The sequence below is a fragment of the Leucobacter sp. WKLB1 genome (assembly GCF_059696215.1).
This window is the reverse complement of record NZ_AP046115.1, coordinates 907337-1136883: the sequence shown is the minus strand read 5'-3', so window position 1 is coordinate 1136883 and position 229547 is coordinate 907337. Positions and strand designations below refer to the sequence as shown.

At 66.7% G+C, this 229547-nt stretch carries 200 protein-coding genes, 2 tRNA genes and 1 pseudogene (2 of these 203 running past the window's edge); 98 read left to right on the top strand and 105 right to left on the bottom strand.

Annotated features, from left to right (window positions below; genetic code table 11):
- From ACZF5Y_RS05240 to ACZF5Y_RS05230, 3 genes are all read left to right on the top strand, one after another.
- A protein-coding gene (locus ACZF5Y_RS05240) for an AAA family ATPase (RefSeq protein ID WP_497534770.1) crosses the window boundary here: on the top strand, window positions 1-80 show its 3' end. 910 nt of this gene lie to the left of the window's left edge; 80 of the gene's 990 nt are visible here — the last part of the coding sequence; the start codon falls outside the window, past its left edge; its stop codon occupies window positions 78-80.
- Between the two features lie 104 nt (window positions 81-184).
- Window positions 185-1333, top strand: a complete 1149-nt coding sequence (locus ACZF5Y_RS05235; protein WP_497534769.1) for a DUF58 domain-containing protein — start codon at window positions 185-187, stop codon at window positions 1331-1333.
- Window positions 1330-3726, top strand: a complete 2397-nt coding sequence (locus tag ACZF5Y_RS05230; protein ID WP_497534768.1) for a transglutaminase TgpA family protein — start codon at window positions 1330-1332, stop codon at window positions 3724-3726. Before ACZF5Y_RS05235 ends, ACZF5Y_RS05230 begins: the two co-directional genes overlap by 4 nt.
- Window positions 3727-3772: 46 nt before the next feature.
- Here the strand turns inward: ACZF5Y_RS05230 and ACZF5Y_RS05225 are convergent, their stop codons facing one another.
- The 14 genes from ACZF5Y_RS05225 to ACZF5Y_RS05160 all read right to left on the bottom strand — a co-directional run bounded on the left by ACZF5Y_RS05225 (window position 3773) and on the right by ACZF5Y_RS05160 (window position 21422).
- The gene (locus tag ACZF5Y_RS05225) at window positions 3773-4117 is read right to left on the bottom strand and encodes a TraR/DksA family transcriptional regulator (RefSeq protein ID WP_497534767.1); all 345 of its coding nucleotides are present in this window, start codon (window positions 4115-4117) and stop codon (window positions 3773-3775) included.
- A 148-nt stretch (window positions 4118-4265) separates the two neighbouring features.
- Window positions 4266-4339: transfer RNA gene (locus ACZF5Y_RS05220), tRNA-Pro, on the bottom strand.
- A gap of 116 nt (window positions 4340-4455) precedes the next feature.
- Entirely contained in the window at window positions 4456-5091 is a 636-nt protein-coding gene (locus ACZF5Y_RS05215) for a CG0192-related protein (protein ID WP_497534766.1), read from the bottom strand.
- A gap of 132 nt (window positions 5092-5223) precedes the next feature.
- Window positions 5224-7128, bottom strand: a complete 1905-nt coding sequence (gene typA / locus ACZF5Y_RS05210; RefSeq protein WP_497534765.1) for a translational GTPase TypA — start codon at window positions 7126-7128, stop codon at window positions 5224-5226.
- 196 nt (window positions 7129-7324) lie between these two features.
- A complete protein-coding gene (locus ACZF5Y_RS05205; RefSeq protein ID WP_497534764.1) occupies window positions 7325-9019 on the bottom strand; it encodes a dipeptide ABC transporter ATP-binding protein in 1695 nt (564 codons plus the stop codon).
- Window positions 9016-10002 (bottom strand): ABC transporter permease, encoded by a 987-nt coding sequence (locus ACZF5Y_RS05200; protein ID WP_497534763.1) that lies wholly within the window; start codon window positions 10000-10002, stop codon window positions 9016-9018. The genes ACZF5Y_RS05205 and ACZF5Y_RS05200 overlap by 4 nt, the downstream gene beginning before the upstream one ends.
- A gap of 2 nt (window positions 10003-10004) precedes the next feature.
- Window positions 10005-11072 carry an ABC transporter permease gene (locus ACZF5Y_RS05195; protein WP_497534762.1) on the bottom strand — a complete coding sequence of 356 codons (1068 nt, stop codon included), beginning with the start codon at window positions 11070-11072 and terminating at the stop codon, window positions 10005-10007.
- 73 nt (window positions 11073-11145) lie between these two features.
- Window positions 11146-12750: an ABC transporter substrate-binding protein gene (locus tag ACZF5Y_RS05190; RefSeq protein WP_497534761.1), complete on the bottom strand. Its 1605-nt coding sequence runs from the start codon at window positions 12748-12750 to the stop codon at window positions 11146-11148.
- A 192-nt stretch (window positions 12751-12942) separates the two neighbouring features.
- Entirely contained in the window at window positions 12943-14178 is a 1236-nt protein-coding gene (gene hutI, locus ACZF5Y_RS05185; RefSeq protein WP_497534760.1) for an imidazolonepropionase, read from the bottom strand.
- A 4-nt stretch (window positions 14179-14182) separates the two neighbouring features.
- The gene (hutU, locus tag ACZF5Y_RS05180; RefSeq protein ID WP_497534759.1) at window positions 14183-15910 is read right to left on the bottom strand and encodes a urocanate hydratase; all 1728 of its coding nucleotides are present in this window, start codon (window positions 15908-15910) and stop codon (window positions 14183-14185) included.
- Window positions 15911-16047: 137 nt separating this feature from the next.
- Window positions 16048-17748, bottom strand: coding sequence for a dipeptide ABC transporter ATP-binding protein (locus tag ACZF5Y_RS05175; protein ID WP_497534758.1), 1701 nt, complete (start codon window positions 17746-17748; stop codon window positions 16048-16050).
- Entirely contained in the window at window positions 17745-18698 is a 954-nt protein-coding gene (locus ACZF5Y_RS05170) for an ABC transporter permease (RefSeq protein WP_497534757.1), read from the bottom strand. Before ACZF5Y_RS05170 ends, ACZF5Y_RS05175 begins: the two co-directional genes overlap by 4 nt.
- Entirely contained in the window at window positions 18691-19617 is a 927-nt protein-coding gene (locus ACZF5Y_RS05165) for an ABC transporter permease (RefSeq protein ID WP_053351869.1), read from the bottom strand. The genes ACZF5Y_RS05170 and ACZF5Y_RS05165 overlap by 8 nt, the downstream gene beginning before the upstream one ends.
- Window positions 19618-19802: 185 nt before the next feature.
- Complete coding sequence (locus ACZF5Y_RS05160) at window positions 19803-21422, bottom strand: peptide ABC transporter substrate-binding protein (RefSeq protein ID WP_497534756.1); 1620 nt, start codon at window positions 21420-21422, stop codon at window positions 19803-19805.
- Between the two features lie 239 nt (window positions 21423-21661).
- Between ACZF5Y_RS05160 and ACZF5Y_RS05155 the strand changes: the two genes are divergently transcribed.
- Window positions 21662-22456, top strand: a complete 795-nt coding sequence (locus ACZF5Y_RS05155; RefSeq protein ID WP_497534755.1) for a CPBP family intramembrane glutamic endopeptidase — start codon at window positions 21662-21664, stop codon at window positions 22454-22456.
- 16 nt (window positions 22457-22472) lie between these two features.
- On the opposite strand, the gene ACZF5Y_RS05150 is transcribed toward ACZF5Y_RS05155, so the two are convergent.
- The 4 genes from ACZF5Y_RS05150 to ACZF5Y_RS05135 all read right to left on the bottom strand — a co-directional run bounded on the left by ACZF5Y_RS05150 (window position 22473) and on the right by ACZF5Y_RS05135 (window position 25455).
- Entirely contained in the window at window positions 22473-23195 is a 723-nt protein-coding gene (locus ACZF5Y_RS05150) for a hypothetical protein (RefSeq protein WP_497534754.1), read from the bottom strand.
- A gap of 37 nt (window positions 23196-23232) precedes the next feature.
- A complete protein-coding gene (locus ACZF5Y_RS05145) occupies window positions 23233-24135 on the bottom strand; it encodes a homocysteine S-methyltransferase family protein (RefSeq protein ID WP_497534753.1) in 903 nt (300 codons plus the stop codon).
- Window positions 24132-24920, bottom strand: coding sequence for a phosphotransferase (locus ACZF5Y_RS05140; protein ID WP_497534752.1), 789 nt, complete (start codon window positions 24918-24920; stop codon window positions 24132-24134). Before ACZF5Y_RS05140 ends, ACZF5Y_RS05145 begins: the two co-directional genes overlap by 4 nt.
- 82 nt (window positions 24921-25002) lie before the next feature.
- Window positions 25003-25455, bottom strand: coding sequence for a MarR family winged helix-turn-helix transcriptional regulator (locus ACZF5Y_RS05135; RefSeq protein WP_497534751.1), 453 nt, complete (start codon window positions 25453-25455; stop codon window positions 25003-25005).
- Between the two features lie 48 nt (window positions 25456-25503).
- Between ACZF5Y_RS05135 and ACZF5Y_RS05130 the strand changes: the two genes are divergently transcribed.
- The gene (locus ACZF5Y_RS05130; protein WP_497534750.1) at window positions 25504-26742 is read left to right on the top strand and encodes a multidrug effflux MFS transporter; all 1239 of its coding nucleotides are present in this window, start codon (window positions 25504-25506) and stop codon (window positions 26740-26742) included.
- Between the two features lie 36 nt (window positions 26743-26778).
- On the opposite strand, the gene ACZF5Y_RS05125 is transcribed toward ACZF5Y_RS05130, so the two are convergent.
- The 3 genes from ACZF5Y_RS05125 to ACZF5Y_RS05115 all read right to left on the bottom strand — a co-directional run bounded on the left by ACZF5Y_RS05125 (window position 26779) and on the right by ACZF5Y_RS05115 (window position 28508).
- Window positions 26779-27531, bottom strand: a complete 753-nt coding sequence (locus ACZF5Y_RS05125) for a GTP pyrophosphokinase (protein ID WP_497534749.1) — start codon at window positions 27529-27531, stop codon at window positions 26779-26781.
- A 104-nt stretch (window positions 27532-27635) separates the two neighbouring features.
- Window positions 27636-28292, bottom strand: a complete 657-nt coding sequence (locus ACZF5Y_RS05120) for a DUF1345 domain-containing protein (protein WP_497534748.1) — start codon at window positions 28290-28292, stop codon at window positions 27636-27638.
- 6 nt (window positions 28293-28298) lie between these two features.
- Complete coding sequence (locus ACZF5Y_RS05115; RefSeq protein ID WP_053351859.1) at window positions 28299-28508, bottom strand: DUF4287 domain-containing protein; 210 nt, start codon at window positions 28506-28508, stop codon at window positions 28299-28301.
- Window positions 28509-28675: 167 nt separating this feature from the next.
- On the opposite strand from ACZF5Y_RS05115, the gene ACZF5Y_RS05110 reads away from it, so the two are divergent.
- The gene (locus tag ACZF5Y_RS05110) at window positions 28676-30184 is read left to right on the top strand and encodes a peptide MFS transporter (protein ID WP_497534747.1); all 1509 of its coding nucleotides are present in this window, start codon (window positions 28676-28678) and stop codon (window positions 30182-30184) included.
- Window positions 30185-30222: 38 nt separating this feature from the next.
- On the opposite strand, the gene ACZF5Y_RS05105 is transcribed toward ACZF5Y_RS05110, so the two are convergent.
- Complete coding sequence (locus tag ACZF5Y_RS05105; RefSeq protein ID WP_497534746.1) at window positions 30223-30987, bottom strand: SDR family NAD(P)-dependent oxidoreductase; 765 nt, start codon at window positions 30985-30987, stop codon at window positions 30223-30225.
- A 42-nt stretch (window positions 30988-31029) separates the two neighbouring features.
- On the opposite strand from ACZF5Y_RS05105, the gene ACZF5Y_RS05100 reads away from it, so the two are divergent.
- Entirely contained in the window at window positions 31030-31647 is a 618-nt protein-coding gene (locus tag ACZF5Y_RS05100) for a GNAT family N-acetyltransferase (RefSeq protein ID WP_497534745.1), read from the top strand.
- Here the strand turns inward: ACZF5Y_RS05100 and ACZF5Y_RS05095 are convergent.
- Window positions 31557-32210, bottom strand: coding sequence for a DinB family protein (locus ACZF5Y_RS05095; protein ID WP_497534744.1), 654 nt, complete (start codon window positions 32208-32210; stop codon window positions 31557-31559). The genes ACZF5Y_RS05100 and ACZF5Y_RS05095 overlap by 91 nt on opposite strands.
- Before the next feature lie 108 nt (window positions 32211-32318).
- Here ACZF5Y_RS05095 and ACZF5Y_RS05090 point away from each other — a divergent pair, with 108 nt between their 5' ends.
- Complete coding sequence (locus tag ACZF5Y_RS05090) at window positions 32319-33629, top strand: hypothetical protein (protein WP_497534743.1); 1311 nt, start codon at window positions 32319-32321, stop codon at window positions 33627-33629.
- A 12-nt stretch (window positions 33630-33641) separates the two neighbouring features.
- On the opposite strand, the gene ychF is transcribed toward ACZF5Y_RS05090, so the two are convergent.
- The 3 genes from ychF to ACZF5Y_RS05075 form a co-directional block, all read right to left on the bottom strand.
- A complete protein-coding gene (gene ychF / locus ACZF5Y_RS05085) occupies window positions 33642-34715 on the bottom strand; it encodes a redox-regulated ATPase YchF (RefSeq protein WP_497534742.1) in 1074 nt (357 codons plus the stop codon).
- Window positions 34716-34780: 65 nt separating this feature from the next.
- Window positions 34781-35209 carry a DUF1761 domain-containing protein gene (locus ACZF5Y_RS05080; RefSeq protein ID WP_497534741.1) on the bottom strand — a complete coding sequence of 143 codons (429 nt, stop codon included), beginning with the start codon at window positions 35207-35209 and terminating at the stop codon, window positions 34781-34783.
- On the bottom strand, window positions 35206-35565 hold the full coding sequence (locus ACZF5Y_RS05075) for a DUF2200 domain-containing protein (RefSeq protein ID WP_497534740.1): 360 nt from the start codon (window positions 35563-35565) through the stop codon (window positions 35206-35208). Before ACZF5Y_RS05075 ends, ACZF5Y_RS05080 begins: the two co-directional genes overlap by 4 nt.
- 115 nt (window positions 35566-35680) lie before the next feature.
- On the opposite strand from ACZF5Y_RS05075, the gene ACZF5Y_RS05070 reads away from it, so the two are divergent.
- The 4 genes from ACZF5Y_RS05070 (at window position 35681) to ACZF5Y_RS05055 (ending at window position 39203) form a co-directional block, all read left to right on the top strand.
- Window positions 35681-36265 (top strand): exonuclease domain-containing protein, encoded by a 585-nt coding sequence (locus tag ACZF5Y_RS05070; RefSeq protein ID WP_497534739.1) that lies wholly within the window; start codon window positions 35681-35683, stop codon window positions 36263-36265.
- A gap of 88 nt (window positions 36266-36353) precedes the next feature.
- Window positions 36354-37844: a DNA recombination protein RmuC gene (locus ACZF5Y_RS05065; protein ID WP_497534738.1), complete on the top strand. Its 1491-nt coding sequence runs from the start codon at window positions 36354-36356 to the stop codon at window positions 37842-37844.
- A 52-nt stretch (window positions 37845-37896) separates the two neighbouring features.
- Window positions 37897-38367, top strand: a complete 471-nt coding sequence (locus ACZF5Y_RS05060; protein ID WP_497534737.1) for a heme-binding protein — start codon at window positions 37897-37899, stop codon at window positions 38365-38367.
- Window positions 38364-39203, top strand: a complete 840-nt coding sequence (locus tag ACZF5Y_RS05055) for an HAD hydrolase family protein (RefSeq protein WP_497534736.1) — start codon at window positions 38364-38366, stop codon at window positions 39201-39203. Before ACZF5Y_RS05060 ends, ACZF5Y_RS05055 begins: the two co-directional genes overlap by 4 nt.
- Window positions 39204-39314: 111 nt before the next feature.
- Here the strand turns inward: ACZF5Y_RS05055 and glpX are convergent, their stop codons facing one another.
- Complete coding sequence (glpX, locus tag ACZF5Y_RS05050) at window positions 39315-40298, bottom strand: class II fructose-bisphosphatase (RefSeq protein ID WP_497534735.1); 984 nt, start codon at window positions 40296-40298, stop codon at window positions 39315-39317.
- A 63-nt stretch (window positions 40299-40361) separates the two neighbouring features.
- Here glpX and fbaA point away from each other — a divergent pair, with 63 nt between their 5' ends.
- Together fbaA and ACZF5Y_RS05040 are read left to right on the top strand one after the other, a co-directional pair.
- Entirely contained in the window at window positions 40362-41390 is a 1029-nt protein-coding gene (gene fbaA / locus ACZF5Y_RS05045; RefSeq protein ID WP_497534734.1) for a class II fructose-bisphosphate aldolase, read from the top strand.
- Window positions 41390-42148 carry a DUF6264 family protein gene (locus ACZF5Y_RS05040; protein ID WP_497534733.1) on the top strand — a complete coding sequence of 253 codons (759 nt, stop codon included), beginning with the start codon at window positions 41390-41392 and terminating at the stop codon, window positions 42146-42148. Before fbaA ends, ACZF5Y_RS05040 begins: the two co-directional genes overlap by 1 nt.
- A 110-nt stretch (window positions 42149-42258) precedes the next feature.
- Here ACZF5Y_RS05040 and ACZF5Y_RS05035 read toward each other — a convergent pair whose 3' ends face one another.
- Window positions 42259-43290: a 4-hydroxy-3-methylbut-2-enyl diphosphate reductase gene (locus ACZF5Y_RS05035; protein ID WP_497535300.1), complete on the bottom strand. Its 1032-nt coding sequence runs from the start codon at window positions 43288-43290 to the stop codon at window positions 42259-42261.
- A gap of 167 nt (window positions 43291-43457) precedes the next feature.
- Between ACZF5Y_RS05035 and xseA the strand changes: the two genes are divergently transcribed.
- Together xseA and ACZF5Y_RS05025 are read left to right on the top strand one after the other, a co-directional pair.
- Window positions 43458-44693, top strand: a complete 1236-nt coding sequence (gene xseA / locus ACZF5Y_RS05030; protein ID WP_497534732.1) for an exodeoxyribonuclease VII large subunit — start codon at window positions 43458-43460, stop codon at window positions 44691-44693.
- Between the two features lie 98 nt (window positions 44694-44791).
- On the top strand, window positions 44792-45313 hold the full coding sequence (locus tag ACZF5Y_RS05025) for an Lrp/AsnC family transcriptional regulator (protein WP_497534731.1): 522 nt from the start codon (window positions 44792-44794) through the stop codon (window positions 45311-45313).
- Between the two features lie 41 nt (window positions 45314-45354).
- On the opposite strand, the gene ACZF5Y_RS05020 is transcribed toward ACZF5Y_RS05025, so the two are convergent.
- Entirely contained in the window at window positions 45355-46611 is a 1257-nt protein-coding gene (locus tag ACZF5Y_RS05020; protein WP_497534730.1) for a class II histone deacetylase, read from the bottom strand.
- A 114-nt stretch (window positions 46612-46725) separates the two neighbouring features.
- Here ACZF5Y_RS05020 and ACZF5Y_RS05015 point away from each other — a divergent pair, with 114 nt between their 5' ends.
- Genes ACZF5Y_RS05015 through ACZF5Y_RS05005 form a run of 3 tightly spaced genes read left to right on the top strand, consistent with a single transcriptional unit; the run spans window position 46726 to window position 50364 of the window.
- A complete protein-coding gene (locus ACZF5Y_RS05015; RefSeq protein WP_497534729.1) occupies window positions 46726-47721 on the top strand; it encodes a sugar ABC transporter substrate-binding protein in 996 nt (331 codons plus the stop codon).
- An 8-nt stretch (window positions 47722-47729) separates the two neighbouring features.
- Window positions 47730-49280 (top strand): ATP-binding cassette domain-containing protein, encoded by a 1551-nt coding sequence (locus ACZF5Y_RS05010; protein ID WP_497534728.1) that lies wholly within the window; start codon window positions 47730-47732, stop codon window positions 49278-49280.
- A 13-nt stretch (window positions 49281-49293) separates the two neighbouring features.
- A complete protein-coding gene (locus ACZF5Y_RS05005) occupies window positions 49294-50364 on the top strand; it encodes an ABC transporter permease (RefSeq protein WP_497534727.1) in 1071 nt (356 codons plus the stop codon).
- On the opposite strand, the gene ACZF5Y_RS05000 is transcribed toward ACZF5Y_RS05005, so the two are convergent.
- A complete protein-coding gene (locus ACZF5Y_RS05000; RefSeq protein WP_497534726.1) occupies window positions 50301-51470 on the bottom strand; it encodes a hypothetical protein in 1170 nt (389 codons plus the stop codon). The genes ACZF5Y_RS05005 and ACZF5Y_RS05000 overlap by 64 nt on opposite strands.
- Window positions 51471-51577: 107 nt before the next feature.
- Between ACZF5Y_RS05000 and ACZF5Y_RS04995 the strand changes: the two genes are divergently transcribed.
- The 4 genes from ACZF5Y_RS04995 to ACZF5Y_RS04980 are packed head-to-tail and all read left to right on the top strand — an operon-like array spanning window position 51578 to window position 54675.
- Window positions 51578-51823, top strand: a complete 246-nt coding sequence (locus ACZF5Y_RS04995) for an exodeoxyribonuclease VII small subunit (protein WP_497534725.1) — start codon at window positions 51578-51580, stop codon at window positions 51821-51823.
- A gap of 3 nt (window positions 51824-51826) precedes the next feature.
- Complete coding sequence (locus ACZF5Y_RS04990; RefSeq protein WP_497534724.1) at window positions 51827-52513, top strand: DUF4245 family protein; 687 nt, start codon at window positions 51827-51829, stop codon at window positions 52511-52513.
- The gene (locus tag ACZF5Y_RS04985) at window positions 52510-53190 is read left to right on the top strand and encodes a carbonic anhydrase (protein ID WP_497534723.1); all 681 of its coding nucleotides are present in this window, start codon (window positions 52510-52512) and stop codon (window positions 53188-53190) included. Before ACZF5Y_RS04990 ends, ACZF5Y_RS04985 begins: the two co-directional genes overlap by 4 nt.
- A gap of 57 nt (window positions 53191-53247) precedes the next feature.
- A complete protein-coding gene (locus ACZF5Y_RS04980; protein ID WP_275575610.1) occupies window positions 53248-54675 on the top strand; it encodes a class II fumarate hydratase in 1428 nt (475 codons plus the stop codon).
- Window positions 54676-54777: 102 nt separating this feature from the next.
- Here the strand turns inward: ACZF5Y_RS04980 and ACZF5Y_RS04975 are convergent, their stop codons facing one another.
- Both ACZF5Y_RS04975 and ACZF5Y_RS04970 read right to left on the bottom strand, forming a co-directional pair.
- On the bottom strand, window positions 54778-55737 hold the full coding sequence (locus tag ACZF5Y_RS04975) for an epimerase (RefSeq protein WP_497534722.1): 960 nt from the start codon (window positions 55735-55737) through the stop codon (window positions 54778-54780).
- Window positions 55737-56420, bottom strand: coding sequence for a DUF4166 domain-containing protein (locus ACZF5Y_RS04970; protein ID WP_497534721.1), 684 nt, complete (start codon window positions 56418-56420; stop codon window positions 55737-55739). Before ACZF5Y_RS04970 ends, ACZF5Y_RS04975 begins: the two co-directional genes overlap by 1 nt.
- A gap of 52 nt (window positions 56421-56472) precedes the next feature.
- Here ACZF5Y_RS04970 and ACZF5Y_RS04965 point away from each other — a divergent pair, with 52 nt between their 5' ends.
- Complete coding sequence (locus tag ACZF5Y_RS04965; RefSeq protein WP_497534720.1) at window positions 56473-56967, top strand: tetratricopeptide repeat protein; 495 nt, start codon at window positions 56473-56475, stop codon at window positions 56965-56967.
- Between the two features lie 57 nt (window positions 56968-57024).
- Here the strand turns inward: ACZF5Y_RS04965 and phoH2 are convergent, their stop codons facing one another.
- Window positions 57025-58353: an RNA 5'-3' helicase PhoH2 gene (phoH2, locus tag ACZF5Y_RS04960; RefSeq protein ID WP_497535298.1), complete on the bottom strand. Its 1329-nt coding sequence runs from the start codon at window positions 58351-58353 to the stop codon at window positions 57025-57027.
- A 420-nt stretch (window positions 58354-58773) separates the two neighbouring features.
- Between phoH2 and mtnA the strand changes: the two genes are divergently transcribed.
- From mtnA to ACZF5Y_RS04930, 6 genes are all read left to right on the top strand, one after another.
- The gene (mtnA, locus tag ACZF5Y_RS04955) at window positions 58774-59817 is read left to right on the top strand and encodes an S-methyl-5-thioribose-1-phosphate isomerase (RefSeq protein WP_497534719.1); all 1044 of its coding nucleotides are present in this window, start codon (window positions 58774-58776) and stop codon (window positions 59815-59817) included.
- Between the two features lie 38 nt (window positions 59818-59855).
- Window positions 59856-60911 (top strand): BMP family ABC transporter substrate-binding protein, encoded by a 1056-nt coding sequence (locus ACZF5Y_RS04950; RefSeq protein WP_053351837.1) that lies wholly within the window; start codon window positions 59856-59858, stop codon window positions 60909-60911.
- Between the two features lie 123 nt (window positions 60912-61034).
- Window positions 61035-62636 carry an ABC transporter ATP-binding protein gene (locus ACZF5Y_RS04945; protein ID WP_497534718.1) on the top strand — a complete coding sequence of 534 codons (1602 nt, stop codon included), beginning with the start codon at window positions 61035-61037 and terminating at the stop codon, window positions 62634-62636.
- Window positions 62633-63898 carry an ABC transporter permease gene (locus ACZF5Y_RS04940; protein ID WP_497534717.1) on the top strand — a complete coding sequence of 422 codons (1266 nt, stop codon included), beginning with the start codon at window positions 62633-62635 and terminating at the stop codon, window positions 63896-63898. The genes ACZF5Y_RS04945 and ACZF5Y_RS04940 overlap by 4 nt, the downstream gene beginning before the upstream one ends.
- Entirely contained in the window at window positions 63895-64809 is a 915-nt protein-coding gene (locus tag ACZF5Y_RS04935; protein ID WP_053351835.1) for an ABC transporter permease, read from the top strand. Before ACZF5Y_RS04940 ends, ACZF5Y_RS04935 begins: the two co-directional genes overlap by 4 nt.
- A complete protein-coding gene (locus tag ACZF5Y_RS04930) occupies window positions 64809-65276 on the top strand; it encodes a cupin domain-containing protein (RefSeq protein WP_497534716.1) in 468 nt (155 codons plus the stop codon). Before ACZF5Y_RS04935 ends, ACZF5Y_RS04930 begins: the two co-directional genes overlap by 1 nt.
- Here ACZF5Y_RS04930 and ACZF5Y_RS04925 read toward each other — a convergent pair.
- From ACZF5Y_RS04925 to ACZF5Y_RS04915, 3 genes are all read right to left on the bottom strand, one after another.
- Window positions 65254-66345: a CPBP family glutamic-type intramembrane protease gene (locus ACZF5Y_RS04925; protein WP_497534715.1), complete on the bottom strand. Its 1092-nt coding sequence runs from the start codon at window positions 66343-66345 to the stop codon at window positions 65254-65256. The genes ACZF5Y_RS04930 and ACZF5Y_RS04925 overlap by 23 nt on opposite strands.
- A gap of 252 nt (window positions 66346-66597) precedes the next feature.
- Entirely contained in the window at window positions 66598-67761 is a 1164-nt protein-coding gene (locus ACZF5Y_RS04920; protein WP_497534714.1) for an acyl-CoA dehydrogenase family protein, read from the bottom strand.
- 72 nt (window positions 67762-67833) lie between these two features.
- A complete protein-coding gene (locus ACZF5Y_RS04915) occupies window positions 67834-69066 on the bottom strand; it encodes a CaiB/BaiF CoA transferase family protein (protein ID WP_497534713.1) in 1233 nt (410 codons plus the stop codon).
- 139 nt (window positions 69067-69205) lie between these two features.
- On the opposite strand from ACZF5Y_RS04915, the gene ACZF5Y_RS04910 reads away from it, so the two are divergent.
- Entirely contained in the window at window positions 69206-70819 is a 1614-nt protein-coding gene (locus ACZF5Y_RS04910) for a PucR family transcriptional regulator ligand-binding domain-containing protein (RefSeq protein WP_497534712.1), read from the top strand.
- A gap of 36 nt (window positions 70820-70855) precedes the next feature.
- Here the strand turns inward: ACZF5Y_RS04910 and ACZF5Y_RS04905 are convergent, their stop codons facing one another.
- The 4 genes from ACZF5Y_RS04905 to ACZF5Y_RS04890 all read right to left on the bottom strand — a co-directional run bounded on the left by ACZF5Y_RS04905 (window position 70856) and on the right by ACZF5Y_RS04890 (window position 74933).
- Window positions 70856-71038 (bottom strand): hypothetical protein, encoded by a 183-nt coding sequence (locus tag ACZF5Y_RS04905; protein ID WP_156316552.1) that lies wholly within the window; start codon window positions 71036-71038, stop codon window positions 70856-70858.
- An 86-nt stretch (window positions 71039-71124) separates the two neighbouring features.
- Window positions 71125-71763 (bottom strand): hypothetical protein, encoded by a 639-nt coding sequence (locus ACZF5Y_RS04900; RefSeq protein ID WP_497534711.1) that lies wholly within the window; start codon window positions 71761-71763, stop codon window positions 71125-71127.
- Window positions 71764-71789: 26 nt separating this feature from the next.
- The gene (locus tag ACZF5Y_RS04895; protein ID WP_497534710.1) at window positions 71790-72308 is read right to left on the bottom strand and encodes an amino-acid N-acetyltransferase; all 519 of its coding nucleotides are present in this window, start codon (window positions 72306-72308) and stop codon (window positions 71790-71792) included.
- A gap of 99 nt (window positions 72309-72407) precedes the next feature.
- On the bottom strand, window positions 72408-74933 hold the full coding sequence (locus ACZF5Y_RS04890) for an ATP-dependent Clp protease ATP-binding subunit (RefSeq protein WP_497534709.1): 2526 nt from the start codon (window positions 74931-74933) through the stop codon (window positions 72408-72410).
- Window positions 74934-75143: 210 nt separating this feature from the next.
- Between ACZF5Y_RS04890 and ACZF5Y_RS04885 the strand changes: the two genes are divergently transcribed.
- The 7 genes from ACZF5Y_RS04885 to ACZF5Y_RS04855 all read left to right on the top strand — a co-directional run bounded on the left by ACZF5Y_RS04885 (window position 75144) and on the right by ACZF5Y_RS04855 (window position 82181).
- The gene (locus ACZF5Y_RS04885) at window positions 75144-76028 is read left to right on the top strand and encodes a MurR/RpiR family transcriptional regulator (protein WP_497534708.1); all 885 of its coding nucleotides are present in this window, start codon (window positions 75144-75146) and stop codon (window positions 76026-76028) included.
- A gap of 155 nt (window positions 76029-76183) precedes the next feature.
- Complete coding sequence (locus ACZF5Y_RS04880; protein ID WP_497534707.1) at window positions 76184-76903, top strand: tyrosine-protein phosphatase; 720 nt, start codon at window positions 76184-76186, stop codon at window positions 76901-76903.
- Window positions 76900-77715 (top strand): metallophosphoesterase family protein, encoded by an 816-nt coding sequence (locus ACZF5Y_RS04875; RefSeq protein ID WP_497534706.1) that lies wholly within the window; start codon window positions 76900-76902, stop codon window positions 77713-77715. Before ACZF5Y_RS04880 ends, ACZF5Y_RS04875 begins: the two co-directional genes overlap by 4 nt.
- On the top strand, window positions 77705-78733 hold the full coding sequence (locus tag ACZF5Y_RS04870; RefSeq protein ID WP_497534705.1) for an ABC transporter substrate-binding protein: 1029 nt from the start codon (window positions 77705-77707) through the stop codon (window positions 78731-78733). Before ACZF5Y_RS04875 ends, ACZF5Y_RS04870 begins: the two co-directional genes overlap by 11 nt.
- Window positions 78717-80408 (top strand): ABC transporter permease, encoded by a 1692-nt coding sequence (locus ACZF5Y_RS04865; protein ID WP_497534704.1) that lies wholly within the window; start codon window positions 78717-78719, stop codon window positions 80406-80408. Before ACZF5Y_RS04870 ends, ACZF5Y_RS04865 begins: the two co-directional genes overlap by 17 nt.
- A gap of 7 nt (window positions 80409-80415) precedes the next feature.
- Entirely contained in the window at window positions 80416-81579 is a 1164-nt protein-coding gene (locus ACZF5Y_RS04860; protein WP_497534703.1) for an ABC transporter ATP-binding protein, read from the top strand.
- On the top strand, window positions 81576-82181 hold the full coding sequence (locus ACZF5Y_RS04855; RefSeq protein ID WP_497534702.1) for a histidine phosphatase family protein: 606 nt from the start codon (window positions 81576-81578) through the stop codon (window positions 82179-82181). The genes ACZF5Y_RS04860 and ACZF5Y_RS04855 overlap by 4 nt, the downstream gene beginning before the upstream one ends.
- 18 nt (window positions 82182-82199) lie before the next feature.
- Here the strand turns inward: ACZF5Y_RS04855 and ACZF5Y_RS04850 are convergent, their stop codons facing one another.
- The 13 genes from ACZF5Y_RS04850 to tilS all read right to left on the bottom strand — a co-directional run bounded on the left by ACZF5Y_RS04850 (window position 82200) and on the right by tilS (window position 96088).
- Entirely contained in the window at window positions 82200-82550 is a 351-nt protein-coding gene (locus ACZF5Y_RS04850) for a YbjQ family protein (RefSeq protein WP_497534701.1), read from the bottom strand.
- Window positions 82551-82636: 86 nt separating this feature from the next.
- Window positions 82637-84118, bottom strand: a complete 1482-nt coding sequence (gene cls, locus ACZF5Y_RS04845) for a cardiolipin synthase (protein ID WP_497534700.1) — start codon at window positions 84116-84118, stop codon at window positions 82637-82639.
- 66 nt (window positions 84119-84184) lie between these two features.
- Window positions 84185-84364, bottom strand: coding sequence for a hypothetical protein (locus tag ACZF5Y_RS04840; protein WP_053351821.1), 180 nt, complete (start codon window positions 84362-84364; stop codon window positions 84185-84187).
- Window positions 84365-84420: 56 nt separating this feature from the next.
- Entirely contained in the window at window positions 84421-85968 is a 1548-nt protein-coding gene (lysS, locus tag ACZF5Y_RS04835) for a lysine--tRNA ligase (RefSeq protein WP_497534699.1), read from the bottom strand.
- 55 nt (window positions 85969-86023) lie between these two features.
- Window positions 86024-86728 carry a Rossmann-like and DUF2520 domain-containing protein gene (locus ACZF5Y_RS04830; protein ID WP_497534698.1) on the bottom strand — a complete coding sequence of 235 codons (705 nt, stop codon included), beginning with the start codon at window positions 86726-86728 and terminating at the stop codon, window positions 86024-86026.
- Complete coding sequence (locus ACZF5Y_RS04825) at window positions 86725-88479, bottom strand: PH domain-containing protein (protein ID WP_497534697.1); 1755 nt, start codon at window positions 88477-88479, stop codon at window positions 86725-86727. Before ACZF5Y_RS04825 ends, ACZF5Y_RS04830 begins: the two co-directional genes overlap by 4 nt.
- Window positions 88476-89000, bottom strand: a complete 525-nt coding sequence (locus ACZF5Y_RS04820) for a PH domain-containing protein (protein WP_497534696.1) — start codon at window positions 88998-89000, stop codon at window positions 88476-88478. The genes ACZF5Y_RS04825 and ACZF5Y_RS04820 overlap by 4 nt, the downstream gene beginning before the upstream one ends.
- A gap of 112 nt (window positions 89001-89112) precedes the next feature.
- Window positions 89113-90186, bottom strand: a complete 1074-nt coding sequence (gene folK / locus ACZF5Y_RS04815; RefSeq protein ID WP_497534695.1) for a 2-amino-4-hydroxy-6-hydroxymethyldihydropteridine diphosphokinase — start codon at window positions 90184-90186, stop codon at window positions 89113-89115.
- Window positions 90183-91493, bottom strand: a complete 1311-nt coding sequence (folP, locus tag ACZF5Y_RS04810) for a dihydropteroate synthase (RefSeq protein WP_497534694.1) — start codon at window positions 91491-91493, stop codon at window positions 90183-90185. The genes folK and folP overlap by 4 nt, the downstream gene beginning before the upstream one ends.
- On the bottom strand, window positions 91490-92077 hold the full coding sequence (gene folE, locus ACZF5Y_RS04805; protein ID WP_497534693.1) for a GTP cyclohydrolase I: 588 nt from the start codon (window positions 92075-92077) through the stop codon (window positions 91490-91492). Before folE ends, folP begins: the two co-directional genes overlap by 4 nt.
- 5 nt (window positions 92078-92082) lie before the next feature.
- Window positions 92083-94281, bottom strand: coding sequence for an ATP-dependent zinc metalloprotease FtsH (gene ftsH / locus ACZF5Y_RS04800; RefSeq protein WP_497534692.1), 2199 nt, complete (start codon window positions 94279-94281; stop codon window positions 92083-92085).
- A 159-nt stretch (window positions 94282-94440) separates the two neighbouring features.
- Window positions 94441-94998 carry a hypoxanthine phosphoribosyltransferase gene (gene hpt, locus ACZF5Y_RS04795; RefSeq protein WP_497534690.1) on the bottom strand — a complete coding sequence of 186 codons (558 nt, stop codon included), beginning with the start codon at window positions 94996-94998 and terminating at the stop codon, window positions 94441-94443.
- 4 nt (window positions 94999-95002) lie between these two features.
- Window positions 95003-96088, bottom strand: coding sequence for a tRNA lysidine(34) synthetase TilS (gene tilS / locus ACZF5Y_RS04790; RefSeq protein ID WP_497534689.1), 1086 nt, complete (start codon window positions 96086-96088; stop codon window positions 95003-95005).
- A gap of 122 nt (window positions 96089-96210) precedes the next feature.
- Here tilS and ppa point away from each other — a divergent pair, with 122 nt between their 5' ends.
- Window positions 96211-96705 (top strand): inorganic diphosphatase, encoded by a 495-nt coding sequence (gene ppa, locus ACZF5Y_RS04785; RefSeq protein ID WP_053386605.1) that lies wholly within the window; start codon window positions 96211-96213, stop codon window positions 96703-96705.
- Between the two features lie 97 nt (window positions 96706-96802).
- Here the strand turns inward: ppa and ACZF5Y_RS04780 are convergent, their stop codons facing one another.
- The gene (locus ACZF5Y_RS04780) at window positions 96803-98182 is read right to left on the bottom strand and encodes a peptidoglycan DD-metalloendopeptidase family protein (RefSeq protein WP_497534688.1); all 1380 of its coding nucleotides are present in this window, start codon (window positions 98180-98182) and stop codon (window positions 96803-96805) included.
- Between the two features lie 263 nt (window positions 98183-98445).
- On the opposite strand from ACZF5Y_RS04780, the gene ACZF5Y_RS04775 reads away from it, so the two are divergent.
- Entirely contained in the window at window positions 98446-98946 is a 501-nt protein-coding gene (locus ACZF5Y_RS04775) for a GNAT family N-acetyltransferase (RefSeq protein WP_497534687.1), read from the top strand.
- A gap of 45 nt (window positions 98947-98991) precedes the next feature.
- On the opposite strand, the gene ACZF5Y_RS04770 is transcribed toward ACZF5Y_RS04775, so the two are convergent.
- Together ACZF5Y_RS04770 and ACZF5Y_RS04765 are read right to left on the bottom strand one after the other, a co-directional pair.
- A complete protein-coding gene (locus ACZF5Y_RS04770) occupies window positions 98992-100167 on the bottom strand; it encodes an acyl-CoA dehydrogenase family protein (RefSeq protein WP_497534685.1) in 1176 nt (391 codons plus the stop codon).
- A 22-nt stretch (window positions 100168-100189) separates the two neighbouring features.
- Entirely contained in the window at window positions 100190-100654 is a 465-nt protein-coding gene (locus tag ACZF5Y_RS04765) for an Lrp/AsnC family transcriptional regulator (protein ID WP_497534684.1), read from the bottom strand.
- A 204-nt stretch (window positions 100655-100858) separates the two neighbouring features.
- Here ACZF5Y_RS04765 and ACZF5Y_RS04760 point away from each other — a divergent pair, with 204 nt between their 5' ends.
- Window positions 100859-102151, top strand: a complete 1293-nt coding sequence (locus ACZF5Y_RS04760; RefSeq protein WP_497534682.1) for an MFS transporter — start codon at window positions 100859-100861, stop codon at window positions 102149-102151.
- 41 nt (window positions 102152-102192) lie between these two features.
- Here the strand turns inward: ACZF5Y_RS04760 and ACZF5Y_RS04755 are convergent, their stop codons facing one another.
- Window positions 102193-102951: a FadR/GntR family transcriptional regulator gene (locus ACZF5Y_RS04755; protein ID WP_497534681.1), complete on the bottom strand. Its 759-nt coding sequence runs from the start codon at window positions 102949-102951 to the stop codon at window positions 102193-102195.
- A gap of 331 nt (window positions 102952-103282) precedes the next feature.
- On the opposite strand from ACZF5Y_RS04755, the gene ACZF5Y_RS04750 reads away from it, so the two are divergent.
- The 5 genes from ACZF5Y_RS04750 to ACZF5Y_RS04730 all read left to right on the top strand — a co-directional run bounded on the left by ACZF5Y_RS04750 (window position 103283) and on the right by ACZF5Y_RS04730 (window position 110130).
- Entirely contained in the window at window positions 103283-104803 is a 1521-nt protein-coding gene (locus ACZF5Y_RS04750; protein ID WP_497534679.1) for an ABC transporter substrate-binding protein, read from the top strand.
- A 130-nt stretch (window positions 104804-104933) separates the two neighbouring features.
- Window positions 104934-105881: an ABC transporter permease gene (locus ACZF5Y_RS04745; protein ID WP_497534678.1), complete on the top strand. Its 948-nt coding sequence runs from the start codon at window positions 104934-104936 to the stop codon at window positions 105879-105881.
- 2 nt (window positions 105882-105883) lie between these two features.
- Entirely contained in the window at window positions 105884-106804 is a 921-nt protein-coding gene (locus ACZF5Y_RS04740; protein WP_497534675.1) for an ABC transporter permease, read from the top strand.
- Complete coding sequence (locus tag ACZF5Y_RS04735; RefSeq protein ID WP_497534674.1) at window positions 106804-108660, top strand: dipeptide ABC transporter ATP-binding protein; 1857 nt, start codon at window positions 106804-106806, stop codon at window positions 108658-108660. The genes ACZF5Y_RS04740 and ACZF5Y_RS04735 overlap by 1 nt, the downstream gene beginning before the upstream one ends.
- A 69-nt stretch (window positions 108661-108729) precedes the next feature.
- Window positions 108730-110130, top strand: a complete 1401-nt coding sequence (locus tag ACZF5Y_RS04730) for an amidase (protein WP_497534673.1) — start codon at window positions 108730-108732, stop codon at window positions 110128-110130.
- A 54-nt stretch (window positions 110131-110184) separates the two neighbouring features.
- On the opposite strand, the gene ACZF5Y_RS04725 is transcribed toward ACZF5Y_RS04730, so the two are convergent.
- Together ACZF5Y_RS04725 and ACZF5Y_RS04720 are read right to left on the bottom strand one after the other, a co-directional pair.
- A complete protein-coding gene (locus tag ACZF5Y_RS04725) occupies window positions 110185-110982 on the bottom strand; it encodes an SDR family NAD(P)-dependent oxidoreductase (protein WP_497534672.1) in 798 nt (265 codons plus the stop codon).
- 96 nt (window positions 110983-111078) lie between these two features.
- Window positions 111079-112563, bottom strand: a complete 1485-nt coding sequence (locus ACZF5Y_RS04720) for an aldehyde dehydrogenase family protein (protein ID WP_497534671.1) — start codon at window positions 112561-112563, stop codon at window positions 111079-111081.
- 146 nt (window positions 112564-112709) lie between these two features.
- On the opposite strand from ACZF5Y_RS04720, the gene ACZF5Y_RS04715 reads away from it, so the two are divergent.
- The 3 genes from ACZF5Y_RS04715 to ACZF5Y_RS04705 are packed head-to-tail and all read left to right on the top strand — an operon-like array spanning window position 112710 to window position 115824.
- Window positions 112710-113846: a 3-isopropylmalate dehydrogenase gene (locus ACZF5Y_RS04715; protein WP_497534670.1), complete on the top strand. Its 1137-nt coding sequence runs from the start codon at window positions 112710-112712 to the stop codon at window positions 113844-113846.
- A gap of 56 nt (window positions 113847-113902) precedes the next feature.
- Entirely contained in the window at window positions 113903-114352 is a 450-nt protein-coding gene (locus tag ACZF5Y_RS04710; protein WP_497534668.1) for a VOC family protein, read from the top strand.
- A gap of 38 nt (window positions 114353-114390) precedes the next feature.
- Window positions 114391-115824: an MFS transporter gene (locus ACZF5Y_RS04705; protein ID WP_497534667.1), complete on the top strand. Its 1434-nt coding sequence runs from the start codon at window positions 114391-114393 to the stop codon at window positions 115822-115824.
- A gap of 219 nt (window positions 115825-116043) precedes the next feature.
- On the opposite strand, the gene poxB is transcribed toward ACZF5Y_RS04705, so the two are convergent.
- The 3 genes from poxB to ACZF5Y_RS04690 form a co-directional block, all read right to left on the bottom strand.
- A complete protein-coding gene (gene poxB / locus ACZF5Y_RS04700; RefSeq protein WP_497534666.1) occupies window positions 116044-117768 on the bottom strand; it encodes a ubiquinone-dependent pyruvate dehydrogenase in 1725 nt (574 codons plus the stop codon).
- Window positions 117769-117913: 145 nt separating this feature from the next.
- The gene (locus ACZF5Y_RS04695; RefSeq protein ID WP_497534665.1) at window positions 117914-118990 is read right to left on the bottom strand and encodes a 2,3-butanediol dehydrogenase; all 1077 of its coding nucleotides are present in this window, start codon (window positions 118988-118990) and stop codon (window positions 117914-117916) included.
- Between the two features lie 178 nt (window positions 118991-119168).
- Window positions 119169-119504 carry a winged helix-turn-helix transcriptional regulator gene (locus ACZF5Y_RS04690; protein ID WP_497534664.1) on the bottom strand — a complete coding sequence of 112 codons (336 nt, stop codon included), beginning with the start codon at window positions 119502-119504 and terminating at the stop codon, window positions 119169-119171.
- A 79-nt stretch (window positions 119505-119583) separates the two neighbouring features.
- On the opposite strand from ACZF5Y_RS04690, the gene ACZF5Y_RS04685 reads away from it, so the two are divergent.
- Window positions 119584-120237 carry an FMN-dependent NADH-azoreductase gene (locus ACZF5Y_RS04685; protein WP_497535297.1) on the top strand — a complete coding sequence of 218 codons (654 nt, stop codon included), beginning with the start codon at window positions 119584-119586 and terminating at the stop codon, window positions 120235-120237.
- Window positions 120238-120313: 76 nt separating this feature from the next.
- On the opposite strand, the gene ACZF5Y_RS04680 is transcribed toward ACZF5Y_RS04685, so the two are convergent.
- Window positions 120314-121345 (bottom strand): NAD(P)-dependent alcohol dehydrogenase, encoded by a 1032-nt coding sequence (locus ACZF5Y_RS04680; protein ID WP_053386620.1) that lies wholly within the window; start codon window positions 121343-121345, stop codon window positions 120314-120316.
- Between the two features lie 170 nt (window positions 121346-121515).
- On the opposite strand from ACZF5Y_RS04680, the gene ACZF5Y_RS04675 reads away from it, so the two are divergent.
- Together ACZF5Y_RS04675 and ACZF5Y_RS04670 are read left to right on the top strand one after the other, a co-directional pair.
- Window positions 121516-122130: a magnetosome magnetite crystal formation protein family gene (locus tag ACZF5Y_RS04675; RefSeq protein ID WP_497534663.1), complete on the top strand. Its 615-nt coding sequence runs from the start codon at window positions 121516-121518 to the stop codon at window positions 122128-122130.
- A gap of 43 nt (window positions 122131-122173) precedes the next feature.
- The gene (locus ACZF5Y_RS04670) at window positions 122174-123334 is read left to right on the top strand and encodes an NAD(P)-binding domain-containing protein (protein WP_497534661.1); all 1161 of its coding nucleotides are present in this window, start codon (window positions 122174-122176) and stop codon (window positions 123332-123334) included.
- Window positions 123335-123394: 60 nt separating this feature from the next.
- Here the strand turns inward: ACZF5Y_RS04670 and ACZF5Y_RS04665 are convergent, their stop codons facing one another.
- From ACZF5Y_RS04665 to ACZF5Y_RS04655, 3 genes are all read right to left on the bottom strand, one after another.
- On the bottom strand, window positions 123395-123694 hold the full coding sequence (locus tag ACZF5Y_RS04665) for a hypothetical protein (RefSeq protein ID WP_497534660.1): 300 nt from the start codon (window positions 123692-123694) through the stop codon (window positions 123395-123397).
- 406 nt (window positions 123695-124100) lie between these two features.
- Window positions 124101-125213 (bottom strand): NYN domain-containing protein, encoded by a 1113-nt coding sequence (locus ACZF5Y_RS04660; protein WP_497534659.1) that lies wholly within the window; start codon window positions 125211-125213, stop codon window positions 124101-124103.
- A 93-nt stretch (window positions 125214-125306) separates the two neighbouring features.
- Complete coding sequence (locus ACZF5Y_RS04655; RefSeq protein WP_497534658.1) at window positions 125307-126788, bottom strand: amino acid permease; 1482 nt, start codon at window positions 126786-126788, stop codon at window positions 125307-125309.
- A 239-nt stretch (window positions 126789-127027) separates the two neighbouring features.
- On the opposite strand from ACZF5Y_RS04655, the gene ACZF5Y_RS04650 reads away from it, so the two are divergent.
- On the top strand, window positions 127028-128425 hold the full coding sequence (locus tag ACZF5Y_RS04650) for an MFS transporter (RefSeq protein WP_497534657.1): 1398 nt from the start codon (window positions 127028-127030) through the stop codon (window positions 128423-128425).
- A 255-nt stretch (window positions 128426-128680) separates the two neighbouring features.
- On the opposite strand, the gene ACZF5Y_RS04645 is transcribed toward ACZF5Y_RS04650, so the two are convergent.
- The 9 genes from ACZF5Y_RS04645 to ACZF5Y_RS04605 form a co-directional block, all read right to left on the bottom strand.
- On the bottom strand, window positions 128681-129439 hold the full coding sequence (locus tag ACZF5Y_RS04645) for an ABC transporter permease (RefSeq protein WP_497534655.1): 759 nt from the start codon (window positions 129437-129439) through the stop codon (window positions 128681-128683).
- Entirely contained in the window at window positions 129436-130263 is an 828-nt protein-coding gene (locus ACZF5Y_RS04640; protein ID WP_497534654.1) for an ABC transporter ATP-binding protein, read from the bottom strand. The genes ACZF5Y_RS04645 and ACZF5Y_RS04640 overlap by 4 nt, the downstream gene beginning before the upstream one ends.
- The gene (locus ACZF5Y_RS04635; RefSeq protein ID WP_497534653.1) at window positions 130260-130658 is read right to left on the bottom strand and encodes a DUF1048 domain-containing protein; all 399 of its coding nucleotides are present in this window, start codon (window positions 130656-130658) and stop codon (window positions 130260-130262) included. The genes ACZF5Y_RS04640 and ACZF5Y_RS04635 overlap by 4 nt, the downstream gene beginning before the upstream one ends.
- Entirely contained in the window at window positions 130655-131029 is a 375-nt protein-coding gene (locus ACZF5Y_RS04630; RefSeq protein WP_497534652.1) for a PadR family transcriptional regulator, read from the bottom strand. The genes ACZF5Y_RS04635 and ACZF5Y_RS04630 overlap by 4 nt, the downstream gene beginning before the upstream one ends.
- Before the next feature lie 341 nt (window positions 131030-131370).
- Complete coding sequence (locus ACZF5Y_RS04625) at window positions 131371-132063, bottom strand: response regulator (protein WP_497534651.1); 693 nt, start codon at window positions 132061-132063, stop codon at window positions 131371-131373.
- Window positions 132060-134693, bottom strand: a complete 2634-nt coding sequence (locus ACZF5Y_RS04620) for a DUF4118 domain-containing protein (RefSeq protein ID WP_497534650.1) — start codon at window positions 134691-134693, stop codon at window positions 132060-132062. Before ACZF5Y_RS04620 ends, ACZF5Y_RS04625 begins: the two co-directional genes overlap by 4 nt.
- A 77-nt stretch (window positions 134694-134770) precedes the next feature.
- Window positions 134771-135028, bottom strand: a complete 258-nt coding sequence (locus ACZF5Y_RS04615; protein WP_497534649.1) for a hypothetical protein — start codon at window positions 135026-135028, stop codon at window positions 134771-134773.
- A gap of 127 nt (window positions 135029-135155) precedes the next feature.
- Window positions 135156-137222 carry an MSCRAMM family protein gene (locus ACZF5Y_RS04610; RefSeq protein ID WP_497534648.1) on the bottom strand — a complete coding sequence of 689 codons (2067 nt, stop codon included), beginning with the start codon at window positions 137220-137222 and terminating at the stop codon, window positions 135156-135158.
- Between the two features lie 93 nt (window positions 137223-137315).
- Window positions 137316-137921 carry a TetR/AcrR family transcriptional regulator gene (locus ACZF5Y_RS04605; protein WP_497534647.1) on the bottom strand — a complete coding sequence of 202 codons (606 nt, stop codon included), beginning with the start codon at window positions 137919-137921 and terminating at the stop codon, window positions 137316-137318.
- A 107-nt stretch (window positions 137922-138028) separates the two neighbouring features.
- On the opposite strand from ACZF5Y_RS04605, the gene ACZF5Y_RS04600 reads away from it, so the two are divergent.
- The gene (locus tag ACZF5Y_RS04600) at window positions 138029-139030 is read left to right on the top strand and encodes an SDR family NAD(P)-dependent oxidoreductase (protein WP_497534646.1); all 1002 of its coding nucleotides are present in this window, start codon (window positions 138029-138031) and stop codon (window positions 139028-139030) included.
- A 20-nt stretch (window positions 139031-139050) separates the two neighbouring features.
- Here the strand turns inward: ACZF5Y_RS04600 and ACZF5Y_RS04595 are convergent, their stop codons facing one another.
- The 3 genes from ACZF5Y_RS04595 to ACZF5Y_RS04585 are packed head-to-tail and all read right to left on the bottom strand — an operon-like array spanning window position 139051 to window position 141133.
- Window positions 139051-139644, bottom strand: coding sequence for a YdeI/OmpD-associated family protein (locus ACZF5Y_RS04595; protein ID WP_497534645.1), 594 nt, complete (start codon window positions 139642-139644; stop codon window positions 139051-139053).
- Window positions 139631-140605 carry an NAD(P)H-quinone oxidoreductase gene (locus ACZF5Y_RS04590; RefSeq protein ID WP_497534644.1) on the bottom strand — a complete coding sequence of 325 codons (975 nt, stop codon included), beginning with the start codon at window positions 140603-140605 and terminating at the stop codon, window positions 139631-139633. Before ACZF5Y_RS04590 ends, ACZF5Y_RS04595 begins: the two co-directional genes overlap by 14 nt.
- Window positions 140606-140638: 33 nt before the next feature.
- A complete protein-coding gene (locus tag ACZF5Y_RS04585) occupies window positions 140639-141133 on the bottom strand; it encodes an FBP domain-containing protein (RefSeq protein WP_497534643.1) in 495 nt (164 codons plus the stop codon).
- A 224-nt stretch (window positions 141134-141357) separates the two neighbouring features.
- Between ACZF5Y_RS04585 and ACZF5Y_RS04580 the strand changes: the two genes are divergently transcribed.
- From ACZF5Y_RS04580 to ACZF5Y_RS04570, 3 genes are all read left to right on the top strand, one after another.
- Entirely contained in the window at window positions 141358-141939 is a 582-nt protein-coding gene (locus ACZF5Y_RS04580; protein ID WP_497534642.1) for a TetR/AcrR family transcriptional regulator, read from the top strand.
- Between the two features lie 75 nt (window positions 141940-142014).
- Window positions 142015-142815 (top strand): SDR family NAD(P)-dependent oxidoreductase, encoded by an 801-nt coding sequence (locus tag ACZF5Y_RS04575; protein WP_497534641.1) that lies wholly within the window; start codon window positions 142015-142017, stop codon window positions 142813-142815.
- A 139-nt stretch (window positions 142816-142954) separates the two neighbouring features.
- Window positions 142955-144415, top strand: a complete 1461-nt coding sequence (locus tag ACZF5Y_RS04570) for a dihydrolipoyl dehydrogenase family protein (RefSeq protein WP_497534640.1) — start codon at window positions 142955-142957, stop codon at window positions 144413-144415.
- Window positions 144416-144484: 69 nt separating this feature from the next.
- Here ACZF5Y_RS04570 and ACZF5Y_RS04565 read toward each other — a convergent pair whose 3' ends face one another.
- Window positions 144485-145666: an AI-2E family transporter gene (locus ACZF5Y_RS04565; RefSeq protein WP_497534639.1), complete on the bottom strand. Its 1182-nt coding sequence runs from the start codon at window positions 145664-145666 to the stop codon at window positions 144485-144487.
- 445 nt (window positions 145667-146111) lie between these two features.
- On the opposite strand from ACZF5Y_RS04565, the gene ACZF5Y_RS04560 reads away from it, so the two are divergent.
- Complete coding sequence (locus tag ACZF5Y_RS04560; protein ID WP_497534638.1) at window positions 146112-149435, top strand: beta strand repeat-containing protein; 3324 nt, start codon at window positions 146112-146114, stop codon at window positions 149433-149435.
- Between the two features lie 132 nt (window positions 149436-149567).
- Here the strand turns inward: ACZF5Y_RS04560 and ACZF5Y_RS04555 are convergent, their stop codons facing one another.
- The 6 genes from ACZF5Y_RS04555 to ACZF5Y_RS04530 form a co-directional block, all read right to left on the bottom strand.
- Window positions 149568-149960 (bottom strand): VOC family protein, encoded by a 393-nt coding sequence (locus ACZF5Y_RS04555; RefSeq protein WP_497534637.1) that lies wholly within the window; start codon window positions 149958-149960, stop codon window positions 149568-149570.
- Between the two features lie 3 nt (window positions 149961-149963).
- The gene (locus tag ACZF5Y_RS04550; protein ID WP_497534636.1) at window positions 149964-150368 is read right to left on the bottom strand and encodes a gamma-glutamylcyclotransferase family protein; all 405 of its coding nucleotides are present in this window, start codon (window positions 150366-150368) and stop codon (window positions 149964-149966) included.
- 122 nt (window positions 150369-150490) lie between these two features.
- Window positions 150491-150766, bottom strand: a complete 276-nt coding sequence (locus ACZF5Y_RS04545; protein ID WP_497535296.1) for a DUF4386 family protein — start codon at window positions 150764-150766, stop codon at window positions 150491-150493.
- Between the two features lie 79 nt (window positions 150767-150845).
- A complete protein-coding gene (locus ACZF5Y_RS04540; RefSeq protein WP_497534635.1) occupies window positions 150846-150965 on the bottom strand; it encodes a methionine/alanine import family NSS transporter small subunit in 120 nt (39 codons plus the stop codon).
- Window positions 150962-152590 (bottom strand): sodium-dependent transporter, encoded by a 1629-nt coding sequence (locus ACZF5Y_RS04535; RefSeq protein WP_497534634.1) that lies wholly within the window; start codon window positions 152588-152590, stop codon window positions 150962-150964. The genes ACZF5Y_RS04540 and ACZF5Y_RS04535 overlap by 4 nt, the downstream gene beginning before the upstream one ends.
- Window positions 152591-152772: 182 nt before the next feature.
- Window positions 152773-155853, bottom strand: a complete 3081-nt coding sequence (locus ACZF5Y_RS04530; protein ID WP_497534633.1) for a hypothetical protein — start codon at window positions 155851-155853, stop codon at window positions 152773-152775.
- A 243-nt stretch (window positions 155854-156096) separates the two neighbouring features.
- Here ACZF5Y_RS04530 and ACZF5Y_RS04525 point away from each other — a divergent pair, with 243 nt between their 5' ends.
- The 6 genes from ACZF5Y_RS04525 (at window position 156097) to ACZF5Y_RS04500 (ending at window position 161299) form a co-directional block, all read left to right on the top strand.
- Window positions 156097-156249 (top strand): hypothetical protein, encoded by a 153-nt coding sequence (locus ACZF5Y_RS04525; protein ID WP_497534632.1) that lies wholly within the window; start codon window positions 156097-156099, stop codon window positions 156247-156249.
- A gap of 12 nt (window positions 156250-156261) precedes the next feature.
- On the top strand, window positions 156262-157572 hold the full coding sequence (locus ACZF5Y_RS04520; protein ID WP_497534631.1) for an APC family permease: 1311 nt from the start codon (window positions 156262-156264) through the stop codon (window positions 157570-157572).
- Between the two features lie 2 nt (window positions 157573-157574).
- Window positions 157575-158243, top strand: coding sequence for a TetR/AcrR family transcriptional regulator (locus ACZF5Y_RS04515; RefSeq protein ID WP_497534630.1), 669 nt, complete (start codon window positions 157575-157577; stop codon window positions 158241-158243).
- A gap of 10 nt (window positions 158244-158253) precedes the next feature.
- Entirely contained in the window at window positions 158254-159450 is a 1197-nt protein-coding gene (locus tag ACZF5Y_RS04510; RefSeq protein ID WP_497535295.1) for a DmpA family aminopeptidase, read from the top strand.
- Window positions 159451-159668: 218 nt separating this feature from the next.
- Window positions 159669-160022: a hypothetical protein gene (locus ACZF5Y_RS04505; protein ID WP_497534629.1), complete on the top strand. Its 354-nt coding sequence runs from the start codon at window positions 159669-159671 to the stop codon at window positions 160020-160022.
- Between the two features lie 62 nt (window positions 160023-160084).
- Entirely contained in the window at window positions 160085-161299 is a 1215-nt protein-coding gene (locus ACZF5Y_RS04500) for a heparan-alpha-glucosaminide N-acetyltransferase domain-containing protein (protein ID WP_497534628.1), read from the top strand.
- 36 nt (window positions 161300-161335) lie between these two features.
- Here the strand turns inward: ACZF5Y_RS04500 and ACZF5Y_RS04495 are convergent, their stop codons facing one another.
- Complete coding sequence (locus ACZF5Y_RS04495; protein ID WP_497534627.1) at window positions 161336-161944, bottom strand: tyrosine-type recombinase/integrase; 609 nt, start codon at window positions 161942-161944, stop codon at window positions 161336-161338.
- Window positions 161945-162302: 358 nt separating this feature from the next.
- On the opposite strand from ACZF5Y_RS04495, the gene ACZF5Y_RS04490 reads away from it, so the two are divergent.
- Complete coding sequence (locus tag ACZF5Y_RS04490; protein WP_497534626.1) at window positions 162303-162653, top strand: helix-turn-helix domain-containing protein; 351 nt, start codon at window positions 162303-162305, stop codon at window positions 162651-162653.
- Here ACZF5Y_RS04490 and ACZF5Y_RS04485 read toward each other — a convergent pair.
- The 8 genes from ACZF5Y_RS04485 to ACZF5Y_RS04450 all read right to left on the bottom strand — a co-directional run bounded on the left by ACZF5Y_RS04485 (window position 162650) and on the right by ACZF5Y_RS04450 (window position 185114).
- Window positions 162650-164935 carry an AAA family ATPase gene (locus tag ACZF5Y_RS04485; RefSeq protein WP_497534625.1) on the bottom strand — a complete coding sequence of 762 codons (2286 nt, stop codon included), beginning with the start codon at window positions 164933-164935 and terminating at the stop codon, window positions 162650-162652. The genes ACZF5Y_RS04490 and ACZF5Y_RS04485 overlap by 4 nt on opposite strands.
- Window positions 164936-165097: 162 nt before the next feature.
- Window positions 165098-165505, bottom strand: a complete 408-nt coding sequence (locus tag ACZF5Y_RS04480; protein WP_497534624.1) for a hypothetical protein — start codon at window positions 165503-165505, stop codon at window positions 165098-165100.
- A gap of 202 nt (window positions 165506-165707) precedes the next feature.
- The gene (mobF, locus tag ACZF5Y_RS04475) at window positions 165708-169199 is read right to left on the bottom strand and encodes a MobF family relaxase (protein WP_497534623.1); all 3492 of its coding nucleotides are present in this window, start codon (window positions 169197-169199) and stop codon (window positions 165708-165710) included.
- 335 nt (window positions 169200-169534) lie between these two features.
- The gene (locus tag ACZF5Y_RS04470) at window positions 169535-173770 is read right to left on the bottom strand and encodes a DUF7927 domain-containing protein (RefSeq protein ID WP_497534622.1); all 4236 of its coding nucleotides are present in this window, start codon (window positions 173768-173770) and stop codon (window positions 169535-169537) included.
- A 1285-nt stretch (window positions 173771-175055) separates the two neighbouring features.
- Window positions 175056-178853 (bottom strand): DUF7927 domain-containing protein, encoded by a 3798-nt coding sequence (locus ACZF5Y_RS04465; protein WP_497534621.1) that lies wholly within the window; start codon window positions 178851-178853, stop codon window positions 175056-175058.
- A gap of 444 nt (window positions 178854-179297) precedes the next feature.
- The gene (locus ACZF5Y_RS04460; RefSeq protein WP_497534620.1) at window positions 179298-181541 is read right to left on the bottom strand and encodes a sensor histidine kinase; all 2244 of its coding nucleotides are present in this window, start codon (window positions 181539-181541) and stop codon (window positions 179298-179300) included.
- A 574-nt stretch (window positions 181542-182115) separates the two neighbouring features.
- On the bottom strand, window positions 182116-182790 hold the full coding sequence (locus ACZF5Y_RS04455) for a hypothetical protein (protein WP_497534619.1): 675 nt from the start codon (window positions 182788-182790) through the stop codon (window positions 182116-182118).
- Entirely contained in the window at window positions 182787-185114 is a 2328-nt protein-coding gene (locus tag ACZF5Y_RS04450; protein ID WP_497534618.1) for a sensor histidine kinase, read from the bottom strand. The genes ACZF5Y_RS04455 and ACZF5Y_RS04450 overlap by 4 nt, the downstream gene beginning before the upstream one ends.
- A gap of 832 nt (window positions 185115-185946) precedes the next feature.
- On the opposite strand from ACZF5Y_RS04450, the gene ACZF5Y_RS04445 reads away from it, so the two are divergent.
- From ACZF5Y_RS04445 to ACZF5Y_RS04320, 26 genes are all read left to right on the top strand, one after another.
- Window positions 185947-187839 carry a CLIPPER-2 domain-containing protein gene (locus ACZF5Y_RS04445; RefSeq protein ID WP_497534617.1) on the top strand — a complete coding sequence of 631 codons (1893 nt, stop codon included), beginning with the start codon at window positions 185947-185949 and terminating at the stop codon, window positions 187837-187839.
- Window positions 187840-188073: 234 nt separating this feature from the next.
- Entirely contained in the window at window positions 188074-189000 is a 927-nt protein-coding gene (locus ACZF5Y_RS04440; RefSeq protein ID WP_497534616.1) for a helix-turn-helix domain-containing protein, read from the top strand.
- A 154-nt stretch (window positions 189001-189154) separates the two neighbouring features.
- Window positions 189155-190291, top strand: coding sequence for a DNA-methyltransferase (locus ACZF5Y_RS04435; RefSeq protein ID WP_497534615.1), 1137 nt, complete (start codon window positions 189155-189157; stop codon window positions 190289-190291).
- Window positions 190292-190365: 74 nt separating this feature from the next.
- The gene (locus ACZF5Y_RS04430) at window positions 190366-190824 is read left to right on the top strand and encodes a hypothetical protein (RefSeq protein WP_497534614.1); all 459 of its coding nucleotides are present in this window, start codon (window positions 190366-190368) and stop codon (window positions 190822-190824) included.
- 184 nt (window positions 190825-191008) lie between these two features.
- The gene (locus ACZF5Y_RS04425) at window positions 191009-192199 is read left to right on the top strand and encodes a hypothetical protein (RefSeq protein WP_497534613.1); all 1191 of its coding nucleotides are present in this window, start codon (window positions 191009-191011) and stop codon (window positions 192197-192199) included.
- 268 nt (window positions 192200-192467) lie between these two features.
- Window positions 192468-193349 (top strand): bifunctional DNA primase/polymerase, encoded by an 882-nt coding sequence (locus ACZF5Y_RS04420; RefSeq protein ID WP_497534612.1) that lies wholly within the window; start codon window positions 192468-192470, stop codon window positions 193347-193349.
- 2 nt (window positions 193350-193351) lie between these two features.
- On the top strand, window positions 193352-194110 hold the full coding sequence (locus ACZF5Y_RS04415; protein WP_497534611.1) for a DUF2637 domain-containing protein: 759 nt from the start codon (window positions 193352-193354) through the stop codon (window positions 194108-194110).
- Window positions 194103-194540: a hypothetical protein gene (locus tag ACZF5Y_RS04410; protein ID WP_497534610.1), complete on the top strand. Its 438-nt coding sequence runs from the start codon at window positions 194103-194105 to the stop codon at window positions 194538-194540. Before ACZF5Y_RS04415 ends, ACZF5Y_RS04410 begins: the two co-directional genes overlap by 8 nt.
- A 247-nt stretch (window positions 194541-194787) precedes the next feature.
- Window positions 194788-195633, top strand: a complete 846-nt coding sequence (locus ACZF5Y_RS04405; RefSeq protein WP_497534609.1) for a hypothetical protein — start codon at window positions 194788-194790, stop codon at window positions 195631-195633.
- On the top strand, window positions 195630-196775 hold the full coding sequence (locus tag ACZF5Y_RS04400) for a ParB N-terminal domain-containing protein (RefSeq protein WP_497534608.1): 1146 nt from the start codon (window positions 195630-195632) through the stop codon (window positions 196773-196775). The genes ACZF5Y_RS04405 and ACZF5Y_RS04400 overlap by 4 nt, the downstream gene beginning before the upstream one ends.
- 81 nt (window positions 196776-196856) lie before the next feature.
- On the top strand, window positions 196857-197546 hold the full coding sequence (locus tag ACZF5Y_RS04395) for a hypothetical protein (RefSeq protein ID WP_497534607.1): 690 nt from the start codon (window positions 196857-196859) through the stop codon (window positions 197544-197546).
- A gap of 14 nt (window positions 197547-197560) precedes the next feature.
- A complete protein-coding gene (locus tag ACZF5Y_RS04390; RefSeq protein ID WP_497534606.1) occupies window positions 197561-198730 on the top strand; it encodes a M23 family metallopeptidase in 1170 nt (389 codons plus the stop codon).
- 82 nt (window positions 198731-198812) lie between these two features.
- Complete coding sequence (locus ACZF5Y_RS04385; RefSeq protein ID WP_497534605.1) at window positions 198813-199118, top strand: DUF6112 family protein; 306 nt, start codon at window positions 198813-198815, stop codon at window positions 199116-199118.
- Between the two features lie 105 nt (window positions 199119-199223).
- Window positions 199224-199547 (top strand): DUF6112 family protein, encoded by a 324-nt coding sequence (locus ACZF5Y_RS04380; protein ID WP_497534604.1) that lies wholly within the window; start codon window positions 199224-199226, stop codon window positions 199545-199547.
- A 37-nt stretch (window positions 199548-199584) separates the two neighbouring features.
- Entirely contained in the window at window positions 199585-201033 is a 1449-nt protein-coding gene (locus tag ACZF5Y_RS04375; RefSeq protein ID WP_497534603.1) for a conjugal transfer protein TrbL, read from the top strand.
- A 135-nt stretch (window positions 201034-201168) separates the two neighbouring features.
- On the top strand, window positions 201169-202629 hold the full coding sequence (locus ACZF5Y_RS04370) for an SCO6880 family protein (protein WP_497534602.1): 1461 nt from the start codon (window positions 201169-201171) through the stop codon (window positions 202627-202629).
- Between the two features lie 57 nt (window positions 202630-202686).
- Window positions 202687-204204 carry a putative type IV secretion/conjugal transfer ATPase gene (locus ACZF5Y_RS04365; RefSeq protein ID WP_497534601.1) on the top strand — a complete coding sequence of 506 codons (1518 nt, stop codon included), beginning with the start codon at window positions 202687-202689 and terminating at the stop codon, window positions 204202-204204.
- 2 nt (window positions 204205-204206) lie between these two features.
- A complete protein-coding gene (locus ACZF5Y_RS04360; RefSeq protein ID WP_497534600.1) occupies window positions 204207-204728 on the top strand; it encodes a hypothetical protein in 522 nt (173 codons plus the stop codon).
- A 77-nt stretch (window positions 204729-204805) separates the two neighbouring features.
- Window positions 204806-205273, top strand: coding sequence for a hypothetical protein (locus tag ACZF5Y_RS04355; RefSeq protein ID WP_497534599.1), 468 nt, complete (start codon window positions 204806-204808; stop codon window positions 205271-205273).
- 672 nt (window positions 205274-205945) lie between these two features.
- Complete coding sequence (locus tag ACZF5Y_RS04350; protein WP_497534598.1) at window positions 205946-206449, top strand: ClbS/DfsB family four-helix bundle protein; 504 nt, start codon at window positions 205946-205948, stop codon at window positions 206447-206449.
- Window positions 206450-206478: 29 nt separating this feature from the next.
- Window positions 206479-207141, top strand: a complete 663-nt coding sequence (locus ACZF5Y_RS04345; RefSeq protein ID WP_497534597.1) for a CPBP family intramembrane glutamic endopeptidase — start codon at window positions 206479-206481, stop codon at window positions 207139-207141.
- 217 nt (window positions 207142-207358) lie between these two features.
- A complete protein-coding gene (locus ACZF5Y_RS04340; RefSeq protein ID WP_497535294.1) occupies window positions 207359-209128 on the top strand; it encodes a type IV secretory system conjugative DNA transfer family protein in 1770 nt (589 codons plus the stop codon).
- A gap of 77 nt (window positions 209129-209205) precedes the next feature.
- Entirely contained in the window at window positions 209206-209697 is a 492-nt protein-coding gene (locus ACZF5Y_RS04335) for a single-stranded DNA-binding protein (RefSeq protein ID WP_497534596.1), read from the top strand.
- 121 nt (window positions 209698-209818) lie between these two features.
- Window positions 209819-210466 (top strand): hypothetical protein, encoded by a 648-nt coding sequence (locus tag ACZF5Y_RS04330; RefSeq protein ID WP_497534595.1) that lies wholly within the window; start codon window positions 209819-209821, stop codon window positions 210464-210466.
- A complete protein-coding gene (locus tag ACZF5Y_RS04325; RefSeq protein WP_497534594.1) occupies window positions 210463-210672 on the top strand; it encodes a helix-turn-helix transcriptional regulator in 210 nt (69 codons plus the stop codon). The genes ACZF5Y_RS04330 and ACZF5Y_RS04325 overlap by 4 nt, the downstream gene beginning before the upstream one ends.
- Entirely contained in the window at window positions 210659-211882 is a 1224-nt protein-coding gene (locus tag ACZF5Y_RS04320; RefSeq protein WP_497534593.1) for a tyrosine-type recombinase/integrase, read from the top strand. The genes ACZF5Y_RS04325 and ACZF5Y_RS04320 overlap by 14 nt, the downstream gene beginning before the upstream one ends.
- A 292-nt stretch (window positions 211883-212174) precedes the next feature.
- Here ACZF5Y_RS04320 and ACZF5Y_RS04315 read toward each other — a convergent pair whose 3' ends face one another.
- The 4 genes from ACZF5Y_RS04315 to ACZF5Y_RS04300 all read right to left on the bottom strand — a co-directional run bounded on the left by ACZF5Y_RS04315 (window position 212175) and on the right by ACZF5Y_RS04300 (window position 214178).
- Entirely contained in the window at window positions 212175-212861 is a 687-nt protein-coding gene (locus ACZF5Y_RS04315; RefSeq protein ID WP_497534592.1) for a hypothetical protein, read from the bottom strand.
- A 545-nt stretch (window positions 212862-213406) separates the two neighbouring features.
- Window positions 213407-213480 (bottom strand) — tRNA-Pro (locus ACZF5Y_RS04310).
- A gap of 236 nt (window positions 213481-213716) precedes the next feature.
- Window positions 213717-214034, bottom strand: a complete 318-nt coding sequence (locus tag ACZF5Y_RS04305; RefSeq protein ID WP_497534591.1) for an aminoacyl-tRNA deacylase — start codon at window positions 214032-214034, stop codon at window positions 213717-213719.
- 9 nt (window positions 214035-214043) lie between these two features.
- Entirely contained in the window at window positions 214044-214178 is a 135-nt protein-coding gene (locus tag ACZF5Y_RS04300) for a hypothetical protein (RefSeq protein WP_497534590.1), read from the bottom strand.
- 180 nt (window positions 214179-214358) lie between these two features.
- Between ACZF5Y_RS04300 and ACZF5Y_RS04295 the strand changes: the two genes are divergently transcribed.
- The 4 genes from ACZF5Y_RS04295 (at window position 214359) to ACZF5Y_RS04280 (ending at window position 218507) form a co-directional block, all read left to right on the top strand.
- Window positions 214359-215291, top strand: a complete 933-nt coding sequence (locus ACZF5Y_RS04295) for an NUDIX hydrolase (protein ID WP_497534589.1) — start codon at window positions 214359-214361, stop codon at window positions 215289-215291.
- 70 nt (window positions 215292-215361) lie between these two features.
- A complete protein-coding gene (locus tag ACZF5Y_RS04290; RefSeq protein ID WP_497534588.1) occupies window positions 215362-216315 on the top strand; it encodes a LysR family transcriptional regulator in 954 nt (317 codons plus the stop codon).
- Window positions 216316-216386: 71 nt separating this feature from the next.
- The gene (locus ACZF5Y_RS04285; RefSeq protein ID WP_497534587.1) at window positions 216387-217403 is read left to right on the top strand and encodes a putative oxygenase MesX; all 1017 of its coding nucleotides are present in this window, start codon (window positions 216387-216389) and stop codon (window positions 217401-217403) included.
- A 78-nt stretch (window positions 217404-217481) separates the two neighbouring features.
- Window positions 217482-218507 carry a methionine synthase gene (locus tag ACZF5Y_RS04280; RefSeq protein ID WP_497534586.1) on the top strand — a complete coding sequence of 342 codons (1026 nt, stop codon included), beginning with the start codon at window positions 217482-217484 and terminating at the stop codon, window positions 218505-218507.
- Window positions 218508-218887: 380 nt separating this feature from the next.
- On the opposite strand, the gene ACZF5Y_RS04275 is transcribed toward ACZF5Y_RS04280, so the two are convergent.
- Together ACZF5Y_RS04275 and rraA are read right to left on the bottom strand one after the other, a co-directional pair.
- Window positions 218888-219640 carry a lysoplasmalogenase family protein gene (locus ACZF5Y_RS04275; protein WP_497534585.1) on the bottom strand — a complete coding sequence of 251 codons (753 nt, stop codon included), beginning with the start codon at window positions 219638-219640 and terminating at the stop codon, window positions 218888-218890.
- An 82-nt stretch (window positions 219641-219722) separates the two neighbouring features.
- Complete coding sequence (rraA, locus tag ACZF5Y_RS04270; RefSeq protein WP_497534584.1) at window positions 219723-220193, bottom strand: ribonuclease E activity regulator RraA; 471 nt, start codon at window positions 220191-220193, stop codon at window positions 219723-219725.
- A gap of 321 nt (window positions 220194-220514) precedes the next feature.
- On the opposite strand from rraA, the gene ACZF5Y_RS04265 reads away from it, so the two are divergent.
- The 3 genes from ACZF5Y_RS04265 to ACZF5Y_RS04255 all read left to right on the top strand — a co-directional run bounded on the left by ACZF5Y_RS04265 (window position 220515) and on the right by ACZF5Y_RS04255 (window position 223684).
- Window positions 220515-221102: a TetR/AcrR family transcriptional regulator gene (locus tag ACZF5Y_RS04265; RefSeq protein WP_497534583.1), complete on the top strand. Its 588-nt coding sequence runs from the start codon at window positions 220515-220517 to the stop codon at window positions 221100-221102.
- Window positions 221103-221230: 128 nt separating this feature from the next.
- Window positions 221231-222835 (top strand): MFS transporter, encoded by a 1605-nt coding sequence (locus ACZF5Y_RS04260; protein WP_497534582.1) that lies wholly within the window; start codon window positions 221231-221233, stop codon window positions 222833-222835.
- A gap of 447 nt (window positions 222836-223282) precedes the next feature.
- The gene (locus ACZF5Y_RS04255; RefSeq protein ID WP_497534581.1) at window positions 223283-223684 is read left to right on the top strand and encodes a DUF4190 domain-containing protein; all 402 of its coding nucleotides are present in this window, start codon (window positions 223283-223285) and stop codon (window positions 223682-223684) included.
- A gap of 19 nt (window positions 223685-223703) precedes the next feature.
- Here ACZF5Y_RS04255 and ACZF5Y_RS04250 read toward each other — a convergent pair whose 3' ends face one another.
- The 5 genes and pseudogenes from ACZF5Y_RS04250 to ACZF5Y_RS04230 all read right to left on the bottom strand — a co-directional run.
- Window positions 223704-224666 (bottom strand): DUF817 domain-containing protein, encoded by a 963-nt coding sequence (locus ACZF5Y_RS04250; RefSeq protein WP_497534580.1) that lies wholly within the window; start codon window positions 224664-224666, stop codon window positions 223704-223706.
- 330 nt (window positions 224667-224996) lie between these two features.
- Window positions 224997-226574 (bottom strand): ribosome biogenesis GTPase Der, encoded by a 1578-nt coding sequence (gene der / locus ACZF5Y_RS04245; RefSeq protein ID WP_497535293.1) that lies wholly within the window; start codon window positions 226572-226574, stop codon window positions 224997-224999.
- A gap of 110 nt (window positions 226575-226684) precedes the next feature.
- Complete coding sequence (cmk, locus tag ACZF5Y_RS04240; RefSeq protein WP_497534579.1) at window positions 226685-227455, bottom strand: (d)CMP kinase; 771 nt, start codon at window positions 227453-227455, stop codon at window positions 226685-226687.
- Window positions 227452-228687, bottom strand: a complete 1236-nt coding sequence (locus tag ACZF5Y_RS04235) for a prephenate dehydrogenase (protein WP_497534578.1) — start codon at window positions 228685-228687, stop codon at window positions 227452-227454. The genes cmk and ACZF5Y_RS04235 overlap by 4 nt, the downstream gene beginning before the upstream one ends.
- A gap of 437 nt (window positions 228688-229124) precedes the next feature.
- A pseudogene (locus ACZF5Y_RS04230) lies at window positions 229125-229547 on the bottom strand (pseudouridine synthase); its annotated part runs 279 nt beyond the window's last position; the annotation flags it as partial.

The following is a 229547-nucleotide window of genomic DNA, read 5'->3' as shown; positions in this document are numbered from 1 at the left end:
GCTTCGCACGAGCAGACGAGGCGGCCCGGGCTTCGACCGACGTCGTCGCCGAGATTCTCGCCGGTCTCCCCGTGCGCTGATGCCCCGAACTGCGCGACTGCGAGCCGCACGATCCCGAGACGCTCGACCCCCGGCCATGCACCCCCGCTGGGCGCGTGCCCGCGCCGTCTGGCGAACTGTGCCCGTGACCTTGACCGCGCGCGGATGGGGATGCCTTGCCGCCGCCGCCATGCTCGCGGCGGCCTGGTTCGCGATCGGCCTGCGCGACGTGTGGCAGTTCGCGGCGGCCTTCGCCGCGCTCGTCGTCGTGGCGATCGCCGCGAGCTGCGTGATCGGTGTGCTGGCGCGAGCCCAGGCTGCACTCCGCATGACCGACCGCAACCCCGCAGTCGGCTCGGCACTCGAACTCTCCGCGGTGATCTCGCACCGCATCCGGGTACCCGTCATCGCGACTGCGGAGTGGTCGCTTGACGGTATTCGTCGGTTAAGCCCGCTCGAGCTGCACCCCGGCAGTGACGCTCGGGCCGCAACGTCATGGATCGCCGACCGCCGCGGCGAGGCGCGACTCGAGGTCGCGGCGGTCCGGTATTCCGACCCATTTGGGCTCGCCGCAGTGCGCGTGCCCTGCGCGGCGCACACCGTGGTGCGCGTGCTCCCCGCACCGCTTCCTGCGCTCCGCCGACGGCTCGAGGCCGATCCCTCTCACGTGTCTGCTCCGGGCGACCTCGACGCTGCTGCGGTCGGGCGCACCGGTGAGGGCGCCGAGGGCGGCGGCGCGCTGCGCGAGTATCGCACGGGCGATGCAACTCGGCAGATCAACTGGAAGAAGAGCGCGCGCCAGGGCGAACTGCTGGTCAATCTCCCCGAGCCGGCAGCTCTTCCGGCTCGCTCCGTGCGCCTGGACGTCGACCCGGCAGGGTACGCGAGCGACGCCGAGTTCGAGCGCGCAGTCTCGGTAACGGCGACGGTGGTGGCCCTCTGGGCCGAGCAGGGCGTCGCGGTGCATCTCGAGCTGGGCGATCATCTGCTCGACACTCCCGATGGTGGGCAGATCGACCATCAGGGCAGCATCGACGCCCCGCTCCGCGAGCTCGCCGTCGTGGCGCGCGCCGCGGTCGATGCGCCCGCCCCTGGGACGCGATCGTCTCGGTCGCCCGCGTCAGCGGACCTCCCGGCGATCGTCGTCACCGGAGCCCCGCACCGGCGGCTGCTCGAAGCTCTGCCGCACTCGCCTGGCGGCACGATGATCGTGATGCGTGACGGGTTGTCATCGACGGGGGCGCTGCCGCTGCCGCCCGAGTGGCGCATCCTGCTCGTCCCGGAGCCCGCGTGACCGCCGCGACCTCGCTACTGCGCTCAGCATCGCGGCCGCAGCCCGAGCACCGACCTGCAGACCCCGAACGCCGTCGCCGCTCCCGACTCTGGTCGAGCGGCCTCCTCCTCGTCCTGTGGGGCGTCGTGCTCACAGCGCTGACGACGGTGCTCGACTGGGGCGCCTGGTGGTTCGCCTCGATGGGCGTGATCATTGGCACCGTTGTCGTCTCCGCCGTCGTGCGCGCGCGTCACCGGCGTCCCGTGTACGCCGCGCTGGCCGGCATATTCGCGGGTGCACTGGGTGTTGCCGTGTGGGTGTGGGGTGGTGGTCGCGCGGCGCTCTGGTGGAGCGATGCTGCAGCACTGCTCGAGCAAGCGCAGTTGCAGATCGTCACCGGCTCCGCCCCGCTGACCGTCAACGGCCCCCTCTCCGACCTCGTACTCGCGGTCGTGCTGCTCATGGCCGCAGCGACGGTCTTCCTCGCCGACGCCGCAGATACCCCTCTGATCGCCGGCGGTGTCGTCGGGCTGGTGTTGCTCGTGCCCTCGGCAGTGACGGGGGTCAGTGCGGGATCACCGGCGCTCATCTCAACAACGTTGCTCCTGGCACTGCTCGCGGCCGTATCCGCCCCACGGGTGACCTGGCAGGGCGGTGTCGCGGCGCTCGTCGTGACCGGCCTCGCCGCGGGTGTCGTCGCGGTGCTTCCCGCTTCGCGGGATCGACTCTGGAACGACTCACTGCTGGCGGCCCCCGTCTCGCAGTCGGTGCCAGACGTGACGCTCGCGCTTGCCGAGGATCTCCGCGCGCGGAGCAGTTCCCCCGTGTTCACCTACCGCAGCTCGGTGCCGGGCCCGCTTCGCTTCACCCTTGCGACCCTGGCAGATTTCGAGGGCGGTGTCTGGCAACCCGAAACCACACTGACCGACCAAAGCCTCACGAGTCGACCGGCACGCGCGGCTGATACGGTGCCGGCTTCCGACGCTGCCGAGCCGGGCGCCTCCACTGCAGCGCAGTCGCACCTGCGCACCCGTACCGTGCAGGTGACCGTCGAAGGCCTCCTCAGTTCCTGGCTCCCGCTGCCGCAATCGACCGAGCGCGTTGCGGCTCCCGGCGACGCGGGGACCTTCCGCCCCGATCGCTGGAACTGGGCCGAGCAGTCGAACACGGTGCGCTCCGAGCGCGACATCACCCGTCGCGACTCCCGATACACCGCAACCGCGACGCCGCTCGACGCCGATCGGTTGCCGGGCGAGGCTGTCGCGTCGCTCACGTCCACCGCCCTCTCGAGGCTTGACCCGGCGAGCGTCGACGACGACTCGGCTCTCGCGCCATACCTGGCGCTCCCCGACGGCATGCCGGCAGAGCTCTCGAGTGCCGCAGCGGAGGTCGCCGGGTCGGCCCCCGATCGACTCGCCGTGGGCCACGCGCTCCAAGACTGGTTCCGCAGCGGCAGCTTCGCCTACTCGGAATCAGCGCCCTACGAACCGGACGCCGACCCCGACGACCCCTATGCCGTGATGACCGAGTTTCTCACGACCCGAAGCGGATTCTGCGTGCACTACGCTGCCACGTTCGCGGTGATGGCGCGCGAACTCGGGGTGCCGACCCGCGTGGCGGTCGGATACGCGAGCCGCGCCGAACGCGACGACGCGACGCGCGTGCTCGGGCGGCAGCTGCATGCGTGGCCCGAGATCTATGTCGATGACCTGGGCTGGGTGTCATTCGAACCTACGCCAGGGGGCGCCGGAGCCACCGCCGACGGCACCTCCGACACGACCACCGCCAACGCTGACGCGGCCACTCCGGTTGACGACACCGGCCCAACGCCGACGTCTGCGCCGCAGCCCAGCGAACAGCCCACGCTCGATCCGACGGTTCCAGTGCCCACGGCAACGGACTCGCCGACCGTCGCGAGCCCACTGGCGCCCGTTGCACTCCTCTTGGCCGCCTGCGCGCTACTCGTGATCATCGCGGTGCCATCCGTATGGCGGGGCGTTCGACGATCGCGCCGAATGCGGCACATCGCACGCGGCGACCGACCGGGCAGCAACGCCTGGGATGAACTGCGCGACACCGCCCGTGACCTGGGATGGCTGAGCGAGGCCGCCGGCGATCCACCGCGCGCACGCACCTCGACCGCCTGGATCGACGCCTGGGAGCATCGTGGGGCTCTGACCGCAAGCGCAACGGCGAGCGCTCGGAGCATCGCGCAGGCGATGGAGCGCGAGCGTTACGGACCGAGCGTGCGAGCGGCGGGTGGCGCGGGCGAGCCGGGGCAGGATCACCGCACCCCGCCCGATGCACTCGCCGCAGAGTTGCAGCTCGCCCGGCAGTCGCTGCGCGCGTCGGCCGGTCGCGCTGCTCGCCTCCGGGCCGCGGTGCTGCCGCGTTCACTCGGCCGGTCCGGCTGACATCGTCCCCGTCGACGTCAACGTCAACTTCGCCGGAGCACGCACGCTACGGGGTGCAGGCGACGCAGCGCTCTCGAAACGGCCGTACCTCGAGCTGACCCTGCGGAATTCGCTCTCCGCACCGTGCGCAGACTCCGAAGGTTCCGGCATCGTGTCGGCGCAGCGCCGCCTCGATCTGGCGAGCATCGTCGTGCGCCGATTCGAGCAGGCCGGCGAGCAACGACCACCGCGCTGAGAGCGGCTCTCCATCGGGATCGTGCTCGTCATCGTCGACAGACCCGCGGCGAGCTCGAGTCAATGCCGCGATTTCGGCGTCCAGCTTCTCGACGCGCTCGGCCGTTCGCGCCTGCTCGATGAGGAGCAGCGCGCGGATATCGACGGACTCGACCATGGTGCTTCGACTGTACGCCCACCGGCACCGGGGCGCGACCCCGGAACCGCTCCGCCCGAGAGACCTCACGCTCGCACACCGCGCGGAAGCGAAAACGACAAAGGCCCGGAACCTCGCCGATTTCTCAGCGGAATTCCGGGCCATTTCGTCGGGATGACAGGATTTGAACCTGCGACCCCGTCGTCCCGAACGACGTGCGCTACCAAGCTGCGCCACATCCCGATTGCGTTTTTCACGCAAGGAATACTCTAGCGGCTCCGTCGGCAAACACGAAAACGAGGCGGTTCGGTCGTGTCGCGCGGGCGAGCCGCGAGTGGCCACCGAGCCGCGTGCGGCGCCTACACGCGCAGCGAGGCGAGCAACGCGTCGACCGCCCCAGCCCACTCGCCGCGCAGCGTCAACGTACCTGCCGGGTCTCCCCCGGCTTCGAGTGCGACAACGTGGTGCACCGCGAGGGTCGCGAATTCGGTCTCAGCGATGCTCGCCGCCCCCTCCGTCGCCAACCGCACGGCGGCAAGCTCAGGGCCCGCACCGTCGTCGTTTCCCGTACCGCGCACGCGCAGAGTGGGCTCGCGCTCTGCGGTCGCGCCTTCGGCATCTTGCGTGTACTCCCGGCTCCCCGTTTCACCGCGCACGATCGCTGCACCGAGCACCGCCCGAAACACCGGGTCACCGATTGCCGCGTACACCCACCGGGTGCCGAGCACCCCGTGCTCCGTGGTGCCGACGAGAAACTCCTCAGCGTCGTCGAGCGGTGCGCCACGGTAGCTCAGCGCCAAGTGGTACGCCGTCTCGTCGCCTGCGGTGAACACGTGCCCCTCGAGACCGACCTCGCCCTCGGGGTCGTCGAATCGGTACGCGCCGACCGGCTCCAGCTGTGCAGCATCGCCGGCGAACCACGGCTGCGACGGCAGCCAGGCCGCAAGCAGTTCGTACTTCGACGGGTTCAACGTGGTGCGGTGAATGATCGACATGGCCCGATCCTACGCCCGCACACGTGGCCGTCTCGAGCCAGGCAGCGTCACTCACTCCGCTCGCTCCCAGAAACACCGCAGGCCCCGAGCCGCGCACTGCGCGATCCGGGGCCTGCGAGGAACGGAAGACCGTTACTTCTGGTTCTTCTGACGCGATGCCGAGCGGGCGCGGAGGTTCGCGGCGAGCTCGACCTTGCGAATGCGCACGACCTCGGGGGTGACCTCGACGCACTCGTCCTCGCGGGCGAACTCGAGGCACTCTTCGAGCGTGAGCTTGCGCGGGGGCGTCATCGACTCGAAGGAGTCAGCCGATGCCGAACGCATGTTCGTCAGCTTCTTCTCCTTGGTGATGTTCACGTCCATGTCTTCGGAGCGCGAGTTCTCGCCGATGACCATGCCCTCGTAGACCTCTTCGGTCGGAGCGACGAAAAAGCTCATGCGCTCCTGCAGGTTGATCATCGCGAACGGCGTGACGACACCCGAGCGGTCGGAGACGATCGAACCGTTGTTGCGAGTCGTGATGACGCCCGCCCACTCGTCGTAACCGTGCGAGATCGCGTTCGCGATGCCGGTGCCGCGGGTGATGGTCATGAACTCCGAACGGAAGCCGATGAGGCCGCGCGACGGCACGATGAACTCCATGCGCACCCAGCCGGTGCCGTTGTTCACCATGTTCTCCATGCGGCCCTTGCGCGCCGCAAGCAGCTGCGTGATCGCACCGAGGTGCTCCTCGGGGGTATCGATGGTGAGGTGCTCGTACGGCTCGTGCTTCTTGCCGTCGACCTCCTTGGTGACCACCTGGGGCTTGCCGACGGTGAGCTCGAAACCCTCGCGGCGCATGTTCTCGACGAGGATGGCAAGAGCCAGCTCGCCGCGGCCCTGCACCTCCCACGCGTCGGGACGGCCCACGTCGAGCACGCGCAGCGACACGTTACCGATGAGCTCGCGGTCGAGACGGTCCTTGATCATGCGGGCGGTGAGCTTGTGGCCCTTCACCTTGCCGACGAGCGGCGAGGTGTTCGCACCGATGGTCATCGAGATTGCGGGATCATCAACCGTGATGGTCGGCAGCGGCCGCACATCTTCGGCGTCGGCGATCGTCTCACCGATGGTGATGTTCTCGATGCCGGCGATGGCGACAATGTCGCCGGGGCCCGCCTTCTCGGCCGGGTAGCGGGTGAGCGCCTTAGTGAGCATGAGCTCGGTGACGCGCACGTTCTGCACGGTGCCGTCATGCTGCACCCAGGCGACGGTCTCGCCCTTCTTGATCCAGCCGTGGTGCACGCGCAGCAGCGCGATACGGCCGAGGAACGGCGACGAGTCGAGGTTCGTCACGTGCGCCTGCAGCGGGAAGTCGGTGTCGTACGTCGGCGCGGGCACGCGCTCGAGGATGGTCTGGAAGAGGGGCTCCAGATCCGGGTTGTTCGGCAGCTCGCCGTCGACGGGGCGATCGTGCGATGCAGCGCCGGCGCGACCCGAGAGGTACACGGTCGGCACATTGAGTACGGCGTCGACGTCGATGTCGGGGTGATCCTCCGACAGATCCGAGGCGAGGCCGAGCAGCAGATCCTGCGCCTCCCCCTCGACCTCTTCGATGCGCGAATCGGGGCGGTCGGTCTTGTTGACCGCGAGAATCACGGGGAGCTTCGACTCGAGCGCCTTGCGCAGCACGAAGCGGGTCTGGGGCAGCGGGCCCTCAGAAGCGTCGACGAGCAGCACGACGCCGTCGACCATCGACAGTGCGCGCTCGACCTCGCCGCCGAAGTCGGCGTGACCCGGCGTATCGACCACGTTGATGACGATGGGGGTGCCGTTGGCGTGCGCACCCTCGTAGGTGATGGCCGTGTTCTTGGCCAGAATGGTGATGCCCTTTTCGCGCTCGAGGTCATTCGAGTCCATGACTCGATCGTCGACGTCGGCGTGCGCATCGAAGGAGTTGGTCTGACGCAGCATGGCATCGACGAGCGTGGTCTTGCCGTGGTCGACGTGTGCGACGATGGCAACGTTGCGGAGGTCTTCGCGAGTGGCGAGAGCCATAAAGGTGGAGTCCTAACGAGACGAGGTTGTGTCGGCACGGCGGGATGCCGGCCACGGAGCGGGTTCGCCCCGCGGTGGCACCGAAAAACGCCGACGCACTATTTTAGCGGATCAACCGGCGTGTTCACGCCGAATCGCGCACGGGGTGGGAGGAGCGCTCCTAAACCCCGCGCGCGACGGCGGTGCGCGCCCCTCCTCAGCCGGCGCGCAGCGCCCGCGAGGCCTCTCGTCGCTTCGCCTGCTCGGCCGGATCCGGTACCGGAATCGCGGCGAGCAGTTCGCGGGTGTACGCGTTGGTGGGGCTGCCCAGCACCTGCGCGGTGCTGCCCTGCTCCATGATGCGTCCCTGCTGCAGCACGATGATGCGGTCGGACACCGCATCGATGACCGCGAGGTCGTGGCTGATGAACAGCGATGCGAACCCCAGCTCCGCCTGCAGCTGCACGAAGAGTTCGAGCACCGTCGCCTGCACCGAGACGTCGAGTGCGCTCGTCGGCTCGTCGGCGATGAGCAGCTTCGGGTCGAGCGCGAGCGCACGCGCCAGTGAGGCGCGCTGGCGCTGGCCGCCCGACAGCTCGTGCGGAAAGCGGTCACCGAACACCGCAGGCAGACGCACCGCATCGAGCAGCTCATTCACCCGCCCGCGGGCCGCCGCCGGGCTGCTCGCGCGGCCGTGCACGATGAGGGGCTCGGCGATGCACTCCGCGATCGACAGCAGCGGGTTGAAGCTGGTCGCCGGGTCCTGGAACACGAAGCCGATGTCGGGCCTCAGCGGGGCGAGCGAGCGCGGCTTCGCGTCGCGCATCTCGTGCCCGAGCACGCGCAGCGACCCGTCGACGACCTTGGTCAGGCCCACGACGGCACGGCCGATCGTGGTTTTGCCCGAGCCCGACTCGCCCACGAGCCCCACGACCTCGCCCGGAGCGACTGAGAAGTCGACCCCGTGCACCGCGACGGTCGCGCCGCGGCCGAAGCGCGACGGGTACCCGATCTGCGCGCCCTCGGCGACGATGACGTGGTCGGTCGTATCCCGCGGCGCATCGGCGTCGACGACGTCGGCTCCGACACGGGGCTGCGTGCGCGACTTGCCATGGCCGACGTGCGGCACCGCGGCCAGCAGATCGCGGGTGTATTGCTCGCGCGGCGACGCGAACAGTTCGGCGACCGGCGCCTCCTCGACGATGTCGCCCTGGTACATGACCACCACGCGATCGGCGAGGTCGGCGACGACACCCATGTTGTGGGTGATGAGCACGATCGTCGCCCCGAACTCGTCGCGGCAGACGCGCAGCAGGTCGAGGATCTCGGCCTGCACCGTCACGTCGAGTGCGGTCGTCGGCTCGTCGGCGACGATGAGCCCCGCATTCAGCACCAGGGCCATCGCAATGACGATGCGCTGCTTTTGACCGCCCGAGAACTGGTGCGGATACTCGTCGACGCGGCGTTCGGGGTCGGGGATGCCGACGCGCCGCAGAATGTCGATCGCCTCGGCCCGCGCCTCTTTCTTGCCGATCTGGCGGTGCGCACGGAGGCCCTCGGCGATCTGCCACCCGACGGGGTACACCGGGTTCAGCGCCGTCGACGGCTCCTGGAACACCATCGCCGCATCGTCGCCGCGCATCGCGCGCAGCTCCGCGTGACTCGCGCGCACGACGTCGATCTCGGCACCGCTGCGTGAGCGCACAATCAGCGCCCCCTCAAGCGTCGCCGTCTCGGGGAGCAGGCCGAGCAGCGCGTTCGCGGTCACGGTCTTGCCCGATCCCGATTCGCCCACGATCGCGAGCACTTCGCCCGCGTTCGCAGCGATCGAAATGCCCTTCACGGCCTCGACCGGAGCGCCATCCGTGGCGAACGTGACCCGCAGGTCGGTGATTTCTGCGATGCGGTTCATCGTGCCACCCGCTTCAGTCGGCGCCGCTGTCGGAGGCGCGGATCGGATAGATCGTTGAGGCTCTCACCGACGAGTGTGATGCCGAGCACCACGAGCACGATGGCGAGGCCTGGGAAGACACTCGTCCACCAGATGCCGCTCGTCACGTCGGCGACTGAACGGTTGAGGTCATACCCCCACTCGGCCGCCGAGGTGGCCTCGATGCCGAAGCCGAGGAACCCGAGACCCGCGAGGGTCAGCAGCGCCTCCGACGCGTTGAGCGTGACGACAACCGGCAGCGAGCGCACCGAGTTGCGCAGCACGTGGCGCACGAGAATGCGCCCGGTCGGCACGCCGATGACCCGTGCGGCCTCGACGAACGGCTCGGAGCGCACCCGCACCACTTCGGCGCGAATCACGCGGAAGTACTGCGGCACGAACACCACCGTGATCGAAATCGCGGTCGCCGCGATGCCGCCGAACAGCGTCGACTGGCCCCGGCTGATCACGATCGACATCACGATCGCGAGCAGCAGCGACGGGAAGGCGTAGATCGCGTCGGAGAGCACGACGAGCAGGCGATCGAGCCAGCCTCCGAAGTAGCCGGAGACGAGGCCGAGCGCGATACCGATGAAAATCGAGCACAGGATCGCGGCGGCAATGACGAAGAGCGCCGTCTGGGCACCCCAGATGACTCGAGACAGCACGTCGAAGCCGGACACCGTGGTGCCGAGCAGGTTCGTCGCATTCGGGGCTTGCTGAGTACCGAAGGCGACGCCGTCGACCGATTGCTGCGCCCAGCCGTAGGGCGCGATCAGCGGCGCCAGCAGCGCAAGCAGCACGAAGACCGCCGTGAGCGCGAGCCCCGTGATCAGCATGCCGCGCTGCAGCCCGACGCTCTGCCGAAGGTGTGAGACGACGGGGAGACGTTCGCGCAGGCGCCGCCTCGGCACCGGCACCGACAGCGCCTCGGTCGTGAGGGTCGGAAGATCTCGCATGGACATGATCAGTACCTCACCCTCGGGTCGACGGCCGCGGCGACGAGGTCCACGATGAAGTTCGTGACCGCAACGATGACGGCGATCATCACGACGATGCCCTGCACCGCGACGAAGTCACGGGCCTTCAGATACTCGGCGAGCATGAAGCCGAGCCCCTTCCACTCGAACGTCGTCTCGGTCAGCACGGCACCGGCGAGCAGCATCGCGACCTGCATGCCCATGACGGTGATGATCGGAATGAGCGCGGGTCGGAACGCGTGCTTGGTGAGTAGACGGCACTCGCTCACGCCGCGCGACCGGCCGCTGGTGACGTACTGCTGCCCGAAGGTGCCGATCACGTTCGTGCGGATGAGTCGCAGGAAGACCCCGGCCGTCAGCAGACCAAGCGCGATGGCGGGCAGAATCGCGTGCTGCAGCACATCACCAATGAGTGCCGGATCGCCCAAACGAATCGCATCGAGCAGATAGATGCCCGTCGGCGAATCGACCCCGCCCATGACGAGCTCGGTTCGGGTGCCCGCGCGCCCGGCCACGGGCAGCACCCCGAGCCACACCGAGAAGACGAGTTTCAAAAGCAGCCCGACGAAGAAGATCGGGGTTGCATAGGCCAGAATCGCCATGATGCGCAGCACCGCGTCTTGCCAGCGGTCGCGGCGGTAGGCAGCGATGAGGCCGAGCGGAATGCTGATCACGAACGCGACGATGAGCGCGTAGAAGGCGAGCTCGAGCGTGGCCGAGCCGTACTGCAGCAAAATCTCGATCACGGGGCGGTGGTCGGTGATCGTGGTGCCGAAATCACCGCGGAAGATTCCCCCCAAGTAGTCGAGGTACTGCACGATCAGCGGCCGGTCGTACCCGGCCTCGTGCACGCGGGCCGCGAGCTGGTCGGCGGGCAGCCGGCCGCCGAGCGCGGCCGTGATCGGGTCGCCGGTGAGGCGCATGAGAAAGAAGACGACGGTGACGAGAATGAACACCGTCGGGATGATGAGGAGGAGCCGGATGAGCACGTAGCGCCCGAGCCCTCCCCCGGTCGGAGCGCGTCGCGCCGCGACGACAGATGCGGGAGCAGTCATGAGTGAAGCCTGTTCGCGTCGATCACGGCAACGGGCCCCGACCCGAGGGTGGAGCCCGCTGCCCTGACGATCGCTACTTGGTGATGGGGGCGTACCGGAACTTGAACGACGCGTCGAGGGTGGTGCCCTCGACCGAGGTGCCCGTGTAGGCCACCTGCTTGCCTTGGAGCAGCGGCAACGTCGACAGATCGTTCGCGACGAGCTCCTGGATCTTGCCCAGATCGTCAAGACGCTTCGCCTGGTCGGTCTCGGTCTGCTGCTCGACGATCAGGTCGTTGACCTCGGGGTTGTCGTAATGGTTGCCGAGGAAGTTCTCCTTGAGGAAGAACGGCGACAGGTAGTTGTCGGCGTCCGAGTAATCGGGGAACCAGCCGAGCTGGTACGCCGGGTACACGTCTGCGGTGCGGTCCTTGCTGTACTGCACCCACTCCGTCTGCTGCAGGTTGACCGCGAAGAGGCCGTCCTGCTCCAGCTGCGATTTCACCTGCGCGTACTCGTCACCCGATGACGGGCCGTAGTGATCGCCGTTGTACTGCAGGCTGAGCTGCACCGGCGTCTCGACACCCGCATCGGCGAGCGTCTTCTTCGCCTTCTCGACGTCGGGGCCTCCGTCGCCGTCGCCGTAGAGCTCCTTCAGCGGCTCGGTCGCACCTGGCAGGCCCTCGGGCACGAACGAGTACAGCGGGCTGTAGGTGTCCTTGTAGACGTCCTTCGCGATCGCCGCGCGATCGACGAGGTCGGCAGCGGCCTGGCGCACGGCCTGGGCCTTCGTCGGGTCGGCGTCGGCCGTGGTCGCGCCGTACGGCATCGTGTTGAAGTTGAAGACGATGTAGCGGGTCTCGCCGCCGGGGCCCTCGACGAGCTTCACCTTGTCGTTCTTCGCGAGTTCGTCGTTGTCGGTGGCCGACAGCGAACGGAAGGCCACGTCGATCGCGCCTCCCGCGATGTCGAGCTTCAAGTTCGACGCGTCGGCGTAGTACTTCACGTTCACGCCGTCGTTTTCGGCTGCACCGAGATTGCCCTGATAGCCGTCGTAGGGCGCGTAGGCGATGAGCTCGTTGAGCTTGTACGAGGTGATCTCGTACTGGCCGGCGAACGCTTTGCCCTTCACGATGTCGTCGTCGCTCGTGACCGAGTCGGCTGAGAACACGTCCTCGTCGACGATCGGGGCTGCGGGGCTCGAGAGAATCAGCGGCCACACCTGGTCGTCACCGTTCTTCAGCGTGAACACCACGGTCGTGTCATCGGGCGCCTCGACCTTGTCGAGGTTGCCGAGCAGCGATGCGGGGCCATTCGGGTCGTTGATCGCGACCTGGCGGTCGAACGAGAACTTGACGTCGCTCGAAGTGAGGTCGTTGCCGTTGGCGAACTTCAGCCCCGACTTGAGCTTCACCGTGTATTCGGTGGGCGAGGTGAACTCAGCCGATTCGGCGATATCGGGAGTGACCTCAGCGGTGCCGTACACACTGTTGAGCAGGAACGGGTAGACCTGGTTCATGACAGCGAACGAGCCGTTGTCGTAGGAGCCCGCCGGGTCGAGCGAGGTGACCTTATCGGTCGTACCGACGGTGATCTCGCCACCGCCCCCGCCGCCGTCTCCACCGGAACCGCCGCTTGTGCTGCTCGTCGCGCAGCCGGTGAACAGCAGTGCTGCGCCCATCAGAGCGGCCGCAGACATCATCGTCTTCTTCAATGCTTTCCCTCTCACTCACCGGACAGTGCGCATCACGTCGGTGTGGATGCTCCCGGTTTCGTACTCCGCAGCCTAGTGACGCGTCATCACGAAGCAGTAACGGAACGGTAAATCTGTCTGGCAGGTCGTGCTGGACCCCTCAATACCCTGTCTTGAGGGGTCCACAAGGCGCGGCCGTTACCCGATGCGCGTTCCGGCCCGCCACACGGCGTCGACAAGCGGCATTCCCGGCCGGTACGCGAGGTGCGTCACCGAGGGCGCGGCGAGCATCTGCAGGTCGGCACGCGCGCCGGGTCGCACGATGCCGACGGCACCCTGAGCCACGCCGGCAGGGTCGCGCCACCCATCACGCTCCATTCCCAGCGCCAGCGCACCGCCGAGTGTCGCCGCCCGCACGGCCTCCTGGATCGTCAGACGCATCTGCAGCACCGCGGTCGCGACGCAGAACACCATCGAGCTCGTATACGACGTCCCGGGATTCGCATTCGAGGCGATCGCGACCACCGCACCGGCATCGAGCAGTTCACGCGCGGGAGCCAGCGGCATGCGCGTCGAAAGGTCGCAGGCGGGCAGCACCGTCGCGACCGTGCCGCGCCGACCGGCGCCACCGCGCCAGTCGCTCCACGTCCCGGCCAGGGCCGCGACATCGCCCTCGCTCAGAAAGCCGAGGTGATCGACGCTCAGCGATCCCGCACCGACTGCGACGCGCACCCCCGGGCCGTGTCCCAGCTGATTGCCATGCACGCGCGTCGCGAGGCCGGCTCGGCCGGCGGCCTCGAGTACGCGACGACTCCCCGTTTCATCGAAGGCGCCCGTCTCGCAGAATACGTCGACGGCGCTCACGTGCGGGGCCACGGCATCGAGCATCGGCCCCGTTACGAGATCGAGGTACGATTCGGGGTCGGACCCGGCGGGAACCACGTGCGCCCCCAGGAACGTGACCGCGTCGACGTGGCGCCCGGCGATCTGCGCCGAGCGCACCTCGTCGGCGACGGTCAGGCCGTATCCGGTCTTCGTCTCCATGGTCGTCGTGCCGCCCCGCCGCGCCTCCGCGACGAGCCGTTCGAGATTCGCTTCGAGCTCGGCGTCCGACGCCGCACGCGTTGCCGATACCGTCACGTTGATACCGCCGGCCGCGTACGACTCCCCTGCCATGCGGGCCTCGAATTCGGCGGTCCGGTCACCGGCGAACACGAGGTGCGTGTGCGAGTCCACCCACCCCGGCAATACCGCGCGACCAGCGGCGTCGAGGCGCTCGTCGGCTGACGGCGCCTGCGACGACGGCCCGACCCACGCGACGCGATCCTGCTCGATCACCACCGCCGCATCGCGCATGCGACCGCCGTGGGCATCGTCGTTCGTCGTGAGTTCGCCGATGTTGTCGATGAGCAGGCTGCGCGTCGCGTGAGTCATCGGATCACCAGGCCGTGTCGGTGTTACGGATCACGGGTGCCACCGGAACACGGACCCCGCGCTCCTGCGCCACATCCACCGCGCGCTGATAGCCGGCGTCGACATGACGGATCACGCCCATGCCCGGGTCGTTCGTGAGCAGACGCTGCAGCTTCTCGGCTGCTAGCGGGGTACCGTCGGCAACCGATACCTGCCCCGAGTGCTGCGAGCGGCCGATGCCGACCCCGCCGCCGTGATGCAGCGACACCCACGTCGCACCCGACGACGCCGCGGTCAGCGCGTTCAGCAACGGCCAGTCGGAGATCGCGTCAGAGCCGTCAGCCATCGCCTCGGTCTCACGGTACGGCGACGCCACCGACCCCGAGTCGAGGTGGTCACGACCGATGACGATCGGGGCCGACAGCTTGCCCTCAGCGACCAGCTCATTGAAGCGCACCGCCGCGCGAGCGCGCTCACCGTACCCGAGCCAGCAGATGCGCGCCGGCAGACCCTCGAACTCGACCCGCTCGGCCGCAGCATCGAGCCAGTTGTGCAGGTGCGTGTTCTCAGGGAACAGCTCCTTGAGTGCCGCATCGGTGACGCGGATGTCTTCGGAATCGCCCGACAGTGCAGCCCAGCGGAACGGCCCGAGCCCCTCGCAGAACAGCGGACGGATGTAGGCCGGCACGAATCCCGGGAACTCGAACGCACGGTCGTAGCCGCCCTTGCGAGCCTCATCGCGGATGGAATTGCCGTAATCGAAGACCTCGGCGCCCGCATCCTGGAACTCGACCATGGCCCGCACGTGCTGGGCCATCGCCGCCTGGGCGTCCGTCGTGAACTGCTCCGGGTCGGCCTCGGCGCGCGCGAGCCGCTCCTCGACGCGGTAGCCGATCGGCAGATACGAGAGCGGATCGTGCGCCGACGTCTGGTCAGTCACGAGATCGATCACGACCTCACCGGCCCGATGCCGGCGCAGAATCTCCGGGAACACCTCGGCGGCATTGCCGACCAGCCCCACCGACCAGCCGCGCTGCTCCACCTTCGCCTGCTGCACCTTCGCCAGCGCCTCATCGAGATCATCGACCACTTCGTCGAGGTAGCGCTTGCCAACCCGGCGCTCCAGGCGGGTGCGGTCAACGTCGACGATGAGGCACGCACCGTCGTTCAGGGTCACGGCGAGCGGCTGCGCGCCGCCCATGCCGCCGCAGCCGCCCGTCAGCGTGATCGTGCCCGCGAGCGGCCCCTTGCCCGCAGCCGCAGCGATCCGCCCCTGCCCCTGCAGCTTGCGCCCGGCCGCCGCGAAGGTCTCGTACGTGCCCTGCAAAATGCCCTGGGTACCGATGTAGATCCACGACCCCGCGGTCATCTGGCCATACATCATGAGGCCCTCGGCTTCGAGCTTGCGGAACTCTGGCCACGTCGCCCAATCGCCCACGAGGTTCGAGTTGGCGATCAGCACGCGGGGCGCCCAGACGCTGGTGCGGAAGACGCCGACCGGCTTGCCCGACTGCACGAGCAGGGTCTCGTCTTCTTCGAGATCGCGCAGCGTGTCTACGATGGCATCGAACGCCTCCCAGCTGCGCGCCGCACGACCGGTGCCGCCGTAGACGACCAGATCATCGGGGCGCTCCGCGACCTCGGGATCGAGATTGTTCATGAGCATGCGCAGCGGAGCCTCCGTCTGCCAGCTCTTCGCCGAGAGTTCGGTGCCGCGGGGCGATCGGACGGGGCGTGCGCCGGGAAGTGCCATCATTGGACCTTTCGTGTGCAGTCTGCGGGGAAATCCGCGTGCCTCTATCCCATCGTGACCGAGAGGCTCCGACAACGCAGCGACGCCCCCGACTGTCCGGAATGCCGGACAGTCGGGGGCGTCTGTGTGCGTGGGTGCTACGCCTCGAGACCGAGCTCGATATGCGCGCCCGGGATGGCCGCGAGCAGGTTCTTCGTGTACTCCTCGCGAGGGTTTTCGAAGACCTCATCGGTGGTGGCCTGCTCCACGATGCGCCCCTGCTGCATCACGCAGACGCGATCCGCGATGAGGCGCACGACCGCGAGATCGTGCGTGATGAACAGGTATGTCAGCCCGAGGTCGCGCTGCAGTTCGGCGAGCAGATCGAGAATCTGCGCCTGCACCAGCACGTCGAGCGCCGAGACGGCTTCATCGAGCACGAGGATGTCGGGCTTGAGCGCCAGACCACGAGCCACGGCGACGCGCTGTCGCTGACCACCCGAGAGCTCGTTCGGGTACCGCGTCGCCAGCTCGCGCGGCAGCGCGACCTGATCGAGCAGCTCCAGCACGCGCGCCTTGCGACTCGCCGCATCGCCCACGTTGTGAATCTTGAGCGGCTCCATGATCGTGTTGCCGATGTTGTGCAGCGGATCGAGCGACCCGTACGGATCCTGGAACACGGGCTGCAGCGTGCGTCGCAGGCCGAAGAGCTCGCGCGACGACATGCCCCGGGTCTCCTTGCCCGCGATCTTCACCGAGCCCGACGACGGCTGCTCGAGCTGCAGCACCATCTTCGCGATCGTGGACTTGCCCGAGCCGGATTCGCCCACCAGCGCCATGGTCTCGCCGCGGTTGACCGTAAAGGTCGCCCCCGAGACGGCGTGGAAGTCTTCCGACCCGAAGTTGCCCTTGCGCAGCTTGTACACCTTGCCGAGATCACTGATCTCGATCATGGGTTCGCCGTGCTTGACCGTCGGTTTCGACTCCTCCGCGAGTGCGGCGAGGTCGAACGTCGCGGTCGGCGCCGTCGGGAGCGTCGCATCATCGCCGATACGGCGGGATGCGAGGCTCGGAGCCGCCGACACGAGACGCTTCGTGTACGGGTGCTGCGGGCGTTCGAGAATTTCGCGGCTCGGCCCCGACTCGACGATGTTGCCCTGATACATGACGATGAGCTTCTCCGCACGCTCGGCCGCGAGGCCCAGATCGTGCGTGATGAAGACCACGGCCGTGCCGAGCTCGTTCGTCAGCTTCTGCAGGTGGTCGAGCACGACCCGCTGCACGGTCACGTCGAGCGCCGAGGTCGGCTCATCGGCGATCAGCAGCTGCGGGTTCGCCGCAAGTCCGATGCCGATCAGCGCGCGCTGCTTCATACCGCCCGAGAACTGGTGGGGGTACTGCTTCATGCGCTGCTCGGCGTTCTGCAGACCGGCCTGCTCGAGCACCTCGACGGCGCGCGCGCGAACTTCCTTCTTGCCCGAGGCGAGTCCGTTGGCACGGATCGCCTCTTCGACCTGGAAGCCGATCGACCACACCGGGTTCAGGTTCGACATCGGATCCTGCGGCACGAGACCGATCTCGCGACCGCGAATCGATTCCATATCGCGACGGCCGATGCCGACCAGCTCGCGGCCCTGCCAAGTGACGGAACCGCCCGAGACCTGACCGGTGCCCGGAAGCAGATTGATGACGGCGTGCATCGTCGTCGACTTGCCCGAACCGGATTCGCCGACGATTGCGACGGTCTCGCCCGGGTAGACATCGAACCCGATGCCGTGGAGCACCTCGCGGCGCTCCTTTTTCGAGCCGAACTCGACTTTCAGGTCGCGGACGCTCAGGAGTGGCTGCTGGTCGCTCATCGCTGGGCCCTCGCCTTCGGATCGAGCGCATCGCGAACGACCTCGCCCAGCAGCACGAAGCCGAGCACGGTAGTCGCGAGCGCGAGTGACGGCCAGAGCAGGAGCTGCGGATCATTCCGCAGATCTCGCTGTGCCGCGGAGATATCGTTGCCCCAGCTGATGTACTCGGCCGGCGGCAGACCGACGCCCAAGAACGACAGAACGGCCTCCGCGACGATCGCTGCGGAGAGCGACAGCGTCGTGACGACGAGCAGCGGAGCAATCGAGTTCGGCAACACGTGACGAATCAGCGTCTTGAACTTCGAGAGCCCGAGCGCCGTCGACGCCATCACGAAGTCGGCATTGCGCACTCGCAGAATCTCCGAGCGAAGAATACGCGCGGACACTGGCCACGAGAAGCCGCCGATCGCGAACGCGATCACCAGCGGGTTGCGATACTCCTGGAACACGGTCATCACGATGACCGCCGCAAGGATGTAGGGAATCGAGAAGAAGATGTCGCCGAGACGCGACAGCACCGTGTCGACCCAGCCCCCGAAGAAGCCTGCCAGCGAGCCGGCGACGATGCCGACCACGAACGTGATCAGCACCACAAGGATGCCGACGGACACCGAGGTGGAGGTGCCGTAGATGATGCGGGCGAACACATCTTGACCCTGTGCAGTGAAGCCGAGCAGATGCCCGGCGGTCGGGCCCTCCTTCGACATCGCGAGATCGGCGGTTCGAGGGTCCACCTGCGTGAACCACTGCGGGAACAGTGCGACGGCGAGCACGACGACGATGATAACGGCGGAGATCCAGAACATCGGGCGGCCGCGCATATCGCGCCAGGCATCGAGCCACAGGTTCGATTTCTTCTCGTCGATCTTCACCGCATCGACGGCGGCGACCGGCGTCTCTTCGAACGGAGCGACGAAATGCTCCACGTTCGGCTTCTTCGGATCAGGCATAACGAATCCTCGGGTCGAGTACGGCGTACATCAGGTCGACGACCAGATTGACGCCGAGGTAGATGAGCACCATGAACGTGACGAAGGAGACGACCAGCGGGTTGTCACCCTTCAGGATCGCACCGAAGAGTGCGTTGCCGACACCGGGCACGTTGAAGATGCCCTCGGTGACGGTGGCGCCCACCATGAGCACACCGAAGTCGGTGGCCGTGTTGGTGATGGTCGGAATCAGCGAGTTGCGCAGCACGTGCACCGGAATGACGCGCCCGCGGCTCAGGCCCTTGGCGTACGCGGTGCGTACGAAGTCTTGGTTCATGGTGTCGATCACCGAGGCTCGCGTGAGTCGCATGCTCGTCGCATAGAGCGAGAAGCCCAGCACGATCGCGGGAAGCAGCAGATCTTGCACCGGTGCCCCGGTGCCGACGGTCGTGCGGAACCAGCCGAGCTTGATGCCGAGGCCCCACTGCGCGATAAAGGCGATCACGAAGATCGGCACGCTCATGAAGAGCAGACCGATGATCAGGTTGACGTTGTCGAACAGCTTGCCCTTGCGCAGACCCGAGATGAGGCCGACGGTGATCGCGATCGCGAGCTCGATGACGATGGCCATCGCTGCAAGCTTGATCGTCACCGGGAAGGTGCGCTCCAAAATGCTGGAGACCGACTGGCCCGACAGGCTGGTACCGAAGTCGCCGATCAGCACGCCCTTGAGATAGAGCAGATACTGCACGATGAAGGGCTGATCGAGGTTGTACTGCTCGCGGAGACGCTCGACCACCGCGGGGTCGGGCGTCTTGTCGCCGAACATGGCGAGGATGGGGTCGCCGGGCATGGCGAAGACCATGAAGTAGATGAGGAAGGTCGTACCCAGCAGCACTGGGATGACCTGGAGCAGTCGGAAGAGGACATATCTCAGCATGTGCCGTTCCTCCGAATCTGATTGTTGAACATGTCGCGTATTCTCTCGCAGTTGTGTTGCGATGCAAACTCAGGGAACGTCGATGTTTCCGGTTTACAGGTCTGGGTCCGGGCGGCGCGCGGGTAGCGCTCCGCCCAGCGCGGAGGCCCCGGGCAGTGCGCCCGGGGCCTCCGACTTCGGGGTGGTTAGTTCTTGGTGATCTCGTAGTAGAGCGGCACCGAGTTCCAACCGAACTCGACGTTCTGAACGTTCTCGCCGTAGCCGCCGTTCACGTTCGAGTACCAGAGCGGGAACGCCGGCAGGTCTTCGAGGAGGATCTCCTGAGCCTGCTGGTACTTCTCGTTCGCCGAGGCGATGTCGGTGTCGACCGAGCCCTCCTGCAGCAGCTTGTCGAACTCGGGGTTCGAGTAGTCACCGTCGTTCGAGGAGGCGTTCGTTGCGTACAACGGCCCGAGGAAGTTGAACAGACCCGGGTAGTCCGCCTGCCAACCGGTGCGGAAGGCGGTCTGGATCGTGCGGTTCGTCACCTCTTCGCGCAGCACGTCGAACTTCGGGTAGGCCTTGCCTGCCGCGTCGATGCCGAGCGTCGATGCGATGCTGTTCGTCGTCGCGTCGACCCAGGCCTGGTGGCCGCCGTCCGAGTTGTAGGCGATTTCGAAGGTGCCCGACCACGGCGAGATCGCGTCGGCTTCAGCCCACAGCTTCTTCGCCTCATCGGGGTTGTAGGCCAGCACGTCTGCGCCCTTGAGCGAGTCGCTCCAGCCGTCGATGACGGGCGACGTGAAGTCGCTTGCCGGCGTACGGGTGCCCTCGAAGATCTTGTCCGTGATCTGCTCGCGGTTGATCGACATCGAGATGGCCTGGCGGCGCAGCTTGCCCTCATCGCCCGAGAAGTGCTCGAGGCGCTCCGGGATGGTGAAGGACTGGAAAATCGCTGCCGGCTGGTTGACCGAGCGGCCGTCGAGGTCAGACTCGAAGTTGGCGAGCTGGGTCTCGGGGATCTGGTCGACGACGTCGACGTTGCCACCGAGGAGGTCGGAGTACGACGCATCCTGCGTGGCGTAGAACTTGATGGTCACGCCACCGTTCTGCGGTACGCGGGGTCCGTTGTAGTCCTCGTTCACGACGAGCTCGATCTGCTCGTCGTGCTGCCACGCGTCATCGCCGGCCAGCTTGTAGGGCCCGTTGACGACGGGGTTCTCGCCCTGTGCGTCCATGTCGTCGAACGCTGAGTCGGGAAGCGGGTAGAACGCCGAGTAGCCCAAGCGCAGCGGGAAGTCCGATGCGGCCTTGTTGAGCTTCACCGTGAAGGTGGTGTCATCGACGACCTTGAGGCCCGAGAGTTCAGCGACGTTCTCTTCGTAGCTGAAGCCCTCGATGTCCTCGAAGAAGTAGCTGTTGAGCTGCGTGTTCTCGGCATTGGCGCCGTAGTTCCACGCCTTGACGAAGTTCTCCGCCTTGACCGGCGTACCATCGGTGAAGGTCGCGTCGTCGCGAATCTTGATGGTGTAGTTCGTCGCGTCATCGCTTTCGATGGACTCGGCGATGTCGTTGTGCGCAGCGCCCTCTGCGTCGTAGTAGACCAGGCCAGCGAAGATCAGGTCGAGGATCTTGCCACCGCCGACCTCGTTGGTGTTGGTGGCGATCAACGGGTTCTGCGGCTCCGAGCCGTTCGTCGTGATGATGGCCGAGCTGTCTGCTTCGCCGCCGCCGCCGCTTCCGCCGCTCGACGAGCAGCCGGACAGCGCCAGGGCGCCTGCGGCGGCCAGGGCGATGAGCCCGTAACCGATCCGTGATCGCTTCACTGGTTTCCTCCTTGAAAGTGTCTGCCGAATGGCCGCGAATGTCTCCATTCCCGGACGCCCAACAGAATCGATGGTCGTTGACAGCCTAGCGACCTGTCAGACCGGATGCGCACAAATCGACAGAGCGTAACGCCTTCGTAACCGATTTCTGTAGAAGTTCGCTTACCGATTTCCATTCGAAAGTCTTCGAACTGTGCGCTCCCAACATTCGTCGCGCGACCTCGCAGTACGCTGTGGCCATGCCAGCTTCTGCATCTCGCACCCGGTTGCGCTGGGAGATCGCCATTGTGCTCGCTCTCTCGTTCGGTGCGTCCGCGGTCTACGCGATTGTCTCCATCACCGAGCGGCTCACCCGAGACACGGCACTGTCTACGCAGACGGCGACGATCAATCGATCGCTGTCGGATCGCCCGGTCTTCGATCTCGTCTACCAGTTGCTGCAGTTCGCGTTCGGGCTCGCCCCGATCGCGCTCGTCGTGTTCCTGCTGTGGTCGTATCGCACCCCGCACCTGTCACGCCTCGGGTTCGGACGCGTTCCCGGCGATGCCCGAGGGTGGTGGGCGCGGGAGGTGGGCGGCGGGTTCGGTCTGGCGGCACTCATCGGGATTCCGGGGATCGCGTTCTACCTCTTCGCGAAGCAGATCGGCATCAACGCGACCGTCGTTCCCACCGCACTCGACGCCGCGTGGTGGACCGTTCCGGTGCTCGTGCTGCAAGCGCTCCGCGCCGCACTCGGCGAAGAACTCATCGTCGTCGCCTACCTCTTCGATCGACTGCGGCGATTGGGGTGGGGCCCCTGGGCGACGATCATCGCCAGCGCACTACTCCGCGGCAGCTATCACCTCTACCAGGGCTTCGGCGGCTTCATCGGCAACGTCGTCATGGGGGTGGTCTTCGGCTGGGCTTACCAGCGCTGGGGTCGATCACTCCCACTGATCGTCGCCCACTGGATTCTCGATATCGTCAGTTTCGCGGGATATCCGCTCGCCGTGCTGCTCGCGCCGGGCCTGTTCGCCGCGCCAGCAGGAGGCTGACGCGACGACTGCGGCGCTACTCGGTGACCTTAATGGTCTTCACGAAAGCGTCGGTCAGCCCCCAGATCTCGTCATAAACTTCGGGTGCCGCAGCGCACTTCTCGGCCGGCTTCATCAGCGTGAACGTGCCATCGGCTCCGCGGGTAGCGCCCCACTGCGTGCGCATCGCGGCGCACGACTCTGGCAGTGACGCGATAAGGGGGCTTTCAAGCAGCTGCAGGTTCTCGCCCTCGATGTAGTACTGGGTGCGGCCGAACTTCTGACTCAGATCTGAAGTTGCGCTCCACTGCGTGATCAGGAGTTGAGATGTCGGCCCGACCTCGACATCGGGAACCGCGTTCGGGTCATCCGCGTCGTCGCCGTCGGCGTCGGCCTGCGCATCGGCCGAATCGTCATCGTCTGTCGCAGACGGAGTCGGGGTGGCGCTCGGCGTCGGCGACGGTGAACTGCTCGGCTTCGGGGATTCGGAGGCCTCCCCTCCGCGCGCGATATTGACGAGCACGATGCAGACGACGATCGCGACAATGGCGACAACACCGACGACAATCCAGGGCAGCGCTCGCGGAGCTTCACCGCTCTGCGCGCGCGCGGTGCGTGGTTCAGTGGACAATTGCGCCGTGCGCACGCGTTCCGCCTGCTCGTACGAGAGGCGCTGGCGCGCGGGAACCGGCTGCGGCTCCGTCGGCGGCTCTGCAGAGTCCGCCGGGCCGAAGAGTTCCTCGAATGGGTCTTTACTCACGCCGACAGCCTAACCACGTCCGACGGAAAGATCGGTGTCAACCCGCGGCGGGCCGCTCCCGCATCGCTGCCGCGAGCGCTGCGATGTGATCGACGTCGGTGCCGCAGCAGCCGCCAAACACGTGTGCCGACGGGGCGGAGTTGCGGAGTGCGAACTCGGCTGCGGCGAAGTCTGCTGCGGAATCGGCGGAGTCAGTTCCCGAGCGAGCGGCATTCAACCGAAAGCCGATCAATCGATCGAGTTCCGGCGCACCGTGCGCGCGCTCGAGCGCTCGTGCGGCCTCCGCGGGGTGCGCGCAATTCACCAGGAAGCCGACGGCACCGCCCTCGGTCGCCGCGTCGACCGCGGCGATTGCCGCATCGAGCGCGCTTCCGTCGGCGAGCAACCCCTCGGCGTCGACAATGAATGACACCGCACCCGGCACACGCGCCGCGAGTGCGGCACGCACGACCCCAATACCTTCCGCCGCATCGAGAGTGGTCACCGAGGTCACACGGTCGGCTCCGGCCTCCGCGAGTGCGCGCACCTGTGGAGCGTGATACTCCTCCGACTCTCCGGCCGTCATGCGCTGCGCAGCCTCGAATTCATCGGTTCGCGGCCCGACACAGCCGTTGACAAGGATTTCGGGTGACCCGAGCGGCGATTCCTCGTCGAGTTCACGTACAAACGCGACAGCGTCCGCATTGATCCGCGCGAGCGCATCAGCGCCGTAGCCGAGCCGTTCACCCCAGTCGGCGTTCGCGCGCCAGGTCGGAGTATCGAGCACGAGTGGCAAGGCGTGCCGCCTCGCCACTGCGATGAAGGGCGCGTAGTACTCGGTGAGGGCGATCCTGCCCGCCGCCGTATCGAGCAACTCGAACGCCGCGAACTCTCGGAGGTGCTGACCGAGACGATCGGTGAGCGCGGTCTCGATACCACCATCGGCGATGGACATGGTCATGGTGTCTCCTTGGTGCTCGGCGGCGCAGTGCGGATTTCACGACGAATCAGCTCGCTGCGTTCGCGGAATGCGGAGACGCGAGCCTCATGGCGACCCATGATGCCGGCGTCGCGCAGCGCGATGGTCCCGGGATCCTCACGGTCAAGACCGGCTTTCCAGCGCTCCGAGATCAGCGCCATGCGCGCATCGACGGCATCGAGCAGCTCGGGGACGTCGACACCTCCGTAGGCCTCGGCCGCAATGCCGAGTCGGCGTGCCGCGTCATGCGGCGGAATCTCGCGCAGTAGCGGGACCCCAGACCAGCACAGAAAAGCGAGGTCGTCGATCGGTCGACCCGGGCCAGCTCGATCCCAATCGATCATGCCTGCGAATGCGCCGCCGATCACCACCCAGTTGTAGAGCCCCGGATCGTTGTGGCAGATGACCTGATCGTCGCGCAGCGGCTGCAGCCCCTGACGCCACTCGAGCGCCCCCGGCCTGAAGCCTTGCACCGCGTCGTGGTAGCGCCGCAACCACGCCGCAGCTGCGGCGAGCGCGTCGTCGGACACGGATTCGCGTTCGGGGTCGAGCGTGTCGCCTGGCAAATAGTCGAGCACTTCGCGCCCGTTCGCATCCAACCCGTGCACACGAGGCACGCCGTCGAGGCCCTCAGCACTCAAGTATTCGAGAAGCGCATGCACCGCCGGGGTCCACGGGCCGGTCGGCCGGTGCACCCGAGTCTCTTGCCCGGGCTCTGATACGCGCCACACGCCGCCTGACCCTCCCGGCAGATGCTCGCTCACCATACCCGCGACGCTACCGGGTTTCGTCGATGCGCGCGCGGGCGCACGCCGTTGATCTCGTACGACGTCGTTGCAGGCACTCGTGTCACTCTCCGGTGCGTCGTCGCTCGACGAAGGCATCGGCCATCCCCCGCAACAGGCGCGCGATTTCCGGGGCCTCGATGTCTTCGGGGGCGACCGACGCAATGACCTGCGACCAGCGTTCGCGCAGTCGTGCAAGATTGGCGGCGGCAAGCGGTGTCGAACTCACGAGCACTCCTCGACCGTCCGGGTCCGAACGGCGTCGACCGACGAGACCTTTCGATTCCAGGCCACGAAGTGCGGTGCTCAGGTTCGAGCGCTGCACACCGAGCCGCTCGGCCAGTGCGCTCGGTGCGGTCTCTCCGTGCCGATCCAAGGTCCCCAGCACGAGGCGTTCGGTCTGCGTCAGCGGAATGTAGGCGTCATGAGCGTGACGGAACTCGATCTCGCGTGCGAGAGAGAGCACGGCACTGGCGATATCTGCGAGCGCTTCGGCGTCGGTGTGCGGTGCGGTCATGCTCACATGGTACGACGAGCCAAAGTAATTATGATAAGATAACTACTCGTGTCTACCGCTTCAGCTCCCCCGCTCCACGTCCTTTCCGATGCACCCGACCAGCGCCCGCCTACTCTTTCGGGCGGCCTCCTGTTCATCTTGGCGCTTCTCTCTGCCGTCGCCCCGTTCGCGACCGACCTCTATCTCCCATCATTCCCCACGATCGGCAACGAGTTCGGCGCCAGCGCGACGGGCGTGCAACTGACACTCACCGCATTCCTGCTCGGTATCGCCGCAGGGCAACTCGTGTTCGGGCCGCTCTCAGATCGCTTCGGCCGCCGCCCACTGCTGCTCATCGGCGCGGTGGTGCTGGTGCTCTCGAGCCTCGGCGCCGTATTCGCCCCATCGCTGGGAGCACTCATCGTCGCGCGGCTGCTCCAGGGCATGTCGGGGGCTGCCGGCATGGTGCTCAGCCGTGCGGTCATCTCCGACCTCGCTCGCGGGCCGGCTGTCGCGCGCGCGATGAGCCTCATGATGATCGTCACCGGCGTCGCCCCGGTGGTCGCTCCGCTCATCGGCGGCCTGTTCGCGGATGCCCTCGGATGGCGCGGCGTGCTTGCTATCGTGCTCGGCATCGCGGTGATCATGCTGCTCGCGGCAGTCTTCGGCGCTCGCGAATCCCTGCCCGCTGTCCGCCGCGTCGAGCTCGCACAAGCGCGCCAATCGCTTGGCTCCCCGCTGCGCGGGCTGCTGTCTCGCCAGTATCTCGGCTACACGATCGGCTTTGCCAGCGCATTCACCGCGATGATGGCCTATATCTCGGCGTCGCCGTTCCTCTATCAGTCGCTGATCGGGGTCACCGAGCTGCAATACGGCCTGCTTTTCGGATTGAATGCGCTCGGCCTCATGGGCACGAGCGCGGTCTCCGCGCGATTGGTGGGGCGCATCTCGCCACGCCGTTTGATCGCGATCGGCCTCTGCGGCCTTGGTCTCGGTTCAGTAGCCGTAGTGGCCTGCGCCCTCGCGCCGGTGTCGCCGTGGAGCATCGCCGTCGCAGTGTTCGTGGTCGTCGCATCGCTCGGATTCGTGCTCGGCAATTCGACCGCACTCGCGCTCAGTGCAGTGCCTCGCGCGGCGGGTTCGGCGTCTGCCGTTCTCGGTGCCCTGCAATTCGGTCTGGCCGCCCTCGCATCGCCGCTCGTGAGCATCGCCGGCGAACACACCGCAGTACCGCTCGGAATCGTCATGACCTGCGCGGCAACGATCTCGGTTGTCGCGTTCCTGGTGGCGCGACCGCGCAACTCCTGAACTCGCCCTGACTGAAACGCAGAAAGGGCGTCGCGGTTAGGCGCGGTGGATCTGCTCGGCGACTCGGTGGAGTTCGAGCGGCGTCGACTGAGACGGCGGTTCACCGTGCATTTGCACGTGCAACCGCTCCATGCGTGTATCGAGTTCTGCGGCGGTCTCAGCGGCATGCTTGAGTTCGCGAATGAGGGTGTCGGGCACCTGGCGGGCGTACTTGTAGTAGATCTTGTGCTCGAGACTGGCCCAGAAGTCCATGGCGATCGTGCGAAACTGCACCTCCACGGGCACATCCACGCGGCCGGTCGAGAGGTAGACCGGCACCGAGAGGATCGTATGCAGGCTCTTGTAACCGTTAGGCTTCGGCGTCTCGATATAGTCTTCAACCTCGAGCACGGTGATGTCGTCTTGCTGCGTCAGGAGATCAAAGAGCTGGTAGACATCGCGGATGAATGCGCAGGTGACACGCACTCCCGCAATGTCGTAGATCTCAGTGCGGATGATGTCGAAGTCGGTGCCGATGCCGCGTCGCTCGAGTTTTGCGACGAGACTGTCGACCGATTTCACGCGGCTCGATACGTGTTCGATGGGGTTGTACTCGTGCATGTGCAGAAACTCTTCGCGCAGAATCGCGAGTTTCGTCTCGACCTCTTGCATCGCGAATCGGTACTCGAGGAGGAAGCGCTGCATCTGATCTCCCAGCGATCGCAACGCGCTCGCCGAGATCGTGATCTCATCGTCTTCGGGTTCCTCGCCGGGGTTCGCTTCGAACCCCGGCACTGCCGGAATACTCATGGCCTCAGGTTACCTCTCGCTCGCGTGCATCGTCTGTGATTGCGCCCCGCATCGCCGGCATCGCAGCCCTGCGACCGACGTGCGCAGTCCTCTCGCCGCACCGCTCATCCGAGCCCCGCGACCAGGTTGATCACGGTCGCCAGAATGCCCGCTCCGAAGAGGTAGGCGAGCAGGGTTTGCGCGATCACGAGGCGCCGAATCTCGGTGCGCTGCACGTCGGTGTCTGACACCTGGTAGGTCATGCCGAGGCCGACCGAGAAATAGGCGAAATCGACGTAGCAGGGGTCGGTTTCTTGATTGAAATCGATTCCCCGTTTCACGCTACCGTCTGCCTCGGTGTCGTAATACTCACGCGCGTAGCGCAGCAAGTAGTCGACGTGAATGAGCGTCCATGACGCCACGATGCTGAGGAGCGCGAGCGCCGCGAGTACCGGCCCGAGCGCCCCTTCGACGTGCCTCGCCTGCACGATCACCACCGCGACCGCCCCCAGGCTCACGATACTGCCGATGGTGGCGACGAGGCGCGCGACCCGGCGCCCCGGGTCTTCCGCAGTCGCATGACTGCGGGTCTCCGCCGGCGACATGCGCCAGACCTGCAGGAGCACGGTGACCGCGCTCACGCCGGCAATCGCACTCCAACCCGCGAGCACACCGGCCGGGACTCCGAGCACCGGCACCGAGGCGGCAGCGACGGCGCCGCCCACGACGACCGCAATCGCCCAGCGCAAACGCACCTGCGCGCGCACCGGCAGGCGGGCCATGGCTTTTCAGGCTCCGTCGTGCTCGGCCCGGAAGACATGCACGAGCGCATTGGCATGGCCATGCCCCATGCCCTGCTCCTTTAGAAATGCCACCTGTTCCATGTGCTTCTGACCCGCAAATGGTCGCAAGCGTTCCATCCATTCATCGATCGAGTGGCCATACTTTGCTTCGATCGATGGGAAGTACGATTTGGGGCCTTTGACTGGCTCGGTCATGCCTGCCTCCTGATTCACCGTCGCAATTGCACCGTGGTGCGCTCAAGCTAACACGAAGGGCCGACATTCGACGGGCGCTCGACACCGCAGCCTGCGCAGCGCCGACGGCCCCGAGTAGGATCGAGCACGGCCGCAACCACCGAGTCCCGTCAGCTCTTGGCGGGAGGATGCAGAGGACACCCGTGACCGAACAGACCAGCACGGCGCACGACGCAGGCGCACCGCGACCGGACTCGCGCGGCGAGCGGGGCTTCTTCGGGCACCCGTGGGGTCTTGCGAACCTCGCCGGCGTCGAGATGTGGGAGCGCTTCAGCTTTTACGGCATGCAGGGCCTCCTCGCCTTCTACATCTACTACTCGGTTTCCGAGGGCGGTCTCGGCATGTCGCAGGCTGCCGCCACATCGATCGTCGGCGCCTATGGCGGGCTCGTCTATCTCTCCTCGGTGATCGGCGGGTGGGTCGCCGATCGTGTGCTGGGCGCGGAGAAGACGCTGCTCGCTGCCGCGATCATCATCATGTTCGGGCACGTCGCGCTCGCCGTGTTCCCCGGGGGCATCGGCCTCGCCATCGGTCTCGTGAGCGTCGCGCTCGGTTCGGGATCGCTGAAGACGACGACCTCGACCGTACTGGGCGATCTCTACGACCCGAAAGATCTGCGGCGCGACGCGGCGTTCTCGATCTACTACATGGGCGTAAACATCGGCGGCTTCGTGGGCCCGCTGCTGACCAGCCTGGTCTGGGGCTGGCAGGGCTTCCATTGGGGCTTCGGCCTCGCGGCCATCGGCATGGCGCTCGGGCTCGTGCAGTACCTGCTGCTGCGCCGGCACACGATCACCGCGTCGAGTGCCCGACCGACGAACCCGCTGACCCGCCCCGAACGCACGCGTTGGTCGATCACTCTGCTCGCGGCGATCATCGTCATCGTTGGCGCAGCCCTGCTGGGTGCGCTGCGCCCCGAGAACCTCTCGGTCATCGTCGTCGGGCTCACGGTCGTCACGGCGATCGCCCTGTTCACCGTCATCGGGTCGAGTCGCCGCGTCACCACTGAGGAGCGCAGCCGCGTCTTTGCGTTCATCCCGCTCTTCATCGCCTCCGCAGTCTTCTGGACGCTGTTCCAGCAGCAGTTCACGGTGTTGGCGATCTATGCCGATCAGCGTCTCGATCGCCATGTTTTCGGCTTCGAGCTGCCGCCGAGCGTGGTGACCTCGATCAATCCCGTGTTCATCATCATCTTCGCGGGCGTCTTCGCGGCGATGTGGACCAAGCTCGGTGAGCGCCAGCCCGGTACACCGATCAAGTTCGCGCTCGGCACGATGGTCATGGGCCTCGCCTTCCTCGCGTTCCTCCCCTTCTCGGGTGGCGCGAACGGCTCGGTGCCGTTCCTCGCGATCGTGCTGATTCTCTTCCTCTTCACGCTCGCGGAACTCTGCATCTCTCCGGTCGGCCAGTCGCTCGCCACGAAGCTCTCACCGCACGCGTTCCACTCACAGATGGTGGCGCTGTACTTCCTGTCGATCGCCCTCGGCTCGGCGGCAGCGGGCGCGCTCTCAAGCTTCTACTCCACTGACACCGAGGTGCCCTACTTCCTGACGATCGGCTTGGCATCGATTGCGGTCGGCATCGTGTTGATCATCGTTCGGAAGCCGATCCTGCACCTCATGCGCGGGGTGCGCTGACGATTCGAGTGGCCGTGTCGGTGCCGACCTCCGGACCCTCAGTGCACGGAAAAGCCGCCGTCGACGGGAATCGTCTGCCCGGTGACGTAGCTCGAGCCCGCGCCGGCGAGAAACACCGCCGGCGCCGCGAAGTCGTCGGGCACTCCATTCCGCCCGATGAGTGTGCGGGATGCGAGTGCGCGCACCGTCTCGGGGTCAGCGGAGAGCCGGGTGTTCAGTGCGGTCTGCACGAATCCGGGTACGAGCACGTTGGCGGTGACGCCGTGCGCCGACCACGCTTCGGCCTGGCTCCGCGCGAGCGCCTCAAGCGCTGCCTTCGAGACGCCGTACGCACCGCTCGCCGCAAAGGGCCGCTGTGCCTGCTGCGAGCTGATGTGGATGAGGCGACCGTAGCCACGCTGCGCCATTCCCGGCGCCAGCGCCTGGCCCAAGATGAAGGGGGCATCGAGGTTGACGCGCATCGTCGCGTCCCATTCCGCTTCACCGAGCTCCGGAAATGGAGGCCGCAGGTTGATGCCGGCGCTATTCACCAGAATATCGACGTCGCCGACGTCCTGCGCGAGCGCGTGCGCTCCGGATCGCTCGGACAGGTCGGCTACCGCGCCGACCGCGGATCCGCCTCGCTCGACAATCTGCATCACCGTGTCGTCGATCGCGGATTCGGTGCGCGCCGCGATGACGACCTGCGCGCCGGCGTCTGCGAGTGCGACGGCGATCGCTCGGCCGATGCCTGAGCTGCCGCCGGTGACCAGCGCCCGGCGGCCGTCGAGCGCAAAGAGATCGTGAAGTGCGGCGTGCGTCATCGTTCCACCCTAACGAGCGCGAGACCCGAGAATGGAAGGGTGATGCTGCACACCGAACGACTGAGCTTGCGCGAGATCCAGCCGACCGACCGCGCGGCGCTTTCGCGCATGTTGCAAGACGATGAAGCGATGCACGCCTATGAGGGCGCGTTCGATGATGCCGGGGTTGATGCCTGGCTGACGAGAATGCGGGATCGCTATCGCACCGACGGGTTCGGTTTGTGGGCGGTTGATCTGCAGGAGACCGGTGAGATGATCGGTCAGTGCGGAATCACGTGGCAGCAGATCGACGGCGTCCGCGTGCATGAAGTCGGGTACCTCTTCGAACGCTCGCACTGGCATCGCGGCTATGCGACGGAGGCGGCGGCCGCCTGCCGAGACTTCGCATTCTCTGAGCTCGACTCGGAGCGCGTCTACGCACAAGTGCGTGACACGAATCTCGCGTCGATGAACGTGGCGATCCGACTGGGAATGACGGTGCGGTCGCGGTTCGTGAAGCACTACCGCGGGGTTGATATGCCGCACTTCGCATTCGCGGTCGACCGAAACACTGCGTTGCCGCAGCCCCGTCAACCGGTGTATTCGGCAAGGGGTTGCCCGACGGTCTCCCCCGCGGCCTCTGCCGCAGCGCGCGCCGCCGAATCGACGCTTCGCGAGTAGTCGCGCCACCACTCGGCGTCTCCCTCCGGCAGATTCGTGGCCGCCGCGCGCATGCCTGCGGCACCGTCAATCTGTTCGCGCAGAATATCGGCATGGCCTGCATGACGGTGCGTCTCGGCGATCATATGGATGAGCAGTCGCCGCACGGTCACACTGGATTCGCTCCACCACGGCACGTTGCCGACTGCGTCGAGGCCAAGCTCACGCACCACTGCGTCGTCACTCGCCCAGGCGCGACGGTACAGCGCAACAATGTCGGCGCGGCTCTCGGCAGCGGTCGCCCACATGTCAGCATTCGCGGGAGCATCCTCGGCCATCCAGGGAGTCGCAATACCCCCGTCTCGGCCCAGGCATTCGGTGAGGTAGCCGTACTCCGTACTGGCAACGTGCTTGACGATGCCGAGCAGATTCGATCCGGTCGCGGTGAGCGGCCGCCGAACGTCGTACTCACCGACGCCCTCAAGTTTCCAGAGCAGGGCGTCTCGGGCGAGCTGCAGGTATCGCAGCAGAAGTTCGAGCTCTTCATCACCTGCGGAGCGTGTGGCATTCGGTGCTGAGTTCATGACGTCAGCGTAATCGGCACGACCGACATTCACGCCGACGTTCACACCGGCAATCGCGGTTGCGATCAACACGGTCGCGGTTGCGGGCTTCGTCGCTACGCTGAGTGCATGGTGAGCGCGTCACGATCGGCCCTGCAGCGGAGACGCCGCGGCTTCGTCGGCACCCTGCTCGGTGCGCTGCTCGGCGCTTCGGCGCTGCTCCTCGCCGCCTGCAGCGGCGATTCGGTGCGCGGGGATTTCGCGCGAACATTCGGTGACGATCCCGCCGTCGCCGGCTTCGAGCTCTCGACCGCCGACAACCAGCCCTTCACGGGCGGGCTGAGCGCCGACGTCAGAGTCGAACCGAGCGCTTCCGACGATGCGCTCCGCGGTCTGGTCGATCGGCTGAGTGGGTTCGATGCATCGCGACCAGGCACAGAGGTGCACATCACCGTGCGAACACCGACGCTCACCGTGCCGATCTTCGCAGAGGCAACGACCAGCGCAGCGACGATCGAAGCAGCACTCGACCTGGCAGCAGTCGCCGATGTGGGCTCTGTCGAGTTCACCGCAGCTGACGCCGATGAGCGAATTTCGGCGGTGACGCTGCAGCTCGAAGCATCTGCACCGCCTGAGTACTCGACGGCATTCGCGCTCGCGCGAGACATTCCGGATCGCCTGGCCGAAATCGCCATTGCGTCGGGGCCGCACATCACACTGCGCGATCCCGCAGCGCACTTCACCGTGCAGGGCCCTCCGGGAACCTGGTGGTCAGACGCGGAGGCAACACTGCTCAGCCTCACGGACCCCGCCCCAGCGGTCCCCGTGGCGGGAGTGCGAGCCTCCCCTGACGGCATCGTCATCACTGTCGGCGACGAGTCCGAGGTGCCCGCGGCGACGGCACGTCTCACCGAGCACGCACTGACGAGTGATTACCTCGTGGCTTTCGCGAGCCCGCAGGTGTCGCTCGGCACTGATGCGACCGGTGCACCCGCCCGTGCGTTGCTCGATGGGCTCGGCGACACCGAACGCGCAACGGTCGAGTCGCTGTGGACCGATGACGCACGCGCAACGTTTACCGCCGCATCACCAGACGACGCGGAAGCCCTCGCGTCGGCGCTCTCGGCGCGGCCGGAAGCCGCAGCCTTCGAGCTGCTCACGGTCATCGTTGGAGCACCCGACGACCCCAAATTCAGCGTCACCTCGGAGCCCTCACAACTCGGGGCACTCACCGCCCGGGCGAGCGCCGTGCTCGACGGCCCCGGCATCACCGCAATCACTGTGTCGCCGAGAAAGGTCACCGTCACCGTTCCGCAGAGTTCGGGCAGGGAAGCGCTGCAGGCGCGATTGGTCACGCTCGAACGGCTCGCGCAACCGGGAGCAAGGCTCTGCGCCGAGCGACCGGACGGCACCGCAGAGTGCGTGGACGCACCGCGCTAGCGACTCATCAGCTCAGACGTTGAAGCGCCACTCGCAGACGTCGCCGTCTTGCATGACGTATTCCTTGCCCTCCATGCGAGCCTTGCCCTTGGCGCGAGCCTCGGCGACCGAACCGGCCTCAACGAGGTCTTCGAACGAGATGATCTCGCCCTTGATGAAGCCCTTTTCGAAGTCGGTGTGGATCGCGCCGGCCGCCTGCGGCGCCGTGGCGCCCTGCTTGATGGTCCAGGCGCGCGCCTCCTTGGGGCCCGCGGTCAGGTAAGTCTGCAATCCGAGCGTTTCGAAGCCGATGCGCGCGAGCTGGTCAAGCCCGCTCTCTTCCTGGCCGATCGATGCGAGCAGTTCCGCGGCATCTTCCGCGTCGAGTTCGATGAGCTCGCTCTCGATCTTCGCGTCCAAGAAGATCGCCTGGGCCGGCGCCACCAGAGCGGCGAGCTCGTCGAGCTTGGCGCGATCCTGCAGCACCGTCTCGTCGACGTTGAAGACGTACAGGAACGGCTTCGCCGTCAGCAGGCCGAGTTCCTTGATCGGCTCGAGATCGATCTTCGACTGCGAGAGCACCTGACCGTCGTTCAGCGCGGCCTGCGCGGCCTTCGCCGCATCAACGACAGAGGCGTCGATCTTCTTGTTCTTGAGCTCTTTCTCGTAGCGCAAGAGCGCCTTATCGATCGTCTGCAAGTCGGCAATGATCAGCTCGGTGTTGATCGTCTCCATGTCGCTCGCCGGGTTGACGGCACCGTCGACGTGGATGACGTCGGGGTCTGAGAATCCGCGCACGACCTGTGCGATCGCGTCGGCCTCGCGGATGTTCGCGAGGAACTGGTTGCCGAGCCCTTCACCCTCGCTGGCACCGCGCACGATGCCGGCGATATCGACGAAGCTGACCGGTGCGGGCAGAATGCGCTCCGAACCGAAGATCTCCGCGAGCGCATCGAGTCGCGGGTCGGGCAGGTTCACCACACCGACGTTCGGCTCGATCGTCGCGAACGGATAGTTCGCCGCGAGCGCGTCGTTCTGGGTGAGCGCGTTGAACAGGGTCGACTTGCCCACGTTGGGGAGTCCTACGATGCCGATAGTCAGAGCCACGAGGCATCAGTCTACGCGGGGATGAGGCCGAGCATGACCGCTCGCCGCCGCGAGGCGATCCGACGCTACCCGATCGCGGGTGGCCACACCCCGATGATGATCGCCATGACGATGACGGTGACGAGTTCGTGCGCGATGTTCAACACGGTCAGACCTGCGGGGCGCCCCTCGAACGCGTCGTGCGTGATGAAACGCGATGCGGTGAAGCCCGCCCACAGCAGCAGCCCTGTCACGAGCGTCGCCGCCACAAACGAGCCGCCGTAAAACGCGAAGGCGATCCAGCTCGCCCCGGCGAACACCCACGCCGTAATGAAACTGACGACCAGCGTGACCAAGATCGGGCCGACCGCGGCTTTCGCGTCGCCGCTCGGGTTCACCTTTGCGAGTCGCATCCACCGGGTGCCGAACACCTTCGGCGTGTACCACACCGACCCCACGACCATCGTGGAGAGCGTGGCGACGATCACCGCCCAGTAGTTGATCTCGGGAATCATGCGGAACCTCCGCGCAGAATCGACGTCATCTTCTTGCCCCGCGCGACCTCGTCAACGAGTTTGTCCATGTACCGGATCTGCTGCATCAGCGGATCCTCGATCTCTTCCACCCGTATTCCGCAGATGAGGCCCGTGATCAGGGTCGCATTGGGGTGCATGCGAGGCGCCTCTGCGAAGAACGTGCGCAGGTCGGTCTCGTCGTCGAGCACGCGCTGCAGGCCGGCGTCGTCGTAGCCCGTGAGCCAGGTGATGACCTGGTGAATCTCTTCTCTCGTGTGCCCCTTGCGTTCCGCCTTGGCGATGTAATGCGGGTAGATGCTCGCAAAGCTCATGCCGTAGATGCGATGCTCGGCCATGGTCGTCCCTCTCGACGGGTGGATCGTGAACTCCATTGTCGCCCCTCGCGCACGCATGCACACCCCGGCGCCCCGCGGATGCATCAATGTCAGGGGGGTGTGTCAGAGTGGACACGTGCCCGTCGACTTCACTGCGATCGATTTCGAGACCGCGAACAGCCATCCGTCTTCGGCATGCTCGGTCGGCATGGTCCGCGTGCGTGCCGGGGTGGTGGTGGATCGCGTGCACTGGTTGATCCGCCCTCCCGCCGCACACGCCGCGTTTCTACCGTTCAACATCAAGATCCATGGCATTACGGCGGCGATGGTCGCCGAGGCCCGATCGTGGAGTGAGCAGCTCGGCGAGCTCCGAGAGTTCATCGGCGCCGACGTCGCCGTTGCGCATAACGCCAGCTTCGACATGGGCGTGATTCGCGCGGCGTGCGCCGAGTCGGTGGCGCCAACACCCCGCCTGAAGTACCTCTGCAGCGTGCAGGTCTCGCGCAAGACATACGAGATTCCATCGCATCGCTTGCCGCTGTCGGCAGCTGCGGCGGGCTACGGCGAATTCGCGCACCACGATGCCCTCGCCGACGCCGAAGCCTGCGCCGCCATCATTTCGGATGCCGCTCAGCGCCACGGGGTCGACTCGGTGACGGCACTCGCGAAGCACACTGGGCTGCGCATTCAGCAGTTGAAGGCCATTCCGCTGAAGCTCTGATGCGACACCTGGGCCACCGCACCATGAATGTCGGTGGCCCATGAGAACGTGGATGCGAACCTTCCACTGATCGAAAGCACGGTGCATCATGGCGATTGCCACCCTCATCCTGCTCGGAGCGAATCTGCTCCTGCTCGTCGCGCTGCTGGTCGTCGTGTTCCTGCGTACCGGCTCGCGAACCGGGGCTCCGGCGTCGTCATTCGACGGGCGCGGTCTCGCCGCTGAGATCCGCGGCGACCTCTCCGCACAGCGCGGCGAAATCGGGCAATCGCTCACCGGCATCAGCGACCGGGTGCACGCCGGCGCGCAAGCGACGCTGACCGCACAGAACTCGTTGCGCGCCAGCGTTGAAGCACGGTTCGAAGACCTGCGCGAGGCCAACGATGCGAAGCTCGAACAGGTGCGGCTGGCCGTCGGCGAGCAGTTGCAGCATCGGTTGAAGGCCTCGCTCGACGAGAACTCCGGCAGAGTGCAGGCGCTCGCCGATACGCACGTCGCTAAGCAAGCTGAGCTGCAGCGGGTGCTGCGCGATGAGCTCGAGAAGCTTCGTGAGGGCAATGAAGCCAAGCTCGAGAAGATGCGTGAGACCGTCGACGAGAAGCTGCAGGGCACGCTCGAACGGCGACTCGGCGAGTCGTTCCGTCTCGTGAGCGATCGCCTGGAGCAGGTGCAGAAGGGTCTGGGAGAAATGCAAACCCTCGCCAGCGACGTCGGCGGCTTGAAGCGCGTGCTCACGAACGTGAAGAACCGCGGCAGTTGGGGCGAGGTGCAGCTCGCGCGCCAGCTCGAAGACATGCTGACCCCCGAGCAGTATGCAGAGAACGTCGCCGTGCGGCCGAGCTCCGCGGAGCGGGTCGAGTTCGCAGTCAAACTTCCGGGTCGCGGTGATCTCGGTGACACGGTGTGGCTGCCGATCGATTCGAAGTTTCCTCAGGAAGACTACGAACGCCTCCTCGAAGCTCAGGAGCGCGGGGAGCGCGCGGAAATCGAGTCCGCGAGCAAGACCGTGGAACGAGTCATTCTGACGCAGGCGAAACTCATCCGCGACAAGTACCTCGAGCCGCCGTACACGACCGATTTCGGCATCATGTACCTGCCGACCGAAGGGCTCTTTGCCGAGGTCATCCGTCGCCCGGGCTTGACGAGCAAGTTGCAGACCGAGTACCACGTCACCGTCGCCGGCCCCACCGTGCTCATGTCGCTCCTCAATAGCCTCCAGCTCGGGTTCCGCACGCTCGCCATCGAGCAGCGCAGCTCCGAGGTCTGGCAGGTGTTGAGCGCAGCGAAGGTCGAGTTCCAAAAGTATGGCCAGGTCTGGGAAAAACTCGGCAAGCAGCTTGCCACGGCACAGAACACCGTGAGCGAGGCCGGCCGACGCACGCGTGCGGTCGAGAAGCGCCTCAGAGCCGTCGAGACGTTCGACACCGCCGGCGAACGCAGCGCGCACGCGCTCGAAGAGTACGTCACCGAACCCGCGCCCGAACATGATGCGCTCGCAGCCGCTCGGGCACGAGTCGGTGCTGACGAAGTCACCGCAGCCGAGACGGACGCGCACACCGGGCTCTGGGAAGACCGATGAACGTGCACCTCGTTTGTCCTGTCATGAGACGAGGCTGCGCTAGCGTATGACCATGGCCACAGATGCGTTCCCCCTTATCGCTGACCCCGAGATCATTGCCGCCGGTTTCTCCGAAGCAGCATTGCACTCATACACGCACGCCGACGCGATCGAGATCGGCGAGGAGATTGTGCGACGCGGGCGAGAACGCGGGCTCGTGTTCACGGTGTCGGTAAAACTCGGTGACCACGAGGTGTACCGTCTGGCGTTCCCCGGCACGAGTACGGTCAACGATGAATGGATTCGACGCAAGCGCAATGTCGCCGAGGCTACGGGTCTGCCGAGCTTCCTCGTCGGGCAGCGACTCGCCGCACAAGGGCTGGGGCCGGTCACCGACGAGCTGCCGGAGGCCGACTTCGCTCCCCACGGTGGATCAGTGCCCATCGTCATCGACGGCTCAGTACAGGGGTCGGTCACGGTCAGTGGCCTCCCCCAGCAAGACGACCATGCGCTCATCATCGAGGTGCTGGGCGCTCGCCGATGAGCGCAGAGCGTGCACGCACAGACCTGCGTCTCGTCGCCATCGATATCGATGGCACCCTGATCAACAGCGCGAAGCAGATCATGGCGTTCACCCGAGCTGAAGTCGCACGGGTCGCCGAGGCCGGGGCGACCGTCTCGATCGTGACCGCGCGCAGCATCGCGGCATCGCGCATCATCGAGCACAAACTCGGCACCGCGACGTCGCACATCGCCTTCGGCGGCGCTCTCGTGCGCGCCCGCAGCACCGACGAATTCGAGACCATTCTTGATCGCCCCTTCACCTCGGCACCGGTGGGCACCATGCTCAGCATCGCGGCGGGGCGTCCGGTGCACGTGGGCGTCTACACCGAATCAGAGTGGCACGTGAGCGACATGGGCATCTGGGGCTTGCGCGAAGCACGGAACACCTCGATCTGGCCGAACCGCATCGACCCAGACGTCGCCGCACGCACCCCCGAGCACCCCGTCTACAAAGTCATGTTCCGCGGGGAGCCCGAGCACCTCGCACCGATCAAGGCCGGCATCGACGCATCGCTGCCCGAGGTTTTCGCCCATTTCTCTGGCCGCGTGCTCGAAATCACCACGACGCGCAAACACGTCGCGCTCGCAGCTCTCGCCGAGCATCTGAAGGTTCCGCTCGACGCGTGCATCGCGTTCGGCGATACCGAAGCCGACATTCCCATGCTCGAACAGGTCGGCGTAGGCGTACTGATGGGCAACGCTGACCCCGCATTGTCCGTCGCCGAACACGTCGTGCGCACACTCTCGAACGACGAAGACGGCGTCGGCCTCAGTCTTCGGGCGCATTTTCCGACCGACGCACCCTTCGACATCTGAGAACGACCGCACATACGAACGCGTACCTGCAGCAATGCGCCGTTCGCACGCGCGCGAAACACAGCGGAGGCCCGGGCACTCAGTGCCCGGGCCTCCGCTGTCACACCTGAATCACACCCAGCGGTTCGGATCCATATCGCTGATGACGTGGCGGATGGTGCCCGAGTGCGCGCGCATGACGATGCTCTCCGCACGAACGAACGGACCATTCCGCTTCACACCGTCGACGAACTCGGCGTCGGTGATGCCGGTCGCCACGAAGTAGCAGTTGTCGCTCGCCACGAGGTCGTTGGCCTCGAGCACGCGGTCGAGGTCGTGTCCGGCGTCAATAGCGCGCTGACGCTCGTCGTCGTCGCGGGGCCACAGCTTGCCCTGGATCACACCACCGAGCGCCTTTACGGCGCACGCGGTGATGATGCCCTCCGGAGTGCCGCCGATGCCCACGCACAGGTCAATGTTTGAGTCCCAGCGCGCCGCGTTCACGCCGCCGGCAACGTCGCCGTCCATGAGCAGTCGCGTGCCCGCACCGGCCTCGCGGATCTCGGCGATGAGCTGCTCGTGGCGGGGCCGATCCAGCACGGCAACACGGATGTCGGTGACATCGACCTTCTTCGCGCGCGCAAGCGCCCGAATGTTCTCGCCGATCGGACGCCGAATATCAACGACGCCGACGCCTGCGGGGCCGCAGACCAGCTTGTCCATGTAGAAGACCGCTGAGGGGTCGTACATGCTGCCCCGGTCGGCTACGGCGATCACCGACAGCGCACCTGGGCGCCCCTCGGCCGTCAACCGAGTGCCATCGATGGGGTCGACGGCGACGTCGCACTCGGCGCCCTCGCCGTTGCCCACAACCTCGCCGTTGTACAGCCAGGGGGCGTCGTCTTTCTCGCCCTCGCCAATCACCACCGTGCCACGCATGTTCACCGTGGAGAGGAATCGACGCATGGCATCGACTGCAGCGCCATCGGCGGCATTTTTATCGCCACGCCCGATCCACGGAGTCGCGCGCATCGCGGCGGCCTCCGTTGCGCGGACGAGTTCCATGGCGAGGTTGCGATCGGGCTGCCACTCGCCCAGCGAAACAGGTTCAGTCATGGCCCCAACCCTACCGCGTAGACTGGGCCGTCGAAGCTGACCCAACGAAGTCAAGGAGCGCGCATGCCCGTCGCAAGCCCGGAACAGTACGCAGCCATGATCGACGCAGCGAAGACGGGGGCGTTCGCCTTCCCCGCCGTCAACGTGTCGAGCTCGCAAACTCTGAACGCCGCCCTTGAGGGCTTCGCAGAGGCCGGATCCGACGGCATCATTCAGGTCACGACGGGCGGCGCCGACTACTTCGCCGGGCACACGGTCAAGAACCGCGCGGGCGGCGCCATCGCCTTCGCGAAGTTCGCGGAAGAAGTCGCGAAGTCGCACGACGTCACGGTCGCACTCCACACCGACCACTGCCCGAAGAACGCGCTCGACGATTTCCTCCTGCCGCTCGTGGCGGCCAGCGAGGAGCGCGTGAAGAACGGCGGGCTCCCCTACTTCCAGTCGCATATGTGGGACGGTTCGGCAGTGCCGCTCGAAGAGAACCTGCAGATCGCTCAGGAGCTCCTCCCTCGTCTCGCGGCAATCAACGTCATTCTTGAGGTCGAGATCGGTGTTGTCGGCGGCGAAGAAGACGGCGTGAGCCACGAGATCAACGATCAGCTGTACACCACGCTCGACGACGCCGTTGCGACAGTTGAGGCGCTGGGCCTCGGCGAGCAGGGCCGCTACCTCACCGCACTCACGTTCGGTAACGTGCACGGCGTCTACAAGCCGGGCGGCGTCTCGCTGCGCCCCGAATTGCTCGCGGAGATCCAGCAGGGTCTGCAGTCGAAGTACGGCGTCGGCGAGAAGCCGCTCGACCTCGTCTTCCACGGCGGCTCGGGCTCCACGCCTGAAGAGATCGCCGAGGCGGTGCGCAACGGCGTGATCAAGATGAACATCGATACCGACACGCAGTACGCGTTTACGCGCTCGCTCGCCGACTACATCCTCAAGAATTACGACGGCGTGCTGAAGATCGACGGCGAGGTCGGCAACAAGAAGGTGTACGACCCCCGCGCCTGGGGCAAGGTCACGGAGTCGGCGATGGCCGAGCGCGTCGCACTGGCCGCGCAGCAGCTCGGCTCGGCCGGGAAGTCGGTGAGCGCGTAGTGACAACTCCGCACGACGAATCCGCTCGCCCCGCGGAGCGCCCGCTTCCGGCCTACGGAGAGCTCGCGCCCGAGGGTTGGGAGTGGAAGCCGGAGACCGCCGAGGGCACCTCACTGCCGCAAGCAGCGGCGCCGCAAGGCGGGGCGACCCCCGGCCCGGGAGTGCCGCACAATCTCGGTGTGCGCGGCGATCAGTCAGCATCCGAACCGAAGGCCGCAGCTACCCCGAAGTCCGCGACCTCTGGCCGGGCGAGCGATCCTGAACCGTATCGCGCCGCTGCGCCGCAGCAAACGCAGACAGCACAGCCCGTGCAACAGGTTGCACCGTCGACGCCTGGCGCACCGAAATCACGCACGGTGGATCTCGTGTTCACGATCATCTTGCTCGTTCTCGGGGCGTTCGGCGCACTGCAGATCGCGGGCTCGCTGATGAACATCTCGGCGAGCTTCTCGCTCGTCGGCTCCGCGCTCGAGCTCGAAGATTTCTCGGTACCTGGTTGGATCGGCTCAGTCGGCACGATCTCGGCGATCGTCGTGATTGCACTGTATGCCGTCTCGCTCATCTTCTCGATCCAGCGCATGCGCGCCGGAAAGATCGCATTCTGGGTCCCGTTGACCGCGGGCGCTATCGCTGTGATCGGCACGATCGTGCTCACGACGGTGATGATGTTCAATGTGCCCGAACTGGTGAACGCGGCGTCAGACCCGAGCTCGACCGGCAAGATTCTCGACTACTTCGAGAACATGTCGCAGCCGTAACCAGCGCTGCTCTCCGCTGTGCCCTCGATGCCGTCGCGTCGGGGGCACAGCCTGTTTCACGCGTAGTGCGTGTCTCACCGTTCGCCGTGGGTGCAGCGATTTCAGACGAGTCAGCGCACGCGGCCGCCGAGCGCCCGGGCGTCGCGGTTGCCTGCGGCATCTTGCCGCAGTTCTTTCGGCAGCGAGAAGACGAGGTCTTCCTCTGCAGTCACCGCGGCCTCGACATCGGCGTAGCCCGCGTCGGCAAGATCGTCGAGCAGCTCTTGCACGAGCACTTCGGGCACCGATGCGCCGCTCGTCACGCCGACGGTGCGCACCCCATCGAGCCATTCCTGACGCACCTCGCTCGCGAAGTCCACGCGGTAGGCCGCCCGCGCACCGTACTCGAGCGCGACCTCTTTCAAGCGCACCGAGTTCGAGGAGTTGGCGGATCCGACGACGATCACCAGGTCGGCCTGCGGGGCGATCTGCTTGATCGCGACTTGGCGGTTCTGCGTGGCGTAGCAAATATCGTCGCTCGGTGGATCTTGCAGATTGGGAAAGCGCTCGCGCAAGCGGCGCACGGTCTCCATCGTCTCATCGACCGACAGCGTGGTCTGCGAGAGCCACACGAGACGATCCGGGTCGGCCACCTCGAGGGCGTCGACGTCATCGGGCGAATTCACGATCGTGATGCGCTCAGGCGCCTCTCCCGCTGTACCCTCGACCTCTTCGTGACCTTCGTGCCCGATCAGCAGGATCTCGAGATCCTGCTTCGCAAACCGCACCGCCTCGCGATGCACCTTGGTCACGAGCGGGCAGGTCGCATCGATTGCGTGGAGCCCGCGATCCGCGGCCTCGTGCACCACGGCCGGCGACACCCCGTGCGCTGAGAAGACGACGTGCGCGCCCTCGGGCACTTCATCGACTTCTTCGACGAAGATCGCGCCCATCTTCTCGAGCGTGCGCACGACGTGCACGTTATGCACGATCTGTTTGCGCACGTAGACGGGAGCACCGTAACGCACGAGGGCCTTCTCGACGGCGACGACCGCACGATCGACTCCCGCGCAGTATCCGCGGGGAGCGGCGAGCAGCACCTTCTTCATGCCGTCGACGGGGCGGTCACGCAATCGCCCGGCCTCACGGCGCAGGCGCGGCATCGCCAGGGTCACGACAGGCGCACCGATGGTGCGCTGATGCTGCACCCGCGTGTCGTTCATGGCTGAGATTCTACCGCCGCTCCCTGCACACTTCCGCCGCGGCTCACGCCGGCCCAGCGCACCGACGGCTCCCCCGATTGTCGGTACCGACGGATAGGCTGACTCGCATGACAGAGGCACCTGCTCAGGCTCCGGCCACGCGTGATGCGCCGTGGCCGGTCGCCCAGATGAGCGAGAAAATCGCGGCCTGGATTGATCGACTCGGGCAGGTGTGGATCGAGGGTGAGATCACGCAGTGGCAGTTGCGGGGCGGCCACGTCTACGGCAAGCTCCGCGACCTGCAGCAAGACGCGACGGTGAGTTTCACGGTCTGGCGTTCGGTCGCCCAGCGACTCACGAGCGACTTCGCGCAGGGCGACCGCGTGGTCGCCCTGGTGAAGCCGAACTTCTGGGTCAAGGGCGGCTCGCTCACCGTGCAGGTTTTCGACCTGTCCCACGTCGGCATCGGCGAGCTGCTCGAGCGGCTCGAACGGCTGCGTCGTCAATTGCAGTCGGAAGGGTTGTTCGCGGTCGAGCGCAAGCAGCGTCTTCCATTTCTGCCAAACCTCATCGGTCTGATCACGGGCAAAGATTCTGACGCTGAAAAAGACGTCATCCGTAATGCGACGCTGCGGTGGCCCGGAGTGAAGTTCAAGCTGCACTACGCTGCCGTGCAAGGCGACCGTGCAGCCGGCGAAGTGACCTCGGGTATCGAGGCGCTGGATCGCGATCCCGAAGTCGACATCATCGTGGTGGCTCGCGGCGGCGGCGATTTCCAGAATCTGCTGCCGTTCAGCGACGAGCGCGTCGTGCGGGCGGCCAGCGCCGCGACGACCCCAATCGTCAGTGCGATCGGCCATGAGGCAGACCGGCCGTTACTCGACGAGGTCGCCGATCTGCGCGCATCGACGCCCACCGACGCCGCGAAACGCATCGTGCCCGACGTCGGCGAGGAACTCGCGGGGCTCGATCAGGCGCGTGCCCGACTCAGCACGCGAGTCAGCCAACTGCTCGCGCACGAAACCGATCGCATCGCCCAGCTCAGAGGCCGACCGGTGCTCGCCGCCCCCGACCGGCTGGTCGATGAGCGAGCTGAAGAACTGGTGCGGTGGATCGCGCGGGGCGCGGAGCTGGCTGATCGCGCAGTGGAAGACCGATCCCGCGCGCTGGCCGAGACGCGCGCTCGACTGACCGCGCTCTCACCGCAGGCCACACTGGAGCGCGGCTACGCGATCGCTCAAGTGGTCACCGAAGCAGGCGACGCCGGCGACGTACTTCGTGATCCTGACGCTGCACCGACGGGCACTGTGCTGAGAATTTCGCTCGCGGGCGGGCGAATTGCGGCGGTGTCTCGCGGAACCTGATGTGGAGCGCCGTTCGCTCAATAACGTCCGAGACGACGCCCGACGCGCTCAGGCGAATCACGCCCCGCGCGGGTACTCAGCGTGCCATACTGCACAGCATGGCGAAAGTGCGGAAGTACGACCCCGAGTCCGACTCACCTCAGGTCGAGACTTCGGAGTCATTCGGAGCCCTCGATGAACTCGACGAGCAGCTCATCCTGTTGCTCGAGCGCGACGGTCGCATGAGTTACGCGGACCTCGGCGCCGAAGTGGGCCTGACGCCGGGCGGAGCGCGTGCCCGCGTCAAGCGGCTGCAAGAACGCGGGGTCGTCCGTGTCATCGGCGTGACGAGCCCCAATGCGGTCGGTCTCCGCAGCATCGCCAGCTTGCAGATCGAAGTGTCCGGCGACATTGACGCGGTCGCCGATCGCATCGCGGCATTCGACGGCGTTCGCTACGTCGTGCTCGGATCCGGCCGCTTCAGCATTCTCGTCGAAGTGTACGCGACGACGCCGGGTGAACTATTCACACTCATCAACCGGCAAATTCGCGAGATTCCGGGCGTCTCACACATCGAGACATTCCTCTACGACTCCGTGCACACGCATCGGCCGATCTTTCCGCTGACCAGCGGCCGGTAACTCGGTCGGCCCCAAGTTCCGTTCGGGGCCGACCGCATATTTCATTCGATAACGAGGCCGAGCGCCCGCGCGAGCTGGGCCGAACGTTGGATCACCTCGGTCTGCCAATCCGTGAGTTCGCGGGCCGGGGATTGACCGACCGAAAGGTCGAACGGATCCTCAACTCCGGTGCGCACCCCGCTTAAGGCTTCCAGCACCGCCACCCCGCAGAAGGGCACGTGCACCGGCGAATAGCCGCCCTCATGCGAGAATACGATCCGCCCGCCACATGCCTCGTCCGCGATCGCCAGCAATCGCTCGGCGATCCCACGGAATCCCCCCGACGTGACACTCATCCGCCCCAGCGGGTCGAGCGCCGATGGATCGAACCCGCTCGAAACGAAGATCAGATCCGGCGCGAACGCACGGATCGCGGGACCGGCCACTTCTTCGACCACTGACCAATAGGCTCCATCGCCTGAGCCGGCAGGAAGCGGGACGTTGATGTTCGATCCAGCCCCGGTACCCGTTCCCTGCTCATCGACCAACCCGCTGTCGACGGGGAAGAGGCGATCCTGATGCACCGAGATCGTGAGCACGTCGGGGTCGTCCCAGTAGATCTTCTGCGCGCCGTTGCCGTGGTGCACGTCGTAGTCGAAGATCGCCACCCGGCGCAGACGCCCGGCTGCCCGAAGAGCCTCGATCGCAACGGGCACGTTCGCAAAGAGGCAGTACCCACGACCTTGATCGGGCTCGGCGTGATGGCCCGGGGGCCGCACAAGGGCGTAGGCATTGTCGACTGCTCCGTCGAGAACGGCCTCTGCGGCGGCGAGCGTGCCTCCGGCGGCGAGCCGGGCGAGATCGTATCCTCCTCGCCCGAACGGGGAGAATCCGTCTCCCGCGTCTCCTCCCCCGGCATCCGACTGCTCGCGAATGCGTTCGACATGGCCCGCGGTGTGCACGCGCAGCAGATCCTCGGCCTCGACAGAACGAGCCGGGATGCGCACGAGAGATTCGAGCAGGCCTGAAACCTCGACGAGGCCCGCGAATCGAGCCTTCGATTCTGGGCTCTCAAAGTTCTGGTAAGGCTGCACGAATCGTCCCGAGGGATAGATACCTGCGTGCGTTCCTGTGTCATGCCACGCGTACTGCTCGTGCCACACATATCCGGTTCTGCGCTCCATTGCGTGTCCTTCCGATATCCGTTCGCCGAGCGGACCGGTGATCGTCGTCCACTCCGACGGCCATAACCATATCCTCGATAATTCAAAAATCACAACCAGAATCCCAATATGAATGTCGAAACGTAAATGAAACATTTAAATTGTTGACTGTTAAGCGCAATGCGTGTTGTCATAGTGACGCTGCGATCCAGGGTCGGCTCGCAGCGGACGGCATCGAAGCCGCCCGAGCACCGACGAAGGAGTCACCTCATGAAACGCACCCGTGGAATTCTCGGCGGCATCGCCCTCGCTGCGGCCGCGGCGCTCGCACTGACCGGCTGCACATCCGACAGTTCGGGGAGCTCAGCCGATGGCGGAACCTCGGGCGATGGCTCGAAGGGCGCGGTGGCCATGAGCTTCGCGGGCCTCGACATTCAGATCTGGAATGACATGCTCCCGTTCATGGAAGACATCGTGACCGATGCCGGCTACGAGTTCGTCACGGACGATCCGAAGTGGAACGCGCAAACGCAGGTGCAGGACTGGGAGTCCTGGCTCGTTCGAGGCGACATCAAAGCAGTGATGGGATATCCGGTGCAATCCGATGCGATGGTCGCCGTGACCTCGCAGGCGGCGGATGCCGGGATCCCGGTGCTGGGATACGGCAGCAGTTGGGACGGCGTCACGGCCGCCGTGACGCTCGACCACGAGGCCGATGGCCGGAAGGCCGGTGAAAAGGCAGCCGAGTGGATCAAGGAGAAGTACGGCTCGGAGCAAGTCGACGTCGCATTCCTCGGCTGGCCCGACACTGACCTCGGGCGATTGCGCGGAGCCGGCATGCAGGAGGCACTCGATGATGCGGACTTGAATCTCAACATCACGGAGCACAAGGTGCTGAGTCTTGATGACGGGTACGCCGCCGTGCAGAATCAGCTGAACACCGCACCGAAGACGAAGGTGTGGCTGGCGATCGCCAATGATCCCGCTCTCGGCGCGTATCAGGCGCTCACCGATTCGGGTGTCTCGCCGACCGACGACAGCATGCTGCTGCTCAACCTCGATGCGACTGACGCCGAACTTGAGGTCTTCCAGGAGCCGAACTCGTTCTGGCGCTACGCGTACATCGCTCCGGCACGCCAGCTTGCAGAGGCGAACGCACGCATGCTCGTGGATGCTGCCGAGGGCAAGCCGGTCGAAAACCAGACTGTGCCGGTGACCGAGGTCACCAGCGAGAATGCCGAAGACTTCCTCCTCGCGAACCAGTGACGGAGCGGGTGACGGCCGCGTTCGGCCGTCACCTCACCCATCTCCGTGCGTCTCAAGCGCACCCCACCACTGCGAGAGGATGCACCATTACCACAGGCGACGACCGCCTGATTTACGACGGAGTCACCGTCGATTTCGGCGCCACCCGCGCGCTCGAAGACATCAGCTTCGCCGTGCGCCCGGGAGAGATCGTCGGGCTGCTCGGGCATAACGGAGCGGGCAAAAGCACGCTCTTCAATGTGACGACCGGAGTCATCGGAGCGACCGCCGGTGCTTTCAGTATCGACGGTACCCGAATCGATGGGCAACTCACGCCCCGCGAGGCTGCGCAGCGAGGAGTGACGGTGATCCATCAGGAGCCCACTCTCGCACCGAACATGAGCGTGCTCGAAAACCTGTTTCTTGCGCGACCACGACGTCGCGCGTCCGAGCGGCGCGCGATCGCCCGCGATGCGCTGTTGTCGGTCGGAGCGGATCTGCCGCTCGACATGCCCGTCGAGGCGCTGGGTCTGGGCGAACGTCAACTGGTCGATCTCGCGCGCGGTGTACTTTCGGGCGAGATGAAGGTGCTGCTGCTCGACGAGCCGACCGCGGCCCTCGGCCGTGCCGAGACGGATGCCCTCCACGCGCTCATCCGCAGCTTCGCGGATCGTGGCGTCGCGGTACTGTACGTCTCCCACCGCCTCCCCGACATCATGGAGGTCTGTACCCGCATCATCGTGCTCCGCGGCGGTCGCATCGTCGTGGACGGCCCCAGCGACGAGTTCACTCCGACCAAGCTCGCCGAAGCTTTGGTGCCAGATCTGCGCACCCTCGACTTCACGCACACCGAACCCGGCGACGAGGTTCTCTCGATCGAGACCCCGGGCGGTGAGATCTCCGCGCGCGCGGGCGAGGTTGTCGGAGTTTTCGGCATGGCCGGTGGAGAGCAATTCGCCCTGGCTACCCAGCTCTCGGGGGCCGCCTCGGATCCCATACCGTATCGCCTCGCCGGGCGAACGGTACGCTTCACCTCGCCCGCGCGGGCGATTCATCACGGCGTCTTCTCCGTGCCTCCAGATCGCGACACCGAGGGCCTCATCGCGTCCGAGACAGCACTCGATAACGTCATGCTTCCCTGGTACTCCTCAAGCCGGTCACGCGGGTGGTGGGTGTCGGGGAGCTCCGGCGCCGAGATCTATGCCCGCGCTCGCACAGCGCTCGATATCCGAGGCCCCTCCGCCAACGCCGAGGTGTCCCAGTTCTCGGGCGGCAACCGGCAGAAACACCTGTTGGCCAGATGGCTGTACCCTGCCCAGCCCACTCTGCTCGTGCTCGCTCAACCGACGCAGGGTGTCGATGTGGGCGCCAAACTCGACATCGTGGAAGCGGCTCGCGACGCCGCTGCGCAGGGTGCGGCCGTGATCGTCGCCTCGAGCGAGTCCGACGAGATCGCCAGCATGTGCGACCGCGCCTACACCATTCTCGGCGACCAACTCACCCAGGTCTCCCGCTCCGACACTTTTAACGCCGATTTGCTCACTTCACTGCTCGCCATAGCCGAGCCCGCGCGCGCCTGAACGGAATCCTCACATGAATACAGAACGCGTCAAAATCTTCGCCGCAAAGAACGGTATCTTCCTCGCCCTCGTCGTCCTCATCGCTGTCTTCTCGATCCTCCGCCCGAACTTCTTCACTCTGGCGAACGGGCAGAGCATCCTGCTCCAGGCCGCCGAACTCGGCCTGATCGCGATTCCCGCTACGTTCCTGATCATGTCGGGCACGATCGATCTCTCGGTCGGGTCCGTCGCCTCGGTGTCCGCGATCACCGGTGGACTCACGATGAGCGCCACCGGGTCCACGATCGTCGGATTCGCTGCGGCACTCGGCACGGGCGTTCTCGCTGGTGCGATCACAGGCTTCCTGGTGTCGTACTTGCGCCTCAACTCGTTCGTGGTGACGCTCGGCGCACTGAGTGTCTGGGGAGGGCTCGCACTGCTCCTCTCTGATGGTCGCACGATCCCGCGTGCAGAACTCCCAGAGTCTTTCCGAGCGATCGGCACGATGAAAGTGGGGCCCGTGCCCATTCAAATCGTGGCATTGATCGTCGTGATCGCCCTTGGCTGGTATGTACTCAACCACACGACGTTCGGCAAATCAGTCAAGGCCATCGGGGGCGGCGAGCGCGCAGCACGACTCATGGGAGTGAACGTGCAGCGCTCACGCTTCCTGCTCTTCGTCGCAACCGGGGCATTCTCGGCCCTCGCCGGATTGTTCCTCTCCGCGAAGGTGCAGTCGGCAAACCCGAACATCGGTTCGGGACTCGAGCTCGAAGTTCTGACCGTGGTGCTGCTCGGAGGCGTCGCTTTCGAGGGCGGTGTGGGGTGTATCAGCGGAGTGGTTGCCGGGCTCCTCTTCTTCCGCGTGCTGCGAGCCGGGCTCGTATTCATGCAGGCCTCGCCGTTTCTCCAAACCATCCTGGTCGGAGCGACGTTGATCGTCGCGGTCGCGCTCGACAGCTCGATTCAGCGCATGATCAGAACGTCATGGGCGAAACTCGGCAAACGCGCAGTGGCATCCGCACTCGGCGACGGTTCCGCTCAGCCGCCGAGCGCCTCGAACCCGGAGCCGTCGGCGTTCATGCGAAATGATTCGGAACGGTAATCGTCGGACACGCTGAAGTTGATCACAACCGGACCGACCTGTTTCGCGAATGTCTCTGACGACACGTCGGAGTCCGTCGAACGCCCGATCGAGAAGCTCACATCATCGGTGTTCTCAATTCCAGCTTCGATGCTCGCCCGTTCGGCGGCGGGAGCGAGCCGGTTCCAGTCGACATCGTCAATCGAGAAGGCCTCGAGTGGAGTATCGGGCTGAATCGTCGCGGCGCCGTCATGCGTCACCGCTCCCCCTCGATACATCCATCGGTCTGTGGCGTTCTCACCGGGCACAAGCGGCGCCTCGACGATCAGGTACTCGTCGGAAACGACCGCACTGATGAGCTGATCGTGACCAATGGCGGCTTCCAGCGCGGCGAGTGCCTGACCGAGGGGCTCCGCTTCGCGGTAGTCGGGACGCAACTGGCCGTGCTGCAGCGCAGCGACCGTCTGCGCAGCTGCGACCCGGTAGGGCAGCACCACGGCAACGGCAGCAACCAGTGCGGCGGCGACGAAGAGCACGATGCGCAGCGGGCGCCCGCGTCTGCCCACGCTGATGATGGGGCCGCGGCGAGAACCGTCAGCGCGAATGACGCCGCCGTCACCGACGCGCACCGGGCCGGCGGTCGACGCATCGGGAATCACGATGCCGCGCCACGGATCTGCTTCGACGTCATCGGGAAGGAAAGCGACCTCCGGCCCCTCTTCGGTCAGAATCGCGACCACTCGACGCGCCCCCGGCTGCACGGCCGGAATGTGCGTGATCGGTACGATCTCCCGCATCGAGGTGCGAAACGCAGCTCCGGATCGCGGCTGCACCGTGAGCTCGATCTCGCAGAGCGGTTGATCGTTGATCTGCGTTCCCGTCTGACGAAGCGCGTCGACGCGTGCGACTCCGAGCCGCCCAGCCTCGCGGGCGGCCGCAATGACGTCGTCGCCCGGCATCTGCACCCCGCGCACCGACTTGCCGATGAGCACGAACGTGCCGCAGCCGATGATGAGCGTCATGCCCACGGGCAGGGCCCAGACCCCTGCCCCGGGCGGCCCGACCACCATGACGACAATGCCTCCGACGACCAATCCGACACCGACGAAGAACAGCAGCCTGAACATGCGTCCAGCCTACGGGCGTCTGCACGGTCACACCCGAATTCTGTTGCGGTCGCGCAGCGGATCCGCTCCGGGCGTTCGTGTCGGTGGCGGCGGGTAGACTGAAGCTCATGGCAGATACGGTGCTTCCGGATCCCGCCGCCCTCGGTTACGAGGAAGCGCGCGACGAACTCATTCAGGTGGTCGGCCGCCTCGAGCAGGGCGGTGCGACCCTTGAGGAGTCGCTGCAGCTCTGGGAGCGTGGTGAAGCGCTCGCTGCACGGTGCGAAGAGTGGTTGCTCGGGGCCCGAAAGCGCCTTGAAGCTGCGCGCACCTCTGCGGGCGAAGCCGGCGCTTCAACGGAGCACGACGCGTAACCGATGGCCAAAAAGCAGAAACCCCCGGTAGTCGTCGCCGAGCTCGGGCGCCCGGAAACCGCAGCGGAGACCTCGGCGCGCAAGTCGCGCGACAGCCGGCTCTACCGCGAGCGCAAGACGGTGAACAACCTGGTGCTCTCGCTACTCGTCAGTCTCGGCCTCGTGCTCGTGATCTTCCTGGCCGTGCCTCGCGGCGGCGCGAATACCTTCGCGGAGCAGAGCATCAATGTGCAGACCGCGGCGGTCGAAGCATCCCCCAGCGCGGGTCGCGACCTCGCCGCCCCTGAAGTTCCGGCGGCGTGGAAGGCGAAAGAGGCCGGGCTGCGCCGCAGCGGTGACGTGACCTCCTGGCAGATCAACTACACCACGGTCGACGAGGCGACGCGCATCGAATCGTACGCCGCCGTCGTGCAGGGCTTCACCGCTGACGGGAGCCCGGTCGACGACGTCTGGGTGTCGCAGCAGCTCGAACAGCAGTCTCCCACCGGCACTGAGACCCTCGGCGGCCTCGACTGGGTGACCTACGATCACTCCGATCGCAACCCCGACGAGTCGAACATGCTCTTCGGCCTGCAGACCACGTGGAACGGCGACACGATCCTCGTCTACGGCACCGACTCCTCAGCCACTCTCCGCGAACTCGCGATCCAGGTCGCCGAGTCGCTCGACACCCCGAAGGGAACCGCATGACCGCCCCCAGAGTCACGCCGCAGCAGGCGTGGAACGCCCTCGTCGACGGCAATCAGCGCTTCATCGCAGGCGGGCCGCAGCACCCCCGTCAAGATGTCGAGCGACGTCACGAGTTGGCCAAGGGGCAAGATCCTGACGCTGCTCTCTTCGGCTGCTCGGACTCGCGACTCTCGGCAGAGATCATCTTCGATGCCGGCCTCGGCGACCTGTTCATCGCCCGAAATATGGGCCATGTCGTCGCCGAGTCGATCACGGCGTCGATGGAATACGCCGTCGCCAACCTCGGCGTCGCGGTGATCGTCGTCCTCGCGCACGATTCCTGCGGCGCGGTCGCGGCCGCGATCGGGCAGATGGAGCAGAATCCGGCCGCCGTGCCGACGGCCGTCGAGAACACGCTTGCACCGATCCTGCCGTCGGTGCAGGAGCTCTGGCTCCGCGAGCACCGCGATACGCCCTACGTCGACGCATCGACGATCGACGCCGACGCCGTCGGCCGCGTGCACCTCGCTGCGACCGTGAATCAGCTGCTGCGCAGCTCTCGCATCATCAGCGACGCCGTCGCCGCCGGCACGCTCGGCATCGTCGGCTGCCAGTACCGTCTGGCCGAGGGCCAAGCCGTCGCGGTGAGCGCGGTCGGGCACCTCGACATCGCCGCAGGTACCCCCATCGCCGGCTGAGCCGCACCCCACGACTTTCTCCGACCCCGAGCAGTATCCACGAAACGAAGGATGATTGTGACCGAAGATCGCAGCGCCGCCGGCGCCGAGACCGAGTACCGCATCGAGCACGACACCATGGGCGAGGTGCGCGTTCCCAAGAATGCGCTCTACGCAGCGCAGACCCAGCGCGCCGTCGAGAACTTCCCCATCTCGGGCAAGGGGCTCGAGCCTGCGCAGATCGTGGCGCTTGCGCGCATCAAGCGCGCCGCCGCCATCGCCAATGGCGAGCTCGGCATTCTCGAGGCACCGATCGCGCAGGCGATCGTCGCGGCAGCCGACGAGATCATCGCCGGCGAGCACCACGACCAGTTCCCGGTCGACACCTACCAGACCGGTTCGGGCACCTCGTCGAACATGAACACCAATGAGGTGCTCGCCACGCTCGCGTCGCGCCACCTCGGTGCACCCGTGCACCCGAACGATCACGTGAACGCATCGCAGTCGTCGAACGACGTCTTTCCGACGTCGGTGCACATCGCCGTGACCGGGGCGCTCATCGAGCAGCTGAAGCCGGCCCTCGCGCACCTCGCCGAGGCATTCGAGGCGAAGGCCGAACTCTGGAAGACCGCCGTGAAGTCGGGCCGTACGCACCTCATGGATGCGACACCCGTCACCCTCGGCCAGGAGTTCGGCGGTTTCGCTGCACAGATTCGCTACGGCATCGAGCGCATCGACGCCGCCCTCCCCCGCGTCGCCGAGGTGCCCCAGGGCGGCACCGCCGTCGGCACCGGCATCAACACCCCGCTCGGTTTCCCGGAGAAGGTCATCGCTGAGATCGCGCAGTCGAGCGGCCTCCCCATCACCGAGGCCCGCAACCACTTCGAGGCGCAGGCGAACCGAGATGGTCTCGTCGAGGCGTCGGGCGCCCTGCGCACCATCGCCGTGTCGCTGACCAAGATCAACAACGACATCCGTTGGATGGGTTCGGGCCCCAACACCGGTCTCGCCGAGCTGCACATCCCCGATCTGCAGCCGGGCTCGTCGATCATGCCGGGCAAGGTCAACCCCGTGATTCCTGAAGCAGTGCTCATGGTTTGCGCTCGGGTCATCGGCAATGACGCGACCATCGCGTGGGCCGGCGCTTCGGGTGCGTTCGAACTCAACGTGCAGATCCCCGTCATGGGCACCGCGCTGCTCGAGTCGATCCGCCTGCTCTCGAACGCGTCGATCGTGCTCGCCGACAAGACCGTCGACGGTCTCGAAGCAAACCTCGAACGCGCCGCTGCCCTCGCCGGCATGAGCCCGTCGACCGTGACGCCGCTCAACCGCCTCATCGGCTACGAAGCTGCCGCGAAGATCGCGAAGCACTCGGTAAAGAAGGGCATCACCGTGCGCGAAGCCGTGGTCGATCTCGGCTACGTCGAGCGCGGCGAGGTCACCGAGGCCGATCTCGATCAGGCACTCGACCTGTTGTCAATGACCCACCCGGGCGTCGCCAAGTAATTCGTCACCACCCTTACAACGGGTGCAAGGGGCCCGGGATCACGCGATCCCGGGCCCCTTGACATATGTGGCGATGCGGTGGCGCCGCGGCGAGCGCGTGGGTCAGGTGCGGGCGAGTGTCTCGCGCAGCGCCGGCTCGAGCTCGGGGTGCGCGAAGACGAACCCCGCATCGTCGAGCACGCCCGGCAGCACCCAGCGGCTCTTGAGCACGAGCTCTGTTTCGGTGCGAATGCCGATCGCCCCCAGTTCCAGCATCCATCGTGGCAGCGGCGGCCCGAACGGAACGCCGACGATGTGACGGACGGTGCGCATGAACTCCCGATTGTCGACGGGGTTCGGCGCTGCAGCATTCACGGGCCCCGAGATATCGGCGCGTTCTTCCACAAAGTCGATGATGCGCGCCACGTCGTCGACGTGCACCCAACTGAAGCGCTGGGTGCCGCGACGGGCACCCGGGAAGTGCGCGGTTCCGGCCTCCCGGCGGCGGCGCGACACGGGCCAGGGCCCGTCGAACTGCGGCCCGCCGAGTCCGAGCCGCGCCAGACGCTGGAGCGGACCGAGCACCCCGCCATCGCCGATCACGATGGCACTGCGCAACGCGATGCGGCGCGTGTGCGGAAGCTCATCCGCGAACAGCGCGGCCTCCCATGCCGTCGCGACGTCAACCGAGAACCCGGTGCCGATATCGCCGGCGCGCTCGGTCATCGGGCGGTCTTCCGCGTGCCGGTAGATCGTCGCGGTCGAGGAGTTCACCCACACGGGCGGGGGCGATGATGCCTGGGCGATGGCGCGACTGAGCTGCGCCGTGGTGTCGAGACGCGATCTGAAGATCTCGGCGCGGTTCGCGGGTGTGTACCGACAGTTGACGCTCTTCCCGGCGAGCCCGACGACGAGTGCGGCCCCCTCGACCGCCGCGGCGACGCCGTCGCCGTCGCCCCAAGCGAGGTCGGCCCCGCTCCGCGAGATCGTGACGACCTCGCGCCCAGCCGCACGGAAGTGCCGCTGCAGATACTGCCCCATGAATCCTGATGCGCCGCCGAAGACGACCCGACCCTCGTTCATTACTCCTCCTCGATGCAGTACGTGAATGCACCGCCGTATTGGTACACCCGCCCGAAGAACGGAACGTCGATCGTGACGTTGACGCGCTGCCGCTGCGCCAGAGCGTCGAAGCGTTCGTGCAGACGCACCACGGGTGCGATCGCCCTCGGTAGTCGCAGTACGCGACGCCGGTCGCCCCGCTGAGTGAAGAGCACCAGGCCGACCTCACGACTGACCAGGCGAACACCATCAGCGCCCGCGCTCAGGTCGAAACTCGCCACAATCGTCGCGGGCTCACCGATCTCGTCGACGAGCCGACCCTGCGCATTCAGCCCGACGGAGTCGCGCATCTGCCAATGCCCATCCGGCAGTTCGAGGCTTCGGCGCCCGACCGCACGACCCGAAATCGTGCGGTTCTCTACGGTGAACGGAACGTCGCGCGCCCAGGTGGCGCGCACCACGCCGCGACGCTCGAGCAGACGGAACACAGGGTGCAACCAGCAGCGTGGTGTGCCGACACGATCGAACACGCCGCGACCGCGCCCGACGTGCCCCTCGGGTATCGTCGCGAAGTACTGCTGTAGCGTCAAGTGGAGTGCATCGACACCGCCCGACGCCTCGACGGTGCGCAGGCCCGTCACCCGAAGCGCCGCGAGCGCCCGCTCGTAGGGAGAGCTCGGTTCGGGCGGTTGGCGCGGCGACACACTCCCAAGCTAACAGGGGTGAGATTCAACTTTCTCGAACGGAGCGAAACGCGTGGAGACTTCAGACTGGCAGACTCGCATCGATGCGGTGTGGGCGGATGATGAGGCGACCCCTGACACAGTGATCGATCGGATCGCCGGGCTTGTCTCAGAACTTCCCGATGACGACCCTCGTGGCCCGTTCGAGCTCGGTGGGGCACACGATTCCGCGGGCTTGGAGGCCGAGGCCGCGGTGCTCTACGCCCGCGCGGTCGAGCTGGGCCTGTCGGGCCGAGCACGCGCGGAGCTCGACATTCAGTTCGCCTCGACGCTGCGCAATCTCGGTCGCTTCGAAGAGTCCGTCGCAATGCTCGAGAACGGCGCCGACCACCCCGATCTCGGGTCGGCACGAGCCGCATTTCTCGCACTCGCACTGCACTCAGCGGGTCGCCCCGGCGCTGCCCTGGCCGTCGCGCTGGAGGCTCTCGTGCCGACGCTGCCGCGCTACCACCGCTCTCTGCGCGGCTACGCCGCAGAGGTGCGCGCGTCAGACACGCACGAGGCATAGCCCGAACCACCGAGGGCCGGGCGGGGCCGAAGCCGCACCCGACCCTCGGCCGTCGACTTACGGGGTGTCGAGCAGATCGGTCACGAGCGCGGCGATCTCGCTGCGCTCGGAGCGCGTCAGGGTGATGTGCCCGAAGAGACGGTGGCCCTTGAGCTTCTCGATCACCGCGGCGATGCCGTCGTAGCGGCCGACCCGCAGGTTGTCGCGCTGCGCCACATCGTGCGTGAGCACCACGCGCGAGTTCTGCCCGATGCGCGAGAGCATGGTGAGCAGCACGCCCCGCTCAAGCGACTGCGCCTCGTCGACGATCACGAAGGCGTCGTGCAATGAGCGCCCGCGGATATGCGTGAGCGGCAGCACCTCGACGAGATCGCGCGCGACAAGCTCATCGAGCACGTTCTCCGAGACGATCGACCCGAGCGTGTCGAAGACCGCCTGGGCCCAGGGGTTCATCTTCTCTTGATGATCACCCGGCAGGTAGCCGAGATCCTGACCGCCCACGGCGTAGAGCGGGCGGAACACCATGACCTTGCGGTGCTGCCGGCGCTCGAGCACCGCTTCCAGGCCCGCCGCGAGCGCCAGGGCCGATTTGCCCGTGCCGGCGCTGCCGCCGAGCGAGACGATGCCGATCTGCGGATCGAGCAGCAGGTCGATCGCGAGACGCTGCTCCGCACTGCGGCCCGAGACGCCGAAGACCTCGCGATCCCCACGCACCACATGCAGCGAGCGATCGCCGTCGACGCGACCGAGCGCAGACCCGCGAGGCGAGGTGAGCACGAGGCCGGTGCCGAACGGAAGACCCGCGGCCCCCTCAACATCGTCGATGCGGTCGTCCTCCCAGAGGTGCTTCATCTGCTCCTCGTCGAGCTCGACCGAGGCGATGCCGGTGTACGCATCGTCACGAGCGAGTTCGGCGCGGTACTCCTCGGAGCCGAGTCCGAGCGCCGCGGCCTTGAGACGCATCGGCATGTCTTTCGAGATGACCGTGACGTCGAGTCCCTCGGAGGCCAGGTTCTGCGCCACCGCCAGAATCCGGGTGTCGTTGTCGCCGAGGCGCATGCCGCTCGGCAGCCCGTCCATGCTGCTGTGGTTGAGCTCGACGCGCACCGATCCGCCCGCGTCGCCGACCGGCACCGGGAAGTCGAGCCGCAGGTGCTTGTCGCGCAGCTCGTCGAGAATGCGCAGCGCCCGCCGCGCGAAGTACCCGAGTTCGGGATCGTGGCGCTTCTTTTCGAGTTCCATCACGACGACGATCGGGAGGACCACGCTGTGCTCGGCGAAGCGGAACAGTGCCGCGGGATCGCTGAGCAGCACCGACGTGTCGAGCACGTAGGTGCGCTGGGCCTGCAGGGTGTCGCCGAACAACTCGGGCGAACTCGGCGACAGGGTCGCCGACGAGTGAGCATCCGGTCTTGGGACGACCGGCGAGGGTGATGCGGAGTGATGGATCTCAGCCACGATGGCTCCTCTGCTCCGGGGCAGGGCCCCGACTCAGCGAGTTGGCCAGTAGCTCCGAGGTGGTGACCGACCGGCCTCCTCGATCGGGCACCCTGCCCGATGCGTCACACGCTACGCCGCGCGACGCGAATCCCGCGACAAGACACGCATTGCGATCTGTGAACGCTTCGTGTCGTGTACGTCAACGAATTGCGTCACCGCACTGAATCGGGCGTGATTGTGGGAGTTCCACAGCGGGTGATGCGGGGGCCCGCCGTCGGGTATTCTGATGGCTGCGATACCGCAGTCTGGGGTGAGGACCTCTGCGCCTCCCTCTCGGCGAATTCCGTCACGAATAAGGAGCACCGCTTGCGCACGATCGACTGGGTCGACGGAGCCATCGAACTCATTGATCAGACGCTCCTCCCTCAGCGGGTCGAGATGCGTCGCATCACGGAGCTCCCGGAGTTGATCGACGATATTCAGCGACTCGCGGTGCGCGGCGCTCCGGCACTCGGTGTCGCTGGCGCACTCGGCGTCGCCCTCATCGCCGCGAGCGTGGCCGCCGAGCACGGCGACGATGAGCTCGATCGCGATGAGGTTCGACGCCAGGCACTCATCCTGCGTGAGGCTCGTCCTACCGCGGTCAACCTCTCCTGGGGCGTGGATCGCGCGCTGACGAAGCTTGATTCCGGCGCCGAGGCAATCCTCGCGGAGGCGCTCCTGATCCGCGACGAAGACATCGCGGCCTGCATCTCGATGGGCCTGCGCGGCGCTGACCTGACGCGCGAGCTCACCGGCAAGGATCGCATACGCGTGATGACGATCTGCAACACCGGCAGCCTCGCCACCGTCGAACGCGGCACGGCGCTCGGCGTGATCCAGACGCTGCTCGAGCAGGGCTCCCTCGAGGAGGCCTTCCCCCTGGAAACCCGTCCCCTGCTGCAGGGGGCACGACTCACGGCGTGGGAGCTGCAGCGCATGGAGGCGCCCTTCCGGCTCCTTATCGATTCGGCCGGCCCGTTCCTGCTTTCTCGCGGGATCGCCGACGCCGTCTTCATCGGCGCCGACCGCATCGCGGCGAACGGTGACTCCGCCAATAAGATCGGTTCCTTCTCCCTCGCACTCGCGGCGCAGCACGCCGGCGTGCCCTTCATCGTCGTCGCCCCCGAATCGACCATCGACATGCGCACCGCGAGCGGCGCCGACATCGAGATCGAGGACCGCGGGGTCGACGAAGTTGCCGGCTTTGGCGGCGTGCGCACGGCCCCCGAGGGCATCGGAGCCGTGAACCCCGCATTCGATGTGACGCCCCACGAACTCATCACGGCCATCGTGACGGAACGACGGGTGATCCTGCCCGGCCGTGGCGAGACGCCCGGCAGTGTGTCGCTCGACGCGTTGCGCTCGTAAGCTCTATCCCATCCCCCTTCCGTTCGAAAGGAACATCCATGTTCTTCACTCAGCGCCGCGTTCGTGCGGCACTCGTCGCGGGCGCGGCTTCGGCCGCCCTGCTGCTCACCGCATGCTCCGGTGGCGGCGGTTCGTCCGCTGATGAAGCGGCCAGCGACGGCCCGAACTTCATCTACATCACGAGCGACCCGATCGGCCAGAACGAGTTTCTAAAGTCGGGCAAGGTCGGCATCGAGTCGGTCGCGAAGACGTTCGAGGGCACCTCGACGACGTACGAGTCGAAGGACGACGCGACCCGTCGCTCGAACCTCGAGACCGCGATCGCCAAGGCACCCGAGGTCGTCGTGATGCTCGGCTTCCAGTTCGGCGACGTCGCCAAGGAGCTCGCCGAGCAGAACCCGCAGCAGAAGTTCCTCCTCATCGACACCTTCGTCGACGGTGCACCCGAAAACCTCTACCAGGCGACCTTCCGCGAGCAGGAGCCCTCGTACCTCCTCGGCGTCGAGGCCGGTCTCCTGACGCAGGCCAACAAGGTCGGCTCGGTCATCTCGGTCGACAACGATCTGCTCAAGAAGTACTCGGACGGCTTCGCCGAGGGCGCCAAGAGCGTCAACCCCGACGTGGACGCCGTCGCTCCGCAGGTCATCGGTGGCGACAACCCGTTCGCCGATCCGGCGCGCGGCAAGGAGCAGGCACTCGCCTTCGCAGCAACCGGTGTCGATCAGGTGTTCGCCGTGGGCGCTGCATCGAACGGCGGCATCATCGAGGCCGCGGCCGAGAAGGGCTTCTCGACCTACGGCGTCGACGCGAACCAGTGCCCGATCGCTCCCGGATCCGTTGTCGACGGCACCGTGAAGTCGGTCAACAAGGTCATCGAGACCGTCGTGGGCGAAATCGAGGACGGCACCAGCTCGAAGGATGCGACGACCTCGTTCGGCCTCAAGGAAGAGGGCATGACGATCGTCAGCCTCACCGATGACGCCGCGGATTCGCAGTGCACCGTCGTCGAGAACACCGAGGTGCTCGACAAGGTCAAGCAGACGCGCGACGACATCGTCTCGGGCAAGATCAAGGTCACCGACCCCCTCGCCTAAGCGCCCCCTCCGCCGGTCGATCGAGCGCAGCGGAGTCGGCACCCGACGCAGTAGCCTGGGTGTCGACTCCCTGCGCTCGCTCGATTGGCGAGTTCTATTCACCACCCGTCAGAAGGAGCGAGCATGGTCGCCGAAGTCTCGATGCGCGGCATCACCAAGCGTTTCCCCGGTGTGCTCGCCGACGACAATGTCGACTTCGAGGTCGAATCCGGCGAGATCCACGCACTCATGGGCGAGAACGGTGCTGGCAAGTCGATTCTGATGTCGCAGCTCGCGGGCGTCTACCAACCCGATGAGGGCGAAATCTACATTCGCGGTGGGCTCCGCACCCTCTCCTCCCCCCTCGACGCCATCGATGCCGGCATCGGCATGGTGTTCCAGTCGTTCAAGCTCTTCCCCTCGCTCACGATCGCGGAGAACGTGGTGTTCCGCAGCGAACCCACGAAGCGCGGTCTCATCGACCGCCAGGCGGCGAACCGCAAGGTCGCGGAAATCGCTGAAAAGTACGGACTGTCGCTCGACCCCACCGCCCGCGTCGACTCGGTGCCCGTCGGCGTGCTCCAGCGCGTCGAGATCGTGAAGGCGCTCTACCGAGAAGCCCGCGTGCTCATCCTCGACGAGCCCACCGCCGTGCTCACCCCGCAAGAGACCGAGCGCCTCTTCGAGGTGCTGCGCGCGCTCAAGGCCGACGGTCGCACCATCATTCTCATCACGCACAAGCTTGGCGAGGTCATGGCGATCTCCGACCGCGTCACCGTGCTCCGCGACGGGCGCAACGTTGCGCAACTCGTGACCGCCGAGAGCTCGCCCGCGGAGATCACCCGGCATATGACCGGGCGCGACGTGGATCTCTCGACGCCGCCTCCAGCCCACGACCCCGGTGACGTCGTGCTCGATGTCACCGAACTCTCCGTTCCGGGTTCTGGCGAACGCGACGCGGTCAGCGCGGCGAGTCTCTTCGTGCGCCGCGGCGAGGTCGTCGGCATCGCCGGCGTGGCCGGCAATGGTCAGGTCGAGCTCGCCGAGGCCATCATCGGCATGCGCAAGGCGACCTCGGGTTCGGTCTCAGTCGCGGATCGTGATCTCAGCGGCGCCTCGATCGCGCAGCGACGCGACGGCGGCATCGCGTACATCCCTGAAGATCGGCACGCCGTTGGCAGTGCGGGCTCTGCAGACGCGATCGACAACCTCGCGCTCGGCCACCACCGCAGCGCACCGATTCTCAGCGGCGGACTCCTCTCGCGCGCCGCGATGCTCGAGCATGCGAAGCGACTCATCAGTCGCTTCGGGGTGAAGATCGCCGGGCCTTCGACGCCCGTCGGCACGCTCTCGGGCGGCAACCTGCAGAAAGTCGTCGTCGCTCGTGAGCTCGACTACGGCTCGCCTGTGCTCATCGCCGAACAGCCGACGCGAGGCGTCGATATCGGCGCGATCGAGTCGATTCATCGCGAGCTCTGCGAGTATCGCGATGGCGGCGGCGCACTGCTGCTCATCTCTGCCGAACTCAGTGAGATCCTGTCGCTGTCTTCGCGCATCCTCGTGATGTTCGAGGGCCGCGTCGTCGCCGAGGTACCGAAAGCAGAGGCCACCGAGGCCCTGCTGGGCCTGTACATGGCCGGCCACGAGCCCGAAGAGCGCCACCGCCCCGGCGCATTTGCCGCACTGCGCGCAGCTTCCGGCACGGCATTCGCAACCGCTCCCGATCAGAATGGGGTCGCCCGATGAACGTCGCTCGCAAGGCCGGGAACTGGCTTGCCGGGCCGATCCCGGTATCGGTCGTGCTGGCGCTGCTCATCGGCGCCTGCTTCATGATCATCGCAGGCGTTGATCCGCTGAGCGGCTACGCTGCGATGGTCAACGGCTCATTCGGCTCTGGTGTGGGCCTCGCGAACACGCTCGCTCGAGCCGTACCGATCATCGGTATCGGCATCGCGATCGCGGTGGCATTCCGTGCCGGCGTGCTCAATCTCGGCACCGAGGGCCAAGCCGGCCTCGGTGCGCTCGCCGGCGGCATCGTCGCCATCTACCTGCCCGGCCCGGCGTTCCTGGTCGTGCCGCTGGCCTTCATCGTCGCGATCGCCGTCGGCGCACTCTGGGGGCTCATCTCAGCCCTGCTGCAGAACCTCCTGGGCGTACCGATTCTGCTCTCGACGCTGCTGCTGAATTACCCAGCACGCTACTTCTCCTCGTGGCTGATCCGATTCCAGCTCAAGGATCCGAGCACCGATCAGGTGGCCTCGCAGCAGTTGCGCCCCGAGGTGCAGCTCAACATGATCGTTCCGCGCGACTCCGGCTTGGCCGAGACACTTCGCAATTCATTGGGCCCGACAAGCCCGATCACGGCCGTGCTCACCGGCGTGAACTGGTCGCTCGTCATCATGATCATCGTCGTCATCGCGGCGATCTTCGTCAACCGCCGCACGCGGTACGGCTTCGAGGCCGGTCTCAGCGGTCAAAATGCAGAGTTCGTGCGCTACGGCGGCGTCAAGCCCGGACCGCTGGTCACCCGCACGATGGCACTCTCCGGCGGCATCGCTGGAATGTTCGGACTCATGCTGATCATCGGCGCTCCGAGCACCCGCCTCATCGAGGGCTACTTCGTGCAGACGAACTTCGCCTGGACCGCGCTGCTGGTCACCCTGCTCGCCCTGTACCGCCCGATCGGCATCGTCATCGCGGGCCTGTTCTTCGCCGCCATCATGGTGGGCAGCGACGCGATGGGTCGCGAGCTCGGGCTGTCACCCCAGATCGCAGCGGTCATCCAGGCACTCGTCATCATCCTGCTCGCGTTCCGCGTCGCGCTCCCCCGCTTCCGCAAGCGCGGCGGGGCGGCCTCCGCAAAAGACGGGCCACCGCTCGACGGCCCGCCACTCGCCGAATCGGCGCTCGCGGCGTTGCATACTCCCGTCCCCGGCGCCGCCGTCCCGGCCGCCGCCACCGCTTCCGCAACCGCGGAGCCCGCTGAGACCCAGGAGTCGGCACGATGAATCTGCTGGAACTCTTCGACCAAGACCTGATCGGCTCGGTGCTGCGCTCCCTCATCCCGATTCTGCTCGCAGCTCTGGGCGGCATGCTCGCGGAGCGCGCCGGCATCTTCAACATCGGCCTCGAGGGCATGCTGCTCGTCGGTGCGTTCTCCGCCGTCGCCGCATCGTATTTCGCGCACAGCTGGATCGTGGGCACCATCGTCGCCATGCTCGCCGGGGCACTCTTCTCGCTGATCCTCGGGTACGGTGCGGTGTATCGCAAGGGCGATCCGATCGTGCTCGCCGTCGCGATGAACATCCTCGCGGTCGGCGTGACCAGCTTCCTGCTCGTCGCCATCTTCGACGTGCAGGGCGTGTTCCAGAACCCGGGTATCGTCGGCATTCCGGTCTGGCGCATTCCAGTGCTGGCCGACATCCCCTGGATCGGCGTGCTCTTCTCGCTCACCCCGCTGGGCTACCTCGCGCTCCTCCTCGTTCCGACCCTCTGGATCGTGCTCTTCCGCACCCCGCTCGGTCTGCGCCTGCGCGGCGTCGGGGAGCGTCCGCTCGCCGCCGCGACGATGGGCGTCGACCCGCAGCGCTACCAGCTCGGCGCGGTACTCGCCTCGGGCGCCCTCGCGGGCCTCGGCGGCGCGCAGCTCGCGCTCGGCAACGTTGTGCAGTTCACCGAGAACATGTCGGCGGGACGCGGCTGGATCGCGGTCGTCGCCGTCATGCTTGCCCGCGCGCACCCGGTCGGCGTGCTCGGTGCCGCGCTGCTCTTCGGCTTCGCCGATGCCATCGGCTTCCGTCTGCAGTCGTTCGGTCTGCCGCAGCAGCTCACCGATGCCGGCCCGTATGTGGTCACCCTCATCGTGCTGATCCTGCTGAGCAAGCGCTTCCGCAAGACCCGCGAAGCCGCACTCGCGTGATGCAGTTTCCCCCTGAGGCTGCGCGGTGGGTGGATCGCCTCCAGCTCGAACCCCTCGAACACGAGGGTGGATTGTTCCGCCGCATGCACCTGGACGAGCACTCCAGCGCGATCTACTACCTGCTGGCAGACCCCGACTTCTCAGCGCTGCACGCGCTCGCGTCGGTCGAGGTCTACCACTGGTACGCCGGTGATCCGCTGCGTCTGCTCCTGCTGCACCCCGACGGGCGCAGTGAAGAGCGCATCCTCGGGCCAGATCTCGAAGCGGGGCAGCTGCCGCAAGCCGTCGTCGCCCCGGGCGTGATGCAGGGCTCCTCATCGCTCGGCTCATGGAGTCTCGTCGGCACCACGATGTCACCCCCGTTCGAGTGGAACGGCTTCGAGCTCGGAGAGCGCCAGGAGCTGCAGGCTCGCTACCCCGAGGCGGCGCAGCGCATCGCCGAGCTCACGCGCCCGGCGTCGGCGTAGTCGTCTCAGGCATCTCATCGGGTCGGGGCGGCTGCCACACCGCCTTTGGACGCTTCGGTGCGAGCTCGGGCTGGCGATCCTGACCGAACTGCCCAGTGAGCACCAGCACGACGAGAATCACCGCGACCACGATCCACCCGGCAACTCCGAGCGGCAGCACGAGCACGGGGTTCAGCGGCGTACCGGCAGCCACCAACATGGCGACCATGCCCGCAGATGCATTCAACGACGCGTGCCCAAACACCGCCGGCCAGACCGACCCGGTGCGCAGGCGCGTCCACCCGAGCAGCGCACCCCACAGCACGCACGCAACCACCATGAGCGCGACCCCGCGCCAGTCGAGCAGCCCGAAGTTGTAGCCCAGCAGAATCACCGGCGAGTGCCAGAGACCCCAGAGCGCACCGCTGACCGCCAGCGCCGGCCAGGTGCCGAGCGGCCGCAGTGCAGGGAGCAACCAGCCGCGCCAGCCGAGCTCCTCCCCCAGAGCGAACACCGCGTTGACCGGGGCGAGCAGCGGAATCGTGATGATCTGCAGCCAGACGAGCAGCCCGATGGGCGGCAGGCTCTGGCGAGCGATCTCGGCGGTGTCGGGGCTCACCGATGCGAGCTGTTGGTCGAGCAACTCTTGGAAGCCGGAGTATGTTGTCAGATCGAGACGCACCCACCCGAAGAGTGCCGCGACGCCGATGGTGGCGAGCGTGATGACGGGCGGTGCGAAGAGCGCCGCGACGACGAACCAGACCACCCGTTTCGCGGGTCGCAGCGGCCAGATACCGAGCAGGCGTAGGCGTTCGCCGCGCGGCGCACGGGCAATGAATACTGCGGCGAGGGCGCCGATCGTCGGCGTGAACATCATCGCGGCCGCGAGGGCGGTGAAGAGGAGTTCATAGCCTGGTTCGCTCGCGTCCTTGACCCAGAGCGGCAGCGCGACGACCCAGGCGAGCCCGAACGACACGACGACGAAGAGCGCGAGCGCACCCCAGGGCACGCGGGCGAAGCGATCCGGTCGCGCCGCCATCTCAGACTGCACGTCGACCGTCGACTCAGTAATTTCGTGCGGTTCCGGCATGTTCAGGCTCCTCGAATTGCGAGGCCGCATGCCCTGCCGCGCATCGCAGCACTTGGTTCGCGCCCCAATTCCACCCTAGCCCACTGCGAGATTCAGCCGTGTCGCGCTGACCGCCACGCACTCAGCGGAAGATCTGCGCCCAGAGGAACGACAGCCGGCGAATCGGTTCCTCTGAGTGCGGATCTTCCGCTGAGCGCGCGGGGAGCGGAGGGCGAGGGCGGTAGCGGCACCCGCCCACGCCCAGCAGACCGTCTAGAACGCGGCGATACCGGTGAGCTCGCGCCCGATCACGAGCTGATGCACCTCGTCCGTGCCCTCGTAGGTGCGCACAGACTCGAGGTTCGCCATGTGGCGCATCACCGGGAAATCTGAGGTGATGCCGTCGCCCCCCAGAATGGAGCGCGCGGTGCCGGCGATCTTGATCGCCTCGCGCACGTTGTTGAGCTTGCCGACCGAGATCTGCCCGTAGGTGAGGGTGCCGGCGTCCTTCAACCGACCGAGGTGCAGCGCGAGCAGCAGCCCCTTCTGGTATTCGAGGAACATGTCGGCGAGCTTCGCCTGGATGATCTGCTTGCCGCCGATCGGCGCGCCGAACACCTCGCGGGTCTGCGAACGCTCGACCGCGACCTCGAGGCACGAGCGCGCAGCCCCCATGACGCCCCAGGCGATGCCGTACCGCGCCTCGTTCAGGCACTTGAACGGCGACGACAGTCCCTTCGATCCGGGCAGGATCGCATCCGCAGGCAGGCGAACGTCGTCGAGCACGATCTCGGTCTGCAGCGACGCGCGCATCGACAACTTGTTCTCGATGGCAGTGGCCTGGAACCCGGGGGTGTCGGTCGGCACGATGAACCCGCGCACGATCCCCTCCTCGTCTTTGGCCCAGATCACGCCGAGCGTTGCGACCGTCGCGAGGCCGATCCAACGCTTCTTGCCGTTGAGCACCCACGTGTCGCCCTCGCGGCGCGCGGTGGTGAGCATGGTGTTGGGATCCGACCCGCCCTGCGGCTCGGTGAGCCCGAAGAACCCGATCGCTTCGCCGCGCCCCATCGGAGGCAACCAGCGCTGCTTCTGCTCCTCGGAGCCGAACTTGTAGATCGCGCCCATCGCAAGCGAGCCCTGCACCGACAGCGCGGTACGGAATCCTGAGTCGACGGCTTCGAATTCCATGGCGACCAGGCCGTATGCCACCGATGAGGCACCCTTCAGCCCGTATCCGTCGAGGTACATGCCGAACGCCCCGAACTCGCCGACCTCGGGCAGCAGCTCAACCGGGAGGCGCCGGTCTTCGAACGCCTGGTCAATGATCGGCTGGATGCGCGTCTGTGCGAATTCGCGCGCTTTCAGCTGCCACTCGCGTTCTTCTTCGGTGACGAAGTCGGCGACGTCGAACAGCTGGTCGATGGTGGTGGTCATGATGCTCCTCGAGTGGTGCGGGTGATGCGGAAGATGTGCAGGTGGGGCTGACGCGGAATCAGCGGGTGAGACTCAGCGCGGCAGCCAGGCAGCGTCTTGATGCTCGCCGATGCCGGGCGGCGGAACCTGGTACTGCGCGGGGGTCTCGGAGAACGAGATCGGGGTCGCCACGGAGCGCAGCGTCTGCATCGTGCCGTCTTCGGCGTGCGCTGCGGTTTCGGCGACCGGATCGAGTCCGAGTTCGCCGGCGAGCTCGAGCGCCTGCGCGATGGAGTTCACGCGCCCTGCGGGGATGTTCGCCGCGGTGCAGGCGTCGATCCATTCGGCGGCGGATCGCTTGGCGAGTGCACGCTCGATCGCCGCCCTCAGCTCCACCCGATGGGCGACCCGCTGCGGGTTCGTCGCGAATCGCTCGTCGTTCGCGAGTTCGTCGATGCCGAGCACCGCGCAGAGTCGGGCGAACTGCCCGTCAGTGCCTACCGCGAGCGCGATCGACTGGTCGGCAGCGCGGAAGGTCTCATACGGGGCGATCGACGGGTGTGCGTTCCCCATGCGCTCGGGGGCCACCCCGGTTTCGAGCGTCGACGAGGCCTGATTGGCGAGTGCCGAGAGCAGCGACCCGAGGAGCGTCACTTTGACGTGCTGCCCCTGACCGGCGATGGGTGATCCCGCATCGTCGCGTGCACGCAGTGCGGCTTGAATGCCAATCACGGAATTGAGGCCGGTGAGGATGTCAACGAGCGCGACGCCGACCTTTGTGGGTTCGCCGCCGTCTGCGTCGGCCTGACCCGTGATGCTCATGAGACCGCCGACTGCCTGCACGAGCAGATCGTAACCGGGAAGGTCGCGTCCGGCAGTGTCACCGAAGCCCGAGATCGAACAGTAGACGAGACCGGGGTTGGCAGCGGCGAGCTCGGCGTACCCCAGGCCGAACTTCTCCATCGTGCCCGGCTTGAAGTTCTCGATGACGACGTCAGCACTCAGTGCCAGTTCGCGGGCGCGGGCGAGGCCCGCTGGGTCACGCAGGTCACATACGACGGAACGCTTACCGCGGTTGACGCCCGCGAAGTAGGTGCTCTGACCGACCGCGTTCACCGGGGGGCGCCACTGGCGCGTGCCGTCTCCCTCAGGGCTCTCGATCTTGATGACGTCGGCGCCGAGGTCGGCGAGAATCATCGTGGCGTGCGGGCCTGCGAGCACACGCGAGAAGTCGGCGACGCGGATGCCCCGCAATGCGCCGCCCACCGGCTGACTGGCGGGCGCAGAGAGCTGCGGCTCGGCGGGGTGCTGCGGCAGGCCGGTCATCGGAAACTCCTCGTCATCGATCGCGGCCGAACTCGACGGCCGGCGCGGTGCTTCTCTGGCCAGTGTAGGTGCCGGAGCTGGACACCTGACGCGCGAGACTGCCCACTTGCTGATTGATGGACTGTGCAAGAATCGCATCATGGTTGCACTCTCCCAGCTGCTCGCCCTCCCCGACCTCGGGCTTCGACTTGTGCAGGCGGGTGCCGGGGATCCGGAGATCTCGTGGGTCTCGAACACGGAACTGCTCGATCTGGGCGCCTATCTTGAAGGCGGCGAGATTATTCTCACGACGGGCCTCGCGCTGGGTGCCGCTGATCCTCGGTGGCGCGATTTTGTCGCTGGCCTCAGCCGCGCCCGGATCGCCGGAATCGGGTTCGGTGTGGGTATCGCGCACGACGCCGTTCCGGCAGCGCTCGTGCGGGCAGCAAGTGCGTACCGGGTCGCGCTGTTCGAGGTGCCATTGCCTGTGCCGTTCATCGCGGTCAGCAAGGCGCTTGCCGGCCTGCTGCGTGCAGATGAGCTCGCAGCGGCACGCGACGCACTGCAGACCCAGCGGCAGTTGCTCGAGGGCGCCCGCAGCGAGCAGGAACCCGCACAGGTGCTGGCGCGACTCGCCCAGTCGACGGGCAAGCACTTCGCGGTACTGACCTCCGACGGGGCGACGTTGGCCAGCACCGCCGGTTTCGCTGCCGCACTGGATCCCGCACGCGCGGGGCGGCGCACTGGCAATGCGGCGGCGGGCAGCATTGCCGCCGACAGCGTTTCTGCGGGCCATATCTCCGCGGGCGACGTCGAGCTGATCGACCTCGACGCCTCCGGCGGGCACCGGCTCGCGCTCGCCGGGGGTGCGGCGTTATCGCCCGAGGGGCGATCGATCGTCGCCGCCGGCGCGATGGTACTCGGGCTGGCGCTGAGTAGCGATCGCGCGGATGCCGAGCGCGAGCGCGAGCGCTGGGAGCGCGCGGCAGATGCGGCGCTGCGGGGGCGCCCGCTCGATCCGATGCTCACCGTGCTCTCCCCCGAACTCCCGACCCCCGAGCGCATTCGAGTGGTGGTGGTGCAGGGGGCCGCTGAAGACGTTGCGCAGTGGCACCGATCCGCACGATCAGGCATCGATCGGCTGATCGCACGTGATACGGCCGATGCTCCGGCGGCCGGAGTCGCGCGCGCCTGGCAGATCGTCGTCGACGACCAGGCCGGCATTCGAGTCGCGTTGGAGCGCGCCGCCGCCCACAACTTAGACGCAGTGGTGGGACGAGGCGCGGATGCGAGCGCGGCATCACTGAGTCGGCGCTCGGCCGCGGCCCGACTGGGGGCGCTCTCTCCCACAGCACCGCTGTACGAATCCCCCCGCGTTCCCGTGGCGCTCTGGGCCGATCGCGATACCCCACTGCTCGACCTCATGCTCGAACTGCACGACCCGTCTGCCACGGGCGGCGTCGATGCTGCGCACCGCAGTCTGACGGCCGCCGTGCTCCGAACGCTCTCGCGGCGACCCTCGAATGCGCCGGATCATCAATCGACCGACGAGGTCAGCGAGATCGATCGGGTGGCGCTTCGCGAAACGCTCTATGCCGTGTTCGCCTCAGACGGCCAACGCGGGCCCGCGTCCGCCGCGCTGGGTATTCACCGCAACACGCTGCGCGACCGCATCGCGCGCATCGAACGGATCACTGGCCGGTCGCTCGGCGACCCCGACGATCGCGCGGAACTCTGGTTCGCGCTCCGCGTCGAAGATGCGTCCGCGGGGTAGCGGCGCTCACCCCGCGAACGATCCAGGTCAGACGAGTTAGACGGCAGGGGCCTCGGGCACGGCGGGTGCCTCGGGGTGGGGCTCGTGCAGAGCATGCAATACGCCACGCATGTCTCCATGGAGCAGGTCGTCGATGAGTTCGTCGACCGCGACGGCTTCATTCGTGCCCTCGGTGATCTCCACCTTGAGCCCGTTGCTGGGTACATGATTTCTGGTCATGCCTCACAGTACTCCCGCGAAGCTGAAAGTGGCACCTATTTGCGGTACGGCGACGCGCCTCGGGTTTCCCGGGCGTGTCCCGCTGATCAGTACAGCAGGAACTGTGCGGTTCCGGTGCCCTGCACACCCCCGGCAGCCGCACGCAGGTGGTACGACGCTCCCTCCGCTGACACCGCGTCGCGGGTGATATCGCAGGTTTCGGTGCTCGAGCGCGTGCGATCCCAGGCGATCGCCTCGCTCTCGATCGCTTTGCCCGGATCGAGGATCACCGCGAGGTGCTCGGGGTTCTTCTGGCAGTCGGCGGATCGCCAGACCTCGTCAGCCCCGCTCGCCACGACAAACTGCAGCTCTGCGCTGCCCAGGTCGGCCGAACAGGCAGCTTCGCCGGTGTTCTCCACCGTCAGCGAGAGCTGCGGCTCCTCCCCTGCGGCGTAGTCGCCCTTATCGGTCTTCGGGGTGACCGCGAGCTGCCCGGTCGCACACACGGCCACGTCGCCGTCATCGGTCTCGTCGTCATCGGGGGCGTCAGCGCCCGCCAAATCTTTGGGCACCGAGACCTGGCTCGCATCCTGCGCGCCTCCCGTCGACCCGGGCCGCACGATGATCAGCACGATCACCGCGACGATCGCGAGCAACACGGCCAGCACGATGAGGCGTCGGCGAATGAACACCCGGCGGTCAGGGGTCTGCGGCGCGCTTTCGCCGGGCTCTCGGGGGGTCGACATGGCGCCAGCGTATCCGCAGCGGAGGGTCAGAGGTGCTTGAGCATGCGCGTGTTGCCGAGGGTGTTCGGCTTCACACGGGCAAGATCCAGGAACTCGGCGACGCCCTCATCGCTCGAACGCAGCAGCTCAGCGTAGACCTCGCCCGCCACGAGCTCTGTGTCTTCGCCCACCTGCGAAAAGCCGTGCTTCGTGAAGAAGTCGACCTCGAAGGTGAGACAGAACAGCTGCGCGAGGCCGAGATCTCGGGCGCGGGCTTCAAGGGCGGTGAGCAGGCGGTGGCCGACGCCCGAGCCGAGCAGTTGCTCGGAGACTCCGAGCGTGCGCACCTCGCCGAGCTGATCCCACATCACGTGCACGGCACCGTAGCCGACAACGGCGTCGGTCTCATCGACCGCCACGAGGAACTCGGGCACGGCCGCGTACAGATCGACCAGGTCTTTGCCGAGCAGAATACGTCGGGCAACGAGGGGCTCCATCAGTGCGACCATGTGCGGCACGTCTCCAGTGCGCGCACTCCGGATGCTGATCTGAGGAGCTGTTGTCATCCCTCCAGTCTAGGTGGGTGCGCCACGCACATCGATCGCGCCACGAAATCGCACGAGGCCCCCGCTGCGGTGCAGCGGGGGCCTCGTCATACGAACGAACTACTCGGTGGTGCCGGGCGTCGCGGCCGTCGAAGCGACGGCAGCCGCCGACGATGCCGAGGCAGCGCTCGGGTCGCGGTCGGCGCGAGCCTCGGTCTCGAACGTGAACTGACCGTCCACGAAGTCGACCTTCACCAGATCGCCGGCCAGCAGCTCGGCGCTCAGGATGCGCTCGGACAGTCGATCCTCGATCTCGCGCTGCATCGCGCGACGCAGCGGACGCGCACCCAGCGTGGGGTCGTACCCGACGTCGGCGAGGCGCTCGCGGGCCGGCTGCGAGATCTCGATGTGCATGTCGCGATCGAGCAGACGATCTTTCAGCTGCTTCACGAAGAGGTCGACGATCTGCAGCAGCTCCGGCTTGGTGAGCTGCGGGAACACGATCGTGTCGTCGACACGGTTCAGGAACTCGGGCTTGAAGTGCTTCTTCAGCTCCTCGTTCACCTTGCCCTTCATCATGTCGTAGCCCACCGACGAGTCGCCCTCGAGCTGGAAGCCCACGGGGCCGCCGGCGATGGCCGTCGAACCGAGGTTCGTGGTCATGATGATGACCGTGTTCTTGAAGTCGATGACGCGGCCCTGACCATCGGTCAGGCGCCCCTCTTCAAGGATCTGCAGCAGCGAGTTGAAGATGTCGGGGTGAGCCTTCTCGATTTCGTCGAAGAGCACGACGGAGAACGGCTTGCGACGCACCTTCTCCGTGAGCTGGCCGCCCTCTTCGAAGCCGACGAACCCGGGAGGCGCACCGAACAGGCGCGATACGGTGTGCTTCTCGCCGTACTCCGACATGTCGAGCGAGATCAGTGCGTCTTCGTCGTCGAACAGGAACTCCGCGAGCGCCTTGGCGAGCTCCGTCTTGCCGACGCCGGTCGGGCCGGCGAAGATGAACGAGCCCGAGGGGCGCTTCGGGTCCTTGAGGCCCGCGCGCTGACGACGGATGGTCTTGGCGAGCGCCGAGATGGCCTCGTTCTGACCGATGACGCGCTGGTGCAGCGCCTCCTCCATGAAGCGAAGACGCGAGGTCTCCTCTTCCGTCAGCTTGAAGACGGGGATGCCGGTGGCCTGCGCGAGCACCTCGGCGATCAGCCCCTCGTCGACCTCGGCCTTCGTCGCGACGTCGCCCGAGCGCCACTGCTTCTCAAGGCGCAGACGCTCGGCGATCAGCTTCTTCTCTTCGTCGCGCTTGTTCGCGGCGGCTTCGAAGTCTTGGCCCTCGATCGCCTGCTCCTTCTCGGCGCGCACGACGGCGATCTTCTCGTCGAACTCGCGCAGCTCGGGCGGGCTCGACAGAATCGAGAGGCGCAGGCGTGCACCGGCCTCGTCGATCAGGTCGATCGCCTTGTCGGGCAGGAAGCGGTCTTGCACGTAGCGGTCGGCCAGGTTCACCGCGGCAACGATGGCGCCGTCGGTGATGGAGACCTTGTGGTGCGCCTCGTAGCGATCGCGCAGCCCCTTGAGAATGTTGATCGAGTGCGGCAGCGACGGCTCGGCGACCTGGATCGACTGGAAGCGGCGCTCGAGTGCCGCGTCTTTCTCGAAGTGCTTGCGGTACTCGTCGAGCGTGGTGGCGCCGATGGTCTGCAGCTCACCGCGTGCGAGCATCGGCTTCAGGATGTTCGCTGCGTCGATCGCACCCTCGGCCGCACCCGCGCCGACGAGCGTGTGGATCTCGTCGATGAAGATGATGATGTCGCCGCGGTTGCGGATCTCCTTGGTGACCTTCTTCAGGCGCTCCTCGAAGTCGCCGCGGTACCGGCTGCCCGCGATCATCGAGCCGAGGTCGAGCACGTAGACCTGCTTGTCTTTCAGCGTCTCGGGCACCTCGCCCTTGATGATCGCCTGTGCGAGGCCCTCGACGACGGCGGTCTTGCCGACGCCGGGCTCGCCGATCAGCACCGGGTTGTTCTTCGAGCGGCGCGAGAGGATCTGCATGACCCGCTCGACCTCTTTCTCGCGACCGATGACCGGGTCGAGCTTGCCCTCGCGCGCGGCCTGGGTCAGGTTGCGACCGAACTGGTCGAGCACCTGCGAGCCCTTGGACTCGCCACCCGTCTCGGGCGCACCGACGGTTGCGCTCTCTTTGCCGGCCTGGTAGCCGGAGAGCAGCTGGATCACGGTCTGGCGCACGCGATTGAGGTCGGCGCCGAGCTTCACGAGCACCTGGGCGGCGACGCCCTCGCCCTCGCGGATCAGGCCGAGCAGGATGTGCTCGGTGCCGATGTAGTTGTGGCCGAGCTGCAGCGCCTCGCGCAGGCTCAGCTCGAGCACCTTCTTCGCGCGCGGCGTGAAGGGGATGTGGCCGGCCGGCGGCTGCTGCCCGGTGCCGATGATGTCGGTCACCTGCGCACGCACGGCGTCGAGCGAGATCTCGAGCTGCTCGAGCGCCTTGGCCGCCACGCCCTCACCCTCGTGGATGAGGCCGAGCAGAATGTGCTCGGTGCCGATGTAGTTGTGGTTGAGCATCTTCGCCTCTTCCTGGGCGAGCACCACGACCCGGCGAGCACGATCAGTGAATCTCTCGAACATCTCCTACCTCCTTGCGACGCCATAGCACGGGAGTGGCGCCGCCGATGTGAACAGGCTACGTGGTGATGCGGGATCGCGGGGCCGTGTTCGCCGCAGGCGTGACACGCAGCGTCGCGCCGTTGCCCGGCCGGTGACGGCGTGCCGACGGCCGCCGCCGATTCGCCACGCTTCGGTCACCTCGCGTTCACCGGCTCCGCCTACCGTGTTCGCATGCCCGCACCGGATCTCGACGCACGCTTCGACGACGCCAGCACCGCGGCCGCTCCCCCGTCGGGGTCCGCGCTCGCGGTGATCCGCGCGCTCGCCGGCGGCCTCGGCCCGAGCGAGGGGGCTGTCGCGCGCGTGCTGCTGGAGCGAGCGGCGGAGGTACCGCAGTGGTCGACGCAGGAGCTCGCGGTCGCCGCCGGCACGTCGACCGCGACGGTGATCCGGGCCTGCCAGAGACTCGGGTTTCGCGGGTTCCAGCATGTCCGCCTCGAGCTCGCCCGGGAGTCCGCACCGGCCGCGTCGCACGAGGCTCCCGCAGGCGACGCCGTCGATCGCGTGTTCGAGAGCGCCCGGGTCGCGCTGCTTGTCGGCCAGCAGACCGTCGACCGCGTGGCGCTCACCCGCGCGGCGGACGCGCTCGCCGGCGCCCGCCGGGTCGTGTGCACGGCGAACGGATTCTCGGCACCGCCGCTCCAAGATGCGGCGATGCGGTTCTCGACAGTTGGGCGACCGGTCGAGGCACCGCTCGACATCCTTGCGCAGCAGTTCGCCGCGCACAGCGTGACCGACGACGACGTCTGCCTTGCGCTGAGCCATTCGGGTGCGAACGCGCACACGCTCGCCACGGTGCGCGCGGCGCGCCGGCGCGGTGCACGCATCATCGCGGTGGGCAGCTACGCTCGCTCGCCCCTCGCCGACCTGGCGGATGTCGCGCTCTGCACCGGCGCAGTCGGCACCGAGCACACGGTCGATCCATTCTTCAGCCGGCTCGGCCACTCCGTGCTCCTGCAAGCCCTCGTCGCCGAGGTCGCCCGTCGCACCGACCCCTCCGACGGGCTCGAGATGCGCGAAGTCGTGGCTGACGCCCTCGCCGAAACCACCGCGTAAATCGTCACTGATCAGGGTATCTCGCGAGGTTCTCTCGACCGTCACGCGCAGGCTCCCCACTGTTCACGAACGCGACACCCCACCCCGAGATGCTGCTCATGTAATCGCATTTCACGCTCAATGTAACGGGCGGCAACCGGCAGGGGAACTTCGCAGTGCACGTCATCTCGCTCGACGACAGCTACAACACCCGGGGCATCGGCTCCGAAGAGCGACCCTGGGTCGTACGGTCTGCGGCGCTCGACGACCTCACGACCGGCGGCGAGCGCGCGCTGCGCGATCTGGGAGTCGATCTGGTGGTCGACCTGCGCGAGACGGACGAGCACGGGCCGCGGTCGCACGGGATTCCCGTGCACTCGGCACCGCTCTACGGCCAGGCTCCGCCAGCCTCGGGGTCGCTCGAGTCGATCTACACCGGGCTGGTCACCGAGCGCGCATCGCGCCTCGTCGCCGCCGTCGTCGCGATCGCCGAGCACCCCGGGGTCGCCCTCGTGCACTGCACGGCGGGCAAGGATCGCACGGGCCTCGTCATCGCGCTCGCGCGACTGGCGGCGGGCGACCCCCGAAGCGCAGTGGTCGCCGACTACGCACGCTCCGGCGAGACCGTGCGCCCGGCGCGCGCGGCCATCGCCGCCGCGCAACTCGACGCGCTCGCGCTGAACGCGGAGGATCGCGCCGCGGCCGAACGCCTGCACCTCGACAGCCCGGCTGAGGCCCTCGAATCGACACTCGACCTGATCGATTCTCTCGGCGGCGTGCAGGCATACCTGCTCGCGCACGGCGCGGAGTCGCGCCATCTGACGTCCTTGCAACAGCGCGCGGCGCGATCCCGCACCGCAGCCCCGACCGGCCCCAACGCGGAGGCCGCCGCATGAGCCGCGACACCGGCCGCTTCACGGTGCTGCACCTGAGCGATGTGCACGCGACCGACAGCGGGCTGCTCTACGACGCGGTCGACGGGGTCGGGCGCATCGAGCGCGTGGGCGACTACGCACTCGCGACGGGCATCACACCGGAGGCGGTCGTGATCACGGGCGATCTGATCGAGCGCGGGCATGCGGGGGCATACGCCGACGTGGGGGCCGCGTGCCGCCGATTGGAGGATCGCCTGGGCGTTCCCGTGCTGACGGTGCTGGGCAACCACGACGACCCGATCGCGGCCCGCACCCTTCCCGGGAACGAGGCCGGGCACTTCGATGCCATCAACGTCGACGGCACCCGCATCATCAGGCTCGACTCGCATCACCGTACGCTCGACGCGGCTCAGCTCGAATGGCTCGCCGAAGAGCTCGCGACCCCCGCCGAGGGCGGCACCATCGTCGCCCTGCACCACGCCCCGATCGCATCACCGCTGCCGACCCTGCGCCGCCAGGGCCTCGCGAACGCCGACGCACTGCTCGACGTGCTCGTCGACTCGGACGTGCGGGCGATCCTCGCCGGTCATTACCACCACAGCCTCTCCGCATCGATCCGGGCCATCCCCGTCTTCGTCGGCCCGTCCCTCGCCTACCACCAGGTGATGAACGCGGGCCCGGACGCGGTCGCCGGCCACGACTCCCCCATGTTCTCGCTCGTGCAGCTCACCAGCGACGGGGTCAGCGCCTCAACCATCGCCCTGACCTCCCCCGAACCTCTCTTCACCCAACCCATCAGCAGCACCGCACAGAAAGCGACTCATGTCTCGTAACCGCACCACCGGCGTCATCGCCGCATTCGCCCTCTCGGCCCTCGCACTCACCGGGTGCGCCGCTTCGGCAGACGCCGCAGGGTCCGACGCATCTGATGCCGCCGAAGCATCCACCATTACGCTCTACACCTCGGAGCCGCAGGAGAAGATCGACGCGGTCATCGCAGCATTCAACGAGCACCACCCCGAGATCACCGTCGACGTGTTCCGCGCGGGCACCGGTGATCTCACCGCGCGCATCGCGACGGAGGAGAAGGCCGGCGAGATCGGCGCCGACCTGCTGCTCGCCGCCGACGCCGGCACGTTCGAGGACTACGCCGAGCGCGACCTGCTGCTCGAGTACGCATCGCCCGAGGCCGAGGCCATTCAGCAGGACCTCGTCGACCCCGAGCACTTCTACGTCGGCACCCGCCTGATCCCTACCGTCATCGCGGTGAACACCACCGTCATCACCGATGCGCCGACCTCATGGCAAGACCTCACCGACGCGCAATACGCCGGCAAGATCGCGATGCCGAACCCTGACGTGTCGGGCGCAGCGGCCTACAACGCCGCCGTCTGGCTCGACGACGCGTCGCTCGGCAAGACCTGGCTCGAAGGCCTCGCCGCCAACAAGCCGCTGATCGCCGAGAGCAACGGCCCCGTCTCGCAGGCCGTGGCCGACGGCAGCAGCCCGGTCGGCATCGTCGTCGATTCGCTGGTGCGCGACCTCGCCGCTGCGGGATCGCCGATCGAGGCCGTCTACCCGAGCGAGGGAGTGCCCTTCGTCTCGCAGCCGGTCGGCATCTTTGCGAACACGGATGAAGCCGAGGCGTCAAAGCTCTTCGTCGACTTCCTCATCAGCCAGGAGGGCCAGGAGATCGCCGCGTCACAGTCGTACCTGCCGATCCGCGAGGACGTCGACAGCCCCGAGGGTGCGCCGGCCATCGCCGACATCGATTTCTTGAACCCCGACCTCGAGACCATTCGCGCCTCGCAGGCCGACGCCGTCGAGACCTTCAATGGTCTCTTCCAGTAGCACCCTGGAGCGTGGCTTCGCGGGCTCGGTCGATTCCGGCCGGGCCCGCGGGCCGCGCTCCGGCGCACACCTGTTCGACGGATTCACAGCCGCCCGACTCGCCCTGTGGTGCGCCGTCGCCGCCCTCATCCTCGTCCCCATCACCGCGATCGTCGTGCTGGCGCTCGGCGGCGGCGGCTGGTCGGCGCTCGGCGATCCCGATGTGCTCACCGCCGCCGGCAACTCACTCGTCTCCGCGGGCGTCTCGGGGGCGCTCGCCGTGATCGTCGGCACCGCGCTGGCACTGCTGCTCGAACGCACCGACCTGCCGGGCCGCCGTGCACTGCGGCTCATCGCGCTGAGCCCCATGCTGATGCCGCCGTTCGTCGGCGCAATCGCCTGGCTGAGTCTGCTCGGGCCCTCCGCGACGGTCAACACGTTCTGGTCGACGCACTTCGGCGGCCCGCTCTGGAATCTCTACGGCGGCGACGGCGTCATCTTCCTGCTCACGCTGCACAGCTACCCGATCGCGATGATGATCGTCACCGCGGCACTGCGGCGAGTGCCCGCCGACCTCGAGCAGGCGGCGCGCATCGCCGGATCCTCTGCGCCGCGCGCCCTCTGGGAAGTCACGACCCCGCTGCTGCGACCCGCCATGCTCTCCTCGTTCACCCTGATCGCGGTGTCGAACCTGGCCGACTTCGGCATCCCGTCGATCATCGGGCTTCCCGAGCGCTACGTCACCCTGTCGACCCTCGTCTACCGGTACCTGCAGTCGGGCACCGTCGAAGACCCGCTCGCGGTCGTCGCGGCCATCGGCTTCGTGCTGCTCGTGATCGCTCTCGTCGGGGTCGTCGTCGATCTGCTCCGAGCGCGCACCCGCGTCGAGCTCGACGCCCAGGCCGGCGCGCCCGCGCTGCTGCCGCTGGGCCGGGCCCGAGTACCCGCGGCGATCCTCACCGCGGTTGCCGTGCTGTCGGTCACGGTGCTCCCCCTCATCACACTCGCGATTCAATCGGTGCTGCCGGCCCCCGGCGTGCCACTCACCCCCGAAACCGTGACGCTCGCGAGCTTCGAGCGCGCCCTGACAGCTTCGGGCACACTGCAGGGCATCGGCAACTCCCTCACGCTGGCGACGCTCGCCGCGCTGGGCTGCGGCATCATCGGGCTCGGGATCGGCACCTTCGTGACCCGCACCCGCGCTCGGGGCAACGCGGCCCTGCTCGGCCTGTCGCTGCTGCCGCAGGCGATCCCAGGCCTCGTCATCGCCGTCGCCTGGCTCGTCATCGCGCCGCGCATCGGCCTGTACAACACGCCCTGGCTCATTCTGTGCGCGTACCTCACGTCGTTCCTCGCGCTCGTCGTGCAGTCCGTGCACGCGCCGCTCTCGGCTACGCCGACGACTGCCGAGGAGGCCGCGCGCATCTCGGGCGCCTCGCGCCTGCGGGCCCTCTGGGACATCTCGTGCCGCATGGCGGTGCCCGCGGCGATCTCCGGTGCGACGCTCGTCGCCCTCACCGCGGTGCGCGAACTCACGCTCTCCGTACTGCTGCTCTCACCCGGATCCCAGACGCTCGGCGTCGTCATCTTCAACCTGCAGCAGGCGGGCGCGTACAACGCCTCGTCGGCGCTCTCACTCATCGTCGCGGTGGTCGGCCTGGCCGGTCTCGGACTCACCGCCCGCTCCCAGCGTTAGGACTCCCGTGTCATCCGTCACTCTCGACTCCGTCAGCCTCGCCTACCTCGGCGGTCACCTCGGCCTCGCCGACGTCGACCTCGCGATCGGCGACGGCGAGTTCGTCGCCCTCGTGGGCCCGTCGGGTTCGGGCAAGACCACGCTGCTGCGCACTGTCGCCGGGTTCGTCGCGCCCACTGCCGGAACCGTGCGCATCGGCGATACCGTCGTATCGCAGCCCGGCCGCAGCGTCGAACCGGAACGCCGCGGGCTCGGCATGGTGTTCCAGCAGCACGCCGTGTGGCCGCACTGGAAGGTCGGCCGCAACATCGCCTACCCGCTGCGCCGCGCCGGAGTCGCCCGCGCCGAGCGCACCCGCCGCGTGGCTGAAGCGCTCGAACTCGTGGGGCTCCCCGGCGCCGAACGCCGCAACCCCGCGACCCTGTCGGGCGGGCAGCGCCAGCGCGTCGCCATCGCCCGAGCGATCATCGCACGGCCGCGGGTGCTCCTGCTCGACGAAGCGCTCTCTGCACTTAACGAACCGCTGCGGGATCGCCTGCGCCTCGACCTCCGCGCCCTCACCCGCGAACTCGGCCTGACCGTACTGCACGTCACGCACGACCGGAGCGAGGCCCTGGCGCTGGCCGATCGGGTGGTCGTGCTCGACGGCGGCAGGGTGCAGCAGGTCGGCGCGCCCGCCGACCTGCTCGAGCGCCCGGCCTCGCCGTTCGTCGCTCGATTCATCTCGGACGCGACCGTGCTGCCCGGCCGCTTCGACGGCTCCGGGTTCCACGCCGACGGACTTCCGATCCGCGTTCCCGTCGACCGGGTTGTGGCGAACGGGGTCCCCGCTGCCCACGGGCGCCCCGAGGGCCAGAGCGAGGGGCGGTGCCAAATTGCGGTGCAACCCGAGCACGTGCGCGTCATCGCCGATGCCTCGGGGCCCGCAACCGTGACATCGTCGCTCTTCGGCCGCTCGGGCGACGAGCTGGTCGTCACGTGGGGCGATCTGCACCTCCGCTCCCGCGCGAACGGCGTCCGCTGCACCGCCGGAACCCGGGTGCGCATCGAGATCGACCGCGTCACCCTGTTCTCGCCGCCGCACGACGCAGCATCCCAGACCGGCGATGCGGCAGCCGAACGCCCCGCGACAGCCCATGAGCGAACGCAACCGGCTAGCGTGGGAACATGACCGATTCCGCAAGCCCCGCAGCCTCGATCGTCGTGGTGCGCCACGGCGAGACCGACTGGAACATCGGACGCCGCATTCAGGGGCAGACCGACATTCCCCTGAATGAGCGCGGCCGCGCGCAAGCGGGAGAGATCGCAGAACTGCTGGCTGACACCGGGCCCTGGACCCGCGTGATCGCCTCCCCGCTCGATCGCGCGCGCACCACCGCAGGCATCATCGCTGCGCGGCTGGGTCTGCCGCAGCCGGAGATCGTCGACGACGTCACCGAACGCGATTTCGGCTCGGCCGAGGGACTCCTCGTGAGCGACGCCTCGGCGCGATGGCCGGGGCTCGACGTCGACGACGCGGAGGGCCTCGACGCGCTCGCGCAGCGCGGTGCCGGCGCGTTCGCGAGGACGCTGCGAGAGGCGCCCGGCGCGATCATCGTCGCCCACGGTGCGCTCATTCGTGCGGCGCTCACCGAACTCAGCGGAGCTCCAGCTCCCCGCATTTTGAACGGCGAGGCCTGGCTCGTCTCGGAGCAGGCCGATCAGGGCGGCGCGACGGACGCGCGTATCTCGGTCGACCGCCTCGGCACGCCCGCGATGCAGCACGCGGTTTAAGACGCTGCCCGATCCCGACTACTGCCCCACTACCTGCGCCGGGTTCGACGGAGCCTGCGGCGCAATGGGCTCGATCACGACCGCGGTGCCGTAGGCGCAGAACTCGGTGAAGTTGCCGATGGACCCCGAGTCGAAGCGCATGGCGACCACGGCATTCGCACCGCGCGACTGAGCCTCGGCCCACATGCGGTTCATGACCTCCCAGCGCGATTCATAGATCACCTTGGTGTACTCGGGCATCTCGCCGCCACCGAGCGCGCGGAACCCGGCGGTGAAGTTCTGGCCGAAGTTCGCCGAGCGCACCGTCAGACCCATCACCTCCCCGAGCACCTGGGTGATCCGGTACCCCGGGACGTCGTTAGTGGTCACTGCAAACACGATGATTCCCCTCATTCGGTGTGAACTCGGCGGCCGTGACCGCCGAGTTCAGCGTAGACCTCGCGGCAGCGATCGACCTACTGCAGCGCCGAGGTCAGGCGAGCGATGCCGTCGAGCAGCTGGGAGGGCAGTGACTGCTTCTCCCATTCCTCAAGCGTCAGTTCGCGGGAGTTCTCGCGGTAGTAATCGTTGACCCCGTCGAGATCTTCGACGAAGCCGCGTCCGTGCACCACCATCGAGATCTCCATGTTCAGGCCGAAGGATCGCTGATCCATGTTCGAGGAGCCGACGACCGCGACCTCTTCATCGATGGTGAAGTGCTTCGAGTGCAAGATATACGGCGGACGGAACATCCAGATGCGCACGCCGGCCCGCAGCAGCTCCTCGTAGTACGAGCGCTGGGCGTGGTACACCACGGCCTGATCGCCGATCTCGGAGACGAAGAGCTCGACCTCGACCCCGCGGGCCGTCGCCGCACGCACAGCGTTCATGATGGAGCCGTCGGGCACGAAGTACGGGCTGGTGATGCTGATGCGGCGCTGCGCCGTGTAGAGCAGCGCGACGAACACCTGCAGGTTGTTCTCGCCCGCGTACCCCGGCCCGCTCGGCACGATCTGGCAATCGAGTTCGCCCGGCTGATCGACCGTGACCGCCTCCCCCGTGAGCTCGGTGAGGTAGTTGCCGGTCTCGAGATACCAGTCGCCCTGGAATACGGCTTCGAGGCCCAGCACGATCGGGCCTTCGACCCGCACCATGAGGTCTTTCCAGTGCAGGCCGCGGCGGCGGTTCGACGGCTTGTTGTAGCTCGAGTCGACGAGGTTCTGCGACCCCATGAACCCGATCTCGCCGTCGACGACGATGAGCTTGCGGTGGTTGCGCAGATCGGGTCGCTGGTACTCACCGCGCCACGGGCGCACCGGAAGCATATACGCCCACTCAGCACCGAGATCGGTCAGGCTCTTGCGGGTGCGTTTGGCACCCGGATTGCGCACCGCCGAGATGTGATCGAGCAGCACGCGCACCTTCACGCCACGGGCCGCGACCTCGCGCAGCGCGGCAAAGACCGGCTCGGTAGTCGAGTCGTGCACGAGAATGTAGAACTCGACGTGCACGTATTCTTTGGCGGTGCGAATCGCCTCGGCCATGCGCTCAAACGACTCTTCGTAGTCGATGCAAATGCTCGCAGAGTTGCCCTGCAGCATCGGCTGCGCACCGAGCGACCGTCCGAGCTTCACGGCGCTGTCGAGGCCGGGGAAGAGGCGTTCGTGCGGCGTGACGAGATCAGCTTCCTCTTCGTCGGCGATCTGCGCCACGAACTGGTTGATCGCCTCCTGTTTCAGCTCGCGCGAGCGTGGCAACCGCTTGCTGCCGATGATGAGGAAGAGCAGCAGGCCCGGCACCGGGAGAGCGAAGATCGCCATCAACCAGGCCATGCCGGCCGTTGGGCGGCGGTTGCGCGGCACGACAAACACCGCGACGACGCGAATGACATTGTCGACGACCAGTACGATCCAGGTCCAGACATACGGCCAGTTGACGCCCAACCAGTCGATGTCCATGCGACCCCCCTCGTGAATCAGCGCGCGGGTGCGCTATGCATCACTGTACCGGGGATCAGCGACTTCTCAGGATTCGCGACGCGACGGCAGACCGGCTTTCGCGCGCTCCTCGTCTTCGAGCTGCTGGTACACGCGGCGCTCCGTGCGATCGGCGCGGAGAATCAGTCGCAGCACCATCCAGAAGAAGAGCCCGATCAGCACGGTCGGCGTGAGCGACCACACCGCGTTCAGCCACCAGTTGTCCATAGTGCACCCAGTGTATCGGGCCTGCCCGTGAACATCCCGGGCGCGGCCCGCCTCCGCTACTTGACGATCGGGAAGAGGATGGTCTCGCGGATCCCGAGCCCGGTGAGTGCCATGAGCAGACGATCCATCCCCATGCCCATGCCGCCCGACGGCGGCATGCCGTGCTCGAGCGCGCGCAGGAAGTCCTCGTCGATGGGCATCGCTTCGACATCGCCACGCGCACCCTCGGCGGCCTGCTGCACGAAGCGCTCGCGCTGCACCACCGGGTCGACCAACTCGGAATAGCCCGTCGCGAGTTCGAACCCGCGAATGTACAGATCCCACTTCTCGACCACGCCCGGAATCGAGCGGTGGTGACGCGTCAACGGGCTCGTCTCGACCGGGAAGTCCATGACGAACGTCGGGCGCTCGAGGCCGCCCTTCACGAAGTGCTCCCACAGCTCTTCGACCAGCTTGCCGTGGTTCGGCAGGTGCACCTCGACGGCCTCGGCGTCGGCAATGGCCTGCAACTCGTCGACGGTGGTGTCGGGCGTGATCTCGCGGCCGGCCGCTGCTGAGAGGGTGCCGTACATCGAGATGCGATCCCAGTCGCCGCCGAGATCGAACAGCGTGCGGTCGGCCCACTGCACCACGTGCGTGCCCTCGCGCTCCGTGCCGGCGTTGGCCGCCAGGGCCGCGTTCTGGATGAGCAGTTGCGTCAAGTCGGCGATGCCGTTGTAGTCGGAGTACGCCTCGTACGCCTCGAGCATCGCGAACTCGGGGCTGTGGGTCGAATCGGCGCCCTCGTTGCGGAAGTTGCGGTTGATCTCGAAGACGCGCTCCAGGCCGCCCACGGCTGCGCGCTTGAGGTACAGCTCAGGTGCGATGCGCAGGTAGAGCTCGGTATCGAACGCGTTCGACTGCGTCACGAACGGGCGGGCCGAGGCGCCGCCGTGCATCGTCTGCAGCATGGGGGTTTCGACCTCGATGAAGTCGCGCTCGGCGAACGTCTGGCGCAGGCTCGCCATCGTGCGTGCGCGGGTGACCACGTTGACGCGCGCCTGCTCGCGCTGGATGAGGTCGAGGTAGCGCTGGCGAATGCGCGTCTCTTCGTTCAGCTCCGCGTACATGTTCGGGAGCGGCGCGATCGCCTTCGCCGCGATGGCCCACTCGCGCACCATGATCGAGAGCTCGCCGCGGCGGCTCGAGATGACCTCGCCGCTGATGAACAGGTGATCGCCGAGGTCGGTGAGCTCCTTGTAGCGTGCGAGCGACTCCTCGCCCACCTCTGCAAGGCTCACCATTGCCTGGATGCGCGTGCCGTCGCCGGCCTGCAACGACGCGAAGCAGAGCTTGCCCGTGTTGCGCTGGAACACGATGCGGCCCGCAATGCCCACAGTCTCGCCCGAGGCCGTGTCGGGAGTATCTTCGAGATGGCCGTAGGTCGCTCGAACGGCGGGAATCGTCGTGGTGACCGGCAGCGACACCGGGTAGGCACCGCCCGCGAGGTCGGCGTCGGCGTTCAGCCGATCGCGCTTCTCGAGTCGCACCCGCTTCTGCTCGAAGATCTCTTCGGCGCTCGCCTCGGGGGCGGAATCTGCGGGTGCTGCGGTCTGATCGCTCATTGTGGCGGGATCCTCCGGATCGGGTCGACGTACCGGTCCATCCTAGCTTCCGCGATCAGACCTCCGGATCGGCCGTCCCGGCGATCAACTCTTCCTCGATGGCTGCGCGCACGATCCCGCCGACCACGCGTTCGGGGTGCTCGATGCCCAGGCCGCGGAGGGCATCGAGCGCGTTGCGCACGATCGCTCGCGAGAATTCGCTCGCGGCGCCGACCGATTCGGCGTACGCGGCGCGATCCTGCTCGGCGACGATCACCGGCTCCGCCCCCATCTCGACCGCGAGCGCCTGCCCGATCGGCAGCACGGGAGCCGGCGCGGTGACCGCGACCGTTGCCTCGGCGAGCCGGGTCAGATCGAGGCTCGTGCCGGTGAAGACCATTGCGGGGTGCAGAGCGAGCGGAATCACGCCGGCCGCGAGCGCCGGCGCGAAGACACCGATGCCGTGCTCGGGCGCGGTGTGAATGGCGAGCTGGCCGGGCTGCCACGCACCCGTCGCCGCGAGCCCCGCGACGAGATCGGGCAGTTCAGATCCCGGCACGGCGAAGAGCACGAGTTCGGATCGCCGCACGACCTCAGCGACCTCGAGCTGCGGCACACCCGGCAGCATCGACTCGGCGCGCTCGCGACCTTCCTCGCCGGAGGCGTGGATCGCGACGATCGCGTGACCCGCGCCTGCCAGGGCTCGCGCCAGCACCGGGCCAACCCTGCCGGCACCGACGATGCCGATGCCGAGTCGGGAGGCCTGCGCACCCGCGTTCACCGCGGTGCCTCCGGCGTCTGCGGTGGCGCCTCTGTCTCGAGCGCCACCGGCGTCTCCAGCATCTCGGTGATCTGCGATGCCTGCGATGCCTGCGGCTCGGCATCGTCACGCATCGCGATGATGCGCGACGCCTCCCCGCCCTGAATGCGGAGCACGGTGGCCGTGAGCTCATCGAATACCGAACGAGCCGCATCGAGGTCGAGACCGCGCATCTCCATGCGCACCGGCCCGAGCACCGTATGCGCCTGGATCGATGCCAACCCCAGCATGCGGTGCACCATCGGGCGACGCAGCTGCACCGACTGTGCGCGCAAGATCGGCATGATCGAGAGCGAACGGGTCAGCACGCCGCGACGCACCCGGAGCGACGCGTGCTCGAACTCTGCGTCCGCGATGCGCAGACCGGCTCGCCGGCGCCCCCAGAGCAGCACGGTCGCCGAACGGCGCCCCGCATGAACGTAGTTCGCGGCAGGCCCCGTCAGCCCGTCGCGGAGTGCGGCGAAAGCGGCTTCGGCGTCACCGTCACCCGGAAGCAGAGTGTCGATGACACGCAGCACATCGGCTTCACGACCCACCGGCAGCACCACGTTCTGCGTCGCATTCTGCCCGCCCTGGGCCACCGAATGCCCCGCCGTCGTGATGCGCACCTTCCACCAGCCAAGCGGCCTCCAGAGGAGCGGCTGACGTGCCTCGACCGCGTGGATGCGTCCGAACGGAATCGATTCGGTCATCGTCGCGGTGAGGCCCGACCCCGTGCGCACCGCGTCATCGGTGCGCGAGAGCGTGAACTTGAACCCCTTGTTGAGCTGGCCGAACATGATGCTGACCATCACGATGATCAATGGGATCACGCCGAAGATCAGAAACGCCTCCAGCACCGCGCCGCCGATCACGATGCCCACGATCATGAGCACCAGGATCACGGACTCCCAGCCGAGCGCGATGCTCGCTGCGAGGCGGCCGATCGGCACCGTTACCAGTGTGTGGGCGCGCAGCGCTTCGGGGTCGATATCAGCATCGATGAAGTCTTGCGCGCGCGACGTCACGGCATCACCCGCGGTGTCGTAGACGAAGCCGTCATAGCCGACGGGTGCCGGGCCACTCACGTCTGCGACGCCGCGTTGACCGGACTGACCGCCACGACGTCGTGCCCCCGACACCTGCAGTATCTGCTCACGCACGGTCTTGGCATCCCGATGCCCGAGATACGAGAGCTCGACTTTGCCGCCCTGGCCCGCGGTGACGACCTCGATCTTGGTGAGTCCCAGCGCACGGGCGAGGAGCGACCGCTGCAGGTTCACGCTCTGAATGCGCTCGAGCGGAGCGCGGCGGTGCGACCGGAAGAGCACGCCGCTGCGCACCTCGACGGCGGCGTCGGTGATGCGATACGTCGCGAACCTCCACGCGAGCCACGAGAAGAGCACGATCAGCAGAATGACGAGCAGAATGCCGCCGAGCACGAGCAGCAGCAGTCCCTCCGCAGCAAGGTACTCGTACACATCGACGAGGTCGCCCTCGCCCGAGACATCGACCGACCCGTCGGGCACCGCGAAGCGATCGGCGAAGAAGAACTGCACGAAGTGATCGCGGAAGTTCGCAATCACAATGCCCGCAATGACAATGAGGGCGAGGCCGCCGCGGAGCAGCGGTGAGAGTGGATGCATGCGACGCCAGCCGTCGGCGTCGGAGGTGCCCGGCAACCGCGCGTCGACCGAGGGGTCGACGACGGCGCCGTCGGACTCCTGGGTCACAGGCCCGACCTCCGCGCTTCCGCGAGCGAGACCAGGCGATCGCGCAGCTCCTCGGCTTCGGCGTGCGGCAGACCCGGCAGGTGCACCCCGGTCGCCGCGGACGCGGTGACGAACTTGAGGGTTGCGAGCCCCAGCGCGCGCAGCAACGGTCCACGCGTCACGTCGACGAGCTGCAGTCTGCCGTAGGGCACGGCGATGACCCGCTCGAACATGATTCCGCGGCGGAAGAGCAGGTCGTCTTCGCGCAGCACATACCCGATGGCGCGCACGCGGCGGAACGCGAAGATCGCGTTGATCAGGAAGATGACGATGAGCACCGGCAAGGCGATGCGGAAGAACAGTGGGGCGTCGCCGCGCGACAACACGAGAATGACCACGAGCACCGCAGCGAGTGCGACGACGAAGAGCAAATTCATCGCGAGGTCGGCCCAGGCGTATGACGGGGAGACCCGCTTCCAGGCGACCTGCTCGGTCTGCCAACCGCTCGAGGCCTCAGCCGTATCTACGCCATCCGGAGTCATGACTCCAGCTTAGGCCCCGACTCGTCGACTGGTCAGAGCATCGAGGCGATCGTTCGCCATCACGCTCCAGTGATCGTCGCCGGTATGCGTCAGCACTCTACTCCGCGGCGCGTCAGTGCTCGCGGTAGGCCGTCTGATCAGCCGGGCCACGGCCAGGTTCGATGCCCGAATCGTCGTCGGCCCCGTCGTCGCCCGGAGGCACGCGGCAGAGATGCTCTGCAATTGCGGCGCACGCGATGAGCGCGGCAGCCGCGATGACGACGAACGCCATCGGCAACCAGGTGGCGGTCGGCGCAGCGATGGAACGGCCGGCCAGTGAGAGCAGCAGCCCCGCGCCGAAGCCCCCAAAGCACCCGCCGACGAGTTGCCCGGCGCGTGCGGTGACCAGCAAGCGCACGGCGTGGAACGGGTTCACCGCGCCGGGGCGCTTGCGCACCTGTCGGTGCAGCCGAAGTCCGAAGATGAGCATGACCGCCGCCAGAATCGCGAGTGAGGCCGAGAGCGACAGCGGGGGCACGAGCGGCGGTGCGCCGCGACTCGAGAGCGCGAACTGCACCACGAGCCCGACCGCCGCGCCCATCGCGGCAGCTGCGACGATGGCCAGCGGATTGGTGCGATCAATCTTGCGCACGGTGCTCCCCGTCTCGATCGCCGTGCCGGAAGCATTCGACTCGTACGACGCTGCGTGCACCGCCGGCATGGTGGTGTCACCGATGCGCGCCAGGAGGTCGGCGACGCGACCGTGCCCCATGAGCACGGCGTTCGGGTCGAGATCGAGCCAGGGCGCGAGCACGAAGTCGCGCTCGTGCGCGCGCGGGTGAGGCACCTCGAGCCGATCATCGCGGATCACGCGCCCGCCGAAGAGCACCAGATCGATGTCGAGCGTGCGGTCTCCCCAACGAGCGTCGCGCACCCGCCCGTGCGCGACTTCGATCGCCTGCATACGGTCGAGCAGCGTGTGCGGGTCGAGTGACGTCGATGCCGTCGCCACTCCGTTGAGATACCGCGGGGCCGCAGGGTCGGGGCCGTGCACGGTCAACGCGATGGTCTCGCGCAGCGCGGAGGGCTCAAGGTGATCGATGCCGGGCGTCGACGCGAGGTCGCGCTGCGCCGCTCGAATCGTCTCTCCGCGATCACCGAGATTCGCACCGAAGGCGAACAGCACGGGCACCACCTGGGCGATCATGCGTGCCCTCCGTTGCGAGATCGCTCGCGCACGACGGTCACCGAAACGTCCGCGAACGGCACCGTGATCGGTGCGTCGGGCTTGTGCACCGTGATGCGTGCCGACCGCACCGACGAGAAGCCCAGTGCAACTGCGGCGACGCGTTCGGCAACTGTTTCGATCAGGTCCACCGGATCCGACGCGACCGCGGCCGCGATCGCCTCGGCGAGCTCGCCGTAGTGCACGGTGCGTTCGAGGGCGTCTCCCGCTGCCGCGGGCGCCAGATCGACGGCGACCTCGGCGTCGATGACGAATCGCTGACCCTGCTCGCGCTCGAAATCGAACACGCCGTGATGGGCGAAGACTTCGAGGCCGGTCAGCGTGATGCGATCATTCTGCAACTCTGGGTCAGGTGCAGGGCTTGCTGCAAGACTCGGAGCCAGCGCAGCAGGCACGCCACCTGCGCCGAGCCCTGTCTGCCAGGCCGCGTGCACGGCCAGCGCCTGGCGCGAGCCGACCACGTCGTGCACGCGCACGCCCCATGCACCGGCCTGTGCCGCGAGCGCCGTCACCACGGCGGTCGCCAGGTCTCGAGGGTGGGTCGATTCGGTGCCCGGCACGTGAGCGGCGAGCGACTCGATCGTCTCGCCCAGCATCCGCTTGCGCGAGGCTCCCACGAGCACCGGGAACCCGAGGGCTCGCAGGTCGCCAAGCCGGGCGAGCAGCTGCCAGCCCTGCTCGGCGGTCTTGTCGAACCCGAGACCCGGGTCGAGCACGATGTGGGCGGGGTCGACCCCGGCCGCAACTGCCGCACGGGCGCGCTCAGCGAGTGCCACGCACACGTCGCGCACCACATCGGCGTAGTCCGATCGCAGGTGAGCCGGGTCAGGGATGCCTCGCCAGTGGCCGATGATGAAGCGTACGGCGCGATGCCGACTCGCCTCCGCCGCGACCGCGAGCATACCGGCGTCGAAGAGACCGCCCGAGACGTCGTTGATGTACCGTGCCCCGGCATCGATTGCCGCACGCGCGGTCGATGCATGCAGGGTGTCGACCGACACCGAGATGCCGGCAGCGGAGAGGGCGGCGATGACCGGACGCACACGCTCCAATTCTTCGGCGGGTGCGACGGCGACGGCCCCCGGCCGTGTCGATTCGCCACCGATATCGACGACGTCGGCGCCGTGCCGCGCGAGTTCGAGGCCGCGCGCAATCGCGGCATCGGCGGCGAGGAACTGGCCTCCGTCGCTGAAGGAATCGGGGGTGACGTTCAGCACCCCCATCACGATCGGTGCCGCTGTGACAGCGACCGCATCGACGGGGGTCACGCTTCAGCGCTCTCGGAACGGCCGAGCAGAGCGAAGACGGCCGCCTGCTCGACCGGTGCCGAGAGCGACCCGCGCGACGCCACCGTGATCGTGAGAGATTCGGTCTGACGCACGCCGCGATCGGCGACGCAGCCGTGGCTGGCTTCGAGCACGACCAGTACCCCCTCGGGGTCGAGTCCGTCGTGCAGGGTCTGCGCGATCTGCTCGCCGAGCCGCTCCTGCATCTGGGGGCGTGCGGCGAGCGTGTCGACGACCCGTGGAATCGCGCTCAGGCCAACGACTCGCGCACGCGGACGATACGCAACGTGGGCGCGTCCGCGGAACGGGAGCAGATGGTGCTCGCACATCGAGCGCAGCGTGATGTCGCGCACAAGCACGAGTTCGCCGGTGTCATCGCCAACCGGTACCGAATCGGAGAGCAGCACTGACGGATCACGGCCGATTCCAGCAAAGAACTCGGCGTACGAGTCGGCGACGCGGAACGGCGTACTCGCGAGCTCCGGGCTATCGGGGTTCGCCCCGATCGCACTGATGAGCTCGCGCACCGCCGAAGCGATCCGCTCGCGATCCACGGTCTCCCCCATGCGCGTTACCTCGAGTCGTCACGATCGTCGTCACTGCGCACGCCGAGGTTTCGCGGCGGCTGACTCGATTCGCCTGGTGCCAGCGGTGCCTGCGGTTCGGCCGGTGCCGCTGGCGCGGGTGCCTGGTTCTCATGAGCCGACTCGGCAGAGTCAGCCTGAGGTGCAGTCGAGCCCCCCGGCGTCGAGGCGTCGGGCGTCGACGCGCCGTCAGCGGGAGTCGCATCCGACGGCTCCGCAGGTGCGGGCTCGCCGACGTGGCGGTCGTCGGTGCGCAGTGCGGCCGGCACCTCGATCGGTGGGCGATCAGAGACCGGACGTCCGTTGTGCGACAGCCAGGTGGGGCGCGGAGCGAGCTTCTCGACGTCTTGGAAGATCTCGGCGATCTGAATGTGATCGAGCGTTTCTTTCTCGAGCAGTTCGCGCGCGAGCCGGTCGAGAATGTCGCGGTTCTTCACGAGCACCTCGTACGCCTCGTTGTGCGCCTGCTCCATGAGTTCGCGCACTTCTGCGTCGATGGTCGTCGCGAGGCCTTCGGAGTAGTCGCGGTTCTGCCCGAACTCGCCCATGAAGGCGCCCGGTTGACCTTGCCCGAGCTTCACCGGACCGATGGTCGCCGACATACCGTACTCGGTGACCATCTTTCGAGCGGTGCCCGTCGCTTTTTCGATGTCGTTGCCCGCACCCGTCGTGGGGTCGTGGAAGACCAGCTCTTCCGCAACACGACCGCCGAGCGCGTAGGCGAGCTGGTCTTGCAGCTCGTTGCGCGTGACCGAGTACTTGTCTTCGAGCGGGATCACCATCGTGTACCCGAGCGCACGGCCGCGGGGCAGAATCGTGATCTTCGTCACCGGGTCGGTGTGGTTGAGCCCTGCGGCGACGAGCGCGTGCCCGCCCTCGTGATAGGCCGTGATCAACTTCTCGTGGTCGCGCATCAGGCGGGTGCGGCGCTGCGGGCCGGCGATCGACCGGTCGATCGCCTCGTCGAGTGCGCGATTGTCGATGAGCTGCGCGTTCGAACGAGCGGTCAACAACGCTGCCTCGTTGAGCACATTCGCGAGATCAGCGCCCGAGAAGCCCGGGGTCTTTCGCGCAACGACCTCAAGGTCGACGTTCTTCGAAAGCGGCTTGCCCTTCGAGTGCACCTGCAGGATCTTGAGTCGGCCCGGCATATCCGGGGCGTCGACGCCGACCTGACGGTCGAAGCGGCCCGGGCGCAGCAGTGCCGGGTCGAGCATGTCGGGGCGGTTCGTCGCCGCGATCATGATCACGTTCGTCTTGGGGTCGAAGCCGTCCATTTCGACGAGCAACTGGTTCAGCGTCTGCTCGCGCTCGTCGTGACCGCCGCCCATGCCCTGGCCGCGGCGCTGACCGACCGCATCGATCTCATCGACGAAGATGATGGCCGGCGCGTTGGCCTTGGCTTCCTTGAAGAGATCGCGCACGCGGCTGGCGCCGACGCCGACGAACATCTCGACGAAGTCCGAGCCCGAAATCGAGTAGAAGGGTACCCCGGCCTCACCCGCGACCGCGCGGGCGAGCAAGGTCTTGCCCGTGCCGGGAGGGCCGTACAGCAGCACGCCCTTCGGAATACGCGCACCGACGGCCTGGAAGCGCGTCGCGTCTTGCAGGAAGTCTTTGATCTCGTGCAGTTCTTCGACGGCCTCATCAGCGCCGGCGACATCTGCAAAGGTGACCTGCGGCGTCTCTTTCGAGACGAGCTTCGCCTTCGACTTGCCGAACTGCATGACCCCTCGGCCACCGCCCTGCATCGACGAGAGCATCCACCAGATCAGCACACCGATGATGAGGAGCGGCAGCAGGAAGCTCAGGATCGACCAGATCGGGTTCGCCTGAGGCACCTGATCGGTGAAGCCGTCCTTGAGCTTCGCATCGTCGACCGCCGACACCACGTCGGCACCGCGCGGCGCGACGTAGTAGAAGTAGACCTCTTGCGACCCGGTCTTTTCGTCGGCCTTCGCGAGCTTCAGATTGACGCGCTGATCGCCGTCGATGATCTCGGCGTGCTGCGCCTTTCCGCTTGAGAGCAGATCGAGGCCGCGATCCGTCGAGATTTCGCGCGTGCTCCCACCAGAGAGCAGCGACCACCCGAGCAGCACGATGACCGGTGCGAGGATCAGGTAGAGCAACGGGCCGCGGAACAAGCGACGGCTCTTCGAGGTGCTCTTCGTCGAATTCTCTGCCAAGACTGGACCTTTCAGAAGGAACGTGCCGGGAAGATCCAGCACGAGTAAGCGTAGCCAATGCCTCTGACATCGGACTGAGCCGATGGGGCTTGTCCGCTCACGGCGCACTGTTGACGCGGCATCGACGCGCCAACAACGCCCTCGATGCCGCTCGCGGGCTTACTCTCCGCCGTATACGTGCGGTGCGAGCACCGCGACGTCGCGAAGATTGCGGTAGTTCTCCGCGTAGTCGAGCCCGTAGCCGACGACGAACTCGACGGGAATGTCGTACCCGACGTAGGCGACGTCGACGTCGACCTTGAGCGCCTCGGGCTTGCGCAGCATGGTGCAAATGCGCACGGACTTCGCCCCGCGGCTCTCCAGGTTCTCCTTCAACCACGACAGGGTCAGGCCCGAGTCGATGATGTCTTCGACGATCAGCACATCTCGGCCGGTGATATCGGCGTCGAGATCCTTGAGAATCTTCACCACGCCGCTCGACTTGGTGCTGGCACCGTACGACGACACCGCCATCCAGTCCATCTGCGCGTGGAACCGGAGCTCGCGCGCGAGGTCGGCCATGACCATGACCGCGCCCTTCAACACGCCGACGAGCAGCGGGGGCTCCTCGGTGTAATCGGCCTCGATTTCACGGGCCAACTCTGCGAGACGCTGGTGCAGCTCGGCTTCGGTGTGCAGTACGACGGAGAGGTCACTACCCAGATCTTTCGCATCCATGCGTCTATTCTTCCACTGCGCCGCCGGTGCCCGCGACACGGTCGCGGGGCGATCCGACCCTGCGCGTGTACACGATGCGTCCACCGGATCGGGTCACGGTGATGCCCGGCACCTCGATCGGGCCCTGTCCGCGCCAATCGGTGACCAGCGCCGCGATGGCGAGCGTGTGCTCACGACTGAGTTCGCTGCCAAACTCCGCCGTCGCGACCGTGCGGATGATGCGGTGGCGCAGCGCCGCCGGGTTCGCAGCGAGGGCGCGCACCGACACGGCGATGCCCGCTTCGGCGGGTTCGACGATCTCTTCGATTTGCTCGGCGATGATGGTGTCGAAGGCCTCTGCATCTTCGCGGGCCAGATCTGCGCTTCGGGCGAGCGCCGCGGCGACGCCCGGCCCGAGTGCGCGTTCAAGATGCGGGAGCACCGAGGTGCGCACCCGCACGCGGGTGAATCGCGGATCGAGGTTCTGCGGATCTTGCCAGGTGTCGAGACCCGCCTCACGGCAGGCGCCGACCGTCACCGCCCGCGTGATGCCTCCCGCCTCGTCGAGAAACGGCCTCAGTATGACGCTCTGACCGACTGCTCGCCGCAGCGGGATGCCGGCAAGACTGCGTGCCCCCGAGCCACGCGCAAGGCCCAGCAGCACCTGCTCGGCCTGATCGTCACGCGTGTGCGCGGTCAGCAGCACCGTCGCACCGGTCTCCTCAATGGCGGCCGCGAACTCCGCATAGCGGGCGTCTCGAGCCGCCGACTCGGGGCCATCACCGCGCGCGTGCACCACGTCGACATTCGCCTGACGCACGACCACCGGTGCAAGGCCGAGCTCGGAGGCCTGCTGCGCGACGCGCGACGCCACATCGGCAGACCCCGGTTGCAGACCGTGATCCACGATGACCGCCCCGGCCCGCACGCCGGCGCGCGGGGCAACGAAGGCCGTCGCCGCCGCGAGTGCGAGCGAATCGGCGCCGCCCGACAGCGCGACGAGCACGAGCGGCGCGTGCGCGGCGTCAGCGGTCGCGTCGAGCGCCCCGATTTCAGTCTGCAGTGCGCGGCGCACGGCGTGACGAGTAGCGAGAACGTCGGTCTGCAGCATGACTCCACCGTACCCGGCACCGTGCCCCGCACCGCGCCCGCCTCCCCCGCGTTCGGGTAGCCTGGGGGCGCACATGCCCAACGGCCGTCACGCGGCCCGTCACAGAAAGCACGGAGGAGCGCATGGCCGCTGCATTCGATGCCGTCATCGAGATCCCCAAGGGGAGCCGCAACAAGTACGAGGTCGATCACGAGACCGGGCGAGTGTACCTCGACCGCGTGCTCTACACCGGCTTCGTCTACCCGACCGACTACGGCTTCTTCGAGGAGACGCTCGGTGAAGACGGCGATCCGCTCGACGTGCTCGTGCTGCTCGACTACCCGGTCTTCCCCGGCGTCGGCGTCAAGGTGCGCCCCGTCGGTGTGCTCAAGATGAGCGACGAGGCCGGCGGCGACGACAAGGTCATCGCGGTACAGCACAAGGATCCGCGCTGGGCGCACATCCAGGACGTCGCCGATATCCCGGAGTACACCCGCAAGGAGATCGAGCACTTCTTCGAACACTACAAGGATCTCGAGCCGAACAAGTGGGTCAAGGTCGACGCGTGGGGTTCGGCGGCCGACGCCGAGCAGCTGATCGTCGAGGCGCAGGAGCGTCTGAAGACCGAGGGCCACTGACCCGGGAGAGGCGCCGGCGAGTCACTCGCCGCGCACGCAGAGGGGGCTCGGGATCACCATGATCCCGAGCCCCTCTGCGTTGCCCCTCGATTGCTCCTTAGTAGAAGCTCATCACGCCGGCCGGGTCGACGAAGTCGTACCACCCGCTGTCTTGATTCGGGCGCATCTCGAAGTGGAGATGGCACCCGGTGCTGGCGCCGGTCGAACCGACGTAGCCGAGCAGCTGGCCGGCTTCGACCCACTGCCCCTGGTAGACGCTACCCCACTGCACCATGTGCGCGTAGCGGGTCTGCCAGCCGTTCGTGTGGTTGACGTTGACCATGTTGCCACCGCCGCCACCGTCCCAGTAGACCATCTGCACCGTACCCGCAGCGGCCGCGACGATCGGGGTCCAGCAGTTCGTGGCGAGATCGATACCGGTGTGGTCGGGGCGCCCGGGTGGGCGGAAGCCTTCGGAGACGTAGAACCCCGAGGTCGGGTAGACCCAGCCGTTCGAGCCGCCGGTGCCACCGCCACCGCCTCCGCCTCCGGAACCACCACCAGTGCCACCGCCACCGCCAGAACCACCGCCGGTGCCACCACCACCGCCACCGCCACCGTTGTTCGCGTTCTCTTCGGCTTGGCGGGCGGCTTCTTCGGCAGCGGCCTTCGCCGCGGCTTCGGCCTCCTTGCGCAGGCGCTCCTCTTCAGCCTTGCGCTGCTCCTCTTCGATGCGGAGTCGCTCTTCGTAGCCCTTGACCGTCTTGGTCGTCGTGTCTTTCAGCGCCGCGAGCTGCGTCTCGAGAGTCTTCTGCTGTGCCTCCTGCGCCTGCACCTTCTCGCCCTGGCCGGCGACTGCCGTCGCGGCGGCCTGCTCTTTCTCCGCCTGGACCTGACGCAGCTCTTCGCGCTCCTGCGCTGCTGATTCGGCCTGCTGGCCGAGGGTGGCCGCGGTGTTGGAGGCCTGCTCGGCTTCCTGGGAGAGCGAGGTGTTGCGCTCGGTCGCCTTCGACATCGACGCCATGCGATCGAGCAGCGCGTCGGCGGTGCTGCCGTCGGCGTCGAGGAACATCTCGACGCTGCGATCCACCCCGCCCGAGCGATACATCTGTGCGACCAGAGCACCCGCGCGATCGGCGGCGTCTTCGGCATCCTTGCGGCTCTGCTCCGCCTGCTTCTCGAGCGTGTCGGCCTTCGCTGAAGCTGCGGCGAGCGCGTCTTCGGCCGCGCGCAGGTCGTCAATCGTGGTGGCGTGCAGATTGCGCAGACGGTCGAGTTCTTTCTCGCCCTCGGCGATGAGATTCTCGATCTCTTTCACCTTGGCCGAAGCCGCCGACTGGTTCTGCTTGGCGGCCTGCACGTCGTCCCAGGTCGGGAGATCGAGCGCTTGCGCCGGGGCAGCGCCGAGCTGCCCACCGACCAATGCCCCCGCGGCGATCGCGCACACGGCGAATGCCCCGAGCAGGCGCCTGACCGCGCTCGTCCGTCGTTTCCGCATCCTGCCCCCACGTCCTGCTTCGACTGCTATCCACGATTACGCTAGCATCGACGCCCGCGATCGCGGCGAGGCGGGCCGCTAGATAACGATTCGGCCACCAGTGCAATTGCATCGGGTTCATTTCCGTCGCAGGTGGGGCTATCGTGGCCGGTGACCGCCGACAACGGCGTCGCCGGTCGCCTAAACTTGTGCCCCAGCCGAGCCGCAGGGGCCTCGTCGTCTCCTGAAATGCGCGCGCCACGCGGGTGCGGCAGGCTGGAGGCATGGCTGCCGACATCATCGTATTCACGTGGACGCCCGGTTCCGACGACGCCGATCGTGCGCTGCGCGCGCTGCTCGCCGACTATCACCTGGAGACCGAGCGCGAAAAAGGAATGCCGGTCGCAGAAGTCGACGCGCTGCCGGATCGCTATCGGCGCGAGGTGCACGACCCCGTCCGCGCATTCGCAGATGACCGCGTACTCGTGGCGATCGATGGTGGCACCGCGGTCGGGTGCGTCGTGCTGCGGGCACCGCGATCCGGCACCTCGGAGCTCACACGATTGTGGGCTGATCCGGCCGTTCGGGGTCGGGGCGTCGCGTCGGCGTTGCTTGATACCGCAGAGACCCACGCCCGATCGATCGGAACGCAGGCGCTGCGACTGTCGGTGTGGGAGTGGCGCTCCCCCGCGATAGCTCTGTACGAGCGGCGCGGCTTCACCCGCGTCGACTCCTGGGACGCGCGCCCGCAACTCGTCTGCATGGAACAGCGGCTCGACGCTTGACGGCGGTCCGCGAACCGCACGGTGCGCCAGGCCGCGCGCCGTGCGTCAGTGATCGTCGAGCAGTGCTGCGGCGTACATCGCCTGCGCCGCCTCGGCGCTCGGCGGATGGAAGAGGCTGGCCGCGGCGTCGCGATACAGGCGGCTGGCCTCGCTCGCCCCGTCGAACCCGGCCCCACCTGAGCAGGCGAGCGCCGTCTCGGCGGCGCTCCGCGCGGCGTCGCCCGCCGCAATGCGCGCGGTCACGAACTTCAGCGGCCACGCCGCACCGTGATCGATCTGCTCGTCGAAGTCGCGGGTCGCGCTGTCGAGGAGTGCGGGCACCGACAGGAATGCGCGGTGGGCCTCGGCGATCTTCGCCCGCCATTCGGGGGCCTCAGCCAGGGTGAGATCGCGGGCTGCCGACCGGCGACGGCGCAGCGCTGCAGCCCCGAGCTCCAGGCAGCGCCGGGCGACGCCGGCGTAGACCGAGCCCACGAGCAGTTGGAACTGCGCGGCGATCGCGAAGGTGAGCAGGTCGGGCACGCGGCCCGGTTCCACCCGTCGCACCACCCGGTCGGCGGGAATGACCGCGAAGTCGAGGGTCGTGGCACGGCTCTGCGACGCGCGCATGCCGAGCACGTCCCAGTGGTCGGATACCGAGACGCCGGCGTCGCCTCGCTCGATGAAACCGAAGACGAGTCGGGGGTGCTCGTGGTCGCTCGTATCAAGTCCGTGCGCGATGAGGCGCGTCCACGCCGGTGACAGCGAGGTGAAGATCTTCACTCCCGACAGGCGATAGCTGCCGTCGGGCTGGGGATCCGCCACCGTATTCGAGCCCTGCAGCACCCAGTCGTTGCCGGGCTCGCTGATGCCGAACGCGAAGATCTCGCCGGCTGCCGCTTCATCGAGCACGTGCACGAGCGAACGGTCGCCGCGGGCGAGGAGCGCCGCAGCTACGCCCGTGCACAGCAGGTGCATGTTGATGGCCAGGGCGGTCGCCGGTGCCGCGCCGGCCAGTCGCTGCTGCAACCGTGACACCTCATGGAGGGTCAGGCCGGGCCCACCCAACTCCGCGGGCACGAAGACCTGCAGGTAGCCGCGTTCGATCAGCTCCGCGAGGTCTGCATCGAAGAACCGGTTGTCGCGGTCGTACTCAGCGGCGCGCTCCCGGAAGCGCGCGAGTAGCTCGGCAGGAAGGTAGTGCTCGGCGAGTTCGGCGTGGCGGGTCTCCCGATCATTCATGGACCCAGTCTATGAGCAGGCCTCAGCTGCCGGCTTCGAGCAGACCGGTCACGCGATACGGGATCACCTCACGCAGGAAGAGACTCGTCGAGGTGCGGGTAATGCCCGGGCACAGGCGGATCTCTTCGCTCACCCGATAGAGGTCATCTGGGTCTCGGGCGACGACGCGCAGCAAGAGATCGGTGTTGCCGGCGGGCGCGAAGCACTCGAGCACCTCGGGAATGCCGGCAAGCGCCGCGATCGCGTCACCGATCAGATGCTGGTCGAGTTCGACCTGCACACTGGCGGCGACGGGGCGCCCCAGAGCGGCGGGTGCGACGCGGGAGCTGTGCAGACGCAGGGCACCCGAATCGCGCATCTTCTCCAGACGGGCCTGCACGGTGCCGCGCGCGAGGCCCAATTTGGTCGCGATCATGGAGGTAGGCATTCGAGCATCCTGATCAAGCAGATGCAGAATGCGCCGGTCCGTCGCATCAATGACGCTCATATTGCTCACTTTCTGCCCGACTCATAATCCTGATATTGATCATATCGCTCAATTCAGATCGAGTCGCTTGCGCAGATCGACTCGCATACGATGAACTCATACACGTGCCGGTGGACACCCCCGCCGCACGTGGATCCCTCCCGCACCACCCCGCGGGCGATACACCCGAACGCGCCACCCTTGCGTTCGCAGAAGGAGACCGCCATGTCCCAGGCACCCGCGGCGCCGCTCGCGCACCGCACCCCAGCGCTCACCACCCCGAACGCCCCCTCCCCGCAGGCCCTTCCCGGCCTCCCCCACCCGGCGCTGCACCGACCGCGTGCCCGGGTCGTGCTCACCGCACTCGCACTGTTCACGCTGCTGGTGAGCGCCAACCTCAGCACGCCGCTGTTCCCGCTGCTCGAGACGCAGTTGGGCATCGACTCGCTCGGCGTCACGATCGCGTTCTCGAGCTATGTGCTCGCGCTGATCGTCGGGCTGCTCGTGTTTCGCCACGTCGCCGACCGGGTCAACCGCCGCACCGTGCTGGTCGCCGCACTCGCGGCCGCCGCGCTCGCCACCGCGGCCCTCGCTTTCGCGCCGACGCTCGGCTGGTTCTGCGTCGCCCGCGCCGTGCAGGGCATCGCGGTGGCGTGCGCGACGGGCATCGGGTCGGGCGCGCTGCGCGCTCTGCTGCCAGGCCGCCCGGCGCTCGTCGGGCGCCTCACACTACTCGCAACCTCGGGCGGTGTGGCGGCCGGGCCGGTCGCCGGCGGGCTGCTCTCACTCGTCGGTGTTCCGCTGCACACCCCCTACCTGGTGGTCGCGGCGCTCTTGGCCATCCTCGTTCCCCTGGTATTGCTCATCGCACCGCACCCCGAATGCGCCCCGCAGTATCTCGGCATCGCCCTCGCGGATGCCCCCGAGCCTCAGCCCGATAGTGCCGGATCGCGGGGCCGCAACCACCCGCACGCCGCTCGCGCGTTCCGTCTCGCCGCGGCCACCGGATTCCTGAGCTTCACCGTCTTCGGATTCTGCTTGTCGCTCGCACCGTCGCACTTCGCCGTGATCGCCGGCACCGAGTCGCGTCCGGTCATCGGCGCACTCGCAGCCGTCACGCTCGCCGCCTCGGCGCTGGTGCAGTTGCTGCCGCTGCACGGGCGCTGGCGACTGCCGGTCGGGCTCGCGGTGCTCACGGTCGCGCTCATCGGCCTGGCTGCGGCCGGCACGATCGGCACCGTCTGGTTCCTCATCGTCACCTGCGCGCTCGCCGGCGCCGGCCAGGGCATCGCGTTCCAGTCGGCCTTCACCGCCGCGACCGCGGCCGTCGATCCGCGGCGCCACGCATCGACGGTGAGCGCGATCTACACGGTCACCTACCTGGGCAGTGCTGTGCCGGTAATCGGGCTCGGCGTGCTGGTCGGATCACTCGGACTGTCGCCGGCCGTCACCGCGTTCGCCTTGGGCGCCGCAACGCTCAGCCTGGCGCTCGCGCTGGTCGGCGCACGGCGAAGCTGAGCCAGCAAGGCTGAGCAGGCAGCGCCGAGCGCAGGCGGGCGCTACTCGGCGAGTGCGGCCAGCGCGCGGCGGTCGATATCGTTCTCGACCAGCAGCCCGAAGCGGTCGGCCACCGCACGACGGGCGATCCGGCTCGCGAGCTCGGCGTCCCGCTGCTCGATCGCGGTGAAGAGGGAACGGTCGATCGTGGCGGATTCGAGCTTCATACTGTTGTCGTGGTGCTCGTTCTCGACGTCGCGCTGAATAATCGCGCGAAGCACGCCCGATACCGCCTCGCCGGTGAGCCGCAGCACCTCGTTGCCACTCGCCTCCCAGATCGCCTCGTGGAATTCGACGTCGGCGGCGGCGAACGTGTCGGCGTTCGCCTCGGCATCGCGCTCCATCTGCTCGATGGCGGCGCGCATGCGGTCGAGCTGATCCGGCGTGTGGCGCACGGCGGCGAGGCGGCTCGTCGTGCCTTCAAGCACGACGCGGTACTCGACGAGCGCTGAAACGTCGAGGGCGTCGGTCCCGACGAGCGCCCGCAACGAGCGCGACAGGGTCTTCGACGAGGGCGCGAGCACGACGGGCCCACCGCGCGTGCCGGGGCGCGACTCGAGCAGGCCCATGCTCTGCAGAATACGCAGCGCCTCGCGCACGGTCGGCCGGCTGACGCCGAACTGCACCATGAGGTCGCGCTCGCTCGACAGCTGAGATCCGACGGGGATGTCGCCCGAGACGATCGCCTGTTCGATCTGGTCGACGATGCGCTGATAGGTGTGCACGGGCACCGCCGGCTCGAAGCTGTGGGTCGTGGACACCTGGTCTCTTCCTGGTGGGCGGTCGGTCGACGGGGTCGGCGGCTCGCGGGCGGCTGAGCGACTGCGCTCGGTTACGGCTGTGTCACGACTCGGGTCACGGGTCGCGTGATCCGATGATAGCGCCCACTTAAGTGGTCTTACCATGTATCCTGGTTCGAAATCTCTCGGGATTTGCAGTACCCCGCAGTACCCCGCAGTACCCCGCAGTACCCGTTCCGCGCATACGCTGTGCTGTGCGGAACGGTGATCGGGCATCGTCGCCCGAATACTCACCCATCACCGGCCACGGATCCCGAGGCCTGAGTCACAGGAAAGCAGCCACAGGAAAGCAATGATGCGACGTAAGAATGCGATTCTCACCACGGCGGCGCTCGCCACCGCGGCCGTTCTCGGCCTGGCCGGCTGCTCTGCCGGCGCCGGCAGCAGCTCGGGCGGTGACGGCGATACCCCGACGACCGCGACCATCGCGCTCACCGGCACACCGACCAACCTCGACTTCACCACGACCGCGGGCTCCGCGATTCCGCAGGCGCTGATGTCGAACGTCTACGAGGGTCTCGTCGAGCTCGACCAGTCGGGCGAGATTCAGCCGCTGCTCGCGAAGGAGTGGACGGTCAGCGACGATCGCAAGACCTACACTTTCACCCTGCAAGAGGGCGTCACGTTCTCGAACGGCGACGAGTTCACCGCCGACGACGTGAAGTTCAGCTTCGATCGCGTCAAGACCGACTGGGTCTCGAGCCTCAAGGCGAAGATGGATGTCGTCGACAGCGTCGACGTCGTCTCGCCGACCGAGGTCGCCGTGACGCTGAGCACCCCGTCAAACGCCTGGCTCTTCAGCCTCGCGACACCCGTCGGCGCGATCTTCTCGGAAGATGGTGTTGCCGATCTCGCCAACACCCCCGTGGGCACCGGCCCCTACGCCGTCGAGAAGTGGACACCGAACGAGAGCCTCGTCTTCGACACCCGCGACGACTACTGGGGCGAGGCGCCCGGCGTCGAGCAGGTCACGCTGAAGTACTTTGCTGACGCGACCGCCACCACCAACGCGCTGCAGACCGGCGACGTCGACGCGATCGCCAACCTGCAGGCCCCCGAGCTGCTCTCGAGCTTCGAGTCCGACGACAAGTTCGTGGTCACCACCGGCACGTCAAGCGGCGAGGTGTCGCTCTCAATGAACAACAAGGCCGCGCCGTTCGACGACGTGCGCGTGCGCCAGGCAGTGCTCTACGCCCTCGACAAGCAGGCGATCCTCGACACCGCGTGGAACGGCTACGGCTCGCTCGTCGCCACCTACGCGACGCCGACCGATCCGTACTACGAAGACCTCAACGACGCGTACCCCTACGACCCTGAGAAGGCCAAGGAGCTCCTGAAGGAAGCCGGTCAGGAGAACCTGGATATTACCTTCACGGTGCCGACCCGCCCCTACGCGCAGGCCGTCTCCGAGATCGTCGTGTCGCAGCTGAAAGACGTCGGCATCAACGCGTCCATCGAATCGGCTGAGTTCCCCGCCGTCTGGCTCGATCAGGTCTTCACGAAGCACGACTACCAGCTGACCACGGTGCTCGCCGTCGAGGCTCGCGACATCCTCACGGTCTTCAACGATCCGAACTACTACATCGGGTACGACAACTCGAAGATCGCTCCGATCGCTGCCGAGGCCGACGCCGCCGATGAGGCCGGCTACGTCGCGGGCATGAAGCAGGTCGCCGAGCAGATCGTCGACGACGCCGCATCGGGCGTGCTCTTCCTCTTCCCGAACATCACGGTCGCAAAGGCGGATCTGCAGGGCATGCCCGAGAACGCCATCATCGAGGCGCTCGACCTCACCAACCTGAGCTGGAAGTAGCACTTCTCGCCCACACCCCGGGGTGAGTGATTCCTGCCCCGCACCCCGACGGGTTCGCGCAGCAATCACTCACCCCGGGGCAGCACCACCCGCAACACCCCGCACCCGCCCCTGACCTCGAGGACGCCGCATGGCCATACGGATCCTGATCAATCTCGCGAGATTCGCGGTGACCTATGTCGTCGCCACGGTCGTCGTGTTCCTCTTCATGCGCCTGATTCCGGGCGACCCCGCCCAGATCGCGCTCGGCGTCAACGCCACCCCCGAACTTCTCGAGCAGACGCGCGAGCAGTTCGGCACGAACCGCCCGCTCATCGTGCAGTACTTCGAGTGGTTCGGCGGCCTGCTCACGGGCGACTTCGGTACCTCGTACGTGACCCGCACCGACATCAGCCCGATGGTGCTCGATCGTGTGCAGGTCAGCCTGATCCTCGTGCTCACCGCGATGGTTGTCGCGCTCCTCGTCGCGATTCCGCTCGGCACCTGGGCGGCCGTCAAACACCGCAACTTCTCGGGTGTCGCCATCGGCCTCGGGTCGCAGATCGGCGTCGCGATCCCCGGCTTCCTCGCCGGCATCCTGCTCGTCATGGTGTTCGCGGTCGGCCTCGGCTGGCTCCCCGCGAACGGGTGGACGGCCCCATCCGAAGATTTCGGCGACTTCGTACGCCGGTTGATCCTGCCCGTCGTCGCTCTCGCCTCGGTGCAGGGCGCGATTCTCACCCGCTACGTGCGCTCGGCCGTGCTCGAGGTGATGAGCGAGGACTACCTGCGCACTGCCCGAGCAAAGGGCCTGAGTAAGAACGGCGCGCTGCTGAAGCACGGCCTGCGCAACGCCGCCATCCCGGTCATCACCGTGACGGGCGTACAGATCGCGGCGCTCATCATCGGTGCCGTGGTCATCGAGCGCGTGTTCGTCATCCCGGGCCTCGGGTCGATGCTGCTCGACGCCGTCGGCAACCGCGACATGCTCACCGTGCAGTCGGTCGTCATGGTGCTCGTCGCCATCACCCTGATTCTCAACCTCGTCGTCGATGTGCTCTACACGCTCATCGATCCGCGCCTGCGAAGGAGCGCCTAGCCATGAGCACGCAACAGGTTCCCACCCCGCCTTCCCAGGCGCCGCGCACCAGCGCGATCAGCGCACCGGGCAACTCGAGCCTCGGATCCGCGAAGCCCGGCCGCCGCAAGCTGTCGACCACGCTGGTCATCGGCCTCGTGCTGATCGGGCTCGTCGCGCTCGCCGCGCTCGTGTCGTTCGTGTGGACGCCGTACGACCCCACGCAGGCGATGCCGGCGGATCGCCTCCAGGGCTCCAGCGCCGCGCACCTCATGGGCACGGACAAGTATGGCCGCGATGTGTTCTCGGCGATGCTGTACGGCGCTCGCATCACGCTCTTCGTCGGCGTGATCTCGGTCGGCATCGCGATCATCATCGGCACGCCCCTCGGTATCCTCGCGGGCATTCGCGGCGGGTGGATCGAAGAGGTCATCATGCGCGCCTCCGACATCGCGCTCGCCTTCCCGGCGCTGCTGCTCGCCATCATGTTCAGTGCGGTCTTCGGTGCCTCGACGTTGACGGCGATGGTGGCGATCGGTATCGCGACGATCCCGGGCTTCGCGCGCGTCGCCCGATCGGGCACCCTGCAGGTGATGACGACCGAGTACGTGCTCGCCGCACGTGCGGCGAGCCAGTCGCGGTTCCGGATCGCCCTGCGCCACGTGCTCCCGAACATCGTGGGCATGGTCGTCGTGCAGTCGTCGGTCTCGTTCGCGCTCGCCGTGCTCGCGGAGGCCGGCCTGAGCTTCTTGGGCCTCGGCACCCCGCCGCCCACCCCGTCGTGGGGGCGCATGCTGCAGGAGTCGCAGCAGTTCCTCGGCACCGAGCCGATGCTGGCCGTGTGGCCGGGCATCGCCATCGCCATCGCGGTCATGGGCTTCAACCTGCTGGGTGACGGCCTGCGCGACCGCTTCGATCCGAAACTGAACGGGAGCCGCGGCTGATGCGCACCGATACTTCCTCCCCCGCCGGCACCGGTGGTGCCGCTGAGCGCGGCGACCTGCTGCTCCGCGTCGACGACCTCAACGTGCGCACCCCGCACCGCACCCTCGTCTCCGACTTCTCACTGCACATGGCGCACGGTGAGCGTATCGGCCTCATCGGCGAATCGGGGTCTGGCAAGTCGATGACCACGACCGCGCTGCTTGGCCTGCTGCCGAACGGCGTTACCGCCGACGGTTCGGTCGAGATCGACGGCTACGCGGGCAACCTGCTCGAGGCGCCCGAACGCGATCTCATGAAGCTGCGCGGCAACGACGTGGCGATGGTGTTCCAGGAGCCGCTCACGGCGCTCAACCCGCTCATGCGGGCGGGCGCGCAGATCGCGGAGATCATTCTGCAGCACAAGCTCGCGCCGACGAAAGCCGAGGCCAACCGCCGCGCCGTCGAGATGCTCGATGCGGTGCACCTGCCCGACCCCGCGCAGGCCGCGCGCGCCTACCCGCACCAGCTCTCGGGCGGGCAGCGCCAGCGCGTCATGCTCGCGATGGCCCTCGCGAACGACCCGTCGCTGCTGCTCTGCGACGAGCCCACCACGGCGCTCGACGTCACCGTGCAGCGCCAGGTGCTCGACCTCATTCTCGAGCTCGTGCGCGAGCGCGGCACCGGCCTCCTCTTCATCACGCACGACCTTGCCGTGGTCGCCAACATGTGCACGCGCGTGCTCGTGATGAACCAGGGCGTCGTCGTCGAGGAGGGCACCACCGAAGACGTCTTCACCCGCCCGCAGCATCCCTACACGCGTGGGCTGCTCGCGGCATCCGACCTCGACGCAGTCGACGCGAACGGGCGGCTCTTCACCGTCGCGACGGCGCAGGAGTACGTGCCGCCGACCGCGGATGCGTCTCGCGCTACCGACGACGCACTCGCAGGTGCGGCGGTGGATCACCCGGCGCCCGCTGATCCGGCACCCGTCGCCGGTGCACCCGGGTCCGCAGCGTCGGCGGCACCCGCGCCCGCCGGCATTTCGGCCGCGAGCGCCGCGGCCGCCGAGCCCGCGATGCGCGTCACCGACCTCGTGCGCACCTACACCCGCGGCCGCACGAGCCTGTTCAAGCCGGCCCCCGAGGTGCACGCACTGAAGGGCATCTCGTTCGAGGTACCCGAGGGCGGCCGCCTCGGCGTCGTCGGCGAATCGGGCTCGGGCAAGTCGACGCTGTTGCGCATTCTCGCGGGCCTCGATCAGCCGACCTCGGGCAGCGCGATCGTCGCCGGCAACGAGGTGAACGGTGCGAAGGAAGCGCAGTTGCGCGAACTGCGGCAGAACCTGCAGATCGTGTTCCAGGATCCGATGGGGTCGCTCGACCCGCGCATGACCGTCGAGCAGATCATCTCGGAGCCGCTGCTCGTGCCCGGTCGCGGCGAGACGGCTGCTGACCGGGGGCGCATGGTCGCCGAAATGCTCGAGGCCGTCGGGCTCCCCGCGTCGTCGGCCGAGCGCTTTCCGCATCAGTTCTCGGGCGGACAGCGTCAGCGCATCTCGATCGCCCGCGCGCTGATCTGCCGCCCGAAGGTGGTCGTCGCCGACGAACCCGTCAGCGCACTCGATGTCTCGGTGCGCGCGCAGGTGCTCAACCTGCTCGCCGACCTCGTCGACGAATACGGGCTCACACTCGTCTTTGTCTCGCACGACCTGAACGTCGTGCGCCACCTCTGCGACTCGGTCATCGTGATGCAGTCGGGCGAGATCGTCGAGGCCGGCGACACCGAAACCGTGTACCGCGCCCCGCAACACCCCTACACCCAGCGGCTCATCGACTCGTCGTTGACGCTGCGCCAAGAGCTCGCGCAGAGCGCGTGATCCGGAGCCCGGGCGGCCGCGGTCGCCCGGGCTCACCCCTTCCTCGCCCATCTCGATGAAAGGCTCCCGATGACTTCGAACCGCCCCGCCTCCCTCGACGCCGCAGCACTCAGCGCGCACTACGCCGACGGATCGCTCAGCCCCTCCGAGGTCGCCGAAGACGTCATCGCCCGCGTCGAGGCTCGCGAACCCGAGCTCAATGCGCTCTACCTGTTCGATTCGGCGCAGGTGCGCGCGGACGCGGCCGCCTCGACCGAGCGTTGGCGTTCGGGCGCCCAGCTCGGTGCGTTCGACGGCGTGCCCGCGACCGTCAAAGAGAACATCGCCCGAGCCGGTCAGCCGAAGCCCGCAGGCACGGCGATCCCGAACCCGCCGATCGCGGCGCAGAACGCCCCCACGACCGACCGCCTGCTCGAGGCCGGTGCGGTCATCGTCGGCACGACCACCATGCCCGACTGGGGCATGCTGTCGTCGGGCGTTTCGAGCCTGCACGGCATCACCCGCGGCGCACTGAACCCCGCGCACACGTCGGGCGGATCCAGCGCCGGCGCGGGCACGGCCGCCGCTGCGGGCTATGGGCCGTTCCACATCGGCACCGATATCGGCGGTTCCATCCGGCTTCCTGGCTCCTGGCAGGGGCTCACCGCGTTGAAGCCCAGCGAGGGGCTCATTCCGCTCGACGTGCCCTACACGGGGCGCGCGGCGGGGCCGCTGACGCGCTCCGCCGCCGACGCGATCCGCCTCATGTCGATCGTGGCGCAGCCCGACCCCCGCGATTACCTCACACGCTCGTATGGGCCGATGGAGTGGTCGACCGAACCGCTCTCCCCCGCGGGCCTGCGCGTCGCGCTGCAGCTCGACGCCGGGTCAGGCCTGCCCGTCGAGCCCGACACCCGTGCCGCCATCGAGCGCGCCGCAGCACGCTTCGAGGCCGCGGGTGCGACAGTCGTGCCGCTCGACCCCTTCGTGCCCGGGGCGGTACTCGACGGTCTCGTGAACTTCTGGCGCAGCCGATCCTTCGCCGATTTCGAGGCGCTCTCGGAAGCCGACCGCGCCACGGTGCTGCCGTTCATCGCCGCCTGGTGCGAAGCCGGGGCCGGCTTCTCGGCCGCGCAGACCGTGCGCAACCGGGGCATGGCCGATGAGATGGCACGCCTCACCCGAGCCGCGACCCAACCGTTCGACCTCGTGCTGTCGCCCGTGACGCCGGTCGCCGCGTTCGCCGCCGAGGATCCCATGCCGATCACCGACCCGCTGCAGACCATGGGGCACATCTCGTTCACCGTGCCCTACAACATGTCGGGGCAGCCGGCCGTGTCGGTGGGCGCCGGCGTCCAGACTGACGGTCGCACGATCGGCCTGCAAATCGCGGGGCGCATCGGCACCGACGATCACCTGATGCGGGTGGCGCTGTGGTTCGAGGGGGCACGCGGGGCCGATGCCGAGGTGGACTGGGCGCAGGTGGTCTGAGCAGGGGCTGGGCGGGGCGCTTCGGCGCGCCTCGGCACGGCCCGGCCCGAAAACCTACGACGCGGGCGGCGTGAAGCGCCCGTCGATCGCGGTCCAGCCGCCGTCGACGGTGAGCGTGGAGCCGGTCACGAACGACGACGCGTCCGAGGCGAGGTAGACGACGGCTCCGGCCAGCTCGTCGGGGCGCGACCAGCGGCCGAGCGCACTCTTCTGCGCGTAGGCGCCGTACCACTCGTCGTTCGCCTTGATCTGGGCGGTCAGCGGAGTCTCGACGACGCCCGGCGCAACCACGTTCACGCGCACCCCCTGCGCACCGTACTCGGCGGCCGCGGTCTTCGCGAGCTGCACGAGCCCGGCCTTGGTCGCCGCGTAGACGCCCTGCCCGGGCTCGACCACCTGGGCACGAATCGACGCGAACCCGATGATCGACCCACCACCGTTCGCGGCAAACTTGGTGCCGAACTGGCGGATGAGCTGGAACGACGCCCGCAGGTTCAGGTTCACGACGCGGTCGAACTCGTCGAGTGTGTAATCTTCCATGCGCTTGCGCACGTTGGTCGCGGCGGTGAACACCAGTGCGGATGCTGCGCCGAAGCGCTCGGCAGCGGCAGCGACCGCATCGTCGTCGAGCACATTGAGTTCGTAGGCCTCGGCGACGCCGCCCTGTTCGGCGATCAGCGCGACCGTTGCCTCGGCACCCGCGAGCGAGTAGTCGGCGACCACCACGTGCGCGCCCTGCGCAGCGAGCGCCTGCGCTGATTCGCGCCCGATGCCGCTGCCGGCGCCGATCACCACGATCGTGCGTCCATCGAGGCGGAAGAGCTGCGAGTAATCGATCGGCGTGTGGCTCATGCGGAAGTCTCCAGTGTCAGTCGAGTGCGGGTCGTGCGGGGGCGCTCGGCGTGAGCGCGGTGAATCGGCGTGCGGTGCGGGATCGCCGGGGCGGCGTCAGCCGCGCGCCTTCGGGCGGATCATCGCCATGCGCGTCACCGTGAACTCCTCGATCGCGAAGCGGGGGCCCTCGCGCCCGATGCCCGAATCTTTCACGCCGCCGTAGGGCATGATGTCGGATCGGAAGCCGGGGATCTCGTTGACGACGACGCCACCGACCTCGAGGCGGTCGATCGCGGCGAACGCGCTCTCGAGCGACGCGGTGTAGATGGCGGCCTGCAGCCCGTAGCGCGAGTCGTTGACGAGGTCGATCGCCTCGTCGATGGAGTCGACGGTCGTGAGGCACACGACCGGCCCGAAGATCTCTTCGCACCAGACGTCGACGTCGGCGGGCACGTCGCCGAGCACGATCGGGGCGAGGTGCGCCGCACCCTGCTCCCCCGACACGGCACCGGGGCCCTCGGTGAGCAGGGTTGCCCCCGCTGCGAGCGCCCGGTCGATCATCGCGCGGATGCGCTCGCCCGACGCGGCGTTGATCACGGGGGCGACATTCGTGGCGAGGTCGCGGGGGTCGCCGAACACGAGCTCGCGCATGCGCTCGACGAGTCGGGCTGAGAAGCGCTCGGCGATCCCGCGCTCAAGTACGACGCGCTGCACCGAGATGCAGGCCTGCCCGTTGGCGTAGAAGCCGCCGCGCAGCACGGCGTCGACGGCGGCTTCGAGGTCGGCATCGTTTGCGACGATGAAGCCGGTGTTCGAGCCGAGCTCGAGCACGGCCTTGCGCGGCGCGGCCTGCTGCGCGATGAGGTGGCCGATTTTGGCCGACCCGGTGAACGAGACGATGGCCGCGCGCGGGTCGCGCACGAGGGTCTCGCCGACGATCGGGTCGCCGTTGACGAGCTGCACCGCGGCGGGCGCGACGTCGTGCGCGGCGAGAATTTCGCGAGTGATGGCGAGCAGCTCGATGGTGGCGAGCGGCGTGTTCGGCGCCGGCTTGATGATGACCGGGCAGCCCGCGGCGATGGCGGGCGCGAGCTTGTGGGTCGCGAGAAGCAGCGGGTAGTTGAACCCGGCGATACCGATCACGATGCCGGCGGGCTTGCGGGTGTAGTAGCCGATCATGCCGCGACCGAGCTCTTGCAGGTCGAGCGGCACGGTTTCGCCGTGGATGTGCGAAACCTCTTCGGCGGTCGCTTCGAGCGTGACGATCGTGCGGTTCACCTCGGTGCGGCAGTCGATGCGCGGCTTGCCGGTCTCGAGCACCAGCAGGTCTTCGAGGTGCTGGGCCTCGGCTCGCACGCGGGCGGTGAGGTCGGTCAGGATCGCCTTGCGCTGCGCAGTGGTGAGCGCGGCGACGGCGGCCCGCGCCGATTCGGCCGCGTCGAGGGCGTCGCGCGAATCCTGCTCGCCGCTCACCGGGGCCGTGCCGACGACCGAGCCGTCGAACGGGAACACGATGTCCGCGCTCGCGTCGAACGCGCGCCAGCCGTCTCCGATCGGCAGTGCGCCGGCGGGCGCGAGAAGGTCGAGTGCGTGTGACATGGCGGCTCCCTGCGGCGTGAGCGCGCGGTTCGCGGTGCTGCAGTGCACCCGAGACGTCGCGCTGAGTGGTCTTACCATTTAATATAGATCACCAAGAGGCCCAATTCAAAGGCGTGTGCGGCCGACCGCCGTCGAAAGGATCGACCATGACGAACAGCTACACGATCGCGGTACTTCCGGGAGACGGTATCGGCCCCGAGGTGGTCGGCTGCGCCCTCGAGGTGCTCGATGCCGCCGAGCAGCGCTTCGGGTTCACCACCGACCGCAGCACCTTCGCCGCGGGCGCCAACCACTACCTCGAGACCGGCGAGCTGTTCGATGCCGTCGAGGCGCAGCTGCGCGACAAAGACGCGATCCTGTTCGGCTCCATGGGCGACCCCCGCGTCACCCCCGGCATTCTCGAACGCGGATTCATTCTCGAGATGCGCCAGCGATTCCAGCAGGCCGCAAACGTGCGCCCGGTGCGCCTCTACCCCGGCGTGCCCACCCCGATCGCTGACCTCGCGCCCGAACGCTGCGAGATGGTCATCGTGCGCGAGAACACCGAGGGCGCCTACGTGGGCCGCGGCTCCACCGTGCACGCCGGTACCCCCAACGCGGTCGCGATGCAAGAGTCGCTGAACACTCGGGCCGGCATCGAGCGCGTCGTCGACTTCGCGTTCCGTCTCGCACTGGGCCGTCGCAAGAAACTGACCCTCGTGCACAAGACCAACATTCTGGTCGCCGCCGGGCAGCTGTGGCAGCAGGTCGTCACCGAGGTCGGCGAGCGCTACCCCGAGGTCGAGCTCGACTACGTGCACGTCGACGCGATGTGCTTCCATCTGCCGCTCACTCCCGAGCGCTTCGACGTCGTGGTGACCGACAATCTCTTCGGCGACATCATCACTGACCTCGGCGCAGTGATTCAAGGCGGGCTCGGCGTCGCGACCAGCGCGAATCTCAACCTCGACGGTTCCGCCCCCAGCATGTTCGAGGCGATCCACGGCTCGGCGCCCGACATTGCCGGGAAGGGGTGGGCGAACCCGGCCGGCGCGATCCTCTCGCTCGCCCTCATGCTCGGTCACCTGGGTGAGGGCGAGGCGGCACGCGCCGTCGAGGCCGCCACCGTCGAGGTGCTCGGATCGCTGCCCGCCCTCGCGGGCGCCGACATGGGTGCGTCGACCGCGGAACTCGGATCGCGCATCGCGGCCATCGTGCGCGAGGGCCGCGCCGACACCGCGCTCGTGCCCGACTCGCTGCTCGGCGTGCTCGCGGGCATCGCACCGTCGCGCCTCGCGGCGTGAGTTCCGCTCCGCGCACCGGTCTGGCACCGGGTGCGCGGAACGCGTAGGCTCACCCCATGGCTCTGCAGCGTTTGGATCACCTCAGCATCGTCGTTCGCGACCTCGAGGCCGCGATCGACTTCTTCGTCGAACTGGGCCTCACCGTCGACGCCCGCTCCCCCATCTCGGGTGACTGGGTCGACGCGGTCGTCGGCATCCCCGGTCTCAAGGCCGAGATCGCGATGATGGGCACCCCCGACGGCAACGGCGTCATCGAGCTCACTCGATTCGACGAACCTGCGCCGGTCGTGCAGCAGCCGACGCCCGACACGCCCCAGGCGCTCGGTCTGCGCAGCATCATGTTCGCGGTCACCGATATCGACGCCACGGTCGACCGCATGAGCGCGGTGGGCGGCGAACTCATCGGGTCGATCGCCCGCTACGAAGACCAGTACCGGCTCTGCTACCTGCGCGGGCCCGAGGGCATCATCGTGGCACTCGCCGAGGAGCTCGACGCGTCCGCGTGACGCCGGCACCCACCCGATAAGCTCCTCGGGTGGGGAATGTGACGGGGAATCAACGGAATCGACTCTCGCGCACGCCGCCCCGGTGGGCCACCGTCGCTGCGCTCGCCTACGCCGGGCTCTGCTCGTCGTTCATGTTCACGCTGGTCGTGCCGCTGCAGGCCGAACTGCCCGAGCTGTTGCACGCTTCACGCGAAGACACGTCGTGGGTGGTCACGATCACGCTGCTCGTCGCCGCGGTCGCCACCCCGATCTCTGGGCGACTGGGCGACCTCTTCGGCAAGAAGCGCGTGGTCGTCGTGCTGCTCGCGGTGCTCATCGTCGGCTCGGTGATCGCCGCCGTGTCGGGCACGATCGTGGGCGTGATCATCGGGCGCGCGCTGCAGGGCGTCGTGACCGGGGTGATCCCGCTGGGCATCGCGATCATGCGCGACGTGCTGCCGCCCGAGCGACTCGGCACTGCCGTCGCACTCATGAGCGCCACGATGGGTGTGGGCGGCGCCGTGGGCATGCCCCTCGCCGCATATCTTGCGATCAACGCCGACTGGCACGCGCTGTTCTGGCTCGCGGCCGGGCTCGGCGTGCTGGGTGTGCCGCTGATCGCCTGGCTTGTGCCCGGTGATGTGCTGCGCTCAGCAGGCCGCCTCGACGTACTGGGAGCCGTCGGCCTGGCAATCGGTCTCACCGGCATTCTGCTGTTCGTGTCGCGCGGCGCCGACTGGGGTTGGACGTCGCCGCTCACGCTGACCACCATCGTCGGCGGCGTCGTCGTGCTGCTGCTGTGGGGCTGGTACCAGATGCGGGCGAAGGATCCGCTGCTCGATCTCAGGGTCGCCGCCCGCCCCGCCGTGCTCTTCACCAACATCGCCGCGATCGGCATGGGTTTCGCGCTGTTTTCGTCGAATGTCGCGTTTCCGCAGCTGCTCGAGTTGCCCGTCGCCTCGGGGTCGGGCTTCGGCCTCGACATGATGCAGGCCGCCCTCGTCGTGATGCCCGCCGGCATCGTGATGATGATCATCTCGCCGCTCTCAGGGTGGCTCGAACGCACCATCGGCCCGCGGCCGCTCTTCACCGCCGGCACCGCGATGATCGTGCTGGCCTACGCGTTCGTGTTGCTGTGGTCGAGCGAGGTGTGGCACGTGTTCGTCGCGAACCTGCTCATCGGTGTAGGCATCGGATTCACGTTCGCCGCGATGCCGATGATCATCATGCGCTCGGTGCCCGCGCACGAGACGGGCGCCTCGAACGGGCTCAACGCACTGTTCCGTTCCGTCGGCACATCGAGCGCGTCAGCCGTCATGGGCGGGGTGCTCGCCGCGATGACGACGGACTTCAACGGCCAGGCGATCCCGAGCCGAGCCGCGTTCGATGTGTGCTTCTGGCTCGCGGTCGGCGCCGGCGTGATCGCGCTCGTGCTGTCGCTGTTCATTCCGCGTGGCGCGGGCCAGGAACAGCGCCCGGCGCTTCCGAACTAGCGCGACGTCACCGCGCTGCCGGCACCATCGGCGCCCCGGTTCGGTCCGCCGCCGCCCGCAACCTGCCACCTTCGCCGAGCGCCCCCTATCTCGCCGAGTGCTCCTCAACTTCACGCGCAGATGGGTAACGCTCGGCGAGATAGGGGGCGCTCGGTGGAGGGCGGAGGAGGCGGGGGGCGCGCCGGGGCTGGGCGGGGGTGCAGGGCGCAGCGCGCCAGCTCAGAACAGCTGGCGCCAGTTCGCGCGAGCAAGGTCGAGCAGTTCGTCGCCGCGGCCCGACATCACGGTGCGGATCGCGTAGAGCGCGAACCCCTTCACCTGTTCGGCGGTGACGGCGGGCGGCATCGAGAGCTCCTGGCGCTCGGTGACCACGTCGAGCAGTGCCGGGCCGTCGTGCGCGAGCACCTCGGCGAGCGCCGCGGGCAGATCTTCCGACCGTTCCACGCGCCGCGCGAAGATGCCGAGCGCCTGCGCCACATCGGCGAAGTTGGGGTTCTTGAGGTCGGTGCCGTAGTTCACGAACCCGGCGGCCTTCATCTCGAGCTCGACGAAATTCAGCGACGAGTTGTTCACGACGATCGTCTTCACCGGCAGCCGGTTCTGCGTGAGCGTGATGAGCTCGCCGAGCATCATCGCGAGCCCACCGTCGCCCGCGAGCGCCACGACCTGCCGACTGGGGTGCGCGGCCTGCGCACCGATCCCGTGCAGCAGCGCGTTCGCCATCGAGCCGTGGCTGAACGAGCCGATGAGGCGGCGCTTGCCGTTCATGGTGAAGTAGCGGGCGGCCCACACGGTGGGCGATCCGACATCGGCGGTGAAGACGGCGTCGTCGGCCGCCGCCTCGTCGAGCAGCTTGGCGAGGTACTGCGGGTGGATCGGCTGCTTGCGCTTCGACGGCACCGCGAGCTCATCGAGTTTTGCGCGGGTCTTCACGTAGTGTGCCCGGGCGTCGTCGAGGTGCGAGCGGTCGCGTCCGCCGGCGATGCGATCGAGCAGGGCGTGTGCCGTCGCACCCGCGTCACCGACCAGCCCCAGGTCGACGGGGTGCCGTCGGCCGAGCTGCTCGCCCCGAATATCGACCTGGATCGTACGTGCCTTCTCGGGGTAGAACTGCGCGTACGGAAAATCCGTGCCGAGCATGAGCAGCGCGTCGGCGCCATCCATGGCGCGGAACCCCGAGGCGAATCCGAGCAGGCCGGTCATGCCGACATCGAATGGGTTGTCGTACTCGATGAATTCCTTGCCCCGCAACGCGTGCACGATGGGGGCGCCGAGGCGATCCGCCAGCGCGACCACCTGCTCGTGGGCACCCTCAACACCGGCACCTGCGAGAATCGTGACGCGCTTCGCATCGTTCAGTATTTCGGCCGCACGATCGAGCTCGGCGGCACTCGGCACCACCTCCGGCCGCGTGCGCTCGATAACGTGCGTCGCGGTCGTGAGCGCATCGGCCAGTGCGACGTCGCCCGGGATCACCACGACGGCGACGCCCCGGCGTTCAATGGCGGTGCGCATCGCGATCTCGAGCACGCGCGGCATCTGGCTCGGGCTCGCGACGTACTCGCTGTAGACGCTCGCCTCGCGGAAGAGGTCTTGCGGGTGGGTCTCCTGGAAGTAGTTCGTGCCGATCTCGCTCGTCGGAATGTGGGCGGCGATCGCGAGCACGGGCACGCGCGAGCGGTTCGCGTCGTAGAGCCCGTTGATGAGGTGCAGATTGCCTGGTCCGCAGGATCCGGCGACCACGGCCAGCTCCCCCGTCGTGGCCGCGTCGGCCGCCGCTGCGAACGCCGCCGATTCTTCATGCCGCACGTGCACCCAGCGAATCGACCCGTCTTTGCGGAGTGCGTCGGTGAACCCGTTCAGGGAGTCGCCCGGCAGTCCGTAGACCCGCTCGACTCCGTTGGTCTTCAGTGTGGCGACGATGTGTTCGGCGACGGTGGTCATGGGCGACCTCTCTGTTCGGTGGAGCGTCGGTGGGGTGTGGGTGAAGCGGGCACTGCTGCGGTACGTCGATGCTGCGTGAGTGAGGCTGCCGGGAGGGGGAACTCCCGGCAGCGCGAAGTGTCCGCACCGCCGGGAGTCGCTCAGCTCAGAGGCCGGCGCCGCTCGGCGAGACGAGGATCTTCACCGCGGTCTCGTTGTGGTTGATGAGCGTGTCGAAGCCCTGGGAGACGAGATCATCGAGCGCGATCTTTCCGGTGATGAACGGCTTCAGGTCGATCTTGCCGCTCTCGACGAGCGCGATGGTGGCCGGATGGTCATTGACGTAGGCGATGGTGCCGCGCAGGTCGATCTCCTTGAGCACGAGCTTTTGCATGTCGAGGCTCGCCGGGTGACCCCAGATGGAGATGACGACGATGACTCCCTGGGGTCGCACCGCGTCGACCAGCGTGTCGAACACGACCTGCACGCTCGTGGCTTCGAATGCGACGTCGGCACCGCGGCCACCGGTGAGCGCCTTCACCTCGGTGACGACATCGACCTCGGCGGGGTTCAGCGCGACATCGGCGACGCCCGCGTCGAGCGCTTTCTGACGGCGCAGCGAGCTGATCTCGGAGATGATGACGTTGACGCCCTCGGCTTTCAACACCGCGGCGGTCAGCAGGCCGATCGGGCCGGCACCGCCGATCAGCGCCCATTTGCCGGCTTCGACGCCCGAGCGCTTGACCGCGTGATGCGCGACCGAGAGCGGCTCGATGAGTGCCGCTTCATCGAGTGCGACCGTCTCGGCGACCGGGTGCACCCAGCGGCGTTCGACGACAACGTTTTCGGACAGCCCGCCGCCGCGGCCACCCAACCCGATGAAGTTCATGTTCTCGGAGAGGTGGTAGTCGGTGCTCTCGGGGCCGGTATCGACCGAGGAGTCGATGATGTACGGCTCGACCACGACGTGCTGCCCGACCTCGAGATCGGTGACGCCCTCGCCGAGCTCGCTCACGACACCCGAGAATTCGTGACCGAGGGTGACCGGAGCCTCCTCGCCCGAAATCGGGTGGGGGTGGCCGGCCGGCGGCACGAAGATCGGGCCGTCCAGATACTCGTGCAGGTCGCTACCGCAGATGCCGGTCCAGGCGACGTCGATGCGCACGGTGCCGGGCTGCAGGGGCTGGGGGTCGATGTCCTCGATACGGATGTCTTCACGGCCGTAGTACCGAGCTGCTCGCATGGTGGTTCCCTCTCTCTACGGAGGGCAGGATCGCCTTCGGTCCGGTACCAGCAGTCATCCCGCTCTCCCGCGTCTTCGACCCTACGCCGGTCGCGCGAGCGGTTCCAGGAAGCGGTGCCAAGTTCGCGGCGAGCGTAGACCATGGGCGTGCCAGGCGGCACTCGGCGGCGCGGCGAGCCTAGCTGCGCGCCGGGAGGTTCGCCTCGGCCCAGCGGCCGAGATCGTCGAGCACGGGCACGAGCTGCTCGCCGCCGACGGTGAGCGCGTAGCTCACGGAAACGGGTGGGCCTGCGTCGACCGTGCGCGAGACGAGCATCGCTTCGGCCAGCTCGGTCAGGCGGTCGGAGAGCACGGCGTCACTGATGCCGGGCACCGCGCGTCGCACTTCGGCGAACGACAGTGCCCCGCCGCCGAGCGCATCGATGATCATGCCGTTCCAGCGCTTGCCGAGGATGGAGAAGGCAAGACTGACGGCGGCATCGCATTCGTGCCGATCGTGCTCTGGGTCTGCCATGCTCCGATTGTACCGTGCTACACTCAGCCGAGTCGCTCAGAAAAACATAGCGACTATGAGCAACTTGATTGGAGTCAGTGTGACCCTCTTCCGCCTGGATGCGAGCATCCTCCCCGCCACCTCCGCCAGCCGTGCGCTCGGCGACCTCGTCGAGCAGGAGTGGACCGCGGCTCACCCCGACTCCGCGATCGTGCGCCGCGACGTGGCCGCGAACCCCATCTCGGCTGAGGTCTGGCAGACCGCCGTCACTACCGGGTTCGTACCCGAGGCCGACCGCAACGACCAGCAGCGCGCCGCAGCCGAGCTCGCGACCACGCTCGCCGACGAGCTCATCTCGGCCGACGCCCTGCTCTTCACCGTGCCGCTCTACAACTTCGGCGTCTCGCAGCACTTCAAGACCTGGTTCGACGTCGCGTACACCGATCCGCGCATCAACCCCGAGGGCACCGCGCTGCAGGGCAAGCCGGCGACGCTCGTCACGGTGCTCGGCGGCAACTACAGCCCCGGCACGCCCAAGGAGGGCTGGGACCACTCGACGCCGTGGCTGCGCCGCGTGCTCGAAGATGTCTGGGGCCTCGACCTCCGCGTGGTGGAGCGTCCGTTCACGCTCGTCGGCGTGAACCCCGCACTCGACGCGTTCGCTGATCTCGGCGCCTCGCTCAAGGAGCAGGCGGAAGAAGATGCCACCCGTTCGGGTCGCGAGCTCGCCGAGCTGCGCGAGCAGGCCGCGTAAGCCTCACCGCACGAGAACGGCCTGCCCCATCACGAAGATGGGGCAGGCCGTTCGCGCCTGTCAGGGGCTGGCTCGCTTACTTGCCCGGCACGATCACCGCGCGGCCGCGCACCTTGCCCGCGTGGAGCTGCTCGTACGCTCGGGGCGCGTCGTCGAGCGAGTACTCCTCAACGTGGATGCTGATGGCCCCGCGCTTCGCAAGCTCCACGACCTCCATGAGCTCGGTGCGCGAGCCCCAGTTGATGGCGCGCCCGTTCACATCGAGCGGCACCGTCGTCTGACCGATCGGCACCGACCCCGAGGCGACGCCGACCACCACGATCTGCCCGCCCACGCGGATCATGCCCGCCGCAAGGTCTGCCGTCGGCTGGATGCCGACGAAGTCGAACACGGCATCAGCGCCGAGACCGCGGGTCAGATCCTTGACTGCGGAGATCGCATCGGGGTTCGAGAGGAATGCCTCGTCAGCACCGACCTCGCGGGCAAAGTCGAGACGATCCTGCGCGACATCGAGCACCACCACCCGCGTCTGCGACAGCGCCTTCAGCAGCTGAATCGCCACGTGGCCGAGGCCGCCCGAACCGATCACGACGGCGGTGGTGCCGGGCGTCAGCTTCGGCAGCGCCGACTTGATGGCGCGGTACGGGGTGAGTGCGGCGTCGGTGAGCGACACATTCTGCACCGGATCGAGATCGCCGATCGGCACGAGGTGCCGGGCATCGTCGACGAGCATGTACTCGGCCATGCCGCCATCGCTGAAGATGCCGGGCGCGCGCATGCCGTGCTCGCAGTTCTGCTCCTCGCCGCTCGCGCAGGGATAGCAGCGGCCGCAGCCCCACGGGCCGTACACGATGACACTCTCGCCGACTTCGAGCCCGGTGACACCCGCGCCGAGTTCGTCGACGGTGCCCGCGACCTCGTGGCCCAGGGTGAGCGGCAGCGGCTTGAAGTAGTAATCCTCAGCACTCGCCCCCATGATGAACTCATCCGAGTGGCAGGCGCCGGCGGCAGTCACCTTGAGTAGAATCTCGCCCGGCCCCGGAACGGGCTTCTCCACCTCGACCAGCTCGGGCCGGCCTCCGATTTCACGGTACTGCAGTGCGCGCATGGGGCTCCTGCTTTCTCCGGGCTCGTGGCCCGGCGTCTGCGCACGGCTGCGTGCGCGGGGCGAACGGCGCGTCGGGATTCTGGCGGCCGCATCGAGCGTACTCCCGCAAGATGAACGAAACGGAACGGAACGCTCCGCGGAGTGTCGGCGGCCTCGCCTAGCATTAAGGCATGAGCGCACCCGAACCCACTGAGCCGCAGCACGAGCAGCCCCGACCGCAGTACGCACCGCCGCAGGCCCCGCAGGTTCAGGCACCTCAATCCCAGCCTCAGTATGCGCAACCGCAATATCCTCAGCCCCAGTACGCACCACCGCAGTACGCACCGCCGCAGTACGCGCAGCCCCAGCAGACCCACCCGGCACCGGGCCAGCCGAATCCCTACGTCCAGTACGCGCGCCCCGTGACCGGCGCTGCCGCGTGGGCGGTCGGCCTCATCGCGTGCTCGTTCATCCCGGGCGTCTCAGCAATTGCCGCGTGCATCGTCATGCTCATCGTCGGGGCGCAGGCGCGCAAGCGCGGCGGCCTGGCCGAGGTGAATGGGCGCGCCGCGATGAACTGGGCGTTCACCTACCTGTTCGCGACCATCGTGCTGTTCATCGCCCACCTTGCACTGCTCCTCTCATTGACGGACACCGAGTACGCACGCGGGTTCTTCCCGATCGGCATCCCGATCACGATTTGGCTGCTGCTCAGCATCGTGCACGTCGTGTTTTCGATTGTCGGGCTCGTGAAGGCGTCGAGCGGCAAGGAGTTTCGTGCTTGGTCGATTCCCGTGATCAGGTAGTGCGCGCGGGAATGGGGTGCAGGCTGCGGCCGTTGTACCGCGTGTGAACGCCCCCGAGATCCTGCCCGCCCTCGTCATTGGCGCCGGGCAGGCGGGCCTCTCGGCCTCGTTCCACCTGCAGCGCCTCGACATCGATCACGTGGTGCTCGACGCCGATCGCGGTCCCGGCGGAGCCTGGCAGCACCGCTGGGATGCGCTCACAATGCGCGACGTCCACGGCGTCGCCGAGCTTCCGGGCAGCACCCCTCCCCCGCGCACGACTGAGCGGGCAAATCTCGCGATCCCCGAGTACTTCACCGAGTACGAGCGAGCGCACGAGCTTCCGGTGATCCGCCCCGTGCACGTCGAACGCGTCGAGAACGACGCGCAGGATCCGCAGCTGCTCACCACCCACGCCCACGACCGAGTGTGGCGCTCGCGCACGATTGTCAACGCCACCGGCACCTGGTCGCAGCCGTTTGTGCCGCGCTACCCCGGCATGGAATCATTCGTCGGCGAGCAGTTGCACACGGTGGCGTACCCGGGCCCCGAGCATTTCATCGGCAAGCGCACACTCGTTGTGGGCGGCGGGGCGTCGGCCGTGCAGTTTCTCGGCGCCCTCGCCCCCATCACCGACACGGTCTGGGTGACACGGCGCGAGCCCGTGTGGCGCACTGACGACTTCACCCCTGAAGCGGGTGCCGCATCGGTCGCGCTGGTCGAGCAGCGCGTCGCGGCCGGGTTGCCGCCGCAGAGCGTGGTGAGCGTCACCGGCCTGATGCTGCGCGAGCAAGAGCGCGAAGCCGAGCGGCTCGGAGCCTATCGGGCGCGGCGCCCGATGTTCACGAGCATTGAGCCGAACGGCGTGCGATGGGCAGACGGGTCGTTCGAACCGGTCGATGTCATTCTCTGGGCGACGGGCTTTCGGCCCGCCATCGCCCACCTCGCACCGCTGCATCTGCGGAGTGCCGCGGGCGGCATCCAACTCGATCGCGACGGGCGCGGCACGACGGCCGTCGCCGACCCGCGCGTGCAGCTCGTAGGATACGGCCCGTCGGCGAGCACCATCGGGGCGAACCGCGCCGGACGCACCGCGGCGACCGGCGTACGCCGGTACCTGAAGGGCATCGCAGGTGCAGGCGCCGCAGATGCAGGCGCAACTGCCGCGAGCACCACCGAAGCGCGCGACGCAGCGCCACAGACCGCAGCACCGCTCACGGCTTGAGCCGGCCGCACGACCGCAGTCGTCGCGACCGGCTCAGACGTGTGCGCGCACGGCAACGGCTTACAACGCGCGATGCAGCCGCGGGTGCTGCGCGACGGCTGCATCGTATGCTGCACGGGCATCGCGCGCGACGGCCGCGAGCTCGTGCGGGGTGGGCTGATGCTCCGCGCGGCCGGATGCGGTCGCACCCGAGCGCAGCAGCAACCAGAGACCGACCCGCAGCTTCGCGCGGTCGAGCAGTGAGAGTCGTGCGAGCGCTGCGCCGCTCGGCACGGTGACGGACAGATGGACGGAGTGCGCCGGCTGCGGCGCTGACGAGGCGAGGCGCGGGGCGCGCTCGGTCGTCGAGTGGGTGCTCACGATGAGATCCTTCGAAGAGGTGAACTGCGTGCCCGATCGGTCGACGATTCGGGCGGGGCGATCCGGTGCGGGATCGCCTGGCGCCCGCATCCGTTACACGAACGGGTGGGCGAAGAGCGCCAAGAGGGTCCGGCTAAGCCGGCGCGGTCACCACGTTGCGGCGACGATCACCGGTGGCCTACGCGGCGGCCGAGAAGGGGCCGGCGAACGCTGAGCGGAAAACGACTGCAGCACGCGTGGCTCCCTGCACTGGGATGAAATCGATGGCGTCCATGTTCCGCACCTCCTCGCGAACTCGTGTGGGTTCCACGGTAGAGCGACCCGGAGTGCCACGTCAAGCGTGTTCCCAGGTTCGCCGAAATCGGCGCGGGATCACCCCACGCGCCCGCACCGCCGCTCGGGGTGGCTACTCGCTCTGATCGCGCAGGCGCACCAGGCGCTCGTGCCCGGTCTCTTCGAGCTCGGCGACGTCAGAGCGCGACTTCAAGAAGTCGGAGAACGAGCGGAACCCGAGCGCCTTCTCGCTGAACGACGGGTCCATACGGCGCATCTGCTGCTTCACGGCGGAGCTGTAGAGCCAGCCCGAGTCGTCTTTGTCTTGGCTCAGCCACAGCGCGCGAATCAGCAGGCCGGTCACCGCGAGCTCGGCGTCCTCTGCAGATTCGATCGCGTCACCCGGCTCGACGTCGATCGCCGCTTCTTGAGCCGCCGAGAGCGCCGTTTCGAGGCCCTGCTCAAACGAAGTCTCGTCTGCAGCGCCCGATCCGGCCTCGGCATCCGCCGTTTGGCCACCGCGGCCGCCGCGGCCGCGCGAGCGCTTCGGCTGCGCCTCGCGGGGCGTCTCGGACTCTGCGGTCGCCGTATCGCCCTCCTGGGCTTCGGAGGTCGGCTGATTCGCCGCCTGCGACGCCGGCTTGCGCGAACGCCCCGACGCGTTCGTCGCCCGAGCGATCGACTCGATGCCGGGGAGCGCGTCGTACGAGGCGAACTCGTCGCACGCCGCGGTGAGCGCCTTCGCCGTCGAGCCAGCGACGCCGACGCCCACAACGTAGCGCCCCAGGCGCTTGCAGCGCTGTGCGAGCGGCACGTAGTCGGAGTCACCTGCGACGATCACGACGTGGGTGAGGTCGTCGAGGCGGAACATATCTTCAACCGCGTCGACCGCGAGGCGGATATCGGCGCCGTTCTTGGCGTACGCCGCGGCTGGGAAGAGCTGCACGAGGTCGACGGCGCGCGATACGAGCTGCGAGCGGTACTCGGCGTTCATCGGCGCCGACCAGTCGGCGTAGGCGCGCGTCAGCACGAGCGTGCCGAACGATGAGGCGTAGTCGATGATGGCGCCGACGTCGACGACCGCTGCGCGCAGGCGCTCGGCGATCTCGGGCTCCGAGGGATTCTCGGCGATGCGCTGGCGATCCCGCGCGAATGAATTGCGCCCGTGCACACGGTCGTACCACGAGAGCACGATGTTATCGAAGTCGAGGTAGACCGCGACGCGGCCGTTCTGGGTATCCGCCACGCCCCCAGTCTGTCAGGCTTCGGCGCGCACGCAAACGGCGGCGGGTCCGGGCGAGCCCGATCCCACCGCCGTGCGGTGCGTGAGTGGAGCGCGTTACGCCTCGAGCGCCGCCTCAGCCTGCGCCGCTTCGGCCTGGGCGGCCTTGCGCTTCGCGAGACCACGGCGCACGAAGGGCCAGCAGATGACGAGCACGACGGTCGCGATCAGGCTCGTCCACACCTGGGTGCGGCCGTCCTCCGAGGTGAGCATGATCACCAACACGGTGATGATGGCGGCGATCAGCAGCAGATTGAGCCACGGGTGCAGCCACATCTTGAGCTTGAGGCCCGCGACCTCTTCCGGCGTCATCTTCTGGCGCATGCGCATCTGCGTCAGCGCGATGAAGCCGTAGACGAAGAGGGCGACGAGGCCCGCCGAGTTCATGATGAACGAGAAGACGCCCGAATCGGGAGCGGCGAAGTTCACGATCGTCGCGACGACGCCGCCGATGGTCGACGCCAGCAGGGCGGCGACCGGAATGCCGTTCTTCGCCTTCTTCGCGATGAACTTCGGCGCGAAGCCCTGCTCCGCGAGCGACGAGAACATGCGCGACGCCGAGTACAGGCCAGAGTTGAGCACCGAGATCACCGCGGTGAAGATGACCAGCTGCATCACGATGGCGGCACCCGGCAGACCGAAGAGCTCGAAGACCTTCGTGAACGGCGCCGAGGCGACGTCGATCGGCTCGGGCAGTTCATCCCAGGGGATGATCGTGGTGATGATGAGTACGGCGCCCACGAAGAAGAGGAGGATGCGCCAGATGACAGTGCTGCTCGCCTGACGGATGCCCTTCGCAGGGTCTTCGGACTCGGCCGATGCCATGACGGCGATCTCCGTACCGAAGTATGAGAAGATCACGAGCGCGACACCGGTGAAGGCCACGCCGTACCCGTTCGGGGCGAAGCCGCCGTGCTCCCAGAGGTTCGGAATCGAGAACGACGAGTTCGGCCACAGCCCGAACGCGAAGAGCACGCCGGCGCCCAAGAAGACGACGATCGCGAGCACCTTGATGCTGGCGAGCCAGAACTCGACCTCACCGAACGTGCGCACCGAGATGAGGTTCGCACCGACGAAGATGGCGAGCAGCAGCAGCGAGCCGGCCCACGACGGCAGCCAACCGAACCAACCATGCAGCGTCTCACCGCCGAGCACTGCCTCGTAGGCGAGCACGCCCACCCAGAAGTACCAGTAGAGCCATCCGACGAGGTACCCAGCCCAATCGCCGAGACCGACGCGGGCGTACTCCATGAACGAGCCGATCGCGGGCCGAGCCGCCGCCATCTCGCCGAGCATGCGCATGGCGAGGAAGACGAGCAGGCCGCCGATGAGATACGAGAGCACGGCGGCCGGGCCGACGGTGCGAATGACGTTGCCCGAGCCGACGAAGAGGCTCGCGCCGATGATGCCGCCGAGCGTGATCATCGTGACGTGACGGGAACGCAGTTTCTTCTGCGGCACCTGCACAGCGCCTGCCGAGGTCTCGGGCGACACGGGCCTCGAGTATGCGGACTTCGGGTCGTGTGATGCGGAATTCATTACCGGGAGAGGTGCCTTACTCGCTCGCGTCCGGCCCACCTCGCGGGCCTGGGAATAACCCGAGAATGATAAGTCAAAGATCGCCCGATGTGAAATCGAATGACGCCAGACGGACCGAGTCCAAGAAATATGTGCGCCACAATCGATCCCCGGCGAGACCTTGCGGCAACGTATTCGAAATCGTATATTATCGAGCGTGCGGTATGCGCCGCAGTACCTCGTCACAAAGGAGTGCCCGAATGTCCACAGCTCCCCACCAGGGATCGCTGACCCCGACCGGAACCATCGCCACGACCCACGATCGTCGTCGCGTGGCTTTCGCCACCGTGGTCGGCACCACCGTCGAATGGTACGACTACTTCATCTACGCCTCTGCCGCAGGCCTCGTGTTCAGCCAGCTGTTCTTCGAACCCGCCGGCCAGGGCATCGGCACGATCCTGTCGTTCCTCACCGTCGGCATCAGCTTCCTCTTCCGCCCGCTCGGCGCCTTCCTCGCCGGCCACTTCGGCGATCGATTCGGGCGCCGCATCGTGCTCGTCGTCACGCTGATGCTCATGGGTGCGGCGACCGTGCTCATCGGCCTGCTGCCCACGTACAGTCAGATCGGGATCGCCGCGCCGATCCTGCTCATTCTGCTGCGCATCTTGCAGGGAGTCTCGGCCGGCGGCGAATGGGGCGGGGCCGTGTTGATGGCCGTCGAGCACGCCCCGCGCGATCGACGTGGTCTGTATGGCGCGATGCCGCAGATCGGCGTGCCCATCGGCCTGCTGCTCGCCAGCGCGATGCTCGCGATCATGAACATCATCTTCCCGGGCGACGCGTTCATCGAGTGGGGCTGGCGCATCCCATTCCTGTTCTCGATCGTGCTGATCATCGTCGGGTACTGGGTGCGCCGCCGTGTCGAGGAGAGCCCGGTCTTCGCCGAGATCGCGGAGCGCAAAGAGCAGACCGGCGCCCCCGTCGTCAAGCTGTTCGCACGCTTCACGCCGCTCGTCATCCTCGCCGCGCTCGTCTTCGCGGGCAACAACGCGGTGGGCTACATGACGACCGGCGGCTACGTGCAGAACTACGCCACCAACCCCGACGGCCCCGTCGGCCTCGACCGCGGCGACGTGCTGTGGGCGGTCACCGCGTCGTCGGTCACGTGGCTCATCTCGACGTTCGTCGCGGGCTGGATCTGCGACCGCATCGGCCGACGCACCACCTACATTCTCGGCTGGGTCCTGCAGGGCGCGGCCCTCTTCGCGCTGTTCCCGCTGGTCAACACCGGCGACCCGGTGCTGCTCGCCTGCGGCCTCATGCTACTGACGGTCGGGCTCGGGTTCACGTACGGCCCGCAGTCGGCGTGGTACTCCGAAATGTTCCCCGCATCGGTGCGCTTCTCGGGCGTCTCGATCTCGTACGCGATCGGCGCGATTCTCGGCGGCGCCTTCGCCCCGACCATCGCCGCATGGCTGCAGCAGACGACCGGCACCTCGACTTCGGTGACGTTCTACCTGCTCGGCATGACCGCGCTCGGCCTCATCGCGACCCTGCTGCTGCGCGACCGCAAGGGCATCTCACTGCGCCCGGGCGACGAAGCGGAGCAGCACGAGGGCATCTACATCTGGCAGCCGGCCCACCAGCCGCGCGGCTAGCGGCGGCTGCGCGCCGGCCCACTTTGGCAGCGGGGTCAGTTTCGGAGGGTGTTGCGCCATCGCAACCCTCCGAAACTGACCCCGCTGCGGCGTTCAAGGGGTGCGACGTCCGATTCATCGGCCACCGCGCTCCGCACCCTGCGATCGGGGTAACTTCGGACCAGTCGCAGGGGCGAATCCAGCCTCCGCACCGGTCCGAAGTTACCCCGATCGCATCAGAGCGCATCAGAACGCGGCAGCAGCCCCGCGCACGCCTCAGCGGCGCCGCGCGAGCAGCATCGCTCCGGTCGCGGCAATGACCAGCAGCCCGATGAGCCAGGCCAGGGCGACCCAGATCGCGGCACCGACCGGCTGACCGGCGAAAAGCGCGCGCAGCGTGTCGACGATCGCCGTGACCGGCTGATGCTCGGCGAACCAGGCGACGGGGCCGGGCATCGAATCGGTCGGCACGAACGCCGAGCTGATGAACGGCAGGAAGATGAGCGGGTAGCTGAAGGCGCTCGCCCCGTCGATGGTCTTGGCGGCGAGGCCGGCGACGACGGCGATCCAGGTGAGGGTGAGCGTGAACAGCGTCACGATGCCGGCGACAGCGAGCCAGGCCGCGATCGAGGCGCCGGTACGAAAGCCGAGCAGCAGCGCCACGCCGATGACCACCGCGACCGACACGAGGTTTGCGACGAGCGACGTGATGACGTGCGCCCAGAGCGCACTCGACCGCGCGATCGGCATCGAACGGAACCGTTCGAAGATGCCGCCCTGCCGGTCAAGGAAGAGCCGGTAGGCCGTGTAGGCGACGCCCGACGCGACTGTGATGAGCAGGATGCCCGGCAGCAGGTAGTCGATGTACGCACCGTCACTGCCGGTGCGAATCGCGCCGCCAAGCACGAAGACGAACAGCAGCATGAGCGCGATGGGCGTGATCACGGTGGTGATGATGGTGTCGGGGCTGCGGAGGATGTGCCGCAGCGATCGCCCGGTGAGCACGCCGGTGTCGGTGATGGCGTGCGCGGTCATGATGCGCTCCGTTCGGTCGGTGCGGGATCACCGGGCGCCGCAGCACCCGCCCCCACAATGGCGAGGAACACGTCTTCGAGCGTCGGCTGCGGTGTGACGAGCACGGGCTCCTGGGGCGGCAGCAAGCGTTGCAGTGCCGCGAGCGTGCCCTGCTGCACGATGCGCCCTTCGTGGAGTATCGCGATGCGGTCGGCCAAGTGCTCGGCTTCGTCGAGGTACTGGGTGGTGAGCAGCACGGTGGTGCCGCCGTCAGCGAGCTCGCGCACCAGCCGCCACACTTCGGCGCGCGATTGCGGGTCGAGCCCGGTCGTCGGTTCGTCGAGGAAGAGGATCCGCGGGTCACCAACGAGGCTCATCGCGATGTCGAGTCGGCGCCGCATGCCGCCCGAGTACTCCCCCGCGCGCCGGCCCCCCGCATCGGCGAGTTCGAAGCGCGCGAGCAGCGTGTCGGCGACTGCCGCCGGTTGCGGCACGTGTCGCAGCCGGGCGACGAGCACCAGGTTCTCTCGCCCGGTGAGCACCTCGTCGACGGCGGCGAACTGTCCGGTCAGGCTGATCGCCCTGCGGACGGCGTCGGGATGCTCGTCGACTCGGTGATCCAGCACCCTCGCCTCGCCCGCGTCGGCGGCGAGCAGTGTCGCGAGCACGCGGATGAGCGTCGTCTTGCCCGCCCCGTTCGAGCCGAGCAGCGCGAACACTTCGCCCAGGGCGACCTCGAAGTCGACGCCCCGCAGCACCGCGGTCTCGCCGAACGACTTCTCGAGGCCGCGCACGGAGATCGCCTGCGCGTCGATGCGCGGGGGCGACTCGAGCACGGCGGTCATGATGCGCCGCCGTCCGGTTCTCGCGGAGCGCTCGGTGCCGTCGCTTCGGCCTCGGCGATCGCGCGGGTGAGGCGCTCGCGCTCCTTGTCGATCCACTGCTTGCCGGAGTACGCGTTGACAAAATCTTCGGCGAATGCGACCGGATCGTCTCCGACGATGTCGCGTACGGGAGTGCCGTCGATGGCGGCGCGCTCCCACAGGTCGGCGTGGTCGCTGACCATCGTGACCAAGGTGCTCCCGTCGCCGATCGCACCGAAGTAGGTGAAGTAGCGCGAGAGCGCCTGCGCCACGGTTGCGTACGGCTGCGGCAGCGCGGCGATGCGCGCGATCGCGGACTTGTACTGCTTCTTCTCGTCGAGTGATCCGGTGAGGGTTTCGATCCATTTCGCGGTCATGATGCGGCTCCTTCGTGCGGCGATGCGGCAGGTGCGGCGGGTGCGGAGTGTGCGGTGCGCAGCGCAGCGATGTGCGCGGCGAGGAAGTCCCAGGACTCCCAGAATTCGGCGAGACGGTCGCGGCCTGCGCCCGACAGCGTATACACCTTGCGCGGCGGCCCCTTCTCGGAGGGCACGCGCTCGACCGAAACGAGCCCCTTTTGCTCAATGCGCACGAGGAGCGCGTAGATCGTGCCCTCGGCGATGTCGTCGAAGCCCCGCTCGCGCAGGGTCGCGGTGATCTCGTATCCGTAGGCGGAGCGGTCTGCGAGGATCGCCAGGACGATCCCCTCGAGCGTGCCCTTGAGCATCTCGGTCATCTGGGTTGCCATCGGCCGCCTCCCTGCTATTCAGTGATGCTGACTACAGGTAGACGGTAACACTAAGTACCGCTACTTGGCAAGACTGAATAGCGGCAGCGCTCCGCGCACTTCGCGCCGCCCTCCCCGCGCCTCGACGAATCGGGGTAACTTCGGACCGGTTGCACGGCCTATTTCAGCCTCCACACTGGTCCGAAGTTACCCAGATCGCACAGGGGGCGCGGCGCGGTGGAGAGCGCGGCGCAGCAGAGGGCGCGGCGCAGCAGAGGGCGCGGCGCAGCAGAGGGCGCGGCGCAGCAGAGGGCGCGGCGCAGCAGCGGGCACGGCGCAGCAGCGGGCCCGGCGCCACCGCCTCAGCTCTCGACGCGCTCGAGTCGATAGCCCATGCCGGCCTCAGTGATGAGGTGGACGGGGTTGGCCGGATCCGCCTCGATCTTCTTTCGCAGCTGCGACAGGTACAGCCGCAGATACCCGGTGTCTTCGATGTGCTCCGAGCCCCAGATCGTGGTGAGCAGCGTCTGCCGGGTGACGAGCCGCCCGGGGTTGCGGATCAGCAGTTCGAGCACCTGCCACTCCGTGGGGGTGAGCCGAATCTGTTGCTCCCCCTCGGGCGTGGACCGCGTCACCGCACGCGCCGCGAGATCAACGGTGACGTCGCCGAGTCGCACCACCGGCACCGCATCGTCTCGCACGATGCGCCGGCTGAGCGCCCGGATGCGCGCGAGCAGCTCGTCGATTGCGAACGGCTTCGTCACGTAGTCGTCGGCCCCGGCGTCGAGCGCGTCGACCTTGTCGGCGGCACCTGCGCGCCCCGACACGACGAGAATCGGCGCCTGCGACCAGCCGCGCACGGCCTCGATCACCTCGATGCCATTGAGGTTCGGCATGCCGAGGTCGAGCAGGAAGAGGTCGGGGCGGTGGTCGATCGCGGCGGCGATGGCCTGCGCTCCGTCGGCGGCGACGAACACGTCGTAGCCCTTCGCGGTGAGGGTGATGCGCAGCGCGCGCAAGATCTGCGGGTCGTCGTCGGCGATCAGAATCTTCATCGCGGGGTCTCGCTTTCGCTGGCTGACGGGTGCGGGCGTGCGGGTGCCGGATCGCCCAGCGCCGCATCATCGAACGACGCGGGCGGCATGACCGACGACGGCACCACCGGCAGCGACACCACCATCGTGAGCCCGCCGCCGGGAGTGTCTTCGGGCGCGAGCGTCCCCTGCATCGATTCGACGAAGCCCCGGGAGAGGGCGAGGCCCAAGCCAAGGCCTGTGGTGTTGTCGGTGTCGCCGAGGCGCTGGAACGGCACGAAAATATCGTCGCGCTTCTCGGCGGGCACCCCTGGCCCGTGATCGATGACACGAATCTCGAGTCGGTCGGCGAACGTGCTGGTGCTCACGAGCACATTCGCTCCCTGCGGAGAGAAGCGCAGCGCGTTGGCGAGCAGGTTGACCACGACGCGCTGCAGCAGCACCGGGTCGGCCTGCACTGCCGCATCGCCGTGGCGCAGGGAGAGTGCGACGTCGGCGGGGCCCGCGTCGAGCTCGTCAAGCGCCGCCGCAATGACCGATTCGGGGTCGGTCGGGGCGAGCCGGATCGCCAAAGCCCCGGCCTGAATGCGGCTCACGTCGAGCAGATCGGTGACGAGCGCCGCGAGCGCGTCGAGGCTCTCGGTCGCGGTGTCGAGCAGCTCGCGCCGGTCGTCCGCGCTGAGCTGCACGCCCGCGGCGCGCAATCCACCGATTGCAGCAGTGGCCGCCGCAAGCGGGCGTCGCAGGTCGTGACTCAGCGCGGAGAGCAGCGCCCCGCGCACACGGTCGGAAGCCGCGATCGGTTCGATCTCCCGGGCGGTCTCTTCGAGACGCCGGTGTTCGAGCGCGGCTTCGAGCTGCGTGGCGACCACACTGAGCAAGCGCCGCTCGGAGGCGGCGAGATCGGTGCCGAAGAGTTCGAGTTCTGCCCCGGAGCCGACCGCGATCACGGTCTCGGCGCGGGGCCCGCTCGCGAGACGATCGGCACCGTCGGATCGCGCGGCGGTCGCGGCGCGATCCGCGGGTTGCGGGCGGTCTGCACTTTCGACACCACCCACCGCGTCGACCAGCACCTCCCCGCCCGCATCCACGAGCCGCGCGCGACGCAGTCCGAACGCCTCGCGTGTGCGATCGACCAGGGCCTGCAGGGCGTCGTCTCCGCGCAGCACGCTGCCGGCGATCGTCTGAATCAGTTCGGATTCCGCGGCCGAGCGCCGCGCCGCGCGGGTGGTGCGGGCCGCGCGGTCGACGATCAGACTGACGAGCATCGCGATGACGACGTAGAGCGCGACGGCGAGGAGGTGCAGCGGTTCGTGGATGTGCACCGTGTGGATGGGTTCGAGGAAGAAGAAGTCGAGCGTCAGGCCCGAGAGCACCGCGGCGAAGACCGCCGGCCAGATGCCTCCGGTGAGCGCCACCACCACGACGAGCAGCTGGTAGCTGAGCACGTCGCTCGTCATGGAGTCATCGCTGCGGAATGTGGCGAGCAGCCAGGTGAGCAGGGGCCCGCCGACGAGGGCCAGCGCGAACCCGAGGACGCGCCGCTTTGCGGTGAGCGCCCCGGTGCGACGGGGTAGGGCGAAGCCGCGGGATCCCTCCGCGTGATTCACCATATGCACGTCGATGTCACCTGACTCGCGCACCACGGTCGCACCGATGCCGGGGCCGGTGGCCGCCGCGAGCCACCGCCCGCGTCGGCTCGCGCCGAGCACGAGTTGCGTCGCGTTGACGGAGCGCGCGAACTCCACGAGCGCGCTCGGCACATCGACACCGATCACCTGGTGGAAGCTGCCGCCCAGCTCTTCGACGAGGGCGCGCTGCTGGGCGAGCAGCGCGGGGTGCGCCGTGCGCAGCCCGTCTTGGCTCGACACGTGCACCGCCAGCAGCTCGCCGCCGGCCGAGCGAGCGGCGATCCTCGCCCCGCGCCGCAAGAGCGTCTCGCCCTCAGCGCCGCCAGTGAGTGCGACGACCACGCGTTCGCGCGCCTCCCAGGTGCGGCGGATGCCGTGCTCGGCGCGGTACCCGGTGAGCGCTTGGTCGACCTCGTCGGCGAGCCATAGCAGGGCGAGCTCGCGCAGCGCGGTGAGGTTGCCGAGGCGGAAGTAGTTCGCGAGTGCCGCGTCGATGCGCTCGGCCGGGTAGACCGCTCCCCCGGCGAGCCGGTCGCGCAGCGCTTGCGGAGCGAGGTCGATCACCTCGATCTGGTCGGCGCCGCGCAGGAAGCGGTCGGGCACCGTCTCGCGCTGGGGTACGCCGGTGATCTGCTCGACGACGTCGTTCAGCGATTCGATGTGCTGAATGTTCAGGGTCGAGATGACGTCGATGCCTGCCTCGAGCAGCGCATCGACATCTTGCCAGCGCTTCGCGTGCCGCGTGCCGGGCGCGTTCGTGTGCGCCAGTTCGTCGACGAGGGCGACCTGGGGGTGCCGCGCGAGCACGGCGTCGAGGTCCACCCCCTTGCGAGCTCCCGCGACCTCGGGGAGGCCGTTGGCGAGCGCCGACGTTGCCGAGCGCCCGTGATCGTCGACGGCAGCGATCACCACGTCAATTCCGTCGGCACGCATGCGTCGGGCTTCTTCGAGCATCGCGAACGTCTTGCCGACCCCGGGCGCTGCCCCGAGCAGCACATGCAGCCGACCGCGCCCCGACATGTCGCCTCCTCGTGCTGAGCAGCCGCAATCGCGCGACCTGGCTCCAGAATAGGCCTCAAGCGCTGCGGGCTCGCCCCTTACCTGCGCGAGCGACGACGCAGCGCGTGGTACCCGCGCGTCAGCATCGGCACGGCGAAGCCCACCGCGATCGGCACCACGATGGTCACGGTGAGCGCGAAGCCGAGCACGTCGGGCCACGATGAGACGAGCGGTGCGAGTGCGAAGCGCACGATCAGCACGAGGGGCAGGATCGCGGTCCACGTGAGCAGCATGCGAATCGCCAGTGGTACGGGCGGCATGGCGGGCATCGGTGCGGGTGTTTCCGGGGTGGGCACAGCTGACATTATTCTCCAAATAATCGTTTGGAGTCAGTGTAGTGACCTCGACCCCGCGAACACCAACGCGGCGGCCCGGGAAGTCATTCCCCGGCCGCCGCGTGCGCGAGCGTGTGCGTTCGACGAGTTATGCGCTCGGCGTTCCCTTGCGACGCCGAGCGATCAGCAGCACCACCGCACCGATCGCCAGCAGCACGCCACCGGTGCCGAGCATCGGGGCGAAGTCGGTGCCCGTGTTCGCCAGGTCTCGATCGCCGGTGCCAGGACGCTCGCCCTGCGTCCCCGCAGTCGCCTGTGCCCCAGCACTTCCCGCGCCCGCATCGGCGGAGACGCCCGCAGTCGCATCGGCTACAGCATTCGCCTGTGCCGACGCATTTGCGGTGCCCTGTGCAGCGCTTCCGCTACCGGCATCCGCCTGAGCATCCGCCGCCGCCACAGCAATCAATATGAAGTCTTGGTCGGCGACCAGCGCACCCGAGCCATCAATCACCACGGTGCGGGTCGCGGGCCCTTCGAGCGTGTATCCCTCAGGCACATCGATGGTCATCACATACGTTCCCGGAGGAATGTCACCGAATGTGAACGACCCGTCTTCGCCACTGCCGGTGAGGAACGAGAGGTCGCCACTCAGCTTCACCGTCACCTGAGGAACCGGTTCGTCGCCAGAGGTCACCGTGCCCCTGACAGCGCCGACTTTCACGATCTCGAAATCGATATCTGTCACGTTCGCATCGACGACGTCGACGGTCTGCGACGTGTCGTCGCCTTCGGCCGTGATGACGTACTCGCCCGGCAGCAATCCGGGAAACACGTACCGGCCATCTGCATCCGTAACTGCGGTCAGCGTGCCATCGGGGCCCGCGGCGGACACCGTCACTCCAGCAGCAGGCCCACCCGGCGTCGAAACTGACCCCGAAATCGTCTGGTACACGACCTGTTCACCCGTGAAGTCAACGTTCTCGATCGGATCCTCAGACGTTCCATCAATGGTGAACGGCGGCTGGGTCGACGGGTTCACAAACCCGTCGGGCAGCGTGACTGCGGGCGTCCAGGTACCGGTGCCGACGGAGTCGAACAGGTATGAACCATCTGCTCCGGTAGTGGCGGTCACCACGTTTCCCGCACCATCATCGAGGGTCACCGTGGCACCCGGAATCGGATCTCCATCAGCGTCTTCAACCACGCCGCTCACCGCGACGGGCACGATGTCGCGAATCGAGAAATCCTCAACCGCGTCGGTGTCACTCAGGTCAACTGACCGACTGGTCGACCCCTCGACGATCTTGCCCACAGGCTCCTTGGCGCGGACGACATACCCGTCGCTCGCCTGCACGCCAGGGAAGGCGTAGGTACCACCCACACCCGTGATCACGGAGCCAACCTCGGTGCTGTTCGCATCTGTGAGCGTCACGATGACCCCGCTCCCATCGCCCCCGGCATCCGTTACGGTGCCCGAGACATCTCGCGACAGCGACGAGAACCAGGTTTGGTAGACCGGAAAGCCGGCGCGGCGCTGGAACGTGAACGAGAGCGTGCTGATCGGCGCCGACGGCTCGAACCACGCCGCGGCACCCGAGGTGTCGACCGCGGCCGCGTTGCCCGTGAGCGTGAGCGACGCCGGGTCCCACGTCGGCACATCGGCGGCATCGCCGGTGCACGACGGTTTGCCTGCAAGCCCGGGCGCGCAGTAATTAAAGCCGCCGTTGAACCCGAGCTGCGCGGCGTTCAACGCGACCCCGTTCCGGCCGATGGCGCGAATCTTGACGAGGTCGGCATCGATGTCGCCGAGCACGAATGTCCAGTTGGCAGTGGGTGTCGGCTTCGAGAAGGTGTAGGTCGTGGTCGAGGCGCCCGACGGCGTATCGACTTTCGGTCGGAGATTCAGATACGGCTGGTCACGGCTCGAACCGTACTTCTGCCCCACGTCGGTTGCCGCCGAGAGCCAGGTGCTCGCACCCGAGATCACTCCGACCTGCCCCGCACGCGAGTCAGACCGCACCTGCGCGGTCAGCTCAGGCGAATCGGCGATCCGCACCGTGGTCTGGTAGTTGCCTCCTGTGCCCGTGAAGTCGGTCCAGTCGGCCCAGCGGCTCGTCGTAGCGGCCGCCGCCGGCGTTGCAGCCGCGACCACGACGCCCAGCACGAGTGCCGGCACCGCTGCCAGTGTTCCCCATCGTCTTCGAGTGTTCCCCATGCGGCCATCGTAGGCGGCGACGAGGGCGAGCGGAATAGTGCACCTCGCGCGCTGCACTGCCGTTCGCCGCACGACGCGCACCGCCGACGATGGTCAGTCGGAGAGCGGCGCCGCGATCCCGCACATCACCAGGTCGACCGTGGCACGAATCCGCGCCGCGTCGAGCGGCAGACCGGTGAGCGCGGAGTACGCCGTCATCGCGATGAGGTGATCGGCGAGCAGGATCGCATCGACGTCGTCGCGCACCTCGGCGCGGGCAGTCGCACGCTCGACTTGCTGCCCGACCCAATCGCGAATCTGCTCGGCCAGCCGGGCGTTCAGCGCCGCGCCGACGTCGGGGTCGGTCGCGGTGACCGCGATGAGCGCGCGAGCGACTCCGAGCCCCTCGGGGGTGGCGAGGCGAGCGGTCGACGCGGTCAGCCAGCCGCTGAGCTGCTCGGCCAGCCCGACCCCCGGCGCCGCGACCGGAAGCGCCGCACCGAAGGCACCGCTCGCGAACTCTGGAGCCGCGTCGTCGAGCAGCGCCTCGGCCAGAATCGCCGCCTTCGATGGCCACCAGCGATAGATCGTCTGTTTGGAGACACCCGCCTCGGCGGCAAGCCCCTCGATCGTGAGCGCCGCGTATCCGTCTGCGGCGAGCGCGCCGCGCGTCGCCGTCAGCACGGAGCGTCGGGCGGCTTCACTTCGAATTCTCGGCACGACTTCAGGGTATCGGGGTGTATCGTGCTGCATAAGTGGACGCACCGTTGCGTAATTCCTGCACGAGCGCGGCGCCCCCACTCCGGCACTCGATGAATGGAGATCTCATGGCACTCACCGCACAATCCTCGATCGGCGACTGGCTCGCAGACCCGACCGGCGGCGACCTCGTGCGCGGCCTGCTCGCACAATCCGGGGCAGACCCCGACAGCCTGACGCCGGTGCTGGGCCTCCCGCTGCAGCAACTGGTCGTTCTCAGCCAGGGCGCGATGCCGCAGTCAGTGGTCGACGATCTGGTGCGCGCCGCGAACGGGGGCGAAATCCCCGATGAGGCCGCGTCGACCGGCTGGGCCGAGCGCATCACGCCCGAGCGATTCGCCGGCAAGACGGTGATCGTGACCGGCGCCGCGTCGGGCATCGGCCGCGCGACCGCATCGCGCATCGCCCGAGAGGGTGGCCGGGTGATCGCGTGCGACATCGCTGCCGAGAAGCTGGAGGCATTCCGCGCGGAGCTGCCGCAGGCCGACATCACCGCTATTGCTGGCGATCTGACGCAGCAGGACGCAATCGACGCTGTGGTCGCCGCCGCAGGCGACCGCATCGACGCGCTCGCGAACATCGCGGGCATCAACGACGACTTCTCCCCCGCCGGCGAGACGCCCGACGCGGTGTGGGATCGCGTCATCGCGATCAATCTGACCGCACCATTCAAGCTGATGCGCGCCGTGCTGCCCGCGATGGAGCGCGCCGGGCGCGGAGCCATCCTCAACGTCTCGAGCGAAGCCGCGCTGCGCGGCAATGCCTCGGGCAACGCCTACACAGCCAGCAAGCACGGGATTGTCGGGGTCACCCGCTCGGCCGCGTTCATGTACGGCCCGAAGGGTATCCGGGTGAACTCGGTGGCCCCGGGCGGCGTCGCCACAGGCATCCCGATGCCCCCGAACATGTCAGCAGTCGGCTCCGCCCGGTTGGCCCCGTTCCAGCAAGCGATCCCGACGGTCGCAACGGCCGAGCATCTCGCGGCGTCGATCACATTCCTGCTCTCCGACGACGCCGTGAACATCAACGGCGCGGTGCTCGCCTCCGACGGCGGGTGGTCGGTGCAGTAATCCCGTAGCTGCGGCGGCGATTACGCCTGCCGCAGCCGCTCGACCAGCGCGGCGATGCGGCGCGTTCGCGTCTCCTCGCGCACCGCGGTGACAATCGGGTGCAGCGCGCTGTATCGCGCACTGCGACTCAGTGACTCGAAGGCGCTGCGCGCAGCAGGGTCACAGGCGAGCGCGGCGGTCAGCGCGTCGGGCTCTTGCATGTCTGCCGATCCGGCGTACGCCCGCTCCCAGCGCCCGTCGGCCTGCGCGCGCTCGACCTCCCGTCGACCGCGTTCGCGCATCAGCCCGGCAGCTTCCAGGCGAGCGACGATGTCGACGTTGCGCTGCGACCAGATCGATCGCGCGCGCCTCGGGGTGAACCGCTGCACAAACGTGGTCGCGTCGCGCGAGCGCTTCTGCCCGTCGATCCACCCGCTGCAGAGCGCGATCTCGAGAGCCTCCTGATAGCTCAGCGATGTGGGCGTCGTCGTTCCCTTTTTCGCCAGCACCACCCAACCGCCGTCGTGCTCGTGTTCCACCGCTTCGAGCCAGGTGCGCCAGGCATCAGCGTCGGCGAAGACGAGCAGTTCGGGTTCAGATGCTGCGCTCGTGGCGCCCGGCTTACTCGGCGACATCGAGGATCACCTTGCCGAAGTGCCCGCCGGCGCGCAGCAGGTCGTGCGCCTCCGCCGCCCGCGCGAGCGGCAACCGCGCCTGCACCGGCACCCGAATCTGCCCGTGCTCGAGCATCGGCCAGACGAGCTCGCGCGTGCGGTCGAGAATTCGCTGCTTGTCGTGCGGGGCGCGCGAGCGCACCGTCGTGCCGATGAGGTGCACACGCTTCGCCATCAGCGCGCCGACATTGAGTTCCCCGGTCGCCCCGCCGAGCGTGCCGATGATCACGAGGCGCCCGAACTCACGCAGCATCCGCACGTTGTCGTCGAGCGCGGGGCCACCGACGACGTCGATCACGATGTCAGCTCCTCCCGCGTCGCGCACGGCGGAGACGACGTCGGTCGTGTGCCGGTTCCAGGCGAGATCGGCGCCGAGCTCGCGAACGCGCGCGACGGCCTCGTCGGTTCCGACGGTGGTGAGCACTCGAGCGCCGAGTACATGCGCGAACTGAATGGCGAACGCGCCGATGCCGCCCGTACCGCCGTGGATGAGCACGGTCTGCGGATCCGGTGCCGCTCCCCCGTCGCCCCCTCCGGGCTCGATGCGCAACCCGGCCTCGAGCACCAGATTCGACACCACCGTCGCGGCGACTTCGATGATGCCGCCGGCCTCGGCGAGTGAGAGCCCGGTGGGCGCCGGCACCACCTGCACCTCGGGCACCGCGACAACTTCGGCGTACCCGCCGCCCGCGAGCAGCGCAACGACGGGCGCGCCGGTGTCGCGACGGTGCCCGGAGACCTCGAGCCCCGGGAGCTCCGAGGCACCGGGCGGTGGCGGGTAGACGCCCGCGGCCTGCGCCACGTCGGCGCGATTCACCCCGGCCGCCACGACATCGACCAGAATCTCCCTCTCGCCCGGCACGGGCTCGGGCAACTCCACGAGTTCGAGGCGATGGTCGTCGGTGATGGTGATCGCGCGCATGCTCCCACGCTAGACCGCGCCGACGCGCGGGCGCTACCGCCCGGTGACGAGCATGTCGGCGAAGCTGGCGACGCGGTGCTGCAGGTGCTCGATGCGCCGCTGACGCTCAGCGGCCATGTCGAAGCCGTCGTAAGGCAGCGGCGGGTCGGTGCGCACGTTCCAGGAGCACTGAAAGTTCTGGCAGATCAGGGTGCCGACGGTGTTGCCGCGGCGCCCCGACTCCCCCGCGCGGCGGGCGGCGAAGAAGACCACCTCATTGATGAGCCGCGTATCGCGGCACCACTCGCAGATCTGGCGTCGCTGCGGCGAGGCGTCGGCCTGCCGCAGCATGACCCCGATCGGGGCGCCGTCGAATGCGGGCAGCACGACGTAGGCGCGCTTGGCGAACTTGGGGTCGTGCCAGCCGAGGTAGTCGAACTGCGACCAGTCACGGGCGTCGAGATCGTCGGGCAGCCCGGCGACTGACGCCTCTTTGCGAGACGCGTTGATGAAGCTCGAGCGAATAGAGGGGGCGGTGAGTGCGAGCATGATGATGCCCTTTCGTACGTGATGAATCTGGGCCTGGATTCGGGTTAGGCGCCGAGGGCGGAAGAACCGCCGCCGACCTCCTGACGCCCGAAGGCCGCTGATGTCACGTCATGCACCCGACCACGGTAACACCGTCGCCCGATACCAGTCACGGTGCAGCAGCTCACCCGCTCACCCCACGCCACAAGTGGCAGTTTCTGCCACTTCGGAGTACAGTGAGCCGCATGAACGCGAACTCGCAGTTCACGCGCGGCGATCGCGCCCGGCTCGACGCCGCGGAGCGCTGCGCCGACCTCTACGTCGCGCGTGGCACCACCGACCTCACGGTCGCCGACATTACCGCGGCCATCGGCATCGCCCCGCGCACGTTCCACCGCCACTTCCCCACGAAGGCCGAGAGCATCGCACCGATCTTTGACTGGACGACCCAGCAGTTCAACGCGGCCGTCGACGAGGCTCCGGCAGATGCGACGCTCCGTGAGATCGCACGGCTCGCGTTCACCCGGTCGCTCGGCGACGCCCAGCTCGCGCGCACCCGCGCACTCTTCCCGCTGATCTTCGCAGACCCCGATATGTGGGCGGTGTTCCTTCGCAAGCTGCACGACGGCGAGACCTCGCTCGCACCGGTGCTGGCGCCAAGACTCGGGGTCGATCCCGTATCGCTCGCCGCCCGCACCGCGGCCGCGGTCATCGCGAGCGCGACCCGCATCGCCCTCGAAACCATGGTCACCTCCGGCGACGACGCCGAAACGGTGTACCTGCACGCGCTCGACGCGTTCACCTCCGAAACCATCCGTCGACTCTGACGGACTCCGCGTCGCGGCCCCGACCCACCGCGACAGCGCAGATCACCGGGCCGAGAGAACACGGAGCACCACACCATGACAGCACTTCTCGCAGGCAAGGTCGCGATCGTCACCGGCGGCGCGAGCGGCATCGGGCTCGCAACCGTCGAGCGGTTCATCGCCGAGGGCGCGCAGGTCACCATCGCCGACATCCAGGATGAGGCCGGCCAGGCCGAGGCCGCCCGACTCGGCGATGCCGCGCTCTACGTGCGCACCGACGTCACCGATGAGGCCAGCATCGCGGCCCTCGTCGACGCCACCGTCGAGCGGTTCGGCAAGCTCGACATCATCTACAACAACGCGGGCGCGCAGGGCGACCCGTCGTCGATGCTCGACATTGAATCGGCGGGCTTCGACAAGTCGCTCGCGCTGCTCACCCGATCGGTGCTGCTCGGCCACAAATACGCTGCGCGCCAGTTCCAGAAGCAGGGCACCGGCGGATCGATCATCTCGACCGCCTCGGCCGCCGCGCTGCAGGGCGGCTGGTCGGTCGCCGGATACACCATCGCGAAGCACGCCGTCGTCGGCATCGTGCGCCAGGCCGTCGCCGAGCTCGCACCGCTGGGCATCCGCTCGAACGCGATCGCCCCGGGCGTCATCATGACACCGATCATGGCCCGCAGCTTCGGCGTGCCGCTTGACGAGGCCGGGGCGTTCGCCGATTTCCTCGCCGAGAAGCTCGGCGCGACGCAGCCCATCGGTCGCGTCGGCCAGGCCGACGACATCGCGAAGGTCGCCACGTTCCTCGCCAGCGACCTCGGTGACACAGGGCACGTTCGCAACCGACGTCGTCGCGGCGGCGGCAGAGTACACAAACCGCTGAGTCTCACCCGCTGAGCGAGCGCGGCTTGCACGCTGACGTGCGCCATGCGCAACGGGTGCCGGATCGCCGCTCCCGTCGATAGACTCCGGCCTATCGGCGGTCGGCGCCCGCGCACCCGGCGCACGCGCGATCGCCCCGTTCGAGGGGAGCACCATGCCGCAGCAGTTCGATGTCATCGTGATCGGAGCGGGGCCCGTGGGCGAAAACGTCGCCGACCGGGCCGTGCAGGGCGGGCTGAGCGTCGTGATCGTGGAGTCCGAGCTCGTCGGCGGCGAGTGCTCGTACTGGGCGTGCATGCCGTCGAAGGCGTTGCTGCGGGCGGGCGAAGCGGTGCGCGCGGCGCAGGGGGTCGACGGTGCCCGCCAGGCCGTGACCGGAGCGGTCGATGCGGCAGCGGTGCTGCGCCGACGCGACTCGTTCACGAGCAACTGGGACGATTCGGGCCAGGTGCGCTGGCTCGACGGCGCGGGCATCGACCTCGTGCGCGGGCACGGCGCCATCTCGGGCGAGCGCGAGGTAACCGTGACCGCCGCCGATGGCACCGAGACCGTGCTGCAGGCGCGGCACGCGGTGGTCGTGGCGACCGGGTCGGCGGCGCTGCTCCCCGACATCCCCGGCCTCGCCGACGCGCAGCCCTGGACGAACCGCGAAACCACCGCCGTCGAGCAGGTTCCACGTCGCCTCGCCATCGTGGGCGGCGGGGTTGTCGCGGCAGAACTCGCGACCGCCTTCGCCACCCTCGGCTCGCAGGTCTCCCTGCTCGTGCGCAGCGGCCTGCTCTCGGGGCAGGAGCCGTTCGCCGGCGAGCTCATCGGAGACGCGCTGCGCGAGCTCGGGGTCGATGTGCGCCTCGGCGCCTCGCCCGCCTCGGTGACGCGCGACGCCGACGGCACGGTGCACGTCACCACGGACGGCGGCGACGTCATCGAGGCCGACGAGATCCTGGTCGCCACCGGCCGCGTGCCCCGCACCGGCGACATCGGGCTCGATCGAGTCGGGCTCGAACCCGGCGCCTGGCTCGACGTCGACGACACCTTGCGCGTCGTCGGCACGGGCGGGTCTGCCGGTTCGCGCTTGGACGGCGATTGGCTCTACGCCGTCGGCGACGTCAATCACCGCGCTCTGCTCACACACCAGGGCAAGTACCAGGCGCGGGCGGCGGGCGATGCCATCGCGGCCCGGGCGAACGGCACCGAGCTGCGCGACGAGCCGTGGGGCCGCCACGTCGCGACCGCCGACCACGCGGCCGTGCCGCAGGTGACCTTCACCGACCCGCCCGTCGCATCCGTGGGCCTCACCGCTGCCGCCGCCGAGCGCGCCGGGCTCACCACCCGGGTCGTCGACATCGAGCTCGGCGGTGTCGCCGGCGCCAGCGTGCACCGCGACGATTATCGCGGCACAGCGCGCATGGTCGTCGACGAGAGCCGTGGCGTCATCGTCGGTGCCACTTTTGTGGGCCCCGACGTGCAGGAGCTGCTGCAGTCGGCCACCATCGCTGTGGTCGGCGAGGTGCCGCTCGAGCGGCTCTGGCACGCCGTGCCCGCGTACCCCACGATCAGCGAGGTCTGGCTGCGGCTACTCGAGGGCTACGGGCGGTCGAACAACGCGCTGTAGCGGGGCCGCGATCCGGCCCCATACCCCCGGCTCTGCAATGATCCTTGGGTATGGAGCCCGTGAGCCCCACTATTCTGCGGGTGCGGCCACCTCGTCGATCGGAGCCGGGGTGCGATCCCTGGGCGGCAGCTTCTTCTGATCCTGCGCCGGGAACACGACCTTCTGCACAATGATGATGACCGACGCGGCGACCGGGATCGCCACCAGAGCACCGAGCACCCCGCCGAGCGCACCGCCGCCGACGGCCGCGATCACCACGAGCGAGCCGGGCACCGCAACCGCCTTGCTCATGATGCGGGGGCTCAAAACGTACGCCTCGATCTGCATGTAGACGAGGTAGTACGCCGCGGCGATCAGCGCCGTCGTGGGCGAACTCACGAGGCAAATCACCGAGATGATCACCGAAGCCGACAGGGTGCCGACAAGCGGAATCAGGGAGCCTACGAACGCGATGAGCGCGAGTAGCGCCGGCAGCGGCGCCCCGATGATGCTCAAGAAGATGAGGCTCAGAATGCCGTTGCAGAGCGCGAGGCTCACCTGGCCGATGACGTACCGGCCTACGGCACCTGACACATCTTCGAGCAGGTCACGGAAGCGCGGGCGCTGGTAGGCCGGCACGAACCGCACCACCAGGCGTTTCATCGCGCGCATCGACGCCATGAAGTAGAGGGTCAGAATCAGCACGATGATGACGCCCGTCACCCCGCCGGCAATGCCCGCGCCGACCGCGACGAGCCCGCCGCCGATCTGTCCGAGGTTGGTCGGATCCTGCAAGAAGTCGAGCACGCCCGAGATTGCCTGGTCGAAGTTCGAGCCGAACTGATCGGTCAGCCAGGCGTACCAGTCGCTGTGCGTAATGTCGTCGACCATCTGCGGGGCGCTGTCGACCAGGTTCGTGATCTGCTTCACCAGCACGGGCACGATCGCGAGCAGAATGCCGGCGAATGCGAGGATCACCACACCGACCACCACTGCGACCGCTGCGGGTCGGGGCAGCTTGCGCTCGATGAACGACACGATCGGGTCGAGGCCCAGCGAGAGGAACAGTGCGACGCCGACATAGACCAGCACGGTGCCGAGCTGCCCGACGATCGACCCGATCAGCAGCGCGACGAGCACGCCGAGCGCCCCGAGCAGACCGAACGTGAACGGATTGATGCGGGTACTGTTGCCGAACGGGGTGTACCCCGCGGGAGTCGCGCTCAGACCGGCATCCTGCGCTTCGTCATTCTTCGTCTGCCACCAGCGCATGTCATTCCCCTCACCGGGCCGCCGAGGGCGCCCCTACCGGGTCAGTCGACCACTCGACAGGGCCCAGGTCAAGCACATTGAGATTTCGATGAGGCGTGTCGTATGAGGCGATCGGAAGCGGTGCGCACAACCTCCGTGATGGCGCCTGTGCGGCATTGCAGAATCCGTCGGTGACGGCACGCGCACGATCGCATCGTGTCGCGTCACCCGCGGGTGAACACGAGGGTGAATCGACCCGCTTTCGCGCCGAACACACGTGCCGCTCACTGCTATCTTTCACGCGGGGGACGTGAGCGATCACGAATTTCGTTGATAATTCGGGGTCACGCTTCACTTTCCGTGGCTCCGAGCGAGCTAATGGGAGTCATCTGTGAGACCACTCTTTAGCGTACCGAAAATCGGTGCGCACCGACTGCGAGCGCGCGGCCAGCGCGGACTCGCGATCGTGGCAGCTTCGGCTGTCGCATTTTCCGGGCTCGTGCTCGGCGTAGCCGCCCCTGCGAGCGCGGCCGTCGAAAACGTGCAGTTCGAGGCTCCGAACAACACGCTCGTGCAGCTCGGCTCGCTGGCGAGTCGTTCGCAGCGCGGTCCGGTCGCGATCAGCGGTATCGGGCCCTACACCGTGCGCGGCACCGACGCCGTGAGCGGTGAGCCCTATGAGTTCGTGACCGACTGGAATTACAACGCCAGCAACGCGGGCTGGCAAAACGAGAGCGACGAGCGGCCCGGCAGCTCGATGACCCTCTCGTCGAACACCAACGCCTCGTTTTTGAACCGCAATGGGGTCATGCAACTCAGCTCGAACGGTGGCTGCCAGGGATCGAACTTCTTCGACGGCAAGACCACCTTCTGCTCGGCGTTCGGCCCCGACGTCTACTCGAAGCCGTTCACGGCAACGGTCGGCCAGGCCGTCTCCTTCGACTGGGCCGCGCAGCGCATCACTGATGACTACGAAATCTACGCGTATCTCGTGAAGGTCACCGGAAACGGATTCGGCACGCCCGCCGACCACACCCTCATCGCCTACGGTCGTGGCAATACGCAGGCGTGGACCACGTCGAGCAAGAAGATTCCGGCCGATGGCACCTACCGATTCCGCTTCGTCAATGGCACCTACGACCAGACCGGCGGTCAGGCCATCGGTTCCAACATGTACATCGACAACGTGCTCAAGCTCGGCACCGAGAATCCGATCACGTTCGGCCAGCAGTCTGATCGCGTCGCCGCAGACGGGCCGCTGACGCTCACGGCCACGGCGCCGGGCGGAGCGGTGACCTACGGGTCGACCACGACGAACATCTGCACGGTCAGCGGATCGACCGTTTCGTTCACGGGCACCGTCGGCACCTGCCGCATCGTTGCGAACCAGGCCGGTGACGCCACCTACGTGCCGGCTGAGACCGTGACGCAGTCGTTCCGCATCCTCGCGGCGCGCACCGCACCCGTGAACGCGGGCCTCCCGTTCTTCACTGGCAGCACCGCCGAGGGCGAGACCCTCACCGCTGACCCGGGCACCTGGCTCGATGGTGGTTCCCCCATCACGAACACCACCTACCAGTGGGTGCAGAACACCAACGGCACGCCGAGCTCGATCTCGGGTGCGACCGCCGCGAGCTGCTATCTCGTCGCATCGCCCGGCTCACAGCTGACCGTCGCAGTCACGCAGACCAACGCGATCGGTTCGACCACCGCGACCTCGGCACCGCTGAACGGCTACACCTGCGGCGCTCCTGTCGCTCCGCAGTGGACGCTGCAGACGCTCGGCACCCCGGTCGTGGGCGCCGCCCTTTCCGTCACCTTCACCGCTTCAGGCGTCACGACGCCGAGCTACTCGGTGACGGGCGGCGCGTTGCCGGCGGGTCTCACCCTCGACGAGCAGACCGGCAAGGTGTCGGGCACGCCGACCGCAGCGGGCCCATACGCATTCACCCTTACGGCCACGAACCCGACCGGCACCGCCGATCTGTCGGTCAGCGGCACCGTGAACGCGGCCCCGGGCGCGATCACCGGCGGAGCCGATGACTTCGTCGTGGGCACTGCAGCGAGCGGCTCGGTGGCGGCGACGGGCACACCCGCGCCGAGCTACACCGTCACCGCGGGCGCACTGCCCGACGGCGTGTTGCTCGACCCGGTCACGGGATCCTTCTCGGGCACCCCGACCGTTGCCGGCCCGTTCGCGTTCACCGTGACCGCGAGCAACGGTGTGGGCACGGCGACGACTCGCGAGTTCACCGGCACCGTCGACCAGGCTCCGGGATGGAATGTCGCTCAGGGCTGGGCACCGCAGGTAGGCTCCGAGCTTGACGTCGCGTTCACTGCGAACGGCACCCCAGCTCCGAGTTACGTGGTCGTCAACGGCGCACTGCCTGACGGCCTCCTGCTCGATGCGCAGACTGGCCGCATCACGGGGACGCCGACCACCGCGGGGGCGTATTTGTTCACGCTGCGGGCGACGAACACGCGCGGCACCGACGATCTCATCGTTTCAGGAACTGTGGTCGAGGCCCCCGGTGCAATCACCGGCGAGCCCGGGCACTGGATCGTCGGCACTGAGCTGACCTTTGCCGATGACACGAACGCGCTGCACGCGACCGGCACTCCCGCAGCCGTCTACTCGGTGACCGACGGCGCGCTCCCCGAGGGTGTGACGCTGGACCCGACCACGGGATTCTTCACGGGCACCCCGACCGCACCTGGCGCGTACGACTTCGTCGTCACCGCCTCGAACGGCATCGGTACCGCGACCACCCAGCGCTTCACGGGCATCGTGGATGCGGCCCCCGTGTGGAATGCGCACGACGCGCTCGCGCTGCAGACCGGCGTCGCGTTCTCGTCGGCGTTCACCGCGACTGGCATCCCGACGCCGACCTATACGGTCGCCGTTGGCGCGCTGCCGGAGGGGCTCACGCTCGACGAGACGACCGGTGACATCACCGGCACGCCTACCGCGCCCGGTCCGTACGCAGTGACGCTCGCCGCGAGCAACGGCATCGGCGACCCCGCCCTGCTCGAGCTCACGGGTATCGTCACCGATGCGCCCGTGTGGGTCGATACGCAGATCGGCAAGTTGCGCGTCGGTGCTGCGTTCACCGACGCAGTCGCGGCGAGCGGCACCCCCGCGCCGAAGTATGCGGTCACCGCGGGTTCCCTACCCTCGGGTCTCTCGCTGAACGCGCTCACCGGTGATATTACGGGCGTGCCCACCGCCGCTGGCGCCTACACGTTCACGGTGACCGCGTCGAACGGCATCGGTGATGCGATCACACACGAGTTCTCGGGCAAGATCGTGCAGTCGCCGACGCGCCCCGGCGACGCCGGAACACCGAAGCTGCCCGTGCTGCGCGAGGGCGAACCAGTCTCAGTAGACCTCAGCACAGGCATCGCGTCTGACCCGAAGCCGACGTTCCGCGTCACGAGCGGGCAGTTGCCCGAGGGGCTGTCGCTCGATCCTGAAACCGGTGTGCTCAGCGGCACCCCGCTGCACCCGGGCGTCTACTCGTTCATCGTGACCGTCGACAACGGCACTGACGACGTGCTCACCTTCGCCTTCTCGGGCGAGGTGCTCGCGGCTGCTGCCGGCGACGCTGATGCCGCCTCGGGCGCGAATGCGAACGCAGACGCCGATGCTGATGCTGCGGCGAACGGCACGCAGAGCGGGCCTGCGCTCGCGTCGACGGGCACCGAGCTGGCGCCGGTCGCGATCATCGGTGCGCTGCTGATGCTCGCCGGTGCCGTGCTCGTCGCTCGCCGTCGCCGTCGCTCGGTCTAACGCTCGAACGATCGCGCTGCGCCCTCGGGATCCTCGCGGATCTTGGGGGCGCAGCGCGTTTGCGGCGTTCGCGTGCTCGTGCGCATGGGGTTGACCGACACCTTTCACCCTTCAGTGCCGGGCAACCTGTGCTTATCGTTCTTCGGCGACGATCTCGACCTTGAATCCGGCGGCGTTCTCGAGCCAACCCGCGTAATGCCCCGGGCCGCCGGCGTGCGGGTACCGCTCGTGATAGAGCGCGGTCCATCCGTGCTCCTCCGCATCGGCCATCAGCGCGTCGACGGTCGCCGCCGATCCACCGAGAAACGCGAGGTGGTTCACCCCGGGCCGCCGCCGATCGTGAGGCGTCGGCGCGAGGTTCGGTGAGGTCGTCAGCGTGACGTAGGCCCCACCTGCCGACCACGACTCGCCCTCGGCCCACTCATTCTCACGGGCGAACGCGACGCGGGTCAGCAGCCAGCCCCACTCGGTGCGAGCCGCGGGCAGGTCGGCGACCCAGACCTCGACGTGGTGCAGCCCTGGCATCGGTCAGCTCACCGCATCGCTCGACGCGTCGCTCGACGCGACGTACACGTACGCGTCGGCGCCCGAGGCCAGCCGCACGAGCACACGCACGTAGTCGTCGACCTCGTACGCATCGGTGGCGGCCAGGTCACCGTCGCTGATCGCCAGGGCGGCGCCGGAGACCGAATCGCTCGGCGATCCGGGCCGCAGAATCGGGTGGCGGTCGGAGCCCGAAGCCGCGATCACGTCGGGATCTGTGATCTGCACCCACTCGAGCTTCCATCCGGTCAGCGCGTCGTCCGTGGTCGGCACGGCGCGCCCGTACAGCGCCTGCTGCACGTTGGCCTGGCGCAGGGTGCCGTATGAAAAGACGCGGTGCGGGGTCGGTTCTGCCCGACCAGACAAGGGTGCGGATGCGTGCTCAGTCACGCTGCGAGCCTAGCAATGGGCTACGCGGCGCTGGCACGCCCTGCCGAGCTTGAGCGGTCAATTTGGTGCGGCATGACACGAAATAGCGCACGTAAGTGACTGGTCGAGCGGGGCACTCGCGGTCAAGCGCTCATCCCGTCAGAGCGATCCTGCAGCACATCACTGCGCACCCCGCGCACGAGCAGCCACACCCCGATCGCGAATTCCCAGAGCGCGATCGGTAGTGCGAGCAAGCTCGCGAGGGGCGAGACCTGATCGAGCACGCCCGCAATGGTCAGCACCGCCGACGCGAGCAGTAGCCGTGCACCGATGAGACCGACGACCGACGAATCACGTGGTTCTTGATCAGGCGACGCGCGACTTGGCCGGGCATTTTGGTGACACCCCTGGTGCTTTATTGCCCGAATAGCGCACCAGGGCTGTCACCAAATTTGCGCATACGGTGCGGGGCAGCTCAGGCCGGGCAGCGCCCCCGGCTCAGTCGTCGCTGAGGTCGCTCACGTCGGGGTGTTTGCGCAGGCGCAGGATCGCCCAGGCGAGCCCACCCCAGAGCACTCCGAGCGAGAGCACCATCATCACGATTGCGCTGGTGGTCATCGGTCGCCTCCTGAGGTACTGCGCTGCACGGTGGCCCCGCGCGCTTCGCGCGCCTCTGCAACGAGGTCTGCCATTTCGGTTTTGAGGTGCTCGGGTTCATCGGGCACAAAACTCTCGGCGTCGCGCCGGCGGTAGCGCCGGTAGCTCATCGCGAACGAGAAGATCGCGAGCAGGCCGATCGCACCCCATCCGATCACCGAGATAAACCAGGTCGGGAATCCGCCGTAGCCGTCGACGAGGTACGACTCAACGCCGCGCACCAGAATGACGGCGAGAATCACGGGGGTCACTACCGACACCGCGATGGTCCACACGGGCCCGAGCTTGAGCGACGAGAGTGCGTTGAGGTGCGAGCGCAGGCCCGGCACTGCGCGGAACACCCACGCGACGAGCACGAGCATCGCGACCGCAGACCCGGTGACGCCGATGTTATTGACGAAGGCGTCGAGCACATCGAGCACGTTGAGCCCCGACGTGGTGCCGAAGAGCAGCACCGAAGGAATGCCAGCGGCGAGCCCTACGACGATGGCGACGCGGCGATTCGACCAGCCCGTCTTGTCTTGGAGCGATCCGGTGACCACCTGGTAAATCGAGAGCAGCGAGGTGAACCCGGCAAGCACCAGCGACCCGAAGAACAGCAGCGCCATCACCGTGCCGCCCGGCATCTCGCTGAGCAGGGTCGGGAACGTCATGAACGCGAGCGCGACTCCGCTGATGCCTTCGAGCTCGTCGATCTGCACGCCCTGCGTGAAGGCGAGGAAGCCGAGCGCTGCGAAGACGCCGATGCCTGCGAGCATCTCGAAGCCGCAGTTCGCGAAGGCGACGACGAGGCCCGAGCCCGCGAGGTCGCTGCGCCGCTTCATGTACGACGAGTAGGTCAGCATGATGCCGAAGGCGATCGAGAACGAGAAGAAGATGTGCCCGTAGGCGGCGAGCCACACGGCGGGGTCGGCGAGGGCCGGGAAGTTGGGGGCGAAGAACTGGTTGATGCCGTCCCAGGCCCCGGGCAGCGTCATCGCGTAGATCACGATAATCGTGAACACGATGACGAGCAGTGGAAGCGTTATGCGGTTGGCGCGGTCGAGGCCGCGGCGCAGCCCGAGCGACATCACGACGATGGCGGCGATCCAGACGATCAGTAGTGTCACCAGCACGGCGGGGACGAATTCGAGGGTGACGCCCGGAGCATCGGCGAGCTGCAGGTACTCTCCCGTGAAGAAGCCAACGGCCTCGTCGCCCCACTGTCGGCCGAAGCTGAACCAGACGAAGCCGAGCGCCCACGCGATGATCACGGCGTAGTAGGTCAAAATCAGGAAAGAAACCCCGACCTGCCACCAGCCCAGCGGCTCAGCTTTGCGATTGAGGCGTTTGAAGGCGAGCGGCGGAGCCGCCCGATATTTGTGCCCGATGGCGTAGTCGAGAAAGAGGATCGGCAGCCCGGCCGTCAGAAACGCGACGAGATACGGGATGAGAAATGCACCCCCGCCGTTCTCATACGCGACGCCGGGGAATCGCCAGATATTGCCCAGCCCGATGGCCGAGCTGATGGCGGCGATGATGAAGGCGCTGCGCTTGCCCCAGGTCTCGCGCTCGGGTGCTGTGTTGGTGGCTTCGGAGGTCACCACTGCAACGCTAGCAAGGCGTCACCGCCCCACGTCAAGGCCCTGCGCGGTCGTACACGGTATTCCGGATCATCTGAACAGCGCGCGGCTCAGAGTCGATAGCGGCTTTTCCTCGCACGGCAGGGTGAACTCGCGAGCAGCGGCACAGTGATAATTCGCACCATCACCGCTTGCGGCGTGCTGCGCTAGTTGACCTGCTCGATCGCTGCACGGAGTTGCGCAAGCAACCCCGTGCGAGAGCGCCCGTGAGCGAATACCCCAGCTGCGACGTAGTCGAGCACGCTGCGCCCGTCGGCGAGGGCGGGGTTGGTGAGCCCTGATGCAGCGCCGCGCATCAGCAGCGTGTGCACGAGCGGCTCGAACGTGCCTTCGTCGAGATCACGGTCTGCGAGTTGCACGATGGGGTGCCTCGCGAAGCCGGGGCCGCCCTTTCCGAGGCCCGGGCGTGCCCCGGCTTGCAGCAGTGCGATCAACACGGAGAGGTCTTCGGCGTCGAGCGTCGGGTTTTCGAAGAGCACGTTGATCGGGGTCAGGTGCGAGAGCTGCACCGAGGCATCGATCTCAGTGTCGGGGTCGCCGTCGAGCAACAGGTGCGCGAGTTCGCGGCGGTGCTGCGGGTCGGGGTTGGCGAGTGCCGCGTCGAGCAGTGTGCGGCGAGGCGGCATGCCGAGTGCGGAGTCAAGAAACTGGTTCAGGGTGCCGAGCAGCGCGCGGTCGTGAACGTCACCGAGCGCGGCATACGCGGCTTGGGCTTCGGCGAGGTCGATCGGGCGGTCGAAGACCTGGCTCGTGTAGCGCGCGTCCGCGAGCCAGGCTGCGGGAAGCTCCTGCCCAACTCCGAGCACCCACTGCAGTTGAGGCACCCCGATCGCTGCCGAGTGCAGCACCTCGAGGGGGTTCGTGGTATCGGGCGATGGCCCCCACCCGTCGCTGTCTCTGCCACCAGCCTCGACCGCCGTCACCGGGCGAACCGGTCGCACCCGTTGCAGCATGCCCGCGGATGCCCGCCAGTCGAAGTCGTCACGCCAGAACACCGCCTGCACTGCAGGCAGTGCGCTTGCGGTCTTGAGCAGCCCGGGGATCGAGCGCCCCGCGGGCACCTCCCGCGTCACCTGTGCATACAGCCCGCCCGGGTCTCGGTCGGTCACGAGTGAGAGCAGGTCGACGGGGACGCCACGGAAGAGTTCGGCTTGCTCATCGAATGACCGTTGGGTGTGCGGCGCGTTGGTCGGGTCGACCGGGAACGAGAGCAGCAGCCCGCGCCCGTCGTGGGCGAAGTGCCAGACCCAGTAGTGATCGCCCGCTCGCACGCGCCCTCGCACGGCAGCCGGGTGCAGCGCGGAGCCGGCGAGGCTCGGCCCCCACCAGGTGATCTCGGTGGGCGGTGGCGCATCCGATGTCATGGCGGCCAGGGTGCCGATGACCCGGGTGCGCTGGCGCAGCTCCCAGGTGCGAGTGCCGCGCATCATGTCGAGCAGGGCATCGGCCCGCCCGATGACGACGATCGCTTGCGGCTCTGAGCTGTAGTTGGGGTCGGGTGCCCCGGCGATGAGCAGCACGACGTGCCCGTTGACCCACCACATGGGGGCGTTCATGATGCCGATGCCGCGCATCACTCGGGCGACGGGGGTCTTGCGTTCGACACCGGTCTTCGCGTCGCGAGCGCGCATCTCGAAGGCGGCGCCCCAGCGCGCCTCCATCGTGTTGCTGAGGTCGGTGACCCACTGTTGCAGCACGTCGGAGGTCCAGGGTTCCGCGAGTGCGATGACTGACCGGAGTATGCGACCGTCGATGCTGCGCAGCTCGCGGCCTCCCAGCCGGAACGTGTCGTCTGTCCACTCGGCGCGCTCGGGCTCCAGATCCCACCACGTCTCGGTGACGCGTTCGATCTGCTGCACGATCTCGACGTGCGACGCACTTCTCGGCAGACCGTAGCCCAGCCGCTCGTCATCCGCAGGCCGCGGCTGTTCGGGGTAGGGGCAGTCGGCGAAGACGCGCTCGAATACGCGCTGCCGGTCGTCATCGTGGGGCGCAGCGAATTGCTCGATGGTGAACGCCCCGCCGAGCCGATAGGGCTTTCTGACCGCCTCCGCGAACCCGAAATCATCCATGCCGAAGTCGTTCAGCGCCCCGATTTCGAGCAGGTTCGCGGTGACGCGCCAGTGCTCACCGTCGAACCAGACGGCGCCCGAGATCAGTGGCAGCGGCTGGTCTCCCAGCATGCGGAACTCGAGTTCGTGCTGCCCCGCCTCACCGCGCCCGTTCTGTGACGGTGCAGCGATCAGCTCGCGCAGGTCTTCGGGAAGGCCGTCAAGCATGCGGGCGATCAGAATCAACTGCGCTTCTTCGCGGTCTTCCGCTGACGGCACGCCTGCGCCATCGCCCGACGCATCGACGTTGTGGTCGGAGAACTTGTCGGCGATCAGCTGATCGGCAGCGCTCGTGATGAACTCCGATTGCGGGTCTTGCATCAGCACCAGCACTCGGCCGTCGTCGGCGAACGACCACACCGTGGTCGTTCCTCCGCGAGAGCGCAGACTGAACCGGGAAGCCTCGAGCACAGTGTCTCGAATGCGCAATTCACCTTGCCCCGCGATGGTACTCAGAATCCATGCGCGTCTGCGCAGTTCGAGGGGCTGCTCACCGTGCATGATGAGGTCGTGCACGGTGATCTCGTCGTCCGCGAGCACCGCCATACCGCCGAACGCGAACTCGCGCGGCATGACGACGACGATCTGTCGCAGCATGCTGGTCATTGGATCGCCGTCCCAGCTGGTGAGCAGCACGCAGCAGAGCGCCCCGCGATCCCACATCTCAGCTTCATGGATGTTCACCGCGACCATCAGGTAGTCGAGAATGCCCTCGGGCTCGTTGTTCACACCGACCAGGGTGGGGGTGCGCACGAGCGGCTCGCCCCACGAGTCGCGCAGCACTCGGCGCACACTCTGGGCCCAGGTGTCGGCCACTTCCGCGTACCCGCCGGGCGGCAGCACCCGATCAGGCTGCGCCCCTTCGGTGAGGGTGCGGTCTTCGGCGGGGTCGTACCCGCCCATCGGCAAAATCCACACCCCCTGACTCTCTTCGCCTTCGACGCCTTCGAAGACGAACTCGTCTTCGGGCGCTTCGGCGCCCAGGTAGTCGATCAGTCGTTCGCAGAAGCCGGGCACCGCGTCGCGCCCGAACGGCGGTTCAAAAATCGGCAGATCATCGTTGTCGCCGTCTCGCGACGCGCTGCCCGCATTGCCGCTGCCAGTGTGCTCGGTCATGGCTTCCCCGCCTGTCTCGACTCGTCCCCCGTGTGCGCTTCACGCTAGCAAAGGCCTCCGACAGTCACGCAGACTTGCGCCCCCTCTCACCCGCGAGCCGCAAATACCTGAACACGCACCACCCCCAGAGCAACCCCAGAAGCATTGCACGACAACACTCAAACAAGAAAAGTGATACAGTCGTTCAGAAATCTGCACGACGCCTCGGGATCGGCCCGGCGCCCAGAAACAAGGGAGTTTCTCGTGTCATCTGACGTTCGCACCGCGCCACCCGGCGCCCTCGCCCCGGGCAAGCTCGGCACCTTCGACATCGTGTTCTTCGTGGTGTCGGCGGCGGCTCCGCTGACGGTGGCGGTGAGCTCGGCGCCGCTCGCGTTTCTGGTCGGCGGTATCTGAGCCCCGGGGGCGATGCTGGCCAGCGGGCTCGTGCTGATCCTCTTCGCCGTCGGGTTCACCGCGATGTCGCGCTACGTGCGCAACACCGGGGCCTTCTACGCCTACGCGGCGGCCGGGCTCGGCAAGCCCGTCGGGGTGGGCGTCGCGTTCATCACGATCGTGTCGTACGCGTTTCTCTGCATCTGCTTCTACGCGCTGCTCGGCTTCTTCGCGAACCTCACATTCGCGCACCTCTTCGGCACCGATGTGCACTGGGCGGTGTGGTCGATCGTGTCGGTCTGCGTGATCGGGCTGCTCGGGTACCGGCGCATCGACGTCGGCGCGAAGGTGCTCGCGGTGCTGCTGACGGCCGAGGTGACGATTCTGCTCGTCATCTCGATCGCGATCATCGTGCAGCACGGCACCGCGATCGCTCCAGCCGCCGCCGCGTCGTTCGACCCGCGCAACGTGTTCTTCGCGTCGGGCGCGAGCGCCCTCTTCGTCTTCGGCTTCGGCGCGTTCCTCGGGTTCGAAGGCACCGTGATCTACGCCGAGGAGGCGAAGCAGCCGCGCCGCACGGTGCCACGGGCGACGTACATCGCCATCGCGTTCCTCGCCGTGTTCTACGCGTTCACCTTCTTCACACTGACCGTCGCGTTCGGTGTCGACGGCATCATCGCGCTCGCGCAGTCAGACGACTTCGAGCAGATGATGTTCATCGCCGGCGGCAATGCGCTCGGCGCGTGGGCGGGTGTGGTCATGGAGATCCTCGTCGTCACCAGCTTCTTCGCCTGCACCCTCGCCTTCCACAACGCCTGCTCGCGCTACCTCTTCTCGCTCGGCCGCGAGCGCCTGCTGCCCGAACGGCTCGCTCGCACGCACCCCCGCATGCACTCACCGCACGTCGCGAGCCTGACGCTCACCACGCTCTCGCTCGTCGCGATTCTCGTCGCCGCGGTCTCGGGCGCTGACCCGTTTCTCGGCGTCGGCCTCTGGAGCTACGCGATCGGCGTCGCCGGCCTCGTCTTCTCGCAGGGCGTCGCCGCCGTCTCGGTGGTGGGGTTCTTCTGGAAAGATCGCCGCGGGCACGGCGTGTGGCAGGTGATCGTCGCCCCGATCCTCGGCGCCATCGGCCTGCTCAGCGCCTTCGCCGTGATCGCCACCCACTTCGACCTCGTCTCGGCAGTGCAGGGGCCGATCAACGGCGTCATGCTCGCCTGCGTGCCGGTCGTCTTCTTGGGCGGCGTGGCAGTCGCTATCGTGATGAGACGGCGCTCCCCCGAGCGCTACGCGGCGCTGACGCAGTCGGTCACCGTGATCGCCGACGACCGAACGGAGCAGTAGGCATGGCCGCAGCGAAGAGTGCCCAGCGTCGCAAAGATCTGCTCGAGGCCACCACGCGCGTGCTCAGCGAACGCGGGCTCGCGGGTGTGAGTGTGCGCGCCGTCGCCGAACGCGCCGAGGTGAGCGCGGGCAGCGTGCTCTACCACTTCGAGAGCTTCGACCACCTGGTCGAGACGGCGGTGCGCGGGGCGATCGAGGAGTTCATCGACCGGCGTCGCCAGTTCGCCGAGGGGCATCCGGATCCGCTCACGCGCCTGCGCCGCACCATCGAGGCGGGTATTCCCGCCACCATCAGCGACGACCTGCGCATCGTGTACGAGGCGTCGGCGGTGGTGCGCGATCAGGCGCGCTTCCGCGCCGACATGGTGCTGCTGCTCGAGCGCCAGGTCGCGCTCTACACGACCATCATCGAGGTCGGGGCGGCGCTCGGAGTGTTTCGCCCGCGCATGGACGTCGCCGCGATCGCCTCGAACCTCGTCGCACTCGAAGACGCCTACGACCTCTACCTGCTCGACCCCGACAACTGGCAGCGCGACCGGTACCTCGCGAACACACTGCAGTTCGCCGAGATCGCGCTCGATTGCAACTTGAGCGACGCGGCTTCCGATGCTGCAGATGCGGGATCAGCCACCGCCGCAACCCCCACCCTCGACCCTCAGGAGCCGCAGTGAGCGACACCGCATCTCGCGCCGTCGGCGTACCTTCCCCCTTCGACGTTGCCGCCGCGCGCGCGCCCCCCGCGCCCGCGATCTCGGCATCCCGTTCGACGGCGAGCCCGGCCCGTGGAACGCCATCACCGACGTGCCCGGTCTCGAAGTCGGCTACACCACGATCGTGACCGACACCCCGCACGCCGCGCGCACGGGGGTCACGGTGATCCTGCCCCGCGGTCGCGCCGAGGCCGCACGGCCGTGCGCCGCCGGAACTGCCGTACTCAACGGCAACGGCGAGCTCACCGGGCGCAGCTGGATCGAGGAGTCAGGCCAGTTTCAAACCCCCATCGCGATCACGAACTCGCACGCCGTCGGCGCCGTGCACCGCGGGGTCGACCAGTGGCTCGCCGAGCACCACCCCGAGGCCGCCGCGCAGTGGATGCTGCCCGTCGTCGGCGAGACGTGGGACGGGTATCTGAACGAGATCAACGCCGACACCGTCACCCCTGAGCACGCGCGCACCGCGCTCGACGCCGCAGTGAGCGGCCCGATCACCGAGGGCAACGTCGGCGGCGGCACCGGCATGAACTGCTACGGGTTCAAGGGCGGCACGGGCACGGCATCGCGCGTGGTGCGGGCTGGTGGTAGTGGTGGCGCTGGTGCTTCTGGCGATGAGGATCGCGACCCGTCGTGGACGGTCGGCGTGCTCTTGCAGGCCAACTTCGGCTCGCGCAAGGAACTGCGCGTCGCCGGCCGCACGCTCGGGCGGCAGTCGGCGGCACCGAACCCGATGGAGACGAGCGACTGGTTCGAGCGCGAGACCGCATCGGCGGCGCACGCGGTCGCGGGTGCGGGCAGTGTGATCGTGGTGGTCGCGACCGACGCTCCCCTGCTGCCCGATCAGTGCCGCGCGCTCGCCCGCCGAGTGTCGCTGGGGCTCGCCCGCACGGGCACCACGGGCAGCCATTTCTCGGGCGATATCTTCTTGGCGTTTTCGACGGCGAACCCCGACGCGCTCGGTTCGCGCATGGGCACACCGACGGGCACCGTGGCGACGCTTGAACATCTGAGCTGGGGCGGCATCGACGCGTTCTACACGGCCGTGGTCGAGGCGACGGAGGAGGCGGTGCTCAATGCGCTCGTCGCCGCCGAAGACACAGTCGGACGCGAAGGGCACGCGAGCTACGCATTGCCGCATGACGAGGTGCGCGCGGCGTTCGGTTAGTCAGCGCACTCCCGCCCGCACTACTCCGTCACGTTCGTATACGTCGCCCGCCAGAACAGGTCTTCGACGTCTTCGGGGCTGACCCTGAATTCGCCGCCGCCGTCGGCGCTGTTGCCGGGGCCCAGGGGTTACGAATCCATACGCTGCCATCGGCGTCGATTCGGGTGACGGCGTAGGAGTGCGAGGTGACGATCTGCGCGTCTTGCTAGGCTCGCACCGTGCGCGCACTGCAATGGGTCATCGTGGCTCCGCTGCTGCTCGGGTCGTTGCCAGGGCTCGATTGGTCGAGCAGCGTTGCCGTGTTCTTCGTAACGCCACTGCTCTGGCTGCCGTTGCTGGTGACCATCGGAATGGGCGAGCGCCCGCGTTCATCTGCCGTTCCGTTCTTTACGGCCTGTTGGTGGATCGCCTTCGCGGGCTACATCTGCACGCTGTCGATCACCTCCCTCGTCACCGATCCCCCGAGCTTCGTGTACACATTGCTCGGCATCATCGGCCTGTGCACGGTCGCGGCATGGGTCGCCGCGCTGCTTACCGGTGTGCTGTGGCGCATCGCGCGGCGCGCAAACTGACGCGACCATCGGGCACCAACGTTTCCGCCCCGCGCGCAGCTTCACCCGATAGCGTCGCCTCCATGACGCACGTCGACGCCCCGCTTCCGGTCACCCGACCGGCACCTGAGCGTCGCTCGCGCCTCCGCACGAATCTCGCGCGGCTCGAACCCCCGCACCGCATCGCCGGCGTCGACCTCGCCCGCGGGTTGGCCGTGATCGGCGTCTTCGCCGCTCATCTCGCCGTCATCGAGACGCTTGAGTGGAGCGATCCGGGCACCTGGTCGGGAGTGGTCGAGGGGCGCTCATCGGTGCTGTTCGCGATGCTCGCCGGGGTGTCGCTCGGCATCGTGTCGACGTCGGCGAAGCGCCGCCGCGAGGCCCGCGGGCCCGGCGCCAGCCGGCCGCTCTGGGGGTTACGGGTGCAGTTGCTGCTGCGCGGCATCCTCATGTGGCTACTGGGTATCTGGCTCGATGATCTCGATGTGCCGGTGTACGTCATTCTGCCCGCGTACGGTGTGCTGTTTGTGCTGGCGATCCCGTTCACATCGCTCGCACCCCGGTACCTCTTCACGCTCTCGGCGGCGCTCGCGCTCATCGCACCGTTTGCCGTGTGGTGGATCAACTCCACCGTCGCAGCCAGCCCGAATGCGTTTGATATCGACGAGTCGCTGCGCCTCATCGCGTGGAACTATCCCATTCCGTTCTGGATGGCGTTCATGTTCTGCGGCATGGCCGCCGGCACCCTGCTCGTGCGCTCAGTGCGCTACGCGTGGGCGCTGCTCGGTGCCGGCATCGTGCTCGCCGTCGTCGAATACGGCGTAATCGGCTCAGCGGTGCGCGCCGCCGCGGGCCCCGACGAGATCGAGTACGCGGCGCTCGGCACTCCCGAGTGGTGGTTCGCCGTGTGGCAAGACGCCCCGCACTCGTCGGGCATCGGTGAAGCGCTCGGCTCGGGAGGATTCGCGCTCGCGGTGACAAGCGCGGCGGTGCTGCTCTGTCTCACTCCCCTGCGCTGGATCGCCCTGCCCCTGCGAGCGGTCGGCTCCATGCCGCTGACCGCCTACGTCGCTCACATCGGCGTCTGGGCGATCTGGCTTGCCGTCGAAACGGCCCGCGACCCCAGCTGGGACCCCTGGCTCGACTTCCGAGCACTCGACCCGTTCTGGCCGATGACGCTCTGGGTGATTGCCGGGTGCACGCTGTGGGCGCTGCTCTTCAAGCAGGGACCGCTCGAGTGGGTGCTCGGAAAGGTAACGAAGGCGCCACGGCGGTGGGATCGGGTGACGTCGAGATGATCGCGCGGCAATGCTGCTTCTCTTTAGACCAACCTGTCAATACTGCTTATTGGGTCTAGTCAATCGCGAAGTTGAACTTCTGATTTGACCCGGCGACCCCTTGTCCGGGGTGCGGGCCGGGCGGCGAAGCCTGGAGACGTGATCCATTGGGTTGCGCGGGAGAACCTCGTGGCGCACTGCGAGTGCAAGGGCGAGGCGGAGGACGACGCGTGCTTGGCGTGCCCTGTTGTAGCTCTGTTTCGCGAGTTGTTTGAGGAAGTAGTCGCAGCGAGCGACGCCGATCTCGCGGAGGGTGACGTCTTTAAAGAACGGCAGAACAAGGGTGCGCATGTTGCGTTCATAGAGCAGCCTCGTCGTCTTGGAGAGTCGATCTTCGAGGTCCATGTCTTCCAGCCAGTACGACACGAGAGCCGGGAAGGAACTGTCGGCGGTCATACCAGTGAAGCCGGGCTGAAAGAGGTCGCGTTCGGCAAGTTTCTTCTTCAGCGAGCGTTCGGCTGAGGGCCTTGTCGCGCCGGTGACTTGAACGTGTCTGCTCTTCCCGTCCCAGTCGCGATAGCGGGTGCGGGCGACGTAGCGTCCGCCTGGTGTGCGCGTGGTGGTGATGCTGCCAAAGGTGCCGATCGGTGTGCGGGGTCTAGGCACGAATGCACCCCTCCGAAATCTCGTGCAGGGCGGAACTCTGTGAGTGTCTTGCGCTGTGGAGTTGTTGTTGCATCATTCAAGTCTGGGATGCGGTCTATCCTCCTCGTCCATACCCCGTCACGGAGACGACCGTCCATGTCCGGAATTTACGTTGACGATCTGAATAAGCGCACGGCGAGGATGATGTTCACGATGTCAGCCGTGGGTTGCAACATCACTCTTTGAGTGCCCCAACCGGGAGAAAACTGTATCCTCGTTCGTCACCTTGAAATCATTGATTTCACGCGGATCTTCCGACGGTCAGGGCGGGTCAGTTTCCAGTCTAGCTGTGCCTTGGAGCGATGTTCGTGGACCTGTGGTGACGCCGATTGAGACGGCTGGAACCCCGGTCGCTACCGATGCGTTGCAGGCGATGGTCGCGGCGTACGAGGCCGGGGCGTCGCTGATCTCGATCGCACGTGAGCATCGGTTAGGCAAGGAAACGGTGCGGGATCTGCTCGTGGATGCTGGTGTCAGGATCCGCCGTCAAGGGCTGGAAGACGCTCAGGTCACTCAAGCGGTTCACAGTTATGAGTCGGGGCTGACGACGCGTGAGATCGCGCGGGAGCTCGGTGTGGGTCACTCGATGGTGTGGCGGGCGTTGAAGCGGGCGGGTGTCGAGTCCAGGCCCAATGCTCGTCGCGTGGGACGCCAGCTCACACGGGGCTAATCGCCAGCGACGTCCGCTGCGCCAAGGATCTCGGCGGTGTTCAGGTCAAGGGCCGCGCACATTTCGTCGAAGTGATCGGGGTCGACTGCGTTGATGAACTCGAATGCTCCACGCAAGACGGTGATTGCTTCACCGATCCTGACGGGTTTGCTGATGTCGGCTTCTTCGTTATGTGATTGGCGATGAACGAATCGAGTGACTCGTTGCCGCAGGGGATCGGCGACGGCCTTGGCTTCAAAGGCTCTGCGCATAGATCCTTCGAAGTCGCCGATCTTGCTGGGGTACTTGAAAGCAAGAAAAGCCTCAAGCATCTGCCGCGCTGCATTGGGAATGATTGTGCTTGCCTCGAGCTCTGTGACGAGGTCTCCTTCGGTGGCGTCGGCCCGGAGAACGTCAGCGACACGCCAGAAGAGGTAGTGATACTGGGAGCGCAGCTTCTTCCGCAGTTTCTCGTCTGTCCACGAGATCATCGTTGGACGGCGGCGCGCGGTTCCGTCGGGGTGGTTCTGGTAGCGGGCTCGGAGCTCATAGATCGAGTAATTGCAGTGCTTCTTGACGCTTGGAGGCAATCGGTCGAGCTGGTTACTCCACATACGGAAGAGCTCAAAACTGTGGGTGAGCAGGATCACCTGATGTTGAGAGCTATTGCCGACCAACGTGCTCCAGAGGTGACTGGACGCGCCAACCAAGATCTCTTGGTCGAGGCTCGAAACGGGATCGTCAATGACGACGGTCGCGTTGATGTTGCGGGTCTTTTCATCACGCAGGCTGCACAGGAAGTAGAGCAGGGAAATGGCTGTCTGTTCGCCTTCACTGAGTGCCGTGGCAGGCTTACCGTTGCGTTGGATCGAGTACCTGTCGTCTTGTTTGGCGAAGACGAGTTCGTCGCGACCGAGGAGGCTTGCCACATCTCGCGTCAGCTCCTCCGCCAATGGTGAGGGGTCAAGGTCCGTTACGTTGATGCGTTCGCGTTCTGCGGACAGGGCTGTTTGTTCCTTTTGGAGCTCATCTGCGGAATCAGACTGCTCTTTAGACTCCGCGAGGTGCGCGCGGTAGTCGGCAACGATCGATGCCAGGCGTGCTTGTTCGACCCTGCGTGCAGCATCGTTCACGGCTTCTTGGTATGAGGCAGACCGGGTGTTGTGCTGCTTGAGGACCTCGTTGAGCGGCTCAAGGCTAATGGAGACCGCACCAGGGAGCTGGTCAATTTCAAGGACGCCGAAGGGCGAAGCATGCTTCTGGGCGATCTGTGAACGCAGCGCGGCAATGCGTTCGCGGTACGCTTCAGCAGCGTTGCTTAGCTGCCACACGCGTGCCTGGTACTGATCCAGGAGATCTGTGTAGAGATGCCCAGGTTCTCGGACCGAAGTTAGCGTGTCTCGGAGCGTTTGCTCTTCTCGCTCAAGACGCTGATCGAGTGACTGGAGCTGTTCCTGCAATCGCTTGAAGCTCTCGTCAAAATGGTTCTCAAGAGCCTGGCGACGCTCTTCGGTGATCGTGCTCGCGCAGAATAGACATTGGTCGCGATGATCGTGAAGCCGAAGCCCTTGCTGCACCCAGGACTCGTTGGCCGGGTTCCCGGACAGCCCTTCCAAGGCAGCGTTCGTGATCGTCTGCCGGAGCGCGGACGAAACATCATCTTGAATCGCTTGCAGGTTGAAAGTGACCTGCGCGATCGGGTCAATCGGGTCGAGTCGCTGACCTTGTACGACGCGGAGGTCGGCTGCCATCTCCTCGTCAGAGCGTTGATGGACCACCTCGTCGATTCCCGGGAGCGCTTGGGAGACCCGTCGTGCGTCGTAACCGCGTGCGGAATAGCGACCACCGGCAGCCTGCAATTCTTGGCCAATCGTTCGCGCAGTATCGGTTGCAAGCTTCCTTGCAGCCTTGCTCGCTGATTCTGCGGCCATACGTGTGCCGGGCAGAGTGGAAGAGAGTTCTTCGAGTCGGGCATCGATCTCAGCGATTCGCTGGTCTCTCTGAACGTTAGGTTCGCCGAGCACGAGCAACGGGAGGGCGTCGCTGCGACCGTTGAGATCGAAAAGTAAGTTTTTGCTGACGAACTGCTTGTCGAAAACCCTCAGCCGAGACCAGAAGGGATCTGATCGGTCAGACACTTGCCGCTTCGTCGCCGCAGCATCATGGACATCGATGTGGAGGACGGTATCGCTTGGCTCCTCGGTTGTCATTTGAGACAGAACGCGCGCCAGTGTGCTCTTGCCGCTGCCGTTGCCTCCGTAGATGACATTGATCCGGGCAAGATCTTCCACTGAGCTGGGCATAGACCAGCCGTCCAGGATACCCGCGTGTTGGGAACCCTGAACCCTAGTGACCTTCCTCAACACCACCACCCGACGGTGGTTGTCATGGTGCGGGATTGAGGGCGGGAGGGATGGCGCCGGTGCATTGAGGTTCCTGACCGACGGGAGCCTGTGGTCGGCCGTCTATCGTCGCGAGATCAACATCGTGACTCTAGGATCCCCGAACCCTAGCGGGAACACCACGCGACACGCTGATAACGCCCACGCACTTGCGCCGCGGTGCAGACGTGCCTCCTGAATCCGCGCCCGCGCAAGGAGCACAAGGCTCCACGGCCCGAAGAGGAGGAACTTCAGCCCGTTCCACAGTGCCCAGAAGAAGGCCAGGTAGAGCCATTTGCTCCAGCCCTGCTCGATGAGGCCGGTGCAGGTGGCTGCGATCAGCAGGTATGCGACGCCGAGGAGCATCGCGGGGATTCCCCATTTGAGGCCGCGTCGGGTGCGCAGCTTATCGAGGAGGATGTTGGTGGGCATCCAGCGACGCAGGAAGATGCGGGTGTGGATGCTGGCATTCCAGAGCCGATTCAGGAGCATGATGTGGACCTCACTTTCGCACGCAGGACTATCGCGGTGTGGGCTGGTCCTGAGTGGTTGAGTGCCCGAGATACTTCTCGAACGGTCTGCCTCACCCCAGCTTGCGGGGATCGGCGCGTGGTTGCTCCTGCCACCATCAGGATACCCACCACTCCAGCAAGAAGGAAGACCCCGAAACTGACGCGCTTCTGCGTCGCGGTCTCTACAGCCTGCGCTCATCCCGTCGCTGCGCGACCTCTCGGGTGCGGTCATCGGGAGCTTCGTTCAAGCGCGTGAGCGTATCGCGGGTGCGTTCGTAATCGATCCGCTGCGCATCATCGGCGGGCACCGACCCGAGAGCGCTCGTTGAGGTGATGCCCCACCGGTCACGGTACGCGGCGACCACGCGAACCACCTGTTGCAGGCTCTCGCGGTCGAGGTCTCCGAGCGTGGCCAGCCACGGCGCGGGCTGCTCGATCACGGCCTGGGTGAGCACGTCGAGACGTTCACCCATGAGCCGCTCCCGTTCGTCCAGTGCTGTGCGCATGGCAAGGTCGGTGACACCGGCGGCTCGGGGAACGAGGCCTACGATGAGCCCGGTCGTACGCCTCGGGCTGGGTGGGTAGGTGCGCGTGATCTTCTGGATCCGGTACCGCAGCAGTGACCCGAGATCATCGATGCCATCGAGGTTCCCGGCCTGCACGACCCGCGGGAGTAGCTGTTCGATGTCGTGGCCTGCCGCTTCGAGGCGACGCAGCTCGGTGGTGAGGATTCCGAAGGACTCTGTCTCAACGAGTTCATCGAGCACTTCGATGGTGAGCCCTCCTTGCTCGAGAAGCATGGTCCAGCGGTGTTGCTGGGCTTCTAGCGCGATGGTCTCGTACTCCGCTGCAAGCTGCGCCAGCGATCCCCACGTTTCTTGCTCGGCGGTGATGGTGTCGTGGGCGGATTGTTCCGCGCCGACGTGTTGCAGGATGCCGTAGAGGATGCTCCTGGCGGTCATGTGCAGGTCGTCACGGTGCTGGTGTTCTTCGAGGTGGTGTTGGTCGGTAGCGATGTAGGCGCGGTTGGATTCCCGTCCACGGGTCATTGCGACGTAGAACGATTCGCGAGTCATTTCCGGTGACGACACGATCGCGTGCGCCGTCGTCACAGTCGAGCCTTGCGCGCGGTGCGCGGTGATCGCGTACCCGAGCTCCACGTTCGCGGCAACATACGCGGCGGGCAAGGTGATCGTGGTGCGCCATTTCGAGTTCGCTCGGCGGACGGTGAGGGACCCGTCATCATGTGCTCCGGTTACGGTCCAGCGGTCGCCGTTTTTCACCCATCCTCTTCCGAGCGAGAGTCGCCGGTCGTTCTTGCGGGTGATGATGAGATCTCCGCGGGAGGCCTTGTTCCCGTCGTGCAGGCGGACGCCGTCGAGGGCGACGTCGCCTGCGAGGATCCGGTCGGTGCGGGCTCGGGTGTTGAGCTGGGAGACAGTGTCGAGGGTTTCAGCGATAAGCACGGAGGCTTTCCCTGCTGCCTGATCTGTTTGCCAGGCTTGGTAGGCCTGCTCGATGATCTCTTCGTATCTGCCAGGGGTGATGCGGTCGTGATCGAGGTAGGTGTCGATGACGTCCGTGTCACCGATGCGCAGACCGAGGGAGGCGTGTTTCTCCCAGTCGTTTCGGAACCGGCGCACATCAGTGAGCTCCGGGGTATCGTCGCGTTCACGCACCAGCATCCCGAATGCCCCGCCCGCGTCGACCGCCGCGAGTTGTGCCCAGTCACCGACAAGCAGCACCTTCGCGCCCACTTCTTGGGCGTGGGTGGTGATGGTATCGAGGGCGAGGGTCCCTGCGAGCGATGCTTCGTCAATGACGACGAGCTGACCGGCGGTGAGATTCCAGTTGCCGTGGCGGTGTTCGTGGAGCCACTTCGCCGTGTTCTCCGTCGCCACACCCAAATCCTCGGCGAGTACTTCGGCTGCTGCCGCTGATGGTGCGAACCCGATGACCGAGCCATGGCCGTGTCGTCTCTCCCATGCCTGGTGAAGGGCTCGCATAGTGGTGGTCTTCCCGGTCCCTGCCGGGCCGACGAGCACATCGAGAGTGCGGCCGGAGATGCCGATCCTCGCGATCGCCTGCTCCTGATCTGCCGACAACGAATACCCGTCCTTGTTTTTCGTCCGGGCTGCCTGTTCAATCCAACCGAGCGGCACCGTCGGTGCCGCTCGGTTCTCAGCAGCTGTGAGGAGCCGGTCTTCCGCTGCGAGCACCCGTTCCGAGGAGTAGACCGTGGACGCTCTCGGACGGAACACACTCGCGCCATCGGGCTGTTGGAACATGGGCGGGCTCGACGCAAGCTCCGGCGGTGTCAACCGGAGGGACACGTGTTCGGCAGCGTCAACAATCTGCCGTGTGATCGCATCACGATCCTGCGCGGTGGCAAAGCGCAGCCCCATCGATTGGCGGACGGCCTCGGCGTGGAGGTTCCACCGCTTCCACGTCGCCCGCCGATCCCCCACCCGCTCCACGACCACCGCAGCCACCGCATTCAGATCATCCAACGGGATGTCGTCGGCTCGCAGCAACGGATCAGCGGTACTGGCTGCGAGGAGCGCTGCTGCCCAGGTTGGGGCGTCTTCACCGAGCACCCGTGTGGCGCGGTCTCGCCATTGCGCGGTGAGTTCGCTCAATGAGTGTTGCTGTTTCGGGGGCCGGGTCTCGAGGGTGGCCTGTTGGCGGAACTGCCACAGCAGCTTCGGAGACGGCTGCCTCCCGTGCTTTTCGACGTAGTCGGCAACGAGACGGTCTTTGACCTGCTCGATATCGCGGGTCCGGGAAGAGAACTCATCCATCAGCCCCTGCGAGACACCGGTGATCTCCCACGCGGTGGAGCGGCCCGTGCCGCGTTCGCGTGGCTCCCACCCGACACTGAGTAGCGCAGTGATCCGGTCGGAGAGGACAGCGTTGTAATGCTCCGACAACCCGGTCACTGCAGCATGCAGGGCGCGGGAGTCGAGGGTGCGCCATTTCCCATCCCGTACCGCCTGTACTCGGTTCGCGACCACGACATGCGTGTGCAACTGCGGATCCGATGCCCGTGAGTCGTAATGGTCATACGCCGCCGCAATCACACCCCGTACCGGCACCTGCGCGACAGCACCACGAGGACCTCTCGCTCCCACCCGGGTCGCCGCGACATCGCGTTCCAGCAGCTCGATCACGTCCTGGATCGCTGCATGATGCGCTTGCGCGATCAACGCTTGAGTTCGACTGTCAGCGACCGCCCACAGCGTAGACACTGACTTCGGGACGGAGAACGTCAGGTCGAAACCGGCAACCGGCGCTCCAGTCGGCTTCAGTGCTTCCTCGGCTTCAATCAACCCGACCTGTGCCGCACGCTCTTCATCAGTGAGGGTCTCAGGGAGCTTGTCGATGCGACGCTGCACCCGCTCCGTGGCGGTGGCGAACTTCCGGTACGGGCGACCGAGCTGCTCACCCGTGCCCGGGTCCTGCCCGTAGCCCATGAGTCGCCGCAACTGCTCCTCGGTCACGGCTCGACCCGACTCTACAGTCCCGGAAAGGCCTCTGAGCCCAGATCCTGTCCAAGCGCCCGGCGGTGTACCCACCTGCAAGTAGTAACGAGTCAGCGCGGAAGCCGTATCTCGGTCACCATCACCAATGACGACAGAGTTCAGCAGGTACCGATACCCCTCACCGGCTGCCATTACCCTGATCGAGACCGTCACACTGAACAGGTGTGCAAGGTTATTGCCCCGGACTAACGCGAGGGCGGGGTTCCAGATTCCAGGTAGTAACGCGTGAGCACCGCGGCCTCATAGCGGTCGCCATCTCCAGTGACGACAGAGTTCAGCAAATACCGGTGCCCGTTGTCGGCATTCATGACTCTGATGGATACCGTCGCATGAATCAGGTACGTTCCGTGTAGATCTCGTCGATGACAGGTAGAGCGTCATTCGAGCCGATGTCCCCGCGGTAAGTGTGGAGCGTTAGCGCAACGTGAATACCGCTGACGCCCCACACTTGACGTGATTGACTATTCTTACTGGGTGCCGGCGGAGCTCCGCCGTGAACGATGCGCTAGGAGAACCACGCCTGCCAGGAGGAGGAGCAATGCTGCGCCGCTAGCTATTGTTGCGTTTCCACCGCCTGTTGTAGCCAAGGGACCATCAGGAGTCGTGTCGGCAGGCGGTTCCGGCGTCACATGCGTTGTCTCGCAGGGTTCGGAGGGCACGCAGCTGCCTGGGGGGATCGATCCATCTCCGGTCACAACGTTGCGAAGTGTTACCGCGTGCGCGTCGTTGTTCACGGTCACTGTATAGCTGATGGTTCGTGTTTCTCCCGCTGCGAGCTCACCCACATTCCACGTGATCGTGTTCCCGTTACGAGACGCATGCCCGCCATCGTCAGTCACGAACTCACCGAACTCTGCGTTGTTCAACACATCACTCAGGTCATCGGTCACTACAACATCAGCGACTGCTCCCTCCGAAGCATTCACCGCGGTCAGCGTATACGTGACCGTGTCACCAGGCTGGACCTCGCTCCCCGTAGCGGGGTCAGAAGTCTTGGACAGGGACCACTCCGCAGGAGTTTCGTGCGTGGTCTCGCACGGCTCTTCAGGAGCGCACTCCGTCGGCGGCTCATCACCGTCACCCGTCGCGACGTTGCGGATCGTTACACCCTTCGCGTCCTCGTGAATCACTACCGAGTATGTGACCGTGCGCGTCTCACCAGCAGCGAGTTCACCCACGTTCCACGTGATCGTGCTTCCAGCACGAGACGCCTTCCCGTCGTCGTCCTGGGTGAACTCACCGAACTCGGCGTGGTTCAGCACGTCGCTCAGATCATCAGTCACCACGACGTTCCTCACGGGGAAGTTGGAATCGTTGGCCGCGGTCAGCGTATACGTAACTTCGCTTCCGGGGGCAACCACCGATCCCGATGCCGGGTCAGAAGTCTTCGACAGTGTCCACTCGCCCTGCTGGAGGACGTTCCCGATCTCGCCCAGTTCAATGGCGAGCGTGTCTTCGTCGACGTTCTCCGGCGTGAGGTTCACGTCGATGGCGTCTTCACGGAGCACATACCCTTCGGGTGCTGTCGTCTCGGTGAGCGTGTACTCACCCCACTGAATCCCGGTCACCTTAAACTGGCCTGCGGCAGGATCCTGGTCCGGCCCGTCGCACGGTGCGCCAGTGCAGTCCTCAATACTCTTCGGGAAGCCAGACGCGTCGTTTCCTTCTGCCGTGTCGAGAGACCATTCCGACCCTCCGAGCACCTCATCCGTTGCAGCATCGGTCTTCGACCAACTCAGGTCAGGGAGCATCTGCAGACCAACGGGTGTTTGCTCGATCGGCAGGGTAGCGCTCCCTGAAGAGGCCTCGCGTGCGGCGATTGCTGCGTTGTTCCATGCCACACCGTCGAGCGCGCCCTCGCTTGCGGACGTTCGAACGTCAAGTGTGATCTGCTCAGTTTCACCGGCGGCGAAAACACGCGAGCCGAAATCGATACGAATCGCGGTGACCTGTGCGTAATCCCCGGACGGAGGCGCTGTATCCCAGTCGTTGTCGCAACCGGAAGGAGCGCTTTCAACTGTGCCTCCGCCGGTTCCGGCGAGGTCGCCTCGGCAGGGGTTCTCGCTCCCCGAGTACTGCACTGTCGCCCCGGCAGGCGCGTCAACCGGACCGCGCAGGGTGACGGGGAACTCCGAACCGCGCGCTTCGCCTGAAGCCGCGGGCAGGGTCAGCGTGTCACCGATGCGAGGGAGGATGTCGTATGCGACCACGTTTCGGATATCCACTGATCCAGAGTTCTGGACGTTCAGACGGTAGACCGCGTCGCCACCGATCGTGGTCGACCCGGTGCCGGGGGCGTCGACCGGGTCGGCGTCGTAGATCCCCTGCACAGTCTTCTCGACCATCGCGCCCGGAGTCGGGAGAACGGTGTAGCGCGATTGCGCCAAGCAGCCGATGGCTTCATTACGATCAGTGGTCGCGTTGAGGCTGGCATCGACCATAGTGCCCGTCGTGCAGTTCAGGTACGTCTCGCTGATATCCGGGCCTGCTTCTTCTGCGGTCAACAGGTAGTTGTTCGCGTAGGTTCCAGCAGCCACTCCAGGCTTCACCTGTACCTGGAAGCGCGCAAATGCGGAAGGCCCGCCTGTTCGCATACCTGGCTCGATGTTCGCGTCCGGGAACGTAATCGTGATCTTCTGTCGCTCCTCTCCAGCGAAGTCAACAGTTTCGATATCGACAACAGGATCTCCGAGTCTGGCTACGAAGTTGGCGTGGACAGCTCCAGTTCCATTGGGAACAATCTGCAGCGAATCGGGATCGAATGTGAGGTTCGCAGGGAGATACTCTGTCAAGGTCGGCGTGAACGTCCACGTGTTATAGACACTGGCAGGCCCACGATTCGACCGTTCGATAGCAAGGTCGACCGTCAAAGATTCACCGGTCTGCACGGAAGGAACCGCGGGAGGCGTACCGGGAAGGTCGGGGTTATACATCGACTTCACTGGGCTGAGATTCACCGGCTCGGTCATCACCTGACGGTATCCGCAGATCCCGCCGTTACTGCCTCGCAGCTGTGGCTGGGGCGGATTCCACACGTGACCGTCTTCGAAGGTGATGGTGTTACTGATCGGGCAGTTCTCCACCGTCACGAAGTTCGGGTGCACATCTGTACGCTCGACATCAAGGTCAGGGTTCAGGTACTCCGTGTCCACGTTGTCGGTTGTGAGGTCGGGGTTCGGAGTGCCGTGGATGTAGATGCGGCCACCGCCGTATGGGGGGATCTCGGTATCGACTTCGATCTTCGTGATCCACTCGCCGGCAGGAACACCGGGTGCTGCCTGGTTGCTGGTGCTGCCGGTGCAGTATCGCTTCATGTTATCCGTCACCGACGTACCTGCGGGAAGCGTGCACACGCCCGTTGTTCCGGTGTTCGTCGTCCAGTTCACGTCTACTTCAGGCAGGTACTGGTCGGCGGAGAAGTTCAGGTTGATGAAACCCGGAGTCGCGCAATCGGTATCGTTCGCATCGGTCGGGGATGTCAACTCGCACGGCATCATGTCAACGAACTGCCAGCGTGCAGGTTTGCTATCAGTCGAGGTGCCAGTCAGCGTGTACAGAGAACTACCCGCTGAAGGAATGCCGCGGTAGAGAGGGTTTCCAATTGCCCAGTCGTAGCCGGGCCCCTTAGCCACGGTCGCTCCAGGGCTGCCTTCGCGAAGACCGTGCGAAGTCTCAGAGTCAGACGACAGGGTGGCGTCGGGCTGCCCCCACGCATTTGCCGTTGCAACCACAGAGTTCGTCACTGCAGTCGCGCTCGGGTCAGCCTCAAAATCCGGGGAAGGATACTTAACGGTCACTTCAGGGGCATTCCATTGCACAAACGCAGCATCCGAGCTCACAAGGTTGCACGCGTAGGGTGCTGCATCCTTGATCGACGACCCCAGTTCCCAAGTGACGGTGTTTGAACCAGCGTCGTACACGCCTCCCATCGTCGCGGACACGAACTCAGCACCGGGCTCGAGCGTATCGACGAGCGTCAGGTTTTCAAGAGCCTGAGTCCCCACCGCCTCGCACACATCACGCATACGTTTCACGTATGCGCTCTCGCTCGCACCGAACTGTTCCTCATAGCCGACAAGGAGCCGGTAAGTCACCTGCTGATCGACGTATGGCACGTCAGTCGGGAACGTGCGGCTCTTCACCGTCTTGAGCGACACCGCCGACTCCACCACAGTCTGCTGAGCCCCATCAGCGTTCGCAGTCACGGATGTTGCCCCGGTAGCAGTGAACGTCGCGACCGGAGTGATCGTCGCGCCATCCGGAGTCACCGAGTTCGGTGGCGTCAAAGTGAAGGACACGGTGCCCGAGGCACCCGTATTCACGACGGCAGGCAACGTCCACACCAGCACCTGATTCGGTGCGGTCCCCTCCACGCTCGCCGTACCACCCGCGATGCCACTCTGACTTGTGATGGTCAATGGAACACCGTCTGGGAACGCGTCCGATCCGGGCATCCCCGCAGGCACCGGCACCTCGATACGGCCACCGTCACAGGTGCCAGCACCGGTACAGTTCCACTGCACCCGGAAGCTTGCCCCCTCGCCCGACTTCACTGTCGGATTCACCGCTTCGAGAGTCAGATTTAAAGTTCCACCGGCTGCGTAGGCGGGCGAGGCTACACCAGGAACGAGTGTCCAGAGAAGCGCGAATGCCGCCAGCAGCGCAACAAGAAAGCGACTTCGCTGGGTTTGCGTTGCTCGCATGGCTCGAGTGTTCGAAGGCATGTGACAGGCTCCCGATGAATCATGATGTGTGAGGCGCGTTTTCTCTTGCGCCACCGATCGTGTTGGCACACTTGAGTGAAACGCGCGAGCTTGACGAAAATCGATTAGGGATCTACGCCACATGCAATTCTGAGCCGAGAACAGGGCCCGGCGTATGCCCCTGGAGAAAATGACCCCCGCACGGGGGTCATTGATGGCGTACTCAAAAGTGCTTTGATCAGTGCGGCTAAGGATGTGTTTGTATAGATGCATCAGCTAGGACTTTCCTGCGAACGGCGTTGTTGAGCGTGGAGGGTGTCCACTAGCCTGGAAGTTCACACATGCCAGTCTCACGGCAGATCCAGACGATGCCCGACTCTCCGACCATGGGGCCTATCGAGTCATACTCGCCGCTTTGAATTCCTCCGCCAACATCTGCCCCGGATCTGGCCGAGGTAAAGTCTCGCGTTACGGGTCCCCGTCCTTGATCACGGACGTGTCTGGGCCATGAATTACGTCTTGTTTGACGACGTACGCGAAGTAGGAAGCGTGTGGAACACAGGCCTGCGACGCTGTTGGTCCGCGTATGCATTTACTGAAGCTCTGGCTGCGGACCCGTTGCCGAAAGGACTCCGCACTCGAAGCGGGTCCAAAAGCCATACTGCGCCGGCTGACACCTGCCATGAGAGCGGTCGCGGAAACGACCGTTCTAGCAAAGCTCTCTTACGCCGCGAGAGATAACTGACGCTGCCTGTCAGGATCTGAGTAGAACCGGGACAGGTTGCGTCGGCGTGATTCGGACGCGAACATCTTGGTGCAGGATGGCACAGAGCGTCTGCGCAACCAGTGAATGAGATCACCTGCAGCACATAGTCGACGACGGTATAGCGAGGGCCGCGGAGCACAGTTTCAGACTGTCCGGCATCGACGATCCAGGAAGCATGAACGTCGTGATGGAAAGAGTTAATCGGCTGCCAATCAAGATGAAACCCTCTTCCTGCTGGTTGCTGAACGCTCAGATCACAGTCGCTGCCCGCGCGGTCATCAGCGAAAGCCTCGAGGTTGGATATGGGTAGCGTGCTTGAAACGCGGGACTCACCATGCAGGTATCGGTGTGGGGAGGACTCCGGCCCCGCCAGCTGGTGAGGGTAGCTGACGGGGCCGGATCCGGACACGATGAGAATGAGTATCCGGGTGGGAGACACGCTGCTGTGGTACTAGCGTGGGCGCCCTCTGGTGCTGCCGGACCTCATCTCCAATACGAACGAGGTCCGGCAGCGGAAGGCTAAATCAGTTCATCGATGGAGACTTCCTGATCGGTTCCCTGAGCGACAGACTTGCGGCGCCGACTCAGAAGGACGATACCGCCTCCCACGCCGAGCAGCAGCAGGGCGAGAATGATCACAGTCGCGGAAATCTCTCCACCTGTGGTCGGCAGCCATCCATTCGGCTCCTCCGGGTCCACCGGTGCCGGCGGCGAAGAAACCTCGTGAAGGGTGCACAGCGGGGAGCCCTCGACGCAGACCGGCTCTTCACCGGTGACGGCGACGATGTTGCTCAGCGCACGGTCTCCCTGCTTGTCGTAAGCGTTCACCGTCACCGTGTAAGTGACCGTGTACTCCGCGCCGGTGGGCACGATACCGGTGATGCGGATCGTGTCGCCCTCGGCCTTGGCCGTGAGGTTCTCGTCGGAGACCACAGGGCCGGCGGTGAGGGTGGCGTCGTCGAGCACACCGGCCATGTGGTCGGTGTAGTCGACGGTGACCGGCGCAGCGTCCACGTTGGTGGACCGGTTGGTGAAGGTCACCGTGTAGGTGATCCTCTCACCCGGCTCCACCTCGGTGCCCGAGGCCGGGTCGCTGGACTTTGCCACGGCCACATCGGAGACGTGGTTGACGGTGCAGTCCGGGCGCTCCGGATCCGTTGGCGCGCAGGTTGCTGGGGGCTCCTCACCCGCGGGGACGAGGAAGTTGCCCAGCCGGTCGTCACCGCGCTGTCCGTCCTCGCGGACAGTGACCTGGTAGGTGACAGTGGCGTCCTCGCCGGGGGCGAGCTCACCAGTGACCGTGAGGCGACCATCGGCGACGTCGGACACGGTCAGCGCGTCGTTGGAGGCGACAGGCTGCCCGGTCAGCTCGGCATCGTCGAGGACTCCGGTAAGGACGTCGTCGCGGTTCACCGTTACGGGCGCGTTGCCGGTGTTGGTGAAGTGCAGCGTGTACGTCGCCGTCTCACCCGGCTGGAGCGTCGACCCGGTGGCCGGGCTCACGGTCTTCCAGTCGTCCAGCACTCCTACGCTTGGAGTGGTAGGAACATCGACGGTGTCCTCGTCGGTGATCTCACCGTCGGGGCCGACGCCGGTTGCGGTGGCCGTGTTGGTGATCTCCTCCGCTGCCGCGTCCTCCTCGGTCACGGTGTACGTCGCGGTGAACACCGTATCCTCGCCGGGGGCAAGGGTGACCGGGCCTGCGGGTGTGAGCTCCGAGAGGCCTTCCTTCGGGTCGTTGACCGTGACGTCCTCAAGAGTGACGTTCCCAGTGTTCTCGACCGTGAAGGTGTAAGTGATCACATCACCGGCATCGGCGGCACCCTGCTCACCGTTGTCCGTCGTGATCTCCGCAGACTTCACCAGATCCAGGCCGGGGCAGTACACGCTCAAGCTGAGATCGTCTATGAAGAGATCGTTGCCGCCTCCACCGAGGCCGTTGTTGGAGGCGACGATGGTCACCGACCCATTCGCCGGCGCTTCGAACACGACACCGTACTGGCCCCAGTGGAGCGTGTTGATGGCCGGCAGGTCACCGGTGTTCGCTTCATCGAGCACGGCGTTGCCGTCGGCATCGAGGACCGCGAACTTCACGTTCACGGGCACCGTCGCGCCGGTGGCACCGGCGTTGGCGACCCAACCGGAGAAGTAGTAGCGCTCTCCCGCAACCAGACCATCGATCTGGGTGGTGTAGAAGGCACCCGACTGATTCTCATCGGCGTTGACTACCATCTTGCGACCGTTCTCATCACCGGTGTGATCGGGCCCTGCGTGCCAGAAATCACCGGCGTTCTCCCCGGCGAGGTCATGCACGAGAGCATAGCTGCCGTCCATGATCGGTCCGGTCAGTTGGTAGGCGTAGGTGGTCAACCCGTCGTCGAGCGGCGCACGCCCCGTTCCCGCGCCGAAGGTCTCCTCCCATACGACAGGAGCCTCGCACGTTCCCGGCACCGACGGCGTAGAGACCTCGCCAAGGCCAGAATACTGAGAGGAATTGCCGTTGGCATCGATGATCTGCACTCGAACCTTGCCGTCGGCGAGAGCCGCTCCATCCGGGAGGAGGGCGGAGTCTACATCGGCGAAGGTGTGGGTCGCCGTTCCACTATAGGTATCGGGGAACTTGCCCAGGTAGACCTCGGCCTTGTCATCGGCCGTCCAGTATGCGTGGATCTCCACCGGCTGGCTTTCGGCGTTGTTGCCGGACAGCGGGTCGACCGACGCCGCCGTCACGGTGACGGATTGGCCGGCGTACTGGGTGTCGGTCACGCGCCACGTCTGGATCTTGTTGTTGGCCAGACCCGACTCGTTCCATACGAACCAGGCCGTTCCAGCCTCTGACTCGGTCTCGTCCACACTGCCGCGAGTGCCGCGGCCGAAGGTGTTGCCCCACACGGTGGTGCGTCCGATGTCGAGGTTGGAGATCGGAGCCTGAGTGGTGCCGAAGTATCCTTCCACATGATTCTCAACGATGGCCCACCCGGTGTGGTCGCCGGCGCTGGCGGCACGCGCGTCGTTGAAGACGGCCCACTTGTTGGCGGCGGAAGGGTTGGCGTCCAAGAAGTCCGGTTCTTGAATGAATCGGTTCTTCTCGATGAGGTTGTTGCCGCCTTCGCCGTGGTGGGTGCCGGCATCGAGTCCGAGCCACACGGTCGCGTCCGCGCCGTTATAGGTGTTGAGGAAGTCGTTGTCAACGACACGGACACCGGTGTAGCGGGAGTTGTTGAAGTCCAGGACGTGTGAGCGCTGTTCCTGGAACAGATTGCCTTCGAAGGTGAGGCCGGTGTGCAGTGCGCCAGCGCCGCCGGTGTCCTCCCACACGAAACGGCCGTCGGTGAACGAGTTGTCGATGACACGAAGATTCGTGGTCGCGCCGCCACCGTACTGGAAGAAGTTCGCACGATCATTCTGCCCGGTGAAAGATGAACCCGTCACGATCATGTCCGTGACGTGCGCTCCGCCCTGGATCCCCACGTTTGCGACAGCCTCGGGGCTGTTGAACTGCGAGTTCGTGACGGTGACGTCGCTGACGATCGAGTCGAGTTCGAACCAGATGTCACCGTATTCGGCAGTCTCGGAAGTGTCGAGCCCATCAATTGTGACACCGCTGATCGCAGTGTCAGGGTCGACGGCGGCGTCCGGGGTACGGTCGAAGAAGACCCCGAAGCGGAAGAGATTCTGCATCGTGACGTTGCTGATGGTCACATCGCGGGCACCCGGGAGGATCCCGATGCCGGTTTCCATAAGGATGCCATCTTCGACCATCGAGCCGTTGCGGACGGTGGTGCCGCTGACGCCGTTACCGACCACGACACCGGAGGCGCCGGTGCGCAGCTGTGGGAAGTTCTCGATTGTGACGTCGTCGGAGTCGACCAGGAACCCGGCGTAGTTGTGGTCCGAGGGCTGGTCGAGACCGACGTCTCCGCCGAAGTCGATCGTGACCGGCTGCTGAGCGTCGATCTGATAGAACGCTCCGTTGCCGAGGTAGTCGACGGTGGTTCCGCTCGCGCCGATGTTGTCATCGCTCATCCGGGTGTTGATGGCCGCGCCGGAGATGTCGATGTTGCCGGAGAGCGCGTCGTCGAAGGCGATGGTGATGTCGTCGCCCGGGCTCGCCGGAAGCGAGTTCGCGTGCGTGAGGGCCGCGTACAGGGTGCGCTCACCGGCGGGCAGCGTGTCCCAGGTCCAGTCAACGCCGAACTCGCCCTCGGGTGCGGCGTGCTCGAGGGAGTCGACCACCAGGTCCGTGGTAGCGGCATGCGCTGGTGATGCGGCTATCGCGACGACCGCGGATGCGGCCACTACGGATGCGGTTGCCAAGAGACTACTGCTGGTGCGCAGCAGCCTCTTTCTCCCGCTCTGGGTTAAAGACGTCATCGAAAGTTCCTTTCCTTTGCTTCTCGATCAAAAGCCTTTGGCCGCGGACTGTGGCTGTCTGATGTCCGTCAGACAGAGGCGATGTCTCAAAGCGTTCTCCCGGATATGCGGACTACAGTCAGCGCGGCATACGATATGCGCGGCACCCTGGACCGCTCGGAGATTCCTACTCCACCCCGGCATGACCCTTGGAGGATCTGCACAACGGCCCATTTTTATACTCGAATAGAGGCCACATCTAAAGCCAACAAATCCGCGAAATGACCCCTCGGCGGGGATCAAGCCGCCTGTCCCCTTCCATCGTGCGTGAGGAACTGGCCACGCGAGGCTGAGTGCGCATGCCCGCGTCGATCGCCATTCGCACGACCGACAGAGATGTCCCGGTTTCTATCCGGTGGTTTCCTCGGCGGTGGATTCGTGAGTGTGTCCGGCCCGGAGAGGGCGGATAGTGATGAGAGCTTGCGTGGTAAGAGGCTCATACTGGATGACGTGACGGTTCGCGTCTGTGACGCGCTGGATTGACGCGGCGATCGATAGCGGGCCGAGGATGAGGGCGACTTGGTGGCCTTCTTCCGAAAAGAGTCCAGCCGAGAGACTTTCGGACGGGCAGCAGGCGTCAATGGCAGCAAGCAGGGCGCAGCCGAAAGCCTGAGCTGTGTCGGCGTCAGGAGCGTCGATGGTGCCGCTTCGTATGTGGAAGGAAACCTGACGCGCGCGGGCCTGCGCCAAGGCAAATGCAAGCCAGGGGCTGAGGTGGAGCAACTCGCTGTCGAGGGTGAGGAGCTGACGGAGATACCTTTCTTCATCCGCGCACTTGGCCTGAATCCTGCGGTCGTATGGGTCGGCCTGACCGGTGGCGATCTGTTCAAGAAGAGCCGTTGCGGAGCGGGCTCCGGCGTGGATCCACCGGTCGCGGGCAATGGTGAGCGCGACACGTGCAATGATGTTGCCTTCAGCGTCAAGGGCGGCACGACGCTGCCCTTCATAGGTGGCAACGATGGAGGTCAGCACTTTTAGGAAAGCGTGCAGCCCCGCGAAGAGACCCAGCTGGGGGCACACGGCAATCAGCGGAACCAAGGCAAGCTCGGGACGGGTGAGGGGAACCACGTAGCTGAGGGCGGCAACGGTAATCCCCAAAGTGATGAGTGCAGCGCCGAGAGCGCGCGGCGTCTGTCTGGTGACGAGCAAGATATACAGCGGCACAGTCAACAGTACGGCCTGCAGTTCGACGAGGGATGCGCCGTGCGACGTGGTCGCAAGTAGGGAGATGGTGAAGACGGCGGGCACGATCACGATAACGAGAACGGTCAGCCACGCGGGGAGGTACCTGCCGGCGCGACTACTTGACCAACTCACAAGGGTGACCACGCCTACTGCGGCGGTCGTAGCGAGAGCAGGGAGGGTGACGTGTTCAGACCGAGCGAAGGAAAGAGCGAGGTCACTGACGAGGATCGCGGCCGCCCACGCCCAACATCCGACACGAGCGATCACGGTCGCGTCGAGTCGATCAGTCGAGTTTGCCATGGGATCAGGCACGGTGGTGGGGCCGAGGGGGTAGTTGAGTGTCGCGGTCGTGCCCTGTGCCGGGGCGGAGCGCAAGGTGACAGCGACGCCCGCTTCTTCGCAGCGGCGAAACACGGACTCGGCGAGCCCTCTACCTGGTACCAGACGGCCGTCGAAACCTACCCCGGTGTCGGTGACGGTGATGACAAGGCGAGTGTCATGGATATTGGCGTCGATAGTGACCTGGTCGACGTCAGCGTGGGCAGCGGCGTTGTTGACCAGTTCTCGGATGGCGCGACCAATCGCGTCCGAGACCTCATCTGGAAGGAGCGCTTCGAGCCGTCTCAGGTCATCGGCTGATGAGTGCGGGGAGACAATCTTGATTCCTGCACTTGCGCTGAGTTCGTCGAGACCAAATCCGGGATGGTGGCGCGGTTCACCCTGGGCGCGTCCAGTGATCACGGCGACGTCGTGGGCGCATCGTGCCCGTATCATGTGCGGGTCGGTGCGGGTGGCGGCGCCGCGGGAGAGCGCGCCGAGCGTGTTGATGATGGTGTCGTGCAGGATCCGTGCGTCCTCGGCAATCTCGCGTCCGGTGCGCTGGACGAGTCGTTCCTGGTGACGGGTTTGTCGTGCACGACCAGACTGGAGGTCGGCTCGGTGCGCAGCGTGTCGCAAGGAGTGGATGAAGGCGGGCACTCCGCATGTGAGGATGATCGAGGCGGCGACGAACATCAGCCGGGTACTAGGGGGCCAATCGGGACAGAGGATGATCTGGGCGGCGGTGAGAGCCACGATTGCGGCAGCGCTGGTGACCATCGCGAATCCACTCCGCATGATGAGAACGGGAGTGGCGCAAGTCAATATCGCGGTCCACACGGCCGCAAACGCCAGCGGTGTGGTGGCGTCTTCAGCAATGGCGTAGTCGATGACGATGATGGCAAAGTTCACCAGCACGATAGGCAGCGCAGTCCACCGGCGAAGGGCACAGCATAGGCAGGCCAGCATGAGTAGGACATGCGCCGTGATCGCTAGAACGCTCGTCAATCGTGAGATTGGCGTGGCAAGAATAGCCAGGATGATGAATACCTGCCATACGGCAAGCCCTCGTAGCACTGCCTGCTGCATGGCATCCCTGACGAGACTGCTTCCCGCGGACGGTGAGGTCGGCCCAAAAGGGAAGCCATGAGCAGTGTCGCGTCCATGTGTGTTCACGCCGCGAAGGAAACGTCCGCTCACCGTCACACGATGAGCCTACGGCCAAACTGCATGCCCATCTTCGAAAGATCAAGCCGTCACTGCAGCTCGGTGATCAGCGCTGATAGGTAAGATGCGTAATTCCGGCATCCCCTCGTTGTATCCAGTTCGTGGGCGAGGCATCAGGAGGCTGTTCGATCCCGTGCATATTCTGGTGCTCCCCGTCAGTAGCGCTGAGTGTGGTTAGGGCAATGACACCGGTCGCAGTCAGGTTCCCGTCACGATCCGGCACCGTGGACACACGGGTAGCTGAGCCGGTACTTTCGACACCCGCTGTCCGGACGGTGTCGTCGATGTCGGTGTGGACCGCGACTGGGTCGAACGGCGTGCCGGTGCCGGTGTGAAGCTCCTCGGCAGTCAACAGGGTCCGCCACGTGCACCCATCCGTGGCCCAGCTTGCTCGGGAAACAGGACGGGCTTGCTCGTGTCGCCAAAGCGTTGTTCTCTAGATATTGAGTGTGGGTTCGATGTATCCGTCAGCCCAGGCAATGCGGCCGAGATCGAGTCTGGTGCGGGCCGGGATTCCAGCGGCGGTGTACTTGGACTTGACCCGGTTGATGTACTGGCGGGCGGTGTAGGGCTGCAAATTCATGGCGGCAGCGACTTCGTCTAGGGAGAGGCCGGTGGCATAAAGCACGAGAGCGCGTTCTTCTTGGATGCTGAGCTTGGGTCGGTCGGGGTCGCCGGCGATAACGGCCGCGAGTTCGGTGGTGACCCATTCCTGTCCGCGGACGGTAGCGCGTATGGCCGCGAGGATATCCTCTTCTGTGTCACGTTTCCCAACGATTGCGGTGACACCGGCCTGCACGATGCTACGCACGAGAGGTGGGGAGGCGAGCGCGGAGAGAACGACAATGCGGTGTCCCTCGGAGAGGAGCGATTCGACGACTGCAACATCAACGCTCGGCGCGCGTTCAACCATGAGGTCCAGGATGATGACATGGGGACGCAGTTCAAAGCTGCTGGAGGCGAGCCAGGACATGAATTCAGGGCTGGATTCCCCACTGAATACGAGTTCGAAATCATCCTGTGCGCGGATCAGTTCTTCGGTGCGGTTCCGCTGGAGCAGGTGGTCTTCGATGATTGCGACCCTGTAAGTGCGGGGGCTCCTCTTGGTCATGGATTTCGTGTTCCTTCTAGGACGGGTGCGGTAGGTGCAGTGACTGCGGAGTCATCGCGTGTGGTCGGATAGGTAAATTGTCGGATATTGCCGGAAGCTTCCGGCGCGCCTTCGGGACTTTCGACCAGTGTGAGTTGGAGTCCGTTCTGGACTGGAAAGACGGAGGCCGTCAGTTTCTGCCCCGGGGAGGCGGAACGAATGGCGTCTGTGAGGGTTTTGGAGAGCGAACGGGCGGTGTCTTCGTCGGGGGCATCTTGACCACCGAGACGGAGAGAAAGGGTAATGCCGCTCTCGTGTGCGTTGCGCAGTGCGCGCATAGCCGTATGCCCGATGTGAACGAGTTCAGGGCTGACGAGGATGAGTTGTCGTAGATAGGCTTCTTCCCGACCGCAGGCTGTTTGTGTGTCCGGATCATTTGGGCTTCGTGTTCCGTTGCTGATGGCGTCCAGAAGTTCTGCTGCGGAGTCGAGCCCGGCGTCGACCCAGCGCCGATACGTGTCCTGAGCAGCACGGTCAGCTGCAGCAGCACGTTGCGCCCGAAGCGTGCGTTGCTGGGCGGCAGCGGCGTCGATACTCAGGGCGGTGATACGTCGCATGAATCGCAACCAGACGTAACTGAAAGCGCCTGCAGACGCTCCGGCGATGACGACAATCACTGCGCCCGTCTCCGATGACCGCCAGGTGAGCACTGCAACCACGCCGACCGTCAACCCCCATAATCCTCCAGCGACGCACAACCAGCGAAGTGATGGGCGCGTGGAGAGGAGAAGGACTGCTGGGGCTGTGGCGGCAAGGACATGCCAGTGGACGGCTCCAGCGGTGCCGAAAGAGGTCGCAGCAGCGGAGAAGAGGAACACGATCACGGCAGCCAGGATCAGACCGAGTCTGCCCCACCACTGCCACGCGCCTGGCCGCGCCGCCTTTACAGCGATCCACGCCAACGCCATGACCGCGATCATCGGGGAGAGGGCATAACTCATTGGGTACAGGCTCTGGTAATGGCTAGTGCGGAGGAGGATGATCAGGACGGTTACCAGTGTGACACCGCCGCCCCAGAGAAGCCCCGCTTGTCGGTGCAGCCCGGCGACAACACGATCGACGGATTCGTCGGTTGGGATGAGCGAGTCAGTCCGGTCCGGGGCGTCTGGTGACGCGGTCAGAGTGATAGCGGTTCCCGCACCCCGCGACGAGTTGAGCGACGCAGTGAACCCGAAGATATCGGCACGCGTGGAGATCGAGTGTGTGAGCCCTCTGGCTGTGACCGTGGTCGGATCAAAGCCGACGCCGTCGTCATGGACTTCGATGCGCAGATCGCGACCTACGCGAGCGACTTTAATCTCGATGCGGGTCGCTCCAGCGTGCTTATTTGCGTTGACAATCGCCTCTCGCATCGCCCGCATCATGCCGACGACTGAGCCAGAAGGCAACTCGCGTATAAGCTTGTGGAGGGCCCCATCGTCAAGCCCGACACGACGGATTGGGAGGCCGGGATAGTCAAGAAGCTCCTGGAAAGCGCACGCGGGGTCGTTAATTGCGGCTATTTCCCCACGCAGACCTCGCAGCACGGCAAGGTTTCGAGCGCACTCGTCCCGGACTTGCTGCGTGTTTTGGATACTGGCTCCACCGGTCGCGATCGCGCTGAGTGTATTAATCGCGGTGTCATGCAGCATCCGTGATTCTTCCGCGACATGCGCGCTGACACGATGGGTAATCTCAGCGTGATCACGTGCCCGCTCCGCGGCGGCCTCCTCGTCGTCTGCTCGGACAGCAAGTCGGAGCAGCATCGGCAGTCCGAGCCTGAGCGCGACAATGATAGATGTTTGAGTCACCGGAATTGAGCCCGCCAGCTGCGTACCCCACTCAGGTAGATATTCCAGCAACAGCATGCTGATGGTCACCACTCCCACCAACACGGGCGGGACGACCCATCGGGAAAGCAGCAGAAGTCCCGCAGCAAACGTTGCGAACGTGATCTGCCAGAAGGACGTAAACGCGAGCACCGACCCAATTTCCCCGGTAACGAAGCACCCGGCGACTCCGAGGGAAGCCATCGCTGTGGGAACGATCCACAGGTGTCGTGTCCGTTCGGTAGCCATCAGCAGGAGCGCGATTAGAGCCAGGACTACCTCGGCGGTAATCAGCAGCCCAGCGGAGGTTCCTTCCGACAGGAGCGTGGACACCGCCATGATGAGCTGCCATCCGGCGACGCCTGCAAGTACGGTCCGACGGATCGAAGCAGCTAGGGCACGCGACGCCCATCCCGATGCGTGCGGATGCAGATCTGTCCACAAGGGGGTGAGTGTCTGCGCGATGCGTGTTTTCATGGTTCAGTTCATAGGCTCTACGACGAGACGGAACTTGTCCGAAGTGTCGACTGGCTCGCGAGGTGCCAGGAAGTCGGCGATCACGGACCGCCAGGACAGACCATAGCAGCCGCGCTCACAAGCATCGAGAGGACGTTCAGTGTTACTCCATCGGAACCGAGCACACTGAGCGAGCCGAAATCCTAAAGATTTCTGGTAGCGACGCCGTACTGATGCAACGACAGCATGTTTGATCTCCGGCGGCGATCCCCTTACGGGGGACAAAACTCACGATGGTGTTGCCAAGTACTGTGTTCTGAGGCAACTTGTACGCGAGACCAGATACGACGATCCGAAGGCATCACTGAGGAGCGAGCCCACTTCTGACCAACTGAGCGTGAGCTTGGTTTACTCGGGCAGGAGCTAAGGTTCGAGCGTTGATTCGGTCTCAATTCAGCAGGTCAATATCGCCCTCTCCCCAGCGATATTCCCTCCCCGATGCGGGGTTGGGTGCGGGCTCCCCTCTCGCCCCCACCCCGCTCCCATGGGCATCAGGCAGGCAACCTGCCCGCCCTGATCCCCGTGCGGGGGTCATTTCCCGCTGGCTGCTCGCCCACGGTCGGTACTGTTCCATAACGTAAGTGCATGGGGAGATTGTCCTTCCCTTCGGCGCATGGTGCGAATTTTCCCGCCCCACCCAGTAACTGGTGAGCTGCGGTACCGAATCATTCATGAGGAGAGGGAACTTTCAAGGATGGAAATCAATACTTCGGCGGCGAAACGGCGTGGACGCCTGCCGCTATTGGCATTGGCAGGAGCGGCAGCGATCACGCTCATCGCGCCAGCATTGAACATGAGCGCAGCATCAGCTGCCCCGGCGGAAGACGCAGATACGACGACGATCTCCAACGTTGGCGCCTTCACACAGACGGTTCCGGACGGCGTGTGCAGCGTAAACGTCACTCTCGCCGGCGCGCCAGGCGGCCTGGCCATCTCGGACGGGGAACTTGAGCCCGACCCGGACAACCCAGGTGAAATGCGCGGCGCGAACGGCGCTGGCGGTCTCATCACTGCGCACCTTAACGTGGGTGCGGGTCAAGTGCTCACCGGTCAGGTCGGTGGGAACGGAGACAACGGCGGCGGCGCGGGTCTCCCCGGCGGCGGCGAAGGCGGTGCGGGCGGACATCGCGGTGCTGGCGGCGGCGGCTTCACCGAACTGGCTTTCGATGGTGATCTGCTTCTCCTCGCCGCGGGCGGCGGTGGGACCGGAGGCGGTCACAACCCGGACGCCGGTCACGGCGGCGATGGAGGCTTCGATCTCGCCTCCGGCATCGCCGTCGATGGAGGTATCGTGTTCCCCGGTGGCGATGGAACCGACGGGCAGGACCTCGGTGCCATCATCGATGAGAACGACCCCAACGCAGCCGCAACCGCACCAGGTGCGGGTAAGGGTGGATCCACGACCGGCGGCGCAGCCGGTACGAATCCACGCAGCCAGACCGACCCGGAACAGCCCGGCCACAACTGGGACGCAGTCCCAGGCTCGGCGTTCCTGGGTGGCACCGGCGGTGCTGACAACGGCTGGGACTCCGGTGCAGGTGGCGGTGGCGGCTACTTCGGTGGCGGTGGTGGCGCTGCCACCGACGGGGACAACGGCGGCGGCGGATTCTACTTCGGCGGTGCCGGCGGCGGTGGCGGGTCGAGCTTCGCCTCTGACTCCACGCTGATCACCGCAGCCTCGCTTGAGCTGGCAAAGAACCGCGACGCTGACGGCTTGACTCTCCCTGGTTTCGTGACCTTCGAGTGGATCATGTGCGAATACGACCTCGCAGTAACGAAGACAGTCGTCGGGAACCCCGTCTACGAGGACGGCGCTACCGTGCGCTACTCGGTTCTCGTCACCAACAGCGGTGCTGATGACATGGCAATCGGTGACACCGTCAGCATCGTCGACGATCTCGCCACCGGCGGTACTCTCGTCTCGGTCGACGGGCTCGACACGTCGGTGCCCGCCGTGGGCGAGACGATTCCCGCGACCGGGATCGAAGCCTACGACCTCGTCGACGTCACCAGCCCCGACCCTGACACCCCGGCGACCGAACGCGAGCGAGGTCTTCCTGCAGGTGCCAGCGTCGAGTTCGTGTATGACGTCATCGTCACCGGCACCGAGCCGGTCACCAACGTAGTGACCATCAGCGACCGAGGCGACCAGTCCAACAACACCTCAGAAGTCACCATCGACCCGGCTGCTCCGGAACTGTCGCTGGAGAAGAGCGCAGACACTGAGAAGGCCACCGAGGTCGGGCAGAAGATCACCTACTCCTTCGTTGTCACCAACACCGGCAATATTGAGGTCGACGACATCGCAATCGAGGAGCAGGAGTTCAGCGGCGCGGGCGAGCTTCCTGATCCGAGTTGCCCGGCGGAGCACCTCGAGCCCGGCGACAGCATCACCTGCACCTCCGTGTACACCGTCGTGGCGGCCGATCTCACCGGCGACACGCTAACGAACACGGCCACCGCCACAGGCTCCACACCGATGGGTAACCCGGTGGAGAGCGACGAGGCCGACGCAGAGGTCGTGACAGTCACGCCCGCACCGCCTGTCCCGTCGTCCAACCCGACGGGCAACCTGGCGACCACAGGTGGAAGTGACGGCATCGGCTACATTGCTGGCGCAGCTGCGCTGCTGCTTCTCGCTGGCCTGGGTCTGATGGCAGCACGCCGAGCAGGGCTCAAGTCCTAACTCGTTAGAGGCAAAGGAGGGAATACACGGGCAGTCCGTGTATTCCCTCCTTTGCATTTCCGGCGGCGCCTAAGCCCCACCCCGACCCGAAGACATTCATTTACGTCGAAGAATCTAACTCACATTCCCCAACCTTGAAACCTTGTCCCTGTTATGTGTTTGGTTCCGCTGCGTTCTGATACTCGCATCCAAAAGGAGCGCGGTATGAGAGCCAATGTGAGGATCACTCCGATCGTGTCTGAGCAGAACTTGCAGGAGCCAGCCAGAAACCTACAGGCAGCCCGCAGCGAACCGACGACACCGCGACACACACCATTCTTCGTTCAGCGCGCGCGAGCAACCCGCGGTGTGGGTCCGACTCAGTGCCGCGAGATGAAGCTCGTCTTCGTCAGCCGGGGGGAAACGGAGATCTTCCACTCCGAGGGCACGGTGGCTTTGAGTCAGGGAAAGATGGCCTTTCTACCAGCTGATCAGACGTACAGGGGCGTGCCGTCGATCTTCGTGGAGACGATCGCCGTTTACGTCCGCCCTGACTTCGCGGAGCAACAGCTGCGATGGCTCCCTCGCAGTGCCCAGTTTCTGGAATCGCTGTTTGCGTCGTCCACACCCCAGCCAGTTGACTACACCCCAGCGCAGAGCGCTGAGCTTCGCGTGCACCTGCTCGCACTGGCTCAAGTGCAGGCAGCAAGTGGCAATGAGCTGCGCCAGATGGGTCGCCTGGCAAACGTCTTCGCGCTTCTCCAGCCAGTCTCCGAAGGTCACGACCGTTACGGGCATTACCGAACCGAGTTGCTCGACGCGATCCGATATCTGGAGGACGACCTCGCCTTTCGATGGACGGTGGAATCGCTGGCAAAGATCGTGTCACTATCTCCCTCGCAGTTGACGCGGTTGTTCGTCTCGCAGACAGGAATGCCGCCATCGCAGTATCTGCGTGAAGCGCGCGCACTGCATATGCATCATCTCCTCCTGCGAGGTGATGTGAACATAAGCGAGGCGGCGCGCGAAGTCGGGTGGCACGACCCCAGTCTCGCCACGCGCGGGTACCGTGCAGTGTTTGGTCATCCACCTTCGGAATTACTACGCAAACAGTCACTGACCGATCGGGGCCGCCGCGATCCGACTAGACAAACAGAGCAAGCGTCGCCTCAAACTCGTTGATTGCCGATCGTGTGTGGAGGAATGAGAGCACGGGGAATCATCGAAGCTAGATCGACTCAGGGTGGCTGGTTCGAGTGAGGCAAGCGCAGCTGGCTTGATTCTGACGGTGGGGTTGTGTCGCGGTATAGCCGTCTGCATGGCCCGTACCTGCTGGGTGATCCTGTTCGTCGCACACGAAGGCGGACAGGCCCCGAACAGCAGGGAGCCACCAGCCATGCCAGACCCCACACCGCCGCCCGCGCCGAGGCTCGCCGAACTACCTGCCCCGGTCATAGCCGAAGAGCAGGCCACCGTATATCTCGGTGACGCTGTCGAGCTCCTCCCGCTCCTGCCTGAGGCGAGCATTGACGCGATGGTGACTGACCCGCCCTATGGGTTGAGCTTTAACGGTCACTCCTGGGACGACGCGTCCGGGTTCCGTGAATCCCTCCCACACATGGACACGTCTGCGATGACTGCACCGGAAGTGTTCGAAGCGTGGTGCACGGCGTGGGCTGCAGGAGCATTGCACGCGCTGAAGCCTGGCGCGTATGTTGCAGCGTTCGGTGGTGCACGCACGTGGCATCGCATGGTGCGCGGAATCGAGAATGCAGGGTTTGAGATCCGTGACCAGATTGCGTGGCTGCACACCACCGGGATGCCGAAGAGCATGGACCTCGCGCACGCGATCGATAAGCACCATGGTGCACATCGCGCCGACCGGATCGTGCAGACCACCGACCATGACGGGGTGCTCGGCGCAACCCGCACCGTCGTATCCAAAGGCACCCCGGTCACCGACGACGCCCAGCGATGGGACGGGTGGGGTACCGCGCTGCGGCCTGCGTTCGAGCCGATCATCATCGCCCGGAAACCACTCGCAGGCACCGTCGTCAGCAATGTTCTCCAGCATGACGTCGGTGCCATCAACATCGACGGGGGCAGGTTCGCAGACAATCGGTGGCCGACGAATGTCGTTTTCGATCAGGGGCAGGCCGACGCGCTCGACATGTTGACGGGCACCTGGCAGGGCGATTCGCTGTCGCGGAAGTTCCCGACCTTCCGTTTCGATCACAAACCAGGTCGTGAAGAGCGGCCCCGTGCGTTTGGGGTCTCGCATTCGACCGTGAAGCCGCTGGCGCTGATGCGTTGGCTGATCACGCTCATCACCCCTCCGCGAGGGTTGGTGCTTGAGCCGTTCTCCGGTTCAGGGACGACGTTGCAGGCGGCCGTTGAAGCCCACTACGGGGTGGTCGGCGTGGAGCAGGATCCGTCGTTCATTCCGTTGATTCGTTCGCGGCTGGAGGTGTAGCGCTGCTCTCTCCCTACCTACCCGTTAGGTCTCGCGCATGAAGCGTGGGAGCTCGTAGACAGAAGGACTCCATCATGACTCTCGAACCTGCCGATAGAAGCCAGATGCCCCTGCCGCGTACGTTGTGGCTGGGTGTGATCGTTTGGTCGGACGACCCGGAGGTGGAGCCGACGGTGATCGCGGATCGGAGCCCAGTTTCGCTGGCGCGGACGATGGCGGTGACGATCCACGGAATGCTTGAGGATTCCGAGGCGTATGCGGGGGCGACGGAGTTCTTGCAGTCGAACCCGCCGCCCCCGGACTGGGTGGGGCCCCGTGATGTCGATGACTGGCTGGAGGCGCTGCGTGAGGCGACGCCGCACCCGTCGTTCTCGTTCCACAGGGTCCCCACTGCTGGCGGGGCGGATGGAACGAATCACGGCCTCGTGAACCGCTACCTCGAGCAGGCTCTCCGTGAACGCGAGCAAGCGCTCGCAGAGCAGCCCTCCTCACGAAGCAGCGAAGGGCCAGCCACGATGCCGCTCGAGCGGTGAGTGCGGTCTCGTGTTGTCGTTATCGCGCGTGTTCTTGACCCCACCGCGCATGCTTGCCGCAACCGGGGGTTCTTCACCGGTTCGTATGCCTACCAATAGAACGCGGCACTGCTAGAACGCGGTACTGCCGCTGTTCGTATTCATTTCGCTACTTGTCTACTCATTTGTGAAGGAGTCTGCTGTCATGTCCGAAGATCATCCATTCCCGTCAACCGAACCCGAGCGACCGGGCGAGCCTCCGGAACACGTTCCGGGTGCAGGGTGGGAGGCGTTCGAGGGGTCCGGGGTTCCGGAAATCGTCGCGCGCATGTTTCCACCCGAACCCCGCCAGGACGAGTTCGCCCTGCCTGATGGCGGACCGGATGCTGACGGGTTTGAGGATGCGCATGAGCAGTGGCGCGAGACTTGCCTGCACTTGGTGTACACGGCAGCTCGTCTGCCCGATCTGTTGGAGCGGCTAGAAGACCTCGAACAAGCCCATCAGCAACGCGCGAAAGTCGTGGATGCAGAGCGGGTGCGGGATGCCGTGATCGATCTGCTGGAAAGGGATCCGCTACCGGTGGAGCCCGTTAAGGACGACTATCTCGTCACGGTCGCCCCTGCGCATGAAGGCGTGTACAACGATATGCAATACCGGTGGGATCACTCAGAGTGGCACAGCGACTTCATCGCGACGGCTCTGCGCCGAGACCACGCGCTTCGCGACGCACTCAATGAGGGTGGGCCGCGTACCTCGTATCTGCCGGAGCAGTTCTCTCGGACGTGGTCACCGGCCGATCTCGCCGTCATCCACACCCTCCGTGGGCTGGTCGATAGCAGTGAGTCCGGGCTGCGTGTGGTGCCCCTGGACCGGCAGGAACGCGAACAGTTGGAGGCGATGCTCGACACGGCTGACCCGGATGTTCGAGTGCTGGATCCCGATGATCCTCTAGACGGTGAGCTGTTCGCTGGTCGCGCGTCGGAGGCGCACGATTGGATGCCCGCAGGCGTGTACGAAGCGACCGGGATCGACGGGGAAGGAGAGTTCCGGCTTGTTGTCGGCCCCGTGCATGGTGGGGATGGCGCGACGGCGTCTGCGGCATTCCCTGCAACTGAGCACGACAGTGCGGCGATGAATCAAATCGCCTGGATCCTCGAGCATTACACCGAACACGAGCCCCTGACCGACGTGCTTCACCGGGTGAACGAGCACGTCACCGCTACTGGTCGCACGGGCGCGGTGCCGTCCGATCTGGAAGGGGTGGAGCCTACGTCGCGGCTTGAACGCGGGGTGCTGCTCAGGGACCTCCTTTCTGAGCGTGAACAGCAGCTGGACAGCGACCGCGAGGGGCCACAGCGGTCGGCTCCTGGACGTGAGATCGAGCGTGATCTTTAGCACCATCTGCTGTTTGTGTGTCGGAGGTGAGGGTGGGCGTGTTTGACGATTCGACGCATCTTCTTGACGATTCGGCGCATCCTGCCGGAAAACACTCGACCGGCACGGTCTCTGCCGGGTAGTGGTTGATTGGACTAGGGAATGCTCGAGAGCGGACTCTGCACCCCAGGGTGATGACGGCACAGTTGCCGCCGCACCTACCGCATGACACCGCACGCTGAGCATCGATTACTGCTCGCGCTGTGTCACCAACGGAGGTGCCCGATCGATGACCGATCCCACACCCAGAGTCCTTCCCGCCCCGCTGCCGCTCGACTTGCCAGGCGCGGCAGCCGCGTATGCCTCTGCGGGGGTGACGGTGTTCCCGTGCGTGCCGGGCGGGAAACGGCCCCTGACCGAGCACGGGTTCCACGACGCCACCACGGATCTCGACCAAATTGGGGTGTGGTGGCGGAATCATCCGAAGGCAAACATCGGGATCCCCACCGGCGTCGGTATCGATGTCCTCGATGTCGACGTGCACGCCACAGGCTCCGGCTTCCCCGTCCTTCGAACATTGCAGCAGGGGAACCTCATCGCCGGATGGGACGCCGCGGTGCGTTCGCCGTCGGGTGGCCTGCATCTCTACTATCCGAGCAGTCCTGAGCGCGAGGCAAGGTCGTGGTCGCGTGGCCGCGCACATGTCGACTTCCGTGGCACCGGCGGCTACATCATCGCCGCACCATCCGTGATCAACACTGAACACGGACCGCGGCGTTACGAGTTCATCGCCCGCGGCAGGAACCCGCGCCCAGTCGACTCCGCAGCTATCCGGCATCTCCTCACGCCAACCCCAACGGTGCGAACCGCGGCGGGCACTGACAGGCCGAGCCGTGGCGGTTCGGTGGAGGGGCTCGTGGCGTGGGTGGGGACACTGACGGAGGGGAACCGGAATGCGGGCCTGTTCTGGGCTGCGTGCCGTCTCGCCGAGACCGGGTTCAGCGATGACGACTCGTATGCGCTGCTCGAGCCCGCCGCTACCCGCACCGGGCTTGAGCCACGAGAGATCACATCGACGATCCAGTCAGCCCACCGCACCACCGCCCTGAACCCGGACGCTGCTGTATTTGAGCCGATAACGGGGCGCTCGTTCGCCGGGATGAGGCGGTAATCGTGAGTGCCCCGGACCTGCACGTACGCGCGGAAGAGGTGGGACCGTCTGGGGTGTCACGCGGAGTGATCTTCCTCGCGATAACGGGCACGATCCTCCTTGCCCTCGGCGCGTTCTGGCTGTCCTTCACGACACTGCAGGACCTCGCAGTACTGTCTGGCGTACCGGCGGGGCAGGCGTGGCTGTGGCCGCTGATTGTGGACGGGGTGATTCTTGAAGCGACGATCTCCGTCGTAGCCCTCCGTAACTCCGCACCCGGCGCGCGCCGGTTTGCTTGGCTCTTGCTGGCGTCCGGTGCTGGGGTAAGTGTCGCGGCGAACATCACCCATGCCGTCGTCGCCTCAGACACCCGAGTCCCCGCGATCATCGCAGCCCTCGTCGCCTCCGTCCCACCCCTGGTGCTGCTCGCGATGACACATCTGACCGTCGAACTCACTCGCAACGAAACCCCACGTCAGGCTCCCGAAACGCGAACGTTCACCGAGCAAAGCGCACCGGCGAGTCTGAATGAGTCCGCTGCGGATTCGATCCCTGGACTCCCATCGGCGAGAAGAGCAGACGTATCCGATGCGGAAACCTCTGCGCGTAAATCCGCTCACACCACGAAGCAGAGCACCGTGGTGCGTGAGCGGGCGGTCACGTTGGCATCTGAAGGGGTCTCGAAGCGGCAGATCGCCACGGAACTTGGGGTGCATCCGACCACGGTGGGCCGGTGGCTGAGCGCACCTGACCGGGAAGAGAACGGAGCACCCCATGACTGACCCCACCCCCGTGCACCCCGACGACACTGCAGGGAATGCTGCTCGCCTTCGAGCCCGCCTGCCAGACCTGCATTCCACCGGAGCCGAGCGTCCCGATTCACCTGAGACTCTGTCCGGGATGGAGGAGCGGACGTCGGAGTTCGCCACGCACGGCGACCCCACCCTCGCTCGGCAGACCTCAATACGTGGGCGTGCCGGGGTGGAGTGGGTGCGTCCTACGGATGTCGCGGCGCGTGCGGGTGGCGCGATCGTCGGCAAAGGTGCCGAGCTAAATACCCGCCTGCGTGACGCCACCCTGGAGGGCATCCGTGAAGGGCGAGCACAGCTCGCCGAACACTTGGCGCGCAGGCAGCAGCAGATCGACGCAGACACCACGGTCCCGGCCCAGATGCAAGAGTTGCGGCTCGGGAGGACGGGGGTGAGCCGATGAGCGATTCCGGCTCCGGCGCTACCCGAGCACCGGACACCACCCACCACCACGAACTCTCACACTCCTCGCCGACGTCCAACTGACGCCGGACGAACACCTGACAGGCTGCCCGCTTCGGGTAGGCCTGACGGTACTCCTATGCCTTCTGCAGGCGGCGCTATCCGCAGCGACGTTGGGACGAGGGGCGTGTGTCGGGTGGGTGTCACACCTCTCTACCGACGGATCTTCTCTCATGTCAGGAGTCACCATGACACACCCATCTTCGTCCTCTTCACGCCCTCCTCAGACGCCGGACTTTACCACCGGTGAAGGCCTACGGGCACTCATCACCGAGCTCAATGAGCACAATGCGTGGGCGTCAAGCCCGGTCGCGGCCGAGCTCATGGTCTACGTCACCCACAAGTACACGCCCATCGCGAAAGCGTGGCGGCGTCCGCCAGAGGACGCCGCGTATGAGGCGTTCCTTGCGATGCGGCAGCCCACCACGCTCCGCGCCGACGACCCCTGGGCGGTCGTTACCCGTGCGGTCGCGCTCGGCGTCGCCGCGGAAGTCCACGCGGACCGGAACATGACCAGCCAAGACAAGGCACGCCGCCCCTCCAAACGCCCTGCTGAGGAGCCGATGCGGGCAGGTCACTACGAGGAGTTTTTCTACGACGTGCACCCTCACGCGCATTCTCTCTACGCGCGAAGCAATGAGGGTGAGGATCACTCAGTAGATCGAGTGATCCGCGCGACTTGCGTGTTCCTCGTCCTCACTGACTGGCCTGCCCGACCTGTCGAGCAGGCCGTGGACTACATCGCCCACCGCATCACTGGTTTGTCGTCATCGACCTCGGCGCTGGAGATCGTGTCGAAGGAACTGCACATCGCGATCCGTCTCGGCTACACCCCAGAAGCCTGGGCTGGCCTGGTGCGCCTCGTCGTCGCCACCAAAACCGGCAAGCGAAAAAGCGGGGACTATGGCCTCTTCGCTCGTGTGCTCCTCGGTGACGATGTCGCCGACCTCCTCCGCGATGAGACTCTCGTGGAATCATCCCGCCGGATGGCTTCCGTACCTCACCAGCAGGAAGGGCAAGGAGGTGCGGCATGAGTCGCGGGCATCTGGTGCTGGAACACGCCATCGATCAGATCACCGAGGGCCACTCCTACCGGCGTGACCTGGGGGATCTGGAGGAGCTCACCGAATCGGTTCGCCGGTTCGGGCTTCTCTCACCCATCGTGATCACCGCGGGGAACGTGCTGATCTCGGGCAATAGGCGGCTGGCGGTGATGCGTGAACTTGGGCATCGAACGGTTCCGGTGTGGGTGGTGCAGGGCGTCTCCGACAAGCTGTCTACCGTTTTGGCGATTCAGGATGAGAACACGCTGCATAAGATGCTCACCCCGATCGAGCAGGCCGAACTGTATGAGGAACTCAAACTGCTTTACGCCGAAGAAGCGCAACGCCGTGAAGCAGCCACCCAATTCGGCTCCAGCACCCGCGATCAACGCCTCGCAGAATCCCTGGAAAACGGAGATTTGGGTGGAGTCGCCGGGGGTGTTGATTCAACACCCCCGGCGACTGCATCGGCTTCTGGTGGTGGGAAGGCGCGCGTACAGGCCGCAAAAGCTGTCACCGGCAGGGACTCCCATTCGATGCTGGACCAGGTCGTCGACCTCAAACAGATCGCCGCGAGTGATGACGAGCATCCCGAGATCCGGCAAGCAGCAGCCGAGGCGCTGCTGGAACTGAACGCAGACGGGAAGGTCAACGGCCGCTACCTGCGCGTGAAACTCGCGCAGACAATCCGCACCCTCACCGACTGGGTGCACAACCCAGACGAATCAGACGCCGTTCGTGCGGCGGCAAAGTCAGAACTTGAGCTCGTGACCGCACAAGACCATCCCAAGGACGCGTTCAAAGAAGCCACCCGCGCCGTGGCCCGCATCCACCAACTACGCAAGGAAGCCTCAAGCTCTCAGGTCGCAGGGTGGAAAGACGTAGACCCGTTGCTGCGGGAGAAGCATGCGATCCGCAAGCTCGTGGATCTGCTGCGCCGCGAGCACGGCTGGTGGGACCGCTACAACCCCATCGACTTCGGCAGCTACGCCGACGAAGAACAGTTCGATCTCGTCGCCACCTACGTCACCTCGGCCAACGACTTCCTCCAGCACGCGCAGGCCGCACGCGACACCACGCACGACGAAGCGGCCGAGGAGCTCGAACCGCTGGGCGCAACAAGCCCTGCATAGCCGAGCGGCCTGAGGTTCTGGGCGGGCAGCGCACCTGATGGGTGACTCTGACCACCCTTCTCCTTATTTGGAGGCCCACCCATGTCTGCACCTGTTCTGGATGATCAGCAGCGCCGCAAGCGTCGCCTGATCATCGCCCTCACCGCCACCGGCCTGATCATCGCGATCCTCGCCGGGATCGGCATCTACGGCCTCATCACCGGCCCCACACCCCACACCCCATCAGGGACAACAACGCCGGGATCGTCCTCTGGCCCGCCGTCCTCGAACGAACAGTCCGAAGAAGCAAGGCTGCCGAAGCTGGCCCGGACGAATGACCCGGAGGTCTACGTTCGTTCGATCGCGGAGGCACTGTTCACATGGGACACGTTCACGCTGCTGACCCCGTCGGACCACATAGCAGTGTTGATCGAGGACGCCGACCCCTCAGGCACCGAGACTCCAGGCCTCATCACTGACCTCGACGGCTACTTCCCGTCCACGTCGACATGGCGGGATCTTGCGGAGTACCGCACCCGGCAGTCCATCGAGATCGACCGCATCTTCATCCCCGATCAGTGGGATGAAGCCATCGCAGCCTCTGGCGGGCAAATCACAGAAGGCACCTACGCATACACGGTCGAAGGCAGGCGCATTCGGGAGGGTGTTTGGTACGACGATCTTGTCGACAGTGCGCATGCGGTGGCGTTCACCGTGTTCGTCTCCTGCAAGCCGGTGTTCGACCGCTGCCATCTGCTGCGTCTGTCCGAGCTCGACAACCCCCTCCGATAGAGCGGAGGCCGATCGTGAAGAAAGCAGCCATCGCAGCGCTCGTACTTGTTCTGCTCGCGCCGATGCTCGGACTCCTGGGTATCGGGGTGGTCATGAACCCCGCGGTCACGAACCAGGCGAACTGTGTCGCCTCCGATGTGGTGCTCGGACCGATCCCGGATTCGCTGGAAGTGACGATGAAAGACGGGTACACATTCACGCTGAACAAGCAGCAGCTCACTCACGCCGGAACCATCATCAGCACCGGTGCGAACACTCCCGGTGTAGGGCGGGATGGGATCCTCATCGCGCTCATGGCAGCGCTGACGGAGTCCACACTCCGCCAGCTCGCGAACACCGGCACCTACCCCGAATCCGGGGACTATCCGAACGATGGCAATGGGGCCGATCACGACAGTCTGGGCCTGTTCCAGATGCGCCCACAGGCCGGGTGGGGCACCGTCGCAGAGCTCATGGACACCACCTACCAAGCACGCGCGTTCTACGGCGGCCCAGACGGGCCAAACTATCCCTCACCGCGGGGACTGCTCGACATTCCGGGGTGGCAGCAGATAGACAAGGGGGAAGCCGCGCAAGCCGTCGAAGTGTCCGCATACCCGGACAGGTACCAGAACTATGAGCCCGTGGCGCGCACCATCCTCGATGCCCTCACCGTTCGAGGTGGAGGCAGCGGCAGCGGCACGCCTGGGGATGCGGATATCCCGGAGACGAGCCGTCTGGTGTTTCCGCTGCCGACCGGCACCTACGTGCGCACCTCGACGTTCGGACCGCGCACCGACCCGATCACCGGTGAGGCGAGTTTCCACTCCGGCACCGACTGGGCCGCGTCTGATGGTACGGCGATCTTCGCTCTCGCGGACGGGGTCGTGACGTATGCGGGCATGGTCGATGGGTTTTCCGGTCAGATCACGATCGAGCACACCATCGGCGGGGAGAAAGTCGCCACGAAGTACATCCACATGTGGGCGCACGGCATCCACGTCACCGCAGGCGATCGCGTCATCGCGGGCCAGCACATTGGTGACGTTGGCAGCAGCGGCCATTCGACCGGCCCTCATCTGCACTTCCAAGTCCACCCCGGCGGAGCCGCATCATCCGCGGTCGATGCCGAGCCGTGGCTCGCTGAGCGCGGCGTGGAGGGCATCGAAGCCCCCGCAGGCGGTGGCCCCGGTTGTTCCTCCTGACAGCACACCCCTCCAGCCGTGAGCGGGGCGGGTGGCGCACCTGACGGGTGCCCACCCGCCGCCCTCATGTTTGGAGGCCCACATGCCCACCATCGCACTTCTGCTGACTGTTCTTCCTGCGGAGAACGTCTACCCGGATCTCTCTGGGGTGGGAGGCCGCAGCACTCTGATCTCCATCGTCGGCGCACTGCTCACGATCGTGCTCATTGTGTCCGTGCTCATGATCGTGGTCTCCGCAATCATCTGGGCGATCTCGTCTTCGAATGGCAACCCCGGTGTTGCGGCGAAAGGCAAAGTCGGGGTCTTCGTCGCCCTCGGTGCCGCTGTGCTCGCAGGGGCCGGTGTCGCCTGGATGAACTTCCTCCTGAGCCTCGGCGACACCCTCTAACGCTGGGTATTCCAGGGGCTTCGGCGCTGGTGTTTCGGGGTCGCACCTGACGGGTGACTCCGCAGCTATCTCGTTGCGGGCCGAAGCCTGTGAAGGAGCCCCACCATGCTTGCCGTCCTCGACACCATCACCACCGCCGCCGCAGTCCTGCCCGCGAACATCGACATCACCCCGAACGACTCCGGCCTCCCCGGAATCGGTGCTCTTCGCACCGTCGTCGGCGCAGTGATGACGATCGGGCTGATCCTGTCCGTTCTCGCGCTCATCGTCTCCGCGGTGGTGTGGGGCTTCGGGTCGAACTCCTCCAACCCGCACCTGGCATCGCGCGGGAAGGTCGGGGTGCTGATCTCCTGCGGCGCGGCGATCATCACCGGCGCATCGGTGACGCTCATCAACTTCTTCTGGAACGTCGGCCAGACCGTCTCCTAACCCACCACCTCTACCCCATAGAAGGGAGGGGAACCCAGTGGCTGGAATCTGCGACGTCCCCATCATCAGCAACGTCTGCGACGCCGTCGGCGAAGGGGCCGCCACCCTCGTGGCAGCCCCCTTCGACTGGCTCGCACAAGCCATCGGGCAGGCCGCGTCTTGGATCTTCCAGGGCGTTTGGGCGCTGTTCGACTCCACGACCCTGGTCGATGTCACCGGGGCGGGCTACATCGGCGTGTACAACGTGATCTTCGGGATCGCGATCTTCATCATGCTGATCTTCTTCTGCCTCCAACTCATCACCGGCCTCATCCGGCGCGACCCCACCGCCCTGTCCCGTGCAGCTCTCGGGCTCGCAAAGAGCGTGTTGGGGTCGTTCCTGGTGATCACCCTCACCGCAACCCTCCTCGAGGTCGTCGACCAGCTGAGCATCGGCATCATCCAAGCCACCGGGACCACGTTGGAGGAGATGGGCGGGAAGATCGGTGTCCTCGTCGCCGGGCTCACCGCGATCAACCTCACCGCACCAGGAGCCGGAGCGATCATCACGATCTTCCTGAGCTTCTTGGCGATCTGTGCGGCAGCAATCGTCTGGTTCAGTCTGCTGATTCGGAAAGCCTTGATCCTCGTTGCGGTCGTGATGGCACCGATCGCTCTGTCGGGAGCGTCGTGGGATGCGACCAAGGGATGGTTTGGGAAGTGGGCATCGTTTGTGCTCGCGCTGATCTTCTCCAAGTTGGTGATCGTGGTGGTGTTCCTCGTCGCCATCAACCAGGTCAACGCACCCATCGACCTGGACCTGTCCTCGATCGCGGATCCGATCGCAGGAATCGTGCTGATGTTCATCGCCGCGTTCGCCCCGTACATGGTGTACAAGTTCATCAGCTTCGTCGGCTTCGACATGTACCACGTCATGTCCGCCGAACAAGAATCAAAACAGTCCATGAACCGACCCATGCCGCTGCCCGGAAAACCCGACGGTGCAGGCCCGCAGAAGGTCCTCGACGGCGGCGAAAAGGGTGGCGGAAGCAGTGGAGGCGGCAATGCACCTCCTCCACCGAGCGGTAAGCCTTCCGCGCCTGCGGGCGGTGGTGCAGGTTCCGCAGGTGGTGGTGCGGCGTCCGGTTCCGCGGGCGCTGCTGGATCCGGTGGCGCGGCAGCAGGATCCGGTGGCGGTGCTGCAGCCGCCGGTGGTGCCGGTGCCGGAGCTGCGGCAGGGCCGATAGGGATCGCCGCGGTTGCTGGGGCGAAGATCGCCAAGGGAGCCGCCGAAGCAGGACCGAAGCTCGGCGGCGCTATTGGTCGCACCGCGGACAACCACGCCGGGGCCGCAAGCGAAGCACAGACCCCGCCACCACCCCCGGATCGCTCCACGCCGCCCGCCCAGCCGAGCCCACCGTCCTCGGGAGCGGCACCGAAGACGCCTCCTGCGAAACCTGCGGGTGGGGACGCGCCACCACCGCCGAAGCCCGCACCGAAGTCGTGAACATACCTCGCACCTGAAAGGAGAGAAGACGCACGTCCGTCACGCGGGCGGTAACCCAGCACCGGGTTGCCGCCCGCTTTCTTCGGGTCCGTACCTGACCTGCACGCACCCGACGTCGCCTTCAGGAGGAACCGCATGAGTACCGCATCCACGCAGAACGAGTTCGAACTGTCCCCGGTGAAGTTCTCCCGCCTCACCAAACGCGGCATCATCCTCGGCCTCTCCCTCCCACAGGTCATTGCGCTCTCGATCGCCGTCGCCGTCTTCATCGCCTCCCTGTACACCGGCGGCCCCGCAGCGCTCTACACCTCACCTATCTGGGGCACCGCGATCGCCCTCACCTGGGTTCCCATCAGCGGCAGGAAACTCGTCGAATGGGTACCGATCACCCTGCACTGGCTCCTCCGACAAACGCAGGGGCAGACCAGATACCGGCGGCGAATCGTCAAGCCCCGGCCCGCCGGGACGCTCGCGCTCCCCGGGGATGCAGCACCGCTTCGCCAATACGAGGACCCGGAGACCGGGGCGGTGATGGTGCACGATCCGCACGCGCAGACGTTGACTGCGCTGGTGGAGGTGACCCATCCGTCGTTCATCCTCCTCGATCCTGGAGAACAGGAACGCCGTGTGCACGCCTGGGGACGCGTGCTGTCCACCGCCTGCCGCTCCACCCGCATCGCCCGCCTGCAGGTATTGGAGCGCACGGTCCCTGACTCTGGGTCGGGGCTTGCGCAGTGGTGGGCCGAACACGGGAATGATGACGATTCCTGGGTTGCTCGCACCTATCGGGAACTCATCGACCGGGCAGGCCCCGCTGGTGAACGGCACATCTCCACCATCTCGCTGTCCCTTGACATGCGGGCAGCAGCCCGCGCGATCCGCACCGCAGGCGGCAGCCTCAAAGGAGCAGCCGTCGTCCTGAGACAGGAGATGGACACCCTCATCACCGCGCTGCGCACCGCAGATCTCAAACCCACCGCCTGGTACACCCCAGGTCAACTCGCGATCATGCTCCGCTCCGCCTACGATCCGGCAATCGCTGCGACCCTGGAACGCTCCGGCGAGATCGGGCAAGACCTCGCCGCTGCGGGCCCTGTCGCCGTTGAAGAAACCTGGGATGGGCTGCGCTCTGACAGTGCCCATCACGTAGTGCTGTGGATCAGCGAGTGGCCACGCTCCCTCGTCTACCCGGGCTTCCTCGCCCCGGTGTTGCTGTCCTCCGGGATTCGGCGCGCATTCACGCTGCTGTGTGACCCGATCCGCTCCGACCAGGCAGCCCGCGATATCCGCAAGAAGAAGACCGAGTACCTCTCAGATGCGACCCAGCGGCAGAAAGTCGGGCAGATCGAAGACGCTCAGCAGTCCGCCGAATACCAAGACGTCCTCCAACAGGAGGCAGACCTCACCAGCGGTCACGGCGTCCTCCGTTACACCGGCCTCCTCGCCATCTCCGCCCCCACTGCAGACGAACTCGAGGCCGCGGTGTCCGCGATCGAGCAAGCAGCGATCCAGGCGTCTTGTGAGACGCGGCGGCTGGTGGGTCAGCAGGCACAGGCGTTCGTCGCGGCAGCGTTGCCGCTGTGTCGCGGTGTCTGAGGCCAAGGCGTACCTGTCCGGTGTCACCGCAACCCTCGCGCAGGAAGGCGTCAAGCCATGGGAACCCAACCCGGACAGAAGAAGCTCTACTCCACCGTCCTCGTCGAAGACGGCACCGGACGCAAACAGCGCAAGGCGCGCGAACGCGCCGCGCGGCAGGTCATCGCGCGCGAGCATGCCGAGCAGCGCGCCACGGAGAAAGCAAAGCTCACGGCGGAGCGTGCAGAGGCGCGTTCCACGAACTATCTCCCCAGGAGCGGCGAGCCGGGACCGTCGGGTTTGCGTTCATATCGACGGTTCCGGGTGCTCGCGCATCAGGACACCTCCGCTGCGCTGCAAGGCGCGTACCCGTTTCTCGCTGAGGGCGGGCTCGGGTCGCAGGGAGTGTTCGTTGGGCAGGACATGTACTCCGGTGGGTCATTCGTGTACGACCCGTGGGTGCTGTATCAGCGAGGCATCATCACCGCCCCGAACCTCGTACTCGCAGGGATCGTCGGTTCCGGGAAGTCTTCGCTCGCGAAGAGCCTGTACACCAGGTCGATCCCATTCGGCAGACGCGTGTATGTTCCCGGTGATCCGAAAGGCGAACACACCGCCGTCGCAGAAGCGGTCGGCGGGAAAGCGATCGTTCTCGGGCACGGGCTGAAGAACCGCCTCAACCCACTCGATGAGGGCTACCGCCCTGCCGGGCTCTCCGACAGCGAGTGGGCGTCCACGGTCGCCTCACGTCGTCGGGATCTGATCGGCGCGCTGGCTGAAACCGTGCTGGAGCGGTCGTTGTCTCCGTTGGAGCACACGGTGATCGATATCGCGCTACAGGCGGTGGTGTCGTCTGCGTCGGTTCCGATCCTGCCGATGGTCGTCGACCGCATCCTCCACCCTGACAGTGGTGATGATGAGCGGCTCGCTGAGGACGGCAGGATGGTCGGGCATGCGTTGCGGCGCCTGGTCTCCGGCGACCTCGCAGGCCTCTTCGATGGGCCGTCGACGGTGACGTTCGATCCGACGCTGCCGATGATCACCCTCGACCTGTCGCGGGTGGTGGAGAACTCGACCCTGATCTCGGTACTGATGACCTGCTCGTCGGCGTGGATGGAATCTGCGCTCCTGGATCCAAACGGTGGACAGCGGTGGGTCGTGTACGACGAGGCGTGGCGGCTGATGTCGCACCCGGCATTGTTGAAACGGATGGATGCGCACTGGCGGCTCGCCCGTCATTACGGGATCGCGAATCTGCTCATCTTTCATAAGCTCACAGACCTTGACAATGTCGGTGATCAGGGCTCTGCCATGCGAGCACTCGCGGGCAGCCTGCTCGCGAACGCGGAATCACGGATCATCTACCGGCAAGAATCCGACCAGATCGGAACCACCGGCAAGACCCTTGGTCTCACCCGTACTGAGCAGAAGCTTCTCCCGTCGCTGGGAACGGGCCAGGGGCTGTGGCGGATCAAGGAGTCCAGTTACGTTGTGCAGCATCAGCTCCATCCCGAGGAGCTGAGGGCCTTCGACACCACCCAGCGAATGACACAAGCGCCACGCACGCAAGTAGCGGATGCGGTTGGCGAGGCGTGATCGTGGATGAGAACGAGGACTTCGAGTCTCCGCAAAGCTCTCCAGCAGTCGTGGGTGCACCGGGCAGGCTCACCGAGGAGGAGCTGTCCCGGAACATGATGGCCCTGCACGAGGGAATGAGCGAGCTCGGTACCCAGTACGACGGGCACGTCTTTCTTGCGTTCGAAGACCCGGTGACGTTCGGTGCTGGACACTACGTCTTCTACCCGCTCGAGGGACACGCGTCGAGGTTCGCGGTCACCGAGCTGTACACGGGTACTGACTGGCGAGACGACGAAAGCGTTCCGACGTCCTGGTCGTGGGAATCAGAAGTCCATGTGCCGAGTACGGATGGTTCGTATCCGTGGATGACCATCGCTGAGGGCGAGATCGCGTCCGATCACTACGAGCAACTGCTGCGCGTGACCGAAAACTGGGCGAAGAACACATACCAGTTAGCCGAGCGCGCAGACGCCCTAGCGATGGAAGCGGTCGATCGCGGAGATCTGGGTCGGTCGGGGCCAGATCGCACCTTCCTGGCATGAACCTTCGACGACGCCTCCTTGCACGCAAAACCGACACCCCGACCTCCAGCGAGACCCTTCCACGGGTCGTGCCTGCTGTGTTGCCGCAGATCCTCCTCGAAGCGGTTTCTGACACGAGCTTGGTCGTGACGGTCAACGGCGACAAACTTGCCGCCACCCCGATCACCCGCAGTGAGATCGCTGCAACAGTGACCGAGCTCGTCGCCCGGTTTGGTGCGCCGACGAGGGTGGAAGTGCGGGAGCTCGATGGCAGTATCCGGGCAGACATCCTCACGCCACCCGCTCCGCAGCCTCGATCTCCGTTCGCTCCGCCCGAAACAGCCGGTGAACCAGTGTCGGTTCCGAGGTTGTTGGAGTTCACAGCAGAAGGGTTCGTCCCCGGTGAGGATGTCGCCGTGGCGATCGTCCTTCGTCACTCATCGGCAGATCACACCGGGAATGCCCGTGCCCTGATCGACCGAGGTGAGAAGCCCGCGCTCAGCAGCGGCGAGGTCATCCTGCTCGGACGAATCTCAGGCACGACATCGGTCCAAGCCATCGACTAACTCTGACTTGAGGGCCGTTTGCCGCGAAGATCAGATCTTGGGTGCCGTACCAACGCCTGCGTCGCGGTCGTGCTCGGCCAGCAGAGCGTGTAGATCGTCGAGCAATCCGCCTGTCACGTCGAGCTTCGCGACCATGCGACGCGCCAGATTGGAGAGAGTTGATGGATCCCACCCGTCGGTATATTCCTTGATGACGCCCTTCTTCGAAGTACACGTCGTTGTCAGGCTGCTCGTCTCTTCTGAGCCACTGCAACTTGAGTTCTTCGGCGAGGACCGTCTCGAGGTCACGCCGAGTGTTAGGTATGGATCAGCGCTTCGTCGATCGTGCTCCGGAAAGAGCGCCTCGATACCTTGACGGGCGCTTCTGGCGCATCCGCGAGGAATCCGCCGAAGAAGAGGATGACGCTTAGGCTATCGAGTGCCTCTGACGCGCCCCGGCAGATGTCCATCGGGACCGTGCTACTCGGCGGGGGAATCACAGCCCGTACCCCAGCAAGAAAAGCTCATGGCGCATATCCACGTTGATGACGAATGGGAGGGCTCCGTCAGTAGGTATTCCCGCGCTCAACAAGCAGCTGTCGAGAACTGAAGCGCGGGCTCGTTTCGTAAAATGGGCTCTGAGACCCGATACGCGGGAGCCCCAGCTCGGCCCGCGAAGAACCGAAACCGAGAATGCCTGTCCCTGCGTCGAAGGAAGACCTCCTTGCCGCCATTGAGGAGACCTTCGCGCAGCTGGAACAAGACCTCGACAGAATTCCCGTCGAAGCCGCACGGCAGCTGGTTCTGGAAGGGCATGCACAGGATACGGTGATGAGCCCGGCAGACTTGGTGGCCTACCTCATCGGCTGGAACCAGCAAGTCCTCACCTGGCATCGGCGGCGTGCCGAGGGCCTCCCGGATGAGTTTCCTGCTGCCGGTGTTAAGTGGAACGAACTCGGCCTCCTTGCCCAGCGGTACTACGCCGAACACGCTGAGGAATCCTGGGAAGAGCTGCGTAGGCAGTTGCGCGATGCCAAGGAAGCGGTCATCGCCTTGATTGAGCGCTACTCGGATGCGGAACTCTACGGCGAGCCTTGGTACGGGAAGTGGAACATGGGCCGAATGATCTCATTCAACACCTCGTCGCCGTACGCCAATGCGCGACGCCGTATCCGCTCCTGGCTCCGCAGCACATGAGGCAGCCTGCACCGACCCAAGAGGGCACTATGGCTGTGCACTGGCCGATATTTCTCGGACTCTATGTCGTGCTGACGGCGTGGATCTTCGTTGGACGCGAGCTCGCACCAGAGGCTCTGTTCGCGGGGGTGAAAAACGGCGGATATGTGGTCGTGATGCTGCTCGGGGTTTGGGTGTTCCGAGCAAGCTTCGTGCAGAGCTGGCGGACGACGAAGCAGCGACCCGTGTTGGCCTTCGGGATGGTCGCTGTAGGACTAGCTCTCATGGGTGTGGCATCGGCAATCAGTCAAGCAGCACTGCTCGTCGCTGGAGACACTGCGACGGGTGGCAATCAGGCGGCGATCTCCGCCGAAGTACTCACCGCGTCGACTTCGTTCGTAGGAGCGACACTCTTTGTCGGGCTCGGTGGTGTGGTTGCACCGATCGTGGAGGAACTGGTGTTCCGTGAACTCCCGCTCGGTCAGCATCGGCGGGTGCTGTCGACGTGGGTCGCTGTGACCGTCTCCTGCCTAGCGTTCGCTGCCATCCATGTGCGGGGCTGGGACGAGTGGCCGCTAATGATTCTCTACGCCGGATACGCAGCAGCGTTGTCAACGGTGTACCTGCTTTCCGGGCGCAACCTTCTCGTCTGCATCCTCGCGCATGCGCTGTGGAACGGCATCGGCCTGGCCTTCCTCATCGCCATTACGTGATGAGGAAGCCTCGCACGCTGAGTCGGTGCCAAGATGCTTTCGCTACGCTCAGGCGCTCATCGAGACTAAAGAAGTGTTGAGATCATGGCACGTGAGAGGTTCTTCACCGAATCAGCATCAAGCGGAGTCGTCGTTGGTGCGTTCCTAGGGCGTGTCTCGTACCTGTTCTCCTGACCCCGCCTCTTCCACCCCTGGGGTCGGGAGAAGGTGCCGTGTCGTGTCTGGACCTGTACAGGCGAAACCCGCCAACGATCTCTTCATCAACCTCGCACTCGGTGCGCTCGTCACTGCCTCCGCGTTCACCGGACTGCTGCGCGTAGCGGGCTCTGTGGCTGCGTTCTTGACAGGTCTGCCGGAGCCGACCGGCGGGTTCACCAGCGGGCTCGCGGTGCTCGCGCACCCCGCTGATCCCGGTATCGCGCTCGGCGCGGAGGAACTCAGCGCCGTTCTCTACTGGTTCATCGTGCTTGCGTTCCTTACCGTGCTGGGTGCGGCGGGGTTCTTCGTCGCACGGACGATCCACCGGTCCTGTTCACAGACGGACCCACACCGACTCGCAGGGACAGCGACCGCAGGCGAGGTGACGCGGGTAGCGTCCGCGAAAGCGCTGGTGAAGAAGGCTGCAACGCTGCGCCCGTCGATGACGGAGAACGTCAAGCCGGAAGAGGTCGGGTATCTGCTGGGGACGGCGAAAGGCGGGCAGGTGTGGGCGACGGTCGAAGACTCGATCCTTCTCATCGGCCCGCCCCGTTCCGGGAAGGGCCTGCATGTGGTGATCAACGCGATTCTCGACGCACCAGGAGCCGTCATCACGACCAGCACTCGTCCTGACAACCTCACCGCCACGATGAAGGCCAGGGAACGGAAAGGGCCGGTGGCGGTGTTCGACCCGCAACGGCTCGCCCCTGGTCTGCCTGCGGGGATGCGGTGGTCGCCCGTGCGGGGCTGTCAGGACCCGTTGACGGCGATGATCCGCGCGAAAGGCCTCGCCACTGCGACCGGATTCGGTGGAGTCCAAGACGCGGGCTTCTGGGAAGGAAAAACCACCGCCGCAATCCAAGGCCTCCTCCACGCGGCAGCCCTCGACGGACGCGATGCGAAGACCCTCTATCAATGGGCGCTGAACCCCACCCTCGCAGCAGACGCAGTCCGGGTCCTCTCGTCGCATGCGGGGGCGGCGGAAGGGTGGGCAGACTCGCTGGATGCGATGGTGCAGGCCGATCCTCGCACACGCGACTCTATCTGGCAGGGAGTTTCCCTCGCGTTCTCCGCCCTCGCGGACCCCCGCGTTCTCGATGCCGTCAGCCCCGCACCGGGTGAGGAATTCGATCCCGAGAGTTTCCTCCTGGGCAATGGGACGCTCTATCTCCTTGCTACCGGTGCTGGGGCGGGAGCATCTTCTGCGCTGGTGGCGGCATTCATCGAAGACCTCGTCGAGACCGCGAGGAAGATCGCTGCACGCTCACCAGGTGCACGCATGGACCCACCGTTGCTGCTGGCTTTGGATGAGATCGGAAATCTCGCCCCGCTGCCGTCACTGCCGACGTTGATGGCGGAAGGTGGCGGCACCGGCATCACGCCCCTTCCCGTGCTGCAGTCACTCGCGCAGGCGCGGGAGAAGTGGGGCGAGAACCAAGCGAACGCGATCTGGGATGCCTCGATCGTGAAGATCATCCTCGGTGGAGCATCCAACAGTCGCGATCTCCAGGACCTCGCCACGCTCATCGGTGACCGTGACGAAACCACCGACTCCATTACCACCGACGCGTACGGTGCACATTCCAGCCAGCGCTCAATCCGTCGGGTACCGATCCTTCCACCCGACGTGCTGCGGACACTTCCGTTCGGGACCGGTGTCGTGATGCTCCGCACCGCGCGCCCCATCATCACCAACCTCCGCCCGTGGCCCTCGCGCTCGGACTCGAAACAACTACGAGCCGATCGCAAGAGCGTCGAGCAAGCGTTGCGAGGAAGCACGGGGTTCTAAGTCCCAGTTGAGGCCCGCACCTATCTCGTAGCCCCCTCATGTCCTGTGCAGGGGTGAACCGATAGGAGTACCCGCTGATGAGCATCCGCACCAAACAGTCCCTCGCAGGGTTCGTCGCCACCGATCCGGAGCTGACGTTCACCAGCAACGGTGACGCCCGCGTCTACATGCGCGTCGGGCAGCCTCAAGCACGGTTCGAACAGGATGGCACGTTCACGCAGCTCGACCCGGAGTTCACCGACCTGGTGATGCTCCGCAAGTCCGCCGAGCTCGCACACGAGCAGTTCCGCAAGGGCGACAACTTCATCGCCGAAGGCGAAACCCGCACCTACACCGGCGACGACGGAGCGGAGCGGGAGCAGTTCGTCGCTTCCCGGATAGGACACGACAACAACATCACCCGCTACACCGTCGACCGCGGCGCACCCGAACGCGAGGCACCGCAGCACGAAGCCCCTGGCCGGGAACAGATGCAGCAGGCGCTCGCGCAGCGTGAAGCGGACCTGGACCCTGAACCACCCGCCGCATCCGCCGCGGGCGCGACGGAGCGCGAGGCCGTTGCCCGCTAACCCGTGGGGTTTCCATGCCGGGTGCGGCGACCATCCTCACACCTCCGCCAGGTCGCCGCACCCACCTCTCTTCGCTTTCTCGCGCTGCAGCAGCGGCGCGTCTTTCATTCAGGAGTAGACGATGAACAGTGAACAGTCGCCCTCGGATGTGTCGGGGCCAGACTTCGACGGGGCGGATCTCGGGGACCTCCCGCCCGGTGTGGAGGAGAAGACGCGCGAGCTCGCGAAGCAGGCCTACGTCAGCGACCTCGCGGCAGCGCTCGGGCAAGTGCCACGCCCGATCAACTGGCGCACTCTCCCACCCGGCGACCTCGAACACGAACTCCTCGAACTCAACGAATGGGTGGACTGGCTCCGCCACACCTACGGCCTCCCCGCACAGGTGATCCCTCCGATGTGGCACCGCCACCCGGAACTCTTGTGGGAGCTTTCAGCGCTCAGGCAGCACTGGCTGTTCTGCTTCGACCCGCAAGCCAAAGGCAACCAAGCCCTCGCCTGGCAGCACGACTTCGCGATCGCCCGCGAACGTCTCCGCGACTGGGTCGCGATCTCCGGGACACGCCTGGACCGTGACCGCCCCACCCGCATCACCGTGTGGCCTGGTGGCGAAGCAGACGGCTGGACCGAACACTCCACGGCAGAGGTGCCGGTGGCTGAGCGGACGAAGGATTTCCTGGCGTTCGTCGAAGAACAGGTCAAGGCGCGGACTGCGGAACAGGACGCGACGATCCGGGAGATCGTGAACATCGATTGGAGCGAACAGTCATGACCGAGCAGACCAGCAACGTCCTTGTTTCACCGCTGCGGGACAGCCGCGAGGTGGCGGCGTTCCTGCGGGTATCGGAATCGACGCTGTCGAGGTGGCGGGCGGAGAAGAAGGGGCCGCCGTTCATCCGGATCGGCGGTGTGACGAGGTACCGCATCGAACAGGTCGAACAATGGCTCGCGTCCCTCGATATCGATGAGCACGCCTGACCCCACCGCGCCGCTCTCGGTGCCACCGATCGGGGTGAAGGTCACCACCGATCTTGAACACCGCACGTCCGGGATCCGTGCCCGCGCCCGTTGGATCGACCCGCACACCCGCAAACGTGTCACCCGCGCCCTCGTTGTCCCCGACGAGGAAGCAGCAGACGAGTTCTTCCAGTATCTGCAAGCCTCCGCCGAGCTCGGGATCGACAAACGCATCCTGCTCTCCGACTACGTCGAGATGATCGGAGACCGGTGGCAGCGTGGCCTTGACCCAACCTCCACCGTCGACGGCTACAAGCTCGGTCTCCGCCTCCGCGTGCTCCCCGCGCTGGGGCATTTGCCGTTGTCGCAGATCACGGCCGGGATGGTCGACCGCACCATCGATCAATGGGAGACCCAGCACTCCGCGTCAACGATCAAGAACACCATCGCGCCCCTCGTCCGTGTCCTCGATGAAGCCGTCCGCGACGACCTCCTGCCCAGCAATCCCGCCCGCAACCGCTCCCGGCGCTCTCTCGGTAAATCAGCTCTCAACCTCAAAGAGAACGACCTATCGCCACGCGTGCACGCACTCAAAGACCTCGCGACCCTCACGACTCTGGCGGATCGGTGTGGGGAGGTGCATCAGAGCTACTCCGACTTCGTCATGCTCGGCGCTCTCCTCGCCGCGCGAGGCTCCGAGATCTCAGGCCTCCAAGTCGGCGACATCGACTGGGATCAACGCATCGTCACGATCCGCCGCCAAACCTACCCCGGCGCAGGAGGGCTCGTCACCAAACAAACCAAGGGCCGCGACATCCGCCACGTCCCCATCCTGCAGGCCCTCACACCCGTACTGGAACGCCTCACCCACGACCGCGAGCCCAGCGAGCGGCTACTGACTGGCCCTCGCGGTGGGGTGCTCACCACAGCATCGGTGCGAGATGCGACGAAGTGGGACCAGCTCGTCACCGAGCTTGAGCTACCGAGCCTCACCCGGCACGGGCTCCGCCACACCGGAGCAACCTGGCTCGCCGACGCAGGCATCCCACTCCACGTGCTCCAAGGCATCCTCGGCCACAAATCAATCGAGACCACCCGCGGGTACCTCCACCCCGACACCAGGCACCTTACCGACGCTGCCGCACGCGCCAACGCGTTCCTCGACGGACACGAAAGCCCCGATCGCGACAGCCCCGCTACGTCCAATCGAGCGACGGCACCGCAGCGATGAAAGGGCTGCCGATCGCGGCCAAAACGGGCTCCAGCTCATCCACGCGCTCGCCGCGCTCTCCATCGGCCGGGCCCTCACCGAGGCAGCTCCTTCCGTGGGCGGCCAGTCCCTGGAGGACGCGCTCACGATCGTCCGCGCCTTTCCCCAGCTCGCCTAGGCCACCGCAGCGCCATCGGACTCCGCAGCGGATCCTCTGCCGCAGACGTTGTGCGGGATAATCGTCGCTTGCAGAGTCGCATCGCCCTCCCGCCCATGAGCGGTCGCAAGGTGAGATCTCGCCGACGAGACGTCGTCAGAGGATGAAGGCGGCCGCCACGAGCAAGTACGTGACGACGGAGCGTCGTCGGCCCAGCGAGTAGATGCAGCCGTAGAGCACGGCCGCCGACATCGCATAGAACCCGGTGGCCGGCCCCTGGAGCAGAATGTGCGTCGCTCCCCACGTGCACGCCAGCACGAGTCCGCCCCAGGGGGCCGCGGGAGCTCCGAACCGCATCTCGCCCGCGCGCTGCCCCAGCGCGATGACGAGCAAGATGACGGCGGTCTCGCAGAGGTAGTAGACGAGGAGCAACGCGAACGCGAACGGCGTCGCCGCACCCTGCACGGCGGACAGTCGTTCGTATTCGCCGAGAGGCTTCCACTCCTGCAGGACGAGGAGGCGGATGCCGATCGCGAGAACGACCGCGGCGATGACGCCCATGATGCGAAGAAATGTGTTGCCGCGGAGGGATCCTGCGAACGTCTGATCGAGCGCGCGTACGGGGTTGCGGATCGATCGCAGGATCAGGATGGCGCCGACGAGCCATCCTGCGGCGGTGATCGCCCAGTGCATCAGCGACCCGCCGGGCGAGGCGCCCCACAGCGGATCGAGCAGCATCGTCACGACGAGCTCCCAGCCGAACACGGCGAAGGCGTACAGGGCGACGACGAGATACCGCCCCGCTGTCTTGACTCGGGGCGCTTTCTCGACGTTCGCATCCACCGCACAATCCTACCGATTCTCCCGCACCTCCTCCCTCACGCATACGAGCGTGAGCGGACGCACGGCACCTCTAGCTGAGTTGCCGTACTGCGCCGCGACCGCACAACTCCGATACTGCTCGGGCTGCCGCCCCGCTCGCGGTCGGCGCTGTTGCGGATTGTGGTCGGGCATACTGCCCCGACGCACGCGGGCATGCCGCCACAAACCGATCGAGACGACCCGCGGGTACCTCCACCCCGACACTAGGCACCTCACCGACGCTGCCGCACGCGCCAACGCGTTCCTCGACGGACACGAGAACTCCAACCGCGACAGCCCCGCTACGTCCAGTCGAGCGACAGCACTTGGGCGATGACAAGGCCGCCGATCGCGGCCAAAACGGGCTCCAGGTCCCGGCCAGGTCCCGACTCGTCGCAACGGCCGCAATCGACGCGCCCCGGAGGGCATCAGCACCCGTGGTCGGATGCTTCCATAAACCCCTCCGAAAAGGACAACAGAAACGACGAAGCCCAGGTGAGAAACCTGCTCTCACCTGGGCTTTTCTGTCGGGATGACAGGATTTGAACCTGCGACCCCTTGACCCCCAGTCAAGTGCGCTACCAAGCTGCGCCACATCCCGTTGTTCTATTTTCGAGCCGTACCGAGTCGTTACCGCACTTGACCCCCAGTCAAGTGCGCTACCAAGCTGCGCCACAGCCCGTTGTTCTCTAGCGAGCTGATCAGAGACTGACCCACTGCCGAGGCAACCCCTCTATATTACCCACATTCCGGCGACGCAAATAACCAGCCGGCCAGAAACCCAAGCACCGCCGCAGATTCCACGGTGAGACCACGACGGCACCCCGGGCGCGCCATTCATTCAGACGTGAGATCCACCACACTCGCACCATACGCAACGGCAAGCTCATCGGCCGAGACCAGCGCCCCGAACGCGGGGCTGCCCGAGCCGATCGCGATCCGGCGCCCCGAGAGCCGCGCGTCGATCACCACGGGCCACGAACCGGCAGCGCCCAGCGGTGAGATGGTGCCGCGCACGTAGCCGGTCGCGGCGAACGCGCCGTCGGCGTCGGGCAGCGACAGCTTGTTCACGCCGAGCATCTTGCGCAGCTTCGCCCACGAGAACTGAGCATCGACGGGGGTGAGTACGAGCACGAAGCGATCCTTCCCCTGCACGACGATCGTCTACACGAACTCAAGCCCCTCCACCGGCGCGGGCCGCTGCCCCGGCTCGCGCGACACGAACTCGACCGCGAGCCCGCGGGCCTCGGCATCGGCGGCGGCGAGCGCCACAGCGGCGGGCGATTCAGCGGCGGTCATCGAGACTCCTTGGGTAGAGCAGCAAGCGGAAGGATGAAAAGGCGCAAGCGAACCCGCGGGCGACGTAGAGTACAACACCGCCCCACCGCCCGCGCATTCCCACGCAACACCCGCACCAACTCACGGCGAAACCACCCGCAACCCCAGCACCGAGCCCGCCAACCCGACTACGCTGAGACCATGAGCGACCTCCGAAACCCCGGCGATGCCTGGGTCACCGCCGACGACGGAGGCCGTTACTGGGGCCGCTTCGGCGCTGCCGGCCTGCTCGCCTACGATCACGCACGCGACGCGATCCTGCTGCAGCACCGCGTCACGTGGAGCGATCACGGCGACACCTGGGGCATTCCGGGCGGCGCCCGCCACGAGGGTGAGGGCGCGATCGCCGGGGCGATCCGCGAATCGCAAGAAGAGGCCGGGGTACCCGATGACGCCGTGCGCGCCCGCTACACCCACGTGCTCGACCGCGGCGGATGGACGTACACGACCCTCATCGCCGACGTCACCACCCCGTTCGAACCCGAGATCACCGACCCCGAAAGCCACGCCCTCGCCTGGGTGCCGCTCGACCAGGTCGACGACCTCCCCCTGCACCCCGCGTTCGCGACGAGCTGGCAGCTGCTGCGCCCCCTGCTCGGCCCGCCGCCCACGGTCGTGGTCGACGCCGCGAACGTCATCGGCAGCGTGCCCAACGGCTGGTGGAAAGACCGCAGGGGTGCCGCAGTGCGGTTGCGGGATCGCCTGACCGACTTCGTGCACACCCGCGATGGCATCCGAGCCGGGTTTCTCGACCTTGCCGAGCCCCGCGTGCCGGGCCTCGAACGCGTCTACCCCGATTGGATTCTCGTCGTCGAGGGCACCGCCCGTGGCATCGAGAGCACCGACGCCGTGCACGTGCTCAGCGCCGAAGAGACGGGCGACGACACCATCGTCGGCGCCGTGGAGATGCTGAAGGCCGGCGGGTCGATCACGACCGTCGTCACCAGCGACGCCGAGCTGCGCGTGCGGGTCACCGCCGCGGGTGCCACGGCCATTCGAGGGGTCAAGAAGCTGCTGCGGATCCTGCCCGAAGAACTCACCGAGCCACCCGTCACGGGCGCGCTCGACCTGTAACAGTTCGCCACACTCACGCTTCGGCTATCGAGAAAGCGCGCCAACCTGCAAGTCGCGATAGCCTCGCTCTATGGTCAGAACCGGCACGAGCGCGGCCCGCGGCATCACCCTGCAGCAGCTGAGGTACTTCGTCGAGGTCGCCGCCGAGGGCTCCATCAGCGCGGCCGCCGACCTGCTCTACGTCTCGCAGCCCACCATGTCGGCCGCACTCAAAGACCTGGAAAGCCGCGTGGGATCGACTCTCTTCGTGCGCTCCACCCGCGGGGTCACGCTCACCGAAGACGGCACCGAGTTTCTCGGCTACGCCCGGCAGGTCACCGAGCAGGCCGAGCTGCTCGAGCAGCGCTACCTCGGCCGCGCACCCTCGCGCCGGCTGCTCGCGGTCTCGACGCAGCACTACTCGTTCGTCGTCGACGCGTTCGCCCGCATGGTGAAGGCGTCGGGCGCCGCGGAGTACGCGTTCAGCCTGCGCGAGTCGCGCACCTGGGACATCATCGAAGACGTGCGCACCCTGCGCAGCGAGCTCGGTGTGCTCTTCCGCAACGACTTCAACCGCAACGTCATCGACAAGCTGCTGCGCGACTCGGGGCTCACCTTCACTCCCCTGTTCCTCGCGACCCCGCACATCTTCATTGCGCGCACCAACCCGCTCGCGGGCCGCGCCCGGGTCACGCTCGACGACCTCGATGAACTGCCCCGCCTCACTTTCGACCAGGGCGCCAACAACTCGTTCTACTTCGCCGAAGAGATCCTCTCGACCCGCTCGGTCGCGCAAGACATCCGCGTCAGCGACCGCGCCACCATCTTCAACCTCATGATCAGTCTGGGCGGATACACGATCTCGACCGGCATCATCTCCGACGATCTCGACCCCTCGATCGTGGCCGTGCCACTCGACGTTGACGAGCGCATTGAGATCGGGTGGATCGGCCAGACGCACATCGCACTCACCGCGCAGGCGCAGCGCTTCGTCGATGAGATGCGGGACGTCGTCGCCGACTTCGGCGTCGAGCTCTTGACATAGGTTTTGCCTCTGGCAGAGCATCGCCCATACCGATGGGGCTATATCCCCGGGTTCTGCCTACACTCGAAAACATGACATCCGAGTGCACGTTCAGCATCAGCACCACCCGCTTCGACGAAGACTACGCGCCGTCGGCGAACTCGCGCAGCACCACCAACTTCGCGAACCTCGCCCGCGGCGAGAAGCGCCAGGAAAACCTGCGCAACGCGCTCACCATGATCAACAACCGCTGCAACGAGCTCGTGCACTGGGACAACCCGACCCGCGACCGCTACCGGGTCGAGCTCGACATCATCTCGGTCGACCTGCACCTGCCGGCCGCCGAAGACACCGCGTTCCCGATCATCGAGATGCTCGACGTGCAGATTCTCGACAAGCACACCGGCCAGCGCGTGCCCGGCATCGCGGGCAACAACTTCTCGTCGTACATCCGCGACTACGACTTCAGCGTCGTGCTCCCCGCGCACAAGGCGAGCGGCGCGAAGGGCCTGCCGGGCGACTTCGGCGACCTGCACGGCCAGGTCTTCGCGCGCTTCCTCGCGTCTTCTGCGTATCAGGATCGCTTCGCGCAACCTCCCGTCATCTGCATCAGCGTCTCGACCTCGCGCACGTATCATCGACTCGTGAACGAGCACCCCGTGCTGGGCGTCGAGTACCAGCAAGACGAGTACTCGCTGACCGACCAGTACTTCGCGAAGATGGGCCTGAATGTGCGCTACTTCATGCCGCGCGGCGCTGCAGCCCCGCTCGCGTTCTACCACCGCGGCGACCTGCTGAACGACCACTCGCCGCTCGCACTGGCGGCGACGATCGGCACGATGGAGACCTTCCAGAAGATCTACCGCCCCGAAATTTACAACGCCACCACCTCGGCCGCCGACGTCTACCGCCCGACCCTCGAGAACGCCGACTTCTCGCCCACGCAGGTCTACTACGACCGCGTGGAGCGCAGCCAGCTCGGCACCATCCAGGGCAAGTTCACCGAAGTGAACCTCATGCAGCCCTACGGCTCGGTGCTCGAGGCGTGGGTCGCGGGCGACGCGGGTGCTGCAGAGTCGGTGGCGGATCCCGCACCGGCCTTCGCCTGACCCCGACCGCCAGCAGCCGTCTTGCAGCCCTGGCCCACCGCGCCACTGACCGCACGTCACAACCCTGAGGAATCATCGATGAACGCACTCCTGCCCACCGCGATCGTTGGCAGCCTGCCGAAGCCGTTGTGGCTCTCTGAGCCCGAGAAGCTGTGGTCGCCCTGGAAGCTTGAGGGCGACGACCTCGCGGTCGGCAAGCTCGATGCGCAGTCGCTCGCGGCCGAGGAACAGCGTCGCGCGGGCCTCAGCATCATCAGCGACGGTGAGCAGACGCGTCAGCACTTCGTCACGACGTTTATCGAGCACCTGAGCGGGGTCGACTTCGAACGCCGCGAGACGGTGCGCATTCGCAACCGCTACGACGCGAGCGTGCCGACCGTCACGGGTGCGGTGAGCCGAGAGCGCTCAGTCTTCGCCGAAGATGCGAAGCGCCTGCGCGCCGAGACCGACCAGCCGATCAAATGGGCGCTGCCCGGCCCGATGACGATGATCGACACGCTCTACGACGCGCACTACCAGAGCCGCGAGAAGCTGGCGTGGGAGTTCGCGACGATCCTGAACCAGGAGGCGAAGGAGCTCGAGGCTGCCGGCGTCGACATCATTCAGTTCGATGAGCCCGCGTTCAACGTGTTCTTCGACGAGCTGAAAGATTGGGGCGTCGCCGCCCTCGAGCGCGCCACCGAGGGCCTGAAGGCGCAGACCGCCGTGCACATTTGCTACGGCTACGGCATCAAGGCGAACAACGACTGGAAGGCGACGCTCGGCGAGGAGTGGCGCCAGTACGAGGAGTCGTTCCCGCTGCTGCAGCAGTCGTCGCTCGACATCATCTCGCTCGAGTCGCACAACTCGCGCGTACCCGTCGAGGTCATCGAGATGCTGCGCGGCAAGAAGGTCATGCTGGGCGCAATCGACGTCGCCAACGACACCATCGAGACGCCAGAAGAGGTGGCCGCGACGCTGCGCCGTGCGCTCCCCTACGTCGACGCCGACAAGCTGATTCCGAGCACCAACTGCGGCATGGCCCCCCTCTCGCGCGGCGTCGCCCGCGACAAGATGGTGGCGCTCGCGGCGGGCGCGGAGCTGCTGCGCACCGAACTCGCATAGCCCGGGTGGGGCCGCGCGCGGCCCCACCCGCTCGCTACCTCACCACCGGCCGCCCGTCGCCCGTCACCCGTCGGCCCTCCACCCGGCAACCCGCCACCGGCGCTCATCACCCAATCTGCACTCAGCAGAACAAATCCGCCCCGCCGAGGGTGATGACCGCCGATTGGGTGCTGGCGGCAGCGGCTTCTCGGCCTCCGGCCCCGCCACTTGCCGCCCGTCGTCCGCCGGCTGCCCACCGCCGACCCACCCCCTGCACTCATCACCCCAATCTGCACGCAGAGGAACAAATCCGCCCCGCAGAGGGTGATGACTGCAGATTGGGTGCTGACGGCAGCGACTGGGCGAAGACGACTAGGCGAAGACGACTGGGCGAATAGGGACTACGCCGTCACTGGCGCCGCGGGCGATGCCGGGTCGCCGGCGCCCGCAGCCCCACTCGCATTTTCGGCGGTGTCGCGTCGCCGCAGCGCCGCCACGATGCCGAACGCGATGAGGCCCTGGCCGAGCGTGTAGGTGAGCATGACGAGCCCGTTCGTCCAGATCGATGTGCCGGGCACGAAGAGCCGGAACGCGAGGATCGCGTCGGAGAGCAAAAACAGCGCGCCGCCCAGCCCCACGATCGGGCCGCACCGGGTCGCCATCGCGGCGGTCGCTGCGAGCAGCACCCCGTAGGCCATGACCGCGCCCGAGAGCGATTTCGTGTGCGGCAGCAGCAGGGCGATGAGCACGAGGTACGCGACAACGTACACGAGGCTCCACGCCGGTAGTCGGCGCACCGCGATGCCCCGACCGCGCCACATCAGCAGCACATACGCGACGTGGGCGATGCCGAAACACGCGAGCATCATCGGCAGCTCGTCGCGGAACATCGGGAAGAACCACCGCGCCCCGTCGCCGAGCCACGAGAACACAATGGCGATGACGAGCATCGCGAGCGCACCCACCGGCACCGGCCGCACGCGCAGCCCCGGTAGGAACACGAGCGACGCGACGACGGCGGCGACGAGCAGCGGCATGAGCAGCAGTTTCGTCCAGCCTTCGAAAGCGTATTGGCCGAAGCAGGCGATCACGTGCACCACGGAGACCACCGCGTACGGAACGAATGGCCACAGGGCACGGGTGCGCTCGGTCATACTCGCATCATAGGGCTCGCGGGGCATCATCGCAGTGCTTGAGTGGCGGGGTTGACAGCGTTTCGACTCCGCTCGAACCGGGTTACGGCTCGACCAAGATGCCGTCGTCGTCGCACCACACCTGAGAGCCCGGCTTGAACGTCACGCCGCCGATCGTGACGGGCACGTCGAGCTCACCCGCCCCGGTCTTCGTGGATTTCGCCGGGTTCGACCCCAGCGCCTTCACCCCGAACGGCAGCGTGCCGATTGCGACACGATCGCGAATGGCGCCGTTCACGATGAGGCCCGCCCAGCCGTTGTCGCAGGCGAGCTCCGCGATCATGTCGCCGACCAGTGCGGTCTCCAGCGATCCACCGCCGTCGATCACCAGCACGGCACCCTCACCCGGGCCCGAGAGCACCTCTTTGAGCAGCGCGTTGTCTTGATGGCACTTCACCGTGCGCACGACGCCCGTGAAGCCGGTCATACCGCCGATGTTCTGGAACTGCAGCGAGACCGACGCCAACTCGCTGCCGCGCTCGTCGTACAAATCTGCGGTGCTGACCTGCGCCATGATGTTGCTCCCCTCTCGCGGCCAGCCCTTCCGGTGACCGCATGCCGACGTGGTGTCGGCGTGTGCGTCTGACGTTACCCGCATCCTCCGACATTCGGGTGAGGCGCGGCAATCGGGGGCAATCCGGCGCGAGTTCGTCACGCCCACGCAACACGTGCCGCGATCCCGAACTGTACAAAAGTACATGTACACATGTACAGTTACTGGCAGACCCGCACCCCGCCGCGGATCAGTGTCACTTTCTGCGCCAAATCACCCCGGTTTCGCGCAGAAAGTGACACCAATCCGCAGGGTTAGCGTGAAACCCCAACCCGGAGCATGATGAACGCAGAGACAGCCACGCAGGCCGCACCGCGTCGACGCGACCCCGAGGGTCGGCGCCGGGCGATCCTGGAGGCGGCCACCGCGATCATCGTGGAGCAGGGCCCCGCCGCCCTTACCCACCGCGCCGTCGCCGCACGCGCATCGGTGCCGCTCGGGTCGACCACCCAGCACTTCACGTCGATCGACGACCTACGCGAGACCGCGCTGCAAGCACTCGCCGACGAGATCGACGAGGCGCTCGCCCGCCTCGAGCCGCTCGTCGCGAACCTGCTCGAAGACCCCGGGCCCGTCGTCGACGAACTGCTCAGCTATCTCAACGACGAGCGCTGCGTGCACGCCGACATCGCGCTCATGACCGCCGGCACCACCGACGAGCGTCTGCGCGCGCTCGCCCTGCGCTGGCCCGAACGCCTTGTCGACATGCTCGAGCCGTGCACCGGTGCCGAGCGCGCCACCGCGATCGCGGTCTTTCTCGACGGGGCGACGATGCACGCCGGCCTCACGCGCACGCCGCTCGGTCGCGATCAGATCACGCGCGCGCTGACGGCGCTCGCGACGATGCCGGTTCCCGACCTCTCAAAATAGTGGGGGCGTCGGCGGCACAGCCGACACGGCGCTCCGGATCGCACGCACCCGATCCGCCCAGCGCCTCCGATGCCCCACCCCTCACCCATCCCACTCCGGAACACAGCGACCCTGGAAAGGCCGTGACCATGTCCGATCTGCACCCCAACCAGACCCCGACGAACTCGAACGCCACGCACGGCGACGCCGCACACGCCGCACCGGCCACAGCGCCCCGCGCCCCGCTCAGCAAGCGCCGCCGCTGGGCCGCGCTCAGCGTGCTCACCGCGAGCCTGCTCGTGATCACGATGGACATGACCATCCTGAACATCGCGCTGCCCGAGATGGCAGCCGAGCTGCACCCGACCTCGTCGCAGCAGCTCTGGATCATCGACGTGTACTCCCTCGTGCTCGCCGGCCTCCTGGTCTCGTTCGCGGCGATCGCCGACCGCTGGGGCCGCAAGCGCATGCTGCTGCTCGGATACACGATCTTCGGCGCCTCGTCGCTGCTGGTGCTGTTCGTTACGAACGCGGAATCAGTCATCGCGATCCGCGCGATCCTCGGCATCGGCGGCGCGATGATCATGCCGATCACACTGTCGCTGATCCGCGTCATCTTTACGAGCGCCCGCGAGCGCGCCACCGCCCTCGCGATCTGGGCGGCGGTTTCGGGCCTCGGCGCCGCGTTCGGGCCGCTCATCGGCGGCGTGCTACTCGAGCACTTCTCGTGGCACGCAGCGTTCTTGGTGAACGTGCCGCTCATGGCGATCGGCGTGATCGCGGGCATCTTGATCCTGCCCGAGTCGCGCGTCGCGCATCCTGGCCGCTGGGACTTCATCGCCGCCGCACTCTCGCTCGTCGGCATGACGCTGCTTGTGTGGGCGATCAAGACATTCGGCAAGGAAGCGAGCGTCTTCGTACCCGAGGCGATCGTCGCGTTCGTCGCCGGCGCCGCGCTGCTCGTCTGGTTCGTGCTGCGCTGCCTCCGCAACGACGCCCCGCTGCTCGACCTCGGCCTGTTCCGCAACCGCGTCTTCTCGGCCGGCACGATCGCCGCACTCGGCTCGACGTTCGCCATGATGGCCGCGCTGCTGCTCATCGCGCAGTGGTTGCAGCTCGTCGACGGCGCGTCGCCGGTCGAGGCGGGTGTGCGCCTCTTCCCGATCGCGATCACCGGCGCGCTGGCCTCGCTCGCGGCCCCGTCCGTCGCACGCCGCATCGGCGCGCGGGCCGTACTCTCGGGCGGCCTCGGGCTCGCGGGGCTCGGCATGCTGCTCATCGGCGTGCAGCCCGGCACGCTCTCCCTGCTCACGGTGATCATCGGCCTGTGCCTCGTGGGCGCGGGCACCGGATCCCTCGCCATCGCCTCCGCAATGATCATGCACGGCTCCCCCGAAGAGAAGGCGGGCAACGCCGGCGCGATCGAAGAGACGTCGTACGAGCTCGGCGCCGTGCTCGGCGTGGCGATCCTCGGCAGCATCTCGGCGCTGCTCTACCGCACCGAGTTCATGGGCGCGAGCGTGCTCACGGGCATCGACGGCACTCTCGCGACGCAGGCCGAGGAGTCGCTCGGCGCCGCGGTCTCGATCGCGGGCGAGCTGAACCTCCCCGAGCTGGGCCAGCAAGCGGGCGTCGCGTTCACGCACGCGATGCAAACGACCGGGATCGCCGGAGGCGTCATCATGTTCGCCGTCGCCGTGGCCGTGTTCGTGACGACGCCCAAGGGCACTGACGTCTCGGAGGCCTCACACTAGGTACGCGCACGCCGGACACCCAAATTTGATGGCAGTTTGGTGCGCTAAAACCCCGAATAGTGCACCAAACTGCCATCAAGTCTGCGGACGCGGGCTTCGAAGCCGCCCCGCGCCCCAAAACTTGATGACCCGTGTGATGCGCCAAACCCCCGAATGGCGCACCACACGGGTCATCAAATTTGCACGAGACCGCAGCCCCTCGACCGCCTCGCACGGAGCACCGCGAGCGAGGGCTGAGCGAACTGGGCGCGGCGATCCGGCACCGGGGTCACCCTGAGCCACCCCCTCACCGCACCCTGAACACCCCTGACCCCGGTACTGCGCGAAGCGGTACCGGGGTCTCATGCGGTTGATACCTCGGGCCGACGCGCGGCACGGGGGTGCGAACGTACCTTGGAATCATCGCGGACGAACAGCCGGTTCGCCCCGCACCGAGAGGAGCACGCCATGAGCGCCACACTGACCCCCGACGTCGCAGAGACCACCACCCACAACACCGCGAACACCACCGTCGCCCCCGATACCGCGCCGGTGCCGGCGAGCAACGCCGCGTCGACCGGCTCCGTGCCGTTCCCGAACGGCCCGGTCGCCAGCGACCACTCGCGCGCCTTCACCATCACGAGCTTCGTGCTCGGCATCGCGTCGGTCGCGAGCGGCTGGACCTTCTTCGCCCCCATCACCGGCCTGATCTTCGGCATCCTCGCGCTGCGCCGCGGCACGCAAGATCGCGCACTCGCGCTCTGGGGCGTCTGGCTGAACGTGGCGATGCTCGCCATCTGGGCCGTCATCGCTCTCGCCGGCGTCGCAGTCTTCGGCTTCGCCGCACTCGCGCATCTCGCCGCGGTCTAACCCGCTCAGGGCTGCGGGATCACCGCTCGTGCGTCATCTCAACCGCGTCAGGTCGCCTGGGTCGATACACCCAGGTGACCATGACGACCGAGATGATCATGAGCAGCAACCACGAGACGATCTTCTGCCCCGACACGAATTCCCACCCCTCGGTCTGGTTCGGGTAGAGCCAGGCGCCCGAGAGTGTGCCGATGTTCTCGGCGATCCAGATGAACACGGCCACCCCGAGAAACACGGGCAGCAGCGGCACCTTGAGGGTGGCTCGCCAGATGCGGAAGTGCATCATCGTCGGGAACCACAGCAGCACGACGGCGGCGAGCAGGATCCACCGCGCATCGAACACATAATGGTGCGTGAAGAAGTTCGCGTAGATCGCCACCGCCACTACGGTGGTCGCCCAGATCGGCGGATACCGCGTGAACCGCAAGTCGTGCAGCCGATAGACGCGCACCATGTACGACCCGACCGCGGCATACATGAACCCGCTGAAGAGCGGCACCGCCCCGATGCGCAGCACCCCGTCGGCCGCGTACGCCCACGAACCGACGTCGGTCTTGAACAGCTCCATGACGGTGCCCGTGATGTGGAACAGCACGATCACCCAGAGCTCGCGCCCGCTCTCGAGCCTGCCCACGAGCATTCCGATCTGGATCGCCACCGCCGCAATCGTCATCGCATCATTGCGGGCGAGCACCGCATCGTCGGGGTACCACAGCCGGGCCGCGACGATGACGACGAGCATGAGCGCCCCGAAGATGCAGGCCCACGCCTGCTTCAGCAGGAAGACCGCGATCTCGAGGAGCACCGCGCGGGCGCCGCGCTCCGGTTTGCCCGCGAGGAGGCGCCGAGCGGTGCGGTCGATGGCACCCTCGAGCGGGGTGAGCTGCCGGGGCGCTTCTTGTCGCTCGCCGGCACTCCCGCCGGGCTGCTGCGCGCGCTCGCGCGGCTCCCCCGCTTCCCCCGCTGACGCTGCACTCCCCATGCAGAGAGGCTAGCGTGCGCCGGCTGGGGATCCCGCGCCGCGCCGCCTGGCTCCTCGCTCCCCCGCCTCACTTCCTCGCGCCGCTCCCCCGCCACCACCTCGCCCCGAGCGCACCACTTTTTGCCGAGTGCACCGGTTTCTGAGGGGTGCACTCGCGCGAGAACGGTGTGCTCGCGGCCGGGGTGGGCGGGCGGGGAGGAGCAGGCCAGCGGCATTCGGCACAGCAAGCATCGGGCAGCTGGGCGCCCAGCACCCCGCCCCCACCCAACCACACACGAAAGCGGGGCCCGGAATCCTCAGATTCCGAGCCCCGCTCGCACCTCACCAGCCCTACGGGCGGGGGCGCCGCTCGCGAATGCGCATGTTGATCACGATGGGGCTGCCCTCGAAGCCGTAGCGTTCGCGCAGGCGTCGCTGAATGAAGCGGCGGTACTGCGGGTCGAGGAAGCCCGACGTGAAGAGCACGAATGTCGGCGGGCGGTTTTGCACCTGGGTGCCGAAGAGGATGCGCGGCTGCTTGCCGCTGCGCAGCGGGTGCGGGTGCTCCTGCACGAGCTCGGCGACGAACGCGTTGAACTTGCCGGTCGGCACGCGGGTATCCCACGATTCGAGCGCCTGCTCAAGCGCGGGCACGAGCTTCTCGAGGTGGCGACCGGTGCGCGCCGAGATGTTGACGCGGGGTGCCCAGTCGACGTGCGCCAGGTCGGTCTCGATCTCGCGCTCGAGGTAGCGGCGACGATCGTCGTCGAGCATGTCCCACTTGTTGAAGGCGAGCACGAGCGCGCGCCCCGATTCGAGCACGAGGTCGATGATGCGCAGATCCTGATCCGAGATCTCCTGCGTCACGTCGATCAGCACGACGGCGACCTCGGCCTTTTCGAGCGCCGCGGCGGTGCGCAGCGAGGCGTAAAAGTCGGCGCCCTTCTGCAGGTGCACGCGGCGGCGAATGCCGGCGGTATCGACGAAGGTCCAGACGCGGCCCGCGATCTCGACCTGTTCGTCGACGGGGTCGCGGGTGGTGCCGGCGATGTCGCTGACAACGGCGCGCTCTTCGCCGGCGGCCTTGTTGAGCAGGCTCGACTTGCCCACGTTGGGGCGGCCGAGCAGTGCGACGCGGCGGGGGCCGAGCAGCTTGGGTTGTGCGACGGCCGATTCGTCGGGCAGCACGGCGATGACCTGGTCGAGCAGGTCGGCGACGCCGCGGCCGTGCAGCGCCGAGATGGCGTGCGGCTGGCCGAGGCCGAGCGACCAGAGCTGCGCGGCTTCGCCCTCGAGCACGGCGTCATCGACTTTGTTGGCGATCAAGAAGACGGGCTTGTCGGTGCGGCGCAGCAGCTGCACGACGCGCTCGTCGGTCGCGGTCGGGCCGACGCGCGAGTCGACGACGAACAGCACGACGTCGCAGAGCTCGATGGCGACCTCGGCCTGCAGTGCGACCGAGGCGTCGATGCCCTTGGCGTCGGGCTCCCAACCGCCGGTGTCGACGAGGCTGAATCGCGTGCCCGTCCACTCGGCCGGGTAGGTGACGCGGTCACGGGTGACACCCGGCTTGTCTTGCACGACGGCTTCGCGACGGCCGAGGATGCGGTTGACGAGCTGCGACTTGCCCACGTTGGGGCGTCCGACGATGGCGACGACGGGCAGCGCCTCGGCGACCGGCTCGCGGAAGCCGAGGAACTCGCCCTCGTCGCTGATCATCGCGAGGTCATCGTCTTCAAGGTCGAAGCCGTCGAGGTTGGAGCGCATGGCGCGCAGGCGCTCTTCATCGGTGACCGACGGGTCGTACCCTTCGCCCACGATCACGTCGTCGGCGAAGTCGGCGGCGTTGAAGACGCTCTCAGTCTCGTAGTCTTCCGGGTCGAACTCGGGAGCGGCGGCCACCTGGCTGCCGTCGGGGTTCACCTGCATCACCTCGGGGCCGTCGAATTCGGCTCCGTCGCTGACTGCTCCACCGTTCACTGGGCTGTCGCCGCTGTCGGCGGCGTGCTTGCCCGCACGCTGAGGGGTCTGCTCGCTCATCATTCGCTCTCTTCCGCGGCACCCTGCGCCGCTCGTACGATATCGACGACAGCCTGCACCGACTGCTCGAAGTCTAGATCGCTCGTATCGACGAGCGTTACCCCCGGGGCCGGGGTGAAGAAGTCCACGACGAGCGCGTCCTTCGCGTCGCGCGCCTCAATCGCGGCCAGCACTTCGGCGTGCGTGAGGCCCGGCAGTTCACCGGCGCGGCGCTGCGCTCGCACATCGGCCGACGCGGTCATCAGAATGCGCACGGGCGCATTGGGCGCCACCACGGTCGTGATGTCGCGCCCCTCGATGACGACGCCGGGCAGCCCCGACTCGGCGACGATCTCGCGGAACATCGCGTTGAGCCGCTCGCGCACCTCGGGGTGCTTCGACACCCGGCTCACGAGACCGCTCACGGCGTGCTCGCGAATCGCGTCGGTCAGCGCATACGTGCGAGACGTCTCTCCATCGTTCCAGACGACGGTGACCTGCTGCGGCCCGCGCAGCGTGATCGCATAATTCCAGTCGCGCAGGATCGCCGCGACGGCGTCGGCATCATCGAGATCGGCACCGAGCTCGGTTGCCATCCAGGCGAGCGCGCGGTACGCGGCGCCCGTGTCGAGAATGCCGAAGTCGAGACGCTCGGCAGCCGCGCGCGAGACGCTCGACTTGCCGCTGCCGGCCGGCCCGTCGATGGCGACGAGCAGCGGTGCGCTCGCGCCCGCGTGCACAGCCGCCGCGGGGTCGCTCGATGCCGCGTTCTGCAGTGCAGCATCAGTCACAGCGTTCTCCATCCGCGTTCGACGAGATCGGCGACGGCTCGTTCGGCGACTTCTGGCAGCACAGCGATCTCGGCGAATCCGATCTGGGCGCCCGGCGAGTGCTCAAGGCGCAAGTCTTCCATGTTAATGCCAAGTTCTCCGAGTTCGGTGAGCAGCTTCGCAAGCTGGCCCGGAGAATCGTCGATGAGCACCGTGATCGAGGTGAATCGCTCGGACGATCCGTGCTTGCCCGGAATACGCGAGACCCCGTTGTTGCCCGCCGAGAGCAGGTCGGCGATGCGGCGCCGCGCGCCGGTCTGCGCGGGATCGCGCAGCGCATCGGCAAACGCAGCCACATCGGCGGCGAACGCGTCGAGCAGCTCGACGACCGGTGCACTGTTGGCGCCCAGGATCTGCACCCACAGCTCCGGGTCGCTCGACGCGACGCGCGTGGTGTCGCGCAACCCGGCACCGGCGAGTCCGATCGCCTGCTCCTGGGCGGGCACGAGGCGCGCGGCGAGCAGGCTCGACACCACCTGCGGCAAATGCGAGACGAGCCCGACCGCGCGGTCGTGCTCTGCGGGAGTCATCTCGAGCAGCACGCCGCCGAGGTCGAGGGCGACGGCCTCGACGACTGACAGCACCTCGGCCGAGGTCTCGCCGTCGCGGCAGACCACCCAGGGGCGGGCGACGAACAGGTCGGCCCGGGCCATGATGGCGCCACCGCGCTCGCGGCCCGCCATCGGATGCGAGCCAACGTAGTTGGCGAGGTCGATGCCGCGACGGGTGAGCTCTTCGAACGGCGCCAGCTTCACGCTCGCGACATCGGTGACGACCGCGCCGGGGTAGGTGCGCAGCGCGCGTTCGACCACGTCGGCGGTCACGTCGGGCGGGGTCGCCACGATCACGAGTGCAGGCTCGGCATCTTCAGCGGTGCGCAGTCGCCCGGCGCCGTAGTCGGCGGCGAGCGCAACCGTGGTCGGCGACAGGTCTTCGAGCGTCACGTCGACGCCGCGCTCGCGGAGGCCGAGCCCCGCGCTCGCCCCGAGCAGTCCGGCGCCGATGATGTGCACTGTGCCCCGGGTGCGCGCTGCGAGCGGTGCACGCTCCCCCGGCGCCCGCAGGTGCGCACCGGCTGCCGGCGCGACGGTAGCCTGCGATTCAGCTGCCTGCGATTCAGCTGCCAATGATTCAGGCGCCGGATCACCGGAACGCCCGGCCGCGGTCAACGATTCGGGTGCTGCCGCGCTCATCGTCCGCCCTGCTTCCGACCGCCGCGGGGCCCGTTCGATCCACCGCGCTGCTGTGCCTGACTGCCACCGCGCTGGGGGGCTCGACCGTTGTTCTGCTGCTTCGGACCACCCGACGCGCCGCGCCCGCTGTAATCGTCGAAGCCACCGCTGCCATCGCCCGAACGCCCGCGACCGCCTGCGCGATCCGCGCCATCCGCGCTACGAGCCCCGTCACCCTTCGGCCCGCCGCGCCCGTGCGGATTGCCCCGCGCCGCCGTGCCACGCATACCGCGCGCGCCGGCGCCGTCACCCGGTCGACCCGCGGTCACCTCGCGACGCTTCTTCGCGGGCTTCCCGGCTTCGGTCGGGGCGCCGCCCGGGCGGCTGCGGGTGTCGGCGCTCGGCGATCCGGCACCGCGTTCAGCACTGTCACCCGAAGCCCCGCCGTCGGCAACCGCCGAGAGCAGCGCCCCGCGTTCGGCCGGCGCCAGCTCGCGCAGCTCGCCCGAGCGCAGCGTGCCGAGGTGCAGCGGCCCGAACTGGCGACGCACGAGCTCGACGACCGGGTGCCCGACCTCGGCGAGCATGCGGCGCACGATGCGGTTGCGGCCCGAGTGCAGGGTCAGCTCGACCAGGGAGTGCGATGCGCCGGTACCGTTCGGCAGCAGCTTCGCGCGGTCGGCGTGAATCGGCCCGTCTTTGAGCTCGACCCCGTCTTTGAGCTGCTGAATGACGGCAGCCGTGACGCGCCCGCGCACCTTCGCGATGTATGTCTTCTGCACCCCGAAGCTGGGGTGAGCGAGGCGGTGCGCGAGATCGCCGTCGTTCGTGAGAATGAGCAGGCCGCTGGTGTCTTCGTCGAGGCGCCCGACGTTGTAGAG

What these genes read in the sequence shown, in the direction of transcription:
- ACZF5Y_RS04575 (WP_497534641.1), top strand. Translation starts at nt 142,015, where the DNA reads ATGACAGCACTTCTCGCAGGCAAGGTCGCGATCGTCACCGGCGGCGCG.
- ACZF5Y_RS04995 (WP_497534725.1), top strand. Translation starts at nt 51,578, where the DNA reads ATGGCAGATACGGTGCTTCCGGATCCCGCCGCCCTCGGTTACGAGGAA.
- ACZF5Y_RS04840 (WP_053351821.1), bottom strand. Translation starts at nt 84,364, where the DNA reads ATGGACAACTGGTGGCTGAACGCGGTGTGGTCGCTCACGCCGACCGTG.
- ACZF5Y_RS05075 (WP_497534740.1), bottom strand. Translation starts at nt 35,565, where the DNA reads ATGGCCGAGCATCGCATCTACGGCATGAGCTTTGCGAGCATCTACCCG.
- ACZF5Y_RS04235 (WP_497534578.1), bottom strand. Translation starts at nt 228,687, where the DNA reads ATGAGCGCGGCAGCACCCGAATCGTTGACCGCGGCCGGGCGTTCCGGT.
- ACZF5Y_RS04765 (WP_497534684.1), bottom strand. Translation starts at nt 100,654, where the DNA reads ATGAGCGTCATTGATGCGACGGACCGGCGCATTCTGCATCTGCTTGAT.
- ACZF5Y_RS05025 (WP_497534731.1), top strand. Translation starts at nt 44,792, where the DNA reads ATGGCGAAAGTGCGGAAGTACGACCCCGAGTCCGACTCACCTCAGGTC.
- ACZF5Y_RS04890 (WP_497534709.1), bottom strand. Translation starts at nt 74,933, where the DNA reads ATGTTCGAGAGATTCACTGATCGTGCTCGCCGGGTCGTGGTGCTCGCC.
- ACZF5Y_RS04345 (WP_497534597.1), top strand. Translation starts at nt 206,479, where the DNA reads ATGGCTGTGCACTGGCCGATATTTCTCGGACTCTATGTCGTGCTGACG.
- ACZF5Y_RS04905 (WP_156316552.1), bottom strand. Translation starts at nt 71,038, where the DNA reads ATGACCAGAAATCATGTACCCAGCAACGGGCTCAAGGTGGAGATCACC.
- ACZF5Y_RS04725 (WP_497534672.1), bottom strand. Translation starts at nt 110,982, where the DNA reads ATGAGCCACACGCCGATCGATTACTCGCAGCTCTTCCGCCTCGATGGA.
- ACZF5Y_RS04370 (WP_497534602.1), top strand. Translation starts at nt 201,169, where the DNA reads ATGAGTACCGCATCCACGCAGAACGAGTTCGAACTGTCCCCGGTGAAG.
- ACZF5Y_RS04710 (WP_497534668.1), top strand. Translation starts at nt 113,903, where the DNA reads ATGGCTCTGCAGCGTTTGGATCACCTCAGCATCGTCGTTCGCGACCTC.
- ACZF5Y_RS04590 (WP_497534644.1), bottom strand. Translation starts at nt 140,605, where the DNA reads ATGCGCGCGATCACCATCACCGACGACCATCGCCTCGAACTCGTGGAG.
- hutU (WP_497534759.1), bottom strand. Translation starts at nt 15,910, where the DNA reads ATGGCACTTCCCGGCGCACGCCCCGTCCGATCGCCCCGCGGCACCGAA.
- ACZF5Y_RS04530 (WP_497534633.1), bottom strand. Translation starts at nt 155,853, where the DNA reads ATGACCGAGCACACTGGCAGCGGCAATGCGGGCAGCGCGTCGCGAGAC.
- ACZF5Y_RS04540 (WP_497534635.1), bottom strand. Translation starts at nt 150,965, where the DNA reads ATGACCACCAGCGCAATCGTGATGATGGTGCTCTCGCTCGGAGTGCTC.
- ACZF5Y_RS04630 (WP_497534652.1), bottom strand. Translation starts at nt 131,029, where the DNA reads ATGGCAACCCAGATGACCGAGATGCTCAAGGGCACGCTCGAGGGGATC.
- ACZF5Y_RS04480 (WP_497534624.1), bottom strand. Translation starts at nt 165,505, where the DNA reads ATGCTCCTGAATCGGCTCTGGAATGCCAGCATCCACACCCGCATCTTC.
- folK (WP_497534695.1), bottom strand. Translation starts at nt 90,186, where the DNA reads ATGATCGCCCAGGTGGTGCCCGTGCTGTTCGCCTTCGGTGCGAATCTC.
- ACZF5Y_RS04565 (WP_497534639.1), bottom strand. Translation starts at nt 145,666, where the DNA reads ATGCGCTGGTGGCAGACGAAGAATGACGAAGCGCAGGATGCCGGTCTG.
- ACZF5Y_RS04650 (WP_497534657.1), top strand. Translation starts at nt 127,028, where the DNA reads ATGTCCACAGCTCCCCACCAGGGATCGCTGACCCCGACCGGAACCATC.
- ACZF5Y_RS04255 (WP_497534581.1), top strand. Translation starts at nt 223,283, where the DNA reads ATGAGCGCCACACTGACCCCCGACGTCGCAGAGACCACCACCCACAAC.
- ACZF5Y_RS04690 (WP_497534664.1), bottom strand. Translation starts at nt 119,504, where the DNA reads ATGGCAGACCCAGAGCACGATCGGCACGAATGCGATGCCGCCGTCAGT.
- poxB (WP_497534666.1), bottom strand. Translation starts at nt 117,768, where the DNA reads ATGACCACCGTCGCCGAACACATCGTCGCCACACTGAAGACCAACGGA.
- ACZF5Y_RS04410 (WP_497534610.1), top strand. Translation starts at nt 194,103, where the DNA reads ATGACTGACCCCACCCCCGTGCACCCCGACGACACTGCAGGGAATGCT.
- ACZF5Y_RS04460 (WP_497534620.1), bottom strand. Translation starts at nt 181,541, where the DNA reads ATGCAGCAGGCAGTGCTACGAGGGCTTGCCGTATGGCAGGTATTCATC.
- ACZF5Y_RS04780 (WP_497534688.1), bottom strand. Translation starts at nt 98,182, where the DNA reads ATGCGGAAACGACGGACGAGCGCGGTCAGGCGCCTGCTCGGGGCATTC.
- ACZF5Y_RS04915 (WP_497534713.1), bottom strand. Translation starts at nt 69,066, where the DNA reads ATGACCGGCCTGCCGCAGCACCCCGCCGAGCCGCAGCTCTCTGCGCCC.
- ACZF5Y_RS04775 (WP_497534687.1), top strand. Translation starts at nt 98,446, where the DNA reads ATGGCTGCCGACATCATCGTATTCACGTGGACGCCCGGTTCCGACGAC.
- ACZF5Y_RS05100 (WP_497534745.1), top strand. Translation starts at nt 31,030, where the DNA reads ATGCTGCACACCGAACGACTGAGCTTGCGCGAGATCCAGCCGACCGAC.
- ACZF5Y_RS04940 (WP_497534717.1), top strand. Translation starts at nt 62,633, where the DNA reads ATGAACGTCGCTCGCAAGGCCGGGAACTGGCTTGCCGGGCCGATCCCG.
- ACZF5Y_RS04585 (WP_497534643.1), bottom strand. Translation starts at nt 141,133, where the DNA reads ATGCTCGCACTCACCGCCCCCTCTATTCGCTCGAGCTTCATCAACGCG.
- ACZF5Y_RS04920 (WP_497534714.1), bottom strand. Translation starts at nt 67,761, where the DNA reads ATGACCACCACCATCGACCAGCTGTTCGACGTCGCCGACTTCGTCACC.
- ACZF5Y_RS04325 (WP_497534594.1), top strand. Translation starts at nt 210,463, where the DNA reads ATGACCGAGCAGACCAGCAACGTCCTTGTTTCACCGCTGCGGGACAGC.
- ACZF5Y_RS05140 (WP_497534752.1), bottom strand. Translation starts at nt 24,920, where the DNA reads ATGGTGAGCGAGCATCTGCCGGGAGGGTCAGGCGGCGTGTGGCGCGTA.
- ACZF5Y_RS05165 (WP_053351869.1), bottom strand. Translation starts at nt 19,617, where the DNA reads ATGCTGAGATATGTCCTCTTCCGACTGCTCCAGGTCATCCCAGTGCTG.
- lysS (WP_497534699.1), bottom strand. Translation starts at nt 85,968, where the DNA reads ATGAGCGATCAGACCGCAGCACCCGCAGATTCCGCCCCCGAGGCGAGC.
- ACZF5Y_RS04395 (WP_497534607.1), top strand. Translation starts at nt 196,857, where the DNA reads ATGTCTGCACCTGTTCTGGATGATCAGCAGCGCCGCAAGCGTCGCCTG.
- ACZF5Y_RS05195 (WP_497534762.1), bottom strand. Translation starts at nt 11,072, where the DNA reads ATGACTGCTCCCGCATCTGTCGTCGCGGCGCGACGCGCTCCGACCGGG.
- ACZF5Y_RS05015 (WP_497534729.1), top strand. Translation starts at nt 46,726, where the DNA reads ATGAAACGCACCCGTGGAATTCTCGGCGGCATCGCCCTCGCTGCGGCC.
- ACZF5Y_RS04620 (WP_497534650.1), bottom strand. Translation starts at nt 134,693, where the DNA reads ATGTCGGGGCGCGGTCGGCTGCATGTGCTGCTCGGGGCAGCGCCCGGG.
- ACZF5Y_RS05115 (WP_053351859.1), bottom strand. Translation starts at nt 28,508, where the DNA reads ATGACCGAGCCAGTCAAAGGCCCCAAATCGTACTTCCCATCGATCGAA.
- der (WP_497535293.1), bottom strand. Translation starts at nt 226,574, where the DNA reads ATGCAGGTGAACCCCGACGGCAGCCAGGTGGCCGCCGCTCCCGAGTTC.
- ACZF5Y_RS04715 (WP_497534670.1), top strand. Translation starts at nt 112,710, where the DNA reads ATGACGAACAGCTACACGATCGCGGTACTTCCGGGAGACGGTATCGGC.
- ACZF5Y_RS04900 (WP_497534711.1), bottom strand. Translation starts at nt 71,763, where the DNA reads ATGTCGACCCCCCGAGAGCCCGGCGAAAGCGCGCCGCAGACCCCTGAC.
- ACZF5Y_RS04735 (WP_497534674.1), top strand. Translation starts at nt 106,804, where the DNA reads ATGCGCACCGATACTTCCTCCCCCGCCGGCACCGGTGGTGCCGCTGAG.
- ACZF5Y_RS04290 (WP_497534588.1), top strand. Translation starts at nt 215,362, where the DNA reads ATGGTCAGAACCGGCACGAGCGCGGCCCGCGGCATCACCCTGCAGCAG.
- ACZF5Y_RS04320 (WP_497534593.1), top strand. Translation starts at nt 210,659, where the DNA reads ATGAGCACGCCTGACCCCACCGCGCCGCTCTCGGTGCCACCGATCGGG.
- cls (WP_497534700.1), bottom strand. Translation starts at nt 84,118, where the DNA reads ATGGACATCGACTGGTTGGGCGTCAACTGGCCGTATGTCTGGACCTGG.
- ACZF5Y_RS05120 (WP_497534748.1), bottom strand. Translation starts at nt 28,292, where the DNA reads ATGGCCCGCCTGCCGGTGCGCGCGCAGGTGCGTTTGCGCTGGGCGATT.
- ACZF5Y_RS04555 (WP_497534637.1), bottom strand. Translation starts at nt 149,960, where the DNA reads ATGCCAGGGCTGCACCACGTCGAGGTCTGGGTCGCCGACCTGCCCGCG.
- ACZF5Y_RS04930 (WP_497534716.1), top strand. Translation starts at nt 64,809, where the DNA reads ATGCAGTTTCCCCCTGAGGCTGCGCGGTGGGTGGATCGCCTCCAGCTC.
- ACZF5Y_RS04730 (WP_497534673.1), top strand. Translation starts at nt 108,730, where the DNA reads ATGACTTCGAACCGCCCCGCCTCCCTCGACGCCGCAGCACTCAGCGCG.
- ACZF5Y_RS04295 (WP_497534589.1), top strand. Translation starts at nt 214,359, where the DNA reads ATGAGCGACCTCCGAAACCCCGGCGATGCCTGGGTCACCGCCGACGAC.
- ACZF5Y_RS04445 (WP_497534617.1), top strand. Translation starts at nt 185,947, where the DNA reads ATGAGCGCAGCATCAGCTGCCCCGGCGGAAGACGCAGATACGACGACG.
- fbaA (WP_497534734.1), top strand. Translation starts at nt 40,362, where the DNA reads ATGCCCGTCGCAAGCCCGGAACAGTACGCAGCCATGATCGACGCAGCG.
- ACZF5Y_RS04945 (WP_497534718.1), top strand. Translation starts at nt 61,035, where the DNA reads ATGGTCGCCGAAGTCTCGATGCGCGGCATCACCAAGCGTTTCCCCGGT.
- ACZF5Y_RS04400 (WP_497534608.1), top strand. Translation starts at nt 195,630, where the DNA reads ATGAGTCGCGGGCATCTGGTGCTGGAACACGCCATCGATCAGATCACC.
- ACZF5Y_RS04750 (WP_497534679.1), top strand. Translation starts at nt 103,283, where the DNA reads ATGATGCGACGTAAGAATGCGATTCTCACCACGGCGGCGCTCGCCACC.
- ACZF5Y_RS04285 (WP_497534587.1), top strand. Translation starts at nt 216,387, where the DNA reads ATGACATCCGAGTGCACGTTCAGCATCAGCACCACCCGCTTCGACGAA.
- ACZF5Y_RS04280 (WP_497534586.1), top strand. Translation starts at nt 217,482, where the DNA reads ATGAACGCACTCCTGCCCACCGCGATCGTTGGCAGCCTGCCGAAGCCG.
- ACZF5Y_RS04910 (WP_497534712.1), top strand. Translation starts at nt 69,206, where the DNA reads ATGGTTGCACTCTCCCAGCTGCTCGCCCTCCCCGACCTCGGGCTTCGA.
- ACZF5Y_RS05020 (WP_497534730.1), bottom strand. Translation starts at nt 46,611, where the DNA reads ATGTTTCATTTACGTTTCGACATTCATATTGGGATTCTGGTTGTGATT.
- ACZF5Y_RS04520 (WP_497534631.1), top strand. Translation starts at nt 156,262, where the DNA reads ATGCTGGCCAGCGGGCTCGTGCTGATCCTCTTCGCCGTCGGGTTCACC.
- ACZF5Y_RS05000 (WP_497534726.1), bottom strand. Translation starts at nt 51,470, where the DNA reads ATGTTCAGGCTGCTGTTCTTCGTCGGTGTCGGATTGGTCGTCGGAGGC.
- ACZF5Y_RS05135 (WP_497534751.1), bottom strand. Translation starts at nt 25,455, where the DNA reads ATGACCGCACCGCACACCGACGCCGAAGCGCTCGCAGATATCGCCAGT.
- ACZF5Y_RS04300 (WP_497534590.1), bottom strand. Translation starts at nt 214,178, where the DNA reads ATGACCGCCGCTGAATCGCCCGCCGCTGTGGCGCTCGCCGCCGCCGAT.
- ACZF5Y_RS04420 (WP_497534612.1), top strand. Translation starts at nt 192,468, where the DNA reads ATGACCGATCCCACACCCAGAGTCCTTCCCGCCCCGCTGCCGCTCGAC.
- ACZF5Y_RS04895 (WP_497534710.1), bottom strand. Translation starts at nt 72,308, where the DNA reads ATGACAACAGCTCCTCAGATCAGCATCCGGAGTGCGCGCACTGGAGAC.
- ACZF5Y_RS04500 (WP_497534628.1), top strand. Translation starts at nt 160,085, where the DNA reads ATGACGCACGTCGACGCCCCGCTTCCGGTCACCCGACCGGCACCTGAG.
- ACZF5Y_RS04625 (WP_497534651.1), bottom strand. Translation starts at nt 132,063, where the DNA reads ATGAAGATTCTGATCGCCGACGACGACCCGCAGATCTTGCGCGCGCTG.
- ACZF5Y_RS04350 (WP_497534598.1), top strand. Translation starts at nt 205,946, where the DNA reads ATGCCTGTCCCTGCGTCGAAGGAAGACCTCCTTGCCGCCATTGAGGAG.
- ACZF5Y_RS04260 (WP_497534582.1), top strand. Translation starts at nt 221,231, where the DNA reads ATGTCCGATCTGCACCCCAACCAGACCCCGACGAACTCGAACGCCACG.
- ACZF5Y_RS05145 (WP_497534753.1), bottom strand. Translation starts at nt 24,135, where the DNA reads ATGACCATGTCCATCGCCGATGGTGGTATCGAGACCGCGCTCACCGAT.
- ACZF5Y_RS04770 (WP_497534685.1), bottom strand. Translation starts at nt 100,167, where the DNA reads ATGAATGATCGGGAGACCCGCCACGCCGAACTCGCCGAGCACTACCTT.
- ACZF5Y_RS04470 (WP_497534622.1), bottom strand. Translation starts at nt 173,770, where the DNA reads ATGCGAGCAACGCAAACCCAGCGAAGTCGCTTTCTTGTTGCGCTGCTG.
- ACZF5Y_RS05105 (WP_497534746.1), bottom strand. Translation starts at nt 30,987, where the DNA reads ATGACGCACGCCGCACTTCACGATCTCTTTGCGCTCGACGGCCGCCGG.
- ACZF5Y_RS04985 (WP_497534723.1), top strand. Translation starts at nt 52,510, where the DNA reads ATGACCGCCCCCAGAGTCACGCCGCAGCAGGCGTGGAACGCCCTCGTC.
- ACZF5Y_RS05170 (WP_497534757.1), bottom strand. Translation starts at nt 18,698, where the DNA reads ATGCCTGATCCGAAGAAGCCGAACGTGGAGCATTTCGTCGCTCCGTTC.
- ACZF5Y_RS04580 (WP_497534642.1), top strand. Translation starts at nt 141,358, where the DNA reads ATGAACGCGAACTCGCAGTTCACGCGCGGCGATCGCGCCCGGCTCGAC.
- ACZF5Y_RS05125 (WP_497534749.1), bottom strand. Translation starts at nt 27,531, where the DNA reads ATGAGTATTCCGGCAGTGCCGGGGTTCGAAGCGAACCCCGGCGAGGAA.
- ACZF5Y_RS04820 (WP_497534696.1), bottom strand. Translation starts at nt 89,000, where the DNA reads ATGACTCCGGATGGCGTAGATACGGCTGAGGCCTCGAGCGGTTGGCAG.
- typA (WP_497534765.1), bottom strand. Translation starts at nt 7,128, where the DNA reads ATGGCTCTCGCCACTCGCGAAGACCTCCGCAACGTTGCCATCGTCGCA.
- ACZF5Y_RS04330 (WP_497534595.1), top strand. Translation starts at nt 209,819, where the DNA reads ATGAACAGTGAACAGTCGCCCTCGGATGTGTCGGGGCCAGACTTCGAC.
- ACZF5Y_RS04885 (WP_497534708.1), top strand. Translation starts at nt 75,144, where the DNA reads ATGCCCGCACCGGATCTCGACGCACGCTTCGACGACGCCAGCACCGCG.
- ACZF5Y_RS04680 (WP_053386620.1), bottom strand. Translation starts at nt 121,345, where the DNA reads ATGCGCGCACTGCAGTACCGTGAAATCGGAGGCCGGCCCGAGCTGGTC.
- ACZF5Y_RS04515 (WP_497534630.1), top strand. Translation starts at nt 157,575, where the DNA reads ATGGCCGCAGCGAAGAGTGCCCAGCGTCGCAAAGATCTGCTCGAGGCC.
- ACZF5Y_RS04695 (WP_497534665.1), bottom strand. Translation starts at nt 118,990, where the DNA reads ATGCGAGCAGCTCGGTACTACGGCCGTGAAGACATCCGTATCGAGGAC.
- ACZF5Y_RS04385 (WP_497534605.1), top strand. Translation starts at nt 198,813, where the DNA reads ATGCCCACCATCGCACTTCTGCTGACTGTTCTTCCTGCGGAGAACGTC.
- ACZF5Y_RS05055 (WP_497534736.1), top strand. Translation starts at nt 38,364, where the DNA reads ATGAGCGCAGAGCGTGCACGCACAGACCTGCGTCTCGTCGCCATCGAT.
- ACZF5Y_RS04380 (WP_497534604.1), top strand. Translation starts at nt 199,224, where the DNA reads ATGCTTGCCGTCCTCGACACCATCACCACCGCCGCCGCAGTCCTGCCC.
- ACZF5Y_RS04485 (WP_497534625.1), bottom strand. Translation starts at nt 164,935, where the DNA reads ATGCCCAGCTCAGTGGAAGATCTTGCCCGGATCAATGTCATCTACGGA.
- ACZF5Y_RS04335 (WP_497534596.1), top strand. Translation starts at nt 209,206, where the DNA reads ATGAGCATCCGCACCAAACAGTCCCTCGCAGGGTTCGTCGCCACCGAT.
- ACZF5Y_RS04870 (WP_497534705.1), top strand. Translation starts at nt 77,705, where the DNA reads ATGTCTCGTAACCGCACCACCGGCGTCATCGCCGCATTCGCCCTCTCG.
- rraA (WP_497534584.1), bottom strand. Translation starts at nt 220,193, where the DNA reads ATGGCGCAGGTCAGCACCGCAGATTTGTACGACGAGCGCGGCAGCGAG.
- ACZF5Y_RS05110 (WP_497534747.1), top strand. Translation starts at nt 28,676, where the DNA reads ATGCAGAGGACACCCGTGACCGAACAGACCAGCACGGCGCACGACGCA.
- ACZF5Y_RS05035 (WP_497535300.1), bottom strand. Translation starts at nt 43,290, where the DNA reads ATGCCGCGCCTGCGCCGTGAGGCCGGGCGATTGCGTGACCGCCCCGTC.
- ACZF5Y_RS04760 (WP_497534682.1), top strand. Translation starts at nt 100,859, where the DNA reads ATGTCCCAGGCACCCGCGGCGCCGCTCGCGCACCGCACCCCAGCGCTC.
- ACZF5Y_RS04635 (WP_497534653.1), bottom strand. Translation starts at nt 130,658, where the DNA reads ATGACCGCGAAATGGATCGAAACCCTCACCGGATCACTCGACGAGAAG.
- ACZF5Y_RS05225 (WP_497534767.1), bottom strand. Translation starts at nt 4,117, where the DNA reads ATGGTCGAGTCCGTCGATATCCGCGCGCTGCTCCTCATCGAGCAGGCG.
- ACZF5Y_RS04675 (WP_497534663.1), top strand. Translation starts at nt 121,516, where the DNA reads ATGAGCGCACCCGAACCCACTGAGCCGCAGCACGAGCAGCCCCGACCG.
- ACZF5Y_RS04950 (WP_053351837.1), top strand. Translation starts at nt 59,856, where the DNA reads ATGTTCTTCACTCAGCGCCGCGTTCGTGCGGCACTCGTCGCGGGCGCG.
- ACZF5Y_RS05080 (WP_497534741.1), bottom strand. Translation starts at nt 35,209, where the DNA reads ATGATTCCCGAGATCAACTACTGGGCGGTGATCGTCGCCACGCTCTCC.
- ACZF5Y_RS04405 (WP_497534609.1), top strand. Translation starts at nt 194,788, where the DNA reads ATGACACACCCATCTTCGTCCTCTTCACGCCCTCCTCAGACGCCGGAC.
- ACZF5Y_RS05005 (WP_497534727.1), top strand. Translation starts at nt 49,294, where the DNA reads ATGAATACAGAACGCGTCAAAATCTTCGCCGCAAAGAACGGTATCTTC.
- ACZF5Y_RS05215 (WP_497534766.1), bottom strand. Translation starts at nt 5,091, where the DNA reads ATGTCGATCATTCACCGCACCACGTTGAACCCGTCGAAGTACGAACTG.
- ACZF5Y_RS05190 (WP_497534761.1), bottom strand. Translation starts at nt 12,750, where the DNA reads ATGTCTGCGGCCGCTCTGATGGGCGCAGCACTGCTGTTCACCGGCTGC.
- ACZF5Y_RS04600 (WP_497534646.1), top strand. Translation starts at nt 138,029, where the DNA reads ATGGCACTCACCGCACAATCCTCGATCGGCGACTGGCTCGCAGACCCG.
- ACZF5Y_RS05155 (WP_497534755.1), top strand. Translation starts at nt 21,662, where the DNA reads ATGCCAGCTTCTGCATCTCGCACCCGGTTGCGCTGGGAGATCGCCATT.
- ACZF5Y_RS04720 (WP_497534671.1), bottom strand. Translation starts at nt 112,563, where the DNA reads ATGTCACACGCACTCGACCTTCTCGCGCCCGCCGGCGCACTGCCGATC.
- ACZF5Y_RS05175 (WP_497534758.1), bottom strand. Translation starts at nt 17,748, where the DNA reads ATGAGCGACCAGCAGCCACTCCTGAGCGTCCGCGACCTGAAAGTCGAG.
- xseA (WP_497534732.1), top strand. Translation starts at nt 43,458, where the DNA reads ATGACAGAGGCACCTGCTCAGGCTCCGGCCACGCGTGATGCGCCGTGG.
- ACZF5Y_RS04740 (WP_497534675.1), top strand. Translation starts at nt 105,884, where the DNA reads ATGAGCACGCAACAGGTTCCCACCCCGCCTTCCCAGGCGCCGCGCACC.
- ACZF5Y_RS04275 (WP_497534585.1), bottom strand. Translation starts at nt 219,640, where the DNA reads ATGACCGAGCGCACCCGTGCCCTGTGGCCATTCGTTCCGTACGCGGTG.
- ACZF5Y_RS04975 (WP_497534722.1), bottom strand. Translation starts at nt 55,737, where the DNA reads ATGAACGAGGGTCGGGTCGTCTTCGGCGGCGCATCAGGATTCATGGGG.
- ACZF5Y_RS04365 (WP_497534601.1), top strand. Translation starts at nt 202,687, where the DNA reads ATGGGAACCCAACCCGGACAGAAGAAGCTCTACTCCACCGTCCTCGTC.
- ACZF5Y_RS04570 (WP_497534640.1), top strand. Translation starts at nt 142,955, where the DNA reads ATGCCGCAGCAGTTCGATGTCATCGTGATCGGAGCGGGGCCCGTGGGC.
- ACZF5Y_RS04855 (WP_497534702.1), top strand. Translation starts at nt 81,576, where the DNA reads ATGACCGATTCCGCAAGCCCCGCAGCCTCGATCGTCGTGGTGCGCCAC.
- ACZF5Y_RS05090 (WP_497534743.1), top strand. Translation starts at nt 32,319, where the DNA reads ATGGTGAGCGCGTCACGATCGGCCCTGCAGCGGAGACGCCGCGGCTTC.
- ACZF5Y_RS04250 (WP_497534580.1), bottom strand. Translation starts at nt 224,666, where the DNA reads ATGGGGAGTGCAGCGTCAGCGGGGGAAGCGGGGGAGCCGCGCGAGCGC.
- ACZF5Y_RS04265 (WP_497534583.1), top strand. Translation starts at nt 220,515, where the DNA reads ATGAACGCAGAGACAGCCACGCAGGCCGCACCGCGTCGACGCGACCCC.
- ACZF5Y_RS04865 (WP_497534704.1), top strand. Translation starts at nt 78,717, where the DNA reads ATGGTCTCTTCCAGTAGCACCCTGGAGCGTGGCTTCGCGGGCTCGGTC.
- ACZF5Y_RS04990 (WP_497534724.1), top strand. Translation starts at nt 51,827, where the DNA reads ATGGCCAAAAAGCAGAAACCCCCGGTAGTCGTCGCCGAGCTCGGGCGC.
- ACZF5Y_RS05095 (WP_497534744.1), bottom strand. Translation starts at nt 32,210, where the DNA reads ATGAACTCAGCACCGAATGCCACACGCTCCGCAGGTGATGAAGAGCTC.
- ACZF5Y_RS04430 (WP_497534614.1), top strand. Translation starts at nt 190,366, where the DNA reads ATGACTCTCGAACCTGCCGATAGAAGCCAGATGCCCCTGCCGCGTACG.
- ACZF5Y_RS05065 (WP_497534738.1), top strand. Translation starts at nt 36,354, where the DNA reads ATGGCGATTGCCACCCTCATCCTGCTCGGAGCGAATCTGCTCCTGCTC.
- hutI (WP_497534760.1), bottom strand. Translation starts at nt 14,178, where the DNA reads ATGACTCACGCGACGCGCAGCCTGCTCATCGACAACATCGGCGAACTC.
- ACZF5Y_RS04745 (WP_497534678.1), top strand. Translation starts at nt 104,934, where the DNA reads ATGGCCATACGGATCCTGATCAATCTCGCGAGATTCGCGGTGACCTAT.
- ACZF5Y_RS04425 (WP_497534613.1), top strand. Translation starts at nt 191,009, where the DNA reads ATGTCCGAAGATCATCCATTCCCGTCAACCGAACCCGAGCGACCGGGC.
- ACZF5Y_RS04610 (WP_497534648.1), bottom strand. Translation starts at nt 137,222, where the DNA reads ATGGGGAACACTCGAAGACGATGGGGAACACTGGCAGCGGTGCCGGCA.
- mobF (WP_497534623.1), bottom strand. Translation starts at nt 169,199, where the DNA reads ATGGCAGCCGGTGAGGGGTATCGGTACCTGCTGAACTCTGTCGTCATT.
- folE (WP_497534693.1), bottom strand. Translation starts at nt 92,077, where the DNA reads ATGGGGGAGACCGTGGATCGCGAGCGGATCGCTTCGGCGGTGCGCGAG.
- ACZF5Y_RS04645 (WP_497534655.1), bottom strand. Translation starts at nt 129,439, where the DNA reads ATGACCGCGCACGCCATCACCGACACCGGCGTGCTCACCGGGCGATCG.
- ACZF5Y_RS04935 (WP_053351835.1), top strand. Translation starts at nt 63,895, where the DNA reads ATGAATCTGCTGGAACTCTTCGACCAAGACCTGATCGGCTCGGTGCTG.
- ACZF5Y_RS05060 (WP_497534737.1), top strand. Translation starts at nt 37,897, where the DNA reads ATGGCCACAGATGCGTTCCCCCTTATCGCTGACCCCGAGATCATTGCC.
- ACZF5Y_RS04875 (WP_497534706.1), top strand. Translation starts at nt 76,900, where the DNA reads ATGAGCCGCGACACCGGCCGCTTCACGGTGCTGCACCTGAGCGATGTG.
- ACZF5Y_RS04640 (WP_497534654.1), bottom strand. Translation starts at nt 130,263, where the DNA reads ATGACCGCCGTGCTCGAGTCGCCCCCGCGCATCGACGCGCAGGCGATC.
- ACZF5Y_RS04655 (WP_497534658.1), bottom strand. Translation starts at nt 126,788, where the DNA reads ATGAATTCCGCATCACACGACCCGAAGTCCGCATACTCGAGGCCCGTG.
- ACZF5Y_RS04595 (WP_497534645.1), bottom strand. Translation starts at nt 139,644, where the DNA reads ATGTCGCCGAGTAAGCCGGGCGCCACGAGCGCAGCATCTGAACCCGAA.
- tilS (WP_497534689.1), bottom strand. Translation starts at nt 96,088, where the DNA reads ATGCTGCAGACCGACGTTCTCGCTACTCGTCACGCCGTGCGCCGCGCA.
- ACZF5Y_RS04455 (WP_497534619.1), bottom strand. Translation starts at nt 182,790, where the DNA reads ATGACCAAGAGGAGCCCCCGCACTTACAGGGTCGCAATCATCGAAGAC.
- ppa (WP_053386605.1), top strand. Translation starts at nt 96,211, where the DNA reads ATGGCCGCTGCATTCGATGCCGTCATCGAGATCCCCAAGGGGAGCCGC.
- ACZF5Y_RS05200 (WP_497534763.1), bottom strand. Translation starts at nt 10,002, where the DNA reads ATGTCCATGCGAGATCTTCCGACCCTCACGACCGAGGCGCTGTCGGTG.
- hpt (WP_497534690.1), bottom strand. Translation starts at nt 94,998, where the DNA reads ATGGATGCGAAAGATCTGGGTAGTGACCTCTCCGTCGTACTGCACACC.
- ACZF5Y_RS05205 (WP_497534764.1), bottom strand. Translation starts at nt 9,019, where the DNA reads ATGAACCGCATCGCAGAAATCACCGACCTGCGGGTCACGTTCGCCACG.
- glpX (WP_497534735.1), bottom strand. Translation starts at nt 40,298, where the DNA reads ATGACTGAACCTGTTTCGCTGGGCGAGTGGCAGCCCGATCGCAACCTC.
- ACZF5Y_RS04450 (WP_497534618.1), bottom strand. Translation starts at nt 185,114, where the DNA reads ATGAAAACACGCATCGCGCAGACACTCACCCCCTTGTGGACAGATCTG.
- ACZF5Y_RS04925 (WP_497534715.1), bottom strand. Translation starts at nt 66,345, where the DNA reads ATGCCGGAACCGCACGAAATTACTGAGTCGACGGTCGACGTGCAGTCT.